Here is a 202,396-nt window from a genome sequence, read left to right as displayed (position 1 = left end):
CCGCCCCTCACCCCTAGCACTCGCAGCCACGACACAAAAATACCCCCAGCCAGAAACCGGCCAAAAGGCGGTTTTCGTACTGCGCGAAAACTCTCGACGCTCGACAACAGCCCTGATTGTCAGGAAAGCGAGTCCTCCCAACGAGGCGATAGTCACGATCGGGGGAAGCATCTGCCAGCCACACCAGGCCCCGCCTGCGGCCAGCAGTTTGGCGTCACCGAGACCAAGTGCCGTACGGCCGGTCTTCATTCGATAGGCGTAGGTCAATCCTGCAAAGACCAGGAAGCCAGCGCGAAAGCGCAAACAGGGACGCAATCAGCAGTAGGCTGGCAGCGATAATGAGCTAGCCAAGCTCCCCCTCGAGAGAGGGTGGCCCTAAAAATTTGACACTGGTGAAACGTGCCAGCAGGGACGCTCAAGCGCTGCATCACTTGCTGCGGGTCGTATGGGTGCCACAAATATGGCCATGAAATCAGCTACGCAATTTGCTGTACATTTTGCTGCACAATACAAAAATCGACATTTATAGTTTCTTGATATTTATTGCGTTTTATAAGCCCCTGGAGCGATTTGGCTCACTTCCTCTCCGCCAGCCACTCCCGGCCTGCACAGCTGCCGGCACGCAGCCGCCCCCATTGCGCCGGGCGCTGGCATCGTTTAACGGCCCCCATGCTTACGATCTCAAACCTTGATTACCGCATCGGCGCGCGCTCGCTTTTCGAGAATGCCTCTGCGCAGATTTCCGCTGGCTGGAAGGTCGGCCTTGTCGGCCGCAATGGCACGGGCAAGTCCACGCTCCTGAAGCTGATCCGCGAGGAAATCGTCAAGCCCTCGCCCGATACCTCCATCCGCATGAACAAGGGCGCCCGTCTGGGCTGGGTGGCGCAGGAGGTCGAGCCGTCAGACGAAACGATCCTCGAGGTGGTTCTGGCCACCGACACCGAGCGCCACGCCCTGATGCAGGAGGCAGAGACCGCGCAGGACCCGGACCGTATCGGCGAGATCCACATGCGTCTGGCCGACATTGATGCCTGGTCGGCGGAATCGCGCGCGGCGGAAGTCCTGATGGGGCTGGGCTTCACTGACGCCGATCTCTACCGGGCAACGCGCGAGTTTTCCGGCGGCTGGCGCATGCGCGCGGCCATTGCCGGCGTGCTGTTCTCCGAGCCGGACCTTCTCTTGCTGGACGAGCCGACCAACTATCTGGACCTGGAAGGCGCGGCCTGGCTTGAGATCTATCTGAAGAAATACCCGCACACCGTGCTGATCGTCTCGCACGACCGCGAAATGCTCAATCGCTGCGTCACCCACACCATGGCGCTGGAGCACAAGCAGCTGTCCATTTCGCCGGGCGGGTATGATGCCTGGCTGAAACTGCGCGCCGCGAAGACAGCCTTCCTGGAAAGCCAGCGCGCCAAGCAGGAGGCCAACCGCGCCCATCTGCAGGCCTTTATCGACCGCTTCCGCGCCAAGGCCTCCAAGGCCAGCCAGGCACAATCACGCGTGAAAATGCTGGAGAAGATGCAGGAGATCACCGTGCCGCTGGACGAGCGCACCGTGCCTTTCTCCTTCCCCACCTCTACCGACAAGCTGGCCGCGCCCCTGCTCCAGCTGCGCGGCGCGTCGGTGGGCTATGGCGAGGACGCGGTGATCCTCCGCGGCGTCGATCTGCGCCTCGATCCGGAAGACCGCATCGCCATTGTCGGCGCCAATGGTCAGGGCAAGACAACGCTGGTCAAATCCATCGCCGAACGCCTGCCGCTGATCGCGGGTGACCGCACGGCAGCGCGTTCCTTGCGCATCGGCTATTTCTCGCAAGACCAGATGGACGAGCTGCGGACCGGCGAGACGGTGCTGGACCATGTGCGCGATGCGTTGCCCGAAGGCACACCGCCCGCCAGACAGCGCGCGGCCGCTGCCGCCATGGGCTTTGCCCACGAGAAGGTGGAAACCAACATCGAGAAACTGTCAGGCGGCGAGAAGGTGCGTCTTCTCCTCGGCCTGATGGCAATGGAAAAGCCGCATATCCTGATCCTCGACGAGCCGACCTCGCACCTGGATATCGACAGCCGTGAAGCGCTGATCTACGCGCTCAACGACTATAACGGCGCCGTCATCCTCATTACCCACGATGTCTATCTGGCCGAAGGCACGGCAGACCAGCTTTGGCTGGTCAAGGATGGCCGGGCCACTCGCTATGACGGCAATCTGAACGACTACCGCAAGCTGATCCTGCAGGCCGACCGCGCCAAGGCTGCGTGACGGCTCACCCCTGCGCGGCGGCATGTGCGCTAGCCCACGCCCACTGGAAATTATACCCGCCGAGCCAGCCGGTAACATCGACGCACTCGCCGATGAAATAAAGCCCCGGCACGAGCCGGCTTTCCATGGTTTTTGATGACAGCTCATCGGTATTGACGCCGCCGGCTGTCACTTCCGCCGTACGCCAGCCCTCGGTGCCGGCGGGCCGGACGCTCCAGCACGACAGGGCCTCCACCAGCGCCTCGATGGCGGCGTGAGACATGTCCGCCATGCGCGGCATGTCCGGAATATCGCCGCGCTCCAGCAGAAGCGCCACCAGCCGGTTGGGCAGCAGGGTTTCCATCGCGCTGGCGAGTGATCTTCTGGGATGTTCCGCCTTGAAGGCGGTCAGCGCAGAGACGGCGTTAAGCCCCGCCAGCAAATCAATCACCACCGGCTCACCCGCCTGCCAGTAGGACGAAATCTGCAATATGGCGGGACCGGAGAGACCGCGGTGCGTGAACAGCATGGCCTCGTCAAACGCGGCCCGGTCATTGGATGCGCGCACCGGGCAGGCCACGCCGGAAATGGAGGCGAAATCGTCCTTCTGGCGCCCGTCGAACACAAAGGGCACGAGCGCGGCACGCGGCTCGATCACGCCGTGGCCGAACTGGCGCGCAATATCATAGGCAAGTCCGGTCGCACCCATTTTGGGAATGGACAGGCCCCCGCTGGCAACCACCAGCCGCTCGGCCTCCACTACACCGCCCGAGGTGATGACACCGAAGCCTGCGTCCGTTCTGGCTACCTCGCTGATCGATGTGGAAAGGCGCAGCTCCCCGCCCGTCTCGCGCAGCTCTGTCAGCAACATGTCGATTATCGCGCCGGAACGGCCATCACAGAAAAGCTGACCCAGCGTCTTCTCATGCCAGCCGATATCGTGCAGGGCCAGGCGGTCCAGAAAGTCCTGCGGCGTGAAGCGCGCCAAAGCCGATTTGGCAAAATGCGGATTGGCGCTGATGAAGTTTTCCGGCCGTGTATGGATATTGGTGAAATTGCACCGCCCGCCACCCGATATGCGCACCTTTTCAGCGGGCTTGGCCGCATGATCAATGACCAGCACGCGTAATCCCGCCTCACCGGCACGGGCGCCATAGAACAGCCCCGCCGCGCCCGCGCCTATGACCAGTGCATCGTACTGGCTGTCCGGTTTTGTCGTGATTGCCATGTAGCGTGCTGCCTGCCGTTACGCCCTACTCCGCGTCAGGCTGCTTGTCCGGCGCGGCGCTGGCAAAGGCATCCAGCGCGAGGCACGCCGCCTCGGCCGCCAGCAAGCGCGGAAAGGCATCGACATCCACGCCAAACCGGCGCGCATTGCCCAGCTGCGGCACCAGACACACATCGGCAAGGGTGGGCGCATCGCCAAAGCAGAACGGTCCGGGCTCTTTCGCGGCCATGATCTCCAGCGCGGCCAGTCCGTCGGCGATCACCTCGCCCGCCCAGCGCGGACCGGCCTTGTCATCGCCCGCCAGCGCCGACACTTTTTTCAGGATTCTCAAATTCTGCAGAGGATGGATATCGCAGGCAATGGCCAGCGCGAAGGCACGCACCCGCGCGGCCTTCACCGGGTCGGCAGGCACCATAGGCGGCTGCGGCTGTATCGCGTCGAGATACTCGATAATGGCCAGTGACTGGGTGAGCACCGTGCCGTCATCGGTTTCAAGCGCAGGTACCAGCCCTTGCGGATTGAGTGCGAGAAAGCGCTCAGAGCGCTGCTCGCCAAGGCGCAAATGGTGGGAAACCTGTTCGGCCTCGATGCCCTTCAGGGCCAGCACGATGCGGATGCGCCACGCGGCTGAGGAGCGGAAATATCCATGCAGGATCATGATTGTCCCCTGTGCTTTCTAGGCGCTGGCCGGATCGCTGACCGTCACATTCAGGGGTTCGAGCCCCTCAATGCTCACCTCTATCATATCGCCCGGCACCACCGGGCCGACGCCGGCCGGCGTGCCGGTATAGATCAGGTCGCCCGCCTCGATCCGGTACAGGCCGGACAGATACGCGATCACATCTGCCACCGGCCAGATCATGTCCGACAGATCCGCGTCCTGGCGTACCGCGCCATTCACCGACAGGGCGATCCGCCCCTTTGAAGGATCAAAGCTGCCGCTGGCAGGCGTGATCAGGCCCAGCGGCTTGGACTGTTCCACATTCTTCGCGGTGTCCCAGGGGCGGCCTTGCGCCTTGGCTTCGGCCTGGAGGTCGCGGCGTGTCATGTCCAGCCCGGCCGCGTAGCCATAGACATGGTCCATCGCCGTCTCAGCGGGAATATTGCGGCCGGCCTTCCCGATCGCGACGACCAGCTCGGCCTCGTAGTGATAATTCGCGGTCTTCGGCGGGTAGGCGATTGCGCCACCGCCTGTCACCACCGTTTCCGCCCAGGCCGTGAAGAAGAAGGGCGGTTCGCGATCCGGGTCCGCGCCCATCTCGCGGGCATGGTCCGCATAATTGCGCCCGACACAGAACAGGCGCCGCACAGGATACTGCTGGCCGCCGGCGACGGGTGCCAGCACTGGCGGGCTGGGTTCAAAAACAAGGGTCACACGCATACTCCCATCAGGTCCGGCGCGGTGCGCACAAAGGGGTTGGCGGCAAGGAACAGGACGCTGCCTGAAAGCGCAAGAGGGGCTGGCTCATGCGCCAGCCGGTTTCGCAGCGCTGGAACATGATAGGAGGCTGCGGCGTTGCACAGGGACAAGCAAATCAGAGGAGGCCATTATGAGTGTCGCCCGCGTAACCGAGATTTCTGCAACATCAGCCAAGAGCTTTGATGATGCCGCGGTTCAGGGAATAGCCCGTGCATCGAAGACGCTCCGCAACATCAAGAGTGCCTGGATCAAGGAAAAGCATCTCAGCGTGGATGACGGCAAGGTCACCGCATTCCGCGTGAACATGGCCGTCACCTTCGTCCTCGACGAAGACTAGGGCCTTGGCCGGCTCGCGGACCTAAGCGGTCTCAACAGCCTCGCCATCACCTTCGCGGTCATGGCGCAGCGGCATCAGACTGGCCACAACGCAGTAAGAGCGTATGTCCGCGCCCTGGTCCTGGCGCACCACACAGGGCTGAATGCCGACATCGGCAAACCCCGCCTGTTCCAGAAGCGCGCCAAGATACGCCTTGCCGTGCGCGAAGCGGCGGCTGTCGCGCAGGACAATATCTTCTTCGCCCGCCTCGACGGTGAACGCCAACATGCCACGAGGAGCGAGCGTGCGGCTGCACCACGCAACAACGTGTTCAAGCGCGCCGAGATAGGCGAACACATCAGCAGCCACGATCAGGTCGTAAGAGGCTGCGCTGGCATCCAGTCTGGCAATATCACGCCTGTGCAGGGCATCGTACAGCCCCTTCGCTTTCGCCTGAGCCAGCATCCCGGCCGAGATATCAATACCCTCCAGCCGGTCACAATGCGCGCGCAGTACCTCCCCCATCAGGCCCGTGCCGCACCCCAGATCCAGCGCGCTGGCTGCGCGGCGGAATCCGCCCGCCAGCAATTGCTGCATGAGTATTTCCGGACCGCGATATCCCAGCCGCTCCACCAGGGCGCTGTCGAAATCGGGGGCGTACTGGTCAAACAGCAACTCCACAAAGGCCGGCGGCATCGACTCTGCCAGTGGAACCGCACGGGCCAGATCGCGCTTCAGGCTGGCTCCCAGCGCATCGGCGGGGTCGAGCTGCAGCGCACGCTCCCACGCCTCAACCGCTGCATGCCCCTGCCCGGCAGTCTGGCAGTACTCGCCAAGCTGGAACCAGCCTGCAACCCAGTCAGGCACAAGTTCCAGCGCGCTTTTGAGCACGTCGATGGCCGATTGAATCTCGCCACGCGCTGCAAACTGCGCGGCATAACCGGCGCGGCGGTCCGCCACCGCGTCGCCAGAGGAAAACCGCTTGGCGGTCATGGTCCGAGCTTTCAAGGCAGTCCGCTCATTTACCCGGCAAGGATCACGCGGCGGACGGGGCGCTGCACACAGCCCGTTGGGCTGCTGCATCGCCCTCGCCATTACGAGCGCGCCCCGGCCCTGTCAATCAGCTTGGCGGCGCCTGAACTATGGACGCGCACGCACAAACGCGGATAGCGTGCAAACCGGAATTGCGGGGGCCTGCCAGACTTTCCCTCCGCCTATGTGTCCAGCCTTCCCGGCGCTGGACATGACTGTAAACACCAGGCACCGCGCGGACAGGTCCGCGCGGCGCCATCTGGTTTGCAAAACTGACGGAATGCCGGGGCACATCATGGACGAGAAGACATCGCGATACCAACCGGCTGCTACCGGCCCGGGTCAGGATGACATCCCGCCCACGCCCGACCCGCTGACCATGGCGGTGCGGGCCGATGTACTGGGCGAAAATCCGGGTTCGATGGCGAGAGCCGTGCTGGAGCGGCAGGCCAAGCTCATCCAGTCAGACGTCACGCACCGTAACTGGCAGATCGCCCGCGAGGCTGCGGGCGCGGCCCTTATGATCCTCGCCGCGGTTTCCGCATTTACCGCTGTCGTCATCGTTGCCGGCGTATTGTGGAGCGCCACGCAGTACCGGGGACTGACCATTCAGCCCTTCTCCGTTCCGCCAGCGCTGGAGGAGCGCGGCCTTACCGGCGCCGCGGTCGCCTCGCGCGTGCTGGACCGGCTGGCCGAAATGCAGAGCAATACCCAGTCCATGCGCGCGGCCAACACCTATGCGGACAGCTGGGGAGACGAGGTGGCTGTGGAGATCCCCCAGACCGGGGTCTCGGCAGGAGAGCTCTGGCGCTTCCTGCGCTCATGGCTCGGCGAAGAGATCCGCATTACCGGCGAACTGGTCCGCGAGGGCGAAGGATACCGCATCACCGCACGCGCCGGCGGCCAGCCTGCCCGTGTGATCATGGCGGAGACCGGCGATATCTACGCCGCACTGGACGAGGCTGCAGACGCCATTTTCGCCCAGACCCAGCCCTATCGCTATGCCGTCTACCTGCTCGATTCACAGCGTTCCGAAGAAGCGCGTGAGGCGTTTGAAAACCTTCTCGCCACCGGCACCCCGACTGACCGCCGCTGGGCCGCTGCCGCGCTGGCCGGCTTGCATCTGGAAAATGGTGAACTGGAACGGGCGGCCGCAATCGCCGAGAATGCGCTGGAGCTCTACGGCGATTTCGGCCTTTTGCACGCCAATCTCGCGCAAGTTTATGACGGTCTCGGCGAGCCTGGGCCTGCCTTGCGTCATATGCGTCTGGCTACGCAGCATCTGCGCGGCGGCGACGAATACAATGCCAGCGAACGTGACGCGATGATTACCGGCATGCAGGCCGACCTGCTGGTACGGTCCCACCAGTATCAGGAGGCCGTCAGCTATATCTCCGACGCCATACGCCGCCGCCCGGATAGCGCAGATCAGCTCCGCTGGCAGCTCGCCTACGCGCATATCTGGATGTACGACACCTCGACCGGGACAGAGGTATTCTCACGCCTGCCGGAGTACGAGGCGTTGCCCGGCTGGCCGGCAGCTGAGGATTTTGCGTTCGACGTCAATATACAGCTGGAAGACACGCCCGCCTGGCAGGCGCAGTGGCCTGCCCTGCAGGCGGCCATGGAAGCGGTGCCCGACGAGTTCCGGCCCGGCGTCACGGTCAGCCGTTATCCCGTCGTGGCGGTCGCCTTTGCCCGCGCCGGCGAGCTGGACGCGGCAAGGGCGTTGCTGACAGACCTGCCCGGCGGCAATTATTTTGTCGATCTGACACGGGCCTATGTCGACGGGCTGGCTGGCGATCTGCCCGTTGATCACCGCTTTGACCAACTGATCGCGCGAGCACCGGAACTCGCCTATGGCGAACTTTTTCTGGCCGATATCCGGCGCCGGCAAGGCGATGCTGACGCCGCCCTGACCCTGCTTGCCGCTGCGCACCGCAAGATTCCGCAATGGGCCGACCCGTTGAAGGAAATGGGCGATGTCCTCGCGGCGGAAGGCCAGCACCGCGCTGCCACACGGCGCTACCGTCAGGCCGCCCAGCGCGCGCCGCACTGGGGTGCGCTCCATCTGGCCTGGGGCGAGGCCGAGGAGGCACGCGGGCGCACCCGTCAGGCACTGGACCTGTATCAACAGGCTGCCCTCATGGATTTGAGCGCCGCTGACCGGGAAGCCGTTGAGGCGCGCCTCGCTGCGCTCTCCGGCTAGAGAATGCCCGGCAGGTTAAGCCCGTTCTCGCGCGCGCAAGTCCGCGCGATGTCATAGCCCGCATCGGCATGGCGCATGACGCCGGTCGCCGGATCGTTCCACAGCACACGCTCCAGCCGCCGGTCAGCGTCTTCGCTGCCATCGCAGCATATGACCATGCCCGAATGCTGGGAGAAGCCCATCCCGACCCCGCCCCCATGATGCAGGCTGACCCATGTCGCCCCTGACGCAGTGTTCAGGAGCGCGTTGAGGAGCGGCCAGTCGGAGACCGCGTCTGACCCGTCCTTCATCGCCTCGGTCTCCCGGTTTGGCGAGGCGACAGAGCCGCTATCGAGATGATCGCGGCCAATGACGATGGGGGCTTTCAACTCGCCCGAACGCACCATTGCGTTGAAAGCAAGCCCCGCCTTGTGGCGTTCGCCCAGCCCGATCCAGCAGATGCGCGCCGGCAGGCCCTGAAACGCAATGCGCTCCGCCGCCATGTCCAGCCAGCGGTGAAGATGGGCGTTCTCCGGGAACAGCTCCTTCATCTTCGCGTCGGTTTTGCGGATGTCTTCAGGATCACCCGACAGCGCGCACCAGCGGAACGGGCCGATCCCGCGGCAGAAGAGCGGGCGGATATAGGCCGGGACAAAGCCGGGGAAGGCAAAGGCATCGACGAGCCCCTCCTCCAGCGCGACCTGGCGGATATTGTTGCCATAGTCCAGCGTCGGCACGCCCGCTTTATGGAACGCCACCATCGCCGCGACATGGGCCTTCATGCTGGCGCGGGCCGCGCGCTCCACCGCCTTGGGATCGGTTTCCTGCTTTGAGCGCCAGTCCGCCACGCTCCAGCCCTGCGGCAGATAGCCGTGCAGCGGATCATGCGCGCTGGTCTGGTCGGTTACGATATCGGGCCGGATTTCACCGGCCTCCATGCGGCGGACAAGTTCGGGGAAGATGTCCGCTGCATTGCCAACAAGACCAACGGACTTCGCTTCGCCGGCTGCCGTCCAGCGGGCGATCTTTTCCAGCGCCTCATCCAGTGTGTACGCTTTTTCGTCCAGATATCTGGTGCGTATACGAAAATCGATGCGCGTCTCGTCGCATTCCACCGCCAGACAGCAAGCGCCGGCAAAGACAGCGGCCAGCGGCTGCGCCCCGCCCATACCGCCAAGACCGGCGGTGAGTATCCATTTGCCGGTAAGATCACCGCCATAGTGCTGGCGGCCGGCCTCGGCAAAGGTCTCATACGTGCCCTGCACGATGCCCTGCGTGCCGATATAGATCCACGAGCCGGCCGTCATTTGGCCGTACATCATCAGGCCCTGCTTATCGAGCGCGTTGAAATGCTCCCAGTTGGCCCAGTGGGGCACGAGATTGGAATTGGCGATCAGCACGCGCGGCGCATCGGCGTGGGTGCGGAACACGCCCACCGGCTTTCCTGACTGCACCAGCAGCGTCTCGTCCTCACCCAGGTCTTTAAGCGCCGCGACAATGCCGTCAAACGCTTCCCAGTTGCGCGCGGCCCGGCCGATCCCGCCATAGACGACCAGCTCGTGCGGGTTCTCGGCGACATCTGGATGCAGATTGTTCATCAGCATGCGCAGCGGCGCTTCGGTCATCCAGCTTTTGGTGTTCAGCGCCGTGCCCGTGGGCGGATAAATGTCGCGCGCATTGCGCCGTGTGCCGGTCATGGTGTCACCTTCAGATCGGGCGCCAGCTCTTCCAGCCGGTGCAGGATTTCAGAAAGAACGGAACGCAAATCCGCGGCCTTTTTGTCGTCATAGGCAAAGGGCGCGGCCTCGGCCTGCAGATAGGCTGACTGGGCCAGCTCCACCTGGATCGCATGCACGCCGGTATCAGGTTTGCCGTAATGGCGTGTCGTCCAGCCACCCTTGAATCGGCCATTGAGCACATGGCTATAGCGCGCTGATTTTGCTCCAACTTCCAGCGCTGCTTCACACAGAGCTTCAGCACAACTCGCCCCGTCCGCCGTCCCGATGCAGAGGTCTGGCAGCGTGCCATCAAACAGGAAGGGAATGCGCGAACGGATAGAGTGCGCATCATAGAGAATGGCCACGCCATGGCGTGCCTTCGCTGCCTCCAGCGCCGCTGAAACGGCCGCATGATAGGGCGCGTGATACGCCGCGACGCGCGCCGCAACCTCGTCCGGTGAAGGCGGCTCGGTCCAGATCGGCTCGCCGTCAAAATCGGTGGTGGCGACAAGCCCGGTCGTGTTCTGGCCGGGATACAGGCTCGCCCCGTCGGGGGGCCGGTTGGGATCAACGACATAGCGGTGAAAATTGGCCACCACCATCGCCGCGCCGGGGAGCAGCCCCTCATAGAGCCGGTCCACATGCCAGTCGGTATCGGCGAGCGCCGCTCCCCTCGCATTCAGCCGCGCGCGCACATCATCGGGCAACCAGACGCCGGCATGCGGCACGGCGATGACGACCGGGTTGCTCCCCTCTTTGACGCTCACCGGATTCAACTGGGCCGGGTTCATGGCGCGATCTCCAGCCCGGCAGCGCGGATAAGCGCGCCGGAACGAACCAGCTCAGCCGCCCGTTCGATATCGCCCGCCATATAGCGGTCAGCCTCCAACACCGGCACCTGCACCCGCAAGGCCTCGATCGCCGCGAGAAGCGCAGGCGAGGACTGCAAGGGCGCGCGGAACGCAATGCCCTGCGCCGCGCTCATCGCTTCCACGGCAAGGATGCGTGACAGGTTCTCATTCATGCGCATCAGGCGCACGGCGGCGTGCGCCGCCATCGACACGTGGTCTTCCTGATTGGCCGAAGTGGGCGTGGAATCGGTCGAGCACGGATTGGCCAGATGCTTGTTCTCACTCATGAGCGCGGCGGTCGTGACCTCCGCGATCATGAACCCGGAATTGAGCCCCGGCTCCGGCGTCAGGAAAGGCGGCAGATCGTGATTGAGGTTCGGATCGACCAGCAGGGCGATACGGCGCTGCGCAATCGCGCCGATTTCGGCAATTGCCAGTGCGATCATGTCGGCGGCAAACGCTACCGGTTCGGCGTGGAAATTGCCGCCCGAAACAATGCCGCCATCCAGCACCAGCGGATTGTCGGTGACGGCATTGGCTTCTGTTTCCAGCGTCGTGCCGGCCTGGCGGAGCAGGTCCAGCGCCGCGCCCGCCACCTGCGGCTGGCAGCGTATGCAGTAAGGGTCCTGCACGCGGATATCATCCTCACGATGGCTGTCGCGTATCTGCGAGCCCTCCATCAGCGCGCGCATGTGCTCGGCCACCTCGATCTGGCCGCGATGACCGCGCAGCGCATGTATCTGTGGATGCAAGGGCGCGGTGGAGCCCATCGCGGCGTCGGTGGAGAGGCAGGAGGTCAGCACGGCATTCGCCGTCAGGCGCAGCGCATCAAACAGGCCGGCGAGCGCCATGGCGGTGGAAAACTGCGTGCCATTGATGAGGGCCAGACCCTCCTTGGCTTCCAGCACAATCGGTTTCAGGCCTGCCGCCGCCAATGCCTGCGCGCCCGGCAGGCGCTTGCCCGCATGGACGGCTTCCCCCTCCCCGATCATGACCGCCGCCATGTGGGCAAGCGGGGCCAGATCACCCGACGCGCCGACCGAGCCCTGCAAAGGAATGATTGGCGTGACGCCGCGCTCCAGCATGGCTTCGATGAGCGCGATCAGCTCCCAGCGCACGCCGGACGCGCCGCGCCCCAGGCTCAAAAGCTTCAGCGCCATCATCAGGCGCACGATTGCCGCGTCCGTTTCGTCACCCACGCCGCAGCAATGAGAGAGGATGAGATTGCGTTGCAGGGTGCGGGTATCGCCCGCAGCGATCTTCACATGAGCCAGCTTTCCAAAGCCGGTATTGACGCCGTAGACCGCCGCCTTGCCGCCCGCTGCCTGCGCCACACGGGCGGCTGATGCCTCGATGCCGTCACGCGCCGATGGATCAAGCCGCGCCGGCAGGCCATCGCGCCAGATGTGTTCCAGATCAGCGAGTCGGACCGCGCCGGGAGTGAGCGTCAGCATGGGCGGCCTCCGAATATGCGTTGGTGAAGCGGGTTGAAGCCGATACGCCCGGCAAGCTCCGCTGGCGTATCCGCATTCCAGATGGCAAGGTCGGCGCGCTTACCGGGAGCGATAACGCCCCGGTCTTCAAGGCCCAGCGCTCTGGCGGCGTTCACCGTCACGGCGCGCATCGCTTCATCGGGCGTCAGGCGGAACAGGGTGCAGCCCATATTCATCGTCAGGAGCAGCGAGGTCAGCGGCGAGGAACCCGGATTGCAGTCGGTTGCCAGCGCCATTGCCACGCCGTGCTCCCTGAACGCGGCGATGGGCGGCAGCTTGGTCTCGCGCAGGAAGTAGAAGGCACCGGGCAGCAGCACGGCGGCCATGCCGGCCTTCGCCATGGCCTTCGCATCGTCATCATCGGCATATTCGAGATGATCGGCCGAAAACGCGCCATAACGCGCGGCGAGCTGTGTGCCGCCCTGCTGCGAGAGCTGTTCGGCATGCAGCTTGACCGGCAGGCCAAGGGCTTTGGCTTCAACGAACACACGCTCGATCTGCTCCGCGTTGAAGGCGATATTCTCGCAAAACCCGTCCACCGCATCGGCCAGGCCCTCGGCGTGCGCGGCGCGCAAGGCGGGCAGGCAGACTTCGTCCAGATAGGCATCCGCGTGTCCATTGTATTCGGCCGGTATGGCATGCGCGCCCAGAAAGCTGGTGCGGATGGTGACGGGGCGTTTGCCCTCCAGCGCACGCGCTACGCGCAGCATGGAAAGCTCGGTCTCGATATCGAGCCCATAGCCGGACTTGATCTCAACCGTTGAAACCCCTTCGGCCAGCAGCGCATCGAGGCGCGGCAGGGCTTCTGCGAGAAGCTGCTCTTCGCTCGCCGCGCGCGTCGCCATGACGGTGGAGACGATGCCGCCCCCTGCCCGCGCGATCTCCTCATAGCTCGCGCCCTCCAGACGCAGCTCGAACTCGCGTGTGCGGTTGCCGCCATGGACGAGATGGGTGTGGCAGTCGATCAGTGCTGGCGTCACCAGACGCCCCTCCAGATCACGCGAAGGCGCCCTCGAATACGCGCCCGGCAGATCGCTCTGAGGCCCTGTCCACGCAATCCGCTCGCCCTCAATCACGATGGCACCGGCACCGCTCACCGGCTCTGCCGTGACGGCGAGCCTGGCGCCGGTCAGCACATGGGTGCGGGCGTGATCCACCTTGATTCCTCCTGCGAGCCGGCCCATTAAGTATAGACTTATTATGCGAGTCAACGGAGCGGGCATGAGCGTCATTCACGCGGGCGAAGCACTTCTGGAAACCGGCTGGGCGCGTGATGTACGCGTGGTACTGGATGGCGATCGCATTACCTCAATAGAGGCGGGCGCTACCCCTCAGAGCGGCGATTACCGCACCGGCATGCTGCTGCCCGCACCGGCAAACCTGCACTCCCACGCCTTCCAGCGGGCCATGGCAGGCCTGACCGAGCGGCGCGGCGCCGATCCGTCGGACAATTTCTGGACCTGGCGCAAGGCGATGTACGCCTTCCTTGATGCCCTGACCCCTGATGATGTGGAGGCCATAGCCGCGTTTGTGCAGATGGAAATGCTCGAAGCCGGTTACGCCACCAATGTGGAATTCCATTATCTCCATCACGGCCCCGATGGCCGCCCCTATGACAATCCGGGCGAGATGAGCCAGCGCATCGCGGCGGCGGCGGCCACGACCGGTGTCGGCCTCACCCTGTTACCTGTGCTCTACCAGCAGGGCGGATGCGATGGCCGCCCGCTGGGCGCAGGTCAGATCCGTTTCGGCAATGATATCAGCCGGTTTGAGCGCCTTGTTGAATCCGCTGGCGAAGCGCTCAAATCCCTGCCCGCCGACGCAAGACTTGGCATTTCCGCGCATTCGCTGCGCGCGGTCAGCCGCGAGGGGCTGGCCGCCTGCATCGCGCTTTTGCCTAGTGCCCCGCTGCACATGCATCTGGCCGAACAGACCGGCGAGGTGGACGAGGTGCTGGAGTTTTACGGCGCCCGGCCCGCCGAGTGGCTGCTCGCCAATGCCGATGTCGACGCGCGCTGGTGCCTCATCCACTGCACGCAGATGACAGATCAGGAGACACGCAGCCTCGCCCGCACCGGTGCGGTGGCGGGCCTCTGCCCGATCACGGAGGCCAATCTGGGCGATGGCATTTTTAACGGCACGACATGGCTGGAGGCCGGTGGCCGGTTCGGTGTCGGCTCGGACAGCAATGTGCGCATCTCCCTGTCTGAGGAATTGCGCCAGCTTGAATACTCCCAGCGCCTGCGCGACCGCAGCCGGGCGGCGCTTGCCACGCGCGAAAAATCCGCCGGGCGCGTGCTGCTGGAAGGCGCAGCGAAAGGCGGCGCACAGGCCGCTGGGCGCAAGGCAGGCGTAATCGCCACGGGCAAGCTGGCGGACCTGGTGGCGCTCGATACCACCCATATCACCCTTGAGGGGCGCTCGGGTGATATGGCGCTGGATAGCTGGGTATTTGCGGGCGATGACAGCATGGTCAGCGATGTCTGGGCCGCTGGCCGCCATCAGGTGCGGGGCGGCCGCCACATCGCCCGCGATGCGATTACTGAGCGCTACCGGCAAACCATCCGGCGTCTGGGAACGCGGCTGTGAGCGGCCCGGCTACCGCGTCCGTGACATGGCAAAGCGTGCGGGCCGAGGCCCTGCGCCGCATCCGCACGCGCGAGTGGCCGCCGGGCGCGCTGATCCCCAAGGAAGCAGAAATCGCCGAAGAGCTGGGCTGCGCGCGCGCCACGGTAAACCGGGCGCTGCGTGATCTGGCGGAAGCCGGCTATCTCGACCGGCGGCGCAAGGGCGGCACGCGTGTGACCGAAACGCCGGTGCGCCGCGCGGTCTTTGACATTGCCATCATCCGCCATGAGGTGGAGCAGTCCGGTGCCAGCTATGGCTATGCCCTGCTGGTGGACCGGATGGAGCGCCTGCCCGAGGACCTCGCCGCGCTGCTGGACCAGCCGCCCGGCACGCGCTGGCGGCGCGTGATCGCCCTGCACAGCGCGGGGAAGCGGCCCTTCTGCCTCGAGGACCGCTGGCTTAACCCGGTTCTGGTGCCACAAAAGCGCGCGGACTTCACGGCCTCCAGCGCCAATGAATGGCTGGTGCGCAATGTGCCCTTTACGGGCGGTGAGCTAAGCTTTCAGGCCCGCAAGGCCGACACCGCCCTCGCCTCCCGGCTGGGCTGCGCGCGCGGCAATGCCGTCTTTGCGGTGGAGCGCATCACGCGTACCGATGACGCCGCCGTCACGGCGGTCACGCTGACCTATGCGCCGGGCTATCGCCTCACCACGACGCTAGGCTGAAAGCCGCTCGGCAATCGCGCGGCCCATGCCTTCAGTGCCGACAAGGCGGGTATCCTCACCGCCCAGCAAATCGCCCGTGCGGTAGCCAGAATCGAGCACATGACTCACGGCCTTTTCGGTCAGGTCTGCCAGGTCCGGCCGGCCCAGCTGGTGGCGCAGCGCCATGGCAAGGCTGAGGATGGCCGCGCACGGATTGGCAATACACTTGCCCGCGATATCCGGCGCCGAGCCGTGGATCGGCTCGTAAAGGCCCGGCATGCCCGGCTCGCCCAGCGCGGCGGACGGCAGCATGCCCAGCGACCCCGTTAGCATCGCCGCCGCATCGGACAGGATATCGCCGAACAGATTGTCGGTCAGGATCACGTCGAACTGGCGCGGGTCGCGCACCAGCTGCATCGCGCAGTTGTCGGCATACATGTGCGACAGCGCGACATCGGAAAATTCACGCTTGTGCAGCGCCGTGACGGTCTCGCGCCAGAGCAGCCCGGATTCCATCACATTGGCCTTTTCCACCGAACACACCCGCCCTTCGCGCTGGCGGGCCAGATCAAAGGCCATGCGCGCCACGCGCTCGATCTCGGGCGTGGTATAGCTTTGCGTGTTGAAGCCGCGCTTCGTGCCGTCGGGCAGTGTTTCGATGCCGCGCGGCTCGCCGAAATACACCCCGCCGATCAGCTCGCGCACGAAAAGAATGTCGAGGCCGTCGATCACGTCGCGCTTAAGCGTGGACGCGTCGGCCAGCGCCGGGAAGCACAATGCCGGGCGCAGATTGGCATAGAGGCCCAGCCCTTTGCGCAGATTGAGAAGCCCCTGTTCGGGACGCAATTCGTAAGACACGCTTTGCCATTTCGGCCCGCCCACAGCGCCCATCAGCACCGCGTCGCTGGCTTTGGCCATTTCAAGGACGTGCGGTGCCAGCGGCGTGCCGTGCCGGTCCAGCGAAGCCCCGCCTATGTCGCCGTTCTCCACGCTCAGGCCAAGCCCATGATGGGCGTTGAGCGCGTCAATAACGCGCCTGACCTCAGCCAGCACCTCAGGGCCAATCCCGTCACCGGGCAAGAGCAGAATCTTCATGGAATACTCGCTTGACGTGATCCACATCCAAACCTGCGCGACCGCGCCGGATTTCGCAAGCGCAGCATTGCGCCTGCTGCATCGCTTCAGCCAAGCCTTTGACTTGACCGGCCTATTCCCCGACACTCCCGGCATCCGCATCATCTGCCCGCCAGAGGGACGGCGCACGGCACTGACGGAGGGGGCGTGGTCAACACATCGGTATTCTGCACGAGCTCGGCGCCGCCAGAGGCCCGGTTCGAGGCCTGGCGCGAAAGCGTCGGCGTCATCTATGAGGTGAGCCGCGAGGGCGCGCCGCAGGGACGTGCCTTTCACGCGCGTGTCGAAAGCCTCATCATTGACGGGATTGTGCTCAACCGGTGCACCGCCGGCGGTCAGAGCTTCGCGAGGCCTGCGGCGCGTTGTGCCACGGACGGGCTCGACCACTACATGATCCAGCTCTTCCTCGCCGGTTCTGTCGAGATGGCCAGAGGCAGACGCCGGGTCAACGGCAGGCGCGGTCAGCTGATCGCGCTCGACCTCGCTGACACGCTCGACTCCGTCAACACCGATTTTGACCTGCTGAACGTCTTCATACCGCGCCGCCGGCTCAGCGCCTTGCTCAGGACACCGGACAGCCTGCAAGGGGTGACGGCAGATACCGGTACCGGTGCCGGCAAGCTGCTTGCAGACTACATCGTCTCGCTATACCGCAGCGGCGCCACGCTGGGCGAGGCGGAGGAAGCCACCTGCGCCACCGTGCTGCTCGAACTCGCGGCCATGGCGTTCAACGCATCGGGGGAATCCGGGCACTATCAGCCGGACTGGCACGACCATTCACTGGCGCTGAAGGCGCGCATGGTAATCGGGCGGAACCTGCACGTGCGCGAGCTGACCCCGCAAATGATCGCCAGCGCACTCAACGTATCGCGCGCGCGGCTGTACCGGGCTTTCAGGGATATTGGCGGCGTGAACGAGACCATACGCGAGATGCGCCTGCGCCGGTGCTTTTCCGAGCTGGTTTCACCCGCCAACACCCATCGTCCGGTTGCCAATATCGCCGATCAGTGGGGCTTTACCGATCCATCCCACTTCGCGCGTGTGTTCCGCTCCAGATTTGGTGTGACGGCGAGCGATGTGCGCGCACGTCAGGCGCTGAACGCCATGGTCCCTGTTGCACCTGACGGGCCCGACCGCTCCTACGAGGCGTGGATCGCGTCCATCGGCTGATGAGACGCACGGACAAGCACCAGAGACGCATATCCAGTTTTTTCGGGTTTCATGGCCTCCTGATCGCCTCCTAACATCGCGCGCAAGGCCGATCAGGGAGGAAACCATGCGTTCATTCATTGCTGCCGCCAGCCTTGCAGCAGCCGCCACCATGCCCGCCATGGCGCAGCTGGTGCCTGAAGGGCAGCGGCCGGCGCTGGACATTCTGCGTGCCGACGAAGTGCCGGTGAACATTCTGGGCGATATGAGCGAAGGCTGCCGGATTGATGGACAAGGCGTCTTTGATGTCGTTCTGGGCAGTCTTGATCACTACGAGATCAACTGGATACGCGGCGAGGACCATCATGACTGGCGCATCCTGGTCACGCTGAACCTGTTCGGGGAAGGCGGCGATGCCGGGTGTGCGGGCAATCTGCTGGTGGAGATATATCACGCTGCCAGCATTCCGCTGGAGTTCTCCAGCGATACGTTTGAAAATGATGCGATCCTCCTGCGTCTGGAAAACCGCTTCGGGCCGACCTTTGCGGAAGGTGATGCGCTGCAGGAAGAATTTCTCAACTGGCTGGCCGCAGAGCTCGGCAGCGGCTGGGCGATGATGCTCGAGGAGCGGGGCTGACAAACAGCCGGTTGCGGCGGGCTTCCTAGCGTTGCTCGCCGCCCTCTCCCTCCTGCGCCGCCTCCGCTGGCGCCATGGTCTCATCGACTGGCGCAGCTGCCGCCTCCTCGCGGCGGCGGGCTTCCAGCGCGTCCAGTTCCCGCAAGGCGGACGTGCCTTCGAACATGCGCCGGAATACGCCGGGCGCCAGCGCCGACAGGGGATTGGCGGTCACGCGCGTGGCGTCGAACTGGCCCTCGACCGTAAACGTCACGCCGACAACGCCTTCGCCCCGGCGCGAGGTCAGCAATTCGCCCACGACCGGCAGATTGCCGAGCACCGAATTCAGCCCGTAGGAGGGCAGGATGGTGCCCGACACATTCATCCGCTCGCCAGCAGTATCGACCACCCCGGTCCATGTCAGACCCAGTGACGGGCCCGCCACGCGCCCCTCACGCATTTCCAGCAGGCCGTTGGCAAAGGCGTACTCCACTTCCAGACGCTCAAAATCGATACCCTGGCCGGAAAACAGGCTGCCGAGGCCTTCCAGTGAGCCGGCGGCCAGAATGCGGGCCAGAAGCGGCATTTGTTCCAGCCGGAAGCCGCTTGCCAGAAGGCGTCCCTGAACGCCGCCCGGCATGCCCGCCGGCGGCAGTACCCCCTCAAGCTCCATCGTTCCGCCCGTAATCGTGCCGAACCCGCCCAGCGTACTGAGGACCGCACCGGCATCCGCGCTGCTGGCCGACAGAAGCCGCATGCCGTCCGGCTGCGGCGCAACGGCCAGCGAAACCTGCCCGCGTGGCAGTGCGGCCTGAAGGTTCAGCCGCTGCAGGCCGAGCGCATCTGCTTCCAGGGCGAGACCCACGGCGCCGTAGCGCACCCGCCCGGCCTGTACCGTGTCAATATCGGCCACCAGGGAGATGGCGCCAGCCCCCTCCCCGCTGAACAGCCCGCCCGACACAAGGTTGGCAATCAGGTCGCTTGCATCAAGAAAACGGCCCGAGATACGGATATCGAGCGCCCCATCGCTGCCGTCCGGCCGGCCAGCGCTGATCGACAGGTCGGACCGCCCGCCCACAATCACCCGTTCAAATGCCGCACTGAGCAAAAGCCCGTCCGCCGCAAGCTCCGCCTGCCCGCGTATGTCCACATCATCGCCCAGAACCGCCAGCCGGCTGATATCCAGCCCGCCCGTGGACGAGCGCCCGGCAATCATCTCCAGCGCCGCGGGAGTGCCGCGCGGCTTGGTCCACAAATTTTCCGGCAATATAAGGGCCGCATCGGTCAGGTCGCCCATCACCACATATCGGGAAAAATCAAACCCGTTGCCCGTGAACGTCGCATCGAGGCCGATCTGGCCGTCAATAATGCCGCGCGCCGGTATCCCGGCCAGATCCAGATCGCGCGCATCGGCGTTCGACACGATACGCACGCGCGTACCCAGCTCACCTTCCGGGACCTGGAAACGCTCACGCCATTCCATGCGGGCCTGGGAGCGGCCGATGCGCACATTGCCGCTGGCTTCCAGCCCAGCGCTATCGGCCTGAAAGGAGATATCACCGTCTGCGATGCGGACATCGCCCAGCCCGGCCGGCGCAGCCACACCCGTGAACCGGCCCGAGACATCGAAGCCTATATCCTCGTAGGGAACGTTGCGCAGCATCGGACGGGTGATTTCGAAGCGCACCGCGCCCTCGCCCTCCAGCGTCGCCGGATCAAACCCGTAATCACTGGCAAGGTTCAGCGGAGGCTGGTCGAGCAAAGCCACAAGGCCAGGCAGTGCCCCCCGTCCCTCCCCGCCAAACCGGGCGGGGGCTCCACGCGGATTGAAGCGCGGAATGTCGACGGTGACCGTATCGATCTCCAGCGCATCGATCTGCCCTGACCGGCCCGTCAGGCTGAGCGAGTTGCCACGCACCACCGCCGATCCGGAAAGCCCGGTCAGCGGGGTCATGGTGGAGATATAGCGCGCCGTGGCATTGCTGAAATCGAAGCTGACCATCAGATCCTCATCGTCCAGCATCCCGGCATTGAACGCCTCGGCAGGGATATCGATATCGGCGCGCAGATTGCGCGCCTCGCCAGCCAGTATGTTGGCCTCGACCCAGTCCCGTCCGCCCAGGGCAAAATCCACCGGCCACAGAGCCAGAACGGCATTCTTGCGCACAACGCCGTCAACAGCACCTTCGATGCGGATGGCAGGCCTGCGGCCCTCAACCGTTTCGTCCAGCCCCAGACGGCCGGAGAAGCGCGCAATGATATCGAGAAACTCGGCCTCCGCGCTATCGATGAAGAGCTCTGGCGATTGTGTGTCCAGCCGGCCCGAGAACGTACCGCGCGACCAGGCAAACGGGCCGGGAAGCGTATCGGGAAGCACCAGCGCCCCCTCGCCCAGCTCCAGCTCGTAGCGGGCGCGCGAGGGCAGCAGATTGTCATAGCCGGCAAATCCGTAAAGCCGGCCGGAAGCGTCCAGCCGCAAACGCTCGCTGTCGAACTCCAGCGCGCGAAGCTCAAGCTCGCCGCCGGCAGCATCCAGTGATGCGCTGACATGTCCGGATGCTATGGGAAGCGCGCCATCGGCGCTGCGGAACACGCCGTTGCCGGCATCAAGGCGCAGCTCCACTGCGCGCAGCCCGTCCGTCCGGCTGGCATCGAGCACCAGATCGACATCAAGCGGCAGATCGAAGGCACCAAGCCGCCCCCATCCGCCCTGAAGATTGCCCAGCGTTGCGGGAACGAGGCCTTGGGCGGAGAAGGCCAGAAACATGGCTTCGAAATTGGCGCCCGTCTCGAGCTCGACCGTTACCGGTACCGGGCCTGCAGGCGCGAGAAGGCCCGCGCGGGCCGAAACCTGCAAGGCGCGGCCCGCGCGCTCAAGCTCCAGCTCCGCATCGGCAAACCGCACCGACAGCCCGCTTATCATATCCTCGACGCGCAGTTCTGCGCCACTGATACGCGCGCGCTGCAACCGGCCGAGAACCGCGCCCGCAGCGCCCTCATTGCCTGCAGCATCAGCATGTGCCGTGCGCCCGCCCAGCGATGCGCTGACCACGCCGGCCGCATCGCGGCGCACCGTGAACACGCCGCCCACGGCATTGATCTCCACCGGACGGATGCGTCCGATCACAAGCTGGTCGAGTGCCAGCGCCAGCTCCACCTGCTCGGCAGTGGCCAGCACCTGGCCATCAGCCCCGTCAACTTCCAGCTGGCGCATGTCCACCACAAGTGCCCGGCTGTCCGGCGCATAGCGGACGCTGGCGCGGCCATAGCGGGCCTCTTCCCCGCCCAGCGCCGTGGCTATGGCCGGGCGCAATCCGGCGACAACCGCATCCACATCCACAGGCCCGCTGGCGAGACGCCACAGCAGGGCGGCAGCCGCGAAGATGGCGAGCGCCATCAGGACGGCAATTGCCTCCAGCGTGTAGATCAGGAAAAGGCGGGCGCTTCGGACTAGCACGGAGACCTGTATGTCAGCGGAGCACTGGACGCGAACAGCCTGGCACCCACATCTTGCCGGGAACCATGCCGAACACCTTTCAGCAAATCAGGGAGTAAACTCTTGAGCACTTTGAATCCCGGCGATAAGGCCCCCGATTTCTCGATGCCCACCGACAGTGCCGGCAAGGTTTCGCTGTCTGACTTCAGGGGCAAGAACGTGGTTCTCTTTTTCTACCCGAAAGATGACACTCCGGGATGCACGAAAGAAGCTATCGGGTTTAGCGGCAAAATTGACGAGTTCGAGGCGGCAGGTGCAGTTGTTATCGGTGTATCGAAAGATACCGCTGCCAAGCATGGCAAGTTCCGCGCCAAGCATGAACTTACCGTGATACTGGCCTCTGACGCCGAGGGCGACGTTACCGAGCGCTATGGTGTCTGGAAAGAAAAGCAGATGTACGGGAAGACCTATTGGGGCATTGAACGCTCCACCTTCCTGATCGGCCCCGACGGCAAGCTGAAAGCTGTATGGCGCAAGGTGAAGGTGCCTGGCCATGTCGACGAGGTGCTGGAAACGGTGAAATCCGGCTCGTGACACGGTCACTCCAGGACGCCGCCATCGCGGTCCTGCAAACGGCTGAGCCAGTGGCCAAGGCACGGCGCGCACGCAAGACCGCGTCAGCCTGGCGCGATGGCGCGCTGGCGTATGACCCGGACTGGCACGGCAGCCTACCGGACCGCCCTGCCCGGCCTGACCGGCCGCGCCTGGTGCCGCCGGCCAGGGTTCCGCGGCGGCGCCTGACCAGCGAGGCGGGGCGGACGGCCCTGCTGCATGCTGTCGCCCATATCGAGTTCAATGCCATCGACCTCGCCTTTGACATGGCGGTCCGGTTTGGCGGTTCAGCCGAGCTGGATGCCACCGCCCGCCATGCCTTCCTCACCGACTGGATCGGGGTCGGCGATGACGAGGCACGCCATTTCCAGATGGTCAGCGGCCGTCTGTCTGAGCTGGGAGCGGCCTATGGGGATCTGGACGCCCATGACGGGCTCTGGTCGGCGGCGATGGCGACATCGGACGATATCGCCGCGCGCCTTGCCATCGCCCCGCTGGTGCTGGAAGCGCGCGGACTGGACGTGACACCGGGCATGATCGATCGCCTTGTGTCCGCCGGTGACAGACCCAGCGCCGAAATACTTACCACGATCTACAATGAGGAGATCGGCCACGTCGCCGCCGGCCGCCGCTGGCTGGACCATGTCTGCGCCAGCCGCGGGCAGTGTCCGCGCGAGACCTTCCACCGCCTTGTCCGGGAACGATTCCCCGGTGGATTGAAGCTGCCCGTTAACGCAATTGCCCGCGCCGAAGCGGGACTCGAGCCAGACTTCTACGAGCCACTGCTTCCGCAATGAGCAGTTAAAGCACTGAATTAAAAAAGATTTAACTGCGCCTAACGCGAATGCGGCCCGAAGGTTGCATCAGATTGCACGGAACTGGTTGAAAACCGTCACATTCCTGTGCGAGTGTTTCGCCTTCGAGGCGGGATTTCAACGAAAAACCGGGCGGGAGCGCATGGTGAAACGTCTTCTCGCCGGCCCATGGGAGCTGATCAAGCAACGCTTCCCGGACCGGCAGATATACCATCGCAGTGATGGTCAGGTGCGATACTTCGCCGTGACCACAGAGATGCAGGTGGGAGCGTTGGCGGTCGCGTGCGGCCTTGCCATCTGGCTGACCATCTCCACTGTGAACATGATCCTGGAGAGCCGGACGGACATGATCCGCTCTGCCAGATTCAACGAAACCATAACGGCATATCAGGCGCAGCTTGAAGAAGCGCGTGCGGCAGAGGCTGCGGCCATCGCCTTCCTGGAATCGCGCAGTGATGCGTTTGACCGGACAGCCGGCGAGTTCCAGGTGCGTCACGACACGGTCCGCCGCCTGCTTGACTTTGCCGAAGACCTGCAGATTGGCGAACGCCAGCTCAGCCCCAGCCTCGATAATGGCCGCATCCTCATGGCCGCCAGCACTGCAGATGCGGCGCCGCGTGAATCCCTGATCCGTACCGCCGCCCACGAAGGCGATGGCAGCCCCGCCGAAGAACGCGTCGCCAGCCTGATGACAGACCAGGAAGACGCGCTGGCACAGGCTGAAGAGTCGGCCGAAGCGCGGCTGGAGAATCTGCGCGCCGTCCTGCGGCTTACGGGGCTGCGGCTGGAGGAAGTGGTGCGCGAAGGCCGGTCGGGAGATGGCGGTACGGGCGGACCTTTCGTCGCGCTCGACAATGCTGCGCTGATGGGCGAAGGGCTTGATCTGTCCGATCCGTTCAACGCGCGGGTGGCGCGCATCGCATCGCGCCTCGTCGAGCTGGAAGAGCTGGAGCGGGCCCTGTCGGCCACGCCGCTGAACCTGCCGGTATCTGGCCCCTACCGCGATACCAGCCCCTATGGCTCGCGCATCGACCCCTTCACCCGCCGCCCCGCATTCCATACCGGGCGCGACTTCGCAGGTGCACGCGGTACACCGATTACTGCTGGCGCAGCGGGCAGCGTCGTTTACGCAGGCTGGCGCTCGGGCTATGGTAGAACCGTGGAGATCGATCATGGCTACGGGTTCAGGACGCGCTATGCGCACCTGCACACGATCGACGTTCGCCGCGGTGATGTGGTGGAAGCAGGCCAGCGCCTCGGGGGAATGGGCACGACCGGGCGTTCGACAGCAACGCATCTTCACTACGAAGTCTGGTTCAGGGGTAACCACCTGGACCCTGAGCGTTTCTTGAGAGCAGGACATTATGTTCAATAAAAAGGACTCCCCCGCCCCGGAAACGGGAAGCCCGCCGCCCCCAGCCAAAAGGTCCGCCATGAAATCGAAAGCTCCCTCTATTCTCAGCGCTGATCTGACGATCACGGGCTCCATTTCCTCCGAAGGCGAGGTTCAGCTCGATGGTATCGTTGAAGGCGATGTCCGCGCCGGATCGCTGAGCATCGGAGAGGAAGCCACGGTAAAGGGCGAAGTGGTCGCTGAAAGCGTGGTCGTACGTGGCCGCGTCGAAGGCTCGGTCCGTGCCCGTCAGGTGCAGCTCGCTGCCACCGCCCGCATCGAGGGCGACATCGTCCACGCCACGCTGGCGGTTGAAAGCGGCGCGTACTTCGATGGCCATTGCCGCCGCTCTTCCGATCCGCTCGCCGACAAGAAATCGGCCAGTTCGGACACCATCGCGCAGGACAAGCCGAAAGCAGCGGCCTCCATGCCGCCTGCACCGCCCAGCTCCGCAGCGGCAGCCTCGGCACCTCGCCCTGCCGCCGCCGCCAATAGTGACCCGTTTGCCTCCAAGGCGTAGGTCAGCAGGTCACACGTGATAATGAGAAAGGGCGGCTCTGATGAGCCGCCCTTTTTTTTGTTCTGTTGCCGGGATTGCCACCTGCCCGCCTGGCTTATTGCGCCTCGGCCTCGCCGCCCACACGCGCGGCCAGCGCCGCTGCCATGAACTGGTCCAGATCGCCGTCCAGCACGCCTTGCGTGTCGGAAGTTTCGACGCTGGTGCGCAAATCCTTGACCATCTGGTAGGGCTGCAGGACGTAGGAGCGTATCTGGTGCCCCCAGCCGATATCGGTTTTGGCATCAGCTTCCGCTTGCGCCGCGGCCTCGCGCTTCTGCAGCTCCAGCTCATACAGGCGTGCACGCAGCATGTTCCACGCGGTTTCGCGGTTCTTGTGCTGGGAGCGGTCAGCCTGGCACTGCACCACGATGCCCGTCGGCTCGTGGGTCAGACGAATGGCGCTGTCGGTCTTGTTGACGTGCTGGCCACCCGCGCCTGACGCGCGGAACGTGTCGGTGCGCACATCCTTGTCGAGTATCTCGATCTCGATCGTGTCATCGATCAGCGGATAGGCCCAGACGCTGGCAAAGCTGGTGTGGCGGCGCCCGGAGCTGTCATAGGGCGAGATACGCACCAGCCGGTGTACACCGGCCTCGGTCTTCAGCCAGCCATAGGCGTTATCACCCTTGATCAGCAGGGTCGCCGATTTCAGGCCGGCTTCCTCGCCTGCCTGCTCCTCGATCACCTCTACCTTGTAACCGGACGCATTGGCCCAGCGGGTGTACATGCGCGTCAGCATGGCAGCCCAGTCCTGCGCCTCGGTACCGCCCGCGCCGGGGTGGATCTCGACATAGCAGTCATTGCTGTCGGCTTCGCCCGACAAAAGGGCTTCCAGTTCTGCGCGCCCTGCCCGCTCCTTCAGCGCCTTGAGGGCCCCTTGCGCATCCTCGAAGAGCTCCTCATCGCCTTCGGCATCGGCGAGTTCGGCCAGCTCCAGCGTATCGGCGAGCTCGGTCTCGATCTCGCGCACATTCGTCATTTGCTGGTCGAGCGCATTACGCTCACGCATCAGGCTTTGCGCCCTGGCCGCGTCATTCCAGAAGTCCGGCGCCTCGGCGCGCGCGTTCAGCTCATCAAGGCGTGCTTCGGCCTGATCCCAGTCAAAGACGCCTCCTTAGCAGTTCCAGCGACTGCTCGATGGAGGTTTTGAAGGACGCAATATCAGCGCGCATGATTGTACTCGTTTCGCTTTACGGCAGGCACCCGGGCCCGGAAGAACCTGGATACTGGCGCTTAGCCAAACTGGCCACGCCCGGCAAGGCCCGAAGCTGTGATGGCTAGTAGATTCCGTCCAGACTTTCCGCCGCTTCTTCCGTTTCGCTGTCGTCCCGCTCGCCTTCGCGCAGGCGGCCCGAACCGAAACTCAGCGTCTCTTCCTCGCGGCTGGCCCCGCGCACCGGCTCGGTTCCGGGCCGGAACGCCTCGAGGATCACACCTGCACGGCCGAGCACGGACGGTTCACCAGACCGCGCATCAATCGGCACCAGGCGCACGCCTTCAGGCACGCGGAAAGGTGCGACCGGGTACTCTTCCAGTATGGGCGCAAAGGTATCGCGGGCAATCGGCGCCGCAGCCCGTCCGCCGGCCTCGCCCGAGCCCAGCGGCACAGGTGTGTCAAAGCCGACATAGACGCCAACCACGAGATCGGGCGTAAAGCCGACAAACCAGGCGTCGCGGAATTCATTGGTCGTGCCGGTCTTGCCAGCCACCGGACGGCCGAGCGCATTAAGCGCGCTGCCGGTTCCGCGGCGCACGGCGCCTTCCAGCATGGATACGACCTGATAGGCCGTAACCGGATCGACAACCTCTTCACCCAGCTCTGCCAGCTCAGGCTCGGCCAGCCCGTCCCGCCATTCCTCTGCATCGCACGCCACACACTCGCGCTGGTCATGCAGATAGATGGTCTGGCCGGTGCGGTCCTGCACCCGGTCGATCAGGGTCGGCGTCACCCGCCGCCCGCCATTGACCAGCGCGCCATAGGCGCTCATCAGCCGCCACAGCGTGGTCTCGCCAGCACCCAGCGACATGGAGAGCACCGGGTCCATCCGGTCATAGATGCCGAAGCGCTCGGCATATTCGGCGATCGGCTGCATGCCGGTATCCTGTGCCAGCCGGACCGTCATCACATTGCGCGACAGCTCAAGGCCAAGGCGCATGGTCGAGGGGCCATAGAACTGGTCGGAATAGTTGGATGGCCGGTAGAACCGGTTATCCCCGCCGCCAGTAGCCGCGAACGGCGCATCCAGAATGATGCTGGCGGGGGTAAAGCCATTATCCAGCGCCGCCGCATAGACGAAGGGCTTGAAGGAAGACCCCGGCTGACGCCGCGCCTGCGTGGCCCGGTTGAACTGGCTTTGCTGGAAGGAATAGCCACCGATCATGGCCAGTACGCGGCCCGTATAGGGATCCAGCGCCATCACCGCGCCATTGATTTCGGGCACCTGGCGCAGGCCGTACTCCTCGCCCTCTTCGGACAGACGCTCGACGAGCACCACATCGCCCAGCTCCAGCACATCGGATGGGCGCTGAACGGCCGGTCCGAGGACCGGGAAATTGTCCGATGAGCGGCGCGAGGGCGTGCGCGCCCATCTCAGCTCGGAAAGCGGAATCGTGCCTCGGACCCGGTCAGCCATGCCGATCAAGACATCATTGTCGCGCACTTCCAGCACCACCGCATGCGTCCAGCCTTCGTCCAGATCGCGCGGCAACTCGATTTCGGCGAGCTGATCCGGCCAGGCGTCAAAATTCTCCAGCGTGGCGAGCGGGCCGCGATAGCCATAGCGCCGGTCATACTCCACCAGCCCGGCACGCAGTGCCGAGCGCGCAGCCAGCTGGGCGCGCGTGTTCAGGGAGGTGCGCACCGACAGGCCGCCGGAATACAGCTGCTCCTCGCCATACATGTTGAACAGCTCGCGGCGCACTTCCTCGACGAAGTATTCCGCCGCCAGATAGGTCTCGCCCTGCAGCCGGCTCACCGTTTCCAGCGGCTGGGCCTGCGCCTCACGCATCTCGGCCTCGGTGATGAAGCCGTTGGCATGCATGCGGGCGAGCACATAGTTGCGCCGGCCGATGGCCGCCTCCGGGTGACGTTCGGGATGATAATTGTTGGGCGCCTTGGGCAGCGCGGCGAGATAGGCGATCTCGTGCAGTTCCAGCTCGTCCAGCGAGCTGTCGAAATAGTTCAGCGCAGCCGCCGCCACGCCATAGGCGCGATTGCCGAGGAAAATCTCGTTCAGATAAAGCTCCAGAATGCGGTCCTTGGTGAAGGCGCGCTCCATGCGCATGGCCAGCACCATTTCCTGAACCTTGCGGGCAATGCGTTGTTCGGACGAGAGCAGGAAGTTCTTCGCCACCTGCTGGGTGATCGTCGATCCGCCCTCGAGACGCCGGCCGTTGAGCATGTTGCCGACATTGGCAATCGCGGCCCGCAGCAGCCCTGTCAGATCAATGCCGCCATGATCGTAGAAATTGGCATCTTCCGCCGCCAGAAATGCCTCCACTACGTGCGGGGGGATGGCCTCTATCGGCACGAACACACGCCGCTCGAACGCATATTCGGCGATCAGCAGCCCGTCACCGGCATGCATCCGGCTCATGATCGGCGGTTCGTATTCGGCCAGCTGCTCGTAATCGGGCAGGTCCTGGGTGACCTGAACGACATAGATCGACACCGACACCAGGGCGACAATGCCGATAATGGCGATTGTTGAGCCTGCCCACAGGGCCAGCTTGCCGAGATTTCTCACACTGAAAACTGCCATGAATTTCGCCTGTCCAGTCGATGCCGCCTGCCTGCCTGGCCGCAGCAGCAGACCTTGCCCCTCACTGGGGCGGCATTATGGCGTGATCAGTCCTATCCGTCCAAGCCGGTTTCAGGCCGGCAGGCTAGCGCAGTGCCGGACCACCGGCATTGCTGCCCGCAGCGGCCGTACGTACCGCTCCGGAACTGTTGCACACCGCAAAATAGCTATCGATGGAATCAGCCACGGCCGTCATCAGGCGCTGGCGGTAGGCGGGCGTGTTCAGATTGCGCGAGTCGTCGGGGTTGGTCATGAACCCCATCTCGAACAGCACGGCCGGGATCTGGGAATCAAGCAGCACCCAGAAGCCCCGCTCCAGCGGTTCCCGGCGGAACAGGGGCGTGATCGAGGAGGAGGCTTCCAGAATGGAGGCCGCAAAGATCAGCGACTGGTTACGCTTTTCCTGCAGCGACATTTCGAGCAGCAGGTTGTTGACCTGCTCGGTCCGCACCGCGCTCGTCTGAAGCCATTCGCCATCCTGGCGCGCACGGTTGCGCGCCCGGTTCGTACCCGAATCCGACAGCGTATAGACCGCAGCCCCGCGCGGGCCGGTTGCGCTGTTGGGCGCTGCATCGGCATGCAGCGAGATGAACAGGTCTGCCTGTGCCCGGCGGGCCACTTGAATGCGCTCGTCAAGCTCAAGGAAAATGTCGCGGTCACGCGTCATGATCACCTCATAGCGCCCGCGCGCATTGAGAATGTCACGCAGCGCAAGACCTGCCGCCAGTGCCAGATGGGACTCCGAGACACTGCCAAAGCGCCCCGGCGCACCGGGATCGCGTCCGCCATGGCCCGGATCAATCACAATGCGGGGCCGCTCGCAGCGCGGCGGCACGTAGGACACCTGCACCCGCTCCGCGAGATATTGGGTAAGCGTGTGGTCAGCCACGTCAAAGCCGGAGCTGGCCGTCACCAGGGCGGCAGGCGCAGGCTCGATATCGATGACGATGCGATGGCCTCCATCGCCGGGGGGAAGGGTGAAACTCTCGCGCACCTGCGCACTTTCGGTCAGGTCGAAGATCAGGCGCGGCGTCTGCGCGGCCGGTTCGAAGCGGAAGCGTCCGGCAAGCCCGTGGCCCTGCCCCTGCCCGCCATCCAGACCGCCTACCGCCCAGCCTGCACCGGGAATATCGACGATCAGGCGCGGCGTCACCTCGCCCGATGCAAAGGCGCGGAACTCCATCTCGGAGCGGGTCTCGATGACAATGCGGGTATGGGTGTCATGGACACCGAAGCGCACGGCGATGATCTCGTTTGCATGGGCCAGACCGCCAGCGGCCATCGCCAGCAGCGCCGCCATGCAAGCCTTGAGGCCCGAAAGTCGCTTGATTATCGCCACCGCCATCACCCTCTGTATCGTACACCCTCATCCGGCCTGCTTGAACACAGGTCTCATACAGAGAATAACCCGCCCCGGTTTCGATTCGGTTACCAGAGCGTAACGATATTCGATGGCTAGCACGGATAAGCTTGCTTTTCATCCCGGAGTGAATGGTGCATGGTGTGCTCCGGTGTTGATAACGCTGTCAGCCAGTCCGGCATTGCCGGTGCCTGACACGCTTCACTACCTCGCCCCGCGCGGCAGGAGGTCTGGCAACGCGCCAACGGCTTTCGCAGCGGTCCAACGGGGCAGCAAAGATTTACCGGGCAGACGCCGCGGGCCGCTTATCCGGTTCTGCGCGCACGCGCCCCAGACCAGTCAAAGCGGCCTGTTCCGCGTGTTTCCCCCGCCTGCGGGGGTTGCCGGACAGGCCGACAAGGAACCTTGAACATGCGCCAGGCGCGTGCTTTCTCTTCACCCCTTTTTGAAGCGACGCCGCCCTTGCGCTCCCAACTCAGCGCCCAGCTGTCCGCCCTGGCCCTCACGGGCCGGGCGATTCGTGCTGGCGCGCGCACCGGAGCACGCCTTTATGTCCCGCAAAATGCTGATCGATGCCTCCCACCCGGAAGAAACCCGGGTGGTCATTGTGGATTCCAACCGCGTTGAGGATTTCGACTTTGAGTCGGCCTCCCGCAGCCCCATTCGCGGCAATATCTATCTCGCCCAGGTCACCCGCGTAGAACCCTCGCTTCAGGCCGCCTTCGTTGAATATGGCGGCAACAAGCATGGCTTCCTGGCCTTCAACGAGATTCATCCCGACTATTATCAGATCCCGTTCGAGGATCGTCAGGCCCTGCGCGAAGCGGAAGCCGAGCTGACCGCCGACACCGAGGGCGACAACGGCGATGACGCCGATGACGACGAGGACCTGATGGAGGAGATTGCCCGCAAGCGGCGCAATCTGCTGCGCAAATACAAGATCCAGGAAGTCATCAAGCGCCGCCAGGTCATGCTGGTGCAGGTATCCAAGGAAGAGCGCGGTAATAAAGGCGCGGCGCTCACCACCTATCTCAGCCTTGCCGGGCGCTATTGCGTGCTGATGCCCAATACCGATCGCGGGGGCGGGATTTCGCGCAAGATCACCAGCGCCACCGACCGCAAGCGCCTGAAAAGCGCTGTTCAGTCGCTGGACCTGCCACGCGGCATGGGGTTGATCATCCGCACCGCAGGCGCGGCCCGCACCAAGCTGGAGATCAAGCGCGACTACGACTATCTGATCCGCCTGTGGGAGACGATCCGCGAAACCACGCTGAAATCGGTCGCGCCGTCGCTGATCTATGAGGAAGGCAACCTCGTCAAACGCGCCATCCGTGACCTCTACGACAAGGATATCGAACACGTCCTGGTAGAAGGCGATGAAGCCTACAAGGAAGCCAAGGGCTTCATGCGCATGCTGATGCCCAGCCATGCCACCAAGGTGCAGCCCTATACCGACGACATGCCGCTTTTCCTGCGCCACGGCGTGGAAAGCCAGCTTGAGGCGATCTACTCGCCGGTCGCGCAACTCAAATCGGGTGGCTATCTGGTCATCAACCCGACAGAAGCGCTGGTCGCCATCGACGTGAACTCGGGCAAGTCGACCAAGGAACGCAATATCGAGCAGACGGCTCTGCGTACCAATCTGGAAGCCGCCGAGGAAGCGGCCCGCCAGATGCGTCTGCGCGACCTGGCCGGTCTCATCATTATCGACTTCATCGACATGGAGGACTCCAAGAACGTCCGCGCCGTCGAGAAGAAGATGAAAGACGTGCTCGCCAAGGACCGGGCCCGTATCCAGACGTCGAAAATCTCGCAATTCGGCCTGATGGAGATATCGCGCCAGCGCCGCCGCACCAGCCTGGTAGAAGGCTCGACCGAGCCTTGCCCGCACTGCAACGGTATTGGCTATCTGCGCAGCGTTGAATCCAGCGCGCTGGCCGCCGTGCGCAGCGTGGAGGAGGAAGGGCTCAAGGGCCGCGCATCGAAGATCGCGCTGCACCTGCCCAACGAGGTGGCCCTCTATCTGCTTAATGAAAAGCGCGAGTATCTGCGTGCGGTCGAACAGCGCTTCGACATGCGCGTCCTCATCGCGACCGACATCGACCTCAAGCGCGACGCGTCGCGCATTGAACGGCTTGAAACGCGTAAAGATGGCGATCGCGGCCCCTACATTCCCAAGCCGCTGACGGTCGAATCCGCTGTCCTCACGCCTGAGGATGAAGCCGATCTGCGCGCCGCAAGGGAAGAGGACGCGCAAGAAGAGGATGACGCCGCAGACGAGCGTCCGCGCGAGGAAGGCCAGGGCGACGAACGCCGGGGCCGCAAGCGCAGGCGCCGGGGTGGCCGCAATCGCGGTGACGGCGAAAGCCGCACTGACGCAGCCGGGCAGGACAGCAGCGCAGCAGATGCCGCCGAGGAAGAAAGCGCCGAGACGCAGAATGATGGCGGCCAGCCAGCACCCGCCCGCGCCGAAACCGGCGATGATGAAGGCGGGCGCAAGCGCCGCCGCCGGGGACGCCGTGGCGGCCGCGGGCGCCGCCGGCGCGGTGATGGCGAGGCGCGCAGCGACCAGGCCGCCGCATCCGGACAGGAAACCGGCGCTGACGATGCAGCCGGCAACGCCGATATTCCCGGTCTCTCGGTTATCGAGCCCGGTGACAGCGAAGCCTTCGGATCGGGCGAGGCGCCGGCTGCCCGCCCGCGCCCGTCCCGCCGCCGCAAGCAGGCCGTGACGGACACTCCGGCAGCAGCTGAAGGCGCCGCACCGGCGCCTGAGGCAACGTCCAGCGAGCCGGCGGCAGCTGAAGAGACACCCAAGCCAAAGCGGACACGCCGCAAGAAAGCCGAGGCCGCCGGCACCCAGCCGGCAGAAGAGGCCACGCAGGCTGCACCGCCCGAGGACGGCAAGGACGGCAAGGACGAAAAGCCAAAACCCAGGCGCACCCGCAAGGCAGCCGCCGGCAAGACCGCAAAGGCTGAAGATGGCGCTGCCGGTGAGGCCGCAGCACCTGCTGCCGAAACGGCTGAGGAAAAACCCGCCAAACCCGCGCGCAAGCCGCGTGCGAAGAAAGCCGAACCGGCCCCCGAAACGCCTGCCGAACCGGTAGAGACGAACGAAAACACCGGGCCGAAGCGTTCGGGCTGGTGGCAGCGCTCCGGCAAGCTGTTCGGGCTGGGCTCCTGATACGTGCAGTGTGCGGCCCGCCAGTCCAATTGCACTGACGGGCTGCACTTCTGCCATGAAAAGGCTATCGTTTGGTATCAAGCAGGGGTGGAAGCAGGATCGGAGGCCTTCTCTCCATGACGATTATTGCCCGCCTGAGAAAATGCTGTGCTTCGGCCACCGCGTTCGCCGCCAGTGCGGCGATGGCCGTGCTACCGGCCGCGCCCGCCCAGGCCCAGGGTGTCAGCCTGATCCGCGATACCGAGATCGAAGCGGTCATGCAGGCGTATACCGATCCGCTGCTCGAGGCGGCCGGCCTCAACCGCGATTCGGTGGGGCTTTATCTGATCGGACATAACGAGTTCAACGCCTTCGTGACGCGCGGTCAGAACGTGTTCATGCATACCGGCACGATCGTGATTGCCGAGACGCCCAACGAGATCAAGGCCGTCATGGCCCACGAACTCGCGCATATCGAGGGTGCGCACCTGGTGCGTTTTGGTGATGGCACGCGCGGCGCCATGGCCACCATGATTGCGACGCTGGGGCTGGGTATCGTTGCGGCCATGGCCGGCGCCGGTGCAGGCGGAGCCGCTATCATGGCCTCCGCGCCGCAATTCGCGACCCTCGACATGTTGCGCTATACCCGCACGCAGGAAGCCGCTGCGGATCAGGCAGCCATCACCTTTCTGGAGCGGACCGGCCAGTCCCCGCGCGGCCTGGTGACCACGTTCGAGCGCTTCCGCTATCAGGAAGTCATGAGCGAGGCGCGGCGGTACGAGTATTTCCGCTCCCACCCTTTGTCCTCCCAGCGCATCGATGCCATGCGGCGCCGGGTGGAAGCCTCGCCCTACCGGGACGTGGAAGACAGCCCGGAGGAGATCGCCGAACTGCGCCGGATTCAGGCCAAGATCATCGGCTTCACGGTGGCACCCGCCCAGGTCTTCCAGCGCTATCCTGAAAGCAATACCAGTATCGAAGCGCGCTATGCCCGCGCGGTCGCCTATTTCCGGCAAGGGCGTCTGGAACAGGCCCGCGAGCGGCTGGCGGAGCTGATCGAGATGGAGCCGGAGAATCCGTTTTTCCACGAGCTGGAAGGACAGATGCTCTATGAAAGCGGGCGCATCGACGATTCCGTCGCCCCGCACCGCCGGTCAGTGGAGCTGATGCCCGATGCGCCGCTTCTGCGCGTGAACCTTGCCGCTTCCCTTATCGGGACGAATGAGGACGAAGCGCTGGACGAGGCCATCTCCCATCTGCGCTTCGCACTCGCGCGCGAAAACGAGAATAGCTGGGCATGGTTCCAGCTGGCGCTCGCACATGAGGCGCGCGGCGAAACCGCCATGGCCCAGCTCGCGACAGCAGAGCGCTATTTTGCTTCCGGCAACAACATGCAGGCTTTCGTGTTTGCCAGCCGTGCCCGCGACGAGCTCGAAGGCGGTACACCGGCATGGGTGCGTGCCAGCGAGCTGATTGCCGTCGCCGAACCGACACCCCAGGAAATCCGCGAGTGGAACAGGGCCGAACGCGAACGGCGCCAGCCACTGGCAAGCCCGGTACCTTACTGACCTCCAAGGAAAACGAGATGCGCTTTCTGACCGGCCTTCTGGCCGCCTGCCTCATGGCCGCCTGCTCGCCAGCCAATGGTGATGCAGAGGAACCTGACACCGCCGCGATCGAGGCGATTGTCCACCGCTATATCGTGGAAAACCCGGAGGTAATCGAGGAGGCGCTGGTCGAACTCCAGCGCCGTGCGCGTTCGCGTGAACAGGCCCAGCTCGCCGCCGGCGCCATCCAATACCGCGATGCGCTTTTTCAGGATGCGCAAGATCCGGTCATCGGGCCCGCCGACGCAGAGCTGACGATTGTCGAGTTCTTCGATTATCGTTGTCCCTACTGCCGCCAGGCGAATGACTGGATGGCGGACGTCATGGAGCGGCATGAAGGCCGTATTCGCGTCATCTACAAGGAATTGCCCCTGCTGGGTGAAACCTCCGAGGAAGCCGCCCGCGCGGCACTGGCAGTATGGAATATCGCGCCTGAAACCTATCCCGCCTTTCATGACTCACTAATGCAGGCAGGAAACCCGATGACGCCTGAGCGGATCAACCAGATCGCCGCGGATCACGGGATTGAAACACAGGCTCTGCGCGCGGCAATGGCCGCACCGGAGATCGAGGAACATCTCGACAATGTCTACCAGCTTGCGCGCTCGGTAGGGGTCAGCGGCACGCCCTTTTTCGTGATCGGGGACGAAGTCATTCCCGGCGCCGATATCGGCCGTCTCAACCGGATCGTGGCTGCGGCGCTGGAAGGCTAGCGCGCACACATGGCCACTGGCGGAGCGGGACGCGCCGTCAGGAACCCATATTGATCCGCCCTTCGGCATCTATCGTCCAGTGGGGATTGAAGGCAATCTCCCAGGCGTGGCCGTCCGGGTCCGCGAAATAGCCTGAATACCCGCCCGAATCGGCCTTGTGCGCGGCCTTGAGAAGGCTGCCGCCGCTGGCCACGGCGTGATCGATGATCGCGTCCACCTCGGCCTCGCTGCGGGTGTTGTGGGCGAGCGCGATATGGCCATGCCCGGCATTCTCGCGTGCCATGTCGGCATCAAGATCGCGCTGGCCGAACAGGGCCAGCACCAGCCCGCCCATCGGCAGAAAGACGATCTGATCGTTCGCGAAGGCGATTTTGAACCCCATCGCTTCGTAGAAGGCCTTCGACCGGGCAAGGTCCGCCACGCCCAGCGTGACGAGGGACAGGCGCGCTTCCATCATGGGCGGGGATCCTTGTTCAGATATTCCGGAACAATCGGAACATTAACAGAACATGTCAAGGGGAGTGTCTCTCCCTTCGTCGTTCCCGCGCAGGCGGGAACCCAGAGCCAACTGGCTAAGGGCAGAGCTTCATGATCGTCTGGATTCCCGCCTGCGCGGGAATGACGAATAAATGGACGGATATATGAGAAAGCCTAAATCAGCCCCGCCAGCGGGCTGGACGGGTCGGCATAGCGCTTTTTCGCCATGCGGCCCGCCAGATAGGCTTCGCGCCCTGCGATAACGGCGTGCTTCATGGCGCTGGCCATGCGCACCGGGTCTTTGGCTTCGGCAATGGCAGTATTCATCAGCACGCCGTCACAGCCCAGCTCCATGGCGATGGCGGCATCCGACGCCGTGCCGACGCCCGCATCGACAATGACCGGCACCTTGGCCGCTTCGATTATGAGGCGGATATTGACCGGGTTCTGGATGCCGAGCCCCGAGCCGATGGGCGCGCCCAGCGGCATGATCGCGCACGCCCCGGCGTCTTCCAGCTTGCGGGCGTATACAGGGTCATCAGAGCAGTAGACCATCACATCAAACCCGTCCTTGATGAGCATCTGCGTGGCGCGCAGCGTCTCCTCCATATCCGGGTAGAGATGCTTGGGGTCTGACAGGACTTCCAGTTTCACCAGATTCCAGCCGCCGGCCTCGCGCGCCAGGCGCAGCGTGCGCACGGCGTCCTCGCCGGTAAAGCACCCGGCCGTGTTGGGCAGGAAAGTGACCTTCTTCGGGTCGATATGATCAACCAGCATGGGCTGGCTGGGATCGGACAAATTGACCCGGCGCAGCGCGACCGTGATGATCTCGGCGCCGGAGGCTTTGAGCGCCTCGGCGTTCTGGGCGTAGCTCTTATACTTGCCCGTGCCGATGATGAGGCGCGACTGGAACGTACGCCCGGCCACCGTGAAGGGGCGGTCTTCAGGCAGGGCGGGAGCGGTGTCGGGGGAGGATTTTTCGGTCATGGACGGCGTTGTAACGCGCGCCTATCCTCTCGTCACGCCCCTGTTGAAGGGGCCAGTGTCAACGGGGAACGGGGAGACACACCATGCATCCTGCCATGAAAGGCGCCAGCATCGTTCTGGCCATCGTCGGACTTCTGAACTGGGGCTATGCGGCTTACCGCACGTTCACAGGCACGCCATTTGAAGACAGCCTGCCGCTGATGATTGGCGGGCTGATCTGCTTCACCATGATTGTGGTGCTGGGCGCCGTGGGGAAAAAGAAGGGTTAGCGCCCTACCCGCCCCCCACAAACTGGACGATTTCCAGCCGGTCGCCATCGGCAATCGCGATCTCGTCATAGGCAGAGCGCGGCGCGATCTCCAGATTGCGCTCCACGGCCACTTTGCGCGGATCCAGCCCCAGATGGCTCAGCATGGCCGACAGCGACAGGCCAGCGGGCAGGTCGCGCGCCTCACCATTCAGCGTTACGCGAATGGCGGTATCAGTGGCGGCGCTGGCGGTCTTCGTCATGGCGTCCCGTTTCCCTTAAAATGCCGGTGGTCCTTGTTTATACGGCGCGAGGCGTCGTAGAAACGACATATGGCGCCGCGGTCCGGGTTTTGCACCGCCCCGGCGCACAAGCACGGACCAGCCGGGGGACAGTGTACAGGTGGCAAGGCCGCTTTTCATCCTGAACGGGCCCAATCTCAACCTGCTCGGCACACGCGAGCCGGATATATATGGCTATGCCACGCTGTCCGATATCGAGGCGGCATGCGCAGAGCATGCCCACATGCTCGGACACACCATCGATTTTCGCCAGACCAATCATGAGGGCGTGCTGATCGATGCCGTGCAGGAGGCCGGACGCGAGGCCTCCGCCCTAATCATCAACCCTGCAGGCTATGGCCATACATCTATTGCGCTGCACGACGCCTTGAAGGCGATCCCCATTCCGGCCATAGAGATACATCTGTCCCAACCGGCTGCACGCGAGGCGTTCCGCCATCACTCCTATGTTTCCAGCGCCGTTTCCGGCACAATCAGCGGGTTCGGCGCCCGCAGCTACATCCTTGGCATAGAGGCCGCCCACGCGCTGATCGCCGCGTCCGGCCCAAAGACAAAAGCATAAAGGTTCCCGACATGGCTTCCACGCCCTCCAAACCCGGTATCGACCCGAAACTCATCCGCCAGCTCGCGGACATTCTCAATGACACCGAGCTGACCGAGATCGAGGTCGCGCAAGGAGAGCTGCATATCCGCGTCGCGCGCGAACTGCCGGCGCCGGTCTACACGCAGGCCGCGCCGATGGCACCGGCCACAGCCGCTGCACCTGCTGCTCCGCCCGCGCCTGTGGCAGCTGCTCCCTCTGCCGATCCGGCCCCGGCAGCAGCCAAGGCCGCCAACGCCGTGAACTCGCCCATGGTCGGCACGGTCTATCTGCGCCCCAACCCGGATGCCGACAATTTCGTCAAACCCGGCCAGAGCGTGAAGGAAGGCGACACCATCCTGCTGATCGAGGCGATGAAGACCTTCAACCCGATCACCGCGCCACGCTCGGGCAAGATCGGTGAATTGCTGGTCAGCGATGCCCAGCCTGTCGAATACGGCGAGCCGCTCTTCACACTTATCTAGGAGCGGGCCCATGTTTGAGAAAATCCTGATCGCGAACCGGGGCGAGATCGCCCTGCGCGTGCACCGGGCCTGCCAGGAAATGGGCATCCGCACCGTGGCGGTCCATTCCGAGGCCGATTCAGAAGCCATGCACGTCAAGCTGGCTGATGAGAGCGTGTGCCTGGGCCCGCCCCCGGCGGCGCGCTCCTATCTGCATATTCCGGCCATCATCGCCGCCGCCGAGATCACCGGCGCGCAGGCCATCCACCCCGGCTACGGCTTCCTGTCGGAAAACGCCCGCTTTGCCGAGATCGTGGAGGCTCATGGCCTGACCTTTATCGGGCCTCGGCCTGAAACCATCCGCCTGATGGGCGACAAGATCACCGCCAAGAAAGCCGCGGTCGAGGCGGGAATCCCTGTCGTCCCCGGCTCGGCCGGCGCGATCTCCGACATGGCAGAAGCGCGCAAAGTCGCCAAGGAAGTCGGCTTCCCGGTCCTCATCAAGGCAGCTGCCGGTGGCGGCGGGCGCGGCATGAAGGTGGCCGAGACCGAAGACAAGCTGGAAAGCGCGCTGCAGACCGCCTCCACCGAGGCACAGGCCGCCTTTGGCGATGGCGCGGTCTATATCGAGCGCTATCTCGGCAAGCCGCGCCATATCGAGATCCAGGTGATGGCCGATGAGCACGGCAATGTGCTGCATCTGGCCGAGCGGGACTGCTCGCTGCAGCGCCGCCACCAGAAAATCCTTGAGGAAGCCCCTTCGGTGGCCCTCACCCCTGAAGAGCGCTCACGCATCGGCGAGATCGTACGCAAAGCCGTCTCCACGATCGGCTATCGCGGCGCCGGCACGGTGGAATTCCTCTACGAGAATGGCGAGTTCTTCTTCATCGAGATGAATACCCGCCTGCAGGTGGAGCACCCCGTTACCGAGCTCATCACCGGCATCGATCTGGTGCGCGAGCAGATCCGTGTGGCCGCGGGCGAGAAGCTGGAACTCAGTCAGGACGACATCAAGGTCAATGGCTGGTCTATCGAATGCCGTATCAATGCGGAAAACCCGTACACCTTTACGCCTTCGCCGGGGAAGGTAACGGAATTCCATGCCCCCGGCGGTCCCGGCGTGCGCCTCGATTCCGGTCTGTATGCCGGCTATTCCATCCCGCCCTATTATGACAGCCTGATCGGCAAGCTGATCGTGCATGGGCGCGACCGGCATGAGGCGATCATGCGGTTGAAACGGGCACTCAAGGAAATGGTCATCGGCGGCATCGAAACCACCATCCCGCTCCATCTCGATCTGCTGGAAGAACCGGACTTCATCAGCGGTGATTATCATATCCGCTGGCTCGAAAGCTGGCTGGCCGAGCGCAACGCGAAGGCTTGAGCCTTGCGAGGCTTCGGCGCCAAAGAGCTGCTGGAATGCTATGCGCGCGGCGTCTTCCCGATGGCCGAAGACCGGGACGATCCGCGCGTCTTCCTGCTCGATCCTGACGAGCGCGGCGTCATTGCACTGGACCAGTTTCATATCCCGCGCAGCCTGGCCAAAACGGTACGCAAGGACCGTTTCCACGTCACCGTGAACCGGTGTTTTCCGATAGTGGTCGACCATTGCGCCGCGCCGGCACGGGGCCGGGAAAACACCTGGATCAATGATCCGATCCGCAATCTCTATGGCGAGCTGCACGAGCGCGGCCATGCCCATTCGCTGGAGTGCTGGCATGAGGGCGAGCTGGTAGGCGGTCTTTACGGCGTCAGCCTGGGCGGTGCCTTCTTTGGCGAGAGCATGTTCTCGCGGCAGACCGATGCGTCAAAGGTGGCGCTTGTCCACCTCGTCGCGCGGCTGAAAACGGGCGGCTACACCCTGCTGGATACCCAGTTCATTACCGATCATCTGCAGCGCTTTGGCGCACAGACGATCACCCGCAATGCCTATCACCGGCTCTTGCGCGCCGCGCTGAAGGAAGACGGCCGGTTCTTTGCGATGCCCGAAGGGCTGAGCGGACGTCAGCTCCTGCAGTCAATCACCCAGACATCATAGACCGGATGATCGAGGGCGTTGAGCGCGGGGTTGGAAGCAAACATCCACCCCGAAAACAGGCGCTCGCCCTCATCGCCCGCGCCGAACCCGTCCGTGCGCTGGTCATCGATTTCCATGAAGACGAAGACTTCCGGCGGCTCCTCGGGCGGGCGGCGGCGGCAATAGCGCACGGTGATGTCCAGCGCGCCGAACGTGTAGGTATCGCCGACATTGACCTCGAAATCGCGCGTGCGCGCCGTCACCTTGTCGAGCCCGCGCAGCACCGCAATCGTGCCGGGACGCGAGCTGAGCTCTCCGGGCCGCTGCGTGCGCCGCTGCTGCTCCTGCTGGACCAGCGGCTCGGCGGTCTGGGGCTCTTCGACACCCTCTTCCCAGTCCTCGAACGAGCCGGGCTCGTCACCCTCCTGGGCGAAGGCGGCAGAAGCGAGGATCAGGCTGGCGACTGCAAATGCGCAGACGGGCAAAAGGCGGGTCAGCAATGTCATCGGTGAAATACTCCCTCGCCCCATACTCACCAGCGCAATGCGGCAGCACAAGGGCGATTTTCCAGGGCCGGCAGCGCCCTAGTTGCCGCCACCGCCGCCGGACACGAAACCGCCGATCAGCTCGAACAGATCGACCGCGCCTTGCGTGAACATGATCTCCCCGCCCTCGGCGATCATCTCCTCGTCGCCGCCCGCCTCGATCTCCACATAGGCCCCGCCCAGCAGGCCGGAGGCCGTGATCTTGGCGGTGGAATCAGACGGCAGCATCACATCGCGGCGCAGGCGCAAGGTGACTTGCGCAAAATAGGTCTGCGTGTCGAGATCAATCGCCGTCACCGAGCCAACCGGCACGCCGGATACGCGCACTTCGGCGCCGCGTGTCAGTGCACCGATTTCGGAGAAGCGTGCATTGACCTCATACCCGCCCGAAGACGGGTCAGAATCCAGACGCCCTTGTGCGAACACGAGGAAAACCACCGCGACAACCAGCACGATCACGCCAACCAGTGTTTCGAGAACCGCTCCGCCGCGCATGGTTTACCTAGCCTTCCGGGTTCCAGCTTTCATAATCCGCCGTCGACCGCGCACGCGGACGTGGATCGGCCAGCGAGCCGGCCGGGCGGTAGGCATAGACCGTGCCGGTCATATTCGGCTTGTGATCGAGCTCCCATTCGCGGCGCGGCAGGGGCGCATCGACGGGGGCTTCGGCAAAGGTGTGGTGCAGCCAGCCATGCCAGTCTGCCGGCACGCGCGAGGCATCGGCATAGCCGTTATAGATCACCCAGCGGCGCGGCACGCCATCGGCGCCCGAACCGCTCTTGCGTTCCTGATAATAGCGATTGCCGTAATCATCCTCGCCGACGAGCTTGCCGCCACGGCGAATTGTCCACAGCGCGCCCAGCGTCGCGCCATTCCACCAGGCAAACAGTCGTCCAATGAAGTCGAGCATGGCAGGTCCGCCCCTCGCGAAACATCAAATCAGGTGTGACGGTATATGCCTATCAAGCGCGTCTGCGTCCAGTGCGGCGGGCTGCATCCTCAGGCCGTGCGCAGGATTTTCTCCATCACCTTGCCGCGCGCCAGCTCGTCCACCAGCTTGTCGAGATAGCGGATCTCACGCATCAGCGGATGCTCCACCTCCTCTACGCGCACGCCGCAGACCACGCCCTTGATCAGCTCACGCGCCGGATTCATCGCCGGGGCCTTGGCAAAGAAGGTCTCAAAATCGGTCTTGTTTTCCAGCACACTCTCCAGCCCCGCCGCGTCATAGCCGGTGAGCCAGAAGATAATCTGGTCAACCTCCGCTTTCGTGCGGCCCTTGCGCTCCGCCTTGTTGACGTAGTGGGGATACACGCTCGCAAAGCTGGTGGTGAATATCCGGTGGTTTTCCATGCGGCGAGCTTCCTGTCAGGCTGCCCTGAAACTACCTCACCCCTCTTGACGTGCACAACCCACCCCATCCTTCGACTCACCGGCCCTCGCGGCGGTATCATTTGCAATGAGTGATTCGCGTCCGCTGCCCTGATGCATTCCAAGGGGCGGCGAGAAGGCCCGCCGCCCACAGGGCGGCAAGAAGGGAAGTGTCCGCGCCATGACGATCCAACGCCGCCTGACCAAAGAAGGTGCCGATCCGCTGGCGGGGCTGGACTTTGCCGAGCATCTGGCGGGCAATGCCGACCCGGACGCGCTCACCCCCCATGCGGTGAAGATCAGCGCGCCCGCAGACTGGCCTGACAGCGCCGTCACGGCACTGGGCCTGCTCACCGGGGCGGATGTTTCGGGCGGCACGCTGGACGGGCGCAAGGCGCTGGAAAGCACCGCCGCCTCGCTGGCCGCTCTGGCGGGCGTGAAGCCGGACAGTATCGAGACGGCAGAAATCCTGGCCAGCCTTGCCGCGCGCGAAGCCTGCCCGGCCCCGCACCTGTGGCGCGGCGAGGCAGAGGCCGACATGCCGCTGGAAACGCTGGCCAGCGGCCCGTTCGAAGCAGGTGCGCTTATCAGCATGATCAACACCACCGCCATGGCGGGAGCCGCCAGCGATGTCGGCGCGCGTATCGTGCGCGACCGGCTGGAGGCGGTGGCGCTCGCCTGCATCAACTGCGATGGCAGCGAGGGCGAGTGCTTTGACCCGCGGCATAACCGCGCCCTTGCCCGCTCTGTGCGCGCCGCGCGGCGCGACGGTGTGCCGGACGCGATGATCGAGCGCGCGATTGCAAGAGCCCGCCAGGGGCTGGACACGATCGAGGATGGCGCAGGCTTCGTGCCCGACATGCCGGTCAATCCGGTGATCGAGATTGGCGCGAACCTGTTGACCGATACCGATCAGGGCGCGCGCGCTTTCTTGCGTGATCTCGCCGCGACGATCTGGACCCACGGCCAGCCCGCCTTGCGCTTTGACGATGCGGTTCTGCCCGAACCGGCCGTCGTGCTGGACCTGTCCGCCTTTGCAGGCGACGACACCGCGCTGGAACACGCTGCGGCGCTGTGGGGGCTGGTGGCCCACAAGGCCGAAGGCAGCCTGCTGCTGGCGGGCCTTGGCGCATGTCTGGCGCTTGAAAACCTCGCCTATGACAGCGATGAGGGCCGCGCCCGCGCCGCTGCGCTGGCGAACCTCGTTCGCAAAGCCAGCGCCGCTCCGGTCATCGCCGGGCCCGTGCCGGCCGAGATCGCGGGCTATCTGGCGCTCGCCACACACGGGATCGACCCGGCAGGCCTTGCCAGCAACTCGCCCGCCGCGCGGGGCTTTGCGCAAACCCTGCTGGCGGGGCTGGACGCCGACACGACGAAGGCCGCCCTCGCCCACGCCTTTGGCGCAGGCACGCTGTCGGGCCTCAACCCGGCCTGGCTCGGCGCGCTGAAAGAGGCAGGGCTGGACGATACCGCCCTGGCCCGCATCGAGACGATGATCGCCGACGGCGCGCCGGTGCGTCACGCCTTCAACCGCTGGACGGTGGGCGACGAGATCGCCCAGCGTTGCGGGCTGAGCCCGGAGCGGCTGGAGCAGGCCGGTACGCGCCTGCTGGAGGCGTTCGGCGTCTCCGCGCTGGAAATCGAGGCGGCAGAGCGCTGGGTGCATGGCACGGGCGAGCTGCACACCTGTGAGGCCCTGCCAGAGGCGTTTAGAGCGGCGCTGGCGCCCGTGACTCCCGAGGCCCGCCTTGCCATGGCAGCGGCGCTGGAGAGCGCTCTGGAAGCGCCTGCAGGGCTTGATCTGGTCCTGCCCGGTCACGCCACGATTGACGATGTGTCCGCGCTCATCCTGTCGGCGGCGCGTGAGGGCCTTAAAGCCATCCGCATCCGCCGCGAAGGCGAGGCGCTCTACGATCTGCTGGCCACGATCGAGTTTGACAGCGCCGACCGGGGCGAACGCCCGGTCTTCACCGAAGAGCGCATTGTCGAGCGCGTGGTGGAACGGCCCGTGGAGCGCGCGGCCAGCCGACGCAAGCTGCCCGACCGCCGCAAAGGCTACATCCAGAAGTCCACTGTGGGTGGCCACAAGGTCTATCTGCACACCGGCGAGTTTGAAGATGGCGAGCTCGGCGAGATTTTTATCGACATGCACAAGGAGGGCGCAGCCTTCCGCTCGCTGATGAACAATTTCGCCATTTCCATCTCCATCGGCCTGCAATACGGCGTGCCGCTGGAAGAATATGTCGATGCCTATGTGTTCACGCGTTTTGAACCCGCCGGGCCGGTGGAAGGCAACGACTCCATCAAGCACGCGACCTCGATCCTGGACTATCTCTTCCGCGAGCTCGGCGTCTCCTATCTGGGCCGCGAGGACCTGGCCCAGACCGATGCGCGCAAATCCGATCCGGGCGGCATTGGTACAGGCGTAGCCAATGAGAAGGTCATCACCGGCGAGGAAGCCTCGCGCCTGATCTCCAAGGGCTTTTCGCGCGGGCAGCTGCCCGACAATGTGGTGATGCTGGGCAGCCAACCGCGCAAACCCAACCCCACACCCGCCAGCGGATCAGGGCGCAAGGGCGATGCCTCGCCCGCCACGCGGCCAGAACCGGTCTATTCGGGCGAACCCTGCCCCAAATGCGGGCATTTCACGCTCGTTGAAGCGGGTACCGAACTCAGTTGCGAGGCCTGCGATTGGCAGGGTGCGCTGCCGGAGGGGTGAGGGGCGCTATGCGGTGAGGCGTTGTCCTCCCCCGTGAACGGGGGAGGTGTCAGCGCAGCTGACGGAGGGGGGAGCTTGTTTTGAGTTACCCCCCCTCGCCGCTTCGCGGCACTCCCCCCGCAGGCGGGGGGAGACACCGATGCGCCGTACCGCTTGAGACAATCGGGAATCATCGCGTTTCCCCGACGAAAGTCGGGGTCCAGAAAGACTGGGCACCGGCCTCAAGCCGGTGAAACGCAGAGGAAGGGTAAGGCGCGCCCTCGTCCTTCGAGACGGCTTCTAACGAAGCCCCTCAGGATGAGGGCTTGTGATGCTTTTCCCTCATCCTGAGGGTGAGCGAAACGAACGTCTCGAAGGACGAGGGGAAAAGGAATCTCAAACCGGCAGCTCGGTCGTGTTTTTGATCGCTTCCATGGCAAAACTGGCGCTGACATCCGACAGCGGCGCGATGGCGATGAGCTTTTTATAGAAGGCGTCGTAGTCGGCGATCTCCGGCAGGGCGATCTTGATGAGGTAATCCACTTCTCCGCTCATCCGGTAGAACTCGATGACTTCCGGCAGACGGGCCACCCCCTTCGAGAAGCGCTCCAGCCAGTCTGCATCATGGCGGCTGGTTTTCACGAAGATGAAAAGCGTGGCGCGAAGGCCCAGCCCTTCCTGATCGATCAGCGCGACACGGCCCCGGATCAGCCCCGCCTCCTCCATGCGCTTGATGCGCCGGTTGACCGGCGTGGCGCTGAGGCCCACCGCATCGGCCAGCTCCTGCACGGTCTGATCGGCATTGGCCTGCAAAAGGCGCAATATCTTCCGGTCGTGGTCGTCAAGCTGCATGAGCGCGCCCTTTCATGGTGATTATCACCACTATACGCGCTGTTACGCGATGAAATAAGTCAAAACCACTCCCCAAAGCATGGTTTCCTGACCACCACAGGAGGGATCATGGCTGCAACAGACATTTCCGGCACTCAGGCAGTGGACGCGCTGCGCGAAGGGCTGACCGCCCGGCATGGCATGATCCGCACGCCGTTCGGGGAGCGCACGCTTGTCTATGCAGACTATACCGCCTCCGGCCGCCCGCACCGCGCGGTGGAAGACCAGATCAATGCGCTCCATGCACTCCTCGCCAATCCGCATACCGAAGACAGCGCCACCGGCCGTGCCTCCAATGCCTGGCTGAAACAGGCCGAGGCCACCATCAGGCGCGCGGTGAACGCCTCTGAAGACGACGCCCTCATCCCCTGCGGCACAGGCGCCACCGCCGCCATCCACAAGCTGCAGGAAATTCTGGGCATTGCCTGCCCGCCCGCCAGCCTTGCCCGCATGGGCGATGCGGTCAGCGCCGCTCTGGGGCCAGAAGCCAAAGCGGCTCTGGAAGCCCATCTGGCGGCCACGCGTCCGGTCGTGTTTGTCGGGCCGTACGAGCACCATTCCAACGAGCTGAGCTGGCGCGAAAGCATGGCCGAAGTGGTGCGGGTAAAGCTCTGCCCCGATGGCGGGATAGACTATGCGGCGCTGGAAACCCTGCTTAAAGCGCCGCAATGGCGGGGCCGGGCGCGCATAGGCGCGTTCTCGGCGGCCTCCAACGTCACCGGCATCATCACAGATGTGCGCCGCCTGGCAAAGCTGCTGCACGCGCATGACGCCATTCTGGCGCTCGATTGCGCGGCGTCGGCCCCCTACACGGCCATCGATATGCACCCCGCAGATGACCCCGATGCCGCGATCGATGCGGTGTCCTTCTCGCCGCACAAATTTGTCGGCGGGCCGGGATCGTGCGGCGTTCTGGTGTTCAACAAGGCCCTCTATCGCAATGACCTGCCCCCCACCTGCTGCGCGGGCGGCACGGTGCGCTATGTCTGGGATGGCGGGCATGACTTCCTGGACGATGTGGAAGCGCGCGAGAAGGCCGGCACGCCGGGCCTGCCCCAGCTGGTGCGCGCCGCTTTGGCGCTGGAGCTGCGCGATGCACTCGGACTGGAGCGCCTGCACGCAATCGAACAGGACTATCTGGAGCGCGCTTTCGCGGCGTGGCAGACCTGTCCGGGCGTGGAAATTCTCGGGCCGAAAGACCCGGCCCGGCGGCTCGCCATCGTGTCATTCAACGTGCGTGATCCGCGCGGCGGCTGGCTGCACCCGCGCTTCGTGACGACGCTTTTGAGTGATCTGTTCGGCATTCAGGCGCGTGCGGGCTGTGCCTGCGCCGGGCCGTACGCCCACGATCTTCTGGGGCTGGACCAGGATGAGGCACTGGCCTATCGCGACGCCGTGCTGTCCGGCCATGCGGGCCTGAGGCCGGGCTGGAGCCGGGTCAGCCTGCATTGGGCGATGGACGAGGCGGAGATTGACTATCTCATCAACGCCATCGCCTTTCTGTCGGCTGAGGGCTGGAAATTCCTCGATCTCTACCGCTTCGACGTGACCACCGGCGCGTGGAGCTGGCGCGGGGCGGCACGCATGGATGCACGCGAGGCGCTCTGCGGCGAACGCTCTAAAGACCGCGGCGCGCTGTTTGCCGCCCTGCTGGACGAAGCACGGGCGCGCGCTTGCGCCCTCTCACCCTGCCCGGATGCCCGGCCCAGACTGCCTGAGCCGGTGGAGCACTTGCGCCAGTTTTCCCTTCCGGTGGAGTAGATTCTGGGTCTCTCTCCGTCTGTCATCACCCGCGCATGCGGGTGACCCATGCCTGCAAAGCACGATCCGGCGGAACCTCTCGGGCATGGGTGGCCCGGATAAACCGGGCCATGACAATGATGGGTGACGGGAGAAAAACTACCCCTCATCCATGCCGAAATCGAAATTCGGGGCCGAGTGCGTGAGTGCGCCTACCGAGATCACGTCAACGCCGGTTTCGGCGATGGCGCGGATGGTTGAGAGGGTCACGCCGCCCGACGCCTCCAGGATCGCCTTGCCCTTGGCGGCTTTCACGGCGGCCTTCATGTCATCCAGCGAAAAATTATCCAGCAGCACGCTCTCGGCGCCTGCTGCCAGCGCTTCATCGAGCTGGCCCAGCCGGTCAATCTCGACCGCCACGCGGGTCATGTGCCCGGCATGGGCTTTCGCCCGCCGAACGGCCTCACCGACACTGCCTGCGACGGCCACGTGATTGTCCTTGATCAGGATGGCGTCATCGAGCCCGAAGCGATGACTGGCCCCGCCGCCAGCGCGCACCGCAGCCAGTTCCAGCGCGCGAAGGGTCGGCGTCGTCTTGCGTGTGTGGGCGATTTTCGCGCCCGTGCCTGTCACCGCCTCCACATATTCGCGCGTCAGCGTGGCAATGCCGCTCAAGCGCCCGAGGAAGTTCAGCGCCGTGCGCTCGGCCATCAGGATGGCACGAACAGACCCTTCCACCGCCAGCACCACATCGTCTGCGGCCAGCGTGTCGCCATCCTTCGCGCGCCAATAGGTCTTGAGTGCGGGATCGCACTGGCGGAAGACCTCAGCCGCTACCGCCTGCCCGGCCAGCACGCCTGTCCCCCGCGCCGCGATAACGAACGCGGCATGGGCGTGGGCGGGGATCACCGCTTCGCTCGTCACATCGCCGCGCCCGCCCAGATCCTCTGCCAGCGCGCGGGCAACAATGTCATGCAAGTAGGCGCTGTTCATTCGGCAGGCTCCGCCAGCGGGGACTCGTTCGGATGCAGGGCACGCGCATCGGCAAGCGTCAGGCGGGTATGGGCAGCCATCGCTGCCGTCATCGGATGATCGCTGCGGAAATGCCCGCCCCGGCTTTCGGTGCGCATCACCGCCCCTGCCGCCACGAAGCGCGCGGCGATCAGCGCATCGGCCTCGCCATGAGCGGCTTCCAGCGTGTCGATAAGATCAAGCAGGCGGGCAAGCCCCGCCGCTTCACGCTCCACCCCTGCCTGCATCGCCATGGCGGTGCGTAGGCGCGCCAGTGCATCGGCGGGCAGCTCTGGAGCCGGATCGGCCGCAACGGGCTTCAGCGCGCGCTGCGGCGCGTTTGCAAGCGCCTCTGCCGCCCGCCGCCCGAAGACCAGCCCTTCCAGCAGAGAGTTGGACGCCAGACGGTTCGCGCCGTGCACGCCGGTGGAGGCGCATTCACCCACCGCCCACAGGCCCGGCACGCCGGTAAAACCGCTGCTATCGGTCGCCACCCCGCCCATATGATAGTGCGCGGCAGGCGCGACGGGGATGGGCTCTACGCGCGGATCAATGCCAGCCGCCATGCAGGCGGCAAACACCGCCGGGAAGCGCTCCGGGAACTCCTCACCCACCGCCTTGCGGGCATCGAGATAGGCGCCGCGCCCCGCCTTCACCTGGCGGTGGACAGCGCGGGCCACCACATCGCGCGGGGCGAGCTCCGCGTCGGCGTGCACACCGCGCATGAAGCGATGGCCTTTCGCATCGATCAGCGTCGCGCCTTCACCACGCAGCGCTTCGGTGGCGAGCGGTGCCGGATCGCGGCCCACATCGATGGCCGTCGGGTGGAACTGGACAAATTCCGGGTCCTGAATGACCGCGCCGAGCCTTGCCGCCCACGCCAGGGCCTGTCCCTGGCTGGACGCGGGCGTGGTCGTCACGCCATAGAGTCCGCACAGGCTCCCCGTTGCCAGCACAACGTCACTGGCCAGAAGATCATTACGCGCGCCGCTCACATCAACGGCGATCACGCCTGCACACCCGCCTTTTTCATCGGGAATCAGGCCGGAAGCGCGCCAGCCCTCGCGGATCTCGATATGGGGCGCGGCCTGAGCGGCTTCGATCAGGGCGGCGAGTATGCCCGCCCCGGCCTGATCGCCCTTCACCCGTGCCACACGGGCACGCGAATGGGCGGCCTCCCGGGACAGCGCCCAGCTGCCACCCGCCTCGCGCTCGAACGGCGCGCCCAGCGCATAAAGCGCCTCGATCTCGGCCGGTCCGGCTTCGGCCAGAAGGCGCGCTGCCGCCTCGTTAACCAGCCCTGCCCCGGCGGCAATCGTGTCGCGCGCATGCACGGACGGGCTGTCATCAGCCCCCAGCGCTGCGGCCACCCCGCCCTGCGCCCAGCCGGTGGAACTGCCCAGCCCCAGAGGTGCGCCCGTCAGCAGGATCACCCGGCTCGGGGCGGCATGCAGCGCGGTCCACAGACCCGCTATGCCAGCGCCGATAATGATGAGGGGGTGAGTCACTTCGAAGCCTCTAATTCGCGTTTCACCGGCGTAAGCCGGTGCCCAGCTTTTCTGGGTCCCGGCTTACGCCGGGAAAACAAATAAAGTGGGGCTCTAAACCCTCACATAGGGGATCGCGACGGCAGGCTTGCTGGTATCGAAGGCAGGCGGTTTGCCCAGCGAGGGCAGCGCCAGCATGGCATCGACGCTGGCCTTGGCGCGCGCGGCGATCACCGGGTCGACATGGACCTCGTGCTTCATGTCGCGCAGCGCCTCATAGATGCCCTTGAGCGTGATGCGCTTCATGTGCGGGCACAGATTGCAGGGCTTTACAAAGTTCACGCCCGGATTTTCCACCGCCACATTATCGCTCATCGAGCACTCGGTTATGAGGATCGCGGTCTGCGGCTGATGATCTTTCACATAGGCCGCCATCGCGCCGGTAGAGCCAGCAAAGTCAGCGGCTTTGAGAACATCCGGCGGACACTCAGGATGCGTGATGATCATGGCCTCGGGGTGGGCGGCACGCAGGGCCTCGATATCCTCTACCGTGAACTGCTCATGCACCTCGCAAGAGCCCTTCCAGGTGAGGATGCGGATGCCGGTCTGGCTGGCGACATTCTTGGCCAGATACTCGTCCGGGATCAGGATCACGGTGTCGGTATTCCATTCCGCCGCGACGGCCTCGACCACCTGCACGGCGTTGGACGAGGTGCAGCAGATATCCGAATACGCCTTCACCTCGGCCGAGGTGTTCACATAGGTGACGATCGGATAATCGGGATAGGCCTCGCGGATGGCGCGCACATTGGCGCCATTGATCGAAGCGGCCAGCGAACAGCCCGCCCGTTCATCCGGGATCAGCACGGTCTTTTCCGGCGACAGGATTTTCGCCGTCTCTGCCATGAAGTGCACGCCCGCCTGCACGATCACGCTGGCCTCGGTCCTGGCCGCTTCCTGCGCGAGCTTGAGCGAGTCGCCCATGATATCGCCCACCGTGTGGAAGATGTCGGCGGTCATGTAATTGTGGGCGAGGATGACGGCGCCGCGCTCGGCTTTCAGCCGGTTGATCGCATCGATCAGCGGCGCGTGCAGCGGCCATTCCATCGGCGTCACCACCGATTTCACCTTCTCGTAAAGGTGATCGGTGCGCGCCTTCACCCCCGCATCATAGACCAGCGCACCGGCGTCAGGCCAAGGCACTGCGGCTTCCTCAGGGCGGGTGGTCGGGTCGTGGCGGTCCATCGCGTCCGTCCTCTGCTGCACCCTTATGCTCAAACTGAGCATTTGGTGGGGCCAGAAAATCGGCGGGCCGTTTACCGGTCACGCCGTTATGCTCTTTGTGAGCCTAAGGTGGGGTGTTTCTACGCCCGGGCAAGGGGGGATGCAAGACAGTTTTCTTGCAGGGGGGTGTGAGTGCCTTTCCGCACCCGATGACAGCGCCTGACACCGCCTGATCTGCGGCTTGATTGCGGGCGCGGGCGCGCCTAGGTTCGCGCCCGATTTCAAACCCCGCCGGAAACATGTGTCATGGCCGAGCAAAAAGCCCCGTCCTTTCAGGAGCTGATCCTGACGCTCCAGCACTACTGGGCCGATCAGGGCTGCGCCATTCTCCAGCCCTATGACACCGAAGTCGGCGCCGGCACTTTGCACCCGGCCACCACGCTGCGCTCGCTGGGGCCCAAACCGTGGCGGGCGGCCTATGTGCAGCCCTCGCGCCGTCCGGGCGACGGGCGCTATGGCGAGAACCCCAACCGGCTGCAGCACTATTACCAGTTCCAGGTGCTTCTAAAGCCCTGCCCGGCCGATATTCAGGACCTTTATCTCGGCTCGCTCGATGCTCTGGGCATCGACCGCAAGCTGCACGATGTGCGCTTTGTGGAGGATGACTGGGAGAACCCGACCGTCGGCGCGTGGGGCCTTGGCTGGGAGGTCTGGTGCGACGGGATGGAGGTCAGCCAGTTCACCTATTTCCAGCAGGTTGGCGGGCTCGATGTAGAGCTTGTCTCCGGCGAGCTGACCTATGGGCTGGAACGCCTCGCCATGTATGTGCAGGGCGTGGAGAATGTCTACGATCTCGATTTCAACGGGGCTGGCCTCACCTACGGCGATGTGTTCCTTGAAAACGAGCGCCAGCACTCGGCCTTCAATTTCGAACACGCCGATACCGGCATGTTGATCGAATGGTTCAAGGGCGCGGAGAAGCAGTGCATGGCGCTGCTAAACCTGCCGACGCCCCTGCCCCTGCCCGCCTATGACTGGTGCCTGAAGGCCTCCCATTTGTTCAACCTGGTCGATGCGCGCGGCGCGATTTCGGTCGCCGAGCGTGCCAGCTGGATCGCGCGGGTGCGCGAGCTCGCCAAGGGCTGCGCGCAGGCCTGGGTGGAACAGCAGAAACGCGAGGCCGCGTGATGGCCGCTGACCTCATCGTCTGGCATGGTCCCAACACCCGCTCCACCGGCACGGTCTGGCTGGTGGAAGAGCTGGGCGTGCCTTACGAGCTGCGCAAAGTTGACGTATTCGGCGGGGAAACGCGCGAGGCGGAATTCCTTAAAGTAAATCCGGCCGGCAAGGTGCCCGCCATCCGCCATAACGGCAAGACGCTGACCGAGATGGCCGCGATCTCGCTTTACCTCTGTGATGAGTTCCCGCAAGCGGGCCTGGCGCCCGCTATCGGTGATCCGCTGCGCGCCGATTATCTCTACTGGAGCGTGTTCCGCCCCGGCGTGCTGGAACCGGCCATCGTGACCAAGGCGCAAAATCTCGATGTCGATCCGCGCACGGTCGGCTGGGGCGAGTGGGAGACGGTGATCACGCTGATCGAGACGGCGCTGGAAAACGGCCCCTATCTGCTGGGCGAGCGCTTCTCGGCAGCCGATATCCTGATCGGCGGCGCGCTCGGCTGGCTCAAACATTTCAAGCTGATGCCGGACAATCCGCGCATTGACGATTACATCACCCGCCTGCACGCGCGGCCCGCCTATGCCCGCATGCAGGCCAGCAACCAGTAAGAACCGGAACGCTAAACCCTTGGCCCAGCTTCTGATCGAACTTTTCTGCGAGGAAATTCCGGCCCGCATGCAGGCGCGCGCCGAAGACGACCTTGCCCGGCTGATGGGCGAGGCGTTCAAGGCAGCGGGCCTTGGCTTTGACAGCCTTGAAACCTTCTCCGGTCCACGCCGGATCGGCCTTGTGGCCGAAGGCGTCCCTGCCCGCACGGCAGACGTAAGCGAGGAGCGCAAGGGCCCGCGCGTCGGCTCGCCCGACAAGGCGGTTGAAGGCTTCCTGCGGGGAGCGGGGCTGGAAAGCCTCGACCAGTGCCGCATAGACAACACCCCCAAGGGTGATTTCTATGTCGCATTGATCGAAAAGCCGGGCCGCGATGCGGCTGAGGTGATTGCCGAGGCGCTGGAAGCCGCGATCCGGAGCTTCCTCTGGCCAAAATCGATGAAGTTTGGTGAGGGCGAGAAGGCCCAGCGCTGGGTGCGTCCGCTGCATCGCATCATCTGCCTGCTCGATGGCGCGGTCGTGCCGCTCACCGTGTTCGGTATCGAGGCGGCAAACCTCACCGAAGGCCACCGGATTCACTCCAAAGAGAGCCGCGTCTTCGCGGTGAAGGACTATGCCGATTACGCGGCACGTTTGCGCGATAATGGCGTGGTGCTGACGCGCGCCGAGCGCTCCGCCATCATCCTCGAGGGGGCAAAGCGCGTCTGCGCGGATGCCGGTCTTGAGCTGATCGAGGATGAGGGCCTGCTTGCCGAGGTAACGGGGCTTGCCGAATGGCCGGTCGCGGTGCTGGGCGAGATCGACCCTGCCTTCCTGGACCTGCCGGCCGAAGTCATCGCGCTCACCATGAAGGTGCACCAGAAATACTTTGCGGTGCGTGACCCGAAGACGGGCGCCATCGCCCCGAAATTTGTAAAAATCGCCAATCAGGACGCGAGCGATGGCGGCAAGGCGATTGCCCATGGCGCGGCCCGCGTCGTCTCCGCGCGCCTGTCTGATGCCCGCCATTTCTGGAACCTCGACCGCAAGCGCGGCCTCGACGCGATGGCGGGAGAGCTTTCCAAGGTCACCTTCCACGAAAAGCTCGGCACGCTGGCCGACAAGGTGGAGCGGGTCGCCGCGCTCGCGCGCGAACTCGCGCCTGCCGTGGGCGCAGACCGGGAGCTGGCATACCGCGCGGCGAAGCTCGCCAAGGCCGATCTCGTCAGCCAGATGGTCTATGAGTTCCCCGAGCTGCAGGGCGTGATGGGGCGCTATTATGCGCTGGCGGCGGGCGAACCGGCCGAGATCGCCGATGCCATCCGCGATCACTACAAGCCACAAGGTCCGTCCGACGCGGTGCCGACAGCCCCGGTCAGCGCCGCTGTCGCGCTTGCCGACAAGCTCGATACGCTGGTCGGCTTCTGGGCGATTGATGAAAAACCCACCGGCTCGAAAGACCCGTTTGCGCTGAGACGCGCGGCGCTGGGGGTAATTAGGATATTGATGGAGAGCAATATCCGGTTGGCGCTTACGGCCTATTCTGGCCGGAACCGCTCTTATATTCTCCAGATGGCCTTCGGCCGCGTTGTCTTCGACGCAATTCATCTGGCCGCCACCCGCGGCGACGAGCAAACAGCGACGGCCCTTATTGAACGCATCGGGGTTGAGTTCGAAGCGGATCAAATTCGCGAGGGAGATCGAGCCTACTCCGACTTGCTGGCGGTTCCATATAACACAACGAACATCTCGTCCGACCTTGCCCCTGACCTCCTCTCCTTCTTCGCTGACCGCCTGAAAGTCCACCTCCGCGATGAGGGCATACGCCACGACGTGATCGATGCGGTGTTTGCGCCCCGCCTTGATGGGACTGTCGATGATGACCTTGTGCGCGTCACCGCGAAATCGCGCGCGCTGCAGGCCTTCCTCGACACCGAGGACGGCGCGGCGCTGCTGGCCGGTTACCGGCGCGCGGCCAACATCCTGAAAATCGAGGAAAAGAAGGACGGTGAGATCTATGACGGCTCACCTGACACCAAGGCTCTTGTCGAGCCTGCCGAAACGGCGCTGGCCGACGCGCTGATGACGGCAGAGCCCGCCGCACGCGCCGCGCTGGAGGCGGAAAAGTTTGAAAGCGCCATGCGGGCGCTGGCCTCTTTGCGTGCGCCGGTTGATGCCTTCTTCGAGGCGGTTACGGTGAATGCAGACGATCCCATGTTGCGGCGCAACAGACTTGTTCTATTGTCGCGCATCCGCGCGGCGGTACAGGCCGTGGCTGACTTTGACAGGCTGGAAGGCTAAGCAGGCGCCCGGCACATCACATGACCGCCCCGGCGCGGCGGATTTGAGAAAGAGCGAGTACACTGGCGATGACGAAATGGGTTTATGCCTTTGGCGGCGGCGCAGCCGATGAGATGACCGGCGATGCGCGCGCGCTTTTAGGGGGCAAGGGCGCCAACCTTGCCGAGATGGCGCGCCTCGGCCTGCCTGTCCCGCCGGGCTTCACCCTGACCACCGAAGTGTGCACCGCCTATTACGCCAATGAGCGCGCCTATCCGGCCGAGCTGGAAGGCCAGGTGGAAGAGGCGCTCGCCGCGCTGGAGACAAAGGTCGGCAAGACGTTTGGCGATCCGGCCAATCCGCTGCTGGTGTCGGTGCGTTCGGGTGCTCGCGCCTCCATGCCGGGCATGATGGATACCGTCCTCAATCTGGGCCTCAATGACGAGACGGCTGAAGGCCTCGCCAAGCTTTCGGGTGACCGCCGCTTTGCGCTCGACAGCTATCGCCGCTTCATCACCATGTATTCGGACGTGGTGCTGGGCGTGCCCCATGCCGAGTTTGAGGAAATCCTCGAGCGCTACAAGGAAGAGCACGACTTCCAGCTCGACACAGAAATTGACGCCGATGGCTGGGAAGAGATCATCGCTGACTACAAGCGGGCTGTGAAATCCGCGCTGGGCGAGCCCTTCCCCAGCGATCCGCGCGACCAGCTCTGGGGCGCGATGGGCGCCGTGTTCGGCAGCTGGATGAATGACCGGGCCATCACCTACCGGCGCATGTACGACATCCCCGCCAGCTGGGGCACCGCTGTCAACGTGCAGGCCATGGTGTTCGGCAATATGGGCGACAGTTCGGCCACGGGCGTGGCGTTCACCCGCGACCCGTCCACCGGCGAGCGCGGCTATTACGGCGAATTCCTGATCAATGCGCAAGGAGAGGACGTGGTGGCGGGCATCCGCACCCCGCAATGCCTGACCAAGACCATGCGCGAGAAGATGGGCGATAATCAGCCCTCCATGGAGGAGGCCCTGCCGGAAGTCTATGGGGAGCTGGCAAAGGTCTTCGACACGCTGGAGCGCCATTACCGCGACATGCAGGACATCGAGTTCACGGTGGAAATGGGCCGCCTGTGGATGCTGCAGACCCGCAACGGCAAGCGTACCGCGCGCGCGGCGCTGAAAATCGCCTGCGACATGGTCGATGACGGCCTGATTACGCAGGAAGAGGCGGTCTTGCGCGTGGACCCGTCTGCGCTCGACCAGCTGCTCCACCCGACCATCGCCGAGGATTACAAGCGCGACGTCATCGCCAAGGGCCTGCCGGCCTCTCCGGGCGCGGCATCGGGCCGGGCGGTATTTGATTCCGATGAGGCCGAACACCGCGCGAGCCTTGGCGAGAAGGTGATCCTGGTACGCGTCGAAACAAGCCCTGAAGACATTCACGGCATGCACGCAGCCCAGGCCATCGTGACAGCGCGCGGCGGCATGACCAGCCACGCTGCGGTCGTCGCGCGCGGCATGGGCCGGCCTTGCGTTTCGGGTGCGGGCGAGATCCGCATCGATGCGGGCAAGAAGCAGTTCACCGCGCGCGGTCGCACCATCACCGATGGCGACATGATCACGGTCGATGGCGCTACCGGCGAGGTTCTGTTCGGCGAAGCGAAAATGATCAAGCCGGAGCTGACCGGCGATTTCGGCAAGCTGATGGGCTGGGCCGACAAGGCCCGCCGCATGAAGGTGCGCACCAATGCCGAAACGCCGGCTGACGTGCAGACCGCCAAGGAGTTCGGGGCCGAAGGCATCGGGCTGTGCCGCACCGAGCACATGTTCTTCGATGCAGACCGCATCGCGGCGGTACGCGAGATGATCCTCTCCGAGGATCAGGACGGGCGCATCAATGCGCTGGCCAAGATCCTGCCCATGCAGCGCGATGATTTTGCTGAGATTTTCCGCATCATGGAGGAGCGCCCCTGCACGATCCGCCTGCTTGATCCGCCCCTGCACGAATTCCTCCCCCACAATGAGGAAGACGTGAAAGCGGTCTCCGAAGCGACCGGCCTGCCGGCCGACGCGCTGATGGAGCGGGCGCGGGCGCTGGCTGAAACCAACCCGATGCTGGGCCATCGCGGCTGCCGCCTCGGCATCACCTATCCTGAAATCTACGAGATGCAGGCACGCGCCATCTTCGAGGCGCAGGCCCTTGTGGAGAAAGAAACCGGCTTCAAACCCGTGGCCGAAGTAATGATTCCGCTGGTTGCGACTGCCAGGGAACTGGAAATCCTGAAAGTCCGCGTGGCCGCCGTGGCCCGTAATGTGGAACGCGAAACGGGCGTCGCTCCGGTGTATCTCATCGGTACCATGATCGAACTTCCGCGCGCGGCGCTGCGGGCCGGCGATATCGCGGAATTTGCCGAATTCTTCTCCTTCGGCACGAATGACTTGACCCAGACCACGTTCGGCCTCTCGCGCGACGATGCCGGCAAGTTTCTGGGGGCATATCTGGAAGCACAGATTTTCGAGCGCGATCCGTTCGTATCCATCGACCAGGACGGCGTTGGCGACCTCATCCGCATCGGCGTGGAACGCGGACGCGCCGCCCGGCCCGAGCTAAAGCTCGGAATTTGCGGGGAACATGGCGGTGACCCGGCCTCGATTCGATTCTGCGAGTCGGTCGGCCTCGATTACGTGTCGTGTTCACCTTATCGTGTTCCGATTGCCCGCCTGGCGGCGGCACAGGCCGCACTCAAGGCAAAGCAAGACTGATCTGCATTGCATATCCACTTGCTCAATACTGAAGTTGGGCGGAATTGTGGCTATAGTTAACAGGCAGTGCAGAGCGGTTGACCGCGCCTGCGCACTTGAGTATGCATGCGGGAGATTTCGTTCACACCTTGCTAACCGAAGCGGGCACCCTATGTGTGCCGTCTCTAACGCTCGGTCTGGCGCGCAGATTGCATGGGGGACATGCACACCGCGCACCCGAACGGCAAGGCGGAAGAAGAGGTATGCATGGCTATCGCGACGCAATTGCGTTCAGCGTTGTCAGGGTTTGCGCGTCTTTCAGGCGTGGCGGCCACAATCGGTCTGATGTCCGCATTGCCGCTCGTCAGCGGCGAGATGTCCGCACGCGCAGACAATGCGCTGTGGTCGTCCATTGCGGAACGCTATCTCGACAGCGCGCTTGAAGGCAGCTGGGAAGAGGGCGAGGCCCTGTTCCAGACGGCGTCCTTCACTATCGACGCTTCAGACAGCGATATGGTTCCGCAGGTCAATGGCCGGTCGCTGGACGATCTGCAGACATTTGACCTCAGCCACCTCGCAATGGCCCGCGATGCCCGCCGTCAGCAGAACTGCCTGGCCGAAGCGGTCTATTACGAAGCACGCGGCGAGAATCTCAGCGGTCAGATGGCCGTGGCCGAAGTAGTGCTGAACCGCGTCCGCCACCGCGCCTATCCCGACAATATATGCGGTGTGGTGTATCAGGGCTCCGAGCGTCAGACCGGCTGCCAGTTCAGCTTCGCCTGCGACGGCTCAACCGAGCGCGCGCCACGTGGCCGCGCCTGGCGCCAGTCACAGCTGGTCGCCAAGCACGCCATGCTGGGCTTCGCCCCGCAGGTGACGCGCTCTGCCACCCATTTCCACACGGCGAGCGTCAATCCGCGCTGGTCCTCCAGCCTCGTGCAGACGCGCCGGATCGGCTATCACATCTTCTACCGCATGCCGAACCGCGCCGAGCGTGATCTCATCGACCGCGGCGTCTAGTCCCGGTTCTCCAGCCGGTTTTCAACCGCTTTGCGGGCCGCTTCAGCGGCCCGTTCGCGTTTCTGGCGGGCATTGCGGCCGAATATCAGCGCGAAGATGATGGCCAGCACGACAAGGCCGATGGTCAGTTCGATCAAGGCCGTCTCCTCTCCGGCGAATGAAGGCACAGGCGCGCCTCGCCCGTCAGCACCGCCTTCGCCTGCAGTGTGAAGCGCTCCCCCTCACCGCCATGCACGATCAGGCCCGGCAATATGCGCAAGGGCGCACGGCTGGCCTTCACCGCCCGCACAATCACCCGCTTGGCCGGTTCGCCGGCACGCGGATGAACCGGCAACACACCGATATCACCTGCACGGCCCTTGAAACGTGCCAGCATATCGCCCAGCCGATCGGCACGGTGAATGATGACCAGCTGGCCTCTGGGGCGCAGCGCCTTCAGGCCGGCACCGATCCAGTCCTCCAGCGGCGCATCGCTGATCCAGGCATTGCGTTTTTCCGCCGCGGGCGGCCGCAGGGCGCTTTCATCATCGAAAAAGGGCGGGTTGAAGAATACCGCATCAAACCGGGCGGTTCCGGCCAGCGCCAGCGCATCGCCCGTCTCTATCGCGATGCGGCCCTCATAGCCGTTCAGGGCAGTGTTTGCTGATGCCAGGCCCGCCATGGCCTGATCTTTCTCGAACGCTGTGAAGCGCGCATCAGGGTTCAGCCGCGCCGCGCACAGCAGCGCCGCCCCTGCCCCGCAGCCGAACTCGCACGCCTGAGCGCCGGGGCGCAGTTCCAGCGCCGCCGCCAGCAGGACAGCGTCCAGCCCGGCGCGATAGCCCTTGACGGGCTGATCCAGCATCACGCGTCCGTCGTGCAGGGTAGACCGGCTGATTTCAGCCTCGCCCGAGGCGACAGCGCTCATGCCCTGTCCGTTTTGCCCAGCGCATCGGCCAGAAGGCGGCGCGCCTTGTCCGCCTGTTCGTCAGGCACCAGCACACGCCGCTTCACCCAGGGCAGCGCGCCGCCAAACATACCGGCTGTCTCCGCGTCCAGCACCACCGCCCTGATGCCCGCATCCTTGAGCACAGCTTCAATGAAAGACAGCTTTACCGGATCGTTGGTGGTCTCTATCTCGATCACGCACTATCTCCTGATGAAACGGGTTCATTGGCCGCAGTGTCCTGCGCTTGCTGACACGTTAGCGCATTTCTATTGTGGCGGCTCGAACCCGCGCTTAGCAAGAGTACCGCCCATCGTGAACGGACTGCCCCTGACAGACACGCCGCAGGCGATAGCCGATCCTGTGTCCACGCTGATGGCGCTGGCCGGGGACGACATGCCGCGCGTGGAGGCCCTGCTGAGCGAACGCATGGCAAGCCCGGTGGAGCTGATCCCGGAACTGGCCGCCTGGCTGGTCAAGGCTGGCGGCAAGCGTATCCGCCCTCTCATCACCATCGCCAGCGCGCGTATGCTGGGCTATGAGGGCGAAGGCCATCTGGCCCTCGCTGGCGCAGTGGAGCTGATCCACACCGCCACCCTGCTGCACGACGATGTGGTCGACGAGAGCGAGCTGCGGCGCGGCAAGGCATCGGCCAACCATATCTGGGGCAACCCGCAAAGCGTGCTTGTCGGTGACTTCCTGTTTGCGCAGGCCTTCATGCTGATGGTGGATTCCGGCTCGCTGGATGCGCTGCATGTTCTCTCGCGCGCCGCCGCCATCATTGCCGAAGGCGAGGTTCGCCAGCTGGCCATGGTGGGTGATGTAGCGGTTTCCCGGCAAAGCTATATGGAAGTGATTGACGCCAAGACGGCGGCCCTGTTTGCCGCCGCCGCGCAGGTGTCGCCCATTCTGGCCGGACGCCCCAAGGCCGAGGAGGATGCGCTCCATACCTATGGGCGGGAGCTGGGCCTTGCCTTCCAGCTTGTAGACGATGCGCTGGATTATGGAGGGCTTGCTGCCCTTCTGGGCAAGAATACGGGCGATGATTTCCGTGAAGGCAAGATCACCCTGCCTGTCACGCTGGCGCTGGAAGCCGCGAGCGCCGACGAACAGGCATTCTGGGCCCGCACGCTAGGTGCCAAGAACCAGACAGACGGCGATCTGGACGAGGCCATTGCCATCCTCAAACGCCATGGCGCGCTGGACGAGACGCTGGCGCAGGCCCGCGCCCGCGCGGCCAATGCCCAGTCCGCCTTGGGTGTTTTCCCGCGCAATGAATGGACAGACGCCCTCTCGGCGCTGGCCGAATTCGTCGTCGACCGCGCCTACTAGGACGCAGCCGATGCGCCGTCGGCATAACGCCCGGCGAGCACATAAAGCGCACTCAAAACACACGTCATCACGGCGAATGCTGCGAACGCCGCGCCTTGCGGACCCTGCAGTGCCAGAAGGCCTGCCAGCACGCACAACGCACTGGCGCCTGCATAGACCAGCGCAATCCTCCCATGGCTCCAGCCGGCTGCGATGAGGCGTTGGTAGAGGTGCTCGCGATGCGCCTCCATATCCAGCCGTCTGCCAGCGGCCCGGCGCGCCATCGTCAAAAGCACATCAGCCAGAAACGGCAGGATGAAAAGCGGAGCCAGCCACAGTGCGCCGGAAAAGCCCGATCCGGCCATTGCCAGCGCCCCGCCTGCATAGAGTGCGCCTGCGGTCAGTGACCCGCCATCGCCGGCAAACACCTTCGCGGGTGGCCGGTTAAGTATCAGGAAGCCTGCCAGACCGCCTGCCAGCGCGGCACCGGCAAAGCTGGTGTCCAGATGGCCGGTGGCCAGCCCGGCCAGCACCAGCCCTGCCCCGCCGGGCACGAGACCGGCAACCAGCATGCCGTCCGACCCGTCCATGAAATTGACGGCGTTGACCGTAACGAAAATGAACAGGCCCGCACCCGCCAGCGCCACCCAGGCCGGCAGGGCGAGATACACAGTCTCAGTGACAGCGAGATAGCCCGGCACACCGATGAACCACGCTGCGCTGAGGGCGATGACCGCCATAAGGGCGAACTTTGTGCGCGAGGACAGGCCAAAAATATCGTCCGCCGTGCCCAGCGCGCCCATTAGTGCCGTCAGTGCAAGAATGGCGAGCGCGCTCCCGCCCGGCACCGGCGCGAAGGCAAGCCACAGGAAGGCCGCGCCTGCCGCCGCCAGTGTGCCGATCCCGCCGCCGCGCGGCGTGGGCGTCTCATGCAAGGATCTGTGACCTGGCATGTCCAGCACACCGGCCCTCCAGACAAGCGCCGCGACACCGAAACTGATCAGCACCGCGATCAGCGTACAAATGGCGAGCATCATTCCCATCAGGCCGCTCCGGCCAGCCGCACAGGGCGGACAATCCAGTCCGGGTGACTTTCCGACAATGCCCGCGCCACATGCGAGGCCATTGCAGCCTCATCGACCAGCGCAAAACAGCTTGCGCCTGAGCCGGACATGCGCGCCAGACGCACCGCGTCGAACACGTTCAGTTCGGCCAGCACATCGCCGATCACCGGATGCAATATGACAGCGGGCTGTTCCAGATCATTGCGTCCCGCTGCCGCGAGCGCCAGCGCCGCAGCCGGGTCTCCCGCCACGGGCACGCGTGACAGCACGCCAAATCCTGTGCGGTCTTCGCACCGGTCGAGCGCCCGGAATACGTCCGGCGTTGATACCGGCACGCCCGGATTGACGATAACCGCGTTCAGCTCCGGCCAGGCGGGCAGAACCCTGATCCCCTCGCCAATACCTTCCATCAGCAAGGGACGCGACCACACGCACGCTGGTACATCCGCGCCGACCACGCTGCCGATCTCGGCCAGTTCCCGCGTGGAGAAGTCCAGCTCCCACAGATCATTGAGCACCTTGAGTGCCGCTGCCGCATCAGCCGAACCGCCCCCCATCCCCGATGCGACCGGCAAGTGCTTGTCCAGCACCAGACGCGCGCCAAGCTGCGGCTGGTCTGCGGCAGCGCGCAATGCCCAGGCGGCCTTCAGCACCAGATTATGGGTGTCATCCGCCAGCGTCGGCGCAAACGGGCCTTCCAGCTGCAGGCTGAGATCACTGGCCGGGCTGGCATGCAGCGTGTCGCCCCAATCGGCAAACACGACAAGGCTCTGCAAGGGGTGATAGCCATCAGGCCGCGGTACAGCCACGCGCAAGGTGAGATTGATTTTCGCAGGCGCAAAGACTGTCAGCCTGCCCGGGCCGGACTCGCTCATTCAACGTCCTCGGGCGCGCCGTCCAGGCCTTGCGCAAGGCGCAGCTCCAGAAGGGCCTCCTCGCGCGGGTCAGCCGTCAGGTCGAGTGCACGCTGCCACTGAAAGCCAGCCTCCAGCGTCCGCCCAGACCGCGCATAGGCGTCGCCCAGATGCCAGTGGATGGTGGCGTTGGCCGGGGAAAGCTCCACCGCACGCTCCAGCCATTGCACCGCCTCGTCATACCGGCCGAGCTTGAAATGCCCCCAGCCGAGACTGTCGAGAATGGCCCCGTTCTCCGGCGCCAGTTCGGCGGCCCGCTCCACCAGGGCGAAACCTTCATTGACGCGCTCTCCCAGCACGATCCAGTTATAGCCCAGATGATTGAGGACCCGCGCCTCGTCAGGTTCCAGCGCGAGTGCCTGCAGGAAGCCTGCCTCCGCCCCCGCCCAGTCACCGGCAATCTGCAGGCACACGCCACGATAGAAAATGTGGCGCCAGTCCATCTCCCGGCCCTCGGCGGCCCGCTCTTCGAGCACCGCGTCGTAGAGCGCCACCGCGTCATCGCAATGTCCCGTCAGCCGGTAGATATCGGCCAGTAGCAGGCGCGGCTGTTCGGCCATCTGGCCGGAGGCCAGCGCACGCGCACGCGCCAGCGCATCAGTCTGGTCACCACGCCGGAACAGGGTCCACGCCGCATCTACACGCGCCTGCTCCAAGAAGGGCGGGCTGTCCACCGAATCGAAGGCGGCGACCGCGTCATCCTCCAGCCCCAACCGATCGAGAACCGTTGCCAGAAGCATGGTGTTACGGTCAAATTCCGGGTCGATGCTCTGCACAATACGAAGGTAGAGCGCAGCATATTCCGCCGGCGCAGAAGCATTCAGCATGGCCGCAGGCGCAAACATGGAGCGCGCCGCGCCTTGCGCCGGCGTGAACCGCGCCGGGGGGCGCCCTCCGGCATCCAGACGCGCCAGAGCCTGTGCCACCTCGGGGTCACGTTCGCCAACGCTGCGGCTCAGATGCGTCTGGTACAGACGCCGCGCGTCATCGCGCCGCCCCTGACGTTCGAAAAATCCGCCGCGGACGATGGTGGTGTAACCCTCCATGTCGAGGCCCGAATATGCTGCGCGATAGGCTTCGTCAGCCGCCTCCATGCGCCCGGCCGCCTCCAGGATCATGCCCCTGTGAAGCATGATGTGCCCGGTCAGCCCGGCCGAGGCCGTAACGGGCCGGTCAGCAGCCTCTGATGCCCGCCCGGCCCGGACAAGCCGCCAGTCATCCAGCATGGAGGACACCATCGCGCCGAAAGGCCCGAACGGATCATCGAGCTCCACCGACGGGCCGCGTATGCGCCCGGCAAGCTCACCGCCCTTCAGATATATATGGGCCAGCTGCAGCCCGTCCGGGTGATCCCCGGCAGCACGTGCAGGGCCGTCCGCCCGTTCGAACTGGCCGGCCAGCAGCGCCGAGTAGAAGGCGCGCTCCGACAGCAGTGGCGAGCCGGGCTCATGGCTCAACGCCTCGGCATAAAAGCGCGAAGATTCAGCCGTTTCGCGCGATGAACCGGCATAGCGCGCAGCGAGAAAAGCGCCGTATGCGCTGGTCTCCTCATCCTGCACCAGGCCTTGCGGCAGCGCACACGACACCGCCAGCACGGGCAGGCACAAGGCCACGCGCATCAGACCGGCCAGCGAGGAACGCCTGCGCGGCGCGTCCGGGCTACATGTTGGGGTAGTTCGGGCCACCGGCTCCCTCTGGCGTCGTCCAGTTGATGTTCTGGTTGGGATCCTTGATGTCGCAGGTTTTGCAGTGGACGCAGTTCTGCGCGTTGATCACGAATTTGGGCTCTCCACCCTCGTCGACCCATTCATACACCGCAGCCGGGCAGTAGCGCGCTGACGGCCCGCCATAGACATCATGTTCGCTGGCTTTCTGCAGCGCCATGTCGGCGACTTTGAGGTGGATCGGCTGATCCTCCTCATGATTGGTGTTGGAGATGAATACCGATGAGAGACGGTCGAAGGTCAGTACGCCATCGGGCTTGGGATAGTGGATCGGCTTGCACTGGGCGGCGGGTTTTGTCGCCTCGTAATCGGCGCCGCCATGGCCCATCGTGCCGAAGATGGAAAAGCCGAACAGCTGGTTCGTCCACATATCCATGCCGCCCAGCGCCACGCCCACAAGCGTGCCCCATTTGGTCCAGAGCGGCTTGACGTTGCGGACCTTCTTCAGCTCCGCCTTGACCCAGGATTTGTCATAGGCCGCCTCATAGGCGGTGAGCTCATCATGCTGGCGGCTCTCGCCCAGCGCGGCAAAGGCGGCCTCTGCGGCCAGCATGCCGGTCTTCATGGCGTTATGGCTGCCCTTGATGCGCGGCACGTTCACAAAGCCGGCCGAGCAGCCGATCAGCGCGCCGCCCGGGAAGGCCAGCTTCGGCACGGACTGGAAGCCGCCTTCTGTAATCGCGCGCGCACCATAGGACAGGCGCTCTGCGCCCTCAAAGATCGGCGCGATATCGGGATGGGTCTTCAGGCGCTGGAACTCACCGAACGGGAACAGGTTCGGGTTCTTGTAATTGAGGTGCACCACAAAACCGATGGCGACCAGATTATCGCCGAAATGATACATGAACGAGCCGCCGCCCGTATCGTTCGAAAGCGGCCAGCCCATGGTGTGCATGGCGAGGCCCTTCTTGTGGTGCTCCGGCTTCACGCGCCAGAGCTCCTTCATGCCGAGGCCATACTTTTGCGGCTCGCGCCCCTCATCGAGATTGAAGCGCCTGATCAGCTGCTTGGAGAGATTGCCGCGCGCGCCTTCGGCAAAGAGCGTGTACTTGGCGCGCAGCTCCATGCCGGGCTGGTACATGTCCTTGTGACTGCCATCACGCGCCACGCCCATATCGCCGGTAACAACGCCCTTGATGACGCCGTCTTCCTCGATCAGCGAGGCAGCAGGGAAGCCGGGATAGATCTCCACGCCCAGGCTTTCAGCCTTTTCAGCCAGCCAGCGGCACAGATTGCCCAGCGAGCCGATATAGCAGCCATGATTGTGCATGAAGCCCGGCATGGCAAAGCCGGGGAAGGTCGCCGAACCGGACTCGCCCAGCGCCACGAACTTGTCGTCAGTGACTTCGGTATCAAAAGGCTGGTTCGGATCATCGCGCCAGTCAGGAAACAGCTCGTCGAGCGCCTTGGGATCAAACACGACACCAGAGAGGATATGGGCGCCGACCTCGGAACCTTTTTCGATCACGGCAACAGAGACCTCGCGGCCCTCGGACTCGGCCAGTTGCCGGATGCGGATGGCAGCCGCCAGACCGGCCGGTCCGCCGCCTGCAATCACCACATCGTATTCCATCGCGTCGCGTTCGATTCCGCCGTCAGCCATGTCGCCTCCCGTCAGTTCTTCTTCCCGCGCTGATTATGTGCGCCAGCTTGACACCAGCGTTTGCGCGAGGCCCTGTCCCGTCTTAGCTTACACCTAGCAAATGAGCTAGGGCATCAGCCCGGCTACGCCAGCAAAAAGCACAGAGCGCGGATAAATTCTCAAACCCGGATCGGACCTGATTGCGTGACGCCTGACCATCCACCCTCCCAAGCCAATGCGCTCGCCGCGCTGAAAAGCTTGGCCGGCTGGTGGGAGGATGCCGGGATCACGGTGGATATCCCCCCTGCCCCGCCCGCAGCGCTGCGCAAGAGTGCACCGGAGCGTAAGGCCGCCCCGGCCGCGCCTGCGGTGAAATCCGCGCCTGCGGGGCCGGAAAAGCCCGCGCAGGACGCGAGAGCGATGGCGGGTGCCGCCACTGACATCGCGGCGCTGAAAGCCGCCGTGGAGAGTTTTGACGGGTGCGACCTGAAACGCACCGCCCGCAACACCGTGTTCGCGCGCGGGAACCACGAAGCGCCCCTGATGGTGATCGGCGAAGGGCCAGGGCAGGACGAGGACCGCGAGGGCCTGCCTTTCGTGGGCCGCTCTGGCCAACTCCTCGACCGCATGCTCGCCGCCATCGGCCTTGATGAAACCAGCGCCTACATCACCAATGTCGTGTTCTGGCGCCCGCCCGGAAACCGTAAGCCCTCCACAGAGGAAATCGAGATCTGCCGCCCGTTTGTGGAGCGCCATATCGCGCTGGCAAAACCGCGCCTCATCCTGCTGGCGGGCGGTATCTCCACACAGGCCATGCTGAAAACGCCCCAAGGGATCATGGCGTTGCGCGGGCGCTGGTCGCAAGTGACCGTGGAGGGCCATTCCACCCCGGCCCTGCCAATTTTCCACCCGGCCTTCCTCCTGCGCCGTCCGCAGGAAAAGGCGAAAGCCTGGGCCGATCTGCTGAGCCTGCAGGAGAAGCTGGAAGAGCTGGGTTAGAGCATGCTGAACGGTAAAACAGTTCTGGTTCTAGGCGCTGGAAGCAGCAAGTCCTTTGACTTGCCGGTGGGACCTGAACTAATTGAACAAATACATAATATTTCAAAGGTTGATTTCAACCGTTTCGCCGACAGGAACAATTCAACCGACAGAAATTTTACGAGTTTGCTTGAACAAATTCATCGAACCGGACAAGTTGATTTAAACACCGACCAACCATATCGCCGGGTCGTCCAAGCATGCCTCTCGGCGAAATCAATAGATGACTTTATTGACTTCGAAGAAAGTAAAAGCATTAGCACATACGCAAAAATTGCCATTTCTTACTGTATATTAAAGAGCGAACAAAAATCCAAACTTAAAAATCTATTCAATCAAAATCAAGTGAACCATTTCGATGCGCGGTTCAGAGGAAGCTGGCTTGAGAAACTTTTTACACTCATAATAAAAGGAACAAAGAAAAATTCATATAAAACATCACTAGATAAATTAGTAATTGTAAATTTTAACTATGATAGATGTATAGAGTGCTACTTATACAATGCCATAAAAATAGTATTTCAATTAGATGGCGATGAGGCTTGGAAAGTTGTTTCATCCATTAAGGTGGTAAGGCCATACGGATCAATCGGCAACATGAAGGGGCATGATGCTGTGCCCTTTGGAGGAAGCAACGACGGCTCCACATATGAAGACCTTATTTCTAGCCATAAGACAATTAAAACATATACAGAGTCTATAGAGTCTGACACAATAGAGAAAATAAACAGTTATTGCGACGGAGCTAAAAATTTAATATTTTTGGGCTTTGGCTTTCACCCGCAAAATATGAAAATTTTGAAAGAGTCCAAAATTACAGTTCATGAAAACATATTTTCAACAATATACAAGCAGTCCGACTACACATCGGATATGATTAAATCCGAACTCAAAGCGCTATCAGAAAACTCAACACCAAACATTCACCTCCACGACGGCGACTGTGAGTCGTTTTTTGATAGATACGAGATGGGCCTGACAGGCTACTAAGCTTCATCCACATCGGCCAGCTCGCGCAAATACGCGATGCGGGCAAGGCCGTGGGCGCGAAGGCGGATCTCAAGATCGCGGCGCGTATGGGCGCTCGACCAGCGTATGCCCTCAAACAGCCCGCGCGGGGCCGGGCCTTTAAGCGCCAGCAGCCAGTAACCGCCATCTTCCGCCGGGCCAATCACCGCGTCATGGCGTTTGAGCAGGGCGAAAGCGCGCGCGACATCGCGCCGGGTAATGTCGGGCGCATCGGTGCCGATGATTGCGATGGGGCCAGCACCGGCCAACACCCTTGCCTGCCGCGCACCGAGATCACCGCCCCCTTGCGGCCAGCGCATCAGATCATCCGGCCAGACCTTGCCGAACGCACGGGTGATGGCCCTGTCCGGGCTGACCGCCAGCACTATCTGCCAGCGCGCATTATCGCGCACGGCCCGAAGCGTTTTGGCCGTCATCGCCCGGTAGGCGCGCCACGCCATCACCTTGCCGATACCGGCGGCAAGGCGCGTCTTGGCTCCGCCAATCACCGGCGCGCGGGCAAAGACGATGAGGCGCGCTTTGCTCATGCCTTCCGCCTGCCATAGGCCCGCGCCAGCTTTTCCGGGTCCGCGCCGAGGAAATATCGCGCGAGCAGGAGAAGATTGGCCGCAGAGCGGCGCAGATACCCCTCGGAGCGGAAGCGCGCGGCGCTGGTGATAGCGCGCGCCGAAACCGGTTTCAGGCGGCGCCTGCCTATGCGCCTTACGATGTCCACATCCTCAAACAGGCGCATCAGGCGGTATCCGCCAAGCCTCTCATAAAGCTGCGCCGGAATGAGCAATCCCTGATCGCCATAGGGCAGGCCGAACGCCGCGCAGCGCCAGGCCACAAACCGCTCCAGACGGCGCGCAGGCGCGCTCTCATCATCCAGCGCAAACTGGAAATATCCCGCAACCTCCCCGCCCGCATGCGCCGCCATGAAGGCTTTCACCGCCTTCGCCCAGCCCGGCTCCAGCCGTGTGTCCGCGTGCAGGAAGAGCAGCCAGTCGCCTTCGCCGGCGCCTTCAATCGCGCGGGCTGCCCCGGCGGCGAGCTGCACACCGCGCCCCGGCAGGGATTTGACCACATCAAATCCGCGCGCGCGGGCGAGCTTTACCGTGGCATCGCCCGACCCGCCATCGGCCAGCACCCAGCGCGAGACCAGCCCGCAGGCAATGGCCGGTTCCAGGCTGGCGAACGTGTCCGGCAGGGAGGGGGCCGCGTTCAGTGCGGGAATGATAACAATCACATGGCTCATGCGCGCCATAAGGCGCATGCGCGGCTCCGCTCGTCAATGTGATTTTGTTCTTGAATTGTTCCAGATTTCGAGTCAGCGTCCTGCCATGAACGCGATTACCCCCGCCCGCCAGTCAGAGGCCCTGCCCACCCCCTTCCAGCCCTCTGGAAGGGGCGCAAAGTCCAACGCTTCGGGACGGTTTGAGCGCACGACCTCGCAGCCGGTCGATGATGGCTGGCACAGCGAAGCGCCGCCGCGCCAGATCAAGACCACACTCATCCGCGATGCGGCACGCTCCATCATCACGAGTAATGACAGCCCGGATATCAGCTTTGACCAGTCGGTGAACCCCTACCGGGGCTGTGAGCATGGCTGCATCTACTGTTTTGCGCGGCCCACCCATGCCTATTGGGGCTATTCGGCAGGCCTCGACTTTGAAAGCGTGATCTTTTTCAAGCCCGGCGCGGCAGAGCTTTTACGCAAGGCGTTTTCAAAGCGCGGCTATGCTCCGCGCCCGGTCGCGCTGGGCAGCAATACCGACCCCTACCAGCCGGTGGAGCGCGATTTGCGCATTACCCGCTCCATCCTTGAAACCTGCCTGGCGTTCCGCCACCCGGTCAGCATCATCACCAAATCGGCAGGCGTGCTGCGTGATCTGGACCTACTATCGGAACTGGCCGCGCTTGGCCTTGCTCATGTGGCGATCTCGGTGACGACGCTGGATGCGAAGCTGGCCAGAACCATGGAGCCACGCGCTTCCACGCCCACGCGGCGGCTCTCGGCCATCACGGCATTGAGCGAAGCGGGCGTGCCGGTCAGCATTTTCACCTCGCCCATGATACCGGGCCTCAATGATCACGAGCTGGAAAACCTGCTCGGCGCCGGCGCGAAGGCCGGGGCAGACCATGCCAGCTATGTATTGCTCCGCCTGCCGCTGGAGGTGGAGCCTCTGTTCAGACAATGGCTCTCGGTTGAACGCCCTCTCTCCGCCAAAAAAATCATGGGACTGATCGAGAGCACGCGCGGCGGCAAGGCCTATGACAGCCGCTTCCATGCGCGGATGCGCGGCGAAGGCCCGGTGGCAGAGCTGATCCGCGCCCGCTTCGAGAGGGCCTGCCGGGCGAACGGGCTTTCGCGCAAGGTGGCGCCTCTGCGCACGGACCTTTTTACCGTACCGGAAAAGGACAGCGATCAGCTGAGCTTGTTTTGATTTTACCTCGACAGAGAAGAATTACCGGGGTCCCGGGCTTGCCCCGGGATCCAAACTTGCAGCCGCTGACAGTTCCTATGGGTCCCGGCTCGGGGGCCGGGATCCCGGTTGGGGAGGCCTGCGGGTTGTTTGCCAAGCCCATTACAATGTTGAGACGAAGAGTTCGCTCCCTCCCCCTTTACCCCTCCCCCGCACCGTCCTAGCAAGACGCCATGGGAGAAGCGCAGATCATCGCAGGCATAGACGAGGCCGGGCGCGGGCCGCTGGCTGGGCCGGTCGTGGCCGCAGCGGTGGTCCTGCCGGAGGGATTTTCTGCCCTCTCCGCACTGGCGGATTCCAAAAAGCTGACCGCCAGACGCCGCGAGGCGCTGGCCGCCATCATCCGCGCCGAGGCCATGGTCGGTGTCGGCATTGCGGAACCCGCCGAGATTGACCGGGTAAACGTGCTCGAAGCGACCATGCGGGCCATGTCGCGCGCCTGCCGGAACCTGCCCCTCGTCCCGCATAAAGTCCTGGTCGATGGCAACCGCCTGCCCCGCCTCGACTGCCCGGCAGAGGCGATTATCGGCGGTGATGGCAGCCAGCCGGTGATTTCCGCCGCCTCCATCATCGCAAAAACCGTGCGCGACGCCCTGATGATCGAGGCTGCACTGCGCTGGCCCGGCTACGCGCTGGAAGGCCATAAAGGCTATGGCGCAAAGGCCCATATCGATGCCCTGCAAGGGCTGGGCGCCACCCCCATCCATCGCTTTTCCTACCGCCCTGTCGCGCATGCGGCAGAAAAAAGTGCACAAGGGTGATTCGCGCTTAACCCCTCGTTAGGCGTATCATTTCAAGCCTTTTGCACCGGATAGGAATGAGGGTGGCTCTGGTGTCAACAGTTTTGCCGATAAATCAGGTCCTGCATGGGAATTGCGTGGAGATCATGCAGACCCTGCCAGACAACAGTGTGGATCTGATCTTTGCCGATCCGCCCTATAACCTTCAGCTCGGCGGTGAACTGCACCGCCCCGACAACTCCAGGGTGGATGCGGTCGATAATGACTGGGACCAGATTGGCGGGTTCGACGAGTATGATCTGTTCACTTGCGGCTGGCTGGAAGAGGCGCGGCGCGTCCTGAAAGAGGATGGCGCGCTGTGGACGATCGGCAGCTATCACAACATTTTCCGCGTGGGCACCTTCCTGCAGGATATGGGCTTCTGGGTGCTCAATGATGTCATCTGGCGCAAGTCCAACCCGATGCCGAATTTCAAGGGCACGCGCTTTACCAATGCGCACGAGACCCTGATCTGGGCCGCCAAACACAAGACCAGCAAGGTCACCTTCAACTACGCCGCCATGAAATCATTGAATGACGGCGTGCAGATGCGCTCTGACTGGACCCTGCCGATCTGCTCGGGCGGTGAGCGCCTGAAAGCGGGCGATGGCCGCAAGGCCCACCCGACGCAAAAGCCTGAAAGCCTGCTCCATCGCGTACTGCTCTCTACCACCCATCCCGGCCAGATCGTGCTCGACCCGTTCTTCGGCACCGGCACCACCGGCGCGGTAGCGAGGAAGCTCGGCCGCAAATTTATCGGCATTGAGGCCGATGCCGACTATGTGACGCTGGCCCGACAGCGCATAGAGGCGATCAGCCCCGGCGATGCCAGCGCGCTGCAGGTGACCGCCTCCAAGCGGTCCTTGCCCCGCATTCCGTTCGGCAATGTGGTCGAGGCGGGCCTTATCAAGCCGGGTGATACGCTGTTCTGTGCGCAAGGCCGGCGCACAGCGCGCGTGCGCGCCGATGGCTCGGTAACGGGTGGGGGCGAGACCGGCTCCATCCACCAGGTAGGCGCTGCCGTGCAAGGTGCCCCCTCCTGCAATGGCTGGACGTTCTGGCATATCCGCCGCAATGGCACGCTGATGCCCATCGATGTGCTGCGCAGCCGCATCCGCGCAGAGATGGAGGAAGCTTAGGGGGCGCTTTTCCCAGTCCCTTTTCGCATTTTCCCGACGAAAGCCGGGCTCCGGAATAAAAAAGCTGGGCACCGGCTTTCGCCGGTGAAACGCGGTGTAGAGGTTTCCCGTCGACTAGAGTTAATCCACCTACAACGCCGCCTGCACCGCCTTTTTCATCGCTGTAGGCAGCCCTGCCGCACGGATCGGGTGCACACCCACCCAGCGCGCGCCATCGGGCAGGTTTGCCTCCCCCGACAGGGGCGCGGCAAAAACCGTCAGGCGCAATTCAAAATGGGTGAAGACATGGGTGATCCGGCCCGCCTCGCGCCATCTGAGCGCCAGCGGCGCGGCTTCTGAGAAGCCGGGCAACGCCCCGGCGTCCACCACCCAGTCCGTCCCCGGCACTTCCAGCATGCCGCCCAGCAGCCCCTTGTCGGGCCGGGTGCGCACCAGTACCTCGCGGCCCTCGCCCTCGCCGCGCAGGACCACGAAGGCGAGGCCATGGCGCACGGGCTTGACCTTCTTCGCGGCTTTCACCGGATAGCGTTCCTGATCGCCCGCAGCGCGCGCGGCACAGTGCGCCGCCCACGGACACGCACCGCAGGAGGGAGCGCGCGGCGTGCAGATAACCGCGCCCAGATCCATGATGGCCTGTGCGTAGTCTCCGGGCCGGGCCGGATCAGCCAGGCTGGCCGCATGTTTGCGGATGTCTGGCTTGGCAGAGGGCAGCGGCGCCTCGATACGGAAGACCCGTGTGATGACACGCTCCACATTGGCATCCACCACGCTGGCGGGCAGGTTGAAGGCGGCTGCGCGGATAGCGTGCGCGGTGTATTCGCCTATGCCAGGCAGCGCACGAAGCCCTTCCAGGTCAGACGGGAACACCCCGCCCAGCTCACGCGATACGGCTTGCGCGCAGGCATGCAGATTGCGGGCGCGGGCGTAATATCCAAGCCCCGCCCAGGCTGCCATCACATCCTCGCGCGGCGCATCGGCAAGATCATGGACCGTCGGCCAGAGCGACAGGAATTTCGCATAGTACGGCGCGGCATGGGCCACTGTCGTCTGCTGCAGCATGATCTCCGACAGCCAGACGGCGTACGCGTCTGCCACGCGGCCCGCCACGCGCTCTTCAGGCCTTATGCGCCACGGCAGGGTACGCCCCTCCCGGTCATACCAGGCAAGAAGACGCGCGCGCATGACGGCCACATCACCGCTTCGCGGACTTGCCGGTTCGTCTTGAAGTGCGGACACTGGGCTCATGGATGAAAGCTGGAAACAGGACGGCCAAAAGGCAATCACGCAGCGCAGGCGCATACGCTCCAAAAGCGATGCCGTCTCGCGGGCACAGGCCGATCTGTGGGCCGTCGATCACCGGGGGAAACCGGCCATCAAGCCGCCGCCGCCCGCTGGGCGGGCGCTGGCCAATGTGATCCGTCCGCTCGCCAAGGCCTTCGGACCCGGCGCCTCTGAGCTGGAGGAGCACTGGGAGGCGATTGTCGGTGAAGTACTGGCGCGCTGGACCAGCCCTGAAAAACTGCAATCAGGCACACTGACCGTGCGGGCGCGCGGGCCTGCCGCAGCGCTGATCGAAGCGCAATCGGGCGTGATACTCGAACGCGTCGCGCAGTATGCGGGCCGGACGCCGAAACGCCTGCGCATCGTACAGGGCTCGCTGGCTGCGCCTGCCGGGCCGGTACGCCGCGCGGCAAGCCGGGTGGTCAAACGCGCCGAACCCCTGCCCACGCCGGCCGCCGATCCGGCAGAGCGCCTGGCGGCGGCGCTAGCCGATTTTGCGGCGGCGGTGAAGGAACGCGAGGGCGGGTAGCTTCGTCCTCGCTGTCCAATGCTGTCATCCTCCGGCCGAGCGTTCGCGAGGTCCGGGGGACCCATGCCTCAATCTTTCCGCCCGATCACTCTTTGCAGGCATGGGTTCCCCGGATGGCTGCGCCACCGGGGAATGACAAGTTGTTGGAACCCTACTCCGCGTCTGCCTCGATATGCAGGCGCACGGTGACGGTGGGTGCCACTTCGGCCCAGCTGGAACCGCCCACGCCGAACTCTGCCCGCACGATCTCCAGACTGCCTTGCGCCACGGCGCGGCCATTATTGATCTCGACAGTGAAGGGCAGAACGGCGCCGCGGCTCTCGCCCTTGATGGTCAGCGTGCCACGGGCCTCATAGCCTTCATCAGTGGCCACAATCTCTTCGGACACAAAGACCGCTTCGGAATATTCGGCCACATGCAGGCCATCGCGGCTGACCAGAGCCGACTGGTATTCACGGTTCGGGATAGTGCCGGTATCGCTTGTGACGCGCGCGGAAATCTGCGCGTTTTCAAGATCTTCCGGATCGAAGCTGATCTCGGCAGAGAACTCGGCGAATGTGGCGGCCACGGCCTGCCCGAAAACGCGGGTTTCGGCGGTCACTTCAGACGCAGCTGTGTCAATCACCCAGTCCTGAGCCGACAGGGGAAAAGTGCCGGTCAGGGCAAAGGCAAAAGCGGCGATGGATGCACGGATCATGGGGAGGTCTCCGTTATCGGTTGTTTTTCTGATATTTATACGCGGGGTTTGAGAAACGGGATCATGCGGGTGAGCACGTCGTCCCTGTTGATGAAATGGTGCTTAAGGGCCGCGCCCACATGCAGGGCCAGCAGCGCAAAAATCACCCAGCCGCCAGCGCCATGAATCGAGCCGAGCGGTTCATAGGCCTCGTTGGGCACCGGCAGGTGCGGCAGTTCCAGCGCCGGATTATTGGCCAGATAGCTCGGGAAATTGGTCGCCGAGGCCGTCAGCCAGCCCAGCACCGGCACGGCGATCATGACCGCGTAAAAGGCGATATGCGTGCCGCGCGCGGCTATGACTTCCCACGGCTTCATGCCCTCGGGCAGCGGCGGCACCTTGTGGGTCAGCCGCCAGCCGAGCCGGGCCAGAGCCAGCACCAGAAGGCTGATCCCGATCGTCTTGTGCCAGTTGTAATAGGCCTGCACCTCGGCAAAGGACAGATCGCCCGACAGGGCCATTTCGCGCATGTCCTCCATGCGCCAGCCCATGAACACCATGCCAACCAGCATCACCGCCATCAGCCAGTGGAGCGCAATGGCGACAGCCGTGTAGCGGGGTTTTTCGGTGGTGGTGGTCATCACGCCCTAATCCCTTGCGATAAATTCCGCCTCGATGGATAGGCGCACCGTGTCGCCAATGAAATTACCTGGCAAGCGGCCAATATCGAACTGCGTGCGGTCGATCTCGAAATAGCCTCTAAATCCCAGCATGTTACGCCGGACTAGCGGATTGAAGACGCCGCCGTAAAACTCTGTTTCCATTATGACAGGACGGGTCACCCCTTTCAGGGTGAGCAGGCCGTGCACCTCGCCTGTCACCTCACTTGTTACAACTATCCTCTCGGAAACGAACACAATTTCGGGATGGTCAGCCGCATCCAGCCAGCCGGAGCCGCGCAACAGTTCGTCAAAATCAGGATCACCGGTAGAGACCGAGGCCGCGTCCACGATTGCGGTCAGTTCTGCGTCTTCCGGGCGGACAGGATCAAACTCGAGGCTTGCGCGCACGCCGTCAAAGCGCGCCGTGTACCAGGAGAGCCCCAGATGGCGCACCTGCCAGGTGACGCTCGTGTGCTCGCCGTCCAGCTCCCACGCGCCCGCAGGCAGCCGGGCAGGATCCGTCACCGGCGCGGAAACGCAGGACGCTAGCAGCAGCGTTATCGCAGCAAGCACAAGACGCATGGGACAAGCCTCCTTCAAGTCTTGACGCAAAGCTAGGGCGGATGGCGGGGATGTCATGGATCCCCCTTGTTCGTTTCACCGGCGTAAGCCGGTGCCCAGCCCTTTCTGGGTCCCGACTTTCGTCGGGAAAACCCAGCACTGGGTGGAATCAGCTCCCGCGCCCCCATGCCGCGCAGCTTCGCCCTCGCGTTCGGCGCGCGCCGCGCTATGTTCCCTGTCGCAAAAACCTGAACCGGGAGACACGTCCATGAGCTATCGCGCGCCCGTCCGCGACATCCGTTTCAGCCTTGAGGAAATCGCCGCGCTCGACAGCGTGCGCGCCACCGGCGCTTTCCCGGAGTTTTCCGGCGATCTGACCGGCGCCATCCTCGAAGAGGCGGCAAAACTGTGCAATGACGTGATCGCGCCGCTGAACTGGCCGTCAGACCAGCAGGGCTGCACGCTGAAAGACGGGGAGGTGAAAACCCCGGACGGCTTCCCCGAGGCCTATGCCAAATTCGTCGAGGGCGGCTGGCAGGGCCTGCAGTTTGGCACCGAGCATGGCGGGATGGGCCTGCCGCGTGCGCTGGGCTGCGCGCTGATGGAGATGCTGCAGAGCGCCTCGATGAGCTTTGGCCTTGGTCCGATGCTCTCCTTTGGTGCCATCGAGGCGCTGATCGCCCATGGCTCTGACGAGCAGCGCACGCTCTATTTGCCCAAGATCATTTCGGGTGAATGGTCTGCCACCATGAACCTCACCGAGCCGCAGGCCGGCTCTGATGTCGGCGCGCTGCGCACAAAAGCCGAACCCAATGCCGATGGCAGCTGGGCGGTTTCAGGACAGAAAATCTACATCACCTGGGGCGAGCATGACTGCGCGGAAAACATCATCCATCTGGTGCTGGCGCGCACGCCAGACAGCCCGGCCGGCACCAAGGGCATCTCGCTCTTCCTGGTGCCCAAATTCCTGCCCGATGAGAACGGTAATCCCGGCAAGCGCAATGGCGTGAAAGCCATTGGCCTTGAACACAAGATGGGCATTCACGGCTCTCCCACCTGCACAATGGAATATGCAGGCGCTACCGGCTGGCTGATCGGCGAGGAAAACCGCGGCATGGCCGCCATGTTCACCATGATGAACTCGGCACGCCTGAATGTCGGCGTGCAGGGCGTCGGCATTGCCGAGCGCGCCTATCAGCAGGCGTTTGAGTTTGCAAAAGAGCGCCGTCAGGGCCGCGCGCCGGGCGGCGAAGGCCCTGCCCCGCACGCGATCATCGATCATCCTGATGTGCGCCGCACGCTGGGGCTGATGAAAGCGAAGATCGAAGCGGCGCGCGCGATATGCTTCCACGCGGCGGTGGAAGGCGATCTGGCCGAGCACCACGGCGACGAGAAGGAAGCGGCCTGGTCGCGCCGGCGCGAGGAATTGCTGATCCCCGTTGCCAAGGCCTGGTCGACCGATCTCGGTGTCGAGATCGCCTCGCTTGGCGTGCAGATCCATGGCGGGATGGGCTTTATCGAGGAGACGGGCGCCGCCCAGCATTACCGCGATGCGCGCATCGCCCCGATCTATGAGGGCACGAACGGCATTCAGGCGATCGATCTGTCAGGCCGCAAGCTGTCCATGGAGGGCGGGCTCGCCTTTGCCGAGCTGATCGAGGATATCCGCCAAACGGTCGAGGATTGCGAGACCTCGTCCAACCCGGCTTTGCCCGAGCTGGCGGCGCGCCTGAAGCCCGCTGCCGATGCGCTGGAAGAGGCCACAGGCTGGATGATATCGGCCGGCATGGAAGACCGGCTGGCCGGCTCCACCGCCTTCCTGAAGCTGACCGGCGAGGTCACCGGCGGCTGGCTGCTTTGCGTCGGCGCGGTGGCCGCGCAGCGCCGCCTGAAAGAGGCCGAGGGTGATGCGGCTTTCTCCGAGAACCGTATCGCGCTGGCGGGCATCTATGCCGAAACGGTGCTGGCCGCCGCGCCGGGCCTGCTGGGCGAAATCCGCATGGGCGCCGCCCCGCTTTTCGAGCCGGGTCTTGCCATGCTGGAGAGTGCGTGACCTGCTAAACTCCCAGACCCCTCCATGTCATCCCCCGCTTTATGCGGGAGACCCATGCCTCTTTAGTTGCGTTTCCCCGACGCAAGTCGGGATTCAGAAAGAATGGACCCCGGCTCGGGGGCCGGGGCCCCGGATTGGGGCGCCGTTCGGGAAAATTCTGGCAGCTTCACCATAGACCTCTCCACCGGGGTCCCGGCCCCCGAGCCGGGACCCATGGCCGTGTCTCACTGCAAGACAGGCTTGGCACTCCAGCCATCGCAGCCGGCGTGTAGGGCAGCCCGATGGCGGACTAATTTTATCCCCTCCCTCTCGCCTGCCCGTATCATGCACCTCGCCGGTCTGGTGGAAGGGCATGACCCTGATCCCGCTGGCCGTAGCGGGATGTTATGGCGTGACAGCGCTGGCCGTGTATCTCGGTACCGGACGGGCAGCGCGGCGCATAGGCCCCGCTGCCACTGCCGGCAAACTGCTAGCCGCCTAGATCCAGAAATCGCGCGGATCGGTGTGGGTGCGTCCCTCCGTCAGGCGGATCAGCCCCACTACCGCGCGCACGATGAACCAGATGGCCGTCGCCAGCATGATCAGAAGGCCAAGGCCGAGCAGCCAGATGGTCAGCACGCCGATAATCATGCCGGCAAGCCCGTACCAGAAGGTGCGTATCTGATAGACGTAGTGGTTCTTTATCCACTCCGGCGCCTCGGTCATGCGCACATAGGCCAGGATCACCGCAACGATGGCGGTCAGGCCCGTCACCACGGAGAGTATCTGCAATATGTAACAGACAAGCGCGAAGGTGCGGTCCGTGTCATTGGGGCCCGGTGCCGGTGGCGGGGCGGCTTGTGTGGTCTGCTCTTCGGTCATGGGGAGAGGCCCTTCCTTGTCATGGCGTGCGGCGCTGAAACGACACTGTTACAAATTTAATGCAGGCGCAGTGGTGTTTCGCCTTGGTTGTCGCGCGCGGCGCGGCCAATATTCAGCCCATGATTGGTACGGATAATCAAGCTGGCAGCGCCCTCGCCCGATGGCTGGAGCGTGGCTTTCTCGCCGCTGGCGGGCTGGGCCTGGTGGTGCTGGGCATCGTGCGCGTGATCGCGGGCGAAGGCCTTGCCTATCCGCAATCACTGGTCTGGATGCTGCCGTGTGCCCTACTTGCAGCGGGCTGCACACTGCTCTACTGGCGTGTGGCCACACGAATGCCGCGAATGACAGGCAAGGAAGCCCCATGACCAGCCCCGCCATTATTGTAACCATGTCAGACAGCGTGCCCGGCCGCCAGATGGGCGATGTCCTGGGCATTGCGCGCGGCAGCGTGGTGCGCGCGCGCTTTTTCGGGCGTGACTTCGTTGCCGGCCTTCGCAATCTGGTCGGCGGCGAGGTGAATGAGTATACCGAGCTCATGGCACAGGCGCGCGAGCAGGCCATGGCGCGCATGATAGCGCACGCCGCCGAGCTGGGTGCCGACGCCGTCGTCACCTTCCGCTTTTCCACTTCCACCATCACTGAAGGCGCTGCCGAGATCCTGGCCTACGGGACGGCAGTGAAGCTGACATGACCGATCATTCCGGCGACGGCGAAGTTCGCTCGCAGAACATGGTGACTGCCTTTTTCCGCCGCGTCATGTCGGAGTTTGGCGAGACGATCCGCTTCTTTGCCGGTGTGGCGGCCGTCTGGTTTGCGCTGGTGACATTCGGGTTTGCCGCCTTCCACATTCCCTCCGAGAGCATGCAGCCGGCCCTGCAGGTCGGCGACCGCGTGCTGGTCTCGAAATTCTCATACGGCTATTCGCGCCATTCCCTGCCGCTGGGCATTGGCTACGCCCTGCCGGACAGCTGGACCGGACGCCTTCTGCATTTTGGCGGACCGGACCGGGGCGAGGTTGTGGTGGTGCGCGATCCGCGCCAGGGCATCAATATCATCAAGCGTGTGATCGGCCTTCCCGGTGACACGATAGAGGTGCGCGGCGGCCGCCTGATCATCAATGGCGATGTCGTCGAGCGCGTGGAGCAGGACGTGATCCGCTACCGCACGCGCGAGGGGCAGATCGTCGCGGTGACGGTCTATGAGGAGCTGCTGCCCAATGGCAACAGCCACATCATCTATGAACGCACCGACAGTGCGCTGCTGGACAATGCCGGACCCTTCCGCGTGCCCAGTGACAGCTATTTCCTGATGGGCGACAATCGCGACGCATCGGCAGACAGCCGCGTCGCCACCCAGCTTGGCTATGTGCACCGCGACAATATCGTGGGCCGTGCCTTCACCGTGCTCTTCACCTTTGCCAGCTGCCGCAATGAGGAAGGGCTGACCTGCCCGCCCTGGAGGGTCTTCCGCGGACTGTAATTGCGCTCTAGGCTCCCCTGCCTGAAAAGGGAGGAGAGCCAGATGAGCCTGCGCGGCAAGACCATCTTCATTACCGGAGCCAGCCGGGGCATTGGTCTGGCGATTGCGACACGCTGCGCGCGCGACGGAGCCAATATCGCCATTGCGGCCAAGACGGCTGATCCGCACCCCAAGCTGGAAGGCACGATCCACACCGCCGCCGCGGCCATAGAAGCCGCCGGTGGCAAGGCCCTCCCCATTCAGTGCGATATCCGCGAGGAAGACAGCGTCGAAGCCGCCGTGAAAGCGACGGCTGAGCGTTTCGGCGGCATCGACATTGTCATCAACAATGCCTCGGCCATCTTTCCGATGCCCACGAAAGACACGCCCGCCAAGCGCTGGGATCTGATGCACCAGGTCAATGCGCGCGGCACCTATATCGTCACGCGCGCCTGCCTGCCCTATCTGGAGAAGGCAGAGAACCCGCACATCCTCGCCCTCTCCCCGCCGCTGGACATGCGCGCCAAATGGTTCGGCCCGCACGTGGCCTATACCAGCGCCAAGTATGGCATGAGCCTGTGCATTCTGGGCTGGTCGCAGGAGTTCCGGGGCAAAATTGCCGCCAATGCGATCTGGCCGCGTACCGCCATCGCCACTGCCGCCATCGCCAATGTGCTGGCGGGCGAAGAGGCGTTCAAAAACTGCCGCAAGCCGGAAATCCTCGCCGAGACCGCCTACCGGGTTCTCACCAAGCCGGCGGCGAAATTCACCGGCCATTTCCTCATCGATGACAGCTTCCTCGTCTCCGAAGGCGTCACCGATCTCGACCAGTATTCGGTCGAGCCGGGGGTGGAATTGCTACCCGATTTCTTTGTGCCGGACGATCCGCCCGCCCCGCCGGGTGTGAAGATCATGGCGATCCCGCTGGGGCATTAGGTTTCCGGGCGCGACTTCCAACAGTTGTCATGGCCCGGTTTATCCGGGCCACCTATGCTTGGGAGATGAAGGCTAGCGGGTGCCTTGCAGGCCGTTGTGCGGCCTGAAAAGCGCGACTGCCTGTGCCCGCGCAGGCGGGTATTCGCGGAATATCGCAACGCGGCCTGCCCCCGGCTACGACCGGGGGATGCGTTGCGGAACTAAAGAGGCATGGGTCACCCGCATAAAGCAGGTGATGACAAACCGGTCAGGCTTTCATCCCGTCGAACCACTCCGTCACACCCCTCGCCGCCGCGATTCCCGTCGCAAAGCTCGCCTGCAACAGATAGCCGCCTGTAGGTGCTTCCCAGTCGAGCATTTCGCCCGCCGCGAACACGCCGGGCATGGTCTTGAGCATGAAGTTCCCGTCAACGGCGCTGCGGGCAATGCCGCCTGCGCTGGAGATCGCCCGCTCCAGCCCCTGCATGCCGGTGAGGCTCAGCGGCACGGCCTTGATCCGCGCGGCCAGCTTTTCCGGTTCACGCGGCACCTCGCCCGCCTCGCGCAAGAGCGAGGCAGCGAGCGGTGACAGGCGGGCCTGCTTTCGCAGCGTGTTGGCAAGCGACTGACCGGGCCTGGCCGAGGCGAGGCGCGCCGCCAGCGCGTCTCCGGCGATGTCCGGTGCCAGATCGAACACCAGTTCGGCCCTTCCCTCAGCCTCGATCGCCGCGCGCAAAGACGCGCTCAGCGCGTAGATGGCCCCGCCTTCGATGCCATAGGCCGTGATCATGGCCTCGCCGCGCATCATGCGGCCCTGATGGGTGAAGTTGGCGGCTTTCAGCGGTTGCCCCGCAAAACGCGCCTTGAACACATCAGACCAGCCTGCATTGAACCCTGCATTGGCGGGCGCAAAAGGCGTGATCTCCACCCCGCGCTCAGCAAGCCAGCCTGTCCACTCGCCCCTGGACCCCAGACGCGGCCAGCTGGCCCCGCCAAGGGCGAGGATCACCGCAGCGGCCTCGATTGCCCGCTCAACGTCCTCCGGTCCGGAAACAAGAAGGCGCCCGGCATCGTCAAAACCGCGCCACTCATGGCGGGTGTGGATGGTGACGCCCAGCCCGTCCAGCCGGGCCAGCCAGGCGCGCAGAAGCGGGGAGGCTTTCATGGATTTTGGAAACACCCGCCCGCTGGACCCGGTGAACGTCTTCTGCCCCAGCCCTTCGCACCACGCGGCAAGCTCCGACGGAGGGAAAGCGCAGATCGACGGCTCCAGCCACTCCCTTGCCGCGCCATAGCGCTGCAGAAACGTGTCCAGCGGCTCGGAGTGGGTGAGATTCAGCCCGCCCCTGCCCGCCATCAGGAACTTGCGCGCCACGCTCGGCATGCGCTCATACACATCAACGGCGAAGCCTTCGCCTGCCAGCTTTTCAGCGGCTATCAGGCCCGCAGGCCCCGCCCCGATAATGGCAACGCGCTGGCTCATCCTTCAGGCTTGTCGAAGCGCCCGCCCCGGCCTTCACCGTCTGAAAAGCGTGTGGCGCCCTCCACCGTCTCGCCGCTCTGGAGGGTTTTCTCACCCCATGCGAACTCGGCAGCGAGGGCCTGTTCCTCGGTGAGGCTCCACTGGGTGAGCGTGCTCATCCGGTCGTTACGCAGGCAGGCTTGCGGGAAGGCGGCGATCTCACGGGCCAGCGCCAGCGCAGTCTCCAGCGCCTCGCCGGGCTCTGCCAGCCGGTTGGCAAGACCAATTGCGTGGGCTTCCTCCGCGCCGACGGGGCGGCCTGTCAGGATCATGTCCAGGGCGCGCGACTGGCCGATCAGGCGCGGCAGGCGCACCGTCCCGCCATCGATCAGCGGCACACCGAACCGCCGGCAGAACACGCCAAAAACGGCCGTCTTCGCCGCTACGCGCATATCGCACCACAAGGCGAGCTCAAGCCCGCCCGCGACCGCATGGCCCTCCACGGCCGCGATAACGGGCTTGGAGAGCATCATGCGGCTGGGGCCCATCGGTGCGTCGCCATCCGGCTCAGTGCGGTTGGGTGTGCCGTCTGCAATCGCTTTCAGGTCGGCGCCAGCGCAAAATGTCCCGCCCGCGCCGGTGAGGATGGCGACATTCGCGCTTTCATCGGCCTCAAACCGCCGGAACGCATCGGCCAGCGCCTGCGCGGTCGGGCCGTCCACCGCATTGCGCCGTTCAGGACGGTCAATTGTGATGATCGCGGTGCGGTCTCTGGTCTCGTAGCGGATAGCCATGGATCAAGCTGCGCCGTCCAGCGCGCGCGCCACCGCGTCCGGCATGGAGGCGATCACGCGCAGATAATTACGCGTAGCGGCATCGGGCTTGCGCCTGCCCTGCTCCCAATCGCGAAGGCTCGCCACCGGTACGCCATAACGCGCGGCGAATGCAGGCTGGCTAAGCCCCGTCGCCAACCGCGCCTTGCGGGCCAGCACCGCCGCGCGGCCCCGCTCGAACTCTTCATCCGAGAGCGGCGCGTCGGGATCAGGGGTGTGATTGGCAATCATCAGAGCAGTATACGGCAATGCCGCACCCCTTTCAATCTACCCCCACACCGCCGAGCGGAGCATGTTGAGGGCGACGAGAGCGAGGCCCACCGCGAAAGCCTGACGCAGGCGCGCCGCGTTGAGGCGGTGGGCAAGGCTCGCCCCCAGCGGGGTTACAAACACCGCCGTGATGGCCAGCAGCGCAAAGCCCGGGAGCGAGACATAGCCTAGGGAAAACGGCGCGCGATCCGCCACGCTCCAGCCCGTGATCACGAAGCCCAGCGCCGCGGGGAAGCCTATGGCGACGCCAAAGCCTGCCGCCGTCGCCACGGCCACATGGATGGAGCGGCCAAAGACGCTAAGCAGCGTGACGCCGAACACGCCGCCGCCAATGCCCATCAGGGCCGACAGTATGCCGATTGTGCCCGCGAGCAGCGCCCGGAAGGGCTGACCCGGCAGATCATCGCCGAGCTTCCAGTCGGCCCGGCCGAAGAAGAATTGCAACGATAGCACCAGAGCGGTCAGCGCAAAAATGAAGACCAGCCCGCGCGTCGGGATCGCGCCGGCTATGGCAGAGCCTGCCAGCGCGCCGAGCACGATCCACGGGCACCATTTTTTCAGCACGGCGAAATCCACAGCGCCGCGCCTGGCGTGCGCCATGACGGAACGCGCAGACGTGATGACGATAACGCTCAGCGAGGTGCCCACTGCCGCGTGCATGGCGTGTTCGGGATAACCGAGGAAAACCAGCGTGTAGTACATGGCTGGGACCATCACGACCCCGCCGCCAATGCCGAAAAGGCCCGCGATCAATCCGGCGAACGCGCCCACGGCCAGCAGGGTAAGCAGGTAGACTATATAGGTTTCCATCAGGCCGCCGCGCGCGCCTCCCTCACGGCGCTGAGCGCCCGTTCCACCACATGCCAGCCCGCGCCGTCGCGATTGGCCTCTGTCGACAATATCTGCCGCCAGCGCCGCGCGCCCGGCATGCCTGTGAACTGGCCCAGCATGTGGCGTGTGATGGCGTGCAGGCGCACACCCTTCCCCAACTGGCTTTTGACGTAAGGCCGGTAGGCCTCGACGACCGCGAACGGATCATCATACGGGTCCGCCTCTCCAAAGAAGACGCTGTCCACACGCGAGAGAATGAAGGGCGTGTGATACGCGGCACGGCCCAGCATCACGCCGTCCAACCCGGTCATCTCGGCTTTCGCATGCGCGATATCTGCCAGCCCGCCATTCAGGATGATTTCCAGATCGGGGCGCGCCGCTTTCAGGCGCCGCACGATCTCGTAATCCAGCGGCGGAATATCCCGGTTTTCCTTCGGCGACAGACCTTTCAGCCACGCCTTTCGGGCATGAACGATAAACGTGGTCACACCGCTTTGCGCTACTGTCTCGACGAAGGCAAAAAGCGCCTCTTCCGGGTCCTGCTCATCCACGCCGAGCCGGTGTTTCACCGTTACCGGCACCGAGACCGCCTCGCGCATGGCGGCCAGGCAGTCAGCCACCAGTTGCGGCTCGCGCATCAGGCAGGCTCCGAACGTGCCCGACTGCACCCGGTCAGACGGGCAGCCGACATTGAGATTCACTTCCGCATAGCCGAAATCTTCCGCGATGCGCGCTGCCTGTGTCAGCAAGGCCGGATCACTGCCGCCGAGCTGTATCGCGACCGGGTGCTCTGAAGGGTCAAACCCGATGAGGCGCTTCGCATCGCCATGAATGACGGCCTGATCGACTGCCATCTCGGTATAGAGCAGCGCGCGGCGCGACATGACGCGGTGAAAGGCCCGGCAATGCCGGTCCGTCCAGTCCATCATGGGCGCAATACAGAATTTATGTGATTGATTTAATTGCATTTTCTATTTGCACTCAATGCGTTGATTAATGGCGTGTGCACTCGAGTTTACGACGTAACGCGACGCATTTCGCCAGGGTTCGATCACGCTCTGCACACAGGGAGCACACGCCCTGGCTACGATCATGAGGCGACCGTCCGGCTCATGGAGAGTGCAGATACGGTGTAAGGGGCAATATGCAAGCCAAAGCTTACCGACGGCCCGTTCCACGCCTCGGCCGTTTAAAGCTGAACGCCAAACCTCGACACAATGGCAGCCGTGAGCAGGTAGAGCGACACGGTCAGGACAAGCCCGGCGCCCAATGCGGGATAAAAGTCCACACCGCGCCGGATCAGTGCCGGGACGAGAAGAAACATCGGCAGGCTCGGCAGCACGTACCAGAACGTAGCCTCGGCATGTGCGGCGATCCGCTCAGGGTCTGGTACATCGCGCCATAGCCAGATCATGCCCAGCACCGAGACAAGCGGAAGCGAGGCGAGCAAAGCCGCCATCGCAGGACTGCGCTTGGCCAGCTCAGAGACCGCAACGATGATCACTGCGGAGATGATCGCCTTGACCGCGAGATAAAGCACCCGCCTGCCCTCCTGCCTGTTACTCGCGCACCACCACGGTGAAGGACGAGAGTATCACCTCACCCTGATGACGCACCTCAACGAAAAGTCTGTGGACGCCCGGCTCGTCAAAGCCGATCTCGAAGGTAAGGTCCGGACCGGCGAAGGCCTCATCCGTCACCGGTTCGGCGCCAGACGGATGCGCATGCGCCATCTGTGAAGCGCCGGCGTTGAAGCCGACAATGTGCGCAAATGCACCCAGATGGGGCTGGAGTGCCGTGACCGGCGCGCCCTCGGCATCTGCCACTGACAGCGTCATGACGTTTGCCATGCCGGCGCGGATGGACGCTTGCGGGGCAAGCGTGAAGGAGAGGCCGCCGGCCTGAGCCGTCAGGATGTCAGCCGGAATGATGTAAGGCGCTGCCTCATCGCCCACGCGCACCCAGTCAGTGGCGCGAACAGCGCCCGCGTCATGGGCGTGCGCGTCCTCCCCGTGTCCGGCGTGGTGATCGTCGGCCTGAGGGTCATGGGCATGATCATGGCCGCCGCCATGGCTATGGCCTTCGGTCGCGGCCGGTGAATCGAGCGGTTCCGACAATTGGCCATCCACCCAGACGCGGTAGATGCGCGGGTGCGCCGGTGTAAAGCTGAGTGTGGCGCGGCCCTCGGCGTCCGGTTCGATATGCAGGTGATGGAAGTCCTCAAGGCCTTCATCAACGATCAGCACGTGGACCAGCCGGCCGTGGGTCGGGGCGAAATCAGAACCGGCGACCGGTGCGCCGTCAGGGCCTGACAGCTGGAGAGTGAGAGTTGCGTCCTGACCGGCGGCCAGCTCGCCAGCGGCTTCGGCGGTCAGACGCAGACCACCGGGTTGCTGGTCGGCGTCGTCGGTGTGGGCGTGGTCGCCATGATCATGTCCGTGGTCGCCGTGATCATGTCCATGGTCGTCATGGGCGTGGCCGTGATCGTGATGCTGGTGGCCGTGATCGCCATGATCATGGCCGTGCTCCTGGGCGAACGCGGGAACGGCGAAAAGGGCCGCACTGAGCGCGGCGAGGCTGACGAGGGAAAGACGCATGGGTTCAACTCCTTGAAGGGGCGGGAACAGGCATCGCAGCAGGCTCGGCTTCACGCCGGCCGCCGCCGTGATGTCGTACCGCGCCGAAACGTAAATAGAGTGCGGGCAGCACGATCATGTTGAGCAGGGTGGAGGACACCAGACCGAACAGGATCACAACCGCCATGGGGGCTTGTATCTCGCTGCCGGGCTCGCCGCCTCGCAGCGCAAGCGGGACGAGGGCCAGGGCCGTGGCGAGCGCTGTCATCAGGATTGGCACCAGGCGCTCCATGGCACCGCGCCGCACCGCTTCCTCGAACGTTGCGGCTTCTCCGCTGAGTGTGAGGTGACGGATGTGGGACACCATCATCACGCCGTTACGCGTGGCGATGCCGAACAGGGTGATGAAGCCGATGATGGACGCCACCGACAACACCCCTCCGGCTGCGAACACACCAATCACCCCGCCAATCAGCGCAAAAGGCAGGTTTGCCATGACCAGCGTTGCATCCCGTGCCGAGCTGAACGCCATGTACAACAACAGGAAGACGCCGACGATCACGGCAACCGAAAGCACTGACAGGCGCGCCGTGGCTTCATTCGCGCTTTCAAACTGTCCGCCATACTCGATGTAGTAACCCGGCGGGAGATCGATATTGGCAGCAATGTTGGTCTGAATGTCGCCTACAACGCTGAGCAGGTCACGGCCTGCCACATTGGACATGACGACAATCTTGCGCTGTACGTTCTCACGGCTGATGGTGTTGGGGCCCCGGTCACGGCGTATGTCTGCCAGCGCGCGCAGCGGAACTTCGCCACCCGCAGGCGTGATGAAGCGCGTGTCGCGAACAGCATCGAGGTCCTGGCGGTTTTCGGCGGCGTAACGCACAACAAGACCGTAGGCCGCGCCATCTTCGAGAACCTGGCTAACCTCCACTCCGGCGAAGGCCGCCTCGACCGCTTCTGCGACATCCTGAACATGCAGTCCATGCCGGGCTATGGCATCGCGGTCAAAATCAACCGTGAGCACCGGGATATCGGCCTGCTGCTCGATCGAGAGGTCAACCACACCTTCAACCGTTTCCATCTGCGCGCGGACCTGTTCTGCGATCCTGCGTAATTCATAGAGATCAGGCCCGAACAGTTTCACAGCGATACTCGCCCGTGTGCCGGACAGCATGTGATCGATCCGGTGCGAGATCGGCTGGCCTATAGTCACATTCATCCCGGGCAGCGCGCCGAGCGACCGGCGCAGGTCTTCCAGGAAATCCTCCCTTGAGCGATCTCCCATTTCCAGCGTCACTTCAATCTCCGAGGCGCTGACCGCCTGGGCGTGCTCATCGAGCTCGGCCCGCCCGGTCCGGCGGGCGGTAGCCACGACTTCCGGCTGGTCCAGCAGTATCCGCTCCACCATGGCGCCCAACTCGTTGGACTGTTCTAGCGAAGTGCCCGGCAGCGTAACCGCACTGACCGTCAGGCTGCCCTCGTTAAAGTCAGGCAGAAAGGCTCGCCCCGCCGTCGCCAGAAGGGCAAGCGACGCTGCAAGCGCGACGAGCGAAAGCCCGCCAAGAATGGCCCAGTGCGCAAGAGTGATATTGAGCACGGGACGGTAAGCTGCGTGCACCATGCGGGCCAGCCACGGTTCGCGATCAGTGCGGATCGTACGCGAGGCTGGCATGAGAACGGCTGCCAGCGCCGGCGTCACCGTGACGGCCACCAGCAGAGATGCTGCCAGCGCGATTACATAGGCGAGCCCCAGAGGCTGAAGCAGGCGGCCCTCAACCCCGGAAAGGAAAAAGAGCGGCAGGAAGACCAGCATGATGATCAGGGTGGCAAAGACAATCGACCCTTGAATTTCCCGCGTAGCGTCTTCGACGACTTTCAATACGGGCTGCGGTGCCGGGCTTGAGCGGTTGACGCGCAAACGCCGCACCACGTTCTCGACCACGATGATCGCGTCATCGACGAGCGCGCCGAGCGCGATGGCCATGCCGCCGAGGGTCATCGTGTTGATGCTGAAACCCAGCCAGCGCAGGGTCAGGATCGTCACCACCAGCGAAAGCGGAATGGCCAGAAGCGAGATGAGCGTCGCCCGCCCGCTCATCAGGAAGGCAAACACGATCACCACGACGAGGATTGCTCCGTCCCTCAACGCATGGAGGACATTTTCAACCGCGACCTCGATAAAGTTGGCCTGCCGGAACAGATTGGTCTCGATGAACATCCCCTCGGGCAGTCCGGCCTCGACCTCCCCGATAACCCGGTCCAGCTCTTCGGTAAGTGTAAGTGTGTTCGTGTCCGTCTGCTTCTGGATACCGATAACGACCGCCGGGTTGCCATTCTGCGAACCTGTGCCGCGCGTGATCGCCGCGCCCATGCGCAACTCGGCCAGATCCCGGACCAGCACTGGTACGCCCTGAACCTGCCGGACCGCCGTTGTGGCTATGTCCTCAAGCGACCCGACCCGGCCGACACCGCGGATCAGGTATTCCTGACCGCCTTGCGAAACGAAACCGGCCGAGGAGTTGGCGTTGGTCCGGGCGACAGCGGTCATCACCTCTTCAAAGGTGATGCCATAGGCCGCGAGACGCTCGGGGCGCACATCAACCTGGTATTGGCGCACTTCGCCGCCAATGGGGATGACCTGAGCAACGCCCGGAACCGCGAGCAGCCGCCTTCGTAACGTCCAGTCGGCCGCAGTGCGGATTTCCATCTCGCTATGCTGGTCTGATCCGAGCGCGATAAACATCACCTCGCCCATGATGGAGGACACCGGCGCCAGTACGGGCGCAGGCACGCCGGGCGGCAAGGTGTCGCGCACAAGCTGTAGTTTCTCCGCCACAATCTGGCGGGCCAGGTAGATATCCGTGCCCCACTCGAAGTCGGCCCAGATGATGGCGCTGCCGACCGATGTGGATGACCGCACGCGGCGTATGCCCGACGCGCCATTCAGGGCCGTCTCGATTGGCAGGGTAATCAGCGTTTCAACCTCTTCCGGCGCCATGCCGTGCGCTTCAGCAACGACCGTTACGGTGGGCGCCGTCAGGTCCGGGAAAACATCCACAGGCATGCGCGTCGCTTCCCAGGCGCCCCACGCCAGAAGCGCCAGACCGCCCATAAGCACAAAGGCCCGGTTCAGGAGCGAGAAGCGAATGGTCTGGTGTATCATGCTCGCTCCGGTTCAGTGCGCATGGCCGTGACCGGCTTCCGCCGGTCCACTGGCGGCCAGATGGACAAGGTAGGCGCCTTCAGTCACCACGCGCTCGCCGGGCTCGAGGCCTGACGACACGCCGACGAGATCGCCGTCCCGAACGGATATCCGTACCGGCTGGCGGCGCCAGTTCTCTCCATCGGCCATCACAAAGACGACACTCTGGCCTGCCTCGTCGACGATGGCGCTGACGGGGATAATAGCGCCCTCAAAGCGGTCAGCCGTCCGCACCCGCGCATTGACCAGTGTGCCGGCGGCAAAACCGGCCGTGTTTTCAAACTCGAAAATGACCGGCACGGTGCGGCGTACGGGGTCAACCGCACCACCGGCTGCCACCAGCCGGGCGGCGTAGTCGGCGAGATCATGGCTCCGGCTGTCTCCCGGCAGCGTGAACCACGCGCCTTGCGGTTGCCCAAGGCGTGGAGCATCGATCTCGGCGAGCTGAGCCACCAGCCGGATGCGGGAGAGGTCAACAATCCGGAAAAGCGGTTCCCCCGCCTCGACATAGCTGCCAGGACCCACATCCATGCGGGCGATGCGGCCTGAGACCGGCGCTCTGATGGCGACGCCGCTTTCGCCTCCGGTTCCATCGAGCCGGGCCTGCGCTGCATTCAGGCGAGCACGCTCTGTCTGAAGGCTGGCCTCGGCCTGCTCCACCCGGTTGCGCGCCACGGCCCCTGCCTCGAAAAGTGCGGAGTCTCTCTCGTACTCGGCGCGGGCAACATTGAAAGCGGCACGGGCGCCGTCACGGTCCGCCAGCAGCCCCGGAGCGTCCCGTTCACCCGCCAGTGCCGGCGCAATCATGGCGATAACCTCGCCGCTTTCTACCAGGTCACCGATCTGGGGAAAGCCCGCACCGGAGGAGAGCACTATGCCAGCGGTTTGCGCCGTTACCCGGGCATCACCGCCTGGGGCAGGCTCCAGAGCCGCAGATGCGCGAATGGAGCGGAACAGCACGCCCTCACGCACCTCGGCGGTGGCAAAATCCACCTGCCATTGCTGTTCCTTGGAAAAGGGTATGAGATCGCCGCCGGTCTCGTCAGCAGGCAAGGAGGCGTCAGCCGCTAGCGCTGTGGTGAAGACCTCATAACGCCCAAGCTGGTGGACCGAAACCAGATCGCCCGACTGGAGGATCACGCTCACGTCGCGGATCACAGCATGGCGAGGCCGGACGACCGGACGGAAAATACCCCGGACGGGAGATGGTCCGGCGGTGAAGGTTTCTTCCGGAGCTCCACCGCCCGCCAGACGGACAGTCGCCTGCCCCTCGCCTATCGGGGTGAAATCGGCCAGCCGCGTGAAATGCGCTGCAAATGGTGAGTCACGGTCAACCGCGAACGGCGGAAACTCTACGAAAAGCTCCGTCAGTTCGGTAAAGTCGGTGACGACAACTCCACCGCCATGGGCATGTTCATCGTCACCATGATCATGCTCATCTTCCCCGTGATTATGGCTATCTGCGCCGTGGTCATGGCTGTCCGTGCCGTGGGAATGCCCGCCGTCTCCATGATCATGGCCATGATCGTCCGCGCCAGAGCACGCAGCCAGAAACCCGGCTATCAGCAATGCGGTCAGTATCAGGTCAAGGCGCATCATTCGGTCTCCGCAAGCAGGGCATTAAGCGCAATCTCAGCCTGACGCGCCCGGAATTTGAGGGATATCGCCCGCGTTTCGGCATCAAAGGCCGCACGCAGGGCGTCGATGGCTTCGAGCACGCTGATTTCACCAGACTGGTAGGACACAAGAGCGATCCGCTGCATCTCGCGTGCGGACACCAGAGCATCGGCCTCGTAATCTGTTGCGGTCTGATGGAGCACCGCGGCACGGCGGCGCAAAGCGCCCGCTTCGGCCTCAATCCGGCGTTGCTCGCGCCGCAGTCGGGCCTCGGCCAGCCGGGCATCGGCGGCGCGGGCGAGGCGTTCGCCCTGGTTTCGGTCAAACAATGGCAAAGGCAGGCTGGCGCTGACGACCACCCCGGTTTCCGCTCCCATGCCCTCTGCGTGGCGAACACCCAGGCCGAGATTGACCTCCGGTGCCAGTCGCGACGCCGCAGTCTCCCTGGCGGCAGCTGCTTCCACCCCGGCCTCGAGGACGGCGAGCCGGGCCGGGATGTTAGCCCCGCCGAGCGTGGCCAAGCCCTCGGTGCCGGGTAACAGATCGCCCTCTATACGAGCGGATAGCGCCCGTTCCGATCCGGTCGCGATGAAAAGTTCATCGCGTGCGCCTTGCATGTTGAGCTGCGCTTCCGAGACGAAACCCGGCAAGACAAGGGTCTCCTGGCGCACGCGTTCCAGTTCAAACCGCGACGCATCCCCCGCCTCGACACGCTGCAGTGTGGCTGCCTCAAGGCTCACGAACTGCTCGCGCAGCCGTTCTGCGGCCTCCAGCTCTGCCTGAGCAGCCAGGACGCCATAGAAGGCGCCAAGCGTATCGGCCTGCAAGTCCGCCTGGGTCACAAAACCCTGCGCCCGGGCCGCCACCAGGTCTGCACGCGCTCCATCGGCATGTAATGAACGGCGGCCCGAGAAGTCGAAGGCGCGCTCCAGCGACACGGTGGTCTCTACGCGGTCTCCGCCAAATCCCCGCTCGCCTTCACGCTCGACCGAGAGCACAGGGTTGCGCCAGGTCTCCGCCGAGATAACCGCGCCTTCGGCCATTTGCGAAGGCGCATCGATAAAGACACGGTTTGGTGCGTTTTCCAGCGCCAGCCGGACGGCTTCGTCGGCCGTCAGCACTTGCGCGCCTGCGATTGCCGGCAGCGTCATTGAGCAGATCAAGACCGCCAAACACCGAGCCGCTATCGGTTTTTTGGATGCAACAAAACGGAGAGAGGAAGGCATGGTCTAGCCTCCAAGCGTGAGAAACAGGGATTCAATTTTGTGGTGAAGGGGCTCCAGCGCCAAAAAGGCCGCGAAGAGCAACACTCCGCCCGATGCACTTGCCCTTGCGATTGAGCGCGCAGGGGCCTCGAAGTCCGGCTCGAGCAGAGCCCGCACGCGTAGCGTGATATCTGCATCCTGAAACTGCGCCGACAATGCACAAGCGTTGGCGTGGACACGTTCCATACGAACCAGCGTTTCGGCGATCCGGATGGGCGCATGGTGAAGCGCCACAGCCCTGTCACACGCCTGCTCCTGAGCCAGCACCAGCGCCTGGCGCAAATGCGCTTTGGCTGTGTCAGGGAACAGGCTGCACAGGACCTCAAGGACAAAGCGCGCGGCAAGGTCTCCGCGCGCCAGATGAGCCCGTTCATGCGCCTCGATGATAGCACTGCCTTCCGCCCCGGCCCTGTCTGCGACTGCGTCACTCAGATAGATAGCCGGTCTTAGCACCCCGACAGCCAGTGCGAGCGGTTGATCGGAAGCGATCCTGCGCACGACGTTATCGCGCCGGATCGAAACACGCTCCAGCGTCCGCTTTAGACGCTGTGTTTCGACAATTGCTGCAATTGACGCCTGTCCGATCCGCAGCAGGAGCAAAACCGCGATCAGCACCATTGTCCAGGCACTGATGCCGGGGCCTGTGAGCGCGCCATGGCCCGCCCAGCCAGACAGGCTGTCATGGCGGTGGACAGGCGTGAGCTCCAGCGCCACAGCATGCGGGAAGAACACGACCCCGAGAGCGACAAACGCCCCCAGCACATAAGGCGCCGCTGCAAGCGTCAGGACAAAGCTGGCGCGTAGAGCCGGCTGGACCCGTCTGATCGCGCGGATCAGACCCGGTGCGGCAAAAGTCAGTCCGGCTGTCGAGACCGCGAAGATACCCAGGCCGGCGGACAGCACGATAATCGCCTCGCCTCCTGTCATGACGGGTCTCCGCCAATCCGGCGCTTGTGATGCTCGATCAACGCCTCAAGCTCATCCAGAAGGCTCGGGTCTGCCTGTGAAGCATAACCGGCAAAGGCGGCCATCAAGCCGCCCTCCTGCCCGGAACTGAACCGGCTCAGCGACTCCTCAATTAGGCGCGCCAGCACCGCTTCGCGGCTTCCCGTCGGGGTATACACAAAGGCATGGCTGACCCGCTCACGGGCCAGAAGACCTTTTCTGTGAAGCCGTTCGAGTGTGGATTGTATGGTCTGCAGTGAATTGCCGCGTACGGCACCGACGCGCGCATGGACGCCGCGTGCCTCGCCCTGGCCTGCATGCCAGATGTCTTCCAGCACCGCGATCTCCAGATCGCCCAGCTTCAGCTCCGAACACGACATGACACAACTCCCTGCACCTTCTGCTTATGCTGAAAAAGACCGACTGGCAATCGGTGTTTTGGCTGGAGGCGCTCAGGTGAGCAGCGTCGCCTCATATCGTCCGCTACCTACCCCCTCATGTCTGACCGGCATCTGCCTGTCACAATCACTCGCAGATCCAACCGGTTCGCACGCAATCAGACAAACAACAGAAGCCCAATTGCACGAGGGCGAGATAAAAGGCGCGGCACCATTTCACGCTATGCTGTTGTTTTGCGTATTCTTTTACCGTGCCGCGGCTGAGTCGACAGTGCCGCCAACGCTCATATCACTATGATTTTATTGGATATTTTTAGAGCCACTGACGTCAACAAACGCGTTAGTGGACAGACGGGCTGATACGGCCCATTTCCGGCCAGCCCAATTTCGCGGGCGTGCTCATGCCAGCCATGTAGGCCAGGTGCGAAAAAGGGCAAACCGGCACGCCTTGCGCTAGCCATCGCCCTCCCTGCCCGGACATCAGATACGCCATCTGTCAGCCCGCCAGGGAGTCTGACCCGGCGCGGGTCCGCCCGCGCCTGCGGCATCAAGCGCAGGAGCGACGCTATAAAAAGGTCATTTTCCTTGTATTATTGAAAATGACACCGGTTGCATAAATTTGCGGCCCAAGGCAGTCTTCCCCAATCGGCACAGCTTGGTCCAGTATGCTGCTACAGCACAATACGAACACCGCCCCATACAGGGATTTGACGCGAATCGATGGCAGAACTCGTCCCGGTTGAAGCCTTTGACATGGTCATTTTCGGCGCGACCGGCGATCTGGCCCGGCGCAAGATTCTGCCTGCCCTTTTTCACCGCTGGTGCGACGGACAGATACCGGAAAACTCCCGGATCATCGCGGCTGCGCGCGAGGATATGAGCACGGCGGAATACCTGGTGCGGGCCAGCGAATTTGTGAACGGGGACAAGAAGGACAAGGCCTGGGCCGCATTTTCAAAGCGCGTGACCTACACCGCTATCGATGCACACGGCGAAAGCGGCGGATGGCAGGTCATCCGCGATGCGCTCAAAGGCGATGAGGCGAAAATCCGCCTTTTCTACCTCGCCCTGCCGCCTTCGGTTTACGGCCCGGTGTGTGCCGCGATTGGCAAGCACGCACTGAACACACCGGCCAGCCGCATCGTACTGGAAAAGCCGATCGGTCATGACTTCCATTCGGCCCGCCACATCAATGAAGCGGTTGGCGCGGTGTTTGACGAGGCGTCGATCTTCCGTATCGATCATTATCTCGGCAAGGAGACCGTCCAGAACCTTCTGGTGCTGCGCTTTGCCAACATGCTGCTGGAACCGGTGTGGAATGCAGGCGGTATCGACCATGTACAGATCACTGTCGCCGAGACCCTCGGCGCCGGTGAGCGCGCAGACTATTACGACCGGGCCGGCGCATTGCGCGACATGGTGCAGAACCATTTGCTGCAGCTTCTGTGCCTAGTGGCCATGGAGCCGCCGCTCAGCCTGGAGGGTGATGCGGTTCGCACCGAGAAGCTGAAAGTGCTGCGTGCCTTGCGCCTGATCCGCGCCGAAGATGCCGGCAAATGCCTCGTCCGCGGACAGTATGGCGCCGGGATGATCGATGGCTCTCCCGTACCCGGCTATACCGACGAGCTCGGTCAGCCGTCGAAAACAGAGACCTTCACCGCCATCCGGGCCAGCATTGATAACTGGCGCTGGGCGGGCGTGCCCTTCTACCTGCGTACCGGAAAGCGCATGGCCAAGCGCCGCTCGGAGATCATCGTCCAGTTCAAGCCGGTGCCGCATGACATTATCCGCGCCGATGCCGGTGTCCTGCAGCCCAATCGCCTCGTCATACGCCTGCAGCCCGATGAGGGGGTCAAGCTGATGATGATGACGAAGGATCCGGGCCCTGGCGGGATGCGCCTGCGCTATGTACCGCTCAATCTGAGCTATGCCGACGCATTCGAGGCTGACTATCCGGACGCCTATGAGCGCCTGCTGATGGCGGTGGTACGGGGCAATCTGGCCCTTTTCATGCGCCGCGACGAGGTGGAGGCGGCCTGGCGCTGGACCGATGCGGTCATCCGTGCCTGGACCGAGGGGGCAAGCCCCGTGCACAGCTATGCCGCCGGCACGGACGGTCCCTCGCAAGGCGCATTACTGCTGAGCCGGGACGAGCGCGAATGGTTCGATGGCGATCATGCCTGACCGTTTCGAACCCTTCGAAAACAGCGACGCAGCGGCCAGCGCTCTGGCAGATGCAGTAGCGCAAACATTGCGCGGCGCGCTGGCAACGCGCCGCCGGGCCAGCGTGATCGTATCGGGCGGCTCAACGCCTGAACCCGTTTACCGCCGCCTTTCGGTTACCAATCTCGACTGGGCACGTATCGATGTCGTGCTGGCCGACGAGCGCTGGGTGGCGGCGGGCGAAGAGGGATCCAATGCCGATTTCATCCGCCGCACGCTGCTGACCGGCAACGCCGCCGACGCGGCCTTCACGGAGCTCAAAAGCCCCGGAGCACGCCCCGCCGACGGCCTGCAGGCTGGTGAGGCCCGGCTGTCGGCCCTCAACTGGCCGGCCGATTGCGCGATACTCGGCATGGGTGATGATGGCCATACCCTGTCATGGTTTCCCCGCGCGGACGGGCTGGAGGATGCGCTGTCAGCGGACGGCAGTCTCTGCGCAGCCATTTCGGCCCGGCCAAGCCCGGTCACAGGTCCGCTGACCGAGCGCATCACTCTGACCCTGCGCGCACTCGAAGGGGTAAAACTCTGCGCCCTGCTCATCCGGGGCAGCGCCAAGCGCGCCGCACTGGAAAAGGCGCGCCTACCCGGCCCTGCCCGGGACATGCCGGTGCGCGCGCTGCTGAACCACCCCTCACTCGACCTGCAGATATTCTGGTCGCCCTGACGCGACGCAACGCCCGAAGGCCAAAGCCAATGCCCGCCCCGCTCCATCCTGTTATCGAGGAAGTGACCGCCCGCATCGAGGCGCGCAGCCGCAGCACGCGTGCGGCCTATCTCTCCCTCATTGCCGAGGCCCGCAAGGACGGGCCGCAACGCAAGATCCTGTCGTGTGGCAATCTTGCTCACGGATTTGCCGCATCGGGCGAGGACAAGGAAAAGCTGAAATCGCTGGTCTGGCCGAACATCGCCATCGTGACCGCCTATAACGACATGCTGTCGGCGCATCAGCCACTGGGTGCCTACCCCGACATTATCAAGGCCGCGGCGCGTGAAGCCGGTGCAACCGCCCAGATTGCCGGCGGCGTGCCCGCCATGTGCGACGGCGTTACCCAGGGCCAGGCCGGGATGGAGCTATCGCTCTTCTCGCGCGACGTCATCGCCATGGCGACCGCTGTCTCGCTGTCTCACGACATGTTCGATGCAGCGATCTGCCTTGGCGTATGCGACAAGATCGTGCCGGGCCTGCTGATCGGCGCGCTGCGTTTTGGCCACCTGCCCGTGCTGTTTCTGCCCGCCGGGCCGATGCGCTCGGGCCTGCCCAACACCGAGAAGGCGCGCATCCGCCAGCTATACGCCGAAGGCAAGGCCGGACGCGACCAGCTGCTGGACGCTGAAAGCGCCAGCTATCACAGCCCCGGCACCTGCACTTTCTACGGCACCGCCAACTCCAACCAGATGATGATGGAGCTGATGGGACTGCACCTGCCAGGCTCTGCCTTCATCAATCCGGGCACGCCCCTGCGCGAGGCCATGGTAAAGGCCACCGCAAGGCGCGCAGCGAAAATCACCGCGCTGGGGCAGGACTACCGGCCCATCGGCGAGGCCATCGACGCGCGCGCGATCATCAACGCCATTGTGGGGCTGAACGCGACCGGGGGCTCCACCAATCACACCATACATCTCGTTGCGATCGCGCGGGCGGCGGGCCTCATCATCAACTGGGACGATTTTGAAGACATTTCCCATGTCACGCCGCTGCTGACGAAAATCTATCCGAACGGTCCAGCCGACGTGAACCATTTCCACGCGGCAGGCGGGATGGGCTTTCTGGTCCGCGAGCTTCTACAGGCTGGCCTGCTGCACGGCGATGTCATGACGCCAGGTGCTGACAGCCTTGCCGATTTCGCACGCGAGCCCTTCCTCGAGGGTGAGACGCTGGTCTGGCGCGACGCACCGGCGGAAAGCCTTGACCGCGATGTACTGCGCCCCGCCAGTGACCCGATTGCCCCCGATGGCGGGCTGCGGGTGGTGGCCGGGACGCTGGGACGGGCCGTGGTGAAGGTCTCCGCCGTCAAGCCGGAGCACCGCCGGGTCAGCGCGCCTGCTGTCGTTTTCGACACCCAGGACGATCTTCTCGCCGCCTTCAAGGCAGGCAGGCTGGAGCGCGACTTCGTCGCCGTGATCCGCTTTCAGGGACCGAAGGCCAATGGCATGCCGGAGCTGCACAAGCTGACGCCAACCCTGGGTGTCCTGCAGGACCGGGGCTTCAAGGTGGCGCTGGTTACCGACGGGCGCATGTCGGGCGCATCCGGCAAGGTGCTGGCCGCCATCCATGTCTGCCCGGAAGCGCTGGACGGCGGCCCGATAGCCCGTGTGCGCGATGGCGATGTGATTACGGTCTGTGCCGATACGGGTGTGCTGTCGGTGGATGTCCAGCCGGACGAACTTGCAGCGCGCGCGGCCGCCATTTGCGATCTGACAGCGAGCCATCGCGGACTCGGACGCGAACTGTTCGCCGGCTTCCGCCAGATCGCCAGCAGCGCCGAGGAAGGCGCATTGTCCATTCCCGGCCTGTGCGAGCCTGCCTCGCCCAGGCCCGTCACGGAGACTGTCGCATGAACACCCCGCCCTCTCTGGACGCCCTTATCGATGCGGCAAGCGTTATTCCGGTGCTGGCCGTAAAGCGGCTGGAAGACGCCGCGCCGCTGGCAATGGCTCTGGCCGCGGGCGGGCTGAAGGTCATCGAGCTGACCTTGCGCACCGATGTGGCGCTGGACGCCATGAAGGCCATGCAGGACGCGGCTCCGGAGCTGATCGTCGGCATGGGCACAATCCGCACACCGGAGCAGGCGCGGGCATCGGCCGAGGCGGGCGCGTCCTTCCTCGTCAGCCCCGGCCTGACGCCGGAGCTGGGGGAGGCGATGCTGGCGACCGGGCTCGCCTGCCTGCCGGGCGTTGCCACAGCGGGCGAGGCGATGGCCTCGCAGGCACAAGGCTTTGAGGTGCTGAAATTCTTTCCCGCAGAGCCCGCAGGCGGCATCGCGTATCTGAAGGCGCTGGAGGGTCCCCTGCCCGATATCCGCTTCTGTCCGACCGGCTCGATCAGCCGGGAGAAGGCGCCTGACTATCTGGCCCTGACGAATGTCGTGTGCGTGGGGGGGTCCTGGATCGCCAGCCCCGGCGATATTGATGCCGGCAACTGGACCGCCATCACGGCGAATGCCCGCGCCGCCGAGGCCATGAAGGGACGGTAAGGGGCTGGCAGATTACGCCGTCACCTTGGCCGGGATGGCGCCCTCGGCGGCCACCAGCCGCACCGCTATCTGGCCATGCGGGCCGAAATCGGCAATCGACGACGCGCCTATCGGCGCCTCGTGTACGCCCGTTGCAGCCCCCGTCGACACATAGTCGCCGGCCTTCAGCTCGATCCCGCGCTTGCGGCACAGATCGATCAGGAAGCACAGCGCCGCGAGCGGTCCGCCAGGGATCGCAGCCGCATTGGCAGCGCCCACGGTCTTGCCGTCAATGTCCACCCGGGCGGTCAGGCCGGCCGGGTCGCACTCGCGCCAGTTTTCAATCGCCGCGCCGACAATAAGCCCGTTATTATTCCCGAAATCGCTGATCACCGACATCGGGCCCTTGTCATTGATCCCGGCAAACGGACTCGACGCGATCTCCACCCCAACGTGCAGGCTGTCAACGATACCGGCTGCTGTATCGGGCGTCACGGGAATGCCGGCATCCAGCCCCGATGCGAGCCGGAACACGAACTCGGCCTCGACAGCGGCAAAACCGCCATCGAAGACCGGCATGTCATGAACATGCCCGTGCCGGTCCTCGACAATCTGCCGGGCGAAAATCGGACCTGCCAGCCGGTCGGCACCGGCGCCGGCCCGGAAGGCAGGCATGATGAGACCGATCTTCCATCCGCCCACCCGGTCCGGCCAGCCGGCAATTGAACGATCCTGAACCGAATAGGCTTCATCCAGCGTCTCAGGCAGCGCGCCGGGAAACGATTTCAGGGCACCACCCCGTCTGCGGGCAGCCAGGAAAGCCGCTGATATGGCTTCTATATTCGCGTTGCGAGCCGTCAATGGCACGTCCCTTTTCATTCCTGCCCCGAGCCCGCCGCATGGTTGCGAGCGCGATATCTCCTGCCGGTGCGGTTTTGCGCATTGAGGGCTTCCGTGATCGGCCAAGAGCCGCTAGGCTATCCTCATGGTAACCGGTGTCATTGAGAGGCATACTTACGAACACCGGCGCATAAGGCAAGCCCGATTTGCAAATCAGGTGATTTTGCGCCGGGCCGGAAAATAATGATGATGCTTCCAGTTCGGGATAACGGGCGGGAGCGGGAGGAGACAAAAATGCGCAAATCTTTCGCTGGCATAGCTGCCATCGCCTTTCTCGCTGCCTGCTCGCCTGAACCGGCTGGCAATAACACCGGTGAGGCCACCTCTCCCGCGGCGGAGCGCACCAGCCCGGCACGCACATCGCCCGAACAGGCTGCTGCCGCACTGGCGGCCGCTGCCGCCCGGCCTGACCGGGTCCCGGCCGCGCCCGACATTCCCCCGTTGAGCGATGAGCCCGCCCCCTGGTTCGTGCCTCCGGGCGCCATTCCCGCCTTTCCGGGCGCGGAAGGCTTTGGCCGCTATGCTATCGGCGGGCGTGGCGGACGCGTCTTCAAGGTGACAAATCTCAATGATTCCGGTCCCGGCTCCTTGCGTGAAGCCGTGGAAGCGGACGGTCCGCGCATCGTGCTCTTTGATGTCGATGGCATCATCCGGCTGGAAAGCCCGCTCATCATCAGCAATGACTTCATCACGATCGCAGGCCAGAGCGCGCCGGGCGGCGGGATCACGTTGCGCGACCATGATCTCACGGTGAACGCGAACCACGTCATCATTCGCCATATCCGCTCGCGCATGGGCAATGAGGCAGGCCATGAGGACGATTCCATCTCCATACGCGGCGGCCACCACATCATCCTCGACCACGTATCGGCCAGCTGGGCGATCGACGAGAATCTCTCCGCTTCACAGAGCTATGATCCCGAGCGCGGCGGCAATCACCTCTCCAACGTCACCGTTCAGTGGTCGATCATCTCCGAAGGGCTCTACCGGGCCGGTCATGAAAAGGGCGACCGGGGCTATGGCAGCCTGATCAGGGGCAGTCATGGCGCGCGCTATTCCTGGCTGAACAATCTGTGGGCCCACAACCATTCGCGTATGCCCCGCGTGGGCAATTACGCCACGCCCTACACCGACCCTGAAGGCGTGCTCTTCGATTTCCGCAACAATGTCTTCTACAACTGGGGGCACGGCGCGGAGACCGATTTCTGGAACTGGACGCCTGCGCGCGACACGTTCGACTACAGCGCCGCGCAAGGGCTTGTAAGCGACATGCTCTATGGGCGTGAGGGCTTCGACTACCACCACGCCGCCGGCACCGATCTCGATCCCGCCTCGGTGGCCCGCTACAACTTCGTCAACAATGCCTATGTGCAGGGCCCGGACACTCTGGGGCCGGTCATCTTCTACATGCGCAACGTGACGGGCCGCGCCTTCTTTGAAGGCAATACGGTCGATGGTCAGCTTATGCCCCAGCTCAACCTGGTACGCTCTGCCGCGCCGGACCGCACCTTCGTGGACCGGGCTTTCCCCGCCGGCGAGGTAACGACGGTTTCTGCCGGAGATGCCTATGAGCGCGTGCTGGAGCGCGCCGGCGCCTCCTTCTACCGCGATGCCATCGATGCCCGCGTGATCGAGGAGGTGCGCACCCGCACCGGCATCATCCCCGATAGTGCGGCGGATGTCGGCGGCTGGGTGGACGTGCCGCAAGGCGAGCCGCGCACCGACTCCAACGGCGATGGCATTCCCGATGAATGGCTGATCGCACAAGGCATCGACCCGCAAGGACCAAGCCGCGCCAACGAGACCGGCGAGGACGGCTACACGCTGATAGAGCGCTGGTTCAACAGCCTGGCCGAATAGGGGAACGTCATGGCAAGGCTTACGCGCCGCGCACTGACAGGCGGACTGATGGCAGGCAGCGCGCTTGCCGCCGCCGGTTGCGGGGAAATTTCACGCCCCCTCTTTTCCTCGGACACTCATTCCAGCGACTACCCCACCGTAGAGGCTGTGCGGATGATGGGCCGGCTGCTGGAGGAACGTTCCGGCGGGCGGCTCTCCATCCGCATCTATTCAGGCGGCCAGCTGGGCTCGGAGCGCGACACGCTGGAACTGACCGTGTTTGGCGGGCTGGACCTGAACCGGGTCAATCTGGCGCCGCTCAATGCCTTTGCTCCGGAGACGGTCATCCTGTCCCTGCCCTTCGTGTTTCAGTCCGAGGGCCATATGCGCGCCGCGCTGGATGGCGCGCCCGGTCAGGCCGTGCTGGATGCGCTCGAACCGCACGGGCTGATCGGGCTTTGCTTCTACGATTCCGGGGCGCGCAGCTTTTACAATACCCGCCGCCCCATCCGCACGCCCGGCGACATGCGCGGGCTGAAGATACGTGTCCAGAACTCCGACCTCTATGTCTCGATGGTCGAGGCACTTGGCGCCAACGCAACGCCCATGGACCTGTCGGAAGTCTATCAGGGCCTGATGCAAGGCGTGATCGACGGGGCGGAGAACAACTGGCCGTCCTACGAGTCGACACGCCATTTCGAAACCGCGCCCTTCTACAGCCTGACCGGCCATGTCATGGCACCTGAAGTGCTGGTGATGAGCGCGCACCGCTGGCGCCAGCTCAGCGCCGATGACCGCGCGCTCGTCCAGGCCTGCGCGCGCGAATCCGTGCCCTTCATGCGCCAGCTGTGGGACGCGCGCGTGGCCGCCGCGCGCGAACGCATCACCGCCGCCGGTGTCGAGGTCAACGCGGTCGATGATGTCGGCGCGTTCGCCGATCTGATGCGCCCGGTGTGGGAGCGCTTTGTGCGTACTCCAGCCCAGCAACGCCTTCTCGACGATATCCGCAACATGGCCGGAGGGGCCGATGCTTGACCGTTTCGCAACGATTACACGCTGGCTGTCCCGCCTGCTCATGTTCATCGGCGCCACCGGCATTGCCGTGATGACCGCGATCATCGGCTGGCAGGTCTTCGGCCGTTATGTGCTCAATGCCAGCCCTGCCTGGACCGAGCAGGCCGCCCTGGTCCTGATGGTCTGGTTTGTCATGTTCGGCGCGGCGGCCGGCGTGCACGAGGGCTTTCACATCCGCATCGGCGCGTTTGTGGAAGCACTGCCCGTGCGCATCCGCACTGTCTGCCGGGCTTTCGCCCTGCTGATCATCGCCGCATGCGGCGTGGCTCTTGCAATCTGGGGCACACAGCTTGTGCGCGAGGTGTGGAGCCATGTCATTCCCACGCTCGGCATCTCGCGCGGCTTTGCCTACATGCCCCTGCCCGTCAGCGGCGGGCTGATCACGCTTTTTGCCATTGAACGTCTCGCCGAGCTTGCTGCCGGGCGCGAACGCGGGCGCATGGAAGGACGTGTCTGATGGAACTCGCCATTCTTCTGGGCACCTTGCTGCTTCTTCTGGCCATCGGAGTGCCCGTCGCGTTTGCATTGCTGGGCGCGACACTGGTCGCCTTCCTCGTGCTCGACTTGCCGGCCGTCGTCGCCGTGCAGCGCATGGCATCGGGCATGAGCGTGTTTTCGCTGATGGCGATACCCTTCTTCATCTTCGCCGGTGAACTGATGCACCGGGCCGGTATCGCCGCGCGCCTTGTACGCATCGCCGAAGCGGCCTTCGGGCGTTCACGCGGCGGGCTGGGCCAGGTCGATGTCGGCGCGTCCATGCTGTTTGGCGCAGTGTCGGGCTCGGCGGTTGCCAGCGTCTCGGCACTCGGCTCCACCCTGATGCCGATGATGAAGGAAAAGGGCTATGACACCGACTATGCGGTGAACGTCACCTCAACCTCGGCCGTGGTGGGCCTGCTCATCCCGCCCTCCCACAACATGATCATCTATGCGGCGGCAGCCGGTGTCGGCGTCAGTGTCGGCGAGCTATTCATCGGCGGTATCATTCCCGGCCTTCTGACCGGCGCCCTGCTAATGTTCGTGGCCTGGCTGGTTGCGGTGAAGCGCAACTATCCGCGCGGCGAGTTTCCCGGCTGGCCGGCCTTCGTGGCCGCGTTTGCCGCCGCCCTGCCCGGCCTGATGACAGCCGTCATCATCGTAGGCGGCATTCTGGGCGGCTTCTTCACGGCCACCGAATCCTCCTCCATCGCCGTCATCTACACGCTCGCGGTCGCCGTTCTTGTCTATCGCTCGCTCAGCTTCAGGGCCTTCCTGGAGGCCACGCTGGCCGCCGCGCGCACGACCGCCATGGTACTCTTCATCATCGGCGCCGCTTCCGCGTTCGGATGGGTGCTGGCGATACTCGAAACGCCCTCCCAGCTGGCCGCCCTGATCCTGTCGGTCACCGACAACCCCATCCTCATCCTGCTCATCATCAACCTCATCTTGTTGCTGCTGGGCACCTTCATGGACATGTCGCCGCTGATCGTGATCACGACCCCCATCTTCCTGCCCATCGCGGTTGGGCTGGGTATTGATCCTGTGCATTTCGGGGTGATCATGATGCTCAATCTCGGCATCGGGCTGGTCACACCGCCCGTGGGCTCTGTATTGTTCGTCGGCGCGGCCGTCGGCGGCATGCGCATGGAGGAGACCGTGAAGACCATCTGGCCCTTCTACGGCGCACTGGTTGCCGCCCTGATGGCGATCACCTACCTGCCCTTCCTGACCATGGGCCTTGTCGAGCTGATGCGCGGCTAGCCGCGGATGACCGCCTCGGCGCTGGCCCGGTTCAGGGCCAGCGGTATGTCGTACAGCACGGCCAGGCGCGTGAGCGCCTTCACATCCACATCGTGGGGCTGGGGGCTCATCGGATCGGTGAAAAAGACGAGCGCGTCCAGCCGGCCCTCGCAGATCATCGCGCCAAGCTGCTGGTCACCGCCCAGCGGACCGCTTTTCAGCGCGTTTACCGCCAGCGCGGGATAGGCCTCCATAAGTCGCCGGCCGGTCGTGCCGGTAGCAAAGAGCGTCAGCGCCGACAGGCGTTCACGATGCGCCCCCACCCAGTCCAGCAGCACCGGCTTGCAGGCGTCATGGGCGACCAGCCCCAGCGTTGTGATCACGTTTGCCACTCCACACAAAGAAAACCCCGGACCAGCGTACTGGTCCGGGGTCAAAGGGGCTACTATCGGGAGAGATCAGTAGCGATAGCGGACACCGAACAGATATTCGCGGCCGGTATGATGGTAGACTGACACGCGGTTGGCGCTGTCCACATACTGGCTGTTGAACTCGTCGGTGAGATTGATCCCGTCAAAGGTCAGCGTCACGCGGTCGGTCAGGTTGTAGCGGATGGCCGCATCCACATTGAACGTGCGCTCCTTGCCTTCCTCGTCATTGCCGTTGCGGCCCGGGAACTGGGTCAGATAGGGGTCACGCCCGTTGAAGGACACACGCGCGCTCAGGCGCTCGTCCTCGTAATAGAGCGTGGCGTTGTAGGAATTGCGCGACAGGCCCGTCAGCTGGTTCGAACCGGCCGCCCCGTAATTCACGTCGGAGTCCACCCAAGTGTAGTTCATCACTGCACCGAAACGGTCGAACGGCGCAGGCAGGAAGTTGAACGGGCGCACCCACTGGACTTCCAAACCGCGGAGATCCCCGCCTTCCCCATTGATATTCCGGCTGACATCAACCAGCGGATCCAGATTCGCGGCAAGGTCACCGGCCAGCGGTGTGCCCGACGGGACGGCGCTCGCGGGAAGGCCGGTCTGGCTGAAGGGGATGGTGTCGGTCGCGCGGGCCACGAACGATTCGATATCCTTGTAGAACAGCGCCACCGCGAACAGGGACTCATCCTCGAAATACCATTCCGCGCTGAAATCGTAATTGTTGGCGCGGAACGGATCGAGACGCGGATTGCCGTAATTCACGGTGTAGGCCGTACCCGAAACATTGCCGCCCGGCGTCAGCGCGCCCAGTGACGGGCGGGACATGACCTGGGCCGCACCGAAGCGCAGCACCATGTTGCTCGTCGGCTCAAGGGCGAGGTTGAAGCTGGGAAGCGTGTCTGTGTACTCGTTGTCCACCGTCACCTCGACGCCGGAGATGATACCGGTCGAGCTGGTCTCGGTGCGCACGACACGCACGCCGAAATCACCGCGCACCGGCATGCCACCCCAATCGGTGCTGAAGGCCGCCTGCAGATAACCGCCCAGATTGTCTTCCTCGACATTGCGGATATTGCCCGTCTGCGGCACCAGCGGACGCTGATAGAGGCCAACCATGTCAGCCACCACGCCGACATCGGGAATGGCCCAGCTCGTCACATTGCCAGAGGGCATGCCAAGCCCGTTACCAAAGCCGGTTACCTGGGTGGCCATGGCCGCCGTCACCGGCATCCACTGGGCCGCCGGCAGCAGCAGGTCACGCCGGCCTTCCCAGCTGTCGAACTCATAGCTCTTCCAGTTCACCCCGCCGCGCAGCGTGAATATCTCGTTGAGGTCGAACTCCGCATTGAACTGCGCCGTCGTGTAGGTGTTGTCGACATAGTTCGGACGGTCCCGATACTCGGTCAGCTGGTAATTGGTCGGGTCATTGACATCAAAGCCCCAGTCAATGGCGGGGGTCCGGCTGTTCTGGCGGTAGTCGTAGGAGAACCCGTCTGAATCGAAGTTCGTGAACAGGATGGTCGACTGGACCGGGTTGGAGAAGTTCGACTCCGAACGGCCGACGACACCATCCACGCGGAAGCGGCTGGTGAATTCGTGGGTCAGCGAGAGCGTGAACTGCGTGAACTCCGTGGTCAGCTCGTCATAGCGGTGCTCGGCGTAGATATCGTTATTGTCGAACACGCCGTAAATGAGATTGTTGTTGGCATCGATCTCATAGGCGGTAACGATCTGGGCGGGCTTGCCCACCAGTTCCGGGGTGGCGCTGCCACCGCGCGAGAAGGAGAAATTCTCCAGGAACTGCTCCGAGCGCGTAGCGTCAAACCGGGAATAGAGCGCATCAAGGCTGATCTCGGTCACGCCACTGGGTCGAAATTGCACCGAGCCCGTCACGCCCAGCCGCTCCTGGTCGTGGACCAGCCGGCCATAGCGCGGGATACGCGGGTGGAACGCATTATTGACCGCAGCTTCGTCCGCCGGCGTGACGCAGGCCGTGCATCCGCCAAAGCTGTTGGCGTTCTGCCAGCGCACCGTGGAATGACCTTCCTCAAGCTGGGCGCGGTCGGAATAGGCCAGCGAAAGCAGCCAGCCGAACGTGCCATCGGCATTCTGGTCCGAGATAAGGCCTGTCAGCCGCGGATTGAACTCCTCCGAGAGGTCGTTCCAGCCGACTTGCGCACCGGCAGCTACGGTAAAGCCGTCATAGTCGAACGGGCGCGCGGTGCGCAGATCGACCGTTGCGCCAAGCGAGCCTTCATCAACCGAAGCCGACTGGGTCTTGCGGATCACGACGGACTGAAACAGCTCAGAAGCGAAGGTGTTGAAGTCGAACGAACGCGAGCGATTGCCGCCGCCGGAGGAGTCCGTCCCGCCGGTCACGCTCAGCGCTTCCATGCCGTTGATCCGCACCCGCGAGAAATCCGGGCTGAGGCCACGCACGGTGATCTGCCGGCCCTCACCGGCATCACGGTCGATGGCAACACCCGGAAGACGCTGGATCGCCTCTGCCAGATTGAGATCAGGGAAGGCGGCAATGTCATCGGCCACGATGGCATCAACAACGCCGGTCTCCTCCCGCTTTACCGCTGCTGCAGCCTGAAGGCCAGCGCGATAACCGGTCACGGTGATGGTTTCTGTCGGCTGACTGGCCGCCTCGGGCGCCTCCTGGGCCACAGCCGGTGCGGAGAACATGGCCGCAGCCAGACCGAGCACGGATGCGCTGGTCAGCAAGGAGCGCGCACGCGCCATTCCATTGGTCCTGGACATTCCTCTTCCTCCCCTTTGGCAGCTGTTTGCAGCTTGCCTTGATTTTGGTTTCGAACCCTAGCGGCCCGCGTATGACACCGGTGGCAATTTTGCGGACACGCATTGCCGCTTCACATGCTTCCCGTCGTCAGCGCGTTACGCGTCAGAATCCGGCAAACTATGACTGAAAATGACACCGGTATCAATAATGCGAGCCAATTTTCTTTGATCCGCCGATTTATCAATTTGTATCAACGGGCTAGCCAGCCGCCATCGACCGCGAGCACCGTGCCATGGACATAATCGGCCGCAGAGGAAGACAGAAAAACGGCGGCTCCGCCGAGGTCTTCAGGAGCGCCCCAGCGGCCCGCGGGAATGCGCGCCAGTATCTCTGAATTGCGCGTCTCGTCCGCACGCAACGCCTCGGTATTATTGGTCGCGAAATAGCCTGGCGCGATGGCGTTCACATTGATGCCCTTGCCCGCCCATTCGTTGGCGAGCAATTTCGTGAGGCCCGCCACACCACTCTTTGATGCCGTGTAGGAAGCGACGCGTATTCCGCCCTGAAAGGACAGCATGGAGGCAATATTGATGATCTTGCCGCCCCTGCCCGCTCCAACCATGTGACGGGCAGCCGCCTGGGACAGGAAGAACGCCGCCTTCAGGTTCACATTCATCACCGAGTCCCAGTCGTCCTCGGTGAAGTCGAGCGCGTCATTGCGCCTGATGATGCCGGCATTGTTGATGAGAATGTCGACACCGCCCAGCGCCGCGACGGCATCTGCCACCACACCGCCGGCAACAGACGTGTCGCCAAGGTCGGCCCTGATCTCTGCAAAGCGCCGCCCGGCCGCCTCCACCAGCTGGCCAGTCTCAGCAGCGCTGGAGCGCCCGGCGGCAGCAATGTCGGCTCCGGCGTGCGCCAGCGCCACGGCCATCGCCTGGCCAAGACCGGTATTGGCTCCGGTGACAAGTGCGGTCTTTCCCGCCAGTGAGAACGATGCGGCCATGCGAAAGCCCCTTATTTGAGCTGGCAGATGTCGAGGACGTTCATATCGGTATAGTCGAGATTCTCGCCCGCCATCGCCCAGATGAAGATGTAGTTGGAAACACCCGAACCCATGTGGATCGACCAGGGCGGGGAGATCACCGCCTCCTTGTCCGACACCACGATGTGGCGGGCATTGTCGGCCTCGCCCATGAAGTGGAAGACGCGGCCCTTCTCGCCCAGCCCGAAATAGAAATAGATTTCAGAACGCCGGTCATGCAGGTGCGGCGGCATCGTGTTCCACACGCTGCCAGGCTTCAGAATAGTCATTCCCATCAGCAGCTGGGCTGACTGGCACACGCCCGGCACCACGAACTGGTAGATCGTGCGCTGATTGCTCTCCTCCATCGTACCACGCTCCAGCGGGGTGGCCTCGGCGATGGAGATTTTCTTCACCTCATACGCCGCATGAGCCGGACAGGAAACAAGGTAGAACTGGGCAGGCTTGTCCGCCGATGCGCTCTCGAACACCACCTCTTTCACACCCATCGGGATGTAGAGCGCATCCTTCTCGGCCAGATCATGGCGTTTGCCGTCGACCGTAATGGCGCCGGGCCCATCGCCCACATTGACCGCCGCCATCTCGCGGCGTTCGAGGAAGGGATGGCCCTTGGCCGATTCCGGTTCGGTCTGGACAGGCAGCGCAAGCGGCTTTCCAGCCGGCGCCGCACCTCCGATGACAAAGCGTTCATTGTGCGAGTAGACCAGAGTGACCTTGCCGGACTCGAACAATCCGTCAACGAGATAGCGATCGCGCAATGCGTCATTGCTTGCCCCATCCATCATGTCGGGATGGGTGGCTTGCAGCGTTTTGCTGAACATGGGGATTCCTCCAGATTTGCAGGGGTCAGGCCGGCCGCCGGGCCGGTGCCATCGTCTCGTTTGCATCAATTCGGTAAGCAGATCGGGCAAGCCTGCAGGCAAGGTCGGCGGCAAGCTCGGCTGCCTCGTCAATCTCCAGCCTGTGCTCGGCCACCAGGCGGGCCAGGAAGCCGCAATCCACACGCCGCGCCACATCATGGCGGGCCGGAATGGACAGGAAAGCGCGCGTGTCGTCGTTGAACCCGACCGTGTTGTAGAACCCGGCAGTTTCGGTTGTGTGTTCGCGGAAACGGCGCATGCCTTCCGGGCTGTCATGGAACCACCAGGCCGGTCCCAGCTTCAGCACAGGATAATGGCCGGCCAGCGGCGCCAGCTCGCGCGCGTAGGTGCTTTCATCGAGCGTGAAAACGATGATGCCAAGCTCACGCTCATTGCCGAACCGGTCGAGCAGCGGTTTCAGCCCCCCCACATAATCGGTCCGGGTGGGAATATCGGCACCCTTGTCGCGGCCATGACTGGCGAACAGGGCGGCATTGTGATTGCGGAACGAACCCGGATGGATCTGCATGACCAGCCCGTCTTCAAGGCTCATCCGCGCCATTTCAGTCAGCATCTGCGCCCTGAACAGCTCGGCCTCGCGCGCGTCCGCACCGCCTTTCACCACCTTTGCAAACAGCGCCGCCGCATCTGCCGGCGAGAGGTCTGCCGTGGCGGCTGTCGGATGCCCGTGGTCGGTGGATGTGGCCCCCGCAGCGATGAAGTCCTCGCGGCGCACCCGGTGCGCCTCCAGATAGCCCTTCCAGCTGAAGACATCCTCGTTCGTGATCTCGCCGAACACCTCCAGCGCATCGGCAAATCCGGGATATTCAGGGTCGATTACGGGATCTGGACGATAGGCCGTGACAACCCGGCCACCCCAGCCGGAGGACGCAATCGCATGATGATGGTCGAGAGAGTCGACCGGCGATTCCGTTGTCGCGAGAAATTCGATGCCGAACCGGTCAAACAGGGCCCGCGGCCGGAACGCGTCGGTCTTCAGCGCTGCATCGATGACATCGTAATAGTGATCGGCCGTCCGGGCGCTCAGGCGCACATCAATGCCGAACACCTCCACGAACACGTGGTTGAGCCACATTGCCGACGGTGTGCCCCGGAAGAGGTGAAAATGGGCGGCAAATGTCCGCCATGCCTGCCTGGGATCAGTATCGGGAGGGCCGGCCCGCGACGGCACGCCGAGCGCCTCCAGCGGCACACCCTGGCTGTAGAGCATGCGGTACAGATAATGGTCGGGCGCCAGCAGCAGCTGCGAAGGATTGCCGAACGGCTCATTGTCGGAAAACCAGGACGGATCCGTGTGGCCGTGCGGGCTTATGATCGGCAGATCACACACGGCGCCATACAGCTCGCGCGCAATCGCCCGCAGCGCCGGGTCAGCGGGGAATAGCCGGTCAGGGTGTAGCGATAGCGGCCGGACGGCCATGGCTTTCCTCCCCGGTCTCGCATTCTCGTGCCGGTTTCTACATATCTTTGGTAACCGGTGTCATACAATATTTCAAGGTTCGCAGCGCGCACCGTCTACGGCATTATCAGCGCGGCCTGGCGGTGGATTCCCTCACTGCCAGCCCCGGCCGGACTTCCGGATGCCGCGCGCTGGTGTCGCTCTCGGCGTTCGCCAGCACGATCAGCTTTTCAGCCGCGAACCGCCCCATGTCGCGGATTGGCAGGCGCACGGAAGTCAGAGGCGGCCACAGGCGTGCCGCCATCGGACTGTCATCATAGCCGATGACCGACAGGTCGCCGGGTATGGAAACGCCAGCATCGCGCGCGGCGGTATAGACACCGGCTGCCATCTCGTCATTGCCGGTGAAAATGGCGGTTGGAGGGACATCCATCGCGAGAAGCTTGCGCGCGCAGGCAACACCGGAATCGTATGTATACGCCCCTTCCACCACATAGCGCTCTTTAAGTTCCAGCCCCCGCTCGGCCAGCCCTTCGGCAAACCCGCGGCGGCGCTCGTGAGACGAGCGGAAGCTCGGCAGGCCGCTGATGAACGCCACGCGGCGGTGCCCCAGATCGGCAAGGTGCCTGGCGGCTTCCGCCGCGCCAGCGGCATCATGAGTGACAATCATGCGCTCGGCATCATCCAGTGATACCGAGGCAACCCGCACATAAGGGCAGTCGAGATCGCGCAGGATCGCCACCAGGTCATCATCTTCCGACACAGAAGGTGTCAGCACCACGCCAAACAGCTTCAACTGCTCCACAAAAGCCTGAACCTGATCGAGGAAGCCCGGACTGGCCCGGTTACAGGGATGAACTACCAGCTCCAGTCCTGAATCGCGCACCGCATCGAGAATGCCCTGCTGGACATTGACGACATATTGCGGGTTCGGATTGTCATAGATCATGCCGATCAGGAACGAGCGGCGGAAGGCCAGCCCGCGCGCCTGGGGGTCAGGCCGGTAGCCCAGCTCCTTGATGATCGCATTGACCTTGTCACGGGTTTCGACCTTCACGAAGGGCGAACGGTTGATGACCCGGCTCACAGTCTTTTTCGATACACCGGCCAGGCGCGCGATATCATTGATCGTGGCACGCTTGCGCGCTGAGGGTGCGCCAAAGGCATTATCGGAACCGGGTTCGGAACGCGGGCGCCTGCTGGTCATCGGAAAATCCTGACGAATCTGGACGGGATCGTCCCCCTACGGCATAGCACGGACCGCGAGCTTTCTGCCAAACCCGCATCTTGCACCGCCCGCTGCATCGGCCGGCGGACGAGAGCTTGACCCATCATGACACCGGTTTCCATACTGGGGCTGCTGAAGGGGCGATCGAATGAACCGCACGGACACCATGACCGGGATGGACGCGTTTCGCGTCAATACCGCAGACAGCGTTGCCGTCGCCTTGCGCGACTTGTCTCCCGGAGAGAAAGTCCGCATCGATGACAAGGTTTTGGTGCCGTCCTTGGCAATTGCCCGCGGGCACAAGGTGGCGCTCTGCCCCGTGCGCGAGGGCGAACCGGTGCTGCGCTATGGCTGGCCTATCGGACTGGCCAGCAAGGACATTGCGCCGGGCGATCACGTTCACACCCATAACCTGACCACCGCCCTGCAACCCGGCGGCGGCCTCACCTACACCGCCGATACGAACATACACGCTCCGGGTTCGCGGCCGCTCGACCGGACATTTGCGGGATACCGCAGGCGGGGCGGCGCTGTTGGAACACGTAACGAGATATGGATCATCGCAACGGTTGGATGCGTCGCACAGACGGCACGCCGGATCGCGGGCAGAGCGGCGGCCCAGCACGGCGACGGCCTTGATGGCATTCACGCCATTACACACCCGTTCGGATGCTCCCAGCTTGGCGGAGATCTTGCTGACACGCGCGCCATACTCGCCGGCCTGGCCTCCCATCCCAATGCAGGCGGCGTGCTGATCGTCGGTCTGGGATGCGAGTCCAATCAGATCGAGGCACTGCTCGCCGCAGCGCCGGGGCTCGACCCGTCCCGGGTGCGCATCTTGCGCGCGCAAAGCGCCGCGGACGAGCTGGAGGAAGGCGTGGCACTCGCCGGCGAGCTGGCAGAGATCGCCAGGCACGACAGACGCTCGCCCTGCCCGGTCAGTGATCTGGTGATCGGTGTGAAATGCGGCGGGTCAGACGGGTTTTCCGGCCTTACCGCGAACCCGCTGGCCGGACGCATGACCGATATGGTCACCGGCGCTGGCGGGACCAGCATCATCACCGAGATCCCCGAGATATTTGGCGCAGAGCACCTTCTGATGAACCGCGCGGCCGATGAAGGCGTGTTCGCCGCGGGCGCGCGGCTGGTGGAACGGTTCAAGGCCTACTTCACCGATAATGGCCAGCCCGTTCATGAAAATCCGTCACCGGGCAATATCGCTGGCGGCATCACCACGCTGGAGGAAAAATCCCTCGGCGCGGTCCAGAAGGCCGGGCAGGCGGCACTGACCGATGTCATCGCCTATGGTCAGCGTGCAACCCGCCCGGGCCTCACACTATTGGAGGCGCCCGGCAATGATGCGGTGTCGTCAACGGCGCTGGCCTGCGCCGGTGCACAGATCATCCTGTTCACGACCGGCCGGGGCACACCGCTGGGTTTCCCGGTCCCGACTGTAAAGATCGCATCTACTTCCAGCCTGGCGGAGCGAAAGGCGCACTGGATCGACTTTGACGCCGGACCCCTCCTGACCGGCGAGAAGATGGAGATCGTGGAGGCCCGGCTGTTCGATCTCGTTCTGGCGGCCGCGTCTGGCCAGCCCACCCGCAATGAGCATAATGACGAGCGCGAGATCGCCATCTGGAAGCGGGGCGTCACGCTGTGAGCAGGCCGCGGGGAAATATCATGCTGCACGCCCTGCCGGCCCAAGTGGCGCGCCCTGCCTATGACAGGACACAGCTTCAGCCCGGCATTGTGCACATCGGACCGGGCGCGTTCCATCGCGCGCACCAGGCCGCCTTCATCGATACCCTGCTGCACGATGATCCGCGCTGGGCGATCACGGCGATTGCCCTGCGCAGCCGGGACACGACCGATACGTTACGCGCGCAAGACGGGCTGTTCACCCTGAAAACGCTGGGGCCGGGTAGCTGGACCCGCGTGATAGGCGCGATCCGTGATGCCTTCAGCGCGCAGGACGATCCGTCCGGTGCGCTCACCGCTCTTGGCGCGCCAGCGACACGCCTGATCACCCTGACCATCACCGAAAAGGGATATTGCCTCGACGGGAACGGCCAGCTTGACCTTAGCCATCCCGACATCGTTCACGATATCGCGCGGCCGGACGCCCCGCGCAGCGCAATCGGCTGGCTGGTGGCCGGGCTGGCCCGGCGCAAGGCCGCCGGAACACCGCCGCCTGTCGTCATGAGCTGCGACAACCTGACCGATAACGGCAGCCGGCTGCGCGAAGCCGTCGTCCGGCTGGCCCGGCAGTCCGACACCGGGCTTGCCGGCTGGATCGAGCGTCACACCCTCTTCCCACGCACCATGGTGGATTCCATCACACCGGCGAGTGATCCGGCTTTCCTCGACGCGCTGGAGAGCGAGCTGGGCACGCGCGACGACGCCGCCGTCTGCCGCGAGGTGTTCACATCCTGGGTCATCGAAAATCTGGATTGCGAACCCGTCGCCGCGCTGGGCCGGGCAGGCGCCGTCCTGACCAGCGATGTCCGCGGGCATGCCCTTGCCAAGCTGCGCGTGCTGAACGGGGCACACTCCGCGCTTGCCTGGATGGGACTGGCCCTTGGCTATCAGCGGGTAAGCGAGGCAATTTCAGATGACTGGCTGGGCGCCCGCATTGCAGAGATGATCGGCCAGGAAATCCTCCCCGGCCTGGCGCCTGTTCAGGGGCTTGATCCGGACGCTTACGCGCAAGGTGTGCTGGCGCGCTTTGCCAATCCCGCCATCAGCCACAAGCTTTCGCAGATTGCCTGGGACAGCTCGCAGAAACTGCCTGTGCGCCTGCTGGGCACCGTTGCTGACAACCTTCAGGCCGGGCGGCCGGTTGTGCACCTTGCCCGGGCAGCGGCAGCCTGGATGCGCTTTGTGGTGCGGGCCGCAAGGGAGGGTTCGGCTCTCACCGATCCCCTGCAGGAGACATTGCTGGTGGCCGGCCGGGACTGCACCGGAGACCCCGCGGGCGACACTGCACGCTTTCTGGAGATGGAACAGGTCTTCCCGCCTGGCCTTGCGCGAAATCCGGACTTTCGCAGCGCACTGTCGCGCGGCTACGGTGACATCCTCAAGCTGGAGCGTGGGTTACGGCCCTGATCCGCGTATATGGAGTATGCAAATGAGCCGTTACCTCAACGCTGCGGCGTTCGGCGAAGTGATGTTGCGCCTGAGCGCACCAGGGCGCGAGGCATTATTGCATTCACACCGCCTCGAAACCTGGTTTGGCGGCGCAGAAGCCAATGTTGCTGCCGGCCTTGCCGCGCTGGGACACCGCGCGCGTATCATTACCGCGCTGCCGGAAAACGCTATCGGGGATGCGTGCACCGGGGAGCTTCGCCGCTCTGGCCTGGACACCTCGCACATTACCCGCACCGCCGGGCGGATGGGACTCTACTTTCATACCAGCGGCGCGATGCAGCGTCCCGCCGAGATCATCTATGACCGCGCCGGATCTGCCTTCAGCCAGATGCCGCCGGGCGCGTGGGACTGGAAAGCCGCGCTGGACGGGGTGGACTGGCTGCATCTTTCGGGCATCACCCCCGCCCTCGGCGCCGGGCCGGCACAGGCCGCGCTCGACGCCGCGAGAACCGCGCGCGAGCTGGGTGCCAGCGTGTCCTTCGACGTCAATTACCGGCCCATGCTCTGGGGCGGACGCGAAAAAGAGGCAAGCAGCATTCTCGCCGCCCTGGCCACCCACGTGACCGTACTGTTTGCTAGTGCCGGTGACCTCGCCCGCATCCTGCCGCTGGACCAGACCGGCGAGCCGGAAGCCGATTTTGACAACGCGGCTGCGGCCGCCTTCGCCCGGTTTGACGGCCTTCAGCATGTGGCCACCACCTTCCGTCAGTCGCGCGGCACGCTTGACCAGACCCTTCATGCCCGGCTCGCCAGCCGGAGCGGCACGGCGAGCGCCGGACCGGAAAGCCTCGCCGGTATTGTAGAGCGGATTGGTGGCGGCGATGCCTTCGCTGCGGGGCTGATTGACGGGCTCGCACATGGGCTGGACCCGCAAACGGCCCTTGCAGACGCGCTCACAGCCATGGCGGTGAAGCATTCCATGCCCGGCGACATGTGCACTGTACGCCGAAGCGACATCGCTGCCTGGCGCGAAGGGCGTGACCTGAAGCGCTAGAGCGGATTTCGCCGAACGCAAAGCAGTTTGCGGGGCAATTGAGAACCCGAACTGCCTGCAAGGTAAGGAACAACCCGATGACGACACAGGCAGGACACCCGTTTGGCCTCGAACCCGGCAGCGCGATGGGCGTGTCCGGCTGGACGCGGCTGACGCAGGAGGATTTCAACGTTTTCGGCAAGGTCACGCGCGATGAAGACCCGATGCACACCGATCCTGATTGGTGCGCGGCGCACGGTCCCTTCCCGACAACGATCAGCTTCGGCTTTTTCACCCTTTCCCTGCTGACCGGTTTCAGCCATCAGGCCAGCCCCTGGCCGGAAGGCGCCTATGCCATCAATTACGGATTTGACCGTATCCGCTTCCTCGCGCCCGTGCCGGTCAATTCGCGGGTGCGCGGGCACTTCACCTTTCTGGGCGCCGAGGCGCGCAGCGATGGCGGCTTCCTGACGCGCATGGAGGTAACCGTCGAGATCGAGGGTGTGGACAAGCCCGCGCTGGTGGCCGAATGGCTGGGCCTTGTCTACCCGCCTGACGCGCAAATTCGCTAGCCCGTCCGGAACCACCGCGCCGCACCCGGCGTTTCCCTGCTGATCATCATTCGCAGGGCGCGGTCCATCCCGCGCGAGGAGGCACCCGGACATGGGCAAGGCAATACTGATGTGGTTCCTGGGGGTGCCGATCCCCGTCATCATTCTCATCCTGATCCTGTTCTAGGAGGCGCACGACATGACCGATGCATCCATAACAGCGCCCGCAACCACCACCACGCCCGCCCGCTGGACCGGTCCGGCCATCAACTGGTCGGCCGTGTTCGCTGGCGCGTTTGCCGCTGGCGGACTCACCATCATCCTGGTCATTCTGGGGGCGGCATTCGGCTTTGGCGCCATGTCGCCCTTCGCCGGCGACGGGCTGTCCGCCACAACGATCAGCGTCGTGACAATTGTCTGGCTGATCTTCACGCAGATCTTCGCCTCGATCGCGGGCGGCTATATTGCCGGGCGCACACGGCTGCGCTGGTCCATCCACGCTGATGAAGTGTTCTTCCGGGACAGCGTGCACGGCTTTCTGACCTGGGCTGTGGCCAGCGCCTTCATGTTCGCGGCCGCCGCGATCGCTGCCGGCGGCGGCGCACTGGGCGCAACGGCCGTGACTGCTGCTGCGGTGCAGGCTGAAGACGGCGCGCCCGCACCGTCCACCATCATCACCGACCGGCTGTATCGGGCGCCGGGCGCCGACTCCGAAACGCTCGCCACGGCCCGGCAGGAGGCAGACCGCTTTGTCGTGCGGGCCATCGCCGACCCGGAGTCCGTCACTGCCGAGGACCGCGCCTGGCTGGTGGAGGACGTGGCCGAGCGCACCGCCATCGGCGTCAACGAAGCCGAGGCCCGCGTCCAGGATGCGTTCGCCCGGATGGACACGGTCCGCGCCGAGGCACGGGAAGAGGTCGACAATGCCCGCGCCGCCAGCGCAACGCTCGCCATCGCCACGGCACTGGCCATGCTGATAGGCGCATTTGTCGCCAGCGCCGCAGCCGTTTTCGGCGGCCGCGAGCGTGACGGACTGGAAGACCGGCTGGTATAATCCTGACCTGTCCACCGGTCTTCACAAAGGGCGCAGCTTCCCCGGGCTGCGCCCTTTTTCTTTGTTTGGAAACCCGTCACAGTGATCGTGAGCAAGCCCGCTAAGCGCCGGAGATCCACCATGCCCCGCTGGCTGATATTCTTTGCCTGCATTGTCATTGCCGCCCTGGCGGGATGGTCGTTCTGGCGGGCCCTGCCCGCGCCGGATGCACCGGTTGCCGATCCGATTGTGGTCAGCGAGACCGGCAGCCGCACGAATGCCAATCTCATCGCCGTTGAGCCGGTCATGCGGGTCGAGGATTACACCAGTGCGCAAGCCTTCCGGGCGCGGCTGGCCGATTATCTCGACGCGGCGCGCGAGGCGGGGGTTCTGACACCACAAACGATAGCCGTCTTCCCCGAACATATCGCTACCTGGCTGGTCGCCGCAGACGCGCCGCGCGCAGTTTACCGGGCGCGCAGCGTTGACGGGGCGATGATTGCGCTCATCGCTGCCAACCCTCTGCCCTATGCCGGTTCGCTGCTGGCGAGCGGCGAGCCTGACCGCGCCGCTGCCGCCGTGTTCCGCATGCGCAGCGCCGATATGGCGCAGGCCTATCAGGCCGCTTTCAGCGCGCTGGCCGAAGAGTACGCCATCACTATCGTCGCCGGGTCGGTGGTGTTGGCAGGCGCCCGCATCGAGGCCGGCGCAATAGTGGCGGACACGGATGGCCCTCTGGAGAATGTCGGCGCGGTGTTTGCGCCCGATGGCCGGGTCCATGGCGCGCTGGTGCGCAAGGCCTATCCCATTCCGTCCGAGGCAGGCTTCACCGCTGCCGCCAGTCTGGAAGATTACCCCTTATTCGAGACGCCCGCCGGACGGCTGGGCGTGCTGATCTGCGCCGATTCCTGGCACCCGGACGTCTACGCAGCGATCGACGATGCCGAGCTGTTGGCCGTGCCCGCCTTCCTGCAGCCCGGCGATGTGTGGGATGCGCCCTGGGGCGGCTATGTGACGCCCTGGCCCGATGATGTGCCGCGCGGCGAAGCTGGCCGTCTGACCGAAGGCGAGGCCTGGCAGACGCACGCACTCGCAGGGCGCCTGCAGGACACATCGGCCCGTGCCGGCATCACCGCTTTCCTGGGCGGCTCGCTCTGGGGCATGGGATCAGACGGGGCGGCGATTGCGGTTGACCGCGAGGGCATCCACACCGCCAACCGCACGAGCGGCGGTCAGGTATTGGTGATGTGGGTGGGGGAGTAAACCTTACCCATTTCCGCCCGCTTGGCCAACAACCGGGTTCCCGGGCTTGACCCGGGATCCACGGGTTACGCCCGGCGCCAGACTATGGGTCCCGGCTCGGGGACCGGGACCCCGGTGTTGCCCGATCATTGATCAACCCAAAGCCGCCCTTACCTCATCTGCCGCACGCGCGCCCGCTTCCAGCGCGCCTTCGATATAGCCAAAACCCTGAACGGCGGTCTCGGTGCCCGCGACATGGATCGGGCCAATGGGATCGCGCATATTCTGGCCCAGCGTGGTCCAGACGCCGGGACCAAGGATGGAGGCGTAGCAGCCGCGCGTCCACGCATCGCTGGTCCAGTCCTTATCGGCATAGTCGATGGGCGAGCGCGCCTCGTCTCCGAAGAAACCGGCAAAGGCATCCAGCACGGCGTCACGGCGCGTCTCCGCGGAAACTTGCGACCAGCGGCGTGCCTCCTCGCCTTCGATGAAGCCCAGCAGCAGACCGGCAGACCTGCCCTGTTCTGTATTGTCGAAGGTCACGCGCACGGCGAGATCACCGCCCACCGCCTGCCCGGAAAGGCCGCTCTCCCGCCAGAAGGGCCGCGCATATTGCGCCACGCACTTGATGCACGCCCCCGCGGGCATGCGCCGCCATAGCGCATCGCGGTTTGACGGCAGCCCCGGGTCAAAGCGAATGCCCAGCGCCTGTGAAGGCGGCACGGCGAGGATCACGCGTCTGGCGCGCCAGCTCTGGCGGCTGGTGGTGATGGTGACGCTGTCCTTGCCCCAGCCTATTGCCTGCACGGCTTCGCCATAGCGCACCACATCACCCAGAGAAGCCGCCACAGCGGTCGCGAGTCCGCCCATGCCCCCATGCACCCGGTCCTGCTGCGCGCCGCCTGAGACGGACAGGAGCGCGTCCAGCGAGCGCCCCGAGCGCGCATAGAACAGCGCATGCAGCAAGGAGAGCTCATGCGGCTCGGCGCAGAACACCGCCCCGATGCCGATGGTGAACATCTCGCGGGCGCGCTTCGTGAACGTGTGGCGTTTGAGAAAGTCTGCCACCGTGATCCGGTCCCACATCTGCGCTTGCGGGTGCGTCCAGGGTTCAGCCGGATCCAGCTGGCGCGCCATCGCCTCGAAACGCGAGAGCGCGCGGTTCAGGTCCAGCAATACAGGGATGGAAAGGCTGGGAATGGTGCCGCGATAGCGCTTCAGGCGTCCGGCGCGTACCAGATGATCCCCCTCATCCCAGAGCGGGTAGGTAATGAAGCCCATCTCGGCGATCAGGCCATAGAGCCGGTCCTGTCCGGGACCGGCCCATTGCCCGCCCAGATCGGTCTCATCGCCATTGGCAAATGTGTGGGTGAGCACGCGCCCGCCCGCTCGCTCGCGCGCTTCCATCACCACCACATCATGGTCCGGCGCCAGGCGGCGCGCCGCCTCCAGCCCGGAAAAGCCCGCACCGATGATGACGACATCATGCATGGGCAGGCCGCCTCCACGCGAACACGATCACCAGTGGCAATAGCCAGGGCACCACGCGCTCGAAGGGAGAACCCGGCAGGGCCGCGAGATTAGCGAGGAAACCGCCCAGACCGCCCGTGCCTTCCAGTCCCACACCCCTGATGAGGAAGAAGAGCGCGCTCATGCCAAAGCCCAGCGCCATGGCCGCCAGAATGGCGCCGGTTGCCGGCTCCACGCGCGCCACACGGGCCACCACGATGGGCCCGAAAGCCGCGCCCAGCGCCGACCAGGAGAACAGCACCCGGTCGAAGATCGTCGCCGGGATGGCCAGCGCCATGACAACCGCCGCGGCGCACAGGGCCGCCATGACGATGCGCGAGATGAGCACTTCCCGGCCCGGATAGCGCTTCGAGACGCCCATATCGTGGGAAACCGCCGCCGACGTGGCGATGAGCAGGGAGTCCACTGTAGACATCACGGCAGACAGCACGGCGGCAATGATGATGCCGGCCAGCACCGGCGGCAGAAGCTCCCCGGCGAGCGTGTAGAACAGCGCCTCGCCCTCCTGCCCTGCGCCCAGCAGCGCGCGGCCCGAGAGAGCCAGCGTCACCATGCCGGCATAGACGATGACGCCCCAGCCCATCGACACGGCAAAGGCGCGCTTCCTTGCCGCCTCGTCCTTTACGGCCATCAGACGGCTCATCAGCTGCGGCTGGCCGAACGTGCCAAGGCCGATACCGGCGACACCCAGCGCAAAGCCGATAAAAATGAAGATGGCGCGGTTGCCCGTGAAGGACATATAGCCGTCGGGGGCATTGGCCTGCAGCGTGGTCCAGACCTCCGCCGGGCCTCCCGCCGCCATGAGCGCCAGAACGGGCAGCAGAATGGCGATCAGGGCCATCATCGCGCCCTGCAGCGTGTCGGTGACGCTGACCGCCCAGAAGCCGCCCAGAAGCGAATAGATGAGGATGATGCCTGCCCCGATCAGCACGCTTTCCATCCGTCCGAGCTGGAACTGGTTTTCAAAGGCGATGGCCGCCGCACCGAACTGGGCCGCGATGTAGAAGATGAAGCAGAACAGGACCAGCAGCGCCGCCGCCCATAATATGGCCGTGCGGCCTGCGCCTTTCGCGCGCGCGGCGAGGAAATCTCCGAGCGTGACCTGATTTTCGGCAGCGCTTTCGGCGCGCATGCGCGGCCCGAACCAGACCCACATCACGACATAGCCGCCAAGAATCCCCGGCACCATCCACAGCGCGGACAGGCCAACCGCGTAAACGAAGCCGGAAAACCCCAAAAGCACCCAGGCCGACGAGGTGGAGGCCGCGTAGGAGAGGCCCGCGACCCACGGCCCCAGCCCGCGACCGCCCAAGAGAAAGTCTGTCTCGGTGCGGTTCAGGCGCGAGGCCCAAAGACCCACGCCGACCAGCACCAGCTTGTAGGTCACCAGCGTAATCAGTACGGCCAGTTCAGCGTTCATGTCCCTCCCCCGTCTTGTTCTTTCGCTCAGGCGCGGCGCGCATTCACAAACTGCATCAGCATGTAGATGACGGCCCCTGCCAGCAGAAACGCCGCCGTGATCGCCATGGAGCGCAGTGGCACCTGGCTAAGCAATACCAGCGATCCCAGCACCGCCAGCACCGGGATCGTCCAGCCCAGCGGCAGGCGCATCGGCTTTTCGGTCTCGGCAGGCAGGGCGCGCACGCGCGGCATGGCCGCGATGCAGCCCACATAAATGAGCACACGCACGAAGGCGCTCATCGCGGCGAGCGCGAAGAAATCACCCACCACGGCGAGGACCGCAGCCAGTACGGCAAAGAAAATGATGGAATTGGCCGGAACATGCGTGCGCTCATCCACCTTGCCGAACCAGGCCGGCAGGGTCTTTTCCAGCGCCAGCGCGTAGGTCAGGCGCGGTGTTGTCACGACCGTGCCGGTGATATTGCCGCCCACCGAGACGATCACGCCCAGCGTCAGGAGAAGCGCGCCTGCAGGGCCGAACAGGATCGCCCCGGCATCGACCAGCGCACGCTCCGAACTGGCAAGGTCAGGCACGACCGCCACGCACACGATCTGGATAACCACATAAAGCAGGGCCACCACGCCCAGCGCCCAGAACAGGCCGAGCGGCATGGCCTTGCCCGGTTCGCGCGTTTCGCCTGCCGGGATGACGGCTGCCTCCCAGCCGACAAAGGCGTAGATGACCAGCAGAACGGCCGCGCTCCATTGCGCGCTTGCCGGGAAGCCGAGCGAATTATCAGGAAATATCGATGGATTGATATGGAACAGGCCGACCAATGCGATGGCCAGCAGAGGCAGGAATTTCAGTATGGTGAGGAGCCCCATCGCGCGCATGGCGGGCTTGGCACCTGCGATATTGATACCCGCCAACACGGCGATGATCGCGATGATGACCAGAATGCGCAAAGGCCCGCTCTCAAGCGCGGGCACGAAGAAAGCGATGGAGGCCACCATCAGGTTCACGTTCGCGGCAAAGGCGGTGATGCGCGTCGCGTAGACGGCAAGCCCGGTTTCAAACCCGGCAAACTTGCCGAAGGCGGTGCGCACATAGAGCACCGGCCCGCCGGTGGAGGTGAAACGGCTGGCCAGCTCTGCATAGCAGGCAACAATAAGGCCCAGCAGGACCGCGCAGACCACATAGACCAGCGGGCTCCAAACGCCTACCAGCGCGGCCGCGCCGCCGGGTACGGCGAATATCCCGGCACCGATCATGCCATTGACGGCCAGAAGCCAGATGCCCCGCGCCGTTATTTCCCGTTGGAGTTTTTCGCCGCCAGCCATCCCGCCCCCGCATTACTGCCGGGTGCGAGACTGGTCTGCTACGCGCCGAAGGGCAAGTACGCCGCTCTAGCCGGGATCACCATCATCGCCGCCCTTGCCGCCCAGCACCACCATCAGGGCAATGGCCGCAGCACCGGCGGCAATAAGCCCACCGCTTTTGAGCATGGGAAGCGCCGAGACCAGCGCGATCTTGGCCAGGCGCTTTTCCGCCTCGCGCTGCTCGCGCTCACGGGCCTCGTGGCGTTTCTGCTCAACGGCCATCACGATCAGCACGATGAGGGCCGCAGCCACGAAGACTCCGGCCATCAGCGCCAGCGTGCTCACCAGGCCGATCGCCTCGGCCAGCATCACGCTGGCAAGCACGCAGCCGAACACCACCGCGCCAATGACGCACAGCGCCAGCAGGATTTTCAGATAAATCCGCGTCTTGAGATGACTGCCGACCAGCGAGACATGTCCGCTGGCCAGCGACATCAAGGCGTTTACAGGTCCGAGCATGCGGTTAGCGGCGCGCCAGGAAACCGATCAGAAGGCCGGCTGCCGCCGCGATGCCGAGCGCCTGCCACGGTTTCTCACGTGTCTCCCGGACAATCCGGCCCTCCACCGTGTTCCACTGGTCGACCACATCTTCCACAAGCTGCTCGCCGACATCCTTGCCCTGTTTGACCGTAGTCTTGGCAGCCGTGGAAGCTTCATGCGCGCTGACCTTGCCGACCCGTCCAACCTGCTCGACCAGCTCGCGGAACTCGCGTTTCAGCTCGTCCAGCTCGGCGGCAAGGGATTCGGCATCTGCCTCGCGCTTGACGGCAGATTTCGCCTGTTTGGTGGCGCGTGCAGCAGAGGTGCTCATATGTCTGTCCTTCCTTGTTCGTCGCGGTTTTGACGAGGCGGCACGGCCTTCCTGCCAGTCGCGCGAACATGTCACTGTTCCGCTATTGGTAAGTGCCGCCTTGCAGGTCTAGAACACAGGTAACGCAGCACCCTTCCTTTGGTTGCAAGGAGTTCCCATGGCATTCGATGAAGCCGGACTGGCGATCACCATAGATGCAGAAGACCATCCGGCTGATATCGCCCACACCCTGTCAGAGATGGATCCGGGAGAGGCCTGGAAGCTTTTGTGCGCGCTGCCGGTATCGGTGCAGGCCGACGTGTTCGGCTATATCGAACCGGAATTGCAGGCCGAAACCATCGAGCACATGACGCGCCCGCAGCTGACGGCGCTCATCACCGAGATGGACGCCGATGACCGGGCCGACGTCTACAACCGGCTCTCCGAGGAGCAGCAGGAAATGATCCTGCCGGCCCTTGCCCATGTCGAACGCGAGAATATCCGCAAGCTGGCCTCCTACGAGGAAGGCACGGCCGGCGCGATCATGACCTCGGACTATGCAACGCTGAAGCCTGACATGACGGCGAAGGAAGCGATTGCGCAGCTGCGCCTGGAGGCGCCCGACAAGGAAACCATCTACCGGACCTATGTGCTCAAGGACGACCGGGAACTGATCGGCACGGTGCGCCTTGCCGACCTTATCCTCGCCCCGCCCTCACGCAAGGTCTCGGCGCTGATGGACGATGACCCGGTCTTCGTGCACGTCGATGACGATCAGGAAAGCGTGGCCCGCACGGTCGCCAAATATGACATCCTGGCCGTGCCTGTTGTCGACGCGCAGCATCATCTGCTCGGCATCGTCACACACGATGACGCCATCGACGCGCTCGAGGAAGAGGCCACGGAAGACTTCCTGCGTCTCGGCGCGCACGGCGATATTGACGAAAGCGTCCGCTCAGCCGGCATTTTCACCCTCTATCGCGCCCGCATTGTCTGGCTGGTCCTGCTGGTGTTCGGCAATCTCCTGTCCGGCTTTGGCATCGCCTATTTCGAGGACACGATTGCCGCCCATATCGCGCTGATCTTCTTCCTGCCGCTACTGATCGCCTCTGGCGGCAATGCCGGCGCGCAGGCCGCAACACTGATGGTGCGCGCGCTGGCAACCGGCGAGGTGCGCTCGCGCGACTGGGGGCGCATGCTGGGCCGCGAATTTCTCGTCGCTGCGGCGCTCGGCATCACCATGGCGCTCGCGGTTTCCGGCATTGGCGTCTTCCGCGGTGGAACCGATATCGCAATGGTGGTCGCCAGCTCGATGATCATCATCGTGCTGGTCGGCAGCCTGATCGGCATGAGCCTGCCATTCGTGCTCTCACGCCTCAATCTGGACCCTGCGACGGCCAGCGCGCCTCTCGTCACGTCGATAGCCGATGCCACCGGTGTGGTGATCTATTTCACCATCGCCAGCGTCGTGCTGTTCGGATGAGCCCTCGTCCTTCGAGACGGTCAAGAATTTGGTCCTCCCCCGTGAACGGGGGAGGCATCACCGGCAACGTCCGGGGCATCAGACCGTAAGGACTACTCCACGGCCCGCATTTCAGGCACGCCCGTAAAGGGCCGGATACCGAATTCGGGATAGATCTCGCTCGGGAAATAGACCCGGCCGTCGGCAACAACCATTGAGATCGTCTTGATGTCCCGCAGGTCCTGCGTGGGATCCCCTGGCACCAGGAAGAAATCAGCCAGATAGCCCGGCTCGATCCGGCCCAGCTCGCCGTCTACACCGAGATATTCGGCCATGCCATGGCTGGCCCAGCCGAGGATTTCCGCAGGCTCCATGCCGATCTGCTGATAGAGCTCCAGCTCGCGGTGATAGGCGAATGAGCCGCCAAGATCGGTACCCGGCACCATCGCGATACCGCGCTCGCGCATGATCTGCAGCATCTGGCGTATCTGCTCGAATGCGCCGCGATAGGCCGCATCCTCTTCCTCGCTATTGATCGCCGACATGGCCGAGCGGGCACCGCGCTGCACGGCCACCGGCATGTGATCGACATAGTCCGCCGCACCGGCGAACACCTCGCCATTGCGCGACAGCAAGAGCTGCTCGTGAATGGCAAAGGTGGGATCGATGGCAACGCCGCGCTCAACCATCGCGTCGATGGTGGCCTGAACGTTTGGACTGTCGAGGTCCAGGACAGGAAGGCGCTGCAACGCGGTCAGGCGCAGGAGCGTGCGCGTATCCTCGTCAGACTCCAGCACCCAGCCCAGCATGAGCTGGTTGATATGCACGATCTCGTCATACCCGGCTTCGATCATCGCATCGGCATTGGTGAACGCGGGGATATGACCGGTGACGCGAAGCCCGCGCTCGCGCGCGGCGGCGATGACAGCCGGAATCCATTCGGGACGCATGGAGTTGTAGATCTTGATCTGGTGGAACCCGCCGCGGTCGGCATAGTCATGCACCGCCTGAACGGCCTCCTCCTCGCTTTCCACCACCACGCCGTTATTGGAATTGAAGGGGCTGCGCCCTTCGATGAAGGCGCTGCGGTAAAGGCGGGGTCCGGCTACGCGCCCAGCCTCGATATTGTCGACAAGCTGGTCGAGGACCGCGTTATTATTGCCCATGTCACGGGCGCTGGTAATGCCTGCAGCGATGTTCAGGAAGGCGCTGGCCTCCCCCATATGGGCGTGCATCTCGAACAGGCCCGGCAATAGCGAGCCCCCGCCGCCGTCAATCTCCACCTCACCGGCGCGTGAAGGCACCTCCAGCGGATCGATTGCAGCGATGCGATTGCCCTCGACGACGACCGAAACCGGCTCTCCGAGCGCCTCGGCGAGTGGATCAAAGACGCGCACATTGCGCACCCTGACCGGCCCGTCGAACTCATGGGCGACGCGCGACTGAATCGCCTCGAACCGGCTGGCACCGTATTCGGCCGCCAGCGCGCGAAGCCGCTCATCCTCGCCTTCAAAGCCTTCAGCCAGCACAGCGAAGGAGGGCGAGATGACCCCGAAGAACGCCTCTCCATCCATCAGGAAATAGGTGGGGTTGAGACCTAGGCCCGACAGTGCCCAGCTGGTGATTTCGCGCGTGTCAGATCCATTGGAGACGGTCAGACGCTCAATCTCTTCCATGCGCACCTCACCGCCCGGAATGGCAGCAAGCACATTGCCGTCGGCGGCCATCAGGGCGCGGGCGGTGATCGCGAGGCTGTAGGGGCTGGAGTTCTGCGGCGCGTATATGGCGCGGCCGGTCACATCCATCCCGGTCTCGCCGGTCGTATCGCGCCAGAAGGCGCGGCCATCCTCCAGATGGAAAAGCTCGTCGACGGCATTTCCGAACGTGGTGGCACCTTCGATGGACCAGTGCACCGGCAGCCCATGCCCGTCGAGTATCACGCTCTCGTTGAAAGTGGGGCCCCGCCCGTTATTGCGGAACTCGTAAAAGATTGCGTAGCCATTTTCCTGCGGCGTCACCTGAACGGCGCCGATGGGCGTACCGCCAGTGAGCACGGTGAAGCTCGCCGCCTCATGCTCCACAGGGCCGGCCCATTGCGGTGCCTGCCCGGTTGCGCCAGCTGTTTGCGCCGGTCTGTCCACCGGCGGCTCGCATGCCGCCAGCCCCGTCACCAGCACTGTAATACCCGCCAGCCGCAATAGCGTCGCCATGGCGCGCCTCCCCTTGTCTGTTTTCACACTCTTGCGCGCACGCTAGCACGTGCCCCGTCAACGGGAAGGCTGTCTGGCATCGGGGCTGTATCAGGCTCCCACCTCTGCGCGGGGTGAAAAAGCCTCTGCCTTTTCGGCGCCAAGGGTAGTAGCAAGGCCCTGACCGGAACGTCAGAACAATGCGAGGAGCACGAGTGTCATGGCCGCAGACGGGACCAAGAATGCCGAACTCACCTTTCGCTGGGATGATGCGCTTCATCTGGACACCCTGCTGACAGAAGAAGAGCGCATGGTCTCCAAGGCCGCGCGCGACTACTCGCGCGGAGAGCTTCTGCCCCGCGTGATCGAGGCAGCACGCGAGGAAAAGTTCGACCGCAAAATCATGTCGGAGATGGGCGAGCTGGGTCTTCTGGGCGCCACCTTGCCGGAAGTCTATGGCGGCTCTGACCTCTCCCACGTCGCCTATGGCCTGATCGCGCGCGAAGTCGAAGCCGTTGACTCCGGCTATCGCTCGGCCATGAGCGTGCAGTCTTCCCTCGTCATGTATCCGATCTTCGCGTTTGGCTCAGACGAACAGAAAAAGAAATACCTGCCCAAGCTCGCCAGCGGTGAATTTGTCGGCTGCTTCGGCCTGACCGAGGCCGATGGCGGATCCGATCCGGGCGCGATGCGCACCACCGCGAAGAAGGTCGATGGCGGCTATGTCCTCAACGGCTCGAAAATGTGGATCACGAACTCGCCGATTTCTGATCTGGCGGTGGTCTGGGCCAAGCTGGACGGCGAGATACGCGGCTTCATCGTCGAGCGCGGCACGAAGGGCTTCGAGACACCCAAGATCGAAGGCAAGCTCTCGCTTCGCGCCTCCGTCACCGGCTCGATCTCGCTGGATGACGTAAAGGTCGGCGAGGACGCCATCCTGCCAAACGTAAAAGGCCTGCGCGGTCCGTTCTCCTGCCTCAACAAGGCGCGCTACGGCATATCCTGGGGCGCAATGGGCGCCGCGGAATTCTGCTTCCACGCCGCGCGCGATTATGCCCTCGAACGCGTCGTCTTCGGCAAGCCGATTGCTGCCACCCAGCTGGTCCAGAAGAAGCTGGCCGACATGCAGGCGGAAATCACGCTTGGCTTCCTCGGCGCGCTGCAGCTGGGCCGCCTGATCGACCAGGGCGCCTTCGTGCCCGAAGCCATCTCGCTGATGAAGCGCAATAATTGCGGCAAGGCGCTGGCCATCGCCCGCGAGGCGCGCGACATCCATGGCGGCAACGGCATCGCCGAGGAGTACCATATCCTGCGCCACGCGGTGAATCTGGAAACCGTCAACACCTATGAGGGCACGCACGATATCCACGCCCTCATCATGGGGCGCGCCATCACAGGCCATCAGGCGTTTGCCTGATGGCCTGAATTCCCGGAAGTTGCGCCAGCAGCTATCCGGGACGTAGTGCAGAACACGCTGAGACAGGCGCCGGGTCGCTGCGCGTCCGGGGTTTCAACGTCTCCCCCTACCCCCTCGGCCACATATTGAGCTGGGTCTGGGTCGTCAGCGAGACCAGCTTGCCATCCTCCCGCTCGATGCGGGTCTGCCAGACCTGACTGGTGCTGCCCTTGTGGATAGGCGTTGCCGTGGCGATGACCTTGGTGCCCACAGGCGGGCTGGAGATCATGTTGGTCTTGCTCTCGGTCGTGGTGGTGCCCACCGCGCCTTCCGGCAGCGACACAAAGGCCCCGATCGCGCCCGCAATATCGGCCAGGCTCATCATCGCGCCGCCATGAAGCGTATCGCCGAGCGTGCAGATGTCGGCGCGCACCTCCATTTCGGCCACGACCCGCTCCGGCCCGGCTTCGACCACCACAACGCCGAGCGTGCGCGCCAGCGGGACGGCGTACTCATTCAACTGCTCAACGGTCAGCGTCATGGCACCTATTTCTCTACCGCTTCGGGCTGGCGCGAAGGCGAGCGGGCAATCAGGTCCAGCATGGCATCGGCACGCCGGGCCACATCCACCGCCGTCTCCACCGCGCCGCCGAAGAAGGCCAGCGTCATGTTCTCATAGGTGTCGCTGATCTGGTGGTAGTGCTCATGGTCCTCGACGCCCAGATAGAGGAAGGGGATGCCCGCCGCGTGGAAGGGGCCGTGATCGGACAGCATCGTCCAGTCATTGCGCGGATCATCGCTCGGCTCGTCATAGCCGGTGCGCAGATTGACCGGCGACACCTCTGCCGCGGCCGTAACCAGATCTAGCAGGACCGGATAGTGCCAGGTGCCGACGGCATACAGATCATCGGTCTCGCTATAGGCCAGCATGTCCATGTTCAGCATGAAGCCGACGGATTCATAGCCTTCCGGCATGTTGGCCACATAATGGCGCGCGCCGCGAAGACCGCCCTCTTCGGCATCGAATGCGACGATGATAACGTCATTCTCCGGCGGGTTCTCCATGAACGCCGCGGCAACCGCCAGCAGGCCCGCCGTGCCCGACGCATTGTCGTCTGCGCCGTTGAATATATTACCGTCTTCATCCATGCCGACATGGTCGTAATGCGCGCCGACCACCATCACATGTTCGCCCGGATTGGTCCCGGCGATACGGCCCACCAGATTGATCGCAGTAATGGTTTCACGCTCGGCATCAGGATCGCGGAAATCCAGCGAACGCTGGAAGGTGAAGCTCTGCTCGTAGTTTTCAAACACCGCCTCGACGCCCATCTCGCCAAGGCGCTCGACGATATAGGCGCGGGCGCGGGCATTGCCCTCGCTGCCGACGAGGCGGCCTTCCATCTCATCTGCCGAGAGGGCGCGCAGATCGGTCAGCGCCTGCGCCTCGCGCGACGGCCCGGTGTCGGTTGGCGCGCAGGATGCCAGCGCGAAAGCCAGCAGGGGAAGGACCAGAATCTTTGGGGTGAACTGCATGACGGATAAGGCTCCCTGCCCTGACAAGCTGTTAGGATGCGCGCTTGAGGATTCGCGCGAGTTACCCCAAGTCTAGCGCTGCGAAGCGCCGCGAACAGGAGGAAATTCCATGCCCATGGCCGCCGACGATATTTCACGCCTGATCCGCGAGGCCCTGCCTGATGCGCAAGTGGAGATCGAGGATCTGGCCGGCGATGGCGATCATTACCGCGCGACCGTGGTCTCACCGGCCTTTGCCGGGCTTTCCAGAGTAAAGCAGCACCAGCTGGTCTATAATGCGCTGGGCGGTCGCATGGGCGGCGAGCTGCATGCCCTCGCGCTCATCACGCGCGCGCCCTGAGTGCCCCGCTTGACCGGACGGCTGGCTCTTCCTAGCTCTCTGGCAGGATATTCCCCGCGCGAAGGAGCGCCCTCATGACCGATACCACAACGCTAGAATCCATCCGCAACACGGTGGAGAGCCACGACGTGGTGCTGTTCATGAAGGGCACGCCGCTCTTTCCCCAGTGCGGATTTTCCTCGCTCGTCTCGCGCGTGCTCCAGCATATGGGCGTGGAATATCACTCGGTGAACGTGCTCGAAGACATGGATGTGCGCGAAGGCATCAAGGTCTATTCAGACTGGCCCACCATCCCTCAGCTCTACGTGAAGGGCGAGTTCATCGGTGGCTGCGACATCGTGAAAGAGATGTTCGAGACCGGCGAGCTCAAAGCCCTGCTCGACGACAAGGGTATTGAAGCGGCCTAGCGGTTGGCCTCCCTCTCCTTCGAGCGCCACTGCATCCCAAGGCATGAGATCGAGTATCCGGGTCCCCGGCCCCCGAGCCGGGGTCCATTTTTCTTTTTTTCCGATTAAAGCCGGGGTGCGGCATTGCTGGATCCCGGGTTCCCCGTTTTCACGGGGACCGGCAAGCCCGGGAACCCGGTTGAGAGGCAAGCGCTTCCAATTCCTCTGAACCTGAGCCCGCGCGCGAAGGCCGGCGTCCTACCGCCTCGGCCTTGGCGTCGGGGCCTGCGGATTGATAACCCGGACCGTCCCGCCGCGCGGCAGGCCCAGATCGTCGCGCGTCCAGACCAGCACCACCCCTTCAGGCAGATAGGCGCGGCACAGGTCCGGCTGGAGCCGCCGCAGCTCCACCGTGAAAGACCAGCGCGTGCGCGAATCCACCATCACAACCGGCTCGAAGCTCTCCTTCGTGGTACAGCCGTTGGAGCGCACCTGAACCCGGATCGTCCCGTCAGCCTGGACATACCAGTCATGAATTGTCTCGCGCTCACCGGGCAGGTCGCGCGAGGGCTGTGCGGATGATGCCGCTGCGCATGCCGCCAGCATCAGGGCCGAACCCGCCACCGCCATCCGTCGTGTCATCGCCATCATCCTCATGCCTCCGGTTTTAACCGGCACAACCCATGACAGGCCAGACATGACTGCAAGCTGAAAAGTTTGCCCAAACGCCAAACAAAAAGCCCGCCAGCAAGCTGACGGGCTTTTCGCGTATTCTATAATTCCGGGCGCCTTACGACGCGTAGAATTCGACCACCAGGTTCGGTTCCATCTTCACCGGGTAGGGCACGTCGGAGAATTCCGGCACGCGGGTGTAGGTGGCTTTCATCGCCTTGGCATCGAGATCGATATAGTCCGGCACGTCGCGCTCGGCGCTGTCCAGCGCTTCAAGGACGAGGGCCATGTTGCGCGACTTCTGGCGCACTTCCACCACGTCACCGGGCTTTACCTGGTAGGACGAGATGTTGACGCGCTTGCCGTTCACCGTCACGTGGCCGTGATTGACGAACTGGCGGGCGGCAAACACGGTCGGCACGAATTTGGAGCGGTAGACCACCGCATCCAGACGGCTTTCCAAGAGGCCGATCAGGTTTTCGGCCGTGTTGCCACGGCGGCGCTGCGCCTCTTCATAGGTGCGCGCAAACTGCTTCTCGGTGATGTTGCCGTAATAGCCTTTGAGCTTCTGCTTGGCCATGAGCTGCAGGCCAAAATCACTCATCTTGCCCTTGCGGCGCTGGCCGTGCTGGCCGGGGCCGTAGGAGCGGGTGTTCACCGGAGACTTAGGACGGCCCCAGATGTTTTCGCCCATACGGCGGTCAATTTTGTATTTCTGCGAATGACGCTTCGACATGGTTCTCTCTTCTTCGATGCGGCCCGGCCTGTGCGCCCTCACAATCGCACCGGCTACAAAACACGGCGGTTCACGCATCGTCCCGTGGGATGAATATTCAGGACTGTCACCAGCCCCAGCGTGAGGGAAGCGCGGCTTATGCTGCAGGGGCTGGGAATTGTCAATTCAAGAGGGTGAGTTGGCCCAATTCCCTCGTCCTTCGAGACGCACTTCGTGCTCCTCAGGATGAGGGAATTGGACTGCGCTTTTCCCCTCATCCTGAGGGTGAGCGAAGCGAACGTCTCGAAGGATGAAGCGAAACGCGCGTCACTCCCGCACCACGCGCGCCTTGCCGCGTCCGATGGTCAGCGCCTTGATGGCGCCGCGGAAGGTGCGCACTTCCTGCTCGGTAAGGCCTGCGCGGGCGAACATGTTGCGCAGATTCTGCGTCATCAGCGGCTTTTTCTCCGGCGGGAAGAAGAAGCCGGCCCGTTCCAGCTCGTCCTCGAAATGCTCATACATGCGGTGGAGCTGCACCGCATCGGCGGCCTCCTCCAGCGGTTTGAACTCTTCTGGCGGCGGATCGCCGGCGCGCCATTCATGGGCCAGCACACCCACCGCCATGGCCAGGTTCAGCGAGGCAAAGCCCGGATCAACAGGCAGGGTAAGGATGGAGCGCGAGCGCGCGACCAGCTCGTTGGGAAGACCGGATTTCTCTGCCCCGAAGAGGAAGCCCGGCTTCTGGCCGGCTGCGATCAGCCCCCTCGCCTCGGCCATCGCCTCGCGCGCAGTCATTACCGGTTTGACCATGCCGCGCGGGCGCGCCGTGGTGGCGTAGAGCACGGTGCACCCCTCCAGAGCGTCATCGAGATCATCGCTGACGCGGGCAGACGTGTAGAGGGGCGAGCCGGCGCTCATCGCCTCGGCGCGTTCATTCGGCCAGCCATCGCGCGGGGCATGGATGCGCAAGTCCTCAAGGCCGAAATTGGCCATCACCCGCATCGCCGCGCCGATATTCTCGCCCATTTGCGGATTGACCAGCACGAAAGCCGGGCCCGGTCCGCGCGCACCGTCACTCGATGACATACCTGCCCTTCCTTAAGCGGGTGCGCGGTGCTAGATGACCGCCCGAACCAGTAAGGCCCACCTCTAGCGCGCCGATGCGCGCGCCCTCAAGAGAAGAGCACACCGCACATGGCAAAGATCAAAGTCGATACCCCCGTTGTTGAGCTTGATGGCGATGAGATGACCCGGATCATCTGGGATCTCATCAAGCAGAAGCTGATCCTGCCCTATCTCGATATTGATCTGAAATACTACGACCTCTCCATCCAGAAGCGCGACGAGACCGATGACCAGATCACGGTCGAGGCCGCCGAGGCGATCAAGCATTACGGCGTTGGCGTGAAATGCGCCACGATCACGCCCGACGAGCAGCGCGTGGAAGAGTTCGGCCTGAAGAAGATGTGGCGCTCGCCCAACGGCACGATCCGCAACATCCTCGGTGGTGTGGTGTTCCGCGAACCCATCGTCATCAAGAACGTGCCCCGCCTGGTGCCGGGCTGGACCAAACCCATCGTCATCGGCCGCCACGCGTTTGGCGATCAGTACCGCGCCACCGACATGGTGGTGAAGGGCCCTGGCAAGCTGACCATGACGTTCACGCCGGAAGACGGCAGCGCGCCGGTCACCCACGAAATCTTTGACTTCCCCGGCGGCGGTGTCGCCATGGGCATGTATAATCTGGACGCCTCGATCCGCGACTTTGCCCGCGCCTGCCTGCGCTATGGCCTGGATCGCGGCTGGCCGGTCTACCTCTCCACCAAGAACACGATCATGAAAGCCTATGACGGGCGCTTCAAGGACATCTTTGAAGAGATCTACCAGGCCGAATTCAAGGCCGATTTCGATGCCAAGAAGATCACCTATGAGCACCGCCTGATCGACGACATGGTGGCAGCCGCGATGAAATGGTCCGGCGGCTATGTCTGGGCCTGCAAGAACTATGATGGCGATGTGCAGTCCGACACCGTCGCGCAGGGCTTTGGATCGCTGGGCCTGATGACCTCGGTGCTGATGACGCCGGATGGCAAGACCGTTGAGGCGGAAGCCGCCCACGGCACCGTCACCCGCCACTATCGCCAGCACCAGCGCGGCGAGCAGACCTCGACCAACTCCATCGCGTCGATCTACGCCTGGACGCGCGGCCTCTACCACCGCGGCAAGATGGACGGCAATCAGGCCGTTATCGACTTTGCCGAGAAGCTCGAGCTTACGGTCACCAAAACGGTCGAGAGCGGCTATATGACGAAAGACCTCGCGCTTCTGGTGGGCGACCAGCAGGGCTGGCTCTCCACCGAAGGCTTCCTCGACAAGCTGGGCGAGCGCTTCGCTGCGGCCATGAACAACTAGGGCTTATTGCCTGATCTGAATAACGAAAGCCCCGCCAGCGATGGCGGGGTTTTTTGTTTTCCACGCACCCGTACCACTCAAACCGGGTTCCCCGCCCCCGGGCGGGGCCCCATGAGACCGCCGCACAAGGTTGGCGCTTAAAAACTGGATCCCGGGTCAAGCCCGGGAACCCGGTTGAGATATAACCCTACTTGATCCCAGCATACCGCAACGGCTGCGTAGCCGGGGAACACTACCCCCTGAACGCCTCTTCACACGGCACGAAGCGACCCTCCAGCGCCGCGACGTCGTCGGCGAGGATCAGTTCCTGATTAACCGGAAAAAGCGCATCCTGAACGGACATGATGTGCTCGCGGGTCGTGCGTCCTTCGGCGACAGCCCGGTCCAGCCACTGGGCCGTTTCCATCATCAGGTTTTCAGCCAACTGCGTATCGGCGAGATATTGTGTCATGATCCCTGCCTGCGCGTTGCAATAGATGTGCAGATCGACCTCGCTCATCTCCGGCGCGGGCGTGAAAGCAAGACTGGCAGCCAAAAGGGCAAGCATGGCGGGTCTCCTGTCATGAATATGAGGCCGAGCGTGCGCTGAGCCTCTCCGCCTGCCAACTGACAATACGTGTCAGCGGGACTTCTTCGCCTTGGGCGCTATCGCCCGGTAGCTCTCATCAATCCAGCCCTTGAGCAGATCGACGGGCGCGTCCTCGTGTTCAGGAAACTCTGCTGACACCCAGCCGGACTTGCCCAGATTATACCCGGCAGGCGAGGCAAACGCGTGGACCGACAATACCGCATCGCCGGATTCCGGCAATTTCGCCGTGATGGCGCAGGCCTTGCCAGACCGCCCCCCGGACAAAAAGACAAAGCTCTTGCCCTTCACCTTGATGGCATACTCGCCCCAGGGGTGATGCTCGGTGGCACCGGGCAGGGTGAGCGCATAATCGACAAGCCGGTGGAGATCGGGGTGACGCATGATGGCCTCCTTTGATATCCGCATCATAGTCTGGCATGCCCCTGCCTTGCCAAGACCGGCAAATGGCGTATGCGTGGACCCATGAGCGAGCTTGCAGACCGCCTTGTTTCCGGAGACCGCGCCGCCCTGGCGCGCGCGATCACGCTGGTGGAATCCACCCGCGCCGATCATCAGGGCGACGCGCGCGCGCTTCTGACCGATGTCATGGAGCATACCGGCGGGGCGGTGCGCATCGGGCTGACCGGCGTGCCGGGCGTCGGCAAGTCCACTTTGATCAAGGCGTTCGGCACCTTCCTCACCCGTCAGGGCCACAAGGTGGCGGTGCTGGCGGTCGACCCCTCTTCCACGCGCACCAAAGGCTCCATTCTGGGCGACAAGACGCGCATGGGCGCGCTGGCAACCGATCCCGACGCTTTCATCCGCCCTTCGCCCTCTGCCGGCACGCTGGGAGGCGTCACACGCAAGACGCGCGAGAGCCTGCTCCTGTGCGAGGCGGCGGGCTTTGATGTCGTCATTATCGAGACGGTGGGCGTCGGCCAGTCCGAGACCGAGATCGCGGGCATGGTGGATGTCTTCGTGGCCCTGATGCTGCCGGGCGCAGGCGACGAGCTGCAGGGCATCAAGAAGGGCCTTCTGGAGCACGCCGAGATATTGTTCGTGAACAAGGCCGATGGCGGGAACGAGAAACGGGCACGGCGCGCCGCGCGCGATCTGGAAGCCGCGCTGCACCTCTTCACGCCCACCAATCCGCACTGGCAACCCAAGGTGCTGACCGGCTCTGCCCTTGAAGGGCGCGGCATGGATACGCTGTGGGAGGCGATCACCGCCCATCGCCGCGCCATGCAGGCCGCGGGCGCGTTTGACGCAAGGCGCCGCGAGCAGCAGGTCGGCTGGATGCGGGCGATGGTGGAGGCAATGGTGCTGGAGCGCTTCAAGGCGAGCCCCGCCATACGCAGTGCCCTGCCGGGTCTGGAAAGCGATGTCGCGGACGGCAGCCTGCCCGCCAGCGAAGCGGCAGAGCGCCTGATCGCCCTTTGGACGAAAACGCGCTTCGACTAGCCTTTCGCCAGTTCCTTCGCCTGCCCCACCCAGTCATCGCGCACGATACGCCCGCGGGCATTGAGCAGCGCGTCAAACTTCTCGACATCGGCGGCGCTCCACGCGGCAATCTGGCGGAAATGAAATACGCCCGCCTCGGTCAGCGTGCTTTCGGCTTTTGGCCCCAGCCCCTTGATACGGGTCAGATCATCCGGCCCTGCACTGGCATCCGCGCCCGTCCTGGCCGCCTCCGGCGCGGGCTTCACCGCTTCGGCTGTCGCCGGCTCTGGCGATGACATGGGCTTTGCCGGTTCAGCTACAGGCGCAGGATCGGCGGCAACGGGTTTTGCACGCGGCGGCAGGCGCAGTGTCCCATCAGGGCGCGCGCCGCGCAGTATCCACCCTGCCAACCCGCCCAGCAGCGCAGCCAGCGCCAGCAGGACCCACATATGCCACATCAGCCACATCATAGCGTTCTTGTTCCTAGCTTGCTTCGGACAGGTCTTCACCGGTACCGCGCGCGACCACTTCCAGCGTAATGCCGGATTCCCCGGCCGGGCCACTGGCGCGGACCATCAGGCGCAGCGGGTCGGCCCCGCCCGCGATCAGCGGCGACATCAGCGCTTCGGCCATGGCCGTTCCCGAACGCACGGGCGTGGTGATGACCAGTTCGCCGCGCTGGCAACGCGAAAAGGCCGACCCAGCTTCCGCCAGAGCATCCGTGGCATCCTGGGGCACGGGCAGGCGCGCTTCGAGCGCGCTGCCATCGGGCCCAAGCGCGGCTTGGACCAGCAGGTCGCATAGCGCGACCGAGCGCAACGGCGCAGCAAATACGGCGTTGCCCGCGCGTATATGCGCTGCCGCTCCGAAGGGCGGTGGAGGCGACATCATTCCGCCGGCAACGCTTTCGCCGGTCTGGGCACTGCCGGCAAACCCGGCCAGCGCAATACCCTCATCCAGCAGAAACGCGGTGCCCGCCTCCAGCCGTACCAGTTCGCCCAGCATCAGGCGGACGGCCGCCTCCCAGCCGTCAGGCATCTGACCGGCCGATTCCTCCAGAAATATATCCGCATCAGCGATAAGCGTGCGCGCTATCTCCTCGACGCGCGACGCCGCACCCGGGTCGGGTGCAAAACCGCGTACCACCAGCGCGCTTCGGTCCAGGTCCGCACGCAAGGCAAGCCCTGCTTCGGGCAGCGCAAGGCGTGTCTGGTCCACTACACGGGTTATCCCGCCTGCTACCGCGCCCCCTGCCCAGTCGGCCTGCCGCACGGCACGCACGGCGCGGGCGCGGGCATCCTCAGACGGGGCATAGCCGCTGACAATGGCGCGCTGGCCGCGCATCTCGACCACCGCCCAGCCCTGTTCACCAACGCGCTCCAGCGAGCTGGCAGCCGCCACCATCAGGCGGGCCTCCATCGCACGCGCCGACCAGGGCGACAGGTAAACAGCCCAGATGCCGAACAGGACGAACGCACCTGCGGCAATCAGCAGGCCACGATGACGAATCAGAGGGGCGAAACGGTTCATGACCGTCACCCTAGCGCGAATTCACCGCGGGTTTTAGAGGGAAGGCGCGCCTTTGGCGCTCATTTTCCCAAAGTCAGGGCTAGGTCCCCCGATCATTTCCCGATTCCCTCTCAACCGGGTTCCCGGGCTTGCCTGTCCCCGTGGAAACGGGGAACACGGGATCCATTTTTCCAGCTCTCGTGATTTCCCATGGGTCCCCGCTCGGGGGCGGGGACCCCGGTTTTGGAAGCGGGTGCGTTGCAGAACTAAAGAATCCCCCCCTACTCGCGGATCTTCTCGTAGGCTGGCAGGGTAAGAAATTCCTCGAAAGCATCATTGAGCGCCAGGGAAGTGAGAATGTCGGCCGCCTCGCCAAACCGGCCCTCTCCCCACGCATTATCGCCGATCTCGGCGCGGATGGCTTTGGCCGCCGCGCCGATCACTTCTTTCACGTAAGGAGCATCGACGATGCGGCCTTCGGCTGTTTTCGCGCCATGGGTGCGCCACTGCCAAAGCTGGGCACGGCTGATCTCCGCCGTTGCCGCATCTTCCATCAAGTTATGGATCGGCGCAGCGCCCCGCCCCTGCAGCCAGGAGGCGATATAGCGGATCGCGACATCGGCATTACCCAGCACGCCGGCATGGGTGATCGTGCCTTCCGGCGCGGTCAGCAGAGCGGCCGCATCTTCGCGCACCTCCGGCCGCTTGGACAGCTGGTTCGCCCCGGCCATCACCGCGTCGAACGCCTCCATCGCCACCGGAACCAGAGCCGGGTGCGCCACCCAGGCCCCGTCATGGCCGATACTGGCTTCGCGCGTCTTGTCGGCCTTCACCTTGGCGATAGCAGCCTCATTGGCCGCATCATCGCCCTTTACCGGAATGAAGGCGCTCATCCCGCCCATGGCGTGCGCGCCGCGGCGGTGACAGACCGCGATCACGCGCTTGGCGTACTCGGCCATGAAGGGCACCGCCATGGTCACCTGGCCCCGGTCGGGCAGGACGGCAGCCGGATTGGTCTTCTGGCGCTTGATATAGCTGAAGATATAATCCCAGCGCCCGGCATTGAGCGCCGTGATATTTTCCCGCAGGGCATAGAGAATTTCATCGAGCTCAAACGTTGCCGGGATGGTCTCGATCAGCACCGTCACACGCACCGTGCCCACAGGCAGGCCCAGTACGGTCTCGCAATGGCGGATGACGAGCGACCACAGCCGGGCCTCTTCCATCGTCTCCAGCTTGGGCAGGTAGAAATACGGCCCCGTGCCGTTTTTTTTCAGCTGGGCGTGATTGTGCAGGAGGTAGAGCGCGAAATCGGCAAAACCGCCGCTCATCGGCGCGCCGTCGACCTCGATATGGGCTTCGTCCAGATGCAGGCCGCGCGCACGCACGATCAGGACCGCATGATCCTTTTTGAGCGCATAGGACTTGCCACTGGCAGGGTCGGTATAGTCGATCTTTTTATGGACGGCGTCGCGCAGATTCATTTGCCCGTCCATCATGTTGGACCATGACGGGGTGGAGGCGTCCTCAAAATCGGCCATGAAGCATTTCGCGCCGCAATTGAGCGCATTGATGATCATCTTGCGGTCCACCGGACCGGTGATTTCCACGCGCCGGTCAGCGAGGTCTGCCGGAGCAGCCGGCACCGTCCAGTCGCCAGCCCGGATGGTTTTGGTGTCATCGCGAAAACCGAGCGTCTCAGCGCCGGAATCCAGCCGCTTCTGACGCTCCAGCCGAGCGGTCATCAAGGCTTTGCGTTCACCGTCGAAACGCCGGTGGATATCAGCCAGCAGGCCGAGCGCCTCGCCCGTCAGTATCGTCTCATAGCCGGGACGCATTGCGCCCTTGATGACAACGCCTGCTGGCGCGGTGTTGGCTTGTCCGGTCATGTGTGTTCCCTTTTTTACGCGTTTTCCCGGCGCAAGCCGGGATCTGGTCTTTTTAGTGATGCGCCGCACATCCGTGCGTCGCGCCTCGCATTAGCTCGGGCGCGCGGTCGCGCTTGCGGGCCGCTCTGCGGCCCGGGAAACCGGGGCCTGTTCCCCCCGTGAACAGGGGCACTCACCCCAATTCCCCCGCCGATACAACCACCCCGTCCCGGTCAGCATAGAGCCAGTCGCCGGGCGCGAAAGTCACACCGGCAAAGCTGACCGATATGCCGCGCGTGCCAAGGCCCCGCTTGTCGGTCTTGCGCGGGATGAGGCCAAGGGCCAGCACGCCCAGCTGTTCTGCCTCCAGCTCGTGCGCATCGCGCACCGCGCCATGGACCAGAATGCCCGCCCATGCATTTGCCGCTGCAAGTTTTGCCAGATCGCCGCCGACCATGGAGCGGCGAAGGCTCGCGCCGCCATCGATCACCAGCACCCGGCCACCACCGTCTTCCGACAGCGCTTCGCGAACCCGCGAATTGTCCTCATAGGCGAGGATCGTCTCTACGGCGCCTTGAAACACCTGCCGTCCGCCATAATGGGTAAAGAGCGGGGCGAGCACGCGCACCTTGTCCGGGTAGGCGTCGCAGAGATCTGCGGTGTGGGGCATGGGTTTAATCCGGCCTTTCATTCGTTTTCCCGGCGCAAGTCGGGACCCAGAAATTGACTGGGCACCGGCTTTCGCCGGTGAAACGCAAGAGGGGAGCGATGTCCTCCCCCCGTGAACGGGGGGAGAAACCGGCGTGCGCCAGAAATGACGCATAAGAGGTGCGAATTACCCCGCCGCGCTGGCCTTGAACTGGGCGGTTTCGGTGCTTTCGCCCATGGCTGTGGTGGAGGCATTGCCGCCCGACAGGGTGAGGTTCACCTTGTCGAAATAGCCGGTACCCACTTCGCGCTGGTGGCGCGTGGCGGTGTAGCCATCCTTCTCGGCACCGAACTCGGCCTGTTGCAGCTCGGAATACGCACCCATGCCACGGTCACGATACCCGCGGGCCAGCTCGAACATGCCGTAATTGAGCTGGTGGAAGCCGGCCAGCGTGACAAACTGGAATTTGTAGCCCATCGCGCCCAGTTCGCGCTGGTAGGTCTCGATGGTCGCCTTGTCCAGATTGGCCTCCCAGTTGAACGAGGGCGAGCAGTTATAGGCCATCATCTTGCCGGGATAGGCTTTCTGGATGGCTTCGGCAAAGCGCTTGGCCTCTTCCAGATTCGGCTTGGAGGTCTCCCACCAGAGAAGGTCAGCCACCTTCGCGTAGGCGAGGCCGCGCTTGATGCAATGCTCCACACCGACGCCGCTTTTCAGGCGGAAGAAGCCTTCTGCCGTGCGGCCCGCGTCGAAATCGATAAACTCGTGGTCGCGCTCATCGATATCGGAGTTGATGAGCGTGGCAGATTCCGCATCGGTCCGCGCCACGGTGATGGTGGGCACACCCATGATGTCGGCGGCCAGGCGCGCGGCATTGAGGTTGCGCTCGTGCTGGCTCGTGGGGATCAGCACCTTGCCGCCCAGATGCCCGCACTTCTTTTCCGCTGCCACCTGGTCCTCGAAATGGACCCCGGCAGCGCCCGCCTCGATGAAGGCCTTCATGATCTCGAAGCAGTTCAGCGTGCCGCCAAAACCGGCTTCCGCGTCGGCCACGATCGGGGCAAACCAGTCGCGGCTCGCCTTGCCGGTCTCTGCCACTTCGATCTGGTCGGCGCGCTGGAGCGTGCGGTTGATCTTCCGGGCCAGTTCCGGTGCGGAATTGGCCGGGTAGAGCGACTGGTCAGGATACATCGCGCCAGCGGTATTGGCATCAGCCGCCACCTGCCAGCCCGACAGATAGATGGCCTTAAGCCCCGCGCGCACCATCTGCATGGCCTGATTGCCCGACAGGGCGCCCAGCGCATTGATATAGGGCTCGCTATTGAGAAGCTGCCACAGGCGCGCCGCGCCGCGCTCGGCCAGCGTATGGCTGATCTGCACAGAGCCGCGCAGCTTGACCACCTCTTCAGGCGTATAATTGCGCTCAATGCCGTCAAAACGGCCAGGCGCGGCGGCGGGGACGAGATCGTAGAATGTGGTCATGGCTGACCTCCTCAAGTTTGAACTTGTAGGTTTCATACACTCTACCACCTCTAGCGACACACTTCGCATCATATAAAAGGGGAATGCGTGTAGCACATTGATGCAAGGCATTTTGTGTGTTTGTAATATTTCATACAATGTGGGAGCCGGTCATGGACAATGGACAGCAGGAGAAACTGTATGCAGGCGCCCGCCTGCGCCGGCTGCGCCGGGAGCTGGGCCTGTCACAGGCCGAGTTTGCCGACACGCTGGGCATATCGGCGAGCTATCTGACCCTCTTGGAGCGCAATCAGCGTCCGGTGACCGCGCGGGTCCTGCTGGCTCTGGCAGAGAGCCACGATGTGGATGTGCGTGCCTTCGCCGCCGAATCCGACCGGCAGACCTTAAGCGATCTCACCGAAGCGCTGGGCGATCCGGTTCTGAAGGGGGCCGAGCTGGACCAGCGCGACATACGCGAGTTGGCAGACGCCCATCCGCGTGCGGCTGAAGCGATGGCGCGTCTGTTCCAGGCCTATCGCGAGGCGCAAGGCAATGCCGCCGAGCTGGCCTCGCGCCTGGCGGACGGTGCGGCAAGCCCCGCCGGATCCCTGCTGCCGCTGGAAACCGTGCGTGACGCTCTCGACAACGCCCAGAACCACTTCCCGCAGCTGGAAGAGGCTGCAGACGCCTTGCGCGAGGCGGCGCACCTTGACGAGCTGGGCCGGACGCAAGGCATGCACGACTATCTGCGCCGCCAGCATGGCGCGGCGGTGCGCGTCTATGATGACAGCGTGATGGGCGGCACGCTGCGCCGGTTCGACTTTCATGCCCGCAAGCTGCTGCTGTCCGAACTGCTGTCGCCTGCGGGCAAGGACTTCCAGACAGCGCTGACCATGGTGCTGCTCGATTGCGCCGATGTGCTCGACGCCGTCACGGCGCGCGCGGCGCTGCCCGACCCTGTAACCGCGCGCCTCTTGCGGGCTAATCTGGCCGGATATACCGCCGCCTCCCTGCTCATGCCTTATGACGACTTTCATCAGGCCGCCGAAGCCGCAGGCTATGATGCCGAGGCGCTGAGCCATCGCTTTTCCGTCAGCTATGAGCAGGCGGCCCACCGCCTGACCACGCTGAACCGGCCCACCCGCCGTGGCATACCCTTCTTCCTCATGCGCATCGATCAGGCCGGCAATGTGACCAAGCGCTTCGGCGGCGGAGTGATCCCGTTTGCACGCTCGGGCGGCGGATGCCCGCGCTGGCCGGTCCACGATGCGTTCCGGATGCCGGAACGCACACACACCCACCATGTCGAGCTGCCCGACGGAAGCGCCTATGTCTCGATGACGCGGGTAGCGGCACGCCCCTTGCCCGGCGGCGGCGCAGCCCTGCAGGCGATCGTGCTGGGGTGCGAGGCAAGACATGCCGGACGGCTGGCCCTGAAGCCATCATCCGGCACCCCCGTCGGCATCGGTCTGACCTGCCGGCTTTGCGAGCGGACCGACTGTGCGCAGCGCGCCTTCCCGCCCTTGCAGCGCAGCCTCAGGATCGAGCCGCACACCCGCCCCGTTGCTCCCTTCGCGTTCAGCTAGGACGCGCCAAGCAAAAAGGGCCGGAGCATTGCTCCGGCCCTTCCTGTCTTGAGGTTTCCTGCGAAACCTAGAAGCGCGTGCGCAGCGTGATGCCATAGGTGCGCGGAGCACCCAGGAAGGCAGCATAGCTGGCCGTGTTGCGCGGCTGGGTCCATTCCCCGCCATCGGCGCCCGCCGTACCGCGGCGGCCTTGCGCGAAGGCGTCAATCGCGACCTGGGCATAGGTCTCGTCGGTGAGGTTGCGGCCCCACAACTCGAGGAACCAGCGCTCGTCATTCGAACCGACGCCAATCCGGGCATTCAGCACGGTGAACGACTCCTGGAACTTCTCCGGGTCGTTGTCAGAGCCGGTGTTGTAGCCCGACACATAACGCGTATCGAGCCCCATCCGGGTGATCAGATTGCCGCCCAGATCGCGCTCATAATTGACCGCGAGGTTGAAGAAATTCTCTGGCGAGAGCGAGAAGCTCTGGCCTTCCAGCGCGGCAATCAGCGGATCGGTCGTGGTGATCGTTTGATACTCGGTATTCACGTAGGCATAGCCACCGGAGATATCGAGACCATCCACCGGCGTCAGCCAGAGGAAGTCAAACTCGGCGCCATAAGAGCGGGCCTCATCCACGGACTCCACCACGAAGGCTGTGCCGTTGAACGTGTTCAGCTGGAAATCCTCAATGTCCTGGTAGAAGAAGTTGCCGTTAAGCTGCAGGACGTTCCCGAAAAGGGTCGACTTGAAGCCGGCTTCCCAGGCCGAGATCGTTTCCGGCGCGAACGAGGTGTCGACATTGGTGTAACCGACACCCGGCGTGACCGGGCCGTTGAACTGGCGGTCCAGATTGAAGCCGCCGGCCTTGAAGCCGCGCGAGTAGCCACCGTAGATCATCACATCATCAGTGATATCGAACTGGGCGCGCAGCGTGCCGGACACTTCCTCATCGGTGCGCGACTGGTCATAGCCAGTATTGTCCAGGCCCGACCGGGCATAGGGCAGACAGATATTGCCGATGGCCACGGCACCGCCGGTGACGGTGGCATCCGGTAATACGCCTGTCGTGGCACCGACCCACCCGCTAACCGGGTTCAGGCCGAACGCGCCCTCAAGAGCCGCACAAGCCGCCGGTGAGTTGGTGGAGAAGCTGGCCGTCACGTCTTTCTCTTCGCGCGTGTAGCGCAAGCCGCCCGTGATCGCGAAGCGATCGGTCAGCTGATAGGTATTATGCGTGAAGATCGCCCAGCTGGTGGCCGTCTGATTGTAGATGTCCTGATTGACACCCGAACCGGCCGTGATGGCCGAGCCGACCGGGATATTGACCGCACCGCCTGTCAGGCTGGAAATGGTCTGGCTGACGCCCGCGGGGGACGGGGTGCCGCTCGGCGCGGTCAGCAGGATACCGAGGAAGGGCTCCCAGTCCGCGCCAAAACGAATGGAATCGCCCAGTTCCAGCTCTTCACGCGAATAGAAACCGCCGACGAGCCAGTCGAGATTGCCGCGTACGCCCTGCAGGCGGAATTCCTGGCTGAAACGGTCAAGGTCAGTGAAGTTGCCGTCCAGACGGTTGGCTATGTCCAGACTGGAATAGTCGACATCCTGGGTGCGTTCATTCTCCCAGTGACGGAACGCAGTGATGGAGGTGAGGGTCGCGCCGTCAAAATCGACATCAAATTCGGCCGACAGTCCCCAATCGGTCACGTCCTGCTGGTAGGGCGTGTTGGCAAAGGCCTGGCGGGCCGACGGGTCAGCGGGGCTGAGGACCTGACCGCCGAGCATGCCGACAATGCCCGCGATGGTCGGATCATAGTCCCACTGCACGGCCGAGCAGCAGAATTCGCTGCGGTCGGAGAAGTCGGCAATGATGCGGCCGGTGACGGTCGCGCTCGGCGTCCACAGAAGCTGGCCGCGGATCGAGTAATAATCCTGATTTTCAGAATCGGTGACGGTCGTCGTGCCGCCGTCACGCAAGTTCATGGTGGTGAAGCCATCGCGCTGATTGGTGACAGCAAACAGGCGGAACGCCAGCTGGTCTTCAACAATCGGGCCCGTGATGGAGCCGGACAGGCGGCGAAGATCATAATTGCCGACCTGAAGCTCTGCCTGGCCGCCAAACTCGAACTCGGGCTGCTGCGTCATGATGTTCAGAACGCCGGCCGAAGTGTTCTTGCCAAACAGCGTGCCTTGCGGGCCGCGCAGCACTTCGATGCGCTCCAGCTCGCCAAGATCGCCAAAGCCAACGCCATTGCGGGCACGGAACACGCCGTCGATGTAAACGCCGACGGAGCTTTCAAGGCCGAAATTGTCACCCACCGTGCCGACGCCGCGCACACGCGCCGTGGTGATGGTCTCAGACTGGGTGGACGTCACCATCAGGCCCGGCGCCAGAGCGATCAGATCCTTGATGTCCTGGATACCGGAATTTTCCAGCTGTGCCTGGTTGAAGGCAGAAACAGCAACCGGCACGTCCTGCAGACTTTGCTCGCGCTGCTGCGCGGTTACCGTGATCACTTCGAGCTGGCGCTGGGCGCCGGGCTCGCCTGCTGTCTGGGCGAATGCACCGCCAGCCAGCACGATCGGTGAAGCTGCGGCGAGAAGCGCCGCGCGTACAAACTTCATTTTCATTTGTTTCCTCCGCGAATAACGGGCTGGGAATGCCCGCGTTTCTTGTTGCGGCGCAGCATGCTGCTGCACCATAATCTACGTCCACGACGATGCAGAAAATGCGGTCAGATTCCACCTCAAAGGCTCATCCGCCGGCCCATTTTTCATCCGCACACTGTCTTTGAGGGTCACGTGTTGCAAAGCAACAACGAAACTCACGCCCATTTCACTTGATAGACGCGATTCCGTTGCTGCTGCGCAGCAATCCCTTGCGCTATTGCAGCAAAAGCCTGTCAGGCCGTCAGTGATGATGGAACTGTAAGAATACAAGAAAGGCCAAGGCGGTGCCTTGGCCTTTCTTCCTCCCTGACGGTTCTGATGACCGCTACAGGTCTATTGACGACAATAATAGCGATTGTAATAAATAATGCCAGCGCAAACTGATGGCTGGCTGAAACCGTGCTTGCTTTTTGAACGGGCAGGTCAGGCCGAAGCAGACGGCCTGGCCCGCACCGCCTCCAGCCAGCTGGCCAGCGCGCCATGCTCCGCGCCGGGCGCGATCTTCACCCAGCCTGCGAACTCGACAAACACAAAGGCGGCAATATCGGCTACGGAAAATGTGTCCCCCGCAAGCCAAGGTGTGTCGGCCAGACGCGCCTCCAGCACGTCCAGGAAGCGCTGCGCCCGCGCGCGGCCGCGCTCCGCCAGCTCAGGTATCTGCTCGACCGCGTGCGGGCCGGGCAAGGCCCGCCCCGCCATGGCCTTCGAGCTGTTGCGCAGCACCTCCATGATGGCCATCAGCCCCTCGAACTCCGCCCGCCAGAGCCATTCTGCCACCCGCGCCCTGTCGAGGGGGTCTACGCCCATCAGGGGCGGATCGGGGTAAACCTCCTCAAGCCAGCGCGCGATCGAGGCGTTGTCGCACAAGGCCTCTCCCCCGGGTGTGACCAGTACGGGAACGGTGCAGGCCGGATTGACCGCCCGGAACGTCTCCGAGAACTGCTCGCCATTGCGCAGATCGATCTCTACGCGCTGCACGTCGACACGCTTTTCAGCAAGGATCATGCGCGCCCGCCGCGGGCTGGGAGCGGTTGCACAGTCATAGAAGGTAATCATCGCGTTTCGCTCTCCCGGCGCTGTCAGTCCAATCCCGGCGGGCGCCGCGCTGCCGCGCCCAGACGGCTTTCGATTGCATGGCCCAGCCGGACCAGTGTGCCTTCTTCGAACAGCGGAGCCCACAGGCTGGTTGCGTAAGGCACGTCGAACAGATCGCCACCGTCACCGGCCGCCTCGCCGGACAAGGTACGCGTGGGCTGCTGGTGGAAACCGGCACGCAAGACCAGCTGGGGATGGCCGGTAAAGTTGGTGGCCAGCAACATATTGCCGGCAAAATTCGGTCCGATAACCGCATCAAGCCCGTCCATCCGATCATGCATCATGGACATGACCTCGCGGCGGAGCCGGTCTGCATTCACCAGGTCGATGCCACTGATGAAGCGCGCCCTGCGGAATGTGTTCGGCCATGCCTCGTCATCCTGCCAGCGCAATTGCGCATCCGCGCCCGACAGGGACAGTTCCTCGAACACTGCTGCCGCCTCGGCTTCCAGCTGGATCAGCAGGGCCGCGTATGGCAATTCGCCGATCTCGAAGGGCACAAGCTCGACGCCCAGCGAGCGGGCAGCATCCAGCGCCTGCCGGTCGAGCTCGTGGCCCTGCTCGAGCCATTGGGGATTGTACCCGAGACGCAGCCCGGCCAGATCGCCCGAGAAATCGCAGTCAAAGCCACGGTCGAACGAGGCCGGGTCACCGGCATCCGCGCCGTTTATCACGCCGAGCACATAGGCGGTGTCGGCGACATGACGTGTAATCGGGCCGATCTTGTCGAGCGACCAGCACAGCGCCATGGCACCGGTGCGCGCCACCCTGCCAAAACTCGGGCGCAGCCCCGCAGTGCCGCAGCGATGAGATGGCGACACGATGGACCCCAGCGTCTCGGTGCCGATGGAAAAGCTGCAAAGGCCAGCGGCAGTGGCGGACGCCGATCCGGCAGAAGATCCTGACGACCCCTCATTGGGGTTGAACGGATTGCGGCAAACGCCATCAAACCAGATATCGCCATAGGCCAGCGCGCCCACACTGGTCTTGCCGAGCAGAACCGCACCCGCCTCTTCCAGCCGCGCTGCGGCGACTGCCGTCTCCTCGCCTACACGCTCACGATAAGGCGTGGCGCCCCAGGTCGCAGGCAGGCCGGCGACATCGACAATGTCTTTCAAAGCATAGGGTATGCCGTGCAGCGGGCCACGCACCCTGCCGGCAGCGCGCTCCGCGTCGCGCGCAGCCGCTTCCCGGCGCGCACGCTCTGCTGTGATGGTGATGAAGCATTCCAGCTGGCCGGCGTACCGCGCAATCCGGTCCAGATATATTTCGGTCAGTTCAGCAGACGATAGCTCGCCGCGCGCCATCCAGGCAGCCTGCTGCCAGACCGGTGCAAAGGCAATATCGGCTGCCGCGCGGGGACAGCGGCCGGCCTCCCCCGGGACGCCCCCCAGCGCGTTGGCCTGAGTGCGGTAGGACCGGCCTGGCAGGCGCGGATCAAAGGAGAGGGCCGGCGCCAGCGTGTTTGGCCGGTGATGGGCGCGCAGTGCCTCTGCGCGCGCGGACCAGTCCTCCATCGTCCGCACCAGCTGTGCGCGTTCCTCGTCGGTATAGCTGACGGCAAACAGGGACTCGCTGCAGGCAAGGGTTTCTGCCGTAATGGCTTCCTGCACACGCGCAGCCGCAGCTCCGCCTCCCGTAAGGCCGGCTGCGCCCCCGGCCATCAACCCCAGAACAGAACGCCGTGATGTTACGATGTGGCTGGTCATGACCCTTCCGGACGATTGCTGGCGGCCAGCTTGTCGCCGCATGCAGAAAATACAAGCGCCCTGCCCCGTTTCTGCCCAGATGTGTCCAAAATGGCCTTATTCTGTCCAAGTCCTGACGCGAAGCATAATTACGGTTAATTCGGGTTGAACACTTAACGGAGGGGGGCCTCCTTATGTCATCGTATGAAATTGGAAATTCCACTGCACGCCGCCGTCCCGAATACCGCACAGCTGATACAGCCGTTTCGGGAGATGTCAGGCAGATGAACCGCATAGATCAGAAGACACATCAGATTGTAGACCGGCTAAGCGACGCGTTTTACCGCGCGTCGGGCGATTTCAACGCCTATCTGGATTTTCGCGCGACGCGCGGCCGGATGTTTGGCGGCGCCCTGCCCCCGCATCGCTGGGTGCAGCGTGCTGCGCAGTACCCTGATAGCCACATCATGCATTTCTCCATTCTGGCGGCCCTCATTCTCTTCGAGGGGCTGGCCAATGCGTATTTCTTCTCCAAGGCGTCCGATCTCGGCCTCCTTGGCGGCTGGATCCAGGCGATCACCGTGGCCTTCACGAACGTGATTGCCGCTTTCTTCCTCGTCGGATTTGTGGGGCTTCGCAGCCTGTCCAACCCGGACCGGCCCTTCTCCTTCATTGCGGCGCTGATCGGTGTCCCCGTTGCGCTGAGCTTTGTCGTCTTCCTGAACTTCTCTGCGGCACACTATCGTGACCTGCTGGAGATCAACGAGGCTGTGCTGGCAACGGGCGCACTGGCGGGCACCGGCGAGATTCTCGCCCCGGTCACCCGCGCGCTCACCTTCCAGCCCTTCGAGACGCTTGAGGCGCTGTTGCTGTTCATCCTCGGCATCACCTTTGCCGCGATTGCCGCCTTCAAGGGCGCGACCTTTGATGACCGCCTGATTGGCTATGGCGCCGTGCAACGCCGCGCCATCCGCTCCGCCGCCCATCTGGCAGCCATCATCAAGCAGGTGCCCCTGGACCGCAGCAGCGAGCCGCAAGGCGTGAGCAACACCGTCGGCAGCAGCACCTATGAGGATGCTGTACGGCTCAAGCTCGATATCGATACCTTCTTCGCCGAAGAGACCCAGCGCGCCCTCAATCGCCACCGCGAAGCGGCCGATGTCCAGGACGAGGCCGCCCGGCATGGCGGCGAGCCCCGCTCGCGCGACGACAAGCCGCCCTTTCCGGGCTAGGATCGATCTTTCCGGTGCGGGGCGCCGGCAGAGAAGGGGCTGACACCATGAGAGGCAAGGATCTTGTAGGCCTGTTCAACATAGTGGTCGTCGCCGGCGTGCTGGGGGCGATCAGCTATGCCGCGCTGGTCCTGCAGCCAGAGGAATACGATCCCGAGACGCTCTGCCTTGTCGGAATAACGCCGGCCCATAGCGTACTGGTCATCGACAAGACCGATCTTTACACGCCCGCACAGGCCAGCCGCATTGAGGCCCTCGTATTGCAGACGCGCGACCGGCTGGAAATCGGTGAACGCTTTTCCCTGTTCGAGCTGGATGAACGCGGTGAGCTGACCCACACCAACCGCTTCTCCCTGTGCAATCCCAGCCGCGGCGAACAGATCAATCCGCTCTATCGCAACCCGAACCGGGTCGAGGCGCGCTATCAGGCACTGTTCGAGCGGCCGCTGCAACGCGCCCTCGCCGATCTGGTGCGGCCCAAGGATGCGCCCCGCAGCCCCATAATTGAGTCGCTGGCCCGCCTGACACAGGAAGCGGAGTTCGATCGCTCTGTTCAGGGCCGGCGGATCATTCTCGTTTCCGACATGCTGCAAAACTCGGCGCTATACTCTGTCTATGGGCAGGCACGTCAGGACCTGACAGACCGCCTGCCCGACCCGTCGGTAATCGCCCGGCAGGTAGAAGGCGAGTTTGGCTCCGCGCTGCGCGGGGTGGAGGTGGAAATCCACTATGTTGCCCAGCCTGGCTGGACGCCGCAGCAGCGCGCCGCGCTCCAGTTTCACTGGCAGGCCGTGTTCTCCCAGTTGGGCGTGCGTCAGAGCTGGCAGGAATTCACCGGCTAGGGGAAATGTTCCCATCGCCATTTCTGGCTTGCCATCTCAAGCGTTTTCCCGGCGAACGCCGGGATCCAGCAGGACTGGGCACCGGCTCCTCCCGGTGAAACGCAAAAATGTGAAACACCAAAGTTGGCTCAGCGCTGTAATGCCAGGGGCCTCGCTACTCTCCGGCCGGAGTGGTGCCCAAATTTACCCGCTCTTAACTATACTAATTATTTCAGCAGTTTACCAAAAATAAAGCACGAATTTTTACCGGACCGAAACAGTCTCTGGTGTTTACTCGCATCACGTTCAGGACGGGTCGGGATGGCTTGGCTCCTGGGCAGCCAGCGAGCTAAACAACAAGGAGTAGTGGGATGAAAAATCTGGTTTCGCGTTTTGCCAAAGACGAATCGGGCGCAACGGCCATCGAATATGGTCTGATCGCTGCCCTCATCGCAGTCGTGATCATTGGCGCTGTGACCACCCTGGGTACCGGCATTGACGCCGCCTTCCAGTCGGTCAGCGACGCCGTCAACTAGAACGGCTGAAAAACTCCCGACCCAAAAGTCGGCTGGATGGGCCGCCCCCGCGAGGGGCGGCCTTTTCAGTTTGGGCACGCGCCTTGTGGAAGCGGGAACTTCCCTCTCGCGCCCTGCCGGTATAGTCACTGGCACCATGACAGATCAGATCACACCGCTCGCTGACGGATTTGCGCCCGCCACGCCGGATGCGTGGGAGGTGCTCGCGCAAAAGGCACTGGCCGGAAAGTCCATCGACACGCTTGTGCGCCGCACGCGCGACGATATTGCACGCGGCCCGCTATATGCGTCCCACAACGCTGCGCAGCTCAATTCCGCCCTGCCGGGGACAGCGCCCTTCACGCGCGGCCGCATCCTTGCGCGCGATACCTATCTGCCCTGGGCGATGCGCCAGGCGCACGACACCCCCGCCCCGCGCGACGCCAATACTGCAGTCCTCGCCGATCTGGCCGGCGGTGCGAGCGAGATCACCCTGCTGATCGACCCGGCGGGGAAATCGGGAATCGCCGCGCGTCATGCAGACGAGCTGGAAGCTACCCTCGCCGATGTGATGCTGGACTTGGCCCCGGTGCATTTGCGCGCAGGACCATGGGACATCGAGGCGGCGGACCTGCTTCTGGCCGTGCTCAAGACCCGCGACAGTGTAGCCGGGGCCGGTCTGGGCCTGTCGGCCGCGCTGGGGCAGGAGGCTGGCAAGCGCATCGCGCTGGCCGCCCGCGCCCGCGAAATCTCGCCCGCCATCCGCGCCTTCCGGGCCGATGGCCGCGCCGTGTTCGAGGCCGGTGGCACCGAGGTGCAGGAACTTGCCTTTGCCGCTGCCAGCGCAGCCGAGGCCATCGAGGCGCTGGTCAATTCGGGCTGGGAGGCTGGCAACGCCGCCGCCACGATAGAGGTGGAGCTGGCCGCCGATACCGATATTCACCTGACCACTGCCAAGCTGCGCGCCATGCGCCTGATCTGGGCGCAAATGATGGATGCCTGGGGCGTCAGCGATGACCGCGCTGCGCTTTATCTGCATGCCACCACAGCCGAGCGGGGTCTGTCCGCGATTGACCCGTGGACCAACCTCATCCGGGCCGCCTGTGCAGGCTTCGCCGCCACGGCGGGCGGTGCGGATGCGCTGACCATTACCCCCATGACGCGCGCTTCGGGCCGTTCCACGCCGTTTTCGCGCCGTCTTGCGCGTAATCTGCACATATTGCTGGCCGAGGAGAGCCACGCCGGAAAGGTCAATGACCCGGCCGGTGGCAGCTATCTGCACGAGACGTTGAGCCACAGGCTGGCAGAGGCCGCCTGGAGCGAGATGCAGCGCATCATTGGTCTTGGAGGCGCAAGTGCAGCAATGCGCTCTGACGCCTGGAAAGCCGACATCGCCAAGGCCGCGGACAGCCTGATGAAACTGGTTTCAACCGGCAAGGAGCCGGTTATCGGCGTCACCGCCTATCCGGATCTGGATCCGCGTGTCCTGGAAGCCGATGACGCGGCCTACAGCCCGCCCTCAGTCTCCGGCTCCGCCTTTGGTGATCAGCCAGTGGATTCCGTTCCCCTGCCCGCGCCCATGCGCACGGCTGAGCCGTTCGAGCAGGTCCGCGCGAAGGTGGAAGCCGCCGCGCCGGCGCCGGTATTTCTGGCGACGCTTGGCACCCTGCCCGAATTCAACGCCCGCGCAGGCTTTGCCATCAACCGGGTGGGTGTCGCGGGTCTGCGCGCAACGCCCGCCATGGTCCATGACAGCGTAAAGGCGTGCGTAGAGGCGTTCAAAGCCTCCGGCTCTGCCCTCGCCATTATCTGCGGCAGTGATGAGGCCTATGGCGATCATGCCGCCGAGCTGGCCTCTGCGCTGAAGGCCGCCGGAGCAAACGCGGTCTGGCTCGCCGGGCGGCGCGACAGCGCACCGGCAGACGCAGCCATAGATCACGCTATCCACATGCGCTCTGACGCGCTGGAGGATGCACGCCTCGCGGCCCGCGCCATGGGAGTGACGCCATGACCCGCCAGACCCCGCCAGATTTCACGCGCCTGCCCTTCAATCCGCCGCGCGCATCGGCCAAAAGCGCCGGGCGTCCGGCGGGGTGGAAAAGCCCTGAAGGCATCGAGATTGCGCCCGCTTATGGCCCGCAGGACGCCACGGCGCTGGATTTCACGGGCGGCCTGCCGGGGCTTGCCCCTTTCCATCGCGGCCCCTATCCAACCATGTTCGTGCAGCGCCCGTGGACGATCCGCCAGTATGCGGGCTTCTCCACAGCCGAAGACTCCAACGCCTTCTACCGGCGCAATCTCGCGGCCGGGCAAAAAGGGCTTTCCATCGCCTTCGATCTGGCCACGCATCGCGGCTATGACAGCGATAATCCGCGCGTGATCGGCGATGTCGGCATGGCGGGCGTGGCGGTCGATTCCATTCTCGACATGCGCCAGCTTTTCGACGGTATTCCGCTCGAAAAGATGAGCGTGTCGATGACGATGAATGGCGCGGTTCTGCCCGTGCTCGCGCTCTATATCGTGGCGGCAGAGGAACAGGGGGTAAAACCGGCCCAGCTTTCAGGTACGATCCAGAATGACATCCTGAAAGAGTTCATGGTGCGCAACACCTATATCTACCCACCTGCGCCCTCCATGCGGATCATCTCCGACATCTTCGCCTTCACCTCGAGCGAGATGCCTCGCTTCAACTCCATCTCCATCTCCGGCTATCACATTCAGGAGGCTGGCGCCCCGGCGGACCTGGAGCTGGCCTACACCATCGCCGATGGCCTTGAATACATCGCGGCGGGCGTGAAGGCCGGACTGGACGTGGACACATTCGCGCCCCGCCTGTCCTTCTTCTGGGGCATTTCCATGAATTATTACATGGAGGTGGCGAAGTTGCGCGCCGCGCGCCTGATCTGGGCGAAGCTGGTGAAGGAGCGCTTTGCGCCGAAATCCGACAAGTCATTATCCTTGCGTGCGCACAGCCAGACCTCCGGCTGGTCGCTGACCGCCCAGGACGTGTTCAACAATGTCGCCCGCACCACCATTGAGGCCATGGCGGCCGTGGACGGCCATACCCAGTCGCTCCATACCAACTCGCTGGATGAGGCGTTGGCCCTGCCGACGGACTTCTCCGCGCGCATCGCGCGCAACACCCAGATCGTGCTGGAGAGCGAAGCGCACCTGACCGACACGATTGATCCGTGGGGCGGCAGCTGGTTCGTCGAGCGCCTGACCCATGATCTCGCCGCGCGCGCACTCGCCCATATCGAGGAAATCGACAGCCTCGGCGGCATGGCCAAAGCCATCGAGGACGGCACGCCCAAACTGCGCATCGAAGAGGCGGCCGCCAAGACCCAGGCTCGCATCGATTCCGGTCAGCAGACGATTGCGGGCGTGAACAAGTTCCGCCTGACCGAGCCCGAAGACGTGCCGGTGCTGAAAGTCGACAATGCCGGCGTGCGCCGCCAGCAGCTGGAGAAGCTGAAAAAGCTGAAAGCCGGCCGGGACGGCGAGAAGGTGGAAGCGGCCCTCAACGCCCTCACCCGCGCAGCAGATGAGAAAAACGGGAATCTGCTGGCGTTGGCGGTCGATGCCGCGCGCGCCCATGCTACCGTGGGCGAAATTTCCGACGCGCTGGAAAAGGTTTATGGCCGCCACAAGGCCGCGATCCAGTCGATACAGGGGGTATATTTGAAAGCCTCGGGCAATGACGAAAAGGTCAAACGCGCGCTGGCCGCCGCCGACGCCTTTGCAGAGGCCGAGGGGCGCCGCCCGCGCATCCTCATCGCGAAAATGGGGCAGGACGGCCATGACCGCGGCCAGAAGGTCGTGGCGTCTGCCTTTGCCGATCTGGGCTGGGACGTCGATATCGGCCCGCTCTTCCAGACGCCGGAGGAAGCCGCCCGCCAGGCCATCGAGAACGATGTCCATGTCGTTGCCGCATCCTCGCTGGCCGCTGGACACCTCACCCTGGTGCCTGCCCTGCGCGATGCGCTCAAAGACGGCGGGGGCGGTGACAAGCTGATCGTTGTTGGCGGCGTGATCCCGCCTGAAGACGTCCCCACACTGCGCCAGATGGGCGCAGCCGCCGTCTATCCGCCGGGCACCGTCATCGCCGACAGCGCGATTGAACTGATCGAGAGGCTGGGTGGGGGTTGAGTACCCTCAGCTGTCATCCTCGGGCCGCTTAGCGGTCCCGGGAACCCATGCCCGAAGCCTTGCGATTGAACGTCCGTCACAGGCGTGGCTCACCCGCATAAAGCGAGTGATGACAGCGTGAATAGAACTACCCCTTGCCCGCCAGCACCGCGCGGATAGCCTCCAGGGCCTCCTCGCCCTTGCTGGCATCGGGCCCGCCAGCTTGCGCAAAGTCTGGCCGGCCACCGCCGCCCTTGCCGCCAATCGCCGCTGACCCTGCGCGCACCAGCGCCACCGCGTCCGCTGCGCTGCCGGCCAGATCGTCGGTGACGCCCACGGCTATGGCCGCCTTGCCATCATTGATACCGACGAAAGCCGCGATGCCCGAGCCCATCTCGGCGCGCGCCGCGTCCACCAGGCTGCGCAATTCCTTGCCGCCGACACCTTCGACGATACGCCCGGTGAATTTCAGATTGCCGATGGTTTCCACAGCCGCAGGCGCAGCGCCACCTCCCCCGCCCATGGCGAGCTTCGTTTTGGCGTCACTGAGTTCCTTTTCCAGCTTGCGCCGTTCATCGACCAGCGCAGCCAGGCGCTTTTCCAGCTCCGAAACCGGGACTTTGAGCGTATCGGCAGCGGCTTTCGCGATACCGGCCTGCTGTTCCAGATATTCGCGCGCGGCCTCGCCGGTGAGCGCCTCGACGCGGCGCACGCCCGCCGACACGGCGCTTTCACCGACAATCTTGAACAGGGCGATATCGCCTGTACGGCGCACATGGGTACCGCCGCACAGCTCCACCGAATAGGCCTTGTCCGGCTCGCCCGGCTTCTGGCCGATGGTGAGCACGCGGACGCGGTCGCCATACTTCTCGCCAAACAGGGCGAGCGCGCCCTTGGCGATGGCCTCATCGGGCGTGGATTCGCTGGTCTCGGTCTCGTCATTCTGGCGCACGACCGCGTTCACCTCCGCCTCGATGGCGGCTATATCAGAAGGCGAAAGCGCGCGGCCGTGGGAAAAATCAAAGCGCAGCCTGTCGGGGCCCACATAGGAGCCTTTCTGCGCGACATGCGGGCCGAGCACGTTGCGCAGGGCCGAGTGCATGAGGTGGGTCGCCGAGTGGTTGGAACGCGTACGGTCACGCCGCTGCGCATCCACCAGTAGTTCAGCTTCATCGCCTGTCTTGATGGCGCCGCCTTCCAGCGCGCCGATATGGGCAAACACATCGCCCGCGCGCTTCTTCACGTCCTCAACGACGAAGCGCGCGCCGCCGGCAAAGCGGATTTCGCCGGTATCACCGACCTGGCCGCCGGATTCGGCGTAGAAGGGCGTACGGTCGAACACCAGCTCGGCGCGGGAGCCGTCAGTGAGGCTTTCCTGCATGCCGCCATCGGCCACAATCGCCTTGATCGCGCCTTTGGCCGACAGCTCGCTATAGCCAAGGAATTGCGTGGAGCCTGTGACATCGCGCACGGCAAACCACACCGCATCGCCCGCGGCATCGCCTGATCCTTGCCAGTGGGCGCGCGCCTCGGCGCGCTGGCGCTCCATGGCGGTGTTGAACCCCGCCTCGTCAACCGACAGACCCTTGGCCCGCAGGGCATCCTGCGTCAGGTCCAACGGGAAACCATACGTGTCATAAAGCTTGAAGGCCGTTTCGCCGGGCAAAGCCGCGCCTTCAGGAAGCTGCTCGATCGCCTCTTCCAGCAGGGTAAGGCCACGGCCCAGCGTGCGCTGGAAACGCTCCTCCTCGCCGCGCAGCGTCTCCTCGATAACGGGCAGCGCGCGGTTCAGCTCCGGGAAGGCATCGCCCATCTCGGCTGCCAGCACCGGCGCCAGCGTGTAGATGACCGGCTCGGTTGCGCCCAGAATATGCGCATGACGCATGGCGCGGCGCATGATCCGGCGCAGCACATAGCCCCGCCCCTCATTGGACGGCGTCACCCCATCGGCAATCAGGAAGCTGGTAGCGCGCAAATGATCAGCAATGACGCGGTGGCTCGCCAGCGCATCGCCTTGCGCCTTCACTTTGAGCGCCTCTTCGCCGGCCGCGATCAGGTTCGCGAACAGGTCTATCTCGTAATTATTGTGCTTGCCCTGCAGCACGGCCGCCACCCGCTCCAGCCCCATGCCGGTATCGATGGACGGCTTGGGCAGCGCGCGGCGCGAGCCATCGGCCTGCTGGTCGAACTGCATGAAGACGAGATTCCAGATCTCGATGAAGCGGTCACCATCCTCGTCCGCACTACCCGGAGGGCCACCGGGGATATGTTCGCCATGGTCGAAGAATATCTCCGAGCAGGGCCCGCACGGACCGGTATCGCCCATCATCCAGAAATTGTCCGATGTGGCGATGCGGATGATCCGCTCTTCGGGGAGGCCGGCGATCTTCTTCCACAACGCTGCCGCATCATCATCATCGGCATAAACCGTGACCAGCAGCCTGTCCTTGGGCAGGGCAAAATCCTTCGTCACCAGCGTCCAGGCATGGTGGATCGCCTCTTCCTTGAAATAGTCGCCGAAGGAGAAATTCCCCAGCATTTCAAAGAAGGTGTGGTGGCGTGCCGTATAGCCGACATTATCCAGGTCATTATGCTTGCCGCCCGCACGGACGCATTTCTGCGAGGAGACCGCACGCGGATTGGCCCGCTTCTCAGCGCCCGTGAACACGTTCTTGAACTGGACCATGCCCGCATTGGTGAAAAGCAGGGTCGGGTCATCTTTCGGCACGAGCGGGCTGGAGGCCACCACTTCGTGGTCGTTCCCTTCGAAATAGCCAAGGAACTGGGCACGTATGTCGCGCAAGCGCGTCATGGCGGTCTCCGCTTATCTGAAAATATCACTTTCCGTTGCGCACATATACGAACGGGCGCCCGGCTTAGCCAAGCGCCCGCTGCAATGCAATGCGTCCAGGACTGCTGTGAAACCTATCCGGCCGCCTCCGCCGCATCGTCCAGATCGTCATCCTCGCCCGGACCGACGAGCATTTCCTCGGCGATAAGGCCCGCATTGGCGCGGATCTGGTTCTCGATCTTTTCGGATATCTCGGGATTATCGAGCAGGAATTTGCGGGCATTCTCACGGCCCTGACCGATCCGCTCGGAGTCGTGCGAGTACCATGAACCCGACTTCTCGATGATCCCGGCTTTCACGCCCAGATCAATCACCTCGCCCATGCGCGAAATGCCTTCACCATAGAGGATGTCGAACTCCACCTCGCGGAAGGGCGGTGCCACCTTGTTCTTGACCACTTTCACGCGCGTCTGGTTACCGATCACCTCGTCGCGATCCTTGATGGCGCCGATCCGGCGGATATCGAGACGGACCGAGGAGTAGAATTTCAGGGCATTGCCGCCGGTCGTCGACGAGGCAATTGGACTTCGAGATAGACCCTGTCAGCTTGCGCAGCGCCTGACTCATCAGACGCGCCTGCAGGCCCGGCAGGCTGTCACCCATATCGCCTTCCAGCTCGGCACGCGGCGTGAGGGCAGCAACGGAGTCGATCACAAGCACATCAATGGCACCGGAGCGCACCAGCGTGTCGGTGATTTCCAGTGACTGCTCTCCGGTATCGGGCTGGGAGACCAGAAGCTCGCCCACGTCCACGCCAAGCTTGCGGGCATAGACCGGGTCCAGCGCATGTTCCGCGTCAACGAACGCACACACGCCGCCACGCTTTTGTGCCTCGGCAATGCAGTGCAGCGCCAGCGTGGTTTTGCCGGAGCTCTCCGGCCCGTAAATCTCCACGATACGCCCCTTGGGCAGGCCGCCCACACCCAACGCGATGTCCAGCCCCAGCGAGCCGGTGGATACCGCCTCGATATTCTGGTTCGGGCGGGCGCCGAGCTTCATCACGGAGCCCTTGCCGAACTGCCGGTCGATCTGCGTGAGTGCGGCTTCAAGAGCCTTTGACTTGTCCATATCGGTGTCTTTCACCAGTCGGATTGCGGAAGATGCCATCGGTTCGGTTCCCTTATTTCACGCATCGCCCGGATCGGCAATTGCGCTGCGTTGAGGGAATCTGTACCGGATTTGTTCACGGAACACAAGAGGAACATTTTGGCGGCCCAGTGCGGCCGCCGGTTATCCTGTTTAACGCCCCAGCTCGTCCTTCACCCTCTGGGCCAGCGCCTCGAGGCTGAAGGGCTTGGGCAGAAAGGATATATCGAGATCGGCCGAGAGCGTATGGGAGAAATGTTCTTCGGCATAGCCGGAGATGAAGATCACCCGGGCATTGCCGAGATGGTCCGCAGCGGCCTTGAGAAGTCCGGGGCCATCAAGCCCCGGCATCACGACATCAGATATGATCAGGTCGAATTCGCCCGGACGCTCTTCGAGAATTTCCAGCGCTTCCTCGCCATCCTCGGCCTGTTCCACCTCGTAACCACGCTTTTTCAGGGTCGCAGCGGTGATGGTGCGTACCGGCGCTTCATCCTCAACCAGCAGTATGCGCCCGCGTCCGGCGAGGTCAGCAGGCTTGCGCTGAACCGGCACTTCGGCCTTGCGGGCCTCGGTCTTGGCAATTTCCTCGGCATCTGGCGTGTGGCCGGGCAGGTAGATCGAGAATGTGGTGCCCGCCCCCGGCTTTGACCGCGCGAACAGGAAACCGCCAGATTGCTTTACGATGCCATACACGGTGGCGAGGCCAAGCCCTGTGCCCTTGCCCGGCTCCTTCGTCGTGAAGAATGGCTCGAATATCTTGGCCAGCGTATCCTCATCCATGCCCGAACCTTCGTCGGTAACGTGGATTGCGGCCCAGGGGCCCTCCTTGGCGTCGGGTGCCCCGGCGGACCGGACCGCCGCGGCATCCACCGCCTCGGTAGATATGGTCAGCGTGCCCCGGCCTTTGGAGGCCATCGCATCGCGCGCATTGGTGGCAAGGTTCATCAGCGCGTTTGCCAGCTCGTCCTTGTCGATGCGCACCAGCGGCACGTCGCGACCGTGGCGCACTTCCACGCGCATCCATTCTTCCACGCTCTGGCGCACCAGATGCACGGTGTCTGCCAGCGTTTCGGTCAGGTCCACCGTTTCGACGCGCAGGGTCTGCTTGCGGGCGAAGGCAAGCAAGTGCTTGATGCGCCCGGCAGCCTGCGCGACCACCCCATTAATGTTCTGAAGATCAGGATAGGTCGGGTCGCCGACCGGATGGCGCAGCAGGAGGTTGTCGGTATTGAGCCGGATCGCGGTCAGGAAATTGTTGAAATCGTGCGCGACGCGCGCCACCAGCTCGCCAACGGCTTTCAGCTTCTGCGCCTGTGCATACTGGCCTTCCAGCTCGCGCAGCGCGGTAATGTCCACCACATAGGCGGCCCGCTTGCCGGAGCGCGCAGGCGACAGGAAGAGGTGCACATCGCGCAGGCCGCCTGAAGATTTCAGCTTGAGAGCCACCGGCTCGCTCCGCCCGGACATGGCGGTGGCAAAGGCGGCATCGGCGCTGTCGCCATGGCTCCAGTCGAACAGGGCTTCAAACGCCACGCCCGGCAGGGCCGCCCCGCCCGACAGCTGAACCAGCGCCGGATTGGCATCCTCGATGATCGAGCTGGTGGGGTCTGCCCCGTCCAGGCGGGCCACGCCGAATGGCGCGCTGGCAAACATGTCGTCGAACGTGCGGCCTGTACGCCCGCCCGTGTGCTGGGCGATCATCTGGGCGACGCCAGGCGGCGTGCCCGCAGCCGTCAGCCCGTAAACCACGGCGCGCGCCCGCGCAGGCCGCCCTTCATCCCATTCGACCGCCAGCGTGATCGGGCTTTCAACACCCTCCCGGGCGAGAAGGCGCGCATCAAGGCGCACCACGCCCTTCTCGCTACGGGTCTTCAGGAAGCCCTTCGCCATGTCACCGGCCAGGAAATCCTTCACCTTCAATGCCTGCCCTTCCGGCACGTCAAGCCAGGCGCGCAAGGTAGCATTTGCGGCCAGCACACGGCCCTCACCATCGGCCAGGAACAGTCCCACCGGCGCATGTTCGGCCCAGTCCGGCGTGCCGGCTTCAGCTTCCAGCGTGTCGCCCGCCCGCACTTCGGCAAACCGCCACAGGGCGCCGCCCTGGGGAACGGGGTCCACACATACGCTGTACACACCGCCCCCGGACTCGCCCAGCGCCGTAAGGGTTTCACGCGCCGCCTCGCCTGATGCGGCTGCCCGTGACAGCCGGTAGAGTGCCCCGCCCGAACTGCCCGGCCAGAGACGGTCCGGCGCCGGCAGGGCAATGCCCGCCGTCAGCGGCATCACCGTCTTTGCCAGCTTGCGGTAGGCACCATTCGCCCAGACCGCTCGGCCGCGCGTATCGGTGATGAGAATGGGCTCGCCCGCCGCATCAATGGCGGCACTGACCAGCGCGTCGGCTTTGGGCCTCACTGCCGGTTCGATGCGAAGCGAGCGCGCAGCGCTCTCTCCGGCGGCCAGCGCAAACATCAGGATGAAGGCCACAAAGGCTATACCCGACAGCAGTACAAATCCGTGCCAGCCTGCTGTCGAGGCAGCAATTAGCGAAAAGCCCGCCGCGCCCAGCGCCAGCAGGCCTGATATCCAGAACACCGTACGCGCCAGCAGCGTGATCCGGCTCTGACGCTCTTTGGGAAGCGACTGCTCACGCACCGAAACAGGCTCGCGCCGGGCTTTTTCGGCCTTCGGATTTGCCTTGGCGGCCTTGTCGGTACGGGCGGGGGCGTCAGTCATCACGGCACTCCGTGCGGGGAAAAGCGATTCGGCCTCTGGTTTGACCGATTCAGGTTAACCAGTTTTCCGCGCCCTGACGAAAACTTCTGCGGTAACGGGTGCGCTGCTTCCCGGATCCAGATGCGCTTGATCTCAACCTTGGTTGAGGTTGCACACAGATGATCCGCTTTATGCGCACTTCAGCAGAAACAAGGATCGCTCCATGAGTCCACTGCACCAGCTTTTACTGGCAGACCGCCGCCTGCCACCTGCCGCCCGTTCCAGCGAAGCCCGTGTGGAACATATCAATCTCACCGTCTCTGACCCCGAACGCACCAGCGCCATGCTGCAAGCGGTCTTTGGCTGGCGCGAACGCTGGCGCGGCCTCGAACCCGACGGCCGCATCGGCCTGCATGTCGGCGGGGAACACAGCTATGTCGCGCTCTACCCGCCACGCCCGCCGGCAAAGGCGGAGGTGTGGGCGAAAAGCCGGCCCCTCAATCATATGGGTGTGGAGGTGACCGATCTCGCCGCCGCAGAAGGCCGCGTCACCGCGCAAGGCCTCAAACCTTACGCGCACGCAGATTACGAGCCCGGTCAGCGCTTCTATTTCGAGGACTGGGACGGGATCGAGTACGAGGTGGTGAGCTATTCCTAGCGCCGCTTTTTCAGCGAGAGCACATAGCCGATCACCTTGGCGACCGCCGCGAAATGTTCCGGCGGGATGACCTCGTCGAGATCGACGCTGGCGTGCAGGGCGCGCGCCAGCGGCGGATCCTCCACGATGGGGACGCCGTGCTCCTCGGCGATCTCGCGGATTTTCAACGCCACCGCTTCCACACCCTTGGCCACGCAAACTGGCGCCGCCGTTATGCCCTGCTCGTATTTCAGCGCCACGGCATAGTGGGTCGGGTTTGTGATCACGACCGCAGCGTCCGGCACGGCGGCCATCATCCGCTTTCGGGCCCGCTCCTGACGTATCTGGCGCAGGCGCGCGCGCACCATGGGATCGCCCTCGGACTCCTTGAACTCGTCCCGGATCTCGCGCCGGCTCATCTTGTTGCGATCATAGAATTGCTGGCGCTGGAAGATGTAATCGGCCAGCGCGATGATCGCGAACACGGCCAGCGCGGCCAGCATGAGCTGGATGGCGATCTCGCGGAACAGGACCAGCAATTGTCCCGGCGCCACCGCCGGCAGGCCCGCCAGCAGGGATTGACGCGGCCACAGCACGATGGTGATGGCGATGGCCACCAGTGTCATCTTGGCAAGGCCTTTCAGGAAGTTCACCCAGCCCTGCGGGCCGAGAATGCGCTTTACGCCGTCCACCGGGTTCAGCTTGCTGAGCTTGGGCTCAAGCTTCGATGTGGTGAAGATCAGCCCGTGCTGCACGAAATGGCCGGCCAGCGCCGCGGCAATGATTGCGCCAAAAGCCAGCCCCATGACCAGCAACACCTTCATCACCGCCGCCATGGTGAGTGTCAGCGCACCGGTATTGTCCAGCGACAATTCGTGGGGTTGCGACAGGAAGACCGACAGCTCGCGTGTCAGCCCTGCGCCCATGGACGGTCCGAATGCGGCAAGCACCCCCAGCCCCGCCGCCAGGATGAACCAGGCCGGAATCTCCTGCGATTTGGGGACGTCACCTTTCTCGCGTGCCTTGTCCAGCTTTCGCTGGCTTGGCGGCTCGGTCTTTTCGCTCTTGTCTTCACCTTCTGCCATGTGACCCTCACATCAGCGTTGCGGTGAAGGCTTCAAAACGCTCCAGCCAGACCATGGCCATCGTGCCGAGCGCCAGCGCAAAGATCGTGAAGCCGATCAGGATGTTGACCGGCATGGCGACGAAAAATATCTGCACTTGCGGCATCATTTTCGACAGTACGCCGAGCCCCAGATAGAAGATGAGTCCGAACAGGATTAACGGCGCCGCCAGCTGGATGCCGATATTGAAGGCACTGATGAAGATATCCACGGCCCATTGCGCCGCATCGCCCCACATCGGCACCTGACCTGCCGGCATCATCATGTAGGACCCCGCTGCCGCCTGCAGCAGCAGATGATGCAGATTGGTCGTGAAGATCAGCACGATGAAAAGCAGGTTCAGGAAGGTGGCAGGCAGGGCGCCGGTCTGCCCCTGGGCCGGGTCGAACGCCTGCGCCATGGCAAGCCCGCTCTGATAGCCGATTACCTGGCCTGCCACGGATGCGGATGCCAGCAACATGCGCGCCACGCCGCCGATCATCAGCCCGATGACAACCTCGCCCGCAACGAAGCCCGCCAGCCCGCCAAGCGTCTCCGGCTGCGCGGGCAGCATTGGCGCGACGACAGGTCCGATGGCAAAGGAAAACGCCAGCGCGAACGACAGCCTGATGCGGATGGGAATGCCAGGCTCGGCGAAACCCGGCAGCAGCATGAGGATCGCACCCATGCGGGCGAACACCAGCGCGGCAGCAAAGACAATGGCGGGAAGATCGAAGCTGATGACCATGGCAGGGTCAGCCTGCCGCGATTCTGTCCGCGATATTGGTCATGAATGCGCCCAGCACAGCCCCCATGAGCGGCATGAAGACCACCAGCGCGAGAAAGATGGCGAATATTTTCGGCACGAAGACGAGCGTCATCTCCTGCACCTGTGTCAGCGCCTGGAAGAGCGCGATGATTATGCCGACCGCCAGCCCTACAAGCATGATCGGGGCGGCCATGGCGAGCATGGTCCAGATCGCCTCACGGCCGACATCAAGTACTTCCGCGCCCGTCATCCTGTCAGGCTCCTGCTGGCGTTTCTGCCCCGCTCCAGACGCCATTGCGCCGGTTAAGAAAGGTTAAACGGATATTTACCTGGCTCAGGCGTTATCGCGCCGCCAGCGCTCCATCGAACCGGAAATAGCAAACGTTTCCCGGTACTTGGGCGAGCCCGACGGACGCGGCGGACGCTCCGATGTCAGCGCCATGATTTCGGCCAGCTTGTTATGGGCGGCACCAGCCTGCCCGGCGCCGATATAGGCGTGCAGCTCGACCAGCGCGTTGGACAACGGATCGTGGGCCCGGATCACGAAATAGGGTTCATCGTCGGCGAGATCCGGCAGGCAGTCGAACTGCGAGGGATTGGCCTTCGAGCCAAGCGGTGCATCACTCATTGTTTCAACCCTTTCCTGCCGGGACGCGCGGCCCTGCCTGCAGCCGCATCAATCCTCAACGTCTACCCGATTCCCTCGCCCGGGGCATTTGCGCACATCGCCTCTTTTCCGCCGGCGCGTTCATCGCCAAATATATTGCTGCGCAGCGGACACCCGCGCGGCCCGCGCGCACCATTTTTTGAGCGTTCTTTTGTTTGGAGTTCCCCATGACTACCGAGACCGCCGCGTCACCGGCGCGGCTTACCCTGTATGCCATCGTCGCAGCTGTGACCGGCTCGCTCTTCATCACTGTTACCGGCTTTCTCACAGTTGCAGCCGTGATCTGGGCGCTGGGCATGACCCTGCATCTGCCAATGCTGGCCATCGAGATCGGCGAAGTGCTCGCCGGCATCGGCGCAGTGGTGCTGACCGTGATCCTTATTCGCGGCGCCCTGGCTCTGGAAAGGCAGAGACTGACCGGCGAACTGGTCTGACATTCAAGGTCAACCGGGCAAGGCCGTCTTGCGCTTGCCACAATCACACATGCACATTCTTCCCGGGACTATTCAACGTCTGAAATCCGGGGAGTTCAGCTTATGTTTGTGCACAAGATAGCGGTAATTGCCGCTCTCAGCCTTCTCCTGGCTGCATGTAGTGGTGAGACCGAGTACCGGGACGGGGGCTTGCCGGCCTACGAAACGAGCGCTGACTACGCGGTGGCGGGCCGGGCAGCTTCGCCGCCCCCTCCCGCGCCACCCCCGCCCTCGGCCGTCAGTCAGGCCGGAGGCGGCAGCGCCGAGCCCGAGCAGGGCGCGCTGCTGGCCTACTCGCACAATTACGGCCTGCGCCTTCCCGCGCGTGTGCTGGCGGACGTTCACACCGCCCATCAGGACGCGTGCGCCGCAGCCGGTGGCAATGTCTGCCGGGTGATCAGCGCCACCATCAATGACCCCGAGGGCGAGCGCCCGTCGGGCTCGCTGGAAATCCGCGCCCGGCCCGACTGGATCGCAAATTTTCGCGCAGGTCTCGCCGGAGAGGTCAGCGAGGCGGGTGGCAATATCCAGAGCGAAAACACCTCGGTAGAGGATCTCACCACCCAGATCGTCGACGGAGAAGCCCGCCTGGCCGCCCAGACGGCACTGCGCGACCGGCTGCAGGGACTGCTGGAAACGGCTGACGGTCCGATGAGCGACATTCTGGCAGTCGAACGCGAGCTTGCCCGCGTGCAGGCCGATATCGATGCCCGCGCCAGCGTCATCGCAGCCCTGCGCACACGGGTGGAAACCTCACGGCTGACGCTGCACTACCAACCCATTGTCAGCCAGACATCGCCGGTGCGCTTCAATCCGATCATGCATGCCCTGGAAGACTTTACCGACACGCTGTCGGAAGGTGTCGCAGCCGTGATCCTGTTTGTCGCCATGATCCTGCCATGGCTCATCATCCTCATACCGGCGGTCTTCCTGATCCGCTGGCTTCTGATCCGCCGCAAACGCAGGAAGGCGGCGAAACAACCGTCCTAGCCGGGAGCTCCCGACGCGCCGTTTGCATGCCCGTGCAAACGGCGCGTTAACCATGCTCCTTAACGCCACCCTAAACCGGCCGGTGTATTGTGCCTGCGATTTCGCCTGCCGGGCGAGAAGCAGCGGAGCCTGTCATGGCCAAGGCCATCTTTCACAAGCACCAGCGCGTGTTCGTCCATCCCGTCGGCACTTGGGCGCTGGTCGAGAAAGTCAAGCCGCAATGGGTTCGCGATGTGGAAGAGCCGGTGAAGGTCTTCTATGATTGCGGGCTGGGCCGCGACTTCCAGGCACACGAGCTGGCCGTTGAAGACAGCGGCGGAGAGAGCACCGGCAGCAATTGGCGTATATTGCGCGCGGCCAATAAATGGCAGACGCCGGAAGAATGCGCCCATCACCCCTTCCCCGGCACCTATCCCGTCGTGGTCACCGACCAGCAGAACTGGGGCGGCTGGCGTACGCCAGGCGCCGAATATGACCGCGATCCGCACCGCATCGAGACACAGGCACGCCTGATTGCACAGGCCCCACGCCTTCTGGCGCTGGCCGAAGCCATGGCGCGCGCTGTTGCCGACAATCCCGAATGCGGTCCCGAGCTGGTGGGCCTTGCCCGCCAGATGTCCGAGACCGTCCGCACCGTGCGCGCCAGGCCCGGAGAGCCGGGAAGCGCGGCCGCTCAGGCAGCCGAATAATACCTTCGCAGCGCTGGACGTTTACGGGGCGGCAACCCTATTCTGGGAGCGATGATTCGAGCCCGGAAAGCGCGCAATGCCGACATACGGCATCAGCCCGGACGGCTGGCCATGGACGGGCCTGCCACCGGCCGCGCGCGCCTGTCCCGTCTGGTGCTGATCTTCCTGGTCGTCTTTGCCGGTGTTTTCGGTGCCGTCATCTGGGCCAAATTGCAGATGGAGTGGACATCGGCCCGCGCCGAGGCCGAGAACCGTCAGGCCCGCAGCGCGGCTTTCATAGCCGAAAGCGTGTCGGGGCGTTTGTCGGAAATTCGCGGCGCCCTGGGCTTTGCCGCCAGCAGCCTTTCGCGCCCGGTCGATGAGCCGGAACAGCTTGCCATCGTGCAAGCCATAACCGCCTCGTCCTATGTGTCAGGCGCTGCGCTATGGCTGCCTGACAGCGCGCCACTGACGGCCGGACGCCTGCCGTCCGATCTGGCCGCCGCGGCCGACGCAGCCCTTGGCGGGCCGCAATGGGTGGCAGGCATAACCGGGGAAAGCGCCCATGTCGTTCTGGCCGCGCCCGTTCCCCTACCCGACGGGCGGGTGGGCACCTTGCTGGCATTTGCCAGCCCGTCCGAACTGGTCAGCGCCGATGGCGCAGCCCGCATTGCAGTTCTGACCGATGCCGTGGGCCGCACACTCGCGCTCTACCCGGAAGCACCGGTTTCCGGGGCACCGCTGGCCGCCGAACGCTTCGGCCTGCAAAGCGCGGATGTCCGGGCACTGGGCGATTCCGGCGGGGGCGCGATGACCGGCGCGCGCCTGGGCGAGACCGAGCAGGTACTGGGAGTGGCCCGGCTGCGTGATGCGCCCTTGTATGTCTACGCGGTCGGCCCGGCGGGACTGGACGCTGTGGCATGGAACATGACCCTCATCTTCCATGCCCTGCTCTTTTTCGGACCGCTGTTCACCGCCATCGCGTTCTATGTCGTCCTGCTGATGCAGACCGGTGCGCTGAAAAAGGCCGAAGCGCGCCTTCACGATTCCGAGCGCCGTTTCCGTCTGGCGATCGAAGGCGCGCGCTGCGGCGTATGGGACTGGGATCTGGAAACCGACGCGGTCTTCATAACCGACTCCTTTGCCCGCATGCTGGGTCTGGCTGATGCCGCCAGCATGTCGGGTGCCGACTTCCTGCAATTGCTGTCCAATGAGGACCGGTCGCGCCTGCGCACCGCCATCCGTGCGGCATCACGGGCGGAGGAGGTGGATCTCGAGGTGCGCGCGCAGAATCTTGCGGTCTGGGTGCAGATGCGCGGCCGCCCTCTTGCCATAGACGGCGCAGGGCCGGGGCGGCGCCTTGTCGGCGTGGCGATTGATGTCACAGAGCGCAAGGGCGCGCAAAAGCGTGTCCTGGCCGCGGAAACCCGGCTGCGGGCCGCGCTGGAGTCGATGACCGAGAGTTTTGCCCTGTGGGACTCACGCCGCCGTCTGGTGCTCTGGAACCGCAAATTCCGGGATTTCTTCAACCTGCCGGAGGGGTCCCTGCGTCCCGGCATGGCCTATGAAGCGGTTGAAGCGGCGGCTGCGGGCTCGATAGCGGATGTGCATACCAGCGAAAATGACGGCGACTCTTATCAGATGGAACTGAACGACGGGCGCTGGCTGCATTATTCGGAGCGCCAGACCGCCGATGGCGGGCTTGTCAGCGTCGGCGCCGACATCACCCTGCTCAAGCAGCAGGAGGGTGAGCTGCGCGACAATCAGGAAAGGCTGCGCCAGTCCTATAACGAGCTGGAAGCCTCGTCCCAGCAGATCAGGGAGTTGGCCAAGAGCCACCATGAGGAGAAGCTGCGCGCCGAGGAAGCCAACCGGTCCAAGTCGGAATTCCTGGCCAATATGAGCCACGAGCTGCGCACACCGCTGAACGCCATAATCGGGTTCAGCGAGATGATGCAGAAACAGATATTCGGGCCGCTCGGTCACGACCGCTACATCGAATATGCTGGCGACATCCATAATTCGGGCGGGCTGCTCCTCTCGCTCATTAACGACATTCTGGACATGTCGAAGATCGAGGCGGGCAAGCTCACCTTGCAGACGGAGCCGCTGGATCCGGCCGCCATCATCGAACAGTGCATCCGCATTGTCGGCGCTCGCGCGCAGGAAAAGAACCTGCAGCTGCGCGCCGAGTGCGGTGATCTGCCCGAAGTTGAAGCCGACCCGCGCGCGCTCAAGCAGATAATGCTGAACCTGATGTCGAACGCCGTGAAGTTCACGCCCGATGGCGGGCGGGTGATCGTGCGCGGTTTCGAGGCCGCTGACGGCATTGTCCTGCAGGTTGCCGACACCGGTATCGGCATCGCGGAGGAAGACCTGCCGCGCCTCGGACGCCCGTTCGAGCAGATCGAGAACCAGCACTCCAAGAGCTATCAGGGTTCAGGGTTGGGCCTGGCCCTTTCCAAATCGCTGGTGGAGCTGCATGGCGGAGAGCTGCGTATCGACTCGGTGCTGGGCAAGGGCACCACGATTTCCTTCACCATTCCGCGGCATCAGGTTCAGCCGGAAGGCAATGGCCATGACGATGCCGGCGCGGTCACCGAGGCCGCGGAATAGTCTATTCGGACCGTTCGCCCCGGTAATGACGGCGGCGCTCCCCTTCGGTCCGGTCACCGCGTCTCATGCCCCGGCCGCGCGGTGAGTAGGCCGCCTCCAGAGCAGCGCCGCGGGCCTCCGGTTCCAGGTCGGACACGATTCCGAGGATCACGGCCTCGCCAGCGGCATCGAGCTGTACGCGAAGGGCGCGAATTTCCGCTGTCAGCGCCAGCATGGCCGCCTCATCCAATTCCTCCGCCCGCAACAGCGCATTCATCTCGCGCCGGCGCGCAATCATCTCGCCAAAAAGCGGCCGCAACTCGCGCAGGCCTGCGCGCAGCTCGCTGCGTGCCGCCTCGCGGCGCTCTTCCGGCAGGGCTGCCACAAATGCCCGCGGGTTGAAGCCGCTGCTGCCGTGGACGTAAGCCCCCCCTTCGCGGGCCGTGCTGGCAGGCGCAAGCGTGCGCTGGGCCAGTATACCCGCCAGCACGCCATTAACCCCCAGCGAGACCACCAGAAGGGCAATCCAGAAACGCCGCCCCTGCAACCAGCTCATCGGCGCACCTCGTCCTCGATAAAGTCGACCAGCTCTTCATAGGCGGGCTCACTGAAGCTCGAGAATGCCAGCGCGTAGGCCGCCTCGCCTTGGCCGCCGCCACTCAGACTCGCGCCGCCCCAGCCAAGCCCCAGCCCGGCGCTGAGCGCCAGTACCGCTGCCAGCCGCGCCCATTGCGGGGCAAACCGCGTCTGGGCCTGCCCGGTGGCCAGTATCTGCCCCGCAAGGCCGGCAGAGGGCGGCGCGGCACGCGCCGCTTCCAGCAGCACGTCCAGCTCACCCGCATCCGCTTTGAGCTCGCGGGCGATAGCGGGCTGGCTTGCCATAAATGCCAGCGCGCCAGGACGGTCCGCATCCGGCCAGCGCTTCGGATCCGCGCCATAGGCAGCAACAAGCTCGGAAAATCGCGTCTGGTCCATCATATCGGCTCCCCCGGGCTGTGACTGCTTCGCCCCCTGGCCAACGCGCCCATCAAGTCAGCTGCGTCTTCTGCCAGCCGCTGGCGCAAGCTGCGCCGCGCCCGGGAAAGCAGGGATTCAATCGCTTCCACACTGACCTCCATTATCTCCGCCGCCTCGATATTGCCCAGCTCCTGGAAATGACAAAGCTCGAGCGCAAGCCGCTGGCGCTCCGGCAGGCCGGCCACTGCCGCACGCACTGTTTGCTGGCTGTCTTTTCCCGCCAGCACATTGTCTGCATCTGCCTCTCCTCCGGCCCGGTCATATCCGTCAGGCAGGGTGATTTCGCGGCGTTTTCTCAGACGGTCATAGCAAAGATTGACCGCAATTCTCATGACCCAGCTATCGAAGCGAGCCGTGCCCGGCTTCCAGCGTTCGGCATTGCGCCAGACCCGCAGATAGGTCTCCTGTGCCACATCTTCAGCCTCGCTGCGGTCGCCCAGAAGGCGCCAGGCCGTGCCGGTGATCCGCGGCAGTGTGCGGGCGACAAACGCCTGCATGGCAACGCTGTCGCCTTGCGCGAGCGCGCGCGCCAGGGACAGGTCACTGTCAGGGACAGCGCCTTTTGCCGAGCCGGTAATGACCTGCAGAACCGGGCGGATGGACGCCTCCCTGACAGATTGGCCTTCTAACCGGTCTAGTCGCGGCCGCGCCGCCAGCGGCGTTCGCCGCCTTCACGCCGTTCACCGCGCTGCGCGCGCATGTCCGCCATGCGCTGCTGAATCTCCGCAATCGTCACGGAATCATTGCCTTCACCGGCCCAGCGGTCAAACATGGCATTGCCGCGCGCTTCGAAGTCGGCCCGGCTGATCTCGCGATCAGAGCCCCGGCGGCCCGCATGGCGGCCCGAATGATGGCCGTCGCCGACATCCACGCCGCGCTCGGCAGCAAATTCGACCCACAATTCGCGCAGAAGCTCGCGGTCAGCGGCATTGGCAACACCGTCATTATTCACATCCATACGATCAAACATGGCGTTGTGACGGGCCTGGAACTCGGCGCGGGTGATCGTGCCATCGCCATTGGCATCCATGCTGGCCAGACGCTCGGCAAAGGCTTCAGGGTTGCCGCGCGGACCACGGTGGCGCCAGCGATGGCCGCGGCGTTCACCGCGCTCGCCGGCCTCGGTCTCCTGCACTTCGGTTTGCGCAACAGCGCTGACGGACACAGCCGGTACGGATGTGAAGCCGAGCGCCAGCGCGGCAGCGGCAAATTTCAGGGAGGTTTTCATTGCGTCGTAACTCCGATTGTTTCGGTGAGCAGTTGTCCCTCTGCACCTTCTCAAACGAAGCAAGCCAGCCCTATCCGTCGCGTGGCGATGCCCTTTTTTCTATCACATTGATAAATATGGATCTTGTCTTGCCCGCGAGATCCTCCACGCGCGCCTTCAACGCCGGAAGGCTGGGGCAGCCAGCTGCCTGGGCCAGCCGCCGCGCGAAAGGATCGCTGGCATCTTGCGGATCAAATCCGCTGCCATGCGCCAAACGGGTCAGTTGCGTTACAGCCTCGTAGAGCGCATGCGCTTCCAGCAGGACGTGCGCATCTGGCTCCTCGAGCCAACCCTTGCCGGCAAGCAATTCCAGCGCCTTGCGTGTGGACGGTTCCGGTCCCAGCCGCCGCGCCACCAGTCCCGTCTGGGCGGCAAACTCGATATCCAGCAGGCCGCCCTCACGCAGCTTGAGGTCCCAGGATGACGCTGCCGGCTTGTCCCGTTCCAGCCGGGAACGCATGTCCGCCGCGGCGGCGCAAACCTCCGCCTCGCTCAGGGCGTGCGCGTTGACGGCATCTGAAATGGCGAGGGAAATGGCCGCATCGCCGCCGCTGGACACAACCAGGCTGGCGCGCGTCATCGCCATGCGCTCCCACACCCACGCCTCGTCACGATAGTAGGTCTCAAACCGCTTCAATGCGACCGCTACGGGTCCGGCAGAGCCGGAGGGCCGCAAGGCCAGGTCGACCGGATAAAGCGCCCCCTCCTCGGTGGGAGCCGACAGGGCCGAGACAAGGCGCTGGGTAAACCGGGTGAACCAGACCGGCGCTTCCAGAGGCTGGCTGCCATCGGAATATTCGGCTTCCGGCTCGTAAACCACGATCAGATCAAGATCGGAATCTGCCGACAATTCCCCGCCGCCCAGCTTGCCCATGCCCAGCACATGCCAGCGGCCGGGCGCCGCGCCGTGGCGCCGCTCCATCTCGCGCCCGGCGGCTTGCGCCATGGCCGTCACACTGTGGCGGGCGAGCTGGGAATAGGCCTGTGCGGCGTCGCTGGCGCCCGCCCGGCCACGCAGGAGCTGGGCGCCGATGCGCAATCGCTCTTCGCGGACAAAGCGCCGCGCCACATTCATCGCGTCCTCGAAGCTTTCACCGCGCGCCAGACGCTCGGCCAGCGCATCCTGGCTTGCCGGCCCGGTCTCTGACAGCGGCGCCGCGAAACTGGGCTCCAGCATCACGTCGAGCAACGCCGGACGCTTGCCGATCTCGTCAGCCAAGTTCGGCGCGAGGCCCAGAATGGTGACAAGCTCGTCGGCCAATGCCGGATGCGCCGCAAGCAGCGACAAGGGCTGGACCCCGGACGGCAGGCCTTCGAAAAAGGCCGCAAACCGGGCAAAGGCCGCATCGGCATCGCCTGTTGCGCCAATGGCCTCCACCAGGCGGGGGGCGAGGCGGGAAAACAGCCTGCGGGCGCGTTCAGTGCGCGCAGCCCGCGCCCGGCCCGCCGCCCAGCCCGAAAGCTGATGCCAGATGCGTACCGGATCGGAGAAGCCCAGCCGGGAAAGTGTTTCGAGCGTATCGGGTGTCGGCTCCACACCTGTCAGAACAAGACTGCCTTCATGGGTGGCAAGGCTTTCGCCTTCCTCGAACTGCTCGGTGAAGGCATTGTGGACCGCGCGCAACGTATCGGCCACCCGCGCATCAAACGCATCCAGCTCACCATAGCCGGCAAGGGCGGCAACGCGCGCACGCGCTCCGTCCTCCTCGGGTAGCGTCTGGGTCTGCTCGTCCTCCAGCATCTGGATACGGTGCTCGACATGGCGCAGGAAGGTATAGCTGTCGGTCAGCACCCGCGCCGTATCACTATCCACCAGCCCGGCCGTGCTCAATGCCTTGAGCGCCGACAGGGTGCCCGCGACACGCAAGTCAGGCTTTCGCCCGCCAAAGACCAGTTGCAATACCTGCGCGTAGAACTCGACCTCGCGTATCCCGCCAAGGCCCAGCTTCACATCGTGCCCGGCCACATTCAGCTCCGCCCGGTTGCCGACAGCCTGTATCTGCTTGGCCAGCGCCCGGATGTCCTCCACCGCGGCAAAGTCCAGCGTGCGCCGCCAGATGAAGGGCTCCAGATCGGCAATGAAGGCTTCTCCTGCCTCTATATCGCCGGCTACAGCGCGCGCCTTGGCATAGGCGGCCCTTTCCCAGTTCTGGCCGACGGCCTCGAAATAATGGCGCGCCATATCGCCGTTCACCGCGAGCGGCGTGGAGGACGGGTCGGGACGCAGGCGCAGATCGGTGCGGAAGACATAGCCCTCCGCCGTCATCTCGCTCATCAGGCGCACGAGGCGCTGGGTCAGGCGGGTGGCCAGCTTTTGCGGCTCCTTGCCTTCGGGCACAGTGAAGTGCTCTGCCTCCCAGATCACTACAAGATCGATGTCTGACGAGTAATTGAGGCTCTGCGTACCAAGCTTGCCTAATGCCAGCACGGCAAATCCGGGCAGCGTGCCGTCCTCGCCTGCCAGCCCCATGTCGCGCGCGGCAAAGCCCAGCGCCCCCTGCAGGGCAGCATCGGCGAAGGATGACAGGATGGCAGTGGTTTCGCGCAAGCTCCAGGCGCCGGCGAGATCGGCCAGCGCCGCGACCAGATGGATGTCCATCTTCGCTTCACGCAAGGCGTGCATGGCGTCCGCCTCGCTGTCACAGTCCGCTGCCGAACGCGCGCGGGCAAACGCCCTGTCACACAGCGCTTCAGGAGTATCCGAAGCCAGCGCCTGCAAGGTGTCCGCACGCCGCTCCATCAGCCTTGCCAGATAGGGCGAGGCCGACATGACCGCATCCAGAAACTCGCAAGGCCAGGGCGACAACGCCGCTGGCGGCACCCGGTCGCGACGTTGTTGCGCCGCGCCCGCATCAATAACGGGCAGGCTTACTCTTATTCGCTGGGAAAGGGGGGCGCTCATGGTACGCAAACTGGCCTGCCCCGGTGGCCAATGGCAAGCGCCTCACTCGCGCGGAGGCGGGAAGCGCAAGGCTATCCGCAAGCCCGGTCCGGACCCGTCCACACCGCCCGGCCCATCATCGAGCGTGAGCTCGGCTCCATGGACCTCCGCAATCGCATGGACCAGCGACAGGCCAAGGCCCACGCCCGGCAGGTTGCGGCTGGCTTCCAGGCGGACGAAACGCTCCAGAACGCGCGGGCGCTCCTCGGGCGGGATGCCCGGTCCGGTGTCCGTTACGGAAATTTCCACCTCACCGCGGGACGTGGACCGAAGACGCAGCATGATGGCCCCGCCAGCCGGCGTATACTTGATGGCATTGTCGAGAAGATTGGCCACCGCCTGCGCCACAAGCTCCCGGTCACCCATAATGGTCAGGCCGGGATTGGCATCCATCGCAAAATCATGGCCGGTTTCCTCGCACACCGGCTCATAGAGCTCGGCGACATCGGCAATGATCTCGGCCGGATCAAGCGTTTCAAACGCACGGCGCCGCTCACCTGTCTGCAGCCGCGACAGCGACAGCACCGCGTTGAAGGTTTTCAGCAATTCGTCTGAATCGGAAACCGCCTGTGCCAGCGCAGCCTCCCGGTCGGCGAGATCTCCCGCCTCCACAAGCGCTGCCTCCAGCCGTCCACGCATGCGTGTCAGCGGCAGGCGCAAATCATGGGCGATGGAATCACCGGCTGAACGCATGCGCTGCATGAGCCGCTCCACCCGGTCGAGCATGTCATTGAAGTTTGCAGCCAGATCATCCAGCTCGTCGCCGGAAAAGTTCCGCGGCGCACGTGTCTGCAGGCGCCCTGCCATGACTTCGCGCGCCGCTGCGTTGATATCGTCGAGGCGGCGCGAGAACCGGCGGCTGACCACGGCTCCGGACACAATACCCATCGCCACGGCCAGTCCCGACGCAATCAGCACGGCGTTCAGAATATAGGTCACGAAGCGCGCTTCATCTTCGACATCGAGGCCGACAAAAAGCGTATACCCGCCTTCCAGCGTGCTGATCAGTCCACGCGCCGCCCGGCCGGGCTCTGCTGATGACTGTCCGCCAAGCGGTGCGCGCTCATAGGTAAAGCGCACGCGCCCCTGCGCGTCTGGCTGTGTGGCGGGAAGGTTGGAGATATTGCCCGAAAGGCGCCGGCCGGAAGGCTGGTTCAGAAGGTAGAGGAACTCGCCGCCAGCCACCGAACTCTGCACAATATAGCGGTTGGCAGCGGCTACGCCCTCGGCGCGGAAACGCGCCTCAATGGCCACGCTTTCCTGCGCAATGGCATTATCCGCCCGGCGCACGCCGGCCGTCACGGTCGCCGCATAGACCAGCGCCAGGATGACGAAGCTGGAAAACGCGAACAGCGCTGCCGACAGAAGCGTCAGCCGGAACGCGGTGGTCCGCATGAAGGGCGGCAGGACATACCCGCCGCCCGCAACCGGGTTGGAATGAGGCGCGTCGCTCACGCCTGCAACCGGTAACCGGCCCCGCGCACCGTGTGCAGCATGGTGGAGCCGAACGGCTTGTCGATCTTCGAGCGAAGCCGGGAAATGTGGACGTCGATCACATTGGTCTGGGGGTCAAAATGGTAGTCCCAGACTTTTTCCAGCAGCATGGTGCGCGTCACCACCTGTCCGGCATGACGCATGAGGAATTCCAGCAGGCGGAACTCGCGCGGCTGCAACAATACGTCCTCCCCGCCACGCTTTACCGTGCGCGCCAGCAAATCCATCTCCAGATCACCGACGGAGAGCTGGGTCTGGACCGAGCCCGGATCGCGCCGGCGCGCCAGGACCTCGACCCGTGCCAGCAGCTCGGCAAACGCATACGGCTTGACCAGATAATCGTCGGCGCCGGACTTCAGCCCGTCCACCCGGTCGTCCACTTCGCCCAGCGCGGAAAGGATCAGGATCGGGGTTGCCATACCTTCGGCGCGAAGGGTCTCGATGACCGAAAGCCCGTCCCGGCGCGGCATCATCCGGTCGACGACCAGCACATCGTACTGGCCGCCCCGCGCCATCTCCAGGCCATCCTCACCGTCATGGGCTGCGTCGCAGACATGCCCGGCTTCGCGCAAGCCCCGGCACATGAACGCCGCCACCTGCTTGTCGTCTTCCATGATGAGAACGCGCATGCCCGGAACTCCCGATCCAGATAGTGATTACGCAGCCTTATTCGGCATCGAGCCGGAGCGCGACATAACGCACACCGCCCTGCTGCCGGGCCACCAGAACAAGCACAGCATTGCGGTTGCTCTCGCGCGCAGCCGTCACGGCCGCCCGCAAATCATCCACGCTGCTGACATCGCGCCCGCCCGCTTCCAGAATGACATCGCCAGCGCGAATATCGCGCCGCGCCGCTTCGGAATCTGCGCGCACGGCACTGACCACGAGGCCGCGATTCCCGCTGGCACCCACCCGCTCGCGCGCCGCGTCATCGGCCGGAGCGAGGGTCATGCCGAACACTTCGTTGCGCGACGGCTGGACTTCAGGCGTCGATGACGCCGTGCCGGCATCCGGGCGCTCCGAGAGGCGAACACGGATCGTGCGTTCACGGCCGTCGCGGATCACGCGCAATTCGACCCGCTCACCGGGCGGCACCGAACCTATGCGCTGGAACAGCTCACGCTGCTCGTTCACCGTCTGGCCATCAATGCGGATGATGACATCACCGTTCTGCAGGCCGGCTTCGGCCGCCGGTGTTCCGGCGATTACTTCGGCCACCAGCACGCCGCGCCGGTCGCGCGGCAGGCCCAGGCTTTCAGCCAGATCTGGTGTGAGCGATTGCGGGGCAATGCCCAGATAGCCGCGGCGCACTTCGCCGCCTTCGATCAGCTGGTCAACCACCGACGCCGCGAGGTCGGACGGAATGGCAAAGCCGATACCGACATTGCCGCCCGTGGGCGAGAAGATCGCCGAGTTCACGCCCACCACATTGCCGTTGAGGTCAAAGGCCGGACCGCCCGAATTGCCCCGGTTGATGGGCGCATCGATCTGCAGGAAGTTTGTGTACAGCTGGGTGTTGCCCAGCGGGCGGCCAATCGCCGAGACGATGCCGGCCGTTGCCGTGCCGCCAAGGCCGAACGGGTTGCCCACAGCGACAACCCAGTCGCCAACCCGGATGGAGGGCGTGCGGTCAAGGCTGACATGGGCGAACTCGCGGCCCTCGCCGTCAACACGCAAGAGCGCGATATCCGTCGCGGCATCGCGGCCCACCACTTCGGCGGAGAATTCAGCACCATCAGCCAGCGTGACAGTGATCTCGCTGGAACCGGCGATGACATGCTCATTGGTCACCAGCAAACCATCAGATGAAATGAAGAAGCCAGACCCTTGCGACCGGCGCTCGCGCGGCTGGGCTGGCGCGCCCTGCCCGCCAAAACGCTCGAAAAACTCGCGGAACTGGGGCGGTATGTCTGACAGGTCCGGCACGCCGCGCGGATCGACACTGCCCGCAGCCTCGATCGACACGACCGCCGGGCTGACCCGCTCGATCAGGTCGGCAAAGGACATCGGCGTGCCCGGCGGCATGGAAGCGGCGCTTCTGGCGGTCTGGGCCGATGCGCCGGGTGTGAACTCGGCTGGCATCAGGCAGACACTGCCCGCAAGCAGGGCGGGGATCAGAAGCGAACGGAAGGCGCGCGGTGACAACATGAGAAATCCTCTGGCGTTTGGGTGTGTTCAGGCTCCGCCTGCAAGAGCAGAGCCAAATCGTCCCTGACCGCGTTCATGAACGGGTCAGGCTCTACGCTCTATTACCAAATGGTGACGAAGCTGTAATGATAAAGGGGGTCAGGTACCATCAGCCGCATAGGCCGTGTCGATATGGGAACTGCGTTCCAGCGTCCGGTGCACCGGGCATTTGTTCGCGATCTCGACAAGCTTCTCCGACTGCTCTGCGCTCAGGCCTCCCTCAACCGAAATGATCCGGGTGAAGACATCGCGGGCGGGACGGTCATCGTCCGCGTCTGACTTGGCGTGCGTAACCTCGGTCGATATGCGCCCCAGCGCCCAGTTCTTGCGGCCCGCATACATGCGCAAGGTAATGGTGGTGCACGCTGCCAGCGCGGTCGAGAGAAGCTGATAGGGTGCCGGACCCGCATCAAACCCGCCAAGCTCTTCCGGCTCATCAACGAGGAAACGCGCTTCGCCCGTCGATGCCCAGCCTAAGTATGCGCCTTTCCCGGTCTCCTGCACGAGGGCTGAATCATGGCCCGGCGGCGAGGCTGGCGGAGCTGGTAACGGATCGTTCAGCGCATAGCGTTCCGCCCAGGCCGCGATGACCTTGGCCGCGTGGGCGGCGTGGGCCGCGCCGCTCAGCAGATGATCGCCATCATCCAGGCTGAGGAAGCTCTTCGGATGCCGGGCAGCCACAAACAGCCGCGTGGCATTGTCGATGCCGACAATCTCGTCGCGCGGCGCATGCGTGACCAGCAGCGCAGCTTTCAGCCCCTTGGCCGCTTCGAGCACGTTCTGCCCGGCAATGTCGTCAAGGAATTGCTTGCGTATAGTGAAGGGGCGGCCAGCGAGCTGTACGCGCGCCTCGCCCGTCTGGCGGATGGTGTCCACATCATCGGCAAATTGCTTCTCGACATGGGCCGCATCCGCTGGCGCGCCGATGGTCACGACCGCCTTGATTTCGGGAATTTTTGCCGCCGCGACCAGCACCGCCGCACCGCCAAGCGAATGGCCGATCAGGATGGAAGGTGGCTCGAACCTCTCCCGCAAATGGTCCGCAGCGCGCACGAGATCCTCGATGTTGGATGAGAAATTCGTGTTGGCAAACTCGCCGTCGGACTGGCCGAGCCCGGTAAAATCAAAGCGCAGGACCGCAATGCCGTGCGACGCCAGCTCCCGTGCGATACGCGAAGCGGCGAGCGTTTCCTTCGAACAGGAAAAGCAGTGCGCGAACAGGGCGTAGCCGCGTGGCGGCGCCTTCGGCCGGTCCAGCCTCGCCGCCAGTGTCTCGCCCTGGCTGCCTTCAAATTCCAGCTTTTCACTACGCATCGCCCAAATCCTTGCCTGCTCGCTGTAAACGAGTGTCCGGCAAGCGGAGGGCGCTTACAAGCCGTCCTTGCCGGGCTTGCGGCGCATGCTGGCGAATAGCAGCGCACCGCCCAGCAGAAGAAAGATCACCGGCGCCAGCCAGAGCGGCATGGTGCGCGCCTCGACCGGCGGGCGCATCAGCACTTCATGGCCGAAGCGCGCGACCAGTGCGGAGCGTACGGCCTCGTCCTCGCGCCCGGCGGCGATTTCCTCGCGGATGAAGCGGCGCATGTCACCGGCCATGGGCGCGCTGGAATCCAGCACCGACTCGCCCGCGCACACCATGCAGCGCACCTCGCGCATCAGGCCTTGCGCACGCGCCTCGTCGGCCGGAGGCAGTTCAGGCCCGGCTTGCAGCGCGAGCGCTATCAGCAGTGCGGCGATCATGGCTGCACCTCGCGCCGGCGGCGCGTGAGAACTTGCGCGGTGAGCGCGGAAAATCCGCCGAGGACAATCAGGCTCGCGCCCAGGCCCAGCATCCAGACCAGCGGGTGGAAGGCCGCCCGGATTTCATAAGCGGCGCTGCCATCCTCGCGCGGGCGCGCCTCTCCGATGGAGACATAGAGATCGCCGGTGATGGACGAGCCAAGCCCGACCTCGCGCGTGTGCTGGTCAGCCGCCCAGTAGAAACGCCGCTCCGGGCTGATTGTGCGCCCGTCCGACACCGCGAGCGTGGCGCGATCCGCCAGATAGTTCGGGCCGTCGGCGCGGCGCACCTCGGTGAGGGTGAGCGTGCTGCCAGCGATCCGGATGCTTTCGCCGCGCGCCAGCGCACTGTTCACATCCGGCGGACGCGAAGCATCAGCCGCAGCGCCAAGCGCAATGAAGCCCACCCCGGCATGGGCCATGGCCCGCCCGGCAGCGGCAAATTTGAGCGCCCGCGTCTGCGCCAGTGGATAGGATGTGATGATATCCATCGTGGCACCGGCCATCGCCCAGACGCCCAGTGCCCCGCCTACCACCGCCAGAACCGGCGCGCCAAACCAGATCAGGGCACCCCCCGCCAGCGCAACCGGCACCAGCAGGAGCGCTGCGCGCATCTGTTCAAGGGCGGGCTTTGCCCCTCCGTTCGACCAGGGCAGGAAGGGCGCAACCGGCATCAGTAGCAGCGTCAGGACCAGCAAGGGTGTGGCAGCGGCGTCGAAATAGGGCGGGCCGACCGAGACCGGCGCACCGCCGAGCATCTCCACAAACAGCGGATAGAGCGTGCCAACAAGAACCACACCGGCAGCGGCCGCAAGGAGCAGATTGTTTGCCCCGATGAAGGCTTCGCGGCTGGTCGGTTCAAACCCGTCCCCCTCGCCCAGCGATCCTGCCCGGACTGCGAACAGGCCAAATCCGGCAACGGCCGACACACCCAGCATGCCGAGAATCCACACCCCGCGCTCCGGGTCCAGCGCGAAGGCATGCACTGAGGTGATGACGCCGGAGCGCACCAGGAAGGCACCGAGAATGGAGAGCACGTAAGCCAGAAGTGCGAGGAATACCGTCCAGCCGGGAAATGCCCCGCGCTTTTCGGTAGCGATGGCCGAATGCACCAGTGCCGCACCGAGCAGCCAGGGCATGAAGCTGGCATTTTCCACCGGATCCCAGAACCACCAGCCGCCCCACCCAAGCTCGTAATACGCCCACCACGCCCCCAGCGAGATCCCCGCCGTCAGGCTCGCCCACGCGCCTAGAGCCCATGGGCGCAGCGCGCGGGCAATATCGCGTCCCGATGTCTTCTGGATCAGACCTGCCGCTGCGATGGCGAAAGCCGCCGACAGGCCCACATAGCCCAGATAGAGGAGTGGCGGGTGAATGGCGAGCGCCGGGTCCTGCAGGATCGGATTGAGATCACGTCCCTGCAGCGGTGCCGGGTCCAGCCGGTCAAACGGGTTGGAGGCAAACGCCAGAAACGCGAAGAAGAGCGTCTGCAGAAGGCCCTGAAGGCTGACAGCGCGCGCCCGGAAAGCCGGCTCGGCCGGACCCACCCGCGTCAGGCCATAACCGAAGAGCGCCAGGATGAGGCACCAGAGCAGCATCGAGCCTTCATGTCCGCCCCAGGCCGCCGTGACCTTGTAGAAAAGCGGCTTGTCGACATGGGAATGCCCGGCCACATAAGCGATTGAAAAATCAGACTGGATGAAGGCCGCGATCAGCAGCGCAAACCCCAGCGCAGAGGTGAGCAACGCCGCAAGGCTCGCCGTTCTGCCTGCCAATGCGTAGGGCGAACGCCCGCCCTGGCTGGCGCCTACCCAGCTCAGTGCCATCTGCGCCAGCGAGGCGATCAGGGCCAGCGCAATGAGAAATCGGCCAAGCTCGGCAATCATGTACGGCCTTGCGCGCTACGCGCCTGTCCCAGCGCCCACGCATCCCGCCCGGTGCTGCCCGGCAGCGCGCCTTGCGCCTCGGCGCTGGCGAGGGCGGATGCCACTTCCGGCGGCATATAGGCTTCGTCGTGCTTGGCCAGCACGCGGCTGGCGACGAACAGACCGGTTTCCTCAAAAGCGCCTTCAGCGACAATGCCCTGCCCCTCACGGAACAGGTCGGGCAGGGAACCGGCGTATGTGATACGGATATCGGCAACGGTGTCGGTTACCGAAAAGCTGGCGCCGCCCGATGCAGGACGCTCGACTGACCCTTCGATCACCAGCCCGCCAACCCGGATGCGCTGGCCCGGCAAGGGCGGGCTTTCAGCAACCATGGCAGGCGAGTGAAAGAACGTCATGGCATCGCGCAAGGCAAAGCCGGCCAGCACACCGGCAGCAACCAGCACGCCGGCTGATGCCAGCACCACCCATAGACGTTTGCGCGCCTTAATCACTCTTCTTCACCCTCTGTTTCAGGCTCCAGACCGCCGGCACGTTCAAGCGCATCAAGAATAGCGCCGATACCGGCGTCATCGCCAGCGCGGGCCCGGGCCTCGGCTATCGCTGCGCGGGCGCCTTCGCGGTCTTCCAGGACGGCGCGCACACGCGCCAGGACCATCCAGCGGGTTAAATCACCCGGATCTGCTTCAAGTCCAGCCTCCAGCCCTGCGACCATTCGTGACACCATCGCTTCCGGGCTTTCATCCGGATCAAGGACATCAGGATCGATCGCCTGCGGCCCCCCTGCCGGACGCGAAAGCAGATCGGCTGCGCGCACCGCTATTGCCTGACGGAAAGGATCGTCGGCGGGCAGGCGACCGGCAATGCCCGCCCAATACTGCAGCGCCGCTTCGCGGTCGCCGGCATCATAGGCGGCTGCACCCATGAAGAAGGCGGGTTCGGGCAGGCTGTCATCCAGCTCCATCGCGGCCGCGAATGCGCGCCCGGCTTCAGGCGTGACAGTACCCTCGTTGAGATTGACCAGAGCCTGACCGAGGTCGGAAAGCACCCGCGCGTCTTCCTGCACCCGGACGGAGCGCTCCAGCATGGCGATCGCTTCGAGATACCGCCCGTCAAACGCCAGGAAGCGGCCCAGCATGGCCAGCGCTTCGGGATTGCCAGGCTCGCGGCGGACGATAGCGCGCAGACGCTCCTCCTGCTCCTCGCCGGTAAGGTCTTCCGGCGCGATGGCCGCCAGGCGGGCTTCGGTATCCGCATAAGGTTGCCCGGGAAGGCCCGGCTGGCCACCGGCCAGATAAACACCGAGGGCGCCAACCGCCAGTACGGCCATGACGCCGAATGCCACCAGGCGGTGCACCGGTGAACCGGCACCCTTTGCCAGCGGCGAGGCGATCCACATCGCCACGCCAACGCCCAACGCCGCGATAATCAGCGTCAAGGCAATCATGGCGCACCCTTCACAAAGACCAGAACCAGATTATTGGCGGGCATGTCCAGCCGCTGGGTAAGAGCAAAACCACAACTGGCGGCCAGTGCTTCCACCTCATCCCTCGCTCGCACACCCCAGCGCGGGTCACGCGATTTCAGGCTGGCATCAAAGGCGAGGTTGGAGGGCGCCGTGGCGTCGCCTTCCAGGAACGGCCCATAGAGGACCAGTTGCCCGCTCTCTTCCAGCAGCGCTGCCGAGCCTGCAACGAGCCCTTCGGCCGCTTCCCACGGCGCAATATGGATCATGTTGGCGCAGAACACCGCAGACAGCGGCAGAGGAACAGCCTGCCACCAGCCTGATTGCTGCGTGTCCAGATCAAGCGCCGGCGCAATGCGGCCACCGGCCTCGCGCGCCCAGTCATCAATGCTGGCCCGCGATGCCGGGTCAGGGTCGCTGGGCTGCCAATGGAGGTCTGTGCGTTCAGTCACACACGCCAGCGCATGCTCGCCTGTGCCGCTCGCGATTTCGAGCACTCGCGAGCCTTGCGGCAAAACGCTGGCGAGCGCGGCGGCGATCACATCACGATTCCGGCCCGCGCTCGGCGAACTCATACGCGCGCCCGTCTGGCCGCGATCCTCAAGGGCGATGGGTGATGAACCGGTCATGCTGCCTACATAGGCTGCTCACCGTCGCGGATAAAGCGATTCAGGCGGCCCGCGCTGCGGCTGCGCGCCGCAGGAATACCGAGGCGCTCTCCTGCTGCCCCATCGCCGTCATCAGCCGGGCGACGACCGCAGCACGCTCCGTCAGATCGCCATCTCCGGGCGCACTGCGCATCTGGGCCAGCAGCATTTCCGAAGCCATGTCGAACCGCTGACTGATCCGGTCGAGCACACTGGCATGGGCGCCGCCGGCAGCCGCCCTGGGGGCGTCATCACGGGTCAGGCGCAGGAACGTGCAGAACATTTCCATGCGTGCAGCCGCAGCTTCCAGCGCCTCACCTGACAGCTTCAACCGCGCCGGCAATGCCTTGTGAGGATCGGGAACGGTCTTGTCGAGCTGGGCCAGGGCCGCGGCGTGGATCGCTTCCATCTGGGCCGAAGCGCGCTGGCGCAAGGCCATGATCTGGCGCCCCCAGCCACCATCCTTGCGGATGCCAATCTCGCGGCTCATCCCCACCGTGACGGTAGCAAACTGGGTCAGGGCAGCAGCCATCTCGTGAGCGGCCTCGCTGCTGGAGGGAATATCGGCAAACCCGCTGACATAATAGGCGGCGTCTTCCAGCAGGGCATCGCCGATCGTCGAAACGTCGGTGCGCGACAGCAGGAAGTCGTCATCGCGCCGTACGATCTTCTCAAACACGCGCAGTATGGCCCACGGGCGGGTCAGGCGGGCCATCACGAGATAGAGAAACCAGACCCCGGCATCCGGGTCGGTTTTGCACGCTTCGTCATACCGGTCGCGCAGGGTCTGGGACAATTCCTCGCCAAGCTCCGAAACGGTATCAGGAATACCGGTCATCGCAGCACGCAAGACAGGCGCGGCCCGCATGATGGTCGCCAGATCGCGCACCGCGCGAAAATCGCTAACCCCCAGGCGGTGGCGCAGCTGCTTGGTCGCACGCGGATCATCGCTCAGCTCATCAATCGCCGACAGGATGCGTTTCGATGTCTCGGCCCTCAGCGCATCCTCGGCCCGGTCATCTGGCGGCTGGAGCGGGTTTGCGCACCGCGCCTTCATGTCTGCGGTGATGTCTGGCGCAAGCGTTTCGTCCATCCAGTTCCAGACCGTGGCCAGCATGGCCGGCGGAATATGCGCCAGCGATGGCCGCGCAATAGCCGGATCCAGGCTGAGCGGCGCCAGGGGAGCGAAAAACCGTTCCCGTGCATAGACTTCCGGCTTGCGCGTGCAGGCATGGAGCAGATCGCCCATTGCCTCGTCACCGGCGCGTGCTGCCTCCACAATCTTGCCCGTCAACGCCGCAGGCAGCGCGCTCATGAGCGCACGCAGCTGGGCAATCTTGGCAGGTGTGAGCGTCGTCATCTAAACGGCCAGGATGGAAAATCCGGGGTCCAGCCTCACATTTTGCGGTTAATGGCGCGTTTCGCCTGTGCGGAGCACGCCCGGCAGGACAAGGCGGGCGCTCAAGCCCCCCAACGCGCTGACCTCCAGCGCCAGCGTGCCGCCATAGGCCTTTACCAGATCATTGACGATCGACAGGCCAAACCCTGTTCCCGGCGCCTGCTCGTCCAGCCTCACCCCGCGCCCCAGCACGCGTTCACGTGCCTCCGGGTCGAGCCCCTGCCCGTCATCGTCAACGCTCAACACGACCGTGCCATCCGCCGCGTTCCGCGCGGTGACCTGCACGCTGCCGGCAGCCCATTTGCAGGCATTGTCGACAAGATTGCCCACCATGTCTTCAAGGTCCTGGCGTTCACCGCGAAACACCGGATCACCCTCAACCTGCCAGTCCAGCGTGACATCACGACGCGCATAGATGCGGCGCAGCGTCCGGCCCAGATCCTCGATCACCTCGCCCACTGGCGTGCGTGCACCGATCGCCTTGGCATTCGCCGCAGCCCGGGCGCGCCGCAGATGATGCTCGACCTGACCCGTCATCATTTCACTCTGGCGTCGCACCAGCTCGCCCAGCCGCGTCTCGTCATTGCGTGCCTCGTTGGAGAGGACGGTGATGGGGGTTTTCAGCGCATGGGCAAGATTGCCGACATGGGTACGCGCGCGCTCGACCACTTCTCGCGAATGGTCGATCAGCGCATTGAGCTCCGTCGCTAGCGGCATCATTTCAGAGGGATACTCCCCGGAGATCCGGTGGGTCTCCCCGTCACGCACACGCGCCACGGCACGCCGTAATTTCAGAACCGGCGACAGGCCAACGCGGACCTGCACCACCACCCCGACGGCCAGCAGGATAGCGAAACCGGCCAGCAGCCCGGCCGCCGCAAGCCCGAACGCCCAGACACGCCGGTCCGAGGGGCGCCGGTCTTCGGCTGCAATGATGATGACCGGCTCTTCCAGCCCCGGCAGAACGACCGCCCGCGCCGACAGGCGCAAGGGTTCGCCATCGGGCCCGGCAGCATTACCCGATACCGGCTGGCCGTTCGCCGCAATCGCCGAGGCCCGCAGGCTGCTGGAAAGGATGATGGTCTCATCCCACAGCGACCGCGAACGCTCCAGCGGCTCGGCATCGGCCGGCGCATTGGAACGGCTCACCTGCCAGTACCGCCCGGAAAACACCTGTCCGAAACGCGGATCCAGAAGCTCGCGCGTCAGCACCACGCTGCCATCGGGCGTCGCTTCCAGCTGGATCAGCAGAAATTCGGCGATATTGGCCTGGCGGCTGTCGAGATCGGTCAGAACGGTCTGGCGGAACACGGCCGTCAGCGACACTGCGCCGACCGTCAGCAAGATCAGTCCCCAGCTCAGCGCGAGCAGGCTCAACCGCCTGAGCAGCGATCCGCGTTCGATCAGCGTGTCACTGCTATCGGAGCTCAACCGGCTTTGGCCCGCGTGTCGGCGCCCGGCGCCACAAGCCGGTAGCCCAGTCCGCGCACCGTCTCGATACGGTCAGTACCGATCTTCTTGCGCAGGCGGCCCACAAACACCTCGATCGTGTTGGAGTCACGGTCGAAATCCTGATCATAAATGTGCTCGACCAGTTCAGTCCTCGAGATCACGCGTTCACGGTGGTGGATCATGTAGGACAGGATGCGGAACTCGTGCGAGGTCAGCTTGACCAGCTGATCACCGACGAAGACGCGCGCGCCGCGCGTATCGACCGACAAATCGCCCATCTCGATGGTTGAGCTGGCATGACCCGCCGCGCGCCGTGTCAGCGCGCGCAGACGTGCCAGCAGCTCCTCCGGGTGGAAGGGCTTGGTCAGATAGTCGTCGGCGCCCGCATCAAAACCGGCCACCTTCTCGCTCCAGCGATCCCGCGCGGTCAGGATCAGCACCGGAAAATCCCGGCCCGCACTGCGCCAGCGCTCCAGCACGCTCACCCCGTCAAGGCGGGGCAAGCCAAGATCCAGCACGACCGCGTCATAAGGCTCTGTATCGCCCATGAACCAGCCTTCCTCACCGTCACCGGCCTCATCCACCGCATAGCCGGAATGGTCCAGCACGTCTTTCAGCTGGCGGCGCAGATCGGGATCGTCTTCAACTATCAGGGCGCGCATCAGACACACTCCGTTGAGCAGGAAACAAGCATTACATGACCCGGCCGGTGGCGGCATCGACGCGAACATCGATCCGGTGGCCTTCCTGGGTCAGGATCTTCACGATGTAATAGGCCGAGCCCGACCGCACGAGTTCGACATCGAGCACCTGCGCGCCAGGATAGCGGCGGCGCACATTGTCGATGGCGACGCGTGCAGGCACGACATTGCCTGACTGGCTCTGGCTACGGGCCTCATCAGCCGAATAGCGCGAGCGCGGGTCAAACGCCTGCGCTTCGCCTGACACGTCGGACGCGCGCGCATCGGCAGCCGCAAGGGCCGTCAGGCAGGTCAGGAGAAGGGCGTAGCGTTTCATCATGCCGACATGTTTCGCACCGGAGCGCTGAACCTCATCTGAACGAGCGTGTCATACTGCAGACATGCACGCCATGGGCCAAGCGTGAACATGTCAGCCCTTCAAACGCCGCCGCGGATCATATCCCGTCGGTGGCCGCCAGCTTTCGGCGAAATCTTCCAGTTCCGGGTCACCTGATGGCAGATCGATCATCAGGCGGACGAGCTGGTCGCCGCGCTGGCCGCCGGCTTTCGGCGCGCCGCGCCCTTTCAGGCGCAATACCGAACCCGAACTGGCACCCGCCGGGATACGCACCTCCACATCGCCATCGAGCGTCGGCGCGCGCACCTGCCCGCCCAGCACAGCCTCTTTCAGCGATATGGGCAGGTCGAGGCGTATGTCATCGCCCTCGCGGCGGAAATGCGGATGGGGTGCAATTTTTATCTCGACCAGCAGCGCGCCGGGCGGCCCGCCCGACAACGAGCCATGACCCTGCCCTTTGAGCCGCAGCACCTGCCCGTCGCTGACGCCCGCAGGAATGGTGACATCCAGCGCGCGGCCGCCGGGCAGCGACAGGCGCTTCTTGGCGCCCAGAACAGCGTCAGACAGGCTGATACGCACTTCGGTGCGCAGATCGGCGCCCTTTTCCGGCGCGGCCCGGCGGCGCTGCGTACCGGCGCTTTGCGCCGCGAACAGATCCGCAAAAATATCGCCCAGATCCTCAAATCGCCCTTGCGGCCCGCGCTGGCCCGGACCCGCACCGGGGCGGGAGCGGTAATGATACTGAGGCCGTTCCTGACCGGATGCATCCACTTCGCCCCGGTCAAACCGGGCGCGCTGTTCAGGATCGGACAGGAGCTTGAAGGCCTGCGTCACCTGCTTGAAGCGTTCCTCGGCAGCCTTGTCGCCGGGGCGCGCATCAGGGTGCAGCTCCTTGGCCAGCTTGCGGTAGGCCCTACGGATCTCGTCCGCCGGGGCACGCTCCGAAACGCCCAGAATCGCATACGGGTTCATCATGGTGCAGATGAGATAGCAGTGCTTTGACCGCTTGGCGATGTGGCGTGCAGCAGGGCTCAGGGCAAGGGTGGCGGAACCACACCCTCACCCCACCGCCCCGGCCCGGTACGCGCCGACACTTGCGCCACCCGCCAGGAGAGGCCGGAAGGTAGCTCGGCGGCCGTTTCCTCCGGAACCAGGATCGAAGGCAGCGTGCTTTCGCCTGCCCAGAGCAGCGCCCCGGCACCATCCCGGATTTCCACCCGGTAGAGCTCTTGCGTCTCACCCAGCACCACCTCGCCTACACCCCACGCATCGCCTTCAAGCCGCGTACGGCGTATCCAGCTCAAAGCGAGGTCATCGCCCTGCCAGACGGCTTTGAGATGTACCGGCGAGAGCGGGCGGTATTCCACCCCCTCATAGAGGGCTTCCACCTGCCGGGCCGACACGTCATCGAGGCTGCGTCCGGCCGGAACAGCGATCAGCGTCAACGGCGCACCCAGCGCGTTGGCATCAAGGGCAAGCACCGCGCCTGCCCCGTCCAGCACCACCACGCGCGCGCCTGACTGCGCCCCGCTGACCGGACTGCCGCCAAGACCACGGATCAGGTCACGCAATCTCCATTGTGACGGCGCGATCAGCTCGGCGCTCGCAAACTGGATGATTTCCCACCCGTCCGGGCCTTCCACCGCCAGCTGATTGACGCCCGAGAGAGCCGATAGCGGGACTACGCTCTCCATACTGCCATCAAACAGGGTGATATCGAGCACACTTGCCCGGTCCCACCGGCCTTCAAACCCCGGCGCAAGGTCAGCGGTCAGCCGGCCAAGGCTCGCAGGCTGCTCCAGGTCGAGAGCCGGCACCGCAGACGACGCATCCGTCCCTGCATACAGCGTCAGCGGCCCAGGCCATGGCGCCGCAAACGCGGCAATCCATAGTCCGCCGCGCTCCGCCGTTTCGCCCGGCAGGACGGGCAGATCGAGCGCTACCAGCACAGGGCGCGATGGCGGTGCCAGGTCCGCCATGCGCGATGCAGGCTGTGTCCCGGACAGAACGGGCTTGCGCGCGCTGGCCGGTCTCAGCCCGGCCTGGCGCGATGCAATGCCTTCAAGGCTTGTCACCATTAGCGGCGTATCCATACCGGTTTCACCGGTGAGCATGAGCGTGTCACCGGCCTCGACAGCCAGCAGCGAGGGCGGCAGTGTCAGATCAACGCTCAGCGCGCCTGCCTCATCGGCCTGCAACGCCCCTTGCGCCCAGCCCTGTGCCTGCGCCGGATCGGCCAGAATGCGCAGGCCCAGCTCGGCCACGCCCTCAACGGCAGCATCCAGCCCGCGCGCCGACGCCATGGCCGGGCTGTAGGCTTCATCATCGGCGATATGGGCAATGCGCACCTCGCGCACCCGCCCTGCCGCTGCTTCGTGGGTTGTGACGAGCGGCGAGGCATCGCCCGCCCGCACGCAACTACTGGCATCAAGGCTTGTGACCGCCAATGCCGAACGCGGCAGGGCGGCCACGCCATCGGCACGATCCACGATATCGAAGCCATAGAGCGCGCCGAGCCGGGTCAGCACATCGCGCGCCCGCTCCCCGCCTTCAATGACCAGTCCGGCGACCAGCCCGTCGAGCCGGGTAGCGTCAATCGCCTCCAGACCCGCTCGCGCAGCAACATCACTTACGATGTGCGCAAGGCTGGCCTGTCCGGCCCGCCCTGTCAGCCAGTGGCCAAGCTGCCAGTTCGTCCCGTCATCCCACACGGTGTTGAGGGCAGGAAACTCCGGGAAGGGCCGCGCATCCCACGTCCAGGCATGACTTAAGCCGAGATCAATCATCGACCCGCCATAGACGGACGAGACCGGGTTATTGGCACCCTGCCAATAGCCCATCAGCGCCTCGATATAGCGCCGCTGGATCACATCATCGCGCGTGCCGCGCGAAAAGTAGGGCGCGAAGCTCTCCGAGCTTTTCGGATCGATAAACACATTGGGCTGGTTTGCGCCCTTGTCGACGGCCGGGCAGCCATATTCGATGAAGGCGAAGGGCTTGGATTGCGGCACCCACGCCGTCGGCTCGGACAGGCGTGTCCCGGATGCATCACGCTCGTAATGCGCCTCGCTCCACCAGCTGCGCAAATCCTTGTAACGCCAGACCCATGGCTCGTCCTGACCATCGGTGATGGGCGTGCGGGTCTGGCTCTCCCGATCAGCGGGGCTGGCATAATACCAGTCAAACCCCTCCCCGCCTTCAACTTGCGAGGCCAGATATTCCGGATCATGGATGGACGGGAAACCGGCCTGCGCATCCAGATGGCCTGCGCCCTCGCGCCAGTCAGCCAGCGGGATGTACCAGTCGAGGCCAATAAAATCGATATTGGCGTCCGCCCACAGCGGATCGAGATGGAAGCGGCGCTCCCCCCCGCCCGGCGCATGGCCCCAGTATTCCGACCAGTCCGCCGCGTAGGACAACTTGCACCCTGCCCCCAGCAGCGCGCGCACCTCACCTGCCAGCGCCCGCAGGTGCGCCGTCGCCGGATAGACGCCGGACGCCGAGCGGATGGTGGTGAGGCCGCGCATCTCCGATCCGATCAGGAATGCATCCACCCCGCCCGCTGCTGCGGCCAGCGCGGCATGGTGCAGGATGAAGCGGGAAAACCGCCATTCATCCGGCCCGGAATAATGCACCTGCCCGGATGAGGTGCTGAAATGGGATGCGCTGACGGTGCCGAAAAAGCTCGCGGCCTGCGCGGCGGCGGCAGAGCTGGCATCCACGCTGTCCGGCTGGCCGGGTGCGGGATGGCAGGTAATGCGCCCGCGCCAGGGAAACACTGCCTGCTCCGCCCCGCCATACGGGTCTGGCAAGCCATTGCCTTGCGGCACATCCATCAGGATGAAGGGGTAGAGTACCACCCTGTAGCCACGGGCTTTGAGAAGCTGGATGGCTTCGATGACGCTCCGGTCAGAGGGCGTGCCGCCATAGACCGGCTTCTCCGGCCCCCCGCTGATCAGGTGCGCGCCATCGCGGTTCACGCCGCCAGCCTGCCAGGCATGGGGCCGGGTGATCTTGTCAAAAGACTCAATGCCGGGGCGGATCTGGCACTCCCCGCAGCGCAGATCGGTGCCGATCCAGGCGGTTACCAGCGCCACCGAACGGCATTCGGGCAGGCGCATGGCCAGATCATCCAGCGCGGCCTCGATATTGGTATCGGCACGCAGCACGTGGACGTTTTCGCTCGCATCGCGCCCATCGGCGATCTCCCGCATGACGGGTTCGGCGGCATAGGCAAACTCGCCCGATGCCGGAATTAGGCACACGCCTTCGATCAGGCTTTCCAGCGATCCGGCCATCGGCGCATCACCGCCGCCCAGCACCTCGAAACTCAATTGCGGGATGCGCAGGCCAAAATCGTCAAGCGGCAGATCCTCGAACACCACATAGGCAAGGCCCTTGTAGGCTGGCGCGGCGTCTGCTCCCTCGATCATCGCGATCAGCGGATCGGGTTGCTGGTCTTCGCCGCCCGTATGCACCCGCATGGTGATGCGGCCGGTGTCCAGAGGCGCGCCATTGGCCCAGACCCGCCCGACACCGGCAATCGGCCCCTCGCACAGGGCAACGGCAAAGCTGACCGAATAGTTGTATCTGCTCGTGGACGCGCTCGTGCCCTTGCCGGAACGCTGCTCCTTCACCCGCGTCTCGCGAAACCGCGACGCCCAGATCACCTGCCCGGCAAGGCGCATGCGGCCATAGACGCGCGGCACAGGACTGCCCTCAGTGGAGGTCTGGATATCCAGCCCGTCAGTGCGCGCCGGTTCACGTCCGCCACCGGAAAACAGGCGCGCAACGCCTTGGGCGGCAAGCGTGCGCAGCGCACCGGCGGCAAGGCGCGCACCGGCGGCAAAGGCCATCTGGGCCATGGGAGATGTCCTTGTTTGGGAGAAAAATCAGTCAGAGGAGGGAAAGGCCGCCACGGCGCTGATACGCCTCATCCAGAAGCCGTCCAGCGGCGTTTCGGCCACCGCCCGGCCCTGCCAGGCGTGAATAATGGTCTGCGGGCTGGAAAGGATCGCGCAATGGCGCGACGGTCCGCCGGAGCGGATACGGAACAGCAGTACATCGCCGGGCAGGCGCTGTGCGATTTCGCAGGCAATGAAATGCCGGTTCAGCGCCGCCAGCAGCGTGTCTTCACCCGAACGCTCCGCCCAGTCCGGGCTATAGGCGGGCAAGGCTTCGGGCTCCGGGCCAAGCACGGCCCGCCACACCCCGCGTACAAGGCCGAGGCAGTCAGCTCCTGCCCCTTTGCAGCTGGCCTGATGGCGATAGGGCGTGCCGGTCCAGCTTCGCGCCTCGGCGATGATGGCGGCGCGGTTGGCGCTCACCGGCGGCCCCCATCACGCACCGCTTCAGACCCGGCATGGCGGATCAGCACATCATTGCCGGGAATATGCGGACAGCCCCGGAACCGGGCGAAATTGGCAAACTTCGTCCGGCAGGTTTCCGCCCGGCCATCGCATCCTGCAATGATCTGGAACGTGTCGCCTGGCGCCAATGGAAAGGCGGGCGCGCCGGCCAGAGCGATCTGCACCGCGCCGCCGCGCAGCTCATGGGTTTCGACCCGCGCCGCCGCGCCCGCATTCGCGCCCGTCAGCCAGACCAGCCTGCCATGGGCGAACCAGCCGGGCTGATACGTGTCCAAGCCTTCTGCGGCAAATCTGGCCGTGCTGGCCATTTCCGCCACGCTGCCCTCGCCCGTGAAGGCAGACGCAGACACGTCCACGCCGCAGCGCGCATCGCCCAGCTCCGCATCGCAAGCCTTTGAGAACACGCGGCCAATGCGCCGGTTCAGGCGCGCGGAAAGCCCTGCCAGCTCGACCTCGAAGCCAGCGCCAGACCGGCGTATCTCGCCAATCTCGCCAGTGAAGACGCGCACGCGGGTTTCCGGCGCTGCCCAGTCCACCCGCCACACCTCCACGCGCGCGCCGTCATAAAGCCCTTTGGCGATGTCGGCGGCACTGATCCGGTCTGAACTGACCGCTCCGAAGGCCGCGCCGCGCGCCGGACTGCCCGCCTCGCTGCGAATGGCACCGGGGACAAGCCCGCTGGCCGGTTCGCACGCCACGCCGTCAATCTCCAGCACGCCGTCATGGTCGGTAAAACCAAGGCGCTCACCATCGCCGCGCGTAATCAGCCAGCACCAGGCAAGCTGCGTCACGCCGCTACTGAGCGCGGCCTGCATGGCAGGAGGAAGGGAGAGCATGGAAGCCTCATTCAATTCGAAAAAATTTCGTCATTCCAGAAAGCGCAAAGCGCTTATCTGGAACCCAGCGCTCTAACAAAAAGACTGGGTTCCGGCTTTCGCCGGAATGACGAGGGGGGGGTGAAGAACTGGTCGTCCGACTTTCAACCGGGTCCCCGGCCCCCGAGCCGGGGTCCATGTTCAGCCATTGAGCTTTTCCATGGGTCCCCCGTCGGGGCGGGGGACCCCGGTGGAGAGGTTCCGGCGATAACGTTTTCGACCGGTGAGCGCGGATGCGTGGAGCATCACTAACAGAGTCGCACCTCAACCAGAGGCACACTCAAAACCGCCCCGGACCGGAACGCGTCGAGCGCGATTTCCAGCCTGTCGGTGTCAAAGCGCACCGGCACATCAAAGCGGAAACCGGCACTGACACCCGCGCCATCGGGCGCAGCCTCGTCCAGCACGATGTCCGCGCCATCAAGCGTGAAGCCTGCCGCCGCGCCATTGACCGCGACCTGCACACTGCCCGAGGCCGGCAGGGTAATCGGGCGCACATAGGCTCCCTCCCCCTCACCATAGCGTTTGATGAGCGGGAAACGGGTGCGCTCCCCGTCACCGAGACCCAGGAGCTGGTCGCTGGCGCTCACCTGCGCGGAGGGCAGGCACGAGGCATGGTCTGCCGGATCGCGGAAACGAAAGGCATGCAGCCGCCCGCGCCGGGCCTCGAAAAACGCTGTCAGCAGAGCCAGATCATCCGCCGAGCGCACGCCCGGCCCGGCATCCCAGCGGCGGCGCGAATGCGCCCACGGGCTGTTGCGCTCCTCATGGCCGCTGGCGAGCTCGACAATCTCGGTGAAGCGCTCCGGCCCGCCGCGAGCGCCCAGCCCGACGCTTAAAGGGAAGAGGACATCGTGGAACGCGCTCATAGCCGTTCACTCCCGGCGCGGACCGCGCGCGCCAGGCTCGCCGCGATCTGGCTTTCGCTGCGCCGCACGGCGCTGGCCGTGTCGCCGCTCGCCTGAATGGAGATGTTGATGACAGGCGCCGCCCCGGTTTGCGTGACCGCGCCATTGGCCATGGGCGTGAACACTTCCGGCCCTCGCTCACCCACCAGATAGCTCTGGCCTGCCAGTACCGGCCCGCCCTCGGCGCGCTGGCCGGTTATCCCGGCGATCTGCTGGCCCAGCGGATTGATGATGAGGCGGTCGAGCGCGAGGCGCGCCAGCGATTGCAGCACCTCCTCCACCATGGTGTGGATGGAGAATGAACCGGAGCGCGCCGCGCGCTCCATGGCGCGCGCAATATCATCGCCGGTGCGCTCGAACGCGCGCGAGACCGACATCGCGGCCTCTTCTGCCTCGCGCGCCGCGCTGGTTAGCGATCCTGCATCAAAGCGGTCATCGTTGGGCATGGTTCATGCCTTTCATGGGTTGAAATTCAGTCGGGGAAGCGCGCGGCCAGCGCTTTCAATGCCGCTGGATCGGGCAGATCCGAACCGGCGGCGAAGGGCCGGGTCAGCGCGCGCCATTCGGCAAGCGACAGCGCCCAGAACTGGTGCGGTGTCAGGCCGAGGCGCAGAGTTGCAAAACCGAGCCAGCCTGCCCAGTGCGCACTCATCGTGCCGCTGCCTCGAATGTGCGGGCGATGGCTCTGGCAGCTTCAGCGGGCGTGATGGAGAGCGTGCGCGCATCCACCGGATTACCGCCTGCACGCAGGAGGATAGAGAGCAGGTCCAGCATGCCGCTGGCATTGAGAGTGGCGAGCTTCGGGCCGATCTCGCTCATATCACCCGCGCCGGTCAGCGCCTCGATCTCGGCGAGCGCCCCCAGCGTCAGGCAGAGCACATGGCGTTTCCCGCCCGCCTCCAGCAACGTTTCGCCGCGCTGCGGGTTCACCATGGCTAGAGCGCCTCAAAGGAAAGAGCGCCCGCCGAGGCCAGCGACATCGAAAACGTCGCCTCGCCATCATGGCGGCCGGCATATTCCAGCGCGCTGATAGCGAACGGGCCTTCAATGATCCCGAAGCCTGGAATGACAAGCTGGAAATTCGGCGTCGCGCCCGCGAAGAAGGCCTGCCTTATAGCATTATCGCCCTCGCCGGAGAGGAAAATGCCGGTGCCGGTGACAGCGGCGGTTTTCACGCCTGCGCCTGCAATCAGCTCGCGCCACTGGCCGGGGCTGCCCGAATGGGTGGCGTCAATCGTGCGGGCATTGAGGCTCAGCGCTTTCGCGCGCAGCCCCGCCACGCTGGTAAAGCTCTCCTCACTCGCGCCATTGCCGAGCTTGATGAGCATGTCCCGTCCTGCCTGGGCGGTCATGGGCGTTACTCCTTTTTTGGGTTGAAAATCAGACCGTCTGAACCAGCGCCCTGATCCGCACCAGACCGTGCACGGCGCGTTCATCCGCGCCCTCGAAATGGTCGGTGTAGACGCATCGGCAGAGAACGAGGCGGTAGCCATCAGGCAGGGTAAACTGCGCATTGTGCAGCGCGGCTGCCACAGCGCCGGTGATAGCTTTCACCTCGGCGAAGTCATGGCGGCGCGTCCAGACATGAAGGGTCAGGCGATGCTCGCTAAAGGTGGTGTCATCGCCATCTACCGGACGGCTCTCGGCGCGGCCCAGCGCGATATAGGGGAAGGCTGCGCCTGCCGGTGCGCGGTCATGAATGCGCGGCGGATCACCCAGGAGAGCCTGCACGCCCGCATCGGCGGCGAGATGCGCCAGAATGCCCGCCTGCAGGGCCATGTCCGCGCTCATAACCGCACCTGCCGGAAGGGCCGTAAGAGACTCTCCACCGTTTCGGGCAGGCGCGCCGGACCGCGTGCCGTGGCGAGCGCCGGTTCACTGGCCGCATATCCTTCGGCCGCCAGACGCAATACCGCCTCGATCAGGGCGGGCGGCACATTGCTGGCGGTCTCGCCATAGCCTGCGGTGAAATCGATCTCGATGCCCGCGGCCAGCCGTCCGGGTCTCGGAAAGGCAAAGGGCGCGCGCGCGATCAGCCGTCCGGGATCAGCGCTCGTGTCGACGCGGTATTCCTCCGTATCCCACAGCGCCGCCTCGCCCGAACGGTCAAAGGTGCGCACGGCCTCCACGCTGACGGCAGGGGCGACCGCCAGCGCGAAGGCCGAGCCACAGCCCGACAGCCGGCGGACATGCCAGCTATCGAGTGTCTCGCGGAAACTGCGGATGATAAGCGCCCGGCCCGTCTCGGCCTCCACGCGCGCGGTGGCCGTATTGACGAGCGCAGCTATCGCCGCGTCTTCGCCGGCATGGCCGACACGCAGCCACACCTTGGCTTCAGACAGGCTGACCGGCGCCGCGGGGCTTTCCCCTAGCGTTTGAAGTCCCATGGGATGTGTTCCTTGGCATGTTGTGGGGGGCGCTATCGAAAATTCTGCAGATAGGCTGCGAACCCTCCGCCGGGGTCCCGGCCCCCGCCTGTCCCCGCGCAGGCGGGGAAGCCGGGATCCACGGAAAACCACGAGGCTTGGAAATATGGACCCCGGGTCAAGCCCGGGGCCCCGGTTGAAAGGCAATCGCCAGCCGTGTTCAGGCCGCTTTGCGGCCTGCAAGCGCGACTGCCTGCCCCCGAGCAGGCGGGGGTTCGCGGAACATCGCAGCCCGAATGGGCTGCGGGGCTAAAAAGCCGCCCTAGGACACAGACTCATAATTTCTGAGCCATATCTGGATAGCGGCGAGTTTGACGAGGGCAAGGTAGT

At 64.3% G+C, this 202,396-nt stretch carries 183 protein-coding genes and 2 pseudogenes; 70 read left to right on the top strand and 115 right to left on the bottom strand.

Features of this window, described 5'->3' with window-relative positions:
* Window positions 1-249 (bottom strand): prepilin peptidase (locus tag IEV75_RS14060; protein ID WP_373290522.1); only part of this gene is annotated, 249 nt, incomplete at its 3' end.
* Window positions 250-669: 420 nt separating this feature from the next.
* On the opposite strand from IEV75_RS14060, the gene IEV75_RS08345 reads away from it, so the two are divergent.
* Window positions 670-2,262 (top strand): ABC-F family ATP-binding cassette domain-containing protein, encoded by a 1,593-nt coding sequence (locus tag IEV75_RS08345; protein WP_188452098.1) that lies wholly within the window; start codon window positions 670-672, stop codon window positions 2,260-2,262.
* A gap of 4 nt (window positions 2,263-2,266) precedes the next feature.
* Here the strand turns inward: IEV75_RS08345 and IEV75_RS08340 are convergent, their stop codons facing one another.
* From IEV75_RS08340 to IEV75_RS08330, 3 genes are read right to left on the bottom strand one after another with little or no spacing between them, the layout of a single operon-like run.
* Entirely contained in the window at window positions 2,267-3,469 is a 1,203-nt protein-coding gene (locus IEV75_RS08340; protein WP_188452097.1) for a BaiN/RdsA family NAD(P)/FAD-dependent oxidoreductase, read from the bottom strand.
* Between the two features lie 25 nt (window positions 3,470-3,494).
* A complete protein-coding gene (gene maiA, locus IEV75_RS08335; protein ID WP_188452096.1) occupies window positions 3,495-4,127 on the bottom strand; it encodes a maleylacetoacetate isomerase in 633 nt (210 codons plus the stop codon).
* 18 nt (window positions 4,128-4,145) lie between these two features.
* Window positions 4,146-4,844, bottom strand: a complete 699-nt coding sequence (locus IEV75_RS08330; RefSeq protein WP_233351804.1) for a fumarylacetoacetate hydrolase family protein — start codon at window positions 4,842-4,844, stop codon at window positions 4,146-4,148.
* A 175-nt stretch (window positions 4,845-5,019) separates the two neighbouring features.
* Between IEV75_RS08330 and IEV75_RS08325 the strand changes: the two genes are divergently transcribed.
* A complete protein-coding gene (locus tag IEV75_RS08325) occupies window positions 5,020-5,226 on the top strand; it encodes a dodecin family protein (RefSeq protein WP_188452094.1) in 207 nt (68 codons plus the stop codon).
* Window positions 5,227-5,247: 21 nt separating this feature from the next.
* On the opposite strand, the gene IEV75_RS08320 is transcribed toward IEV75_RS08325, so the two are convergent.
* Complete coding sequence (locus IEV75_RS08320; protein ID WP_188452093.1) at window positions 5,248-6,198, bottom strand: class I SAM-dependent DNA methyltransferase; 951 nt, start codon at window positions 6,196-6,198, stop codon at window positions 5,248-5,250.
* A 334-nt stretch (window positions 6,199-6,532) separates the two neighbouring features.
* On the opposite strand from IEV75_RS08320, the gene IEV75_RS08315 reads away from it, so the two are divergent.
* A complete protein-coding gene (locus IEV75_RS08315; RefSeq protein WP_188452092.1) occupies window positions 6,533-8,446 on the top strand; it encodes a tetratricopeptide repeat protein in 1,914 nt (637 codons plus the stop codon).
* Here IEV75_RS08315 and hutU read toward each other — a convergent pair.
* From hutU to hutI, 4 genes are read right to left on the bottom strand one after another with little or no spacing between them, the layout of a single operon-like run.
* A complete protein-coding gene (gene hutU, locus IEV75_RS08310) occupies window positions 8,443-10,122 on the bottom strand; it encodes a urocanate hydratase (protein WP_188452091.1) in 1,680 nt (559 codons plus the stop codon). The genes IEV75_RS08315 and hutU overlap by 4 nt on opposite strands.
* Window positions 10,119-10,919, bottom strand: coding sequence for an N-formylglutamate deformylase (gene hutG / locus IEV75_RS08305; RefSeq protein WP_188452115.1), 801 nt, complete (start codon window positions 10,917-10,919; stop codon window positions 10,119-10,121). The genes hutU and hutG overlap by 4 nt, the downstream gene beginning before the upstream one ends.
* A gap of 11 nt (window positions 10,920-10,930) precedes the next feature.
* Window positions 10,931-12,448, bottom strand: coding sequence for a histidine ammonia-lyase (gene hutH, locus IEV75_RS08300; protein WP_188452090.1), 1,518 nt, complete (start codon window positions 12,446-12,448; stop codon window positions 10,931-10,933).
* A complete protein-coding gene (hutI, locus tag IEV75_RS08295; protein WP_188452089.1) occupies window positions 12,442-13,671 on the bottom strand; it encodes an imidazolonepropionase in 1,230 nt (409 codons plus the stop codon). Before hutI ends, hutH begins: the two co-directional genes overlap by 7 nt.
* A 37-nt stretch (window positions 13,672-13,708) precedes the next feature.
* On the opposite strand from hutI, the gene IEV75_RS08290 reads away from it, so the two are divergent.
* Both IEV75_RS08290 and hutC read left to right on the top strand, forming a co-directional pair.
* Window positions 13,709-15,076, top strand: a complete 1,368-nt coding sequence (locus IEV75_RS08290) for a formimidoylglutamate deiminase (RefSeq protein WP_188452088.1) — start codon at window positions 13,709-13,711, stop codon at window positions 15,074-15,076.
* A 20-nt stretch (window positions 15,077-15,096) separates the two neighbouring features.
* Complete coding sequence (gene hutC, locus IEV75_RS08285) at window positions 15,097-15,780, top strand: histidine utilization transcriptional repressor HutC (protein WP_217978941.1); 684 nt, start codon at window positions 15,097-15,099, stop codon at window positions 15,778-15,780.
* Here hutC and leuB read toward each other — a convergent pair.
* On the bottom strand, window positions 15,772-16,854 hold the full coding sequence (gene leuB, locus IEV75_RS08280; RefSeq protein WP_233351802.1) for a 3-isopropylmalate dehydrogenase: 1,083 nt from the start codon (window positions 16,852-16,854) through the stop codon (window positions 15,772-15,774). The two genes, hutC and leuB, sit on opposite strands and share 9 nt — an antisense overlap.
* A gap of 186 nt (window positions 16,855-17,040) precedes the next feature.
* Between leuB and IEV75_RS08275 the strand changes: the two genes are divergently transcribed.
* Together IEV75_RS08275 and IEV75_RS13915 are read left to right on the top strand one after the other, a co-directional pair.
* Window positions 17,041-18,063 (top strand): AraC family transcriptional regulator, encoded by a 1,023-nt coding sequence (locus IEV75_RS08275; protein WP_188452085.1) that lies wholly within the window; start codon window positions 17,041-17,043, stop codon window positions 18,061-18,063.
* Window positions 18,064-18,169: 106 nt separating this feature from the next.
* A complete protein-coding gene (locus IEV75_RS13915; protein WP_233351801.1) occupies window positions 18,170-18,679 on the top strand; it encodes a hypothetical protein in 510 nt (169 codons plus the stop codon).
* Between the two features lie 25 nt (window positions 18,680-18,704).
* On the opposite strand, the gene IEV75_RS08265 is transcribed toward IEV75_RS13915, so the two are convergent.
* On the bottom strand, window positions 18,705-22,115 hold the full coding sequence (locus IEV75_RS08265; RefSeq protein WP_188452084.1) for a YhdP family protein: 3,411 nt from the start codon (window positions 22,113-22,115) through the stop codon (window positions 18,705-18,707).
* A gap of 102 nt (window positions 22,116-22,217) precedes the next feature.
* Between IEV75_RS08265 and bcp the strand changes: the two genes are divergently transcribed.
* From bcp to IEV75_RS08245, 4 genes are all read left to right on the top strand, one after another.
* A complete protein-coding gene (bcp, locus tag IEV75_RS08260; protein WP_188452083.1) occupies window positions 22,218-22,688 on the top strand; it encodes a thioredoxin-dependent thiol peroxidase in 471 nt (156 codons plus the stop codon).
* The gene (locus IEV75_RS08255; RefSeq protein ID WP_233351800.1) at window positions 22,685-23,503 is read left to right on the top strand and encodes a ferritin-like domain-containing protein; all 819 of its coding nucleotides are present in this window, start codon (window positions 22,685-22,687) and stop codon (window positions 23,501-23,503) included. The genes bcp and IEV75_RS08255 overlap by 4 nt, the downstream gene beginning before the upstream one ends.
* Window positions 23,504-23,663: 160 nt before the next feature.
* Entirely contained in the window at window positions 23,664-24,896 is a 1,233-nt protein-coding gene (locus IEV75_RS08250; RefSeq protein WP_188452081.1) for a M23 family metallopeptidase, read from the top strand.
* 58 nt (window positions 24,897-24,954) lie between these two features.
* Window positions 24,955-25,434, top strand: coding sequence for a bactofilin family protein (locus tag IEV75_RS08245; RefSeq protein ID WP_217978946.1), 480 nt, complete (start codon window positions 24,955-24,957; stop codon window positions 25,432-25,434).
* A gap of 94 nt (window positions 25,435-25,528) precedes the next feature.
* Here IEV75_RS08245 and prfB read toward each other — a convergent pair.
* The 3 genes from prfB to IEV75_RS08230 form a co-directional block, all read right to left on the bottom strand.
* Window positions 25,529-26,645 (bottom strand): peptide chain release factor 2 gene (prfB, locus tag IEV75_RS08240; RefSeq protein WP_188452079.1). Its coding sequence is split into 2 segments (ribosomal slippage): window positions 25,529-26,575 and window positions 26,577-26,645, totalling 1,116 coding nucleotides; the frame shifts between segments, so codons are not numbered across the junction.
* A 105-nt stretch (window positions 26,646-26,750) separates the two neighbouring features.
* Window positions 26,751-29,234, bottom strand: a complete 2,484-nt coding sequence (locus tag IEV75_RS08235; protein ID WP_188452078.1) for a penicillin-binding protein 1A — start codon at window positions 29,232-29,234, stop codon at window positions 26,751-26,753.
* 124 nt (window positions 29,235-29,358) lie between these two features.
* Window positions 29,359-30,618, bottom strand: coding sequence for an N-acetylmuramoyl-L-alanine amidase (locus IEV75_RS08230; protein ID WP_188452077.1), 1,260 nt, complete (start codon window positions 30,616-30,618; stop codon window positions 29,359-29,361).
* Between the two features lie 565 nt (window positions 30,619-31,183).
* Between IEV75_RS08230 and IEV75_RS08225 the strand changes: the two genes are divergently transcribed.
* From IEV75_RS08225 to IEV75_RS08215, 3 genes are all read left to right on the top strand, one after another.
* Window positions 31,184-33,817 (top strand): Rne/Rng family ribonuclease, encoded by a 2,634-nt coding sequence (locus IEV75_RS08225; protein WP_188452076.1) that lies wholly within the window; start codon window positions 31,184-31,186, stop codon window positions 33,815-33,817.
* Window positions 33,818-33,933: 116 nt separating this feature from the next.
* Entirely contained in the window at window positions 33,934-35,364 is a 1,431-nt protein-coding gene (locus tag IEV75_RS08220) for a M48 family metalloprotease (RefSeq protein ID WP_188452075.1), read from the top strand.
* A gap of 17 nt (window positions 35,365-35,381) precedes the next feature.
* Window positions 35,382-36,116, top strand: coding sequence for a DsbA family protein (locus IEV75_RS08215; protein WP_188452074.1), 735 nt, complete (start codon window positions 35,382-35,384; stop codon window positions 36,114-36,116).
* A 37-nt stretch (window positions 36,117-36,153) separates the two neighbouring features.
* On the opposite strand, the gene IEV75_RS08210 is transcribed toward IEV75_RS08215, so the two are convergent.
* Together IEV75_RS08210 and IEV75_RS08205 are read right to left on the bottom strand one after the other, a co-directional pair.
* Window positions 36,154-36,573 carry a VOC family protein gene (locus IEV75_RS08210; RefSeq protein WP_233351799.1) on the bottom strand — a complete coding sequence of 140 codons (420 nt, stop codon included), beginning with the start codon at window positions 36,571-36,573 and terminating at the stop codon, window positions 36,154-36,156.
* 194 nt (window positions 36,574-36,767) lie between these two features.
* On the bottom strand, window positions 36,768-37,580 hold the full coding sequence (locus IEV75_RS08205) for a thiazole synthase (RefSeq protein ID WP_188452073.1): 813 nt from the start codon (window positions 37,578-37,580) through the stop codon (window positions 36,768-36,770).
* 95 nt (window positions 37,581-37,675) lie between these two features.
* On the opposite strand from IEV75_RS08205, the gene IEV75_RS08200 reads away from it, so the two are divergent.
* The gene (locus tag IEV75_RS08200) at window positions 37,676-37,849 is read left to right on the top strand and encodes a hypothetical protein (RefSeq protein ID WP_188452072.1); all 174 of its coding nucleotides are present in this window, start codon (window positions 37,676-37,678) and stop codon (window positions 37,847-37,849) included.
* Window positions 37,850-37,853: 4 nt separating this feature from the next.
* Here IEV75_RS08200 and thiS read toward each other — a convergent pair whose 3' ends face one another.
* Entirely contained in the window at window positions 37,854-38,090 is a 237-nt protein-coding gene (gene thiS / locus IEV75_RS08195; protein WP_267905771.1) for a sulfur carrier protein ThiS, read from the bottom strand.
* 139 nt (window positions 38,091-38,229) lie between these two features.
* On the opposite strand from thiS, the gene IEV75_RS08190 reads away from it, so the two are divergent.
* Genes IEV75_RS08190 through aat form a run of 4 tightly spaced genes read left to right on the top strand, consistent with a single transcriptional unit; the run spans window position 38,230 to window position 41,211 of the window.
* Entirely contained in the window at window positions 38,230-38,691 is a 462-nt protein-coding gene (locus IEV75_RS08190) for a type II 3-dehydroquinate dehydratase (RefSeq protein WP_188452071.1), read from the top strand.
* 11 nt (window positions 38,692-38,702) lie between these two features.
* Window positions 38,703-39,194, top strand: coding sequence for an acetyl-CoA carboxylase biotin carboxyl carrier protein (accB, locus tag IEV75_RS08185; protein ID WP_188452070.1), 492 nt, complete (start codon window positions 38,703-38,705; stop codon window positions 39,192-39,194).
* A gap of 10 nt (window positions 39,195-39,204) precedes the next feature.
* Window positions 39,205-40,557: an acetyl-CoA carboxylase biotin carboxylase subunit gene (gene accC, locus IEV75_RS08180; protein ID WP_188452069.1), complete on the top strand. Its 1,353-nt coding sequence runs from the start codon at window positions 39,205-39,207 to the stop codon at window positions 40,555-40,557.
* A 60-nt stretch (window positions 40,558-40,617) separates the two neighbouring features.
* Window positions 40,618-41,211 carry a leucyl/phenylalanyl-tRNA--protein transferase gene (aat, locus tag IEV75_RS08175; protein ID WP_373290521.1) on the top strand — a complete coding sequence of 198 codons (594 nt, stop codon included), beginning with the start codon at window positions 40,618-40,620 and terminating at the stop codon, window positions 41,209-41,211.
* On the opposite strand, the gene IEV75_RS08170 is transcribed toward aat, so the two are convergent.
* The 4 genes from IEV75_RS08170 to IEV75_RS08155 form a co-directional block, all read right to left on the bottom strand.
* A complete protein-coding gene (locus IEV75_RS08170) occupies window positions 41,178-41,696 on the bottom strand; it encodes a DUF2155 domain-containing protein (RefSeq protein WP_188452067.1) in 519 nt (172 codons plus the stop codon). The genes aat and IEV75_RS08170 overlap by 34 nt on opposite strands.
* A 78-nt stretch (window positions 41,697-41,774) precedes the next feature.
* A complete protein-coding gene (gene mlaD / locus IEV75_RS08165) occupies window positions 41,775-42,230 on the bottom strand; it encodes an outer membrane lipid asymmetry maintenance protein MlaD (protein ID WP_188452066.1) in 456 nt (151 codons plus the stop codon).
* Window positions 42,231-42,237: 7 nt separating this feature from the next.
* Complete coding sequence (locus IEV75_RS08160) at window positions 42,238-42,645, bottom strand: NADH:ubiquinone oxidoreductase subunit NDUFA12 (protein ID WP_188452065.1); 408 nt, start codon at window positions 42,643-42,645, stop codon at window positions 42,238-42,240.
* A gap of 89 nt (window positions 42,646-42,734) precedes the next feature.
* Window positions 42,735-43,088, bottom strand: a complete 354-nt coding sequence (locus IEV75_RS08155; RefSeq protein ID WP_188452064.1) for a DUF2200 domain-containing protein — start codon at window positions 43,086-43,088, stop codon at window positions 42,735-42,737.
* 1,999 nt (window positions 43,089-45,087) lie between these two features.
* Between IEV75_RS08155 and IEV75_RS14080 the strand changes: the two are divergent.
* Window positions 45,088-45,825 (top strand): annotated as a pseudogene (locus IEV75_RS14080) (TSCPD domain-containing protein); the annotation flags it as partial.
* Window positions 45,826-46,200: 375 nt separating this feature from the next.
* Here IEV75_RS14080 and IEV75_RS08145 read toward each other — a convergent pair.
* Window positions 46,201-46,656 (bottom strand): Lrp/AsnC family transcriptional regulator, encoded by a 456-nt coding sequence (locus tag IEV75_RS08145; RefSeq protein ID WP_188452062.1) that lies wholly within the window; start codon window positions 46,654-46,656, stop codon window positions 46,201-46,203.
* 108 nt (window positions 46,657-46,764) lie between these two features.
* Here IEV75_RS08145 and IEV75_RS08140 point away from each other — a divergent pair, with 108 nt between their 5' ends.
* Window positions 46,765-48,456 carry an aminotransferase class V-fold PLP-dependent enzyme gene (locus tag IEV75_RS08140; RefSeq protein WP_188452061.1) on the top strand — a complete coding sequence of 564 codons (1,692 nt, stop codon included), beginning with the start codon at window positions 46,765-46,767 and terminating at the stop codon, window positions 48,454-48,456.
* 138 nt (window positions 48,457-48,594) lie between these two features.
* Here the strand turns inward: IEV75_RS08140 and nadC are convergent, their stop codons facing one another.
* The 3 genes from nadC to nadA form a co-directional block, all read right to left on the bottom strand.
* Window positions 48,595-49,428: a carboxylating nicotinate-nucleotide diphosphorylase gene (gene nadC / locus IEV75_RS08135; RefSeq protein WP_188452060.1), complete on the bottom strand. Its 834-nt coding sequence runs from the start codon at window positions 49,426-49,428 to the stop codon at window positions 48,595-48,597.
* Window positions 49,425-50,954 carry an L-aspartate oxidase gene (locus IEV75_RS08130; RefSeq protein WP_188452059.1) on the bottom strand — a complete coding sequence of 510 codons (1,530 nt, stop codon included), beginning with the start codon at window positions 50,952-50,954 and terminating at the stop codon, window positions 49,425-49,427. Before IEV75_RS08130 ends, nadC begins: the two co-directional genes overlap by 4 nt.
* A gap of 93 nt (window positions 50,955-51,047) precedes the next feature.
* The gene (gene nadA, locus IEV75_RS08125; RefSeq protein WP_373290520.1) at window positions 51,048-52,220 is read right to left on the bottom strand and encodes a quinolinate synthase NadA; all 1,173 of its coding nucleotides are present in this window, start codon (window positions 52,218-52,220) and stop codon (window positions 51,048-51,050) included.
* A 243-nt stretch (window positions 52,221-52,463) separates the two neighbouring features.
* Here nadA and IEV75_RS08120 point away from each other — a divergent pair, with 243 nt between their 5' ends.
* The 5 genes from IEV75_RS08120 (at window position 52,464) to IEV75_RS08100 (ending at window position 59,962) form a co-directional block, all read left to right on the top strand.
* Window positions 52,464-53,345, top strand: a complete 882-nt coding sequence (locus IEV75_RS08120; protein WP_188452057.1) for a glycine--tRNA ligase subunit alpha — start codon at window positions 52,464-52,466, stop codon at window positions 53,343-53,345.
* On the top strand, window positions 53,345-53,944 hold the full coding sequence (locus IEV75_RS08115; protein WP_188452056.1) for a glutathione S-transferase family protein: 600 nt from the start codon (window positions 53,345-53,347) through the stop codon (window positions 53,942-53,944). The genes IEV75_RS08120 and IEV75_RS08115 overlap by 1 nt, the downstream gene beginning before the upstream one ends.
* 19 nt (window positions 53,945-53,963) lie before the next feature.
* Entirely contained in the window at window positions 53,964-56,222 is a 2,259-nt protein-coding gene (glyS, locus tag IEV75_RS08110; RefSeq protein WP_188452055.1) for a glycine--tRNA ligase subunit beta, read from the top strand.
* Window positions 56,223-56,290: 68 nt separating this feature from the next.
* On the top strand, window positions 56,291-58,963 hold the full coding sequence (gene ppdK / locus IEV75_RS08105; protein ID WP_188452054.1) for a pyruvate, phosphate dikinase: 2,673 nt from the start codon (window positions 56,291-56,293) through the stop codon (window positions 58,961-58,963).
* Between the two features lie 246 nt (window positions 58,964-59,209).
* Window positions 59,210-59,962 (top strand): cell wall hydrolase, encoded by a 753-nt coding sequence (locus IEV75_RS08100; protein WP_233351798.1) that lies wholly within the window; start codon window positions 59,210-59,212, stop codon window positions 59,960-59,962.
* Here IEV75_RS08100 and IEV75_RS08095 read toward each other — a convergent pair.
* The 3 genes from IEV75_RS08095 to IEV75_RS08085 are packed head-to-tail and all read right to left on the bottom strand — an operon-like array spanning window position 59,959 to window position 61,087.
* On the bottom strand, window positions 59,959-60,099 hold the full coding sequence (locus tag IEV75_RS08095; RefSeq protein WP_188452053.1) for a hypothetical protein: 141 nt from the start codon (window positions 60,097-60,099) through the stop codon (window positions 59,959-59,961). The genes IEV75_RS08100 and IEV75_RS08095 overlap by 4 nt on opposite strands.
* Window positions 60,096-60,869, bottom strand: coding sequence for a tRNA1(Val) (adenine(37)-N6)-methyltransferase (locus IEV75_RS08090; RefSeq protein WP_188452052.1), 774 nt, complete (start codon window positions 60,867-60,869; stop codon window positions 60,096-60,098). Before IEV75_RS08090 ends, IEV75_RS08095 begins: the two co-directional genes overlap by 4 nt.
* On the bottom strand, window positions 60,866-61,087 hold the full coding sequence (locus IEV75_RS08085) for a putative signal transducing protein (RefSeq protein ID WP_188452051.1): 222 nt from the start codon (window positions 61,085-61,087) through the stop codon (window positions 60,866-60,868). The genes IEV75_RS08090 and IEV75_RS08085 overlap by 4 nt, the downstream gene beginning before the upstream one ends.
* Window positions 61,088-61,262: 175 nt before the next feature.
* Here IEV75_RS08085 and IEV75_RS08080 point away from each other — a divergent pair, with 175 nt between their 5' ends.
* Window positions 61,263-62,219, top strand: coding sequence for a polyprenyl synthetase family protein (locus IEV75_RS08080; protein WP_188452110.1), 957 nt, complete (start codon window positions 61,263-61,265; stop codon window positions 62,217-62,219).
* Here IEV75_RS08080 and IEV75_RS08075 read toward each other — a convergent pair.
* From IEV75_RS08075 to IEV75_RS08060, 4 genes are read right to left on the bottom strand one after another with little or no spacing between them, the layout of a single operon-like run.
* The gene (locus IEV75_RS08075; RefSeq protein WP_188452050.1) at window positions 62,216-63,241 is read right to left on the bottom strand and encodes an MraY family glycosyltransferase; all 1,026 of its coding nucleotides are present in this window, start codon (window positions 63,239-63,241) and stop codon (window positions 62,216-62,218) included. The two genes, IEV75_RS08080 and IEV75_RS08075, sit on opposite strands and share 4 nt — an antisense overlap.
* Entirely contained in the window at window positions 63,241-64,137 is an 897-nt protein-coding gene (locus IEV75_RS08070) for a 4-(cytidine 5'-diphospho)-2-C-methyl-D-erythritol kinase (protein ID WP_188452049.1), read from the bottom strand. Before IEV75_RS08070 ends, IEV75_RS08075 begins: the two co-directional genes overlap by 1 nt.
* Window positions 64,134-65,795, bottom strand: a complete 1,662-nt coding sequence (locus IEV75_RS08065) for a tetratricopeptide repeat protein (RefSeq protein WP_188452048.1) — start codon at window positions 65,793-65,795, stop codon at window positions 64,134-64,136. Before IEV75_RS08065 ends, IEV75_RS08070 begins: the two co-directional genes overlap by 4 nt.
* A gap of 40 nt (window positions 65,796-65,835) precedes the next feature.
* Window positions 65,836-67,503 carry an electron transfer flavoprotein-ubiquinone oxidoreductase gene (locus tag IEV75_RS08060; RefSeq protein WP_188452047.1) on the bottom strand — a complete coding sequence of 556 codons (1,668 nt, stop codon included), beginning with the start codon at window positions 67,501-67,503 and terminating at the stop codon, window positions 65,836-65,838.
* A gap of 183 nt (window positions 67,504-67,686) precedes the next feature.
* On the opposite strand from IEV75_RS08060, the gene IEV75_RS08055 reads away from it, so the two are divergent.
* Together IEV75_RS08055 and IEV75_RS08050 are read left to right on the top strand one after the other, a co-directional pair.
* The gene (locus IEV75_RS08055; protein WP_188452046.1) at window positions 67,687-68,481 is read left to right on the top strand and encodes a uracil-DNA glycosylase; all 795 of its coding nucleotides are present in this window, start codon (window positions 67,687-67,689) and stop codon (window positions 68,479-68,481) included.
* A gap of 3 nt (window positions 68,482-68,484) precedes the next feature.
* Entirely contained in the window at window positions 68,485-69,510 is a 1,026-nt protein-coding gene (locus tag IEV75_RS08050; protein WP_188452045.1) for a hypothetical protein, read from the top strand.
* Here IEV75_RS08050 and IEV75_RS08045 read toward each other — a convergent pair.
* Together IEV75_RS08045 and IEV75_RS08040 are read right to left on the bottom strand one after the other, a co-directional pair.
* Entirely contained in the window at window positions 69,507-70,076 is a 570-nt protein-coding gene (locus tag IEV75_RS08045; protein ID WP_188452044.1) for a TIGR04282 family arsenosugar biosynthesis glycosyltransferase, read from the bottom strand. The genes IEV75_RS08050 and IEV75_RS08045 overlap by 4 nt on opposite strands.
* Window positions 70,073-70,804, bottom strand: a complete 732-nt coding sequence (locus tag IEV75_RS08040; RefSeq protein ID WP_233351797.1) for a TIGR04283 family arsenosugar biosynthesis glycosyltransferase — start codon at window positions 70,802-70,804, stop codon at window positions 70,073-70,075. The genes IEV75_RS08045 and IEV75_RS08040 overlap by 4 nt, the downstream gene beginning before the upstream one ends.
* Before the next feature lie 67 nt (window positions 70,805-70,871).
* Here IEV75_RS08040 and IEV75_RS08035 point away from each other — a divergent pair, with 67 nt between their 5' ends.
* The 3 genes from IEV75_RS08035 to IEV75_RS08025 all read left to right on the top strand — a co-directional run bounded on the left by IEV75_RS08035 (window position 70,872) and on the right by IEV75_RS08025 (window position 73,932).
* Window positions 70,872-71,975 carry a PA0069 family radical SAM protein gene (locus IEV75_RS08035; RefSeq protein ID WP_188452043.1) on the top strand — a complete coding sequence of 368 codons (1,104 nt, stop codon included), beginning with the start codon at window positions 70,872-70,874 and terminating at the stop codon, window positions 71,973-71,975.
* Window positions 71,976-72,187: 212 nt separating this feature from the next.
* On the top strand, window positions 72,188-72,775 hold the full coding sequence (gene rnhB / locus IEV75_RS08030) for a ribonuclease HII (protein ID WP_188452042.1): 588 nt from the start codon (window positions 72,188-72,190) through the stop codon (window positions 72,773-72,775).
* A gap of 56 nt (window positions 72,776-72,831) precedes the next feature.
* Window positions 72,832-73,932 carry a site-specific DNA-methyltransferase gene (locus tag IEV75_RS08025; RefSeq protein ID WP_188452041.1) on the top strand — a complete coding sequence of 367 codons (1,101 nt, stop codon included), beginning with the start codon at window positions 72,832-72,834 and terminating at the stop codon, window positions 73,930-73,932.
* Window positions 73,933-74,061: 129 nt separating this feature from the next.
* On the opposite strand, the gene mutY is transcribed toward IEV75_RS08025, so the two are convergent.
* Window positions 74,062-75,114, bottom strand: coding sequence for an A/G-specific adenine glycosylase (mutY, locus tag IEV75_RS08020; RefSeq protein ID WP_188452040.1), 1,053 nt, complete (start codon window positions 75,112-75,114; stop codon window positions 74,062-74,064).
* Window positions 75,115-75,175: 61 nt separating this feature from the next.
* On the opposite strand from mutY, the gene IEV75_RS08015 reads away from it, so the two are divergent.
* Window positions 75,176-75,742, top strand: a complete 567-nt coding sequence (locus IEV75_RS08015) for a DciA family protein (protein WP_188452039.1) — start codon at window positions 75,176-75,178, stop codon at window positions 75,740-75,742.
* A 151-nt stretch (window positions 75,743-75,893) separates the two neighbouring features.
* Here IEV75_RS08015 and IEV75_RS08010 read toward each other — a convergent pair whose 3' ends face one another.
* From IEV75_RS08010 to IEV75_RS08000, 3 genes are read right to left on the bottom strand one after another with little or no spacing between them, the layout of a single operon-like run.
* On the bottom strand, window positions 75,894-76,439 hold the full coding sequence (locus IEV75_RS08010) for a YceI family protein (protein ID WP_188452038.1): 546 nt from the start codon (window positions 76,437-76,439) through the stop codon (window positions 75,894-75,896).
* 35 nt (window positions 76,440-76,474) lie between these two features.
* Complete coding sequence (locus IEV75_RS08005; protein ID WP_188452037.1) at window positions 76,475-77,059, bottom strand: cytochrome b; 585 nt, start codon at window positions 77,057-77,059, stop codon at window positions 76,475-76,477.
* Window positions 77,060-77,065: 6 nt separating this feature from the next.
* Entirely contained in the window at window positions 77,066-77,662 is a 597-nt protein-coding gene (locus tag IEV75_RS08000) for a YceI family protein (protein ID WP_188452036.1), read from the bottom strand.
* 247 nt (window positions 77,663-77,909) lie between these two features.
* Between IEV75_RS08000 and IEV75_RS07995 the strand changes: the two genes are divergently transcribed.
* Both IEV75_RS07995 and IEV75_RS13965 read left to right on the top strand, forming a co-directional pair.
* Window positions 77,910-79,694, top strand: a complete 1,785-nt coding sequence (locus IEV75_RS07995) for an acyl-CoA dehydrogenase (protein WP_188452035.1) — start codon at window positions 77,910-77,912, stop codon at window positions 79,692-79,694.
* A gap of 352 nt (window positions 79,695-80,046) precedes the next feature.
* Entirely contained in the window at window positions 80,047-80,175 is a 129-nt protein-coding gene (locus IEV75_RS13965) for a hypothetical protein (RefSeq protein WP_267905770.1), read from the top strand.
* Here IEV75_RS13965 and IEV75_RS07990 read toward each other — a convergent pair.
* Window positions 80,172-80,555: a DUF4870 family protein gene (locus tag IEV75_RS07990; protein WP_188452034.1), complete on the bottom strand. Its 384-nt coding sequence runs from the start codon at window positions 80,553-80,555 to the stop codon at window positions 80,172-80,174. The two genes, IEV75_RS13965 and IEV75_RS07990, sit on opposite strands and share 4 nt — an antisense overlap.
* A gap of 83 nt (window positions 80,556-80,638) precedes the next feature.
* Between IEV75_RS07990 and IEV75_RS07985 the strand changes: the two genes are divergently transcribed.
* Genes IEV75_RS07985 through IEV75_RS07970 form a run of 4 tightly spaced genes read left to right on the top strand, consistent with a single transcriptional unit; the run spans window position 80,639 to window position 82,949 of the window.
* A complete protein-coding gene (locus tag IEV75_RS07985) occupies window positions 80,639-80,920 on the top strand; it encodes a hypothetical protein (RefSeq protein ID WP_188452033.1) in 282 nt (93 codons plus the stop codon).
* Complete coding sequence (locus tag IEV75_RS07980; protein ID WP_188452032.1) at window positions 80,917-81,246, top strand: YbjQ family protein; 330 nt, start codon at window positions 80,917-80,919, stop codon at window positions 81,244-81,246. Before IEV75_RS07985 ends, IEV75_RS07980 begins: the two co-directional genes overlap by 4 nt.
* The gene (gene lepB / locus IEV75_RS07975) at window positions 81,243-82,034 is read left to right on the top strand and encodes a signal peptidase I (RefSeq protein ID WP_233351796.1); all 792 of its coding nucleotides are present in this window, start codon (window positions 81,243-81,245) and stop codon (window positions 82,032-82,034) included. Before IEV75_RS07980 ends, lepB begins: the two co-directional genes overlap by 4 nt.
* 42 nt (window positions 82,035-82,076) lie before the next feature.
* The gene (locus IEV75_RS07970) at window positions 82,077-82,949 is read left to right on the top strand and encodes an SDR family oxidoreductase (RefSeq protein WP_188452031.1); all 873 of its coding nucleotides are present in this window, start codon (window positions 82,077-82,079) and stop codon (window positions 82,947-82,949) included.
* Window positions 82,950-83,196: 247 nt separating this feature from the next.
* On the opposite strand, the gene IEV75_RS07965 is transcribed toward IEV75_RS07970, so the two are convergent.
* The 12 genes from IEV75_RS07965 to IEV75_RS07910 form a co-directional block, all read right to left on the bottom strand.
* Window positions 83,197-84,411, bottom strand: a complete 1,215-nt coding sequence (locus tag IEV75_RS07965; RefSeq protein ID WP_188452030.1) for a TIGR03862 family flavoprotein — start codon at window positions 84,409-84,411, stop codon at window positions 83,197-83,199.
* Window positions 84,408-85,184: a crotonase/enoyl-CoA hydratase family protein gene (locus IEV75_RS07960; protein ID WP_188452029.1), complete on the bottom strand. Its 777-nt coding sequence runs from the start codon at window positions 85,182-85,184 to the stop codon at window positions 84,408-84,410. The genes IEV75_RS07965 and IEV75_RS07960 overlap by 4 nt, the downstream gene beginning before the upstream one ends.
* A 3-nt stretch (window positions 85,185-85,187) precedes the next feature.
* Entirely contained in the window at window positions 85,188-85,472 is a 285-nt protein-coding gene (locus IEV75_RS07955) for a helix-turn-helix domain-containing protein (RefSeq protein ID WP_217978985.1), read from the bottom strand.
* A gap of 18 nt (window positions 85,473-85,490) precedes the next feature.
* Complete coding sequence (locus IEV75_RS07950; protein WP_188452028.1) at window positions 85,491-86,303, bottom strand: sulfite exporter TauE/SafE family protein; 813 nt, start codon at window positions 86,301-86,303, stop codon at window positions 85,491-85,493.
* On the bottom strand, window positions 86,303-87,292 hold the full coding sequence (dusA, locus tag IEV75_RS07945; protein ID WP_188452027.1) for a tRNA dihydrouridine(20/20a) synthase DusA: 990 nt from the start codon (window positions 87,290-87,292) through the stop codon (window positions 86,303-86,305). The genes IEV75_RS07950 and dusA overlap by 1 nt, the downstream gene beginning before the upstream one ends.
* 221 nt (window positions 87,293-87,513) lie before the next feature.
* Window positions 87,514-87,864, bottom strand: coding sequence for a DUF3147 family protein (locus IEV75_RS07940; RefSeq protein ID WP_188452026.1), 351 nt, complete (start codon window positions 87,862-87,864; stop codon window positions 87,514-87,516).
* Window positions 87,865-87,883: 19 nt separating this feature from the next.
* Window positions 87,884-88,921: a DUF8832 domain-containing protein gene (locus tag IEV75_RS07935; protein WP_188452025.1), complete on the bottom strand. Its 1,038-nt coding sequence runs from the start codon at window positions 88,919-88,921 to the stop codon at window positions 87,884-87,886.
* A 4-nt stretch (window positions 88,922-88,925) separates the two neighbouring features.
* Window positions 88,926-92,069, bottom strand: a complete 3,144-nt coding sequence (locus IEV75_RS07930; protein WP_188452024.1) for an efflux RND transporter permease subunit — start codon at window positions 92,067-92,069, stop codon at window positions 88,926-88,928.
* 12 nt (window positions 92,070-92,081) lie between these two features.
* Window positions 92,082-93,707 (bottom strand): efflux RND transporter periplasmic adaptor subunit, encoded by a 1,626-nt coding sequence (locus tag IEV75_RS13960; protein WP_188452023.1) that lies wholly within the window; start codon window positions 93,705-93,707, stop codon window positions 92,082-92,084.
* Window positions 93,704-94,876, bottom strand: a complete 1,173-nt coding sequence (locus IEV75_RS07920) for a TolC family protein (RefSeq protein WP_188452022.1) — start codon at window positions 94,874-94,876, stop codon at window positions 93,704-93,706. The genes IEV75_RS13960 and IEV75_RS07920 overlap by 4 nt, the downstream gene beginning before the upstream one ends.
* Before the next feature lie 78 nt (window positions 94,877-94,954).
* Window positions 94,955-95,917, bottom strand: coding sequence for a M56 family metallopeptidase (locus tag IEV75_RS07915; RefSeq protein ID WP_188452021.1), 963 nt, complete (start codon window positions 95,915-95,917; stop codon window positions 94,955-94,957).
* Entirely contained in the window at window positions 95,914-96,315 is a 402-nt protein-coding gene (locus IEV75_RS07910) for a BlaI/MecI/CopY family transcriptional regulator (RefSeq protein WP_188452020.1), read from the bottom strand. Before IEV75_RS07910 ends, IEV75_RS07915 begins: the two co-directional genes overlap by 4 nt.
* 738 nt (window positions 96,316-97,053) lie before the next feature.
* Here IEV75_RS07910 and zwf point away from each other — a divergent pair.
* From zwf to eda, 4 genes are read left to right on the top strand one after another with little or no spacing between them, the layout of a single operon-like run.
* On the top strand, window positions 97,054-98,517 hold the full coding sequence (gene zwf, locus IEV75_RS07905; protein ID WP_188452019.1) for a glucose-6-phosphate dehydrogenase: 1,464 nt from the start codon (window positions 97,054-97,056) through the stop codon (window positions 98,515-98,517).
* A complete protein-coding gene (pgl, locus tag IEV75_RS07900) occupies window positions 98,501-99,220 on the top strand; it encodes a 6-phosphogluconolactonase (protein WP_188452018.1) in 720 nt (239 codons plus the stop codon). Before zwf ends, pgl begins: the two co-directional genes overlap by 17 nt.
* Before the next feature lie 29 nt (window positions 99,221-99,249).
* On the top strand, window positions 99,250-101,115 hold the full coding sequence (gene edd, locus IEV75_RS07895; protein WP_188452017.1) for a phosphogluconate dehydratase: 1,866 nt from the start codon (window positions 99,250-99,252) through the stop codon (window positions 101,113-101,115).
* On the top strand, window positions 101,112-101,750 hold the full coding sequence (gene eda / locus IEV75_RS07890; RefSeq protein ID WP_188452016.1) for a bifunctional 4-hydroxy-2-oxoglutarate aldolase/2-dehydro-3-deoxy-phosphogluconate aldolase: 639 nt from the start codon (window positions 101,112-101,114) through the stop codon (window positions 101,748-101,750). Before edd ends, eda begins: the two co-directional genes overlap by 4 nt.
* Window positions 101,751-101,762: 12 nt before the next feature.
* Here eda and IEV75_RS07885 read toward each other — a convergent pair whose 3' ends face one another.
* Complete coding sequence (locus IEV75_RS07885; RefSeq protein WP_188452015.1) at window positions 101,763-102,590, bottom strand: 2-keto-4-pentenoate hydratase; 828 nt, start codon at window positions 102,588-102,590, stop codon at window positions 101,763-101,765.
* 273 nt (window positions 102,591-102,863) lie between these two features.
* On the opposite strand from IEV75_RS07885, the gene IEV75_RS07880 reads away from it, so the two are divergent.
* The 4 genes from IEV75_RS07880 to IEV75_RS07865 are packed head-to-tail and all read left to right on the top strand — an operon-like array spanning window position 102,864 to window position 107,282.
* Window positions 102,864-104,489 carry a pectate lyase family protein gene (locus tag IEV75_RS07880; protein ID WP_188452014.1) on the top strand — a complete coding sequence of 542 codons (1,626 nt, stop codon included), beginning with the start codon at window positions 102,864-102,866 and terminating at the stop codon, window positions 104,487-104,489.
* 9 nt (window positions 104,490-104,498) lie between these two features.
* Window positions 104,499-105,503: a TRAP transporter substrate-binding protein gene (locus IEV75_RS07875; protein WP_188452013.1), complete on the top strand. Its 1,005-nt coding sequence runs from the start codon at window positions 104,499-104,501 to the stop codon at window positions 105,501-105,503.
* A complete protein-coding gene (locus IEV75_RS07870; protein WP_188452012.1) occupies window positions 105,496-105,999 on the top strand; it encodes a TRAP transporter small permease in 504 nt (167 codons plus the stop codon). The genes IEV75_RS07875 and IEV75_RS07870 overlap by 8 nt, the downstream gene beginning before the upstream one ends.
* Complete coding sequence (locus IEV75_RS07865) at window positions 105,999-107,282, top strand: TRAP transporter large permease (protein WP_188452011.1); 1,284 nt, start codon at window positions 105,999-106,001, stop codon at window positions 107,280-107,282. Before IEV75_RS07870 ends, IEV75_RS07865 begins: the two co-directional genes overlap by 1 nt.
* Here the strand turns inward: IEV75_RS07865 and IEV75_RS07860 are convergent.
* The 6 genes from IEV75_RS07860 to IEV75_RS07835 all read right to left on the bottom strand — a co-directional run bounded on the left by IEV75_RS07860 (window position 107,279) and on the right by IEV75_RS07835 (window position 114,970).
* Window positions 107,279-107,644, bottom strand: coding sequence for a methylglyoxal synthase (locus IEV75_RS07860; RefSeq protein WP_188452010.1), 366 nt, complete (start codon window positions 107,642-107,644; stop codon window positions 107,279-107,281). The genes IEV75_RS07865 and IEV75_RS07860 overlap by 4 nt on opposite strands.
* A 75-nt stretch (window positions 107,645-107,719) precedes the next feature.
* Window positions 107,720-110,455, bottom strand: coding sequence for a TonB-dependent receptor (locus IEV75_RS07855; RefSeq protein ID WP_233351794.1), 2,736 nt, complete (start codon window positions 110,453-110,455; stop codon window positions 107,720-107,722).
* Window positions 110,456-110,685: 230 nt separating this feature from the next.
* Window positions 110,686-111,444 carry a 2-dehydro-3-deoxy-D-gluconate 5-dehydrogenase KduD gene (kduD, locus tag IEV75_RS07850; RefSeq protein WP_188452009.1) on the bottom strand — a complete coding sequence of 253 codons (759 nt, stop codon included), beginning with the start codon at window positions 111,442-111,444 and terminating at the stop codon, window positions 110,686-110,688.
* A gap of 11 nt (window positions 111,445-111,455) precedes the next feature.
* The gene (gene kduI, locus IEV75_RS07845; protein WP_188452008.1) at window positions 111,456-112,304 is read right to left on the bottom strand and encodes a 5-dehydro-4-deoxy-D-glucuronate isomerase; all 849 of its coding nucleotides are present in this window, start codon (window positions 112,302-112,304) and stop codon (window positions 111,456-111,458) included.
* Between the two features lie 25 nt (window positions 112,305-112,329).
* Window positions 112,330-113,784: a glucuronate isomerase gene (uxaC, locus tag IEV75_RS07840; RefSeq protein ID WP_188452007.1), complete on the bottom strand. Its 1,455-nt coding sequence runs from the start codon at window positions 113,782-113,784 to the stop codon at window positions 112,330-112,332.
* Between the two features lie 106 nt (window positions 113,785-113,890).
* A complete protein-coding gene (locus IEV75_RS07835; RefSeq protein WP_188452006.1) occupies window positions 113,891-114,970 on the bottom strand; it encodes a LacI family DNA-binding transcriptional regulator in 1,080 nt (359 codons plus the stop codon).
* Between the two features lie 169 nt (window positions 114,971-115,139).
* Between IEV75_RS07835 and IEV75_RS07830 the strand changes: the two genes are divergently transcribed.
* From IEV75_RS07830 to IEV75_RS07805, 6 genes are all read left to right on the top strand, one after another.
* Window positions 115,140-116,654 carry a UxaA family hydrolase gene (locus IEV75_RS07830; RefSeq protein WP_217978993.1) on the top strand — a complete coding sequence of 505 codons (1,515 nt, stop codon included), beginning with the start codon at window positions 115,140-115,142 and terminating at the stop codon, window positions 116,652-116,654.
* A gap of 20 nt (window positions 116,655-116,674) precedes the next feature.
* Entirely contained in the window at window positions 116,675-118,099 is a 1,425-nt protein-coding gene (locus IEV75_RS07825; protein ID WP_188452005.1) for a mannitol dehydrogenase family protein, read from the top strand.
* Window positions 118,100-118,121: 22 nt separating this feature from the next.
* Window positions 118,122-119,135 carry a sugar kinase gene (locus tag IEV75_RS07820; RefSeq protein WP_188452004.1) on the top strand — a complete coding sequence of 338 codons (1,014 nt, stop codon included), beginning with the start codon at window positions 118,122-118,124 and terminating at the stop codon, window positions 119,133-119,135.
* Between the two features lie 77 nt (window positions 119,136-119,212).
* Window positions 119,213-119,686, top strand: a complete 474-nt coding sequence (locus IEV75_RS07815) for a MaoC family dehydratase (protein ID WP_188452003.1) — start codon at window positions 119,213-119,215, stop codon at window positions 119,684-119,686.
* Window positions 119,687-119,864: 178 nt separating this feature from the next.
* Complete coding sequence (locus IEV75_RS07810) at window positions 119,865-120,719, top strand: hypothetical protein (RefSeq protein WP_188452002.1); 855 nt, start codon at window positions 119,865-119,867, stop codon at window positions 120,717-120,719.
* Window positions 120,720-120,839: 120 nt separating this feature from the next.
* Complete coding sequence (locus tag IEV75_RS07805; protein ID WP_188452001.1) at window positions 120,840-121,961, top strand: nitrilase-related carbon-nitrogen hydrolase; 1,122 nt, start codon at window positions 120,840-120,842, stop codon at window positions 121,959-121,961.
* A gap of 132 nt (window positions 121,962-122,093) precedes the next feature.
* Here the strand turns inward: IEV75_RS07805 and IEV75_RS07800 are convergent, their stop codons facing one another.
* From IEV75_RS07800 to IEV75_RS07780, 5 genes are all read right to left on the bottom strand, one after another.
* Entirely contained in the window at window positions 122,094-123,431 is a 1,338-nt protein-coding gene (locus tag IEV75_RS07800) for a flavin monoamine oxidase family protein (protein ID WP_188452000.1), read from the bottom strand.
* Window positions 123,424-124,890 (bottom strand): sodium/proline symporter, encoded by a 1,467-nt coding sequence (locus tag IEV75_RS07795; RefSeq protein ID WP_188451999.1) that lies wholly within the window; start codon window positions 124,888-124,890, stop codon window positions 123,424-123,426. Before IEV75_RS07795 ends, IEV75_RS07800 begins: the two co-directional genes overlap by 8 nt.
* Window positions 124,891-124,916: 26 nt before the next feature.
* Window positions 124,917-126,212 (bottom strand): APC family permease, encoded by a 1,296-nt coding sequence (locus tag IEV75_RS07790; RefSeq protein WP_188451998.1) that lies wholly within the window; start codon window positions 126,210-126,212, stop codon window positions 124,917-124,919.
* Window positions 126,213-126,278: 66 nt separating this feature from the next.
* Window positions 126,279-126,710 (bottom strand): hypothetical protein, encoded by a 432-nt coding sequence (locus tag IEV75_RS07785; RefSeq protein ID WP_188451997.1) that lies wholly within the window; start codon window positions 126,708-126,710, stop codon window positions 126,279-126,281.
* A gap of 4 nt (window positions 126,711-126,714) precedes the next feature.
* A complete protein-coding gene (locus IEV75_RS07780) occupies window positions 126,715-127,062 on the bottom strand; it encodes a glycine zipper domain-containing protein (protein ID WP_188451996.1) in 348 nt (115 codons plus the stop codon).
* A 157-nt stretch (window positions 127,063-127,219) separates the two neighbouring features.
* Here IEV75_RS07780 and mgtE point away from each other — a divergent pair, with 157 nt between their 5' ends.
* Entirely contained in the window at window positions 127,220-128,524 is a 1,305-nt protein-coding gene (mgtE, locus tag IEV75_RS07775; protein ID WP_188451995.1) for a magnesium transporter, read from the top strand.
* 92 nt (window positions 128,525-128,616) lie between these two features.
* Here mgtE and IEV75_RS07770 read toward each other — a convergent pair whose 3' ends face one another.
* Window positions 128,617-130,713 carry an amidohydrolase family protein gene (locus tag IEV75_RS07770; RefSeq protein WP_188451994.1) on the bottom strand — a complete coding sequence of 699 codons (2,097 nt, stop codon included), beginning with the start codon at window positions 130,711-130,713 and terminating at the stop codon, window positions 128,617-128,619.
* 199 nt (window positions 130,714-130,912) lie between these two features.
* Here IEV75_RS07770 and IEV75_RS07765 point away from each other — a divergent pair, with 199 nt between their 5' ends.
* Window positions 130,913-132,109 (top strand): acyl-CoA dehydrogenase, encoded by a 1,197-nt coding sequence (locus IEV75_RS07765; RefSeq protein WP_188451993.1) that lies wholly within the window; start codon window positions 130,913-130,915, stop codon window positions 132,107-132,109.
* Between the two features lie 106 nt (window positions 132,110-132,215).
* On the opposite strand, the gene IEV75_RS07760 is transcribed toward IEV75_RS07765, so the two are convergent.
* Window positions 132,216-132,629 carry a PaaI family thioesterase gene (locus IEV75_RS07760; protein WP_188451992.1) on the bottom strand — a complete coding sequence of 138 codons (414 nt, stop codon included), beginning with the start codon at window positions 132,627-132,629 and terminating at the stop codon, window positions 132,216-132,218.
* A gap of 5 nt (window positions 132,630-132,634) precedes the next feature.
* A complete protein-coding gene (locus IEV75_RS07755; protein ID WP_188451991.1) occupies window positions 132,635-133,624 on the bottom strand; it encodes a M20/M25/M40 family metallo-hydrolase in 990 nt (329 codons plus the stop codon).
* 109 nt (window positions 133,625-133,733) lie between these two features.
* Here IEV75_RS07755 and IEV75_RS07750 point away from each other — a divergent pair, with 109 nt between their 5' ends.
* Window positions 133,734-133,964, top strand: coding sequence for a BolA family protein (locus IEV75_RS07750; protein ID WP_188451990.1), 231 nt, complete (start codon window positions 133,734-133,736; stop codon window positions 133,962-133,964).
* A gap of 74 nt (window positions 133,965-134,038) precedes the next feature.
* A complete protein-coding gene (gene grxD, locus IEV75_RS07745; protein ID WP_188451989.1) occupies window positions 134,039-134,371 on the top strand; it encodes a Grx4 family monothiol glutaredoxin in 333 nt (110 codons plus the stop codon).
* A gap of 237 nt (window positions 134,372-134,608) precedes the next feature.
* Here grxD and IEV75_RS07740 read toward each other — a convergent pair whose 3' ends face one another.
* From IEV75_RS07740 to IEV75_RS07730, 3 genes are all read right to left on the bottom strand, one after another.
* The gene (locus tag IEV75_RS07740) at window positions 134,609-134,992 is read right to left on the bottom strand and encodes a ricin-type beta-trefoil lectin domain protein (RefSeq protein WP_188451988.1); all 384 of its coding nucleotides are present in this window, start codon (window positions 134,990-134,992) and stop codon (window positions 134,609-134,611) included.
* A 148-nt stretch (window positions 134,993-135,140) separates the two neighbouring features.
* Entirely contained in the window at window positions 135,141-135,758 is a 618-nt protein-coding gene (gene rpsD / locus IEV75_RS07735; protein WP_127567553.1) for a 30S ribosomal protein S4, read from the bottom strand.
* Between the two features lie 306 nt (window positions 135,759-136,064).
* The gene (locus IEV75_RS07730; protein ID WP_188451987.1) at window positions 136,065-136,823 is read right to left on the bottom strand and encodes an RNA methyltransferase; all 759 of its coding nucleotides are present in this window, start codon (window positions 136,821-136,823) and stop codon (window positions 136,065-136,067) included.
* Window positions 136,824-136,931: 108 nt separating this feature from the next.
* On the opposite strand from IEV75_RS07730, the gene IEV75_RS07725 reads away from it, so the two are divergent.
* On the top strand, window positions 136,932-138,149 hold the full coding sequence (locus tag IEV75_RS07725) for an NADP-dependent isocitrate dehydrogenase (protein ID WP_188451986.1): 1,218 nt from the start codon (window positions 136,932-136,934) through the stop codon (window positions 138,147-138,149).
* A gap of 232 nt (window positions 138,150-138,381) precedes the next feature.
* Here the strand turns inward: IEV75_RS07725 and IEV75_RS07720 are convergent, their stop codons facing one another.
* A complete protein-coding gene (locus IEV75_RS07720; protein ID WP_188451985.1) occupies window positions 138,382-138,696 on the bottom strand; it encodes a hypothetical protein in 315 nt (104 codons plus the stop codon).
* Between the two features lie 72 nt (window positions 138,697-138,768).
* Complete coding sequence (locus IEV75_RS07715) at window positions 138,769-139,119, bottom strand: MmcQ/YjbR family DNA-binding protein (RefSeq protein ID WP_188451984.1); 351 nt, start codon at window positions 139,117-139,119, stop codon at window positions 138,769-138,771.
* 81 nt (window positions 139,120-139,200) lie between these two features.
* Between IEV75_RS07715 and meaB the strand changes: the two genes are divergently transcribed.
* Entirely contained in the window at window positions 139,201-140,178 is a 978-nt protein-coding gene (gene meaB, locus IEV75_RS07710) for a methylmalonyl Co-A mutase-associated GTPase MeaB (protein WP_188451983.1), read from the top strand.
* Here the strand turns inward: meaB and IEV75_RS07705 are convergent.
* The 5 genes from IEV75_RS07705 to aceA form a co-directional block, all read right to left on the bottom strand.
* Complete coding sequence (locus tag IEV75_RS07705; RefSeq protein WP_188451982.1) at window positions 140,175-140,627, bottom strand: helix-hairpin-helix domain-containing protein; 453 nt, start codon at window positions 140,625-140,627, stop codon at window positions 140,175-140,177. The two genes, meaB and IEV75_RS07705, sit on opposite strands and share 4 nt — an antisense overlap.
* 13 nt (window positions 140,628-140,640) lie before the next feature.
* The gene (locus IEV75_RS07700) at window positions 140,641-141,687 is read right to left on the bottom strand and encodes a hypothetical protein (RefSeq protein ID WP_188451981.1); all 1,047 of its coding nucleotides are present in this window, start codon (window positions 141,685-141,687) and stop codon (window positions 140,641-140,643) included.
* Between the two features lie 260 nt (window positions 141,688-141,947).
* Entirely contained in the window at window positions 141,948-143,555 is a 1,608-nt protein-coding gene (gene aceB / locus IEV75_RS07695; protein ID WP_188451980.1) for a malate synthase A, read from the bottom strand.
* Window positions 143,556-143,727: 172 nt separating this feature from the next.
* Complete coding sequence (gene rraA, locus IEV75_RS07690) at window positions 143,728-144,204, bottom strand: ribonuclease E activity regulator RraA (RefSeq protein ID WP_188451979.1); 477 nt, start codon at window positions 144,202-144,204, stop codon at window positions 143,728-143,730.
* 165 nt (window positions 144,205-144,369) lie between these two features.
* Window positions 144,370-145,665, bottom strand: a complete 1,296-nt coding sequence (gene aceA, locus IEV75_RS07685; RefSeq protein ID WP_188451978.1) for an isocitrate lyase — start codon at window positions 145,663-145,665, stop codon at window positions 144,370-144,372.
* A gap of 152 nt (window positions 145,666-145,817) precedes the next feature.
* Here aceA and IEV75_RS07680 point away from each other — a divergent pair, with 152 nt between their 5' ends.
* Complete coding sequence (locus tag IEV75_RS07680; protein ID WP_233351793.1) at window positions 145,818-147,230, top strand: helix-turn-helix domain-containing protein; 1,413 nt, start codon at window positions 145,818-145,820, stop codon at window positions 147,228-147,230.
* A 67-nt stretch (window positions 147,231-147,297) separates the two neighbouring features.
* Here IEV75_RS07680 and IEV75_RS07675 read toward each other — a convergent pair whose 3' ends face one another.
* From IEV75_RS07675 to IEV75_RS07665, 3 genes are all read right to left on the bottom strand, one after another.
* A complete protein-coding gene (locus IEV75_RS07675; RefSeq protein WP_188451977.1) occupies window positions 147,298-149,844 on the bottom strand; it encodes a TonB-dependent receptor in 2,547 nt (848 codons plus the stop codon).
* A gap of 462 nt (window positions 149,845-150,306) precedes the next feature.
* The gene (locus IEV75_RS07670) at window positions 150,307-150,939 is read right to left on the bottom strand and encodes a glutathione S-transferase family protein (protein ID WP_188451976.1); all 633 of its coding nucleotides are present in this window, start codon (window positions 150,937-150,939) and stop codon (window positions 150,307-150,309) included.
* Between the two features lie 23 nt (window positions 150,940-150,962).
* Entirely contained in the window at window positions 150,963-152,687 is a 1,725-nt protein-coding gene (locus IEV75_RS07665; protein ID WP_188451975.1) for an amidase, read from the bottom strand.
* A 263-nt stretch (window positions 152,688-152,950) separates the two neighbouring features.
* Between IEV75_RS07665 and IEV75_RS07660 the strand changes: the two genes are divergently transcribed.
* The 5 genes from IEV75_RS07660 to scpA all read left to right on the top strand — a co-directional run bounded on the left by IEV75_RS07660 (window position 152,951) and on the right by scpA (window position 159,383).
* Window positions 152,951-153,898 (top strand): hypothetical protein, encoded by a 948-nt coding sequence (locus IEV75_RS07660; RefSeq protein WP_188451974.1) that lies wholly within the window; start codon window positions 152,951-152,953, stop codon window positions 153,896-153,898.
* A 47-nt stretch (window positions 153,899-153,945) separates the two neighbouring features.
* A complete protein-coding gene (locus IEV75_RS07655) occupies window positions 153,946-154,740 on the top strand; it encodes a hypothetical protein (RefSeq protein WP_188451973.1) in 795 nt (264 codons plus the stop codon).
* Between the two features lie 350 nt (window positions 154,741-155,090).
* Complete coding sequence (locus tag IEV75_RS07650; protein WP_188451972.1) at window positions 155,091-155,255, top strand: Flp family type IVb pilin; 165 nt, start codon at window positions 155,091-155,093, stop codon at window positions 155,253-155,255.
* 136 nt (window positions 155,256-155,391) lie between these two features.
* Window positions 155,392-157,245, top strand: coding sequence for a methylmalonyl-CoA mutase family protein (locus tag IEV75_RS07645; RefSeq protein WP_188451971.1), 1,854 nt, complete (start codon window positions 155,392-155,394; stop codon window positions 157,243-157,245).
* The gene (gene scpA, locus IEV75_RS07640) at window positions 157,242-159,383 is read left to right on the top strand and encodes a methylmalonyl-CoA mutase (RefSeq protein ID WP_188451970.1); all 2,142 of its coding nucleotides are present in this window, start codon (window positions 157,242-157,244) and stop codon (window positions 159,381-159,383) included. The genes IEV75_RS07645 and scpA overlap by 4 nt, the downstream gene beginning before the upstream one ends.
* Before the next feature lie 127 nt (window positions 159,384-159,510).
* Here scpA and alaS read toward each other — a convergent pair whose 3' ends face one another.
* The 3 genes and pseudogenes from alaS to IEV75_RS07625 all read right to left on the bottom strand — a co-directional run bounded on the left by alaS (window position 159,511) and on the right by IEV75_RS07625 (window position 166,035).
* Window positions 159,511-162,174, bottom strand: a complete 2,664-nt coding sequence (gene alaS / locus IEV75_RS07635) for an alanine--tRNA ligase (protein ID WP_188451969.1) — start codon at window positions 162,172-162,174, stop codon at window positions 159,511-159,513.
* Window positions 162,175-162,287: 113 nt separating this feature from the next.
* Window positions 162,288-163,320, bottom strand: a pseudogene (recA, locus tag IEV75_RS07630) (recombinase RecA).
* 132 nt (window positions 163,321-163,452) lie between these two features.
* Entirely contained in the window at window positions 163,453-166,035 is a 2,583-nt protein-coding gene (locus IEV75_RS07625; protein ID WP_188451968.1) for an ATP-binding protein, read from the bottom strand.
* Window positions 166,036-166,237: 202 nt separating this feature from the next.
* On the opposite strand from IEV75_RS07625, the gene IEV75_RS07620 reads away from it, so the two are divergent.
* A complete protein-coding gene (locus IEV75_RS07620; RefSeq protein WP_188451967.1) occupies window positions 166,238-166,672 on the top strand; it encodes a VOC family protein in 435 nt (144 codons plus the stop codon).
* Here the strand turns inward: IEV75_RS07620 and flhB are convergent.
* The 4 genes from flhB to IEV75_RS07600 all read right to left on the bottom strand — a co-directional run bounded on the left by flhB (window position 166,669) and on the right by IEV75_RS07600 (window position 169,151).
* On the bottom strand, window positions 166,669-167,736 hold the full coding sequence (gene flhB / locus IEV75_RS07615) for a flagellar biosynthesis protein FlhB (protein WP_188451966.1): 1,068 nt from the start codon (window positions 167,734-167,736) through the stop codon (window positions 166,669-166,671). The genes IEV75_RS07620 and flhB overlap by 4 nt on opposite strands.
* 7 nt (window positions 167,737-167,743) lie before the next feature.
* Window positions 167,744-168,502, bottom strand: coding sequence for a flagellar biosynthetic protein FliR (fliR, locus tag IEV75_RS07610; RefSeq protein ID WP_188451965.1), 759 nt, complete (start codon window positions 168,500-168,502; stop codon window positions 167,744-167,746).
* A gap of 7 nt (window positions 168,503-168,509) precedes the next feature.
* Window positions 168,510-168,773, bottom strand: coding sequence for a flagellar biosynthesis protein FliQ (gene fliQ, locus IEV75_RS07605; RefSeq protein WP_188451964.1), 264 nt, complete (start codon window positions 168,771-168,773; stop codon window positions 168,510-168,512).
* 84 nt (window positions 168,774-168,857) lie between these two features.
* Complete coding sequence (locus IEV75_RS07600; protein ID WP_188451963.1) at window positions 168,858-169,151, bottom strand: aspartate decarboxylase; 294 nt, start codon at window positions 169,149-169,151, stop codon at window positions 168,858-168,860.
* A 206-nt stretch (window positions 169,152-169,357) separates the two neighbouring features.
* On the opposite strand from IEV75_RS07600, the gene IEV75_RS07595 reads away from it, so the two are divergent.
* The 4 genes from IEV75_RS07595 to IEV75_RS07580 all read left to right on the top strand — a co-directional run bounded on the left by IEV75_RS07595 (window position 169,358) and on the right by IEV75_RS07580 (window position 173,937).
* Window positions 169,358-169,624, top strand: coding sequence for a hypothetical protein (locus IEV75_RS07595; protein WP_188451962.1), 267 nt, complete (start codon window positions 169,358-169,360; stop codon window positions 169,622-169,624).
* A gap of 102 nt (window positions 169,625-169,726) precedes the next feature.
* Entirely contained in the window at window positions 169,727-170,653 is a 927-nt protein-coding gene (locus tag IEV75_RS07590) for a DUF4349 domain-containing protein (protein ID WP_188451961.1), read from the top strand.
* 134 nt (window positions 170,654-170,787) lie between these two features.
* Complete coding sequence (locus IEV75_RS07585; RefSeq protein ID WP_188451960.1) at window positions 170,788-171,342, top strand: hypothetical protein; 555 nt, start codon at window positions 170,788-170,790, stop codon at window positions 171,340-171,342.
* A gap of 111 nt (window positions 171,343-171,453) precedes the next feature.
* Window positions 171,454-173,937 (top strand): sensor histidine kinase, encoded by a 2,484-nt coding sequence (locus IEV75_RS07580; protein ID WP_188451959.1) that lies wholly within the window; start codon window positions 171,454-171,456, stop codon window positions 173,935-173,937.
* A gap of 1 nt (window position 173,938) precedes the next feature.
* Here IEV75_RS07580 and IEV75_RS07575 read toward each other — a convergent pair whose 3' ends face one another.
* The 29 genes from IEV75_RS07575 to IEV75_RS07435 all read right to left on the bottom strand — a co-directional run bounded on the left by IEV75_RS07575 (window position 173,939) and on the right by IEV75_RS07435 (window position 202,027).
* Complete coding sequence (locus tag IEV75_RS07575; protein ID WP_188451958.1) at window positions 173,939-174,472, bottom strand: periplasmic heavy metal sensor; 534 nt, start codon at window positions 174,470-174,472, stop codon at window positions 173,939-173,941.
* Window positions 174,469-174,894 (bottom strand): hypothetical protein, encoded by a 426-nt coding sequence (locus tag IEV75_RS07570; RefSeq protein ID WP_188451957.1) that lies wholly within the window; start codon window positions 174,892-174,894, stop codon window positions 174,469-174,471. Before IEV75_RS07570 ends, IEV75_RS07575 begins: the two co-directional genes overlap by 4 nt.
* The gene (locus tag IEV75_RS07565) at window positions 174,891-175,511 is read right to left on the bottom strand and encodes an RNA polymerase sigma factor (RefSeq protein WP_267905772.1); all 621 of its coding nucleotides are present in this window, start codon (window positions 175,509-175,511) and stop codon (window positions 174,891-174,893) included. Before IEV75_RS07565 ends, IEV75_RS07570 begins: the two co-directional genes overlap by 4 nt.
* 56 nt (window positions 175,512-175,567) lie before the next feature.
* Window positions 175,568-176,161, bottom strand: a complete 594-nt coding sequence (locus tag IEV75_RS07560; protein WP_188451956.1) for an EF-hand domain-containing protein — start codon at window positions 176,159-176,161, stop codon at window positions 175,568-175,570.
* Between the two features lie 70 nt (window positions 176,162-176,231).
* The gene (locus IEV75_RS07555; protein ID WP_188451955.1) at window positions 176,232-179,102 is read right to left on the bottom strand and encodes a bifunctional [glutamine synthetase] adenylyltransferase/[glutamine synthetase]-adenylyl-L-tyrosine phosphorylase; all 2,871 of its coding nucleotides are present in this window, start codon (window positions 179,100-179,102) and stop codon (window positions 176,232-176,234) included.
* A 42-nt stretch (window positions 179,103-179,144) separates the two neighbouring features.
* Entirely contained in the window at window positions 179,145-180,596 is a 1,452-nt protein-coding gene (locus tag IEV75_RS07550) for an ATP-binding protein (protein ID WP_233351791.1), read from the bottom strand.
* Window positions 180,593-181,264: a response regulator transcription factor gene (locus tag IEV75_RS07545; protein WP_188451954.1), complete on the bottom strand. Its 672-nt coding sequence runs from the start codon at window positions 181,262-181,264 to the stop codon at window positions 180,593-180,595. The genes IEV75_RS07550 and IEV75_RS07545 overlap by 4 nt, the downstream gene beginning before the upstream one ends.
* A 37-nt stretch (window positions 181,265-181,301) precedes the next feature.
* Window positions 181,302-182,783 carry a Do family serine endopeptidase gene (locus IEV75_RS07540; protein WP_188451953.1) on the bottom strand — a complete coding sequence of 494 codons (1,482 nt, stop codon included), beginning with the start codon at window positions 182,781-182,783 and terminating at the stop codon, window positions 181,302-181,304.
* Between the two features lie 138 nt (window positions 182,784-182,921).
* A complete protein-coding gene (locus tag IEV75_RS07535; RefSeq protein WP_188451952.1) occupies window positions 182,922-184,136 on the bottom strand; it encodes a bifunctional alpha/beta hydrolase/OsmC family protein in 1,215 nt (404 codons plus the stop codon).
* A gap of 54 nt (window positions 184,137-184,190) precedes the next feature.
* On the bottom strand, window positions 184,191-184,562 hold the full coding sequence (locus tag IEV75_RS07530) for a cytochrome c-type biogenesis protein (protein WP_217979009.1): 372 nt from the start codon (window positions 184,560-184,562) through the stop codon (window positions 184,191-184,193).
* Window positions 184,559-186,487, bottom strand: coding sequence for a heme lyase CcmF/NrfE family subunit (locus IEV75_RS07525; protein WP_188451951.1), 1,929 nt, complete (start codon window positions 186,485-186,487; stop codon window positions 184,559-184,561). Before IEV75_RS07525 ends, IEV75_RS07530 begins: the two co-directional genes overlap by 4 nt.
* Window positions 186,484-186,981, bottom strand: a complete 498-nt coding sequence (gene ccmE, locus IEV75_RS07520) for a cytochrome c maturation protein CcmE (protein ID WP_188451950.1) — start codon at window positions 186,979-186,981, stop codon at window positions 186,484-186,486. The genes IEV75_RS07525 and ccmE overlap by 4 nt, the downstream gene beginning before the upstream one ends.
* Entirely contained in the window at window positions 186,978-187,934 is a 957-nt protein-coding gene (locus IEV75_RS07515; protein ID WP_188451949.1) for a tetratricopeptide repeat protein, read from the bottom strand. Before IEV75_RS07515 ends, ccmE begins: the two co-directional genes overlap by 4 nt.
* Window positions 187,931-188,581 (bottom strand): DUF938 domain-containing protein, encoded by a 651-nt coding sequence (locus tag IEV75_RS07510; protein WP_188451948.1) that lies wholly within the window; start codon window positions 188,579-188,581, stop codon window positions 187,931-187,933. Before IEV75_RS07510 ends, IEV75_RS07515 begins: the two co-directional genes overlap by 4 nt.
* Window positions 188,582-188,621: 40 nt before the next feature.
* A complete protein-coding gene (locus IEV75_RS07505) occupies window positions 188,622-189,959 on the bottom strand; it encodes a type II toxin-antitoxin system RelE family toxin (protein WP_188451947.1) in 1,338 nt (445 codons plus the stop codon).
* A 48-nt stretch (window positions 189,960-190,007) separates the two neighbouring features.
* Entirely contained in the window at window positions 190,008-191,429 is a 1,422-nt protein-coding gene (locus IEV75_RS07500) for a sensor histidine kinase (RefSeq protein ID WP_217979010.1), read from the bottom strand.
* Entirely contained in the window at window positions 191,426-192,112 is a 687-nt protein-coding gene (locus IEV75_RS07495) for a response regulator transcription factor (protein ID WP_188451946.1), read from the bottom strand. Before IEV75_RS07495 ends, IEV75_RS07500 begins: the two co-directional genes overlap by 4 nt.
* Before the next feature lie 31 nt (window positions 192,113-192,143).
* A complete protein-coding gene (locus tag IEV75_RS07490) occupies window positions 192,144-192,470 on the bottom strand; it encodes a PepSY domain-containing protein (RefSeq protein ID WP_188451945.1) in 327 nt (108 codons plus the stop codon).
* A 90-nt stretch (window positions 192,471-192,560) separates the two neighbouring features.
* On the bottom strand, window positions 192,561-193,463 hold the full coding sequence (locus IEV75_RS07485; RefSeq protein ID WP_188451944.1) for a DnaJ C-terminal domain-containing protein: 903 nt from the start codon (window positions 193,461-193,463) through the stop codon (window positions 192,561-192,563).
* Between the two features lie 56 nt (window positions 193,464-193,519).
* Window positions 193,520-197,353, bottom strand: a complete 3,834-nt coding sequence (locus IEV75_RS07480; protein ID WP_188451943.1) for a baseplate multidomain protein megatron — start codon at window positions 197,351-197,353, stop codon at window positions 193,520-193,522.
* 27 nt (window positions 197,354-197,380) lie between these two features.
* Window positions 197,381-197,815, bottom strand: a complete 435-nt coding sequence (locus tag IEV75_RS07475; RefSeq protein WP_188451942.1) for an NlpC/P60 family protein — start codon at window positions 197,813-197,815, stop codon at window positions 197,381-197,383.
* The gene (locus IEV75_RS07470; RefSeq protein ID WP_188451941.1) at window positions 197,812-198,693 is read right to left on the bottom strand and encodes a phage/gene transfer agent baseplate hub protein; all 882 of its coding nucleotides are present in this window, start codon (window positions 198,691-198,693) and stop codon (window positions 197,812-197,814) included. The genes IEV75_RS07475 and IEV75_RS07470 overlap by 4 nt, the downstream gene beginning before the upstream one ends.
* A gap of 287 nt (window positions 198,694-198,980) precedes the next feature.
* Window positions 198,981-199,601 (bottom strand): DUF2460 domain-containing protein, encoded by a 621-nt coding sequence (locus tag IEV75_RS07465; RefSeq protein WP_188451940.1) that lies wholly within the window; start codon window positions 199,599-199,601, stop codon window positions 198,981-198,983.
* Window positions 199,598-200,086 (bottom strand): phage tail tape measure C-terminal domain-containing protein, encoded by a 489-nt coding sequence (locus IEV75_RS07460; protein ID WP_188451939.1) that lies wholly within the window; start codon window positions 200,084-200,086, stop codon window positions 199,598-199,600. The genes IEV75_RS07465 and IEV75_RS07460 overlap by 4 nt, the downstream gene beginning before the upstream one ends.
* Before the next feature lie 26 nt (window positions 200,087-200,112).
* Window positions 200,113-200,292 carry a phage tail assembly chaperone gene (locus tag IEV75_RS07455; RefSeq protein WP_188451938.1) on the bottom strand — a complete coding sequence of 60 codons (180 nt, stop codon included), beginning with the start codon at window positions 200,290-200,292 and terminating at the stop codon, window positions 200,113-200,115.
* Window positions 200,289-200,573, bottom strand: coding sequence for a GTA-gp10 family protein (locus tag IEV75_RS07450; protein ID WP_188451937.1), 285 nt, complete (start codon window positions 200,571-200,573; stop codon window positions 200,289-200,291). Before IEV75_RS07450 ends, IEV75_RS07455 begins: the two co-directional genes overlap by 4 nt.
* Before the next feature lie 2 nt (window positions 200,574-200,575).
* Window positions 200,576-200,992 carry a phage major tail protein, TP901-1 family gene (locus IEV75_RS07445; RefSeq protein ID WP_188451936.1) on the bottom strand — a complete coding sequence of 139 codons (417 nt, stop codon included), beginning with the start codon at window positions 200,990-200,992 and terminating at the stop codon, window positions 200,576-200,578.
* Between the two features lie 28 nt (window positions 200,993-201,020).
* Window positions 201,021-201,431 carry a DUF3168 domain-containing protein gene (locus tag IEV75_RS07440; protein ID WP_188451935.1) on the bottom strand — a complete coding sequence of 137 codons (411 nt, stop codon included), beginning with the start codon at window positions 201,429-201,431 and terminating at the stop codon, window positions 201,021-201,023.
* The gene (locus tag IEV75_RS07435; protein WP_188451934.1) at window positions 201,428-202,027 is read right to left on the bottom strand and encodes a head-tail connector protein; all 600 of its coding nucleotides are present in this window, start codon (window positions 202,025-202,027) and stop codon (window positions 201,428-201,430) included. Before IEV75_RS07435 ends, IEV75_RS07440 begins: the two co-directional genes overlap by 4 nt.
* Window positions 202,028-202,396: the final 369 nt, after the last annotated feature.

Origin of the sequence: Glycocaulis albus (assembly GCF_014639075.1) — a bacterium.
GTDB lineage: Bacteria > Pseudomonadota > Alphaproteobacteria > Caulobacterales > Maricaulaceae > Glycocaulis > Glycocaulis albus.
The sequence above is the reverse complement of the archived record's forward strand: the minus strand, read 5'-3'. Positions and strand labels throughout refer to the sequence as shown.

Coding starts and splice junctions, on each gene's coding strand:
- IEV75_RS08345 (WP_188452098.1), top strand. CDS start 670: ATGCTTACGATCTCAAACCTTGATTACCGCATCGGCGCGCGCTCGCTT.
- IEV75_RS08340 (WP_188452097.1), bottom strand. CDS start 3,469: ATGGCAATCACGACAAAACCGGACAGCCAGTACGATGCACTGGTCATA.
- maiA (WP_188452096.1), bottom strand. CDS start 4,127: ATGATCCTGCATGGATATTTCCGCTCCTCAGCCGCGTGGCGCATCCGC.
- IEV75_RS08325 (WP_188452094.1), top strand. CDS start 5,020: ATGAGTGTCGCCCGCGTAACCGAGATTTCTGCAACATCAGCCAAGAGC.
- IEV75_RS08320 (WP_188452093.1), bottom strand. CDS start 6,198: ATGACCGCCAAGCGGTTTTCCTCTGGCGACGCGGTGGCGGACCGCCGC.
- IEV75_RS08315 (WP_188452092.1), top strand. CDS start 6,533: ATGGACGAGAAGACATCGCGATACCAACCGGCTGCTACCGGCCCGGGT.
- hutU (WP_188452091.1), bottom strand. CDS start 10,122: ATGACCGGCACACGGCGCAATGCGCGCGACATTTATCCGCCCACGGGC.
- hutH (WP_188452090.1), bottom strand. CDS start 12,448: ATGCTGACGCTCACTCCCGGCGCGGTCCGACTCGCTGATCTGGAACAC.
- hutI (WP_188452089.1), bottom strand. CDS start 13,671: ATGGGCCGGCTCGCAGGAGGAATCAAGGTGGATCACGCCCGCACCCAT.
- IEV75_RS08290 (WP_188452088.1), top strand. CDS start 13,709: ATGAGCGTCATTCACGCGGGCGAAGCACTTCTGGAAACCGGCTGGGCG.
- leuB (WP_233351802.1), bottom strand. CDS start 16,854: ATGAAGATTCTGCTCTTGCCCGGTGACGGGATTGGCCCTGAGGTGCTG.
- IEV75_RS13915 (WP_233351801.1), top strand. CDS start 18,170: ATGCGTTCATTCATTGCTGCCGCCAGCCTTGCAGCAGCCGCCACCATG.
- IEV75_RS08250 (WP_188452081.1), top strand. CDS start 23,664: ATGGTGAAACGTCTTCTCGCCGGCCCATGGGAGCTGATCAAGCAACGC.
- IEV75_RS08245 (WP_217978946.1), top strand. CDS start 24,955: ATGAAATCGAAAGCTCCCTCTATTCTCAGCGCTGATCTGACGATCACG.
- IEV75_RS08235 (WP_188452078.1), bottom strand. CDS start 29,234: ATGGCAGTTTTCAGTGTGAGAAATCTCGGCAAGCTGGCCCTGTGGGCA.
- IEV75_RS08230 (WP_188452077.1), bottom strand. CDS start 30,618: ATGGCGGTGGCGATAATCAAGCGACTTTCGGGCCTCAAGGCTTGCATG.
- IEV75_RS08225 (WP_188452076.1), top strand. CDS start 31,184: ATGTCCCGCAAAATGCTGATCGATGCCTCCCACCCGGAAGAAACCCGG.
- IEV75_RS08220 (WP_188452075.1), top strand. CDS start 33,934: ATGACGATTATTGCCCGCCTGAGAAAATGCTGTGCTTCGGCCACCGCG.
- IEV75_RS08215 (WP_188452074.1), top strand. CDS start 35,382: ATGCGCTTTCTGACCGGCCTTCTGGCCGCCTGCCTCATGGCCGCCTGC.
- IEV75_RS08210 (WP_233351799.1), bottom strand. CDS start 36,573: ATGATGGAAGCGCGCCTGTCCCTCGTCACGCTGGGCGTGGCGGACCTT.
- IEV75_RS08205 (WP_188452073.1), bottom strand. CDS start 37,580: ATGACCGAAAAATCCTCCCCCGACACCGCTCCCGCCCTGCCTGAAGAC.
- IEV75_RS08200 (WP_188452072.1), top strand. CDS start 37,676: ATGAAAGGCGCCAGCATCGTTCTGGCCATCGTCGGACTTCTGAACTGG.
- thiS (WP_267905771.1), bottom strand. CDS start 38,090: ATGACGAAGACCGCCAGCGCCGCCACTGATACCGCCATTCGCGTAACG.
- accB (WP_188452070.1), top strand. CDS start 38,703: ATGGCTTCCACGCCCTCCAAACCCGGTATCGACCCGAAACTCATCCGC.
- accC (WP_188452069.1), top strand. CDS start 39,205: ATGTTTGAGAAAATCCTGATCGCGAACCGGGGCGAGATCGCCCTGCGC.
- aat (WP_373290521.1), top strand. CDS start 40,618: ATGGCCGAAGACCGGGACGATCCGCGCGTCTTCCTGCTCGATCCTGAC.
- IEV75_RS08170 (WP_188452067.1), bottom strand. CDS start 41,696: ATGACATTGCTGACCCGCCTTTTGCCCGTCTGCGCATTTGCAGTCGCC.
- mlaD (WP_188452066.1), bottom strand. CDS start 42,230: ATGCGCGGCGGAGCGGTTCTCGAAACACTGGTTGGCGTGATCGTGCTG.
- IEV75_RS08160 (WP_188452065.1), bottom strand. CDS start 42,645: ATGCTCGACTTCATTGGACGACTGTTTGCCTGGTGGAATGGCGCGACG.
- IEV75_RS08155 (WP_188452064.1), bottom strand. CDS start 43,088: ATGGAAAACCACCGGATATTCACCACCAGCTTTGCGAGCGTGTATCCC.
- IEV75_RS08145 (WP_188452062.1), bottom strand. CDS start 46,656: ATGCAGCTTGACGACCACGACCGGAAGATATTGCGCCTTTTGCAGGCC.
- IEV75_RS08140 (WP_188452061.1), top strand. CDS start 46,765: ATGGCTGCAACAGACATTTCCGGCACTCAGGCAGTGGACGCGCTGCGC.
- nadC (WP_188452060.1), bottom strand. CDS start 49,428: ATGAACAGCGCCTACTTGCATGACATTGTTGCCCGCGCGCTGGCAGAG.
- nadA (WP_373290520.1), bottom strand. CDS start 52,220: ATGCTCAGTTTGAGCATAAGGGTGCAGCAGAGGACGGACGCGATGGAC.
- IEV75_RS08120 (WP_188452057.1), top strand. CDS start 52,464: ATGGCCGAGCAAAAAGCCCCGTCCTTTCAGGAGCTGATCCTGACGCTC.
- IEV75_RS08115 (WP_188452056.1), top strand. CDS start 53,345: ATGGCCGCTGACCTCATCGTCTGGCATGGTCCCAACACCCGCTCCACC.
- ppdK (WP_188452054.1), top strand. CDS start 56,291: ATGACGAAATGGGTTTATGCCTTTGGCGGCGGCGCAGCCGATGAGATG.
- IEV75_RS08100 (WP_233351798.1), top strand. CDS start 59,210: ATGGCTATCGCGACGCAATTGCGTTCAGCGTTGTCAGGGTTTGCGCGT.
- IEV75_RS08090 (WP_188452052.1), bottom strand. CDS start 60,869: ATGAGCGCTGTCGCCTCGGGCGAGGCTGAAATCAGCCGGTCTACCCTG.
- IEV75_RS08080 (WP_188452110.1), top strand. CDS start 61,263: ATGGCGCTGGCCGGGGACGACATGCCGCGCGTGGAGGCCCTGCTGAGC.
- IEV75_RS08075 (WP_188452050.1), bottom strand. CDS start 63,241: ATGGGAATGATGCTCGCCATTTGTACGCTGATCGCGGTGCTGATCAGT.
- IEV75_RS08070 (WP_188452049.1), bottom strand. CDS start 64,137: ATGAGCGAGTCCGGCCCGGGCAGGCTGACAGTCTTTGCGCCTGCGAAA.
- IEV75_RS08065 (WP_188452048.1), bottom strand. CDS start 65,795: ATGCGCGTGGCCTTGTGCCTGCCCGTGCTGGCGGTGTCGTGTGCGCTG.
- IEV75_RS08060 (WP_188452047.1), bottom strand. CDS start 67,503: ATGGCTGACGGCGGAATCGAACGCGACGCGATGGAATACGATGTGGTG.
- IEV75_RS08050 (WP_188452045.1), top strand. CDS start 68,485: ATGCTGAACGGTAAAACAGTTCTGGTTCTAGGCGCTGGAAGCAGCAAG.
- IEV75_RS08045 (WP_188452044.1), bottom strand. CDS start 70,076: ATGAGCAAAGCGCGCCTCATCGTCTTTGCCCGCGCGCCGGTGATTGGC.
- IEV75_RS08040 (WP_233351797.1), bottom strand. CDS start 70,804: ATGCGCCTTATGGCGCGCATGAGCCATGTGATTGTTATCATTCCCGCA.
- IEV75_RS08035 (WP_188452043.1), top strand. CDS start 70,872: ATGAACGCGATTACCCCCGCCCGCCAGTCAGAGGCCCTGCCCACCCCC.
- rnhB (WP_188452042.1), top strand. CDS start 72,188: ATGGGAGAAGCGCAGATCATCGCAGGCATAGACGAGGCCGGGCGCGGG.
- IEV75_RS08025 (WP_188452041.1), top strand. CDS start 72,832: ATGAGGGTGGCTCTGGTGTCAACAGTTTTGCCGATAAATCAGGTCCTG.
- mutY (WP_188452040.1), bottom strand. CDS start 75,114: ATGCGCGCGCGTCTTCTTGCCTGGTATGACCGGGAGGGGCGTACCCTG.
- IEV75_RS08015 (WP_188452039.1), top strand. CDS start 75,176: ATGGATGAAAGCTGGAAACAGGACGGCCAAAAGGCAATCACGCAGCGC.
- IEV75_RS08010 (WP_188452038.1), bottom strand. CDS start 76,439: ATGATCCGTGCATCCATCGCCGCTTTTGCCTTTGCCCTGACCGGCACT.
- IEV75_RS08005 (WP_188452037.1), bottom strand. CDS start 77,059: ATGACCACCACCACCGAAAAACCCCGCTACACGGCTGTCGCCATTGCG.
- IEV75_RS08000 (WP_188452036.1), bottom strand. CDS start 77,662: ATGCGTCTTGTGCTTGCTGCGATAACGCTGCTGCTAGCGTCCTGCGTT.
- IEV75_RS07995 (WP_188452035.1), top strand. CDS start 77,910: ATGAGCTATCGCGCGCCCGTCCGCGACATCCGTTTCAGCCTTGAGGAA.
- IEV75_RS13965 (WP_267905770.1), top strand. CDS start 80,047: ATGACCCTGATCCCGCTGGCCGTAGCGGGATGTTATGGCGTGACAGCG.
- IEV75_RS07990 (WP_188452034.1), bottom strand. CDS start 80,555: ATGACCGAAGAGCAGACCACACAAGCCGCCCCGCCACCGGCACCGGGC.
- IEV75_RS07980 (WP_188452032.1), top strand. CDS start 80,917: ATGACCAGCCCCGCCATTATTGTAACCATGTCAGACAGCGTGCCCGGC.
- lepB (WP_233351796.1), top strand. CDS start 81,243: ATGACCGATCATTCCGGCGACGGCGAAGTTCGCTCGCAGAACATGGTG.
- IEV75_RS07970 (WP_188452031.1), top strand. CDS start 82,077: ATGAGCCTGCGCGGCAAGACCATCTTCATTACCGGAGCCAGCCGGGGC.
- IEV75_RS07965 (WP_188452030.1), bottom strand. CDS start 84,411: ATGAGCCAGCGCGTTGCCATTATCGGGGCGGGGCCTGCGGGCCTGATA.
- IEV75_RS07960 (WP_188452029.1), bottom strand. CDS start 85,184: ATGGCTATCCGCTACGAGACCAGAGACCGCACCGCGATCATCACAATT.
- IEV75_RS07950 (WP_188452028.1), bottom strand. CDS start 86,303: ATGGAAACCTATATAGTCTACCTGCTTACCCTGCTGGCCGTGGGCGCG.
- dusA (WP_188452027.1), bottom strand. CDS start 87,292: ATGCAATTAAATCAATCACATAAATTCTGTATTGCGCCCATGATGGAC.
- IEV75_RS07935 (WP_188452025.1), bottom strand. CDS start 88,921: ATGCGTCTTTCCCTCGTCAGCCTCGCCGCGCTCAGTGCGGCCCTTTTC.
- IEV75_RS07930 (WP_188452024.1), bottom strand. CDS start 92,069: ATGATACACCAGACCATTCGCTTCTCGCTCCTGAACCGGGCCTTTGTG.
- IEV75_RS13960 (WP_188452023.1), bottom strand. CDS start 93,707: ATGATGCGCCTTGACCTGATACTGACCGCATTGCTGATAGCCGGGTTT.
- IEV75_RS07920 (WP_188452022.1), bottom strand. CDS start 94,876: ATGACGCTGCCGGCAATCGCAGGCGCGCAAGTGCTGACGGCCGACGAA.
- IEV75_RS07915 (WP_188452021.1), bottom strand. CDS start 95,917: ATGACAGGAGGCGAGGCGATTATCGTGCTGTCCGCCGGCCTGGGTATC.
- IEV75_RS07910 (WP_188452020.1), bottom strand. CDS start 96,315: ATGTCGTGTTCGGAGCTGAAGCTGGGCGATCTGGAGATCGCGGTGCTG.
- zwf (WP_188452019.1), top strand. CDS start 97,054: ATGGCAGAACTCGTCCCGGTTGAAGCCTTTGACATGGTCATTTTCGGC.
- pgl (WP_188452018.1), top strand. CDS start 98,501: ATGGCGATCATGCCTGACCGTTTCGAACCCTTCGAAAACAGCGACGCA.
- edd (WP_188452017.1), top strand. CDS start 99,250: ATGCCCGCCCCGCTCCATCCTGTTATCGAGGAAGTGACCGCCCGCATC.
- eda (WP_188452016.1), top strand. CDS start 101,112: ATGAACACCCCGCCCTCTCTGGACGCCCTTATCGATGCGGCAAGCGTT.
- IEV75_RS07880 (WP_188452014.1), top strand. CDS start 102,864: ATGCGCAAATCTTTCGCTGGCATAGCTGCCATCGCCTTTCTCGCTGCC.
- IEV75_RS07875 (WP_188452013.1), top strand. CDS start 104,499: ATGGCAAGGCTTACGCGCCGCGCACTGACAGGCGGACTGATGGCAGGC.
- IEV75_RS07870 (WP_188452012.1), top strand. CDS start 105,496: ATGCTTGACCGTTTCGCAACGATTACACGCTGGCTGTCCCGCCTGCTC.
- IEV75_RS07865 (WP_188452011.1), top strand. CDS start 105,999: ATGGAACTCGCCATTCTTCTGGGCACCTTGCTGCTTCTTCTGGCCATC.
- IEV75_RS07855 (WP_233351794.1), bottom strand. CDS start 110,455: ATGTCCAGGACCAATGGAATGGCGCGTGCGCGCTCCTTGCTGACCAGC.
- kduD (WP_188452009.1), bottom strand. CDS start 111,444: ATGGCCGCATCGTTCTCACTGGCGGGAAAGACCGCACTTGTCACCGGA.
- kduI (WP_188452008.1), bottom strand. CDS start 112,304: ATGTTCAGCAAAACGCTGCAAGCCACCCATCCCGACATGATGGATGGG.
- uxaC (WP_188452007.1), bottom strand. CDS start 113,784: ATGGCCGTCCGGCCGCTATCGCTACACCCTGACCGGCTATTCCCCGCT.
- IEV75_RS07835 (WP_188452006.1), bottom strand. CDS start 114,970: ATGACCAGCAGGCGCCCGCGTTCCGAACCCGGTTCCGATAATGCCTTT.
- IEV75_RS07830 (WP_217978993.1), top strand. CDS start 115,140: ATGAACCGCACGGACACCATGACCGGGATGGACGCGTTTCGCGTCAAT.
- IEV75_RS07825 (WP_188452005.1), top strand. CDS start 116,675: ATGCTGCACGCCCTGCCGGCCCAAGTGGCGCGCCCTGCCTATGACAGG.
- IEV75_RS07820 (WP_188452004.1), top strand. CDS start 118,122: ATGAGCCGTTACCTCAACGCTGCGGCGTTCGGCGAAGTGATGTTGCGC.
- IEV75_RS07815 (WP_188452003.1), top strand. CDS start 119,213: ATGACGACACAGGCAGGACACCCGTTTGGCCTCGAACCCGGCAGCGCG.
- IEV75_RS07810 (WP_188452002.1), top strand. CDS start 119,865: ATGACCGATGCATCCATAACAGCGCCCGCAACCACCACCACGCCCGCC.
- IEV75_RS07805 (WP_188452001.1), top strand. CDS start 120,840: ATGCCCCGCTGGCTGATATTCTTTGCCTGCATTGTCATTGCCGCCCTG.
- IEV75_RS07800 (WP_188452000.1), bottom strand. CDS start 123,431: ATGCATGATGTCGTCATCATCGGTGCGGGCTTTTCCGGGCTGGAGGCG.
- IEV75_RS07795 (WP_188451999.1), bottom strand. CDS start 124,890: ATGAACGCTGAACTGGCCGTACTGATTACGCTGGTGACCTACAAGCTG.
- IEV75_RS07790 (WP_188451998.1), bottom strand. CDS start 126,212: ATGGCTGGCGGCGAAAAACTCCAACGGGAAATAACGGCGCGGGGCATC.
- IEV75_RS07785 (WP_188451997.1), bottom strand. CDS start 126,710: ATGCTCGGACCTGTAAACGCCTTGATGTCGCTGGCCAGCGGACATGTC.
- IEV75_RS07780 (WP_188451996.1), bottom strand. CDS start 127,062: ATGAGCACCTCTGCTGCACGCGCCACCAAACAGGCGAAATCTGCCGTC.
- mgtE (WP_188451995.1), top strand. CDS start 127,220: ATGGCATTCGATGAAGCCGGACTGGCGATCACCATAGATGCAGAAGAC.
- IEV75_RS07770 (WP_188451994.1), bottom strand. CDS start 130,713: ATGGCGACGCTATTGCGGCTGGCGGGTATTACAGTGCTGGTGACGGGG.
- IEV75_RS07765 (WP_188451993.1), top strand. CDS start 130,913: ATGGCCGCAGACGGGACCAAGAATGCCGAACTCACCTTTCGCTGGGAT.
- IEV75_RS07760 (WP_188451992.1), bottom strand. CDS start 132,629: ATGACGCTGACCGTTGAGCAGTTGAATGAGTACGCCGTCCCGCTGGCG.
- IEV75_RS07755 (WP_188451991.1), bottom strand. CDS start 133,624: ATGCAGTTCACCCCAAAGATTCTGGTCCTTCCCCTGCTGGCTTTCGCG.
- IEV75_RS07750 (WP_188451990.1), top strand. CDS start 133,734: ATGCCCATGGCCGCCGACGATATTTCACGCCTGATCCGCGAGGCCCTG.
- grxD (WP_188451989.1), top strand. CDS start 134,039: ATGACCGATACCACAACGCTAGAATCCATCCGCAACACGGTGGAGAGC.
- IEV75_RS07740 (WP_188451988.1), bottom strand. CDS start 134,992: ATGACACGACGGATGGCGGTGGCGGGTTCGGCCCTGATGCTGGCGGCA.
- rpsD (WP_127567553.1), bottom strand. CDS start 135,758: ATGTCGAAGCGTCATTCGCAGAAATACAAAATTGACCGCCGTATGGGC.
- IEV75_RS07730 (WP_188451987.1), bottom strand. CDS start 136,823: ATGTCATCGAGTGACGGTGCGCGCGGACCGGGCCCGGCTTTCGTGCTG.
- IEV75_RS07725 (WP_188451986.1), top strand. CDS start 136,932: ATGGCAAAGATCAAAGTCGATACCCCCGTTGTTGAGCTTGATGGCGAT.
- IEV75_RS07720 (WP_188451985.1), bottom strand. CDS start 138,696: ATGCTTGCCCTTTTGGCTGCCAGTCTTGCTTTCACGCCCGCGCCGGAG.
- IEV75_RS07715 (WP_188451984.1), bottom strand. CDS start 139,119: ATGCGTCACCCCGATCTCCACCGGCTTGTCGATTATGCGCTCACCCTG.
- meaB (WP_188451983.1), top strand. CDS start 139,201: ATGAGCGAGCTTGCAGACCGCCTTGTTTCCGGAGACCGCGCCGCCCTG.
- IEV75_RS07705 (WP_188451982.1), bottom strand. CDS start 140,627: ATGATGTGGCTGATGTGGCATATGTGGGTCCTGCTGGCGCTGGCTGCG.
- IEV75_RS07700 (WP_188451981.1), bottom strand. CDS start 141,687: ATGAACCGTTTCGCCCCTCTGATTCGTCATCGTGGCCTGCTGATTGCC.
- aceB (WP_188451980.1), bottom strand. CDS start 143,555: ATGACCGGACAAGCCAACACCGCGCCAGCAGGCGTTGTCATCAAGGGC.
- rraA (WP_188451979.1), bottom strand. CDS start 144,204: ATGCCCCACACCGCAGATCTCTGCGACGCCTACCCGGACAAGGTGCGC.
- aceA (WP_188451978.1), bottom strand. CDS start 145,665: ATGACCACATTCTACGATCTCGTCCCCGCCGCCGCGCCTGGCCGTTTT.
- IEV75_RS07680 (WP_233351793.1), top strand. CDS start 145,818: ATGGACAATGGACAGCAGGAGAAACTGTATGCAGGCGCCCGCCTGCGC.
- IEV75_RS07675 (WP_188451977.1), bottom strand. CDS start 149,844: ATGAAAATGAAGTTTGTACGCGCGGCGCTTCTCGCCGCAGCTTCACCG.
- IEV75_RS07670 (WP_188451976.1), bottom strand. CDS start 150,939: ATGATTACCTTCTATGACTGTGCAACCGCTCCCAGCCCGCGGCGGGCG.
- IEV75_RS07665 (WP_188451975.1), bottom strand. CDS start 152,687: ATGACCAGCCACATCGTAACATCACGGCGTTCTGTTCTGGGGTTGATG.
- IEV75_RS07660 (WP_188451974.1), top strand. CDS start 152,951: ATGAACCGCATAGATCAGAAGACACATCAGATTGTAGACCGGCTAAGC.
- IEV75_RS07655 (WP_188451973.1), top strand. CDS start 153,946: ATGAGAGGCAAGGATCTTGTAGGCCTGTTCAACATAGTGGTCGTCGCC.
- IEV75_RS07650 (WP_188451972.1), top strand. CDS start 155,091: ATGAAAAATCTGGTTTCGCGTTTTGCCAAAGACGAATCGGGCGCAACG.
- IEV75_RS07645 (WP_188451971.1), top strand. CDS start 155,392: ATGACAGATCAGATCACACCGCTCGCTGACGGATTTGCGCCCGCCACG.
- scpA (WP_188451970.1), top strand. CDS start 157,242: ATGACCCGCCAGACCCCGCCAGATTTCACGCGCCTGCCCTTCAATCCG.
- alaS (WP_188451969.1), bottom strand. CDS start 162,174: ATGACGCGCTTGCGCGACATACGTGCCCAGTTCCTTGGCTATTTCGAA.
- IEV75_RS07625 (WP_188451968.1), bottom strand. CDS start 166,035: ATGACTGACGCCCCCGCCCGTACCGACAAGGCCGCCAAGGCAAATCCG.
- IEV75_RS07620 (WP_188451967.1), top strand. CDS start 166,238: ATGAGTCCACTGCACCAGCTTTTACTGGCAGACCGCCGCCTGCCACCT.
- flhB (WP_188451966.1), bottom strand. CDS start 167,736: ATGGCAGAAGGTGAAGACAAGAGCGAAAAGACCGAGCCGCCAAGCCAG.
- fliR (WP_188451965.1), bottom strand. CDS start 168,502: ATGGTCATCAGCTTCGATCTTCCCGCCATTGTCTTTGCTGCCGCGCTG.
- fliQ (WP_188451964.1), bottom strand. CDS start 168,773: ATGACGGGCGCGGAAGTACTTGATGTCGGCCGTGAGGCGATCTGGACC.
- IEV75_RS07600 (WP_188451963.1), bottom strand. CDS start 169,151: ATGAGTGATGCACCGCTTGGCTCGAAGGCCAATCCCTCGCAGTTCGAC.
- IEV75_RS07595 (WP_188451962.1), top strand. CDS start 169,358: ATGACTACCGAGACCGCCGCGTCACCGGCGCGGCTTACCCTGTATGCC.
- IEV75_RS07590 (WP_188451961.1), top strand. CDS start 169,727: ATGTTTGTGCACAAGATAGCGGTAATTGCCGCTCTCAGCCTTCTCCTG.
- IEV75_RS07585 (WP_188451960.1), top strand. CDS start 170,788: ATGGCCAAGGCCATCTTTCACAAGCACCAGCGCGTGTTCGTCCATCCC.
- IEV75_RS07580 (WP_188451959.1), top strand. CDS start 171,454: ATGGACGGGCCTGCCACCGGCCGCGCGCGCCTGTCCCGTCTGGTGCTG.
- IEV75_RS07575 (WP_188451958.1), bottom strand. CDS start 174,472: ATGAGCTGGTTGCAGGGGCGGCGTTTCTGGATTGCCCTTCTGGTGGTC.
- IEV75_RS07570 (WP_188451957.1), bottom strand. CDS start 174,894: ATGATGGACCAGACGCGATTTTCCGAGCTTGTTGCTGCCTATGGCGCG.
- IEV75_RS07560 (WP_188451956.1), bottom strand. CDS start 176,161: ATGAAAACCTCCCTGAAATTTGCCGCTGCCGCGCTGGCGCTCGGCTTC.
- IEV75_RS07555 (WP_188451955.1), bottom strand. CDS start 179,102: ATGAGCGCCCCCCTTTCCCAGCGAATAAGAGTAAGCCTGCCCGTTATT.
- IEV75_RS07545 (WP_188451954.1), bottom strand. CDS start 181,264: ATGCGCGTTCTCATCATGGAAGACGACAAGCAGGTGGCGGCGTTCATG.
- IEV75_RS07540 (WP_188451953.1), bottom strand. CDS start 182,783: ATGTTGTCACCGCGCGCCTTCCGTTCGCTTCTGATCCCCGCCCTGCTT.
- IEV75_RS07535 (WP_188451952.1), bottom strand. CDS start 184,136: ATGCGTAGTGAAAAGCTGGAATTTGAAGGCAGCCAGGGCGAGACACTG.
- IEV75_RS07530 (WP_217979009.1), bottom strand. CDS start 184,562: ATGATCGCCGCACTGCTGATAGCGCTCGCGCTGCAAGCCGGGCCTGAA.
- IEV75_RS07525 (WP_188451951.1), bottom strand. CDS start 186,487: ATGATTGCCGAGCTTGGCCGATTTCTCATTGCGCTGGCCCTGATCGCC.
- IEV75_RS07515 (WP_188451949.1), bottom strand. CDS start 187,934: ATGATTGCCTTGACGCTGATTATCGCGGCGTTGGGCGTTGGCGTGGCG.
- IEV75_RS07510 (WP_188451948.1), bottom strand. CDS start 188,581: ATGACCGGTTCATCACCCATCGCCCTTGAGGATCGCGGCCAGACGGGC.
- IEV75_RS07505 (WP_188451947.1), bottom strand. CDS start 189,959: ATGACGACGCTCACACCTGCCAAGATTGCCCAGCTGCGTGCGCTCATG.
- IEV75_RS07495 (WP_188451946.1), bottom strand. CDS start 192,112: ATGCGCGCCCTGATAGTTGAAGACGATCCCGATCTGCGCCGCCAGCTG.
- IEV75_RS07490 (WP_188451945.1), bottom strand. CDS start 192,470: ATGATGAAACGCTACGCCCTTCTCCTGACCTGCCTGACGGCCCTTGCG.
- IEV75_RS07485 (WP_188451944.1), bottom strand. CDS start 193,463: ATGATGAACCCGTATGCGATTCTGGGCGTTTCGGAGCGTGCCCCGGCG.
- IEV75_RS07480 (WP_188451943.1), bottom strand. CDS start 197,353: ATGGCCCAGATGGCCTTTGCCGCCGGTGCGCGCCTTGCCGCCGGTGCG.
- IEV75_RS07470 (WP_188451941.1), bottom strand. CDS start 198,693: ATGCTCTCCCTTCCTCCTGCCATGCAGGCCGCGCTCAGTAGCGGCGTG.
- IEV75_RS07465 (WP_188451940.1), bottom strand. CDS start 199,601: ATGAGCGCGTTCCACGATGTCCTCTTCCCTTTAAGCGTCGGGCTGGGC.
- IEV75_RS07460 (WP_188451939.1), bottom strand. CDS start 200,086: ATGCCCAACGATGACCGCTTTGATGCAGGATCGCTAACCAGCGCGGCG.
- IEV75_RS07455 (WP_188451938.1), bottom strand. CDS start 200,292: ATGAGTGCGCACTGGGCAGGCTGGCTCGGTTTTGCAACTCTGCGCCTC.
- IEV75_RS07450 (WP_188451937.1), bottom strand. CDS start 200,573: ATGGTGAACCCGCAGCGCGGCGAAACGTTGCTGGAGGCGGGCGGGAAA.
- IEV75_RS07445 (WP_188451936.1), bottom strand. CDS start 200,992: ATGACCGCCCAGGCAGGACGGGACATGCTCATCAAGCTCGGCAATGGC.
- IEV75_RS07440 (WP_188451935.1), bottom strand. CDS start 201,431: ATGAGCGCGGACATGGCCCTGCAGGCGGGCATTCTGGCGCATCTCGCC.
- IEV75_RS07435 (WP_188451934.1), bottom strand. CDS start 202,027: ATGGGACTTCAAACGCTAGGGGAAAGCCCCGCGGCGCCGGTCAGCCTG.